Source organism: Exiguobacterium artemiae (assembly GCF_033342815.1).
Lineage (GTDB): Bacteria > Bacillota > Bacilli > Exiguobacteriales > Exiguobacteriaceae > Exiguobacterium_A > Exiguobacterium_A artemiae_A.
In genome coordinates this window covers 1-230,686 of sequence record NZ_JAWPEN010000002.1, presented here as the reverse complement: position 1 = coordinate 230,686, position 230,686 = coordinate 1, and the positions used below count along the sequence as shown (strand labels likewise).

Sequence of the window (230,686 nt, the reverse complement as noted above, 5' to 3'; positions counted from 1 at the left end):
ATATTTGGCTAGCAGTTATTTTAGCATTTCTCTTACTTGCAGGATTAGGCTGGCTATCTTTTCGACACCTTCCAAGAGAATGGCTGCTTAACAGTTTTATGTTGTACATTTTGATTTGGAAAGGAAGTTATGCATTATTCCATCTATCCCTCGTTCTTGATATGCCGGGATCTCTGCTATTTTTCCATGGTGGCTACAGAGGACAATTGCTTGCTGTAGGAGGACTGTTGATTTATTGGCTTAAGGTAATGAAGTATGAAACTGCAAAATTCCTGCCCTATTTTTCTATCTCGTATCTTCTTCAGTTTGAATTTGTTTTAGCGATACTTTACGGGCGTCCCTTACTTTTAATGATGTATTTGACTCTCTCATTCATTCTGATCAGTTATCAATATTGGTCATTCATTCCCTTTGAATGGTTGATCGTCGCTTTTTTACTTCATCTATGTATTCAAAGTATATTTAGTGTGATCGATTGGAAAGCTATTTCATTTCAAATTCTTTTAGTCGGAACTAGCTTTGTCGTTACTCAACTAAAACAATCGAAAGGAGCTTACGATGCCTCGACATAAAAAAATTGCCGCTGTACTAATACTTTTATTGGCACTTGGCTTAATCGGAATCAATCTTTACGACAACCAACAAGCAAAAAAACAAGCCGCTCAAGAAAAACAGCGAACGACTATACTTGAAAAAACCCAAGTGGATAAAACGGAGGAAAAAAAAGAACGCGCTACAGATTTTTCCTTACAGACCACTGATGGAAAAACCATCCGTTTATCCGATTATCGTGGAAAAAAAGTGATCTTAAATTTTTGGGCAACGTGGTGCCCACCATGTAAGGCCGAGATGCCACATATGCAAAAATTTTACGAAGCACATCATGACGAAGTCGAAGTTATTGCTGTTAATTTAACATCTTTAGATAATGGAAATGCCGCATTGGAAAAATTCATTCAGGACTACAAACTTTCTTTCACCATTCCTTTAGATAGGGATGGTGAAGTCGGTAACCAGTATAAAGCATACACAATCCCTACAAGTTACCTGATTGATGCAGATGGATTCATTGAACAAAAAATAATTGGTCCGATGAACGAAGAAATGATGGAAGAATTGATTACCTCACACGGATAAACTGTAAGTGCTCGAAAGCAGGTAAATCAATTTCTAGTAATGCAAATAAAAGTAGGCTCACGTACGCGAGCCTACTTTTATTTGCATTACTTTTTTAGTTTTTCGATACAGAATCTATCGGATAGGACAAGTCATCTGGTGGATCTCCATTAGGATAATCCTTTTCTTTTCCTTTCATGACCGGACGACCAACAGAATTGATATATGCAGCAACATCAATCGCTTGTTGTTTCGTCAATCCTCCCGTCTCGACTCCGCCCATTGGCTCTTTTGGCATATAGTTTTGAATGAATCCGGCTGTCGTCCGTAGTCGATTCATTCCGGCACCATCATTATAGGAATTTTCACCATATACCGCGAGACCATGAGACTCCGCTTGCGTGGAACCATGACAGGCCATACACGAATTCGAATAGATTTCCTTACCATTCGTTAAATCGGGTTTTGGTAAGTCACCTTTCATGGCAACTTCTGTCCACGGTCGTTCTTTGATTCCATCCGGTATATCTTTAGAAAGAAAATCTAAATACGCTACAATAGCTTTAATTTCTTTTCCGTTTAAGTCGAGTTTTGTTCCATTCATACTTCGGGTAAAACATCCGTTGACCCGTTCTTCGATTGACACATTTTTCCCCGCACGTTTATTGTATTGTGGATATTCCTTCGTCACTCCAACTAAATCGAGTGACCCACCTGTTGCTCCTGTCGCATGACAACTTGCGCAAGACATTGTACTTCCTACATGATCTGGAAGCAGACTGCTTGTGTGATTAATATAATCTCGTCCTCGTTTAATCTCGTCCCCGTTAGCTTCTTGTGTTAATGTATTTAAGCTAGGTCCATGTGCTGCCTGAATGACTTTTTCTTCTGTTGGAGCCAAGAATCTAGCCCATATTAAAATACCAACAATGAAGAGTACCGACACTGCAACAATCCATTTTTCTTTCTTCATCAGAACCCCTCCCCCCTACTATCAATTTCCGAAACGAATCTACCATATTATACCACCCACTTTTCTCCGTTCCTTATAGGTTTAATTAATCAAACAAATAAAGAAACGTAATAGCTAATTTTAAGCATTTTATTCGGTTACTTGTTTTTTATGGTCTCTTCAATCCATTTTAATGCGAGTCGAGAAGGCTGTTCTTTCGGAATCGCAAATTGAAATGTTCGATTTTCGATGTCTTCCGCATAGACTTGATACTCTTTCAACTTTTTTAAGGGTTGAATAAATCGTTCAGACAGAGTCGAAATGCCTGTCCCATTCATGATCAATTGTCGAATCAAATGATTAGAGTGAACTGTTATCGTTTTGTGAGGTTCGATTTTTTGCTCATCCAACCATCGGATTAAGGCGGTACGTGCAGCAGAACCTTCTTCCCTAAAAATCCATGTAGCTTTTGACATGTTCAATCCTGTCCTTCCAATAACGTATAGCTGATCTTTTGCAAACGGAATGCAGTTGATGTTTTGAATCAATGGATCCCCTTCAACGAGTCCGATATCAATCTCATGATGTAACAACGCCTGTTCGACTTGATCATGGTTCATGATTCTTGCATCAATCGAGACATCCGGATAGGCAATCAAAAAATCATGAATCATCTCTTCTAACATCGTTTCATAAATCGTATGTGTAGAGGCAAGACGAAGTGTTCCCCGAACAAAACCTTTTAATTCGTCTAACTCTAATTGCATTTGTTCTGCTTGAAACAACATCTCCTTTGCATGATGATAGACGACCCATCCTGCATCTGATACTTCAATCGACGTATTAAATACATGCCGCAACAATAATGGCTGTTCCACTTCCTCTTCTAATCGTTTCAAGTGAACACTGACAGTCGGTTGTGAAATAAATAATTGTTCAGCCGTTCGTGTAAAGTGTTTTGTCTCGACAAGTGTAACGAACGTTTTTAACTCATGAAGTTTCATTCTATCTACCACCTTAATTAATTTTTATAATCATTATCATTATTATAATTCATTTTCATAATAATTTCTCTTCGACTACACTAGATAAATAACGATATATGAAAGAAGGGATTTTATGGAATTCGTACTATTTATTTTACTCGGTGCCGTCATCGGCATCTTATCCGGCTTTTTCGGAATTGGCGGCGGCATCATTTTGACCCCACTCTTATTGATACTTGGTTATGCGCCCAGCACAGCAATCGTCTTAAGTCTTCTGCTGACACTTGCTTCTACGATGACCGGAACGGTTTCACATCTCCGTCTTAAAAATTTCCATCTGCGTGACGCGTTGACGGTCGGAATTTCCGGGATTGTCGGTTCAGCGGTCATTACGCCGGTCGTCTTTTGGATGGAACAGCACACAGGTGCAGACGCCATCATTTCAGGTCTGTATATCATCTTGCTCATCTGGTTCGCTATTCAGTTTTTAAAACCGGCCACACGAACCGAAAGTGAACATCACGTCACCGATGCTCCCCTCCTGAAGTTAGTTCTGATCGGTTTTGCTGCCGGAATCTTATCTTCATTAATGGGCGTCAGTGGTGGGTTTTTATTGACACCTCTTTTGATTGGATGGGTCGGTTTTCCACTCAAACAAGCGATCGGAACAAGTATCGCTTCAGCAACACTGATTGTTCTCGGTGGCGTCACAAGTTACTTCATTTCGGGTGCAGACGCCCCGCTTTATCTCGGAGGTGCTCTGATTATCGGTGCTTTAATCGGCTCTCCGATGGGTGCCTCGTTCCTCAATCTGTTCGACAATGCGTTCGTTCGAAAAAATTTGGGTCGGTTTTATGCCGTTGTCGCCCTCAGTGTCATCGCCAAAGTTTTAGGCTTCACGACACTGTCGCTGATTCTTCTTGGTGCATTCACTATAAGTCTGCTCGGTATGTTTCTTTATCAAAAATGGACGCAACGTCAAACAAAAGACTGCCCTTAACGGACAGTCTCTTGTTTGATTTTTTCAGGTTTTAAGACCTTGGCTTCTTTCTTTTGACGCATCCGTTCAGCGTTCATCAGTCCACCGAGCATCAGGACGACAGATGACAGATAGAACCATGTCATCAAAACGATGATTCCGGCCAGTTGTCCGTACAGACGGTCGTAACTGCCAAATTCTGCGTAATACGAGAAGAATTCAGACACAGCCTGCCAGGCAATCGTCGCAAATAAAGCACCCGGCAAAACTTGACGGACGGTCAGCCGGACACTCGGCAAGACACGGTACAACAGGATAAAGAAGACCAACAGGAACAGTGATCCGAGTCCCCAACGGAATAAAAACCAAATCCAGGAATAATTTGTGACGACATCATTAACAATGGCAAAATGTGTAATAAACCGCCGCGTTAACTTTTCGGCAACCGGAACGAGAAGCGACATCGGTAAAATGACCATCATGCCGACCGTAAAACCGAAGTCCTGCAGTAATCCTCTCCAAAACGGAACTTTCCGCGTTACTTCCAGCGCATCATTCAAGGAACGAACCAGTGACTGGACCGACATCGAAGCGAGCCAGAAGGCTGCCAGGAAACTGATTGAGGCGAGTTTCAGACCTCCGTCATCAAAAATCCCGACGACGTTTTTCCGGATTAAATCATACGTTTCCGCCGGAGCAAACGGACGGATCAAATCGAGTACGTCACCCGATGTGAACGGTAAAAAAGAGACAAGACCAACTACAAATAATAAAAACGGGAATAAGGACAACATCAGATAATAAGCAAGCTGAGCCGATTTATCAAAAAAGGCTTCACCAAAAAATCGGGCAAATACAGGTTTTAATAATGACATAACAATTTCCTCACTTTCGAATAGTTCTTTCCTCTATCCCCCTTTCCATACACTCTCTAAACTTTTAACGTCTTTTGAACTTGTAAGTAATCGTTTGACGATTATCATTTGGCACAAAGCGCAAGCAAACGGTACACTGAAGCAAGAACCCTCGTAGTGTTGGATGAAGAAAGGATTTACGCCGTGTCTACTTTACTCACTGAAGCCGAACGCTTTTTTCATGATTATATAGAACAATACCCGCAAGAGGCGTATCGCCTGCAGGAAGTACGCGAAGAAATTTTGCAGACAGGTACGTATACGCAAACGCTTCAAGAACTTACGTATGGAGCAAAACTCGCCTGGCGCAACAGTAACCGCTGTATCGGACGTCTTTTTTGGGATCAACTTCACGTCATGGACGCCCGCGATGCGTTGACAGTCGAATCGATCCGGGATGCCTTGTTCCGTCATATTTCGTATGCGACCAACGAAGGCCGGATCCGTTCAACCATTACGGTTTTCGATCCCGACCGGGTCCGTGTCTTGAACCATCAATTGATTCGCTATGCCGGATATGACACCCCGGACGGTATCGTCGGGGATCCGGCTTCAATCTCTTTCACTCAGTTGTGTGAGTCATTCGGATGGAGCGGATCCAAAACCGATTTCGATGTCTTACCGTTATTGATTGAATTCGACGGACAGATCAGCCTGCATCCGATTCCGGATGAACTGGTACTGGAAGTCACGATTCAACATCCCGATCAAAATCTGTTTGGTGACCGGACAATCAAATGGTACGCCGTGCCGATGATTTCCGATATGCGGCTTGAAGTCGGCGGTATTTCCTATCCATGTGCTCCGTTTAACGGTTGGTATATGGGAACGGAAATCGGGGCCCGAAATTTGGCCGATACCGATCGCTACGATCTTTTGCCGCTGGTCGCCAAACAACTTGGACTGAATACGTCACGGGAGCGGTCGTTATGGAAAGACCGGGCACTCGTCGAGCTCAATTATGCCGTCCTCGATTCGTTTGAACGAACCGGCGTGACGATCGTCGACCATCATACGGCAACGAAACAATTTGCCCGGTTCGAAAAAAATGAGGTCGCCTGTGAACGGGACGTGACCGGAGAATGGTCCTGGCTTGTGCCGCCGATGAGTGGTGCCGCGACGCATGTCTTCCATAAAGACTTTGATCCGACCGTCAAGCGACCAAATTTCTTCGCTCGTTCTGCTCCCGCGGAAGAACCAAGCGTTCCAAGCGGCTGTCCGTTTCATCAGGGGGTGTCCCGATGAACTACGTGGAAACACTCCGCAAACAGATCGGACATACCCCGCTGATTCTCGTCGGCGCCGTCGTTCTCGTCATCAAGGACGGACATATTTTACTTGAACAACGGAATGAAACACAGGCCCGGTTCGGACTGCCGGGCGGTCTGATGGAATGGGCGGAATCAACAGATGAAACCGCACGCCGTGAACTGTTGGAAGAAACCGGACTCGTCGCCGAAAAACTGACTTTACTTGGTGTCTATTCCGGTAAAAACTATGTCACGACGCTTGCGAACGGTGACGTCTTTCAAAGTGTCACGCTGGCTTACATTGCTTCCGAAACAACCGGAGTCTTGCGGATCAGCGAAGAAAGTTTTACTTTAACCTATTTTCCTCTGAACGATTTACCACCCAATATCGTCGGTTCGCATCGGGTGATGATTGAAGATTATTTGAACCAAAATTAATTTAGATTTTCATAAAGTAAATGACCATACGCCTTCTTCAGTAAACGAAAGAAAGGCGTTTTTGGTTTTATTTTTTATCTTTTTAACTGAGCCCCTTTTAAATGTTATAAAATGGAAGTAAGGCATACTATAAAAAGGAGGTTATACTTTGAAAAAACTACTTGTTAGCACATGTGTCGTAACTTTAATTAATTTCTTGCCAATTTATACTAAAGCGGCAACTACTTCAAAGAAAATCGATCAAACTTATACAATCGTGGACACTAAGAATAAAAAGTACACCGTTTCTGTCCGCTCTACAAAAGCATCTTGTCATAAAGCTACATCAAATGATTACTCATGGTTAAAAGGAAAAGATGAACTTTGCACCGGAAAGTTCACGTTATACCTCAATGGCAAAGCAACCAACTATTCCTACAAATATACAAAAGATAATCCTTATGTCAGAGCAACACATGATTTCAGAACGGGTGCAAAATTAAGAAATACGACAGGTTCACCCAACGTGTTTTCTTTGTCCACTCGAGAAACTTCATCACTGATTAGTTTAAAAACTTATTCAATTGTAGATAAAAAATTAGTGCGTCATCCTGGTTCAATTGTTTCTTACGGTATGCGTCCTAAAATGAACAAAAAACTCCTTCAGACACCCATCTATGTAAACGGCGGTGAAAAAGTCGGCTTTATTTTCCATGATTATTCTTTAGTAAAAAACAAATTAGTTGAAAAGGAATCCCACAGTTACCTTTCACGTAGCTTTAATAGTAAAACATACGATAAAGGACTAGACGAATGGGAGAAATATAGTGCAAGCTTAAATTACTTCGTAAAATAAATCGTATCCTTCTACAGACTTGAGGTAATTCCATGATGAACAAAATCATGCTCGTCATGCTTGGTGGCACAGGGATTTTATTTGTGATCTTTGCCGTCATCGTCATGATCAGCTTATGGATGTAACAAAAGACGGGATCTACAGAATTGCCTCAAGGGCCGTTCTGTAGATCCCGTTTGTTTAGACATTGATTGGTTTTTGCATGATGAATTGCTTGAGATCCCGTTGTTGCCAACCGGCTTCGCGTAATCCTTCCCACACCTGTTTTTTCGTTGATTGCAGATGATACTGTTCGCCTGCCAACCGGCGCGTCGCTTCGGTTGCCACACGGGCGATCTCTTCCTCTTCTGTCAAAATGGCAAAAATTAATCCGTTGACTGCGGCAATAAAAGCACCGTCCAGTTCATAATAACGGGCTTCCGCCTGCTTCATGACGGTATGATCCTGTTGCCAGATGTATTCGCCCTGCTGTATGTACCGCCGTTCAAAAGCGACTTGATCGATTTCGACGAGTGGTTCGACTTGTTCCGCTTCATCTTTTTGAAAATATCCGATTTCGCCTACGGTTTGATAACCGAAACTCTTGTATAAAGTAATCGCCGGCTGATTGCCTTGAATGACTTCGAGCATCAAACAATCGATATTCAATGACTTGGCATAACTGAGTTGTGCATCATATAAGGCTTTTGCAATCCCGAGCCGACGGTACTGGGGATCGACTGCCAGTCCCCCGCAACGCATGACCGTTTTTTTCTTAATCGTCTTCAATCCATTCAACCAAATCGCGACCGGTCGCTCCCCGTGATAGGCAATAAACGAATGCTCCAATTGGTTGCCGTCACGTTCTAAGATTCGTTGCTGAAATACTTCAGGTGAAAGACCTAGTGGAATTATGTAATCGCTGAAACCTTCCTTCATGACTAAATATGCTGTTTCTGCATCAGGTGCCCGTTTAATGTGAATCATCTCGGATCGCCCCTTTCTCTACAATCGTTCGCCTTTTCTGATGTTCATTCCTGCCAGTTGCAAACAAAAAACCATCCAGAAACGCTTCTGGATGGTTTTCTTTTCATTGATGGAGTTTCGAGCGTGTTCGTCCGTATCCGAAGTAGACGAGCAGACCGATTGCTGTCCAGATGAAGAAAGCAATCCATGTGAATGTCTGAAGGTTCAACATCAACATGATACAGGCAAGAACGGACAAAATCGGTAGAACAGGAACAAATGGAACTTTGAACGCCCGCTGTAAATCAGGACGCGTTTTCCGTAAGATGATGACAGCAATTGAAATCAGGGCGAATGCTGCGAGTGTCCCGATATTGATCAATTCTGCCAATGTACCGAGCGGCACGAAACCTGCGATTAAACCGGCTGTTGTTCCAAGAATCCATGTTGCTTTGACAGGCGTATGTGATTTTTCATTTACGTCCGAGAAGATTTTCGGCAATAATCCGTCACGGCTCATCGCGAACAAGAGACGCACCAGACCAAATGTCATGACGAGGATAACCGTTGTCATACCAACGATGGCACCTAAGTCGACGAAACCTGCGACCCAGTCTTGACCGGCGACTTTTAAGGCTAACGAAACCGGGCTGTCGACCCCTTCAAACTGTTTGAATGGTACGATTCCGACCATGATGGCGGATACGACGACGTATAATACGGTAACGATGGCAAGTGATCCTAAGATACCGATTGGTAAGTTACGGCCTGGATCTTTTACTTCTTCTGCTGCTGACGTAACGGCATCAAAACCGAGGTAAGCAAAGAAGGCGATGGCTGATGCCTGTAAGACACCGCTGATTCCGAACGGTGCGAACGGCGTGTAGTTACCCGGTTCGACGTACCAGATCCCAACGACGATGAACAAGACAACGACCGCTACTTTTACAAGAACCATGATATTGTTGACACGTTTTGTTTCTTTAATACCCATTGAGAGCAACAGCGTGATGACCATCAAGATCAAGAACGCCGGTAAGTTGAAGAATGTTTCGCTTCCCGGTACAGCACCTGGTGCTGCCGTTAACGCTGTCGGCAGACTGACACCGAATCCGGATAATAGTGATTGGAAATAACCGGACCAACCTGTCGCTACGGCACTTGATGCCAAACCATATTCCAGGATGAGACACCAACCGATGATCCAGGCAACGAGTTCACCAATCGTAGCGTAGGTGTACGTGTACACACTACCCGAGACGGGAATCATCGATGAGAATTCCGCATAACAGAGAGCCGCTAATGCACAGACGATAGCAGAAACAATAAAGGCGACCGGTAATGCCGGTCCTGCATACAACGCTCCTGTTCCGGTCAGGACAAAAATCCCTGTTCCGATAATTGCACCAATCCCAAGTAAAACTAAATCAAAGCCTGATAAATGCCGTGCCAGCTTAGAATGGCTTTTTTGATCCATCATTACACTGACATCTTTCTTACGAAGCAAACTCATAAAACACCCTCCGAACTTTCTCTTTTTTCTGAATATTCAAATCATTTTTCTAATTGACCTTTTCATCATAACAAACCATGTCAGCTTTTATAAGCAAAATTTTCTGTTTTTTTTCACAAATTGGTCAAACCAGTTTTGTTATTTCACTACAATACAAATATGCAGCCATGTATTAACGTAATAAAAAACTCCTCCACCCATCGGTGAAGGAGTTTCTTATCAATTACGGACGATCATTCGGGTGATCTAAGTTCGGACCGCGGTGGGCATCCGGATCGATCGGATAATCGTCTTGTTGTGCTAAATCATTTTCAGGAAGTGCACCTTTTGGCGTACCATGTGTCGGGTTCACATTCGTAGAAGATGATGGTTTAGAAGCTTTTGGTGCTTGATCTGGTGTGACGTCATCTGTTGCTTTAGACGCGGCACCTTTAGCTGCTTCTTTTAAGCTAGGCTTCGTTGAAGCAGACGATGTGTTGTTTGACGGCAGGTTCGATGTGTCGATATCTGCTTCTTCGGCTTTTTTCTGGAGACGATCGAGGTAACGTGATGCGTTATCACGACCACCTAAACCAAACGCCAGTCCGAAAGCAAGAGCAACAGCACCTAGAATCAAGATGAACGCTGAGTTGACGATTGTAGCGGCAACACCAAGTTGATCAAGTGCCATGAAGACAGCAAGAGCAAGGATGGCATATTTCGCGACGCTTGAAAGAACTTTTAAATCTGAGTTAGCAAACAGGCTGTCCATCGTACGTTTTACCAAGTTGCTGATGATGATACCGATCGCCAGGATGATGATCGCTGTCAAGACGCTTGGTAGGAAAGCAAGAACCGCACGACCGAGATCAACCATGAAGTTGAGACCGATCAGATTGAAGGCTTCAACGACGAACAAGACGACGATGACGATTTCAACGAGTGATCCGACGATTGATGATGGTGATGTCGAAGCATTGTTTGCATCCCAGTTACCGATTTTCAAGTGGCGTGTTAAGTTGTTGAATCCGAGGCGTGACAAGAGGTCTGCAACGAATTTCTTAACGAAACGTCCGACATAAAGACCGACAAGAATCAAGACGATACCGACGATGATGTTCGGAATCATACCAAGAACATCATTTAACATGTTGATGGCTGGTCCTGTGATGCCTTTGATGTTGAGTTGGTCAAGTGCCGAAATCGTGATCGGTATTAAGATCAGGATGAAGACGACTGTACCTAGGATTGAAGAAAGTGATTTTGTATCTTTTTGTTCGTTTGTACCAATGTTGAAGCGTGAAGCAAATTTGTCTGTACCGACTGCATGCAGGAAGTTCGTGACGATATCGCGAACGATTTTCGCAACGAGGAATCCGACGAAGAAGATTGCTGCTGCAGCAATCAGACGTGGAATGAAACCAAGGAACGACGAGAGTAATTGACTGAACGGTTCAGAAACGCTTTCGATGTTAAGTGCACCAAGTACACCCGGTAGGAACAATAACAAGACAAGATAGAAGACGATTTCGCCTGCAATCTTCGGATAGTTTGAAAGATCCGTTTGACCTTGAAGCATTTTGTTCGAACGAACTTTTTCGTTCGACATCAATTTCGTTCCGCCTTTGACGATGACCATGCGGAGTACAACCGCGATGACGTAAGCAAGAAGAAGAATCAATGCGGCTTTCAGGATATTCGGGATTGCTGCGAGCAATGTGCCCATCGTATCCGCAAGTGGTCCTGCGATGATGTTCAAGTTCAAGATGTTAAAGACTAGGATAAGAACAAATACCATCAAGATCCAGAAAATCACAGTTCCGATGATTTTTTCAGGTGTCCACTTTTTCTTTTGTGGTGGTGTACCTTCTTTTTGTGGTGACAACTTATGAACGACACCCGATTTTTCTAATGCTTTTTGAATGCCATTTGCGATCAGCTTCGCAATCAGCCATCCGATCAGGAAGACGATAAGTGCTCCTAAAATATTTCCGAGAGTTCCTAGAATCCCGTTGACGTCAAATGACGTCGTGTTCCAAAAGTTGTTCATCCTGCCACACTCCTTCATCTCTAAATAATATATTTCCGACACTTCTTTAATTTCCCCAGCTAAAGGAATTACTAAACCACATTTAGCCTGATAGTGGCATTTTGTGAATAGTATTTAAAAAAATGGATGATTCTGATTAGAACCATCCATTTTGGAAAAGCTATTTATTTTTAGTATCCCACTGTTATTTTTTCACTAAAGCCTGTCGGTCAAGAACCGGTTGAAGTTCGGCATAACCGCCGTCGATATTGATGACGTCCTTGATGCCGAGTGATTGCAAGACACTGACTGCCATCCGGGAACGGACGCCGGATGCACAGTGGACGGCGACCGGACGATCGACCGGGATTTCTTCGTAACGGGAAGCCAATTTGCCGAGTAAAATCCACTTCGCCTGCTCATAATGACCCGCGTCCCATTCTGTCTTATTGCGGACATCGAGGACAGACACCTCACCGGCTTCCGCTGCTTCAATTGCTTGTTCGGCACTCCAGTCCGGATACTGTTCCGTCAATTGTTCGGGTGACAAATCCGCTATATCCACCAATGTGACAAACCGGTCGAGACCGATCGACTGTAAATCGGTCTGGATTTCTTCCAGTAAACGGGACTCGGCAATCACAGCAATATCATGATCAAAGTCCAGTAACCAGCCGGCCCATGTGACGAATTTTGAGTTGTACGGAATGTTGAGTGTCCCCGGTACATGTCCTGCGGCAAATACTTTTCCGTTACGTGTATCGACGACCTGTATCGTTTCGACAAGGGTTTCCAGTTCAGTCGCATCGGCGACCCGTGGTTTCGAAAGCGCAGGTGTGGCGACAATTCCTTTTTTGTTGACCCGCTTCATCATCGCAAAATAGTTCGGCGGCTCCGGTTGATCCGTCGTCAACTCTTTGACAAATGCAGCTTCGTCTTCTGCCTGGAGAGCCCAGTTCGTTTGTTTTTCATAACCGACCGTTGTCGTCGGAATCGCACCGAGTGCTTTCCCGCAGGCACTGCCCGCTCCATGACCCGGCCAGACTTGCACGAAATCCGGTAATGCTTTGAACCGTTTCAGTGACGCAAACATCTGTTTTGCTCCGACGGCCGTCGTCCCTTGAATGCCGGCTGCTTCTTCAAGTAAGTCCGGACGCCCGATATCGCCCACAAAAACGAAATCGCCCGTGAAAATCCCCATCGGAACCGTCTGATCGCGGTCATACAGCACAAATGACAGATGCTCCGGGGTATGTCCCGGTGTATGCATGACTTCAAATGTCACGTTTCCGACTTTGAACCGATCTCCATCCGTCACGAGTTTTGCTTCAATGTCCGCCGCAAATTCATATTTCCAGTCAGCATCGCCCTCGTCAGACAAGTACGCCGTCGTATCAAACCGTTCGGCAAACTCCCGTGTTCCGGAAACAAAATCCGCATGGATATGTGTTTCTGCTGTCGCGACGATGTGTAATCCTTCTTTGGCCGCTTCTTTGAGATATCCTTCGATATTTCGCGCCGGATCAATGACGATTGCTTCCCCTGTCTTCTGACAACCGACCAGATAAGAAGCTTGGGCTAATTTTTCATCGTAAAAGTAACGTAATAACATGGAAGTTCCCCCTTCGGATAAGTGTGATTGATTATTTCGAGACGTCGCCTTGCCAGTTCATCATGCCGCCGTCGACATTCGTGACATCAAAACCGGCTTGTTCGAGATAGATTGAAGCGTTCATACTTCTTCCCCCGGCTAAACAGATGACGTGTAACGGCCGATCTGCATCCAGTTCATTTGTCCGTTCCGCCAGTTCGGATAACGGAAGGTTTTTCGCCTGCCGGATATGACCGCCGGCGTATTCATCCGTTTCACGGACATCAATCAGTTGAATCGTTTTTTCTTGTTGCAATATCTCTTCTAATTCGTTTGTTGACATGTTTTTCATCTTGTTGGCTCCTTTACTGAATAAGTTTCTGCCATTAATATACCCCCTTAGGTATATGAGTGCAAGAAAAAAGATTGCACAAAAAAAGACAGCATCCGGATCGGATACTGCCATTTCCTCAGACGACTTCTTTTTCCGAGAACTGACTGTTGTAAAGATCGGCATAAAAGCCGTTCGCTTCGAGCAAGGCTTCATGTGTGCCCTGTTCAATGACCCGCCCTTGATCCATGACCAAAATCAAATCCGCATCTTTAATCGTCGACAGACGATGGGCGATGACGAAACTTGTCCGTCCTTCCATCAATCGTTTCATCGCCTGTTGAATAAATATTTCCGTCCGCGTATCGACACTTGACGTTGCTTCATCGAGAATCATGATTGGCGGATCGGCGAGGACCGCCCGGGCAATCGTCAACAGTTGCTTTTGCCCCTGTGAGATATTCGATGCTTCTTCATTTAAAACAGTATCGTAACCGTCCGGCAAAGTCCGGATGAAGTGATCGGCATGGGCTGTTTTCGCGGCTTCGACGATGTCGTCTTCTGTTGCCCCGGTTTTTCCGTACGCGAGATTATCACGGATCGTACCGTTAAAGAGCCACGTATCCTGCAGGACCATGCCGAACGTCGTCCGTAAATCTTCGCGTGACATCTTCCGTGTATCGATCCCGTCAATCCGGATGACACCACGATTCAACTCGTAAAAGCGCATCAACAGATTGATCAGCGTCGTTTTCCCGGCACCGGTCGGACCGACGATCGCCACCGTTTGTCCCGGTTTGACGTCGATGTTCATGTCTTCAATCAACAGCTGTTCGCCGTAACCGAAGTCGACATGCTCGAATGCAACGGCTCCGTCGGCTTTCGCCAGGTGATGCGTCGTTACTTCCTTGACTTCCTCTTCTTCATCCAACAACTCAAAGACCCGTTCGGCAGCGGCGACCGTCGACTGAACGATGTTCGCGATATTAGCCGTTTGGGTGATCGGTTGTGTGAATTGGCGTGTATAGGTGATGAACGCCTGAATGTCCCCAATCGAGATGCTGCGCTGGGTGACTAAAATCCCGCCGACGACACTGATCAGGACATAGCTGATGTTCCCGATGAACATCATCATCGGCATGATGATTCCGGAAATAAACTGGGCTTTTCGTCCCGCTTCATATAATTCTTCATTAACTGCATCAAACTGTTCGACCGCTCTGCGCTCATGACCAAACGCTTTGACGACCGGATGACCGGTATACATCTCTTCGACATGACCATTCAGTTGTCCGAGTGTCCGTTGTTGATCGGCAAAGTATTTTTGCGACCGTTTCAAAATCGGACGAATCGCAAAAATCGAGATCGGTAACGAGACGAGCGAAATCAACGTCAACAGCGGACTGATCGTCAACATCATGATTAAGATCCCGACAATCGTCACGATTGACGTGATGAACGACGTCACGCTTTGTTGTAACGTACTCCCGATCGTATCGATGTCATTCGTGACCCGGCTGAGTGTCTCTCCGTTCGGCCGGCCATCGTAATACTTGAGCGGTAACCGTTCAAGCTTCTGATTGACATCTTCCCGTAAATCATAGACGGTTTTTTGCGCAATCCCCGACATCAGATACTGTTGCAGGTAACTGAACAGACTGCTGATGACATACAGTCCGGCGAGCAGCAACAGGATCTGTCCGATTTTCGTAAAGTCGATTGCTGCTCCCGGTACGCCCTGGAACTTGGCGTATGCCCCTTCAAACAGTTCCGTGATCGCCGTCCCCATGATTTTCGGTCCGGCAATCATAAAGATCGTACTGAGAATCGCTGCGACAAAAACCGCTATGAGAGCATTTCGGCGTGGTTTCAGATATCCGAGCAACCGTCGGAATGTCGCTTTGAAGTTTTTTGGTTTTTCGCCCATCATCATCATGTTCCCGCCGCCGGGACCTCCACCGGGAGGGCCGCCGGCAGGTCGTTTTGGATTACTGGTACTCATGCGATCTCCTCCTCTGACAGTTGGGATTTGACGATTTCCTGATAGACGTCGTTTGTTTCATACAGTTCGTCATGCGTTCCGATCCCGGCAATTTTACCTTCTTCGAGAACGATGATTTGATCGGCATCCATGACAGTACTGACGCGTTGCGCGACAATCAGAACGGTTGCGTCCTGTGTCTCCTGTTTTAAAGCTTTCCGTAACGTTGCATCCGTTTTAAAGTCAAGCGCCGAGAAGCTGTCGTCAAAGACGTAGATATCCGGTTTCCGGACCAGTGCCCGGGCAATCGATAAGCGTTGTTTTTGACCACCGGAGACGTTGGAACCGCCTTGTTCAATCATCGATTCATATCGGTCCGGCATCCGTTCAATGAAATCCGTTGCTTGAGCGACACGGGCCGCATGCTGGATTTCTTCGTCCGTCGCATCCTCTTTTCCGAACCGGATGTTCTCCGCGATCGTTCCCGTAAACAGCAACGCTTTTTGCGGGACAAAACCGATTTTCGAACGCAGTTCTTCCTGCGGGACGGCTTGGCTGTCGACGCCGTTGACTTGGATGCTGCCTTCCGTCACGTCATAAAAGCGGGGAATCAAATTGACGAGCGTTGATTTCCCGGAACCCGTTCCACCAATGACGGCCGTAATTTCACCAGGTCGGGCAGTAAAGCTGATATCAGACAGGACCGGTGCTTCGGCTCCCGGATAGCTGAACGTCACCCCGTCAAACACAAGCGTGCCGCGTTCTTTATCCGCAGAAGCGGTTCCGGCGTCGACCATCGTCGGCTCCATCTCGAGGACTTCATTAATCCGTTTCGCTGAGACCGCCGCCCGGGGAATCATGACGAACATGACAGACGCCATGACGAGGGCAAACATGATTTGCATGACGTATTGAATGAACGCCATCAAATCTCCGATCTGCATTCCGCCGTTGTTAATCCGGATACCGCCGAACCAGATGACACCAACAACCGTCAAGTTCATCACGAGCATCATGACCGGCATCAAAAAGGCCATGATTTTATTGACCTTGATCGAGACATCCGTTAAATCCGCATTTGCTTTTGTTAACCGGACTTTCTCCTGGGATTCCCGGTTAAAGGCCCGGATGACACGAATCCCGGTCAGATTTTCCCGTAAAACGAGATTCAAGCGGTCAAGCCGTTTTTGGACTTGGCCGAACAACGGGACTCCTTTCCAGAGAATCAACAGAATCGAGACAACCAACACCGGCATCGCCGCAACGATGACAAGTGATAATTTAGCATCTTTCGAGACCGCCATGATCAGTCCACCGACGAACATGATCGGCGCACTGACGACCATCCGCAACATCATGATGACGACCTGCTGGACTTGGGTGATATCGTTTGTCGTCCGTGTGATCAATGAAGCCGTTCCGACTTGATCAAACTCCTGTAACGTAAAGCGTTCGACGTGGTTAAAGACTTTTCGGCGGATGTCGCGGCCAAGTCCCATCGCGGCTTTCGAAGAATAATAACTGGCAGCAATCGCCGCGAGTGCGCCAAGTCCGGTAATCCCGAGCATGACAGCCCCGATTTTCCAAATGTACGCCGTATCCCCTGTCACGACCCCTTTGTCAATGATGTCGGCCATCAAAGTCGGTAAGTATAAATCCGACATCGACTGGGCGAAGACAAGGATCAAGACGGCCAAGACTGCCCATTTATAGGTCGTCAGATTTTTGAGTAACTTAATCATCTGTACAGCCTCCGTTTCCTGGTGCCAAAATTTCTTTTAGTCCTTCTGCAATCTGTGCATGCGTCTGCAACATCTGCTCAAAGACGGCAGGATCGATTTGATCGAGGATATGCTCGAGCCGTTGTTGCATCCCCGCTTCCTGCCGTTTGATCGTCTCGACGAATTGCCGTCCGTGATCACTTAAACGTAAGACGACTTCCCGCCGGTTGTCCGGATTCGTTTCCCGGATGACCCACTCCGACTGCACCAATCCTTCTATCGATTGACTGAGCGTGCTTTTCGGTAAATGCGTATGCACGGCCAGTTCTTTTTGCGTGATCGGGCTTCGTGGGGCAATCGTCATCAAGCTGTGAAATTGCGGTAAACTGAGTCCATTTTCCTGCGCTGTCTGATGCGCCGCGCGGACAAGATGACGCTGCACATTCCAAAACGACTGCATCATGGCCGTTGAACGAACCGGCTCTTTTTGCTCTGTTTCCATCCTTCCACCTCCATGTTCCATATTGAATCGTTCCATATCGAACGATTACCTATGTAAACTAAAATACGCCCATTTAGACTGAATGTCAACGCAGAAACAATGTGAAAATGCACATAGTTTTTTTAGGAATTCCATAAAAAAAAGTCCAATCGAAATTGGACTGTTAAATGGTTGTTCAGCCTGATCAGTTCGGCAGAAACTCATTCCGGCTCAACGTGGACATGAATATCATAGACACCATATTCATCCGTCAACGTATCTTCGACTTTCGTCGCGATATCATGTGCTTGATGGACGTTCAATTGCGAGTTGACGAGAATCACGACATCCACGACTTCATTATTTCCATAATTCCGTCCCTTGATCGACTTGATTCCTTTGACGCCTTCTAAATCAAAAATCACATCTTCATACATCTTCAGCTTCTGTTCATCAAACCCATCCGACAATTCGTGGGAGGCTTCCGAGAAGATATCCCACGCCGTTTTACAGATTAAGAATCCGACGACAATCGCTGTTACAATATCGAGCCACGGCATCCCGAACTGGGAACCGATAATCCCGATCGTTGTTCCGATACTGACCCAGGCATCGGATAAGTTATCTTTTGCAGCCGCCATAACGGCTTTACTGTTAATTTTTCGTGACAGGTTCCGGTTGTAACGATAGACGAAATACATCACAACGGCGGAACCGATTCCGACATAAGCCGCGACGATGTCCGGTGACTCCTGTTTTCCTTCGAACAACGTCGAAACGGTATCGATCAAGACCTGTAGTCCGACAGCCATCATAATGAAGGAAGCGACCATCGAGGCAATCGTCTCACTTTTCCAGTGTCCGTATTTATGGTTGTCATCTGCCGGACGTCTTGAAATTCGTAACCCGATCAAGACGGCAATCGACGCGATGATATCGGTCGTATTGTTTAAACCATCCGCTCGTAACGCCGCTGAATCCGCCGTGTAGCCGACAACCAATTTAACAATTGATAAAACAATATAGGCAATGATACTAATGATCGCACCACGCTCACCAAGCTTTAAATTATCATATTTTTGCTGATCCATTTCTGTCGCCCCCACTCGCTCTGTCGATTAGCAAACCTCATCGTAACAGGTCAAAATCAAGTGGGTCTATAGAAATCATTTTGCTTAAAACTAGTTAATTAACAAAAGACCAATAGTTTTTACTTAAGGCAAATCATATTTAATCGTTTATTGATGCTTCTTGTGCAATTTGCGCATACTTTAGTTATTTTCTTCTACAACATTTTTGCAGAACGCGGACCTTCTTCAATCATAATCCGTGCATCTTGTGCTTGGAATCAGTAGACTAAAGATACACACCAACAACAGGGGGAACTAACACATGAGTAACTACATTAAGAGTGAAGATACATTCAAAGAGTTAATCGCAAGCGAAACACCGGTCATTATCAAGTTCGAAGCCGACTGGTGCCCAGACTGCAAACGGATGGACTACTTCATGCCGGATGTCGAATCACAATTCAGCGAACTGCCGATCTATACGATCGACAAAGATGAATTCCCGGAAATCGCTTCTGACAATGTCGTCATGGGGATTCCAAGTTTACTCGTCTTCCAAAACAACGAGAAACTCGGTCACTTGCACAGTGCCAACGCAAAAACACCGGAAGAAGTCACGGACTTCCTCAAGAAAAACTTCAACTAAACAGGCGAAGACCCGCTTTCCGAAAAACTCGGAAGCGGGTCTTTTTTAGCGTTCGCAAGCGATGCCGTCTTTGTCACGGTCTTTTGATTTATTAAGGTTATAGGTCGCCAAACTGACGTGGGCAGCATGTTGTGTTTTTTTATAAATTGCTTTGCCGTTCTTATCGTATCCCGTCCGGTTTTTCAGACCTTTTTTCTTGGCGACGCCACCTTTATAGGTTTTCTGCATTTCTGTACAATTCTTGAATGTCTTCGCTTTCGTTGCTGCATGGCTTTCTGCCGACGTCACGCTGATCAATGAAAGACTAAGTACACCGGTCATGATAAGTTTCACTGCTTTATTCATGTCCATTCCTCCTCGTTTTTAAAATACCAAATTTTAGTGATAATTTAATTATAGAGGATTCGTTTAAAATATACGGCTCGTTTTTAACATTTATTTCTTATGAACACATATTTTGTTTAGTTTTTTAAAATCAGATTACCATTTTTTAATAATATGTTATGTTTTACATAATATATTATTAAAGGAGTGAAAAGGATGAATAAATTTTTTCTCATATTACTTGGTATATTAACTACACTTCTTACTGTCGTGCTGTTAATAGTATCTATTACGACCACTTCAATTTTCTCTAGTATTTTATTTATTGTCAGTTTATTTTTTAATTATCAATTCTTCCAAAAAATACGGAATAAAAGGTTTGTTATAAAACGTCCCTTACTTTGGATGATTCTTACTACACTAATTGCATTCTTTGTTTTAGCCTTTGAATTACCTAGTACGGACATGGCTGAAACCAATGATCTTAATACACTTTCAAAATCGGTTGCTCCGGCTAAAATTCAAAAACCTGATGAATCAAATGTAGATGAAGTAACGACTGAACAGAAAGATGATGATCAGGAGAAAGCTGACACTAAAGCCAAAGCCGACGCTAAAGCCAAAGCCGACGCTAAAGCCAAAGCCGAGGCTAAAGCCAAAGCTGATGCCAAAGCGAAAGCTGATGCCAAAGCGAAAGCTGATGCCAAAGCGAAAGCTGATGCCAAAGCGAAAGCTGATGCCAAAGCGAAAGCTGATGCCAAAGCGAAAGCTGATGCCAAAGCAAAAGCTGATGCTAAAGCCAGAGCTGATGCTAAAGCCAGAGCTGACGCTAAAGCCAGAGCTGACGCTAAAGCCAGAGCTGACGCTAAAGCCAGAGCTGATGCTAAAGCCAAAGCTGATGCTAAAGCCAAAGCTGATGCTAAAGCCAGAGCTGACGCTAAAGCCAGAGCTGACGCTAAAGCCAGAGCTAATGCATCCTTTGCGAACTGTACAGAACTGACCCAGGTCTATCCAAATGGTGTTCCCTCAACTCACCCCGCTTACCAATCAAAAATGGATCGGGATAAAGACAATTTTGCTTGCGAGCGATAATCTAACTTTATATGTATTTCAAAAAAACTCTATGAAATTGCAGTTTGGTTTATCTAAAACCATTCTGTCTTTTTCATAGAGTTTTCTTAGTAATGTAATTGTAGAATTGCTTATTTTGAAATAAAATCATCCGCTCGACAAAGGATGGTCACCGCCCAGTTCGGATGAATTCGAAATCCTTGGACAGAACGTGGTGATTCCGGAAGCATCACTGCTGTCGCTTCAATCAGATCAAGCTTTCCAAAACGTTCACGGACTCTTCGAATCAACTGCCGCATATGGTCATACGTGATATCTTGTCCACTTAGCTCAGACAAGGCAGCTTGCAGGACGGGATACGTCTGAAACACGGATTGATTTAACAATACAAGGGTCAAAAACATATGTTGATTTAACATCTCACTTGATTGACCGGCTACATGTAACATTTTCCCGGCATCCGAACTTTTTAGTAATAGTTCACCCTTCTCCGGTTTCGTCTCATGAAACGTTTCTTCATTGATAATCGTTTCACGATCTGCCGAGATTTTCCGGTAGTAGATTCGGTCCAGTACATACTCATCCTGCACGATCATTTCTGCGCGATAACGGTCAATTCGTATTTGATCGATATCACCTTCGATTTGCGATTCCAAATCTTCAAGCTTTTGTAACGCCTCCCGTGTTATCGCCACTCCACAATTCACGAGAAAGATATTCGCTAAGATCAGTTGCGTATCACTTAAGATGTCTGTCCGTGTTCCATCGACTGCTATTTTTAAATGATAGGCAGCTTGTTCATACTCACGTTCACGATACAAAATATAACCTAATCGGTAATTTGCAATCGGATGATGTTTCTCCATTTTAATGGCGTCCAGTAACCACCTTTTAGCCTGACGATAATCCGGAGTGTCCGACAGCTTGTAGAATTCTGCCTGACGAACAAGTAAGTCAAGGTGTGCTTGACGCTTGATAGCCCGTTCCTCTTGGGTTTCGTTCGGTAATTCCCGGCGGATTCGTTGCGCTTCCAAATATCCTGACAGTTCCATTCCCTGTGACTCCTTCATTTTTGACGTGTGACAGCCTGTCACAGCTCCCTTGCTAAACTAAAAACAACTTACAAAACAAGGAGCTGTTTGAAATGACTAATTCAACGATTCTATTAGCACGACACGGTCTAAACCGGGAAGACCGATTCAGCAAAACGCACGTCGCCTTTTTGACTGACTCCATTTTACAATATCCGGTTGAAGACTGGAGCGATCGTCGGCTGATCGAGTGGATTCAGCAGGTTCCTTTTAATGATTTACCGGGTCGTGAAGCGATGCTTGATCCTTCGACAAATGATTTGCCTTATCAATCCTTTGATCCATATATTCGGGGCATCGTCCGTTGGCTGAACTCTCTCGACATCGCGACGTTGTCTTGTTGCGACGGACATGGCCGCGGACGGGCTTCCGTTACGTTAAAACAACTTCCATCCCTTGAACAGTGGCAGATGCTTAACCTTGCGTTGCCACACCAAATGACGATGCATTTGACGCGTCTGACGTTACAACTCGATTACCGGAAAAGTGGATTTTCTTCTTTACTATCCTTAGCGGAGCGTCTTTACCGGTTGTCCGAAGACCGGAGCTATCTCCATACCTTACAACTAGAACAATTTAAACATCGATTGCTGATATGGCTTGATATCCCGGGTGTTAGCAAACGGGAGCGACTGGTCGCGATGCATCTACGAAATCACTTAAAATCGAGCACGGATTTCTCGTATACCGATAAGCAGGGAAATGTTTTGGCGACGATCCAGTGTGGTGTCGGACCGACCGTTTTGCTATCAGCTCATATGGACACGTTTGAATCAAAGGACGAACACCGGACCATTTTCGAAGACGGGACGACACTGCGCAGCTCAAGCGGTACTCTGGGAGCAGATGATCGAGCCGGCATCACGGCGATTCTCGAAGTCGTCGATCGTGTGCAAAATACAAACTTCTCCGGTACTCTGAAACTCGCTTTTACCGTTCAAGAAGAAATCGGATGTCGCGGCGCGGCAGGCATCGATCCCGCTTTCATTCAAGATGTGGATGCTGCCATCGTCGTCGACCGCCGGGGAACGCGTGATATCGTCACAGCCTGCCGAAACCTGATTCCGTTCTGTCCGTCCAATTTCGGTTCGTTGTTTGAAGAAGCAGGACGCTTGGCCGGAATGCCCGATTGGCAGACGACCACGAACGGCGGATCAAGTGATGCCAAGGTATTTTCCGGCTTCGGCATCCCTTCTGTCAACCTGTCTGTCGGATACATGCATGAGCATACCGAACACGAAACGGTTGATTACGCAGCGACGTTTGAGACAGTCGCTTTGATTGAATCCGTTCTGCATCATCAGCTCATCCCGCTTCGTACTTGAGTATCGTCCAGACGTCATCGAAAAAAGCGCGCCGCGGCGCGCTTTTCAACTATCCGGCAATCAGTACCGGAGTCGTTTTGCTTCGAGCTTTTTGGATCGGACACTGACACCAATCGCCAGCACGACATAGGCAAACCCGGCAAACAGCGCAAACTGTCCGTATAAGACGTCAAACCAGGCATTGAACCCAAACAATGGGACCGCAAATAAATAATAAAACGGATATTGAATGCCGGAGACGAGATCAAACCAAAGCTCCCCTAACCAATACCGCTCAAAGAACGTGACTAAATAGACCACGGTGCCGGCAACAAACCCGAAGCTGAGATAATAGAACACAAACAAAAGCGTCTTTTCTTCGCGGACGAGCATTACCGAACCAATTAAAAAGACCAGCCAGACAAGCGAAGACACGATTTGAAGCAGACCAATCGTACCGTCGGGATGAATACTCGCCGGCCAGGCATTGATACCGATTGTCGCAAGCAAAAGCACGATAAATAAAACGATATACTGTTTTGTCGAACGAACCATGATGGTGTTCCTCCTAAGTATGAAATTGTATTAGTGTCATATTCTCTTAATTGGTTTTAAATCCCTTTTAACACAAAAAAATAAAACATCCAGGGTTCTCCTCGTACATCAAAACGAGGGTAGTCCTGGATGCTTTTATTCTTGATTCCGTGTTCTCTTACTTTACTTCTAACTTCACATCATCAATCGTCACGTCGTGTGCCGCGAATGGTGAACCGACTGCTTTCCCGAGCAGGAATTTCAGTCCGGCTGTATCATCCTGGCCAAGCGTAAAGTCAAACTGATATGTTTTCGCTTCCGTCCCGAGTTCGACGATTTCACTGAAGTAACGTGTATACGCTGCGTTTTCAACCGTCACTTCAAGTGGCCGGGCGACCGTTGACGATGCTTTAAACGTCAGTTGGTACGTCTGCCCTTTGACAAGCTGTAAGTTGCCTTGCTCAAGCAGGACGCTCCATGGTTCCTGTCCTTCTGATACGATGGCGAGTTTCGCTGCGTCATTGACGTTCGAAACGACGGCTTGCGCGTCATAATGGACATACGAACTCCAGAAGTTCAGTCCGTCCGCAAACGAACCGTTTTTGAGCGGCGACCGGTCGACTTCGACCGGTGTGACATCAACCAGCTCCACGTCATCCAGTGTCACTTCACCTTTTTCCGTCCCGAAATCGAACTGGAGTCGGCTGTTCAAATCAGTCGCTTGTGTCATCGTAAACGGTACTTCGACTGTCGTCACTTGCTTTGTCAGCGGCACTTCATGCGTCGGCAAATACGAAACCGTTCCGTCCGCATTAGTCAGCTTGACTTGCAACTGCTTGATCCGCTCGGCTTTCGTTTTAAAACGTAAGACGTACTGATGGTTTTCTTTTAGCTGGACACCTTGTTGTGTCAAAGTCGCGGCCTGTCCTTTTGCCGGATTGGTCTTGAACGTAAAGTCACGTGTCACCGGGTCGACCGTTCCTGTGCCTTTGGTCTGACCGTCATCAAACTGCCAGTACGTCAGACGGTCCATCGCGCCCTGGTCAAACGTCCCGTTGTAAATCTGATTGCCGTCCGGCAGTGCCGGTTTTGTTGCTGTTTCATCGATTTCACCGCGTGGTACTTGTTCAACTCGGACGTTGCCGATTTTGACGCCGGCTTTCGCCAGACCAAGGTTGAATTCGAGACGTGCCGCAAGATCCGTTTCTGCTGCCATGTCGAACGCAAACGTATGCCGTTTGACGGTTGGCGTCAAATCAATCACTTCTTCATTCGAATATTTTGTGTAGCCGCGTTCTGCCCCGCCGCCGACTTTCGCGACGATCGTCCGTGCTTCTTCACTGCTGGCGTCAAAGCTGACTTCATAGCGTCCGCCTTGAGCGAGGGAAATCTTTTGAATCAACTGGTGGGCATAGTTTTGAGCGCCCGGTTGGTCGATCGTGACATTCGCAAAGCGGGTGCCGTCCTGCTCCGTCACGTTGACCGATCCCTTGCCGCCGAAGTCCGGTAACGTCACATAGTTCCAGTACGTTGGGTCAAGGACTTGCGCCCCGTCAGTGATCGTCTTGATGGCTTTTTCGTACGCCTGATCATAAACGAGGTTGCCGTCTTCTAAAGGTTGTTTCGCGCCGTCTGGTAACGTCACGTCTTCATAGACCGGCTCGACCGGTTCGCGGTAGTCACGGTTCTGTAAATCATAGACGCGGACATAATCGACTTCCATTTCAGCCGGGAACTTCGTCGTTGCATCGACTTCGCCGTCAAACCAGCCACCGACCGCGAGATTCATCACGAGATAGAAGTTTTGGTCGAATGGTGCCGGATAACTGTAGTTGGTTGCCGTGTTTTTGCCTTTGCTGTACCAGTCGTTTTGTGTTTGATAAAGGTTGCCATCGACGTACCAGCGCAGTTCGCCCGGCTCCCACTCGACCGCATACGTATGCCATTGGTCAATCCGTCCGCCGTCCGGGAAGTGGTAGTCCTTGCCGGTGTATTTATTGTTCGGCCAGTTCTCGCCGTAGTGGATCGTCCCGGCAACTTTGTCCGGTTGACTGCCCCACGCTTCCATGACATCAATTTCACCGGACGAGGCCCAGGCGCCGTACTTGTCCTGTTCCGGCAACATCCAGAACGCCGGCCACAGTCCTTTGCCGGTCGGTAGTTTCGCTTTGATTTCGTAACGGCCGTATGTCTTGCTGAATAAGCCTTTTGTCTTCAGTTTAGCTGATGTATAGTCGTACGTTCCTAGGGCATCCGTTGTTTTTTCTTCCTGAGCCCGGATGACGAGTTTGCCGTCCCGGATAAATGAATTGTCGGTTTTGTCCGTGTAATATTGTTTTTCGTTGTTTCCCCAGCCCGGACTGATAGCGCTTCCATTTTGATCGACAATCCAGTTCCCGGTATCATATGTCCACTTCGTCCGGTCGAGCTGTTGTTTCGTAAATTCATCGGACCAGACCATTTTCCATTTCGTATTATCTTTTTTGTCCGCCTTCTCGGCATGACCGGTCCCGGCGTATGACAGGACGAGTCCCGTTCCGAGAGCAACTACGAGCCATTTCTTCATCTGTAATTCCTCCTTCTTAATGAAAAAACAGGCAAGACGATCAATTCGACCTTGCCTGTTCGACGACGTTACGCTTCTTGCGGAAGTGCTGCCTTATGCGTCTGGATGACATTCGCATACCAATGCGCGCTGTCTTTCCAGATTCGTTCCTGTGTATCGAAATCGACGTAGATGATGCCGAATCGTTTATCGTAGCCGAAGCTCCACTCGAAGTTGTCGAGTAACGACCAGAGGTAATAACCGGCGATGTTCATGCCTTCGTCGTTCAAGTCAGATACAGCTTGCAGATGCTGCGCGACGTAATCGATCCGGTTTTGATCGTGAATCTTGCCGTCGACGAGTTGATCGTCAAAGGCGGCACCGTTTTCCGTGATGTAGATCGGCAAATCCGTATACTCGGCACGTAGACGGCGGATCAAGTCCTTGAATTCACTTGGTGCAATATCCCAGCCCATGCCGGTCTTGTCATAATCCGAATAGGCGTCTTTGTGTAAGAAGTCACTCGCTGCACTGAACTCGACCAGGTTGCGGCTGTAGAAGTTGATCCCGAAGAAATCACACGGCGTCGAGATCGTCGCGAGGTCTCCCGCGTGGATGAAGTCGTACGTATGCACGTATTTCGAGAACAGGTTCATCATGTCGACTGGATATTGTCCTTTGAAGATCGGGTCAAGGAACCAGCGATTCGCATAACCGTCCGCATTGTTCATTGCAATCTGATCATTAACAGAATCCGTCTTCGCGTACTTCGGTGCCAAGTTCAACGTGATGCCGATCGGTGTCGCTGAGTTGAACTCTCCTTTTAGCATCTCGACCGCTTTCCCGTGTGACAACAGCATGTGATGGACGGCGCGAACGGCTTCGTTCATGTCCGTATGGCCCGGTGCGTGTTGTCCGAGGTGATAGCTTAAGAAACCGGCGCACCATGGTTCGTTGTGCGTGATCCACGAGTCAACGATCCCGTCGAGCTCTTCGAAGCAGACACGGGCGAAGTCGAGGAACCAGTCGACCGAGTCGCGGTTGACCCAGCCGCCTTCTTCGTGTGCCCACATTGGAAGATCCCAGTGGTAGAGTGTGACCGCCGGTTTGATGCCTTCTTCCTGGAGACGTGTGGCGAGTGTCTTGTAGAAGGCCATCCCTTCCGGATTGAACTGCCCTTTGCTCGGGAAGATCCGTGGCCAGGCGATCGAGAAGCGGTACGTGTCGACGCCTAACTGTTTAATGTGTTGAATGTCTTCTTCAAACCGGTGGTAATGATCGCAAGCGACATCCCCGTTATGTTTTTCAAAGACTTTTCCGTCCGTGTCGCAGAACGTATCCCAGATCGACGGCGTCCGGCCGCCCTCATCGTGTGCGCCTTCGATTTGGTAAGAAGACGTCGCCGTCCCGAAGACGAAATTCGGTGCAAATTTCATAGGTGTAAGCTCCTTTAACAGTTTATTCTTTGACGGCACCAGCGGAGATGCTGCTGACGATGTATTTCGATAGGAACAGGAAGGCGATCATGATCGGTACGACGGAAATCGCGATTCCAAGATAGAGTGAACCAAGGTTTTCTGCAACTTGTGATCCTTTGAGGAAGCCCATCAAGACCGGTAACGTATACTTTTCCGGTGAGAAAAGCAGGACGAGCGGCATGATGTAGTTGTTCCATGAGCCGATGAACGTAAAGATCGACATCGTCGCGATGGCCGGCATCATCATCGGCAAGGCAATCGTGTGGAAAATCCGCATTTCGCTCGCGCCGTCCATCCGTGCTGCTTCAATCAAACTTGGGTGCATGACCGTCTGTAAATACTGACGGACGAAGAACACTGTGAACGGACTGGCAATTGCCGGGACGATCAGCGGGATGAAGCTGTCGAGTAATCCAAGATTTTTACTGAGTTCGTAGAACCCGATTAATCCGAGTTGTCCTGGAATCATCATCATGACAAGCATGAAGACGAACAGAACATTTTTTCCCTTAAACTGGTAGAATGCGAATCCGAATGCTGTCATCGCCGAGAAGTAACCGGATAAGACAGTGACGAGGACGGCGATAATCAGACTGTTCTTGAAACCGGACCAGATGTTGACGTAAGAACTTAAAGCCGCATAGTTTTCAGCGAGCGAGTTTCCCGGAATCAACGAGAAACCAGACAGGACTTCTTCGTTTGAGCGGGTCGCGTTGATGATCATCATCAAAAACGGAATGATACAGGCGATCGTCAAGGCAATCAGTCCGACGTAGATCAGACTTTTCCCGAACCAGGCTTTTTTCTGCTTCGGTGGTGGTGTCAATTTCAGCGGACGTTCTGAACGCTCCGGTTGATCTTCCGTTTGTGGCACGATCCGACGTGCTTCTGCATTTCGTTCCATCGGTCAGGCTCCTTTCGCTGAACGTTCTTTTCGGAACATCCCTTTGAAGACGATGATTGAAAAGACGAGCGTGATGGCAAACAATCCGTATGCGACCGCAGCGGCGTAGCCATAGTTGTTGTATTTAAAGGCTTGGTTGTAGAGATAAAGGACCATCGTGTTTAGGGCACCATCCGGCGCACCGACACCGTCCGTGATCAGCATCGGTAAATCGAACAATTGGAGTCCGCCGATCAGTGACGTGATCATGATGTAGAGCAGGATCGGTTTTAAAAGCGGCAACGTGATTCGCGAGAAGATTTGCCAGCGTGTCGCACCATCAATCAGTGCCGCTTCAAAATAATCCTTCGAGATGCCCGATACACCGGCCATGACGACGATGAACGAGTGACCGAGCCACATCCAGGTCAGGATGAGGGAAACGGAAATTTGTGCTGTAACCGGTTGCGTCAACCAGTTGATTGGCTCTGAGATGATACCGATTTTGAGTAACATCATGTTGAGTGAACCGTGCTGCCAGTCAAGCAGGATACCGAACAACAAGGCAACCGAGCTGATTGTGATCAAGTTCGGCAAGTAGAATGTCGCGCGGAAAAATGCGAGACCTTTCATCTTGAGCTGTAAATCCGAGAACAGTAAGGCGAGCATCAAGGCTCCCCCGATTTGCAGGAGGAAGTTCAGTCCCCAAATCTTCAGTGTGTTGAAGAACGCTTCAATGAAGTACGTATCCCCAAGCAAACGCGTATAGTTCGCGAGTCCGACGAGTTGTTCGCCTTCTGCGCCTGTGTAGTTCGTAAAACTGTAATAGAACGTCAGCGCAACCGGATAGATGCTGAAGATCAAGAAGACGATCCAGAACGGTGCGATGAACAGATAACCATGGCGGTCGAGTTTTTTCACAGGTCAAACCCCTTTCTTAAATAAGAAAAGGTGAAGCGAGGATCGCCCCACCTAGACTCCTTATTCCGGTACTTTCACGTCCGGATACGCATTTTTGACTTTTTTGTAGAATTCAGCAAGTGCTTCGTCTTTCGACTTTTTGCCTTGGACATATTCCATGACCGATGCACCGTACAATGTGTCGAGCTGTTGGTCGTACTTTGTCACGATTCCCGGTGTGATCTTGTCTGCTTGATCAAGGAAGAACTCGTAGTTGTTCTGTCCGCCGAGGAACTCATCTTTGAAGTCTGTTTTGATTTTGTCCGTAACCGGTTTGTAAGCGAGGACGTCGCCTGTTTCTTTCGCCCAGTCTGTCAGGAACTCTTCGTCTTGCGTCATCATCTTAACGAAATCATACGCAAGCTTTTGTTTCTTCGAATCTTTGTAGACACCTAACCATGTACCGCCCCAGAAGTATGGGCTCGGTCCGCTTGTGACAGCCCAGTCACCGGCTGATTTCTTCGCGTTTTCTTTCAAGACACTGTGTAAGCCCCATGTCGGAAGGACATATGAGAAGATTTCTGTTTCAGTTTCTTTGCCATTTTCTTTGACTTTGACCGGCTTATCCATTCCTGCGAACCATGATGGAGACCATTCCGGCGCAAGTGCTGTGTATTGTTTTGTCCGTAATTCTTTTGCGTAATCCATGTAGTTTTTCTTGTCTTCCGTCACGACGAGTTCCTGTTTGTCGTTGACCCAGGCTTGTGGCTCATTTCCTTGTGCGAACCAACGGATTGATCCTTCATCCGGGAACATTTTGTAGCCTTTGCCTTTCATCTTTTCAGCGACTTCGAAGACGCCGTCCATCGAGTTCATCATCGCACCGATTTCTTTTGGATCATCTGTGCCGAGAACTTTTTTCGCGATGCTTCGTTTGTAGTAGACGCCACCTGGTGTCGTTTGCCATGACAGGGCACGAACGTTACCGTCTTTGTCTTTCCCCATGTCATAGACATACGGGATATAGTCATCTTTGACGTCACCCGCGTTAAACGGTTTTTCTGAGAGGTTCGCCCAGTAGCCGGCATCCACCCATTGTTTTAAGAAGGCAATCTCACCTGTGAAGATATCCGGTGCACCGACGCCGCTCTCAAGTGCAGGTTTTAATTTTGTCGGGTAATCCGCGATCGGAACGATTGTCAATTCGACTTTGACGCCGTTTTTCTCTTCGAACTTTTTGATTGGTTCTTTTAACTCATCCGTGAACGACCAGATTTTAAGAACTTCTTTGCCGCCGCTTGTTTTTTCTTCTTCGCCACCTGAACATCCTGCTAAAACACTTGCTGTTAACGCACCGACTGTTAATACGCTGACTAACTTCTTCTTCATGTCATCCCATCCTTCTCGTGTTTTGGTAGTCCCCTAAGTAAGCGGTCTCATTTATTATTCAAAAATATCGAAAGCGCTTTCGTAAATGATCTGAAAAAAGTTCCGAAAGCCCTTTCGGAAACGTACAAAAAAATATAGTATGGATTTCGAAACCGCTCTCGCGTTTTCTCGAAGACAACCTGCGAGAGCGATTTCGAAAAAGTAATTATGCTTTGACAGGTCCCGTCGACTGGCGAACGATCAATTCGACTGGAATGATATCCGTCGTCATGACCCGTTGTTTGTTGACGATCTGTTCGATTAACAGTTCTGCTGCATGCTGTCCGATCCGTTCCGTATCTTGCCGGACCGTCGTCAGCTTCGGTGTGACGTATTTTGACATCTCGATGTCGTCGTATCCGATGACTGAAATATCCTGTGGAATGTGAAGACCTGCTTCATGAATCGCTTCCATCGCGCCGATGGCCATTTGGTCACCTGCGACAAAAACGGCTGTCGGACGTTTCGGTAAATCAAGCAATGTCTGCATCGCCTGTTTTCCTTCTTCAACTGAGAAAAAACCTCCGTTGATCAAGTATCCGTCAGGAATCGGTAAGCCGATTCGATCCATTGCCTGTTTATAACCTTCGATTCGTGCGAGACCTGCATCAATCGTCATATCTCCAGCAATGTGGGCAATCAAACGATGTCCAAGCTCATAAAGATGGTTCACAGCAAGTGTACCGCCGGATAAATTATCCGAGAAGACAACGCTGCAATCGGAACTGTCCATATCGACGACGACGATCGGAATCGTACTTTGAATCAACTCTTGCACCTGTTTGTCCATTTGATCGGAACAGATGACGACGATGCCGTCGACCGCCCGGTGCCGGAAGTGCTCGAGATAACTCATGTCGCGATTGCGGAGATTCCGTGAGGCGAAGATTAAATCGTAACCTTGTTGCTCTGTTGCTTTTCGGAAACTTTCGATGATCGCGTTGAAAAACGGATGCATCATTCCGACTTCGTTTGCTTCCGAGAACATGACCCCGATTGTCCAGGACCGTTTCGTCGAAAGTGACTGGGCATGTGCGTTTGGTAAGTAGCCCATATCAGCTGCTGCCTGAACGATTTTTGCTTTCGTCTTCTCACTGACATCGGAATAGTTATTTAAGGCTTTTGAGACCGTGGTGATCGAAAAACCGGTTATTTTCGCTAAATCATAAATTGTACCCATGTAACCACTCCATTTCACCGAAAGCGCTTTCGATAAATTTAGTATAGACGTTGATTTGGAAAGATACAACCATTTTTTTAGAATTTAATCGGAATTTGCAAAATAAATGATATCGCTTTCATTTTTCACTCAAGAAACCTTTTAATAAGAACAAATGTTTGGTATACTATAAGTATTAGTCAGCCGTTTTCAAATAGAGAGGAGCATTATTATGCCGATTACCCCTTATCTAGTTTTCAACGGTAATACCCGCGAGGCGATTCATTATTATGCCAAAGTCTTTGGGCAAGACATTCCTGACATCATGGAGTTTGGTCCTGGCAATGGTCCGGACGGTCAACCGTTTGAAAAAGATGTCCAGTCGCTTGTCCTGCATTCGCAATTGATTGTTCATGGCACACGCGTCATGTTTTCCGACGCCATGCCCCATGATCCGGTGACGATCGGACAAAATGTTACGCTGGCTCTGCATTTGCCAGATATCCAAGTCATTCATGAGACGTTCGATAAACTGGCTCAAGACGGTAACGTCATCATGCCGATTCAAAAAACGTTTTGGAGTGAAGCCTACGGCATTGTCGAAGATCCGTTTGGTGTGCAGTGGCAATTGAATCACGAAGTGAGTGAAGTAACAGCGTAAATTGCTCGCTGCGTCATGCTTTCCCTTTCACTCGCTTTCCTCAGGCGAGGCACAAGCCGCGCCTCCTTTGTCCTCCGGACACGGACTCGGGTCTTGTTTGCCTCTAACAGCGCAGATCCCTGCGCTTTTTCCTGCATTAGTCGAGTGACGGGAATGCATTCCTGATAAAAAGTAAGATCTGGCGGATTTCGTCGGGTCTTACTTTTTTTAGATCATACCGATTTTTTTCAAGGTGTTATAGAATGGTTAAAATCAGATGTACCATTATCTATTTTGTAAGAAAGGACGTGTCGCAAGAAATGAACGAGATCCTTTTACAAAAACAAGCGACGATCAAACGTTGCATCATTAGAATGAACGAAGTCTATAGTAATGACTCCAAAAACTTAAGTGATTTAACCAAACAAGATAGCATCATCTTAAATTTGCAACGGATCTGCCAAGCTTCTATCGATATGGCAATGTATGTCGTAAGTACACGAAAACTGGGATTGCCTAAAGCAAGTCAGGATGGACTTAAACTATTAGAGAAAGCAGACTTTATCAATTCTTCCCTATCTACTAGCCTAATGAATATGATGGGATTTTGTACTATCGCAATCCATGACTACCCGTCACTTGATTCAAATGTTCTCCAGGCTATTTTAGAGAAGCACATAGATGATTTCTTAACCTTTGCACAGATTGTTATCCAGTTGAAAGACTGACAAATCTTCAAGATTCAGCTCCCTCATCGTCCAAACGTCTGAAGGCGACGCCATTTGTCACGTAGAGTTTCCAACAGACAAATCGAATAATCCAGGAATCCTTCTTTTTAAATTTTATTAACTTTCTAGGAACACCTGGCTTTAAAGATATTTTTACAACTACCGTAGTTTTACTTCTTGAAGCAGCTATTGCTAGCGTCATTGCTAATCTCTTTACTAGAATATTTGTAAAAAAAATATAGTTTTTAATTTTGTTCTTTTAAGAGTCACATATAACGATACATAGATAAAACGGCTTGAGTTCTCCATTCCAATGGACTCAAACCGTTTTTCTTTTATTTATTGAAGTATAAACTTAAATATGACATCGAATCACATTATGGATTAATTGAATCGCCTTTTACCAGTAGACGCGGTTTTCACTTTTTAAATTTATTAAACATTCCCTGAATCCGATTTGTTTTTTCGGCCGCAAGAGGTATTTCTAGTACCGATGTTTCCTTCGTCACTTTATTATCAGCCGGATTAGCTAATCCAGTTACTGTTCCAAATAAACTCTTCACCTTATTCGTTGCTTCATTTTTAGATTCTTCATAATTGAGTAACTCAACATCAATTTGCTTATGTAATTCTTGCATTTCAAGCATATATTTATGACTTTCAGACTGGGCTTTTGAATAGCGGTTTACCAATTCATGATATTCAGGCAGCTTCCGCTTTTTTTCCGCCAAGGAAGCATTCCCAAAGAAGAAGTCCAACCCTGCATAAACAACTGAATCGTTTAATTTACGATTATGCTGATCCTCTTCCAGCTCAATTTCTGAGATTTCTGCCTTAAGATTTGAAATATCATCTTTGAATAATCGTTGTCCTTCTTGTAATGAAACAATTGATTTTTCGATCCAATTTTTTGCATCTTGTGGAGAGTCTAACATGAGCCAAGTAATACTGATGTAAGATTGAATGAATCCTATGAAATGGACATCAAATGCTGTCTTTCTAAATTTCGCTCTTTGTACACCGTAGGCTTTGATGAATTCTTTCAAAGCACTTCCCACCATCTTTTTAGAGTCCTTTTGACTTCGATGATCGTCCATTGCTTGCTCCAGATAAGTTAACCCTACGTAAAAGGGTCCTTCCTGAATCGCTTTAATTTCGTTCGTAAACATATCAAATAGTTGTGCCTGGTCAGCTTCTAATTTAATTAGCTTATCTACGATTTCTTTTTTCTCTTTTACTCCTTTGTATACTTTCAACCCTGTTAACATGCCAGAAACCATTAAATCAATCATTCGTCCATTCTCCTTTTATGTATAAGGGATAATCTACATTAAATATCATTTCACTTATTTAAAAATTGTATCAAACAACTTTTTACATTACCAATAAATGGAGTTAAAATCCATTAAGAACTTATTTCTTTTTAAAATTACATCTAAATTCTATACAGAAAACACCGACATTTTTTAATATTTCAAGTAAAATCATCAGATTAAATCAGAAAACCTTATTAAGCGAACTTTTCCATCCGATTTCGCTCAATAAGGTTTTATGTAATCACTTTTAATCATAAAATGATTTATTTTTTATAATTAAATCGATTGTTTTTAGTAAAATACGGGGAAATATTACTAATGGTTCTTCGCTGTTTTTCCGTATAGAAAGGAGATTAGCATGCAGTACCTAGTTCAGATTTTGCACTCCATATCTTTAGCCATTCTCGTTGCCACTATCATTTATCGCCTGCAAGTCGTCAAAGGTGAGAGACCACCTGAAAAATTACCTGACGCGACGCTTCTACTCTGGTTAAGTGTCATTCTCTTTCTAACCTCACTCTTGAATGGTTACGTCCTCTATCGTCAAAACGGTCAGTTCGAAATCATATTGCTGCCTTTCTTATTTTTAACGGTTTTCTGTTTGTCGTTGTGGATTTTTTACTGTCTCTATAAATATTCGAAACGCCGCCTCTCACCTCAGATTGTCATTCCTGCAGCCATTTTGTTTCTTCTATACTTACTAACCGCATTTGCGACTCTGTTTCATTTTGAAAATATGTTCTATATCGTACTCTGTCTTGGTATCCTTAGCATTTTTGTTAGCGGACTGTTTTTATTAAAGTATCAGTCCTTTCAGGCAATGCCCCGTATCTGGAAGTACGCATTACCCTTCGGTATTTTATTTATCTTACTTTCGTACGAAGTTATTTCATCTGCTCCTCCTACAACGAACTCAGAATCAACAGCAGCTCCCGCTTCTACCGATACTGATGCCGACACTGAAAATGAAATAATTTCTGAAGAACCTGTCGAGGAGCCTATCATAGAAGAGGTAGAAGATGAACCTGTACAAGAAACTTCAGACGATGTAGCAGAAGACCCAGAAGAAAAGGTCTATGATCAAACTAAAAAGTATTACGCTTCCTATACCCCGGTAAATCTTCAAAATGTTAATGAAAAAATCGAACTTGCTCCAAACTTCTTTTATGAAATCAATCAAATTGAAGTTGGCGAAGTCACTGCCTATGAACCATTCGTGAAGAAATTCATGTTTGATGCCGAACCTATCTCTGTGTTGAAAGTATCTGTGACTGTTCAAAATAATACCCCACAAGACTACTACTATTCTTTTGCTAGTACCTTTATCAATAATGGAACAAATGAGTATAATCCCGTCGGAAAATTTACGTTAAATCGAAGCTACGATCCAAACACGGACCTTCCACTTCTTCGCTCAGGTACGAAAGATCGAGGTAGCTACTATGTTTTCATGGAAGAAGCTGCAGATACTCTCGATTCATTTGATTTTCTAATTGGTTTACCGACCGATCCAGCTACGGGTAACTCTGTCGATTCTTCTACCAATAATGCAATCACTATCCCTCTAAATTGACTTTCCGAAGACTAATTCGGAAAGTCTTTTTTCTGCTCACACTATTCTCTTCATCCTGTTTCCTTGTATACTAATAGTGTCCTAAAAACTAGGAATTAAGTACTTCATTTTTCAATAAACCACCTCTAATTTCCTAACTTTTAAATTTACATATAAGGAGCTACCTAGTAATGAGCACTACCCGTTCAAAAGCAATCAACCTTTTTCAATTCATGGCTTCCGTCAAGAAGCTTGGTTTGAAAACACAACGAGATACCAAAACGTATACAACGATTTTAGATGAGACGACAATGAACTTTCCGAACGTTACTTCAACAAGCGATGAAAGTCAGCAAACCATCGTCGAAGTCAAGTTTCACCCTGCCTTCACAATCGATCGTCCTGCCCTACCGAGTAAATTAAGCGAATGGACAGTGACGACCGGGGACGACGTGACACCAAAGGCTTCTCTTCCAGATGAATTAACGTCACTTTGGACGACCTACGAATTAGCTATTCGTGATTGGAAAGAGAAAAAACGCCAACATGAAAAGGCACAAGCGCTCTATGACTTGATGTACCGAATGTATCAGTTCCAAACGACTGATAATGATACCCATGAAATCGTTTGGTCTTTCGGTCACTTGCACTGGCCAACACAATCTATTCAGCGACCACTTTTCGTCCGACCCGCTGTCATTGAGTTTGATACTGAAAAAAGTGTGTTCCGCATTGAAACGACACCAACACTTCCGAAACTTGAGTTAGATATGTTGAACTGGGACAGCGTATGGATGAAAGCAGAGCTCTCGGAATACGAACTCGATTTCAAGGAAGACCATGCCTTCGATTTTAACCCTTGGGACGAAACGCAACTCCAAGAACGAAGCGAACAGGTTCTACGGCTGTTACACGCGGACCATGCTTATGCGCAAGAAGCTGATGTTTACGTTATGCCAGGTGTCCGCCTTTATCGGCGTCCGAAATCCAATCACAGTTGGGTCGAAGAGCATGAACACCTTGCGGAAGCGATCGAACAGGACTTACCGTTGTCGCCTGCTCTTGAACAGTTCTTTACTTCGGATGATGCCGCGATTGCTGCTCTCGACCAACAAGATCGTTCTGAGTGGCAGGCTGTCGGCGAAGAGATTTTATTCCCGCTTCCTTACAATGAAGAACAAAAACGAATTCTTCAGCAGTTAAGTAACAACGCAGGTGTCGTCGTCCAGGGACCACCGGGTACAGGAAAAAGCCATACGATTTCAAACTTGATTTCGCACCTTCTCGCTCACGGAAAACGAGTCCTTGTCACAAGTGAAAAAGAACATGCGTTAACAGTTTTACGTGATAAGTTGCCTGCTGAAATCCGTGAACTAGCGGTCTCTGTTTTAGGCGCTGATTCCAAGACGATTAAACAAACGGAAACATCTTTACATGGTATCTCAAGCTATTTGAATAAGACGTCAGCTGAAGAACTAGAAGCAAGTGCCACAACGATTCGGAATCATCTCGAAACGATCCGTCGCGAAATTGCGTCGACGCGTCGGATGATGCTTGATCAAGCCATTATCGAACACGACGGTCTGACGATTGGTCAAGAAACGAAAACGCCACTCGAGTGGGCAAAATGGATGAGTCAATCCACGATTTCGACACAGATTCCGACGCCGCTTTTGTCTGAAGAAGCACCGATGAGTGCCGTCGATATTCAGGAACTGTATGAATTGATGCAGGATCAAGAAGCACTTGCCGAACTCAAGATTCTCGGTCGCCGACCAACACGGACGGCGTTTGCGGAACCACTGATCTTCGAAGAACACGTCGCCGAAGTAACAGCACTCCGACTGATCGAACCGACTGCGTTACCAGTTGCATGGATGAAATCCGCGTCGGATGAGACCAAACATCAACTGCGCGACTGGCTCCAGCAGTCCGTTCGGCAATATACGAAACTTGAAGAATGGACGCTTGCCTTATATCGTCACTGGCTGGCGCATCCTTCTGATTTTGATGAGCTCGAGCAAGATCGATTGACATTCGAACAGACACTTCTCGAAATCGAACAACTCGAGCGGACCGTTTCGTTGCATGATTTCGCTCTTCCGACAACAGACCAAGATGTATCTGTACTCGCAACGGAACTCTTGCCACTGTTTGAAGCAAACAAGGTCGATGGGATGTTCTTTAAATGGACAAAACGAAAAAAATACGCCCTTCTTTTAGATGAAGTGACGATTGACGGGAAGAAGATGGCTAGTACCGCAGATGTTACATTACTCTTGCAACATTTGACGTATACGGAATTACTTCGGAAACTCGAGCGGACGTTTAAGCATCGCTTCGAACATCATTCAATTGAAATTCCAATCGGTCCTTTAACGACGTACCGAAAAGCGCTCGATGTTTTCCGTCAACTTGACAGTGTCATGCAACACTTTACGCAAGTCCTCCGTCCATTACACGCAAGTTATGAAAATCATGACTTCACGTATGAATCAGATTGGCTCGAGATTCAAACCAATGCCCTAGAGGCACTCTTTGACCTAAAGCGTCTAGATGAACTGAACGAGCAGCAGCAAACCTGGTTATCTTTACTCGATGTAGCAGAACTCACCCACCCCATCACTATTCAGTTGCAGCAAGCGATTCGTGATTGGGATGTTACTCGCTATACAGTACTTTATGAAGAATTACGACTCCTGGAAACGAACGAACATCGGGCAAGTCGCTTACAAGCACTCAGTGTGATGCTAGAACAAGCTGCCCCGAACTGGCTCACGGCACTACGAACGAATAGTGCCCCGACGTTTCATGCACTCGAACTTCGTGACGCGTGGCACCTCGCCTACGTCAAGAGTCGACTTGAAGCTTTGAGTGATGCAGACGAACGCGAGCAGCTCCATCGTCTCGAACAGGAAGAAGGACAGACCGTCGCTCGTCTCTGCGCGACACTCGCTTGGAAAGAACAGCTCAAACGGATGACGCCTTCGAAACAAGAACAGCTCAACAGTTGGGCGACCTTGATTCGCAAAGTCGGAAAAGGAACGGGTAAACATGCACCACGTTATCGGAAAGAAGCCGCCAAACAAATGATGCAGGCTCAAGACGCGATTCCGGTCTGGATTATGCCGGTCAACCGTGTCCTTGAATCCTTTAAGGCTGAGAGCGATCTCTTTGACGTCATCATCTTTGATGAAAGTTCGCAAAGTACGATGGATGCGATTTCGCTCCTGTCCCGGGCACGAAAAGCGATCATCGTCGGGGATGATCGGCAAATCAGTCCGACAAGTTTTGATAACCGGGATAATGTCGAAGAAAAGCGAAAAACGTATTTCGGGGATGATTCGACGATGACCTTGTTTGATGGGACAAGTAGTCTCTATTCCCTTGCCTCCGTTAAGTTCAGTACGAAAGTCGGCTTACGGGAACACTTCCGTTGTGTACCGGAAATCATTGGTTTCAGTAATGCTCACGTCTATGACGGAACGATTGTCCCGCTCCGCTTGCCCCAACGTGCTGAACGACTGAATCCAGCTGTCAAAAATCATTTTGTTCGTGATGGATACGTCGACGAGACGACGATGGACAAGGTGAACTTACCGGAAGCACGTGCCATCGTCGCTGAACTGAAACGCATGATGCAAGATCCGCTTTATCAAAATCGAACGTTCGGAGTCGTCTCCTTACTTGGAAATGCCCAGGCTAATCAGATTGAACGGATTGCGACGGCAGAAATCGGGATCGAGACGTTGATGCAACATCAAGTCCGCTTCGGGGATGCCTACACCTTCCAAGGAGACGAACGTGACGTCATGTTACTCTCAATGGTCGTCGCCCCAAACAAACGCTTCATGGCGATGACGAAAGAAACCGACAGCCAACGCTTTAATGTCGCCGCGAGCCGAGCCCGCGATCAAATGATTCTGTTCCACTCAGTCTCATTAAACGACATCGGCAACAGCAACTGCATGCGCTACAAGTTGCTCGGTTATTGTCAAAACCCACTCGGTGATCAAGCTTCCTTCGAGAGCATCAAACATCGCTTTGACTCACCATTCGAAGAAGCCGTCTACCGTCGTCTGGTCGCTCGCGGATACCTCGTCACGCCTCAAGTACAAGTCAATGGCTACCGCATCGACCTTGTCGTCGAAGGGGAGCATAACCGACTTGCTGTCGAATGTGATGGTGAACGTTGGCACGGACCAGATGCGTATGAAGCGGACATGTTCCGGCAAAAAGTCTTGGAGCGGGCGGGTTGGAACTTCTGGCGTGTCCGTGGTCGTCATTTCTATCAAGACGCAGATCGTGCGATGGAATCACTATGGACAACACTTGAAGAGATGGAGATTAAACCAGCATTGATCGAGTATGCGTAACAATCACAAAAACACCTTTCTTCTGTCGACTGAGTTGAGTACTCAAGCGACTTTTGAAAGGTGTTTTTTTCTTTGTCTACATTCATTTAACGGTAATCTTACGTTTCACTATCGTTAAATTTCCGGCCTTATCTTCTACACGATAAGTCAGATAATAAGAACCTTTCTTTTTCGTGTTGACGGTTCCACTCACTTTAATTTTTTTCGTCAATGATCCGTCTAGGTTATCCTTAGCACTTACTCCTGCCATAGGATTAAAGGACGTTTTGTATTTGACTGTTTTAGCCGCGACACCACTGAGTACCGGTTTCGTCAAATCTTTCACCGTGACTTTACGGATGATTGTCGTTTTATTACCTGCTTTGTCACTGACACTATACGTTAGATTATAGGTTCCGACTTTATTGACATTGATACTGCCGGTAATCTTAATCGCTTTTGTTAGTGTTCCATCTACATTATCTTTAGCGGTTACATTTTTTCTTACATCAAATTTTTGATTCAATCCAATAGTGACGTTACCTACTCCACTAATCGTCGGCTTAACCGTATCTCTTACCGTAATCAGACGATTTACTTTTGTCAGATTTCCTGCACGGTCAACGACAGTATAGGTAATCGTATACACACCTGATCGTTTTGAATCGACGGTTCCTGTCGTTTTGATTTTACTTGTGACGTTTCCATCCGTTTCATCATTCGCAGTGACTTTGTAGAGCGGATTAAAGACTTGTCCCCAGGCAATCGTCTGATTCGTCACACCTGAAAGAATTGGTTTGATGACATCACTGACTCGCTGCTCTACTTTTTCACTTTGATTGTTCGAAGCATCGCTTGCACGGAGACTAATCATCGTCCCGGCCGGAAGTTGAGAAATCGGATGTGAGAAGCGACCCGATGCATCTGTCCTAAACTCAACTTTCGTTTCCCCGATGAGCATCGTAATCATAGCACCAGGTTCAGCTTGACCTGTGACAGTGGTTGAACGATTCGTCACACGATCGATCACTGGTATTGCGGGTGGTGTATGATCCTCAACAAGGAAACTATATTCTTTATTTTTTAAACCCTTTAGTTCAGCAACTACAGTCAATCGTGTCCCGATTTTTTGTTGGTCTAGTTTTAATTCAAATCTCTTTGAATCATTGATTACCGTTTCCGAGATACTTTTTCCATCTTTCAACACATTGATACTCATTCCAGGAGTACCACTTCCTTTAAGTATGCTTGCTTCCTCCAAGAAAGCCTCTATGCTATACACATAAAATTGTTGCATCCCAACATCTGAATGGATTCCCAGTGCGTCAATCGCAACATATCTAACCTGCATATCATCCTTAATCGGAATCGAATCGATAAATACCGGACTCGAAGCCGTAGGCGGCGTTCCATCTGTCGTATAGTGAATTTTTGCACCTTTCGTTGCACTCAAGACAATCTTTTCTCCTTCAGCATAGATTCCACTAGATAATGAAGACGTAACAACAGGCTTCGAACGATCTAAGACATTATACGATTTAGTCCAGGTATTTCCGAAAATGTCTCGGAATACAAAGTTCAATTGACGCTTTGTTCCAATTGGATAGTCTTTGACGCGGAATGTTCCATCGGAATTAATATTTAATTTCTCGCCCTCTACTGTTACATCAACAATAGGAACAGTAGCACCAGAAAAAGTGACTTTTCCATCTGTTTCGACGAGCGGCTCATTATAGATTTCAAATGGTAACTTTTTATTAAGAGGGTCATTACTTGCCGTCATACTCGATACGTTATTGCTACCACTCATGACAACCCCACCTTGATAAAGTGAGCCTGAGCCATAGCTAAAGCTATTAGCATAAATCGTTCCATTGACACGTACCCCACCAGTTACTCGCATCGCTCCAAGTACATAAATATTCCCATTAACAGTAGTTCCGGTTAATGTCACGACAGCTTTTGATCCAATATAAAGATCCCCAGAAATCGTTCTGTAAGATAAAGATGTATTTCCAGTATAGAATGTTTTAGCCAGCGGTTTGATTCGTTCGAATACCATAAACGTATAGCTATTTAAGCCTTCGGTAACAAGTGTTTTATTCCCGTTTATGTCTTCTACTTCAACCGAACTTATCTTCCATTCACCAGGATCTAAGTCTTCAGTCAGTTGAAGAGAAGTTTGATACTCATCTAATTCTGTCGAAGCAGAAAGCGTAACGACTTGTTCCTTCTGAGAAGAACTATGTTGGTATGTCACCTTAACACTTTTTACTTTAGTGTCATCCTCTGCTATAACCTTTATGTTTAAAGGCTTTGTTTGATCAAGAAACGTCTGACTGAGTGATAATGATTTAAAAATAGGAGTTGTCTTATCGATTTGATAATCTTCTAATATGAATTGAGTTTCTTCTGTGAAAAAAGCATTTCTACCATAAAAGTCTGTAACATTACCTGCCTCATCATAGATGAACAGATACTTTGGTTTCCATGTTCCGGATGGCATGTCTTCCTCCATCCGAACTTGTCCTCGGTATACATCTGCCACAGCATCATATGTCATGGTTATCTTTTTCTCATTTCCTGTTTGAGGCGCCTCGTAAGAGAAATAAATCCACTTGATTCCACTGCCTTCATCGCTCGCCTTGATCGAGACGTTCACAACGTCTCCGACCTTCACCTTGGTTTTATCCAGCACAAGACTCTCGAGTGTCGGTTTTGTAACATCGGCCAATGTAGTGCCTGATAACTCAAATCGAGTCTCTTCAGTGAAACGAGCATCTCTACCATAAAAATCTGTGACATTACCCGCCTTATCATAGATGAACAGATACTTTGGTTTCCATGTTCCGGATGGCATGTCTTCCTCCATCCGAATTTGTCCTCGATATACATCTGCCACAGCATCATATGTCATGGTTATCTTTTTCTCATTTCCTGTTTGAGGCGCCTCGTAAGAGAAATAAATCCACTTGATTCCACTGCCTTCATCGCTCGCCTTGATCGAGACGTTCACAACGTCTCCGACCTTCACCTTGGTTTTATCCAGCACAAGACTCTCGAGTATCGGTTTTGTAACATCGGCCAATGTAGTGCCTGATAACTCAAATCGAGTCTCTTCAGTGAAACGAGCATCTCTACCATAAAAATCTTTGACATTACCCGCCTTATCATAGATGAACAGATACTTTGGTTTCCATGTTCCGGATGGCATGTCTTCCTCCATCCGAATTTGTCCTCGATATACATCTGCCACAGCATCATACGTCATGGTTATTTCTCTCTCATTTCCTGTTTGAGGCGCCTCGTAAGAGAAATAAATCCACTTGATTCCGCTGCCTTCATCATTCGCCTTGATCGAGACGTTCACAACGTCTCCGACCTTCACCTTGGTTTTATCCAGCACAAGACTCTCGAGTGTAGGCTTTGTAACATCAGCTGCCCCCTCTACAACACCCATCGGAATAATACCAATTACTAAAACAATTAAAATTAAATATGAAGTCCACTTTTTTATCATTTTTCTTTCTACCTTCTTCTTTACATATTTTTATTTTTTTAAGAAATTTGAATCGATTTCAAAATTAAAGATATCTACAATTCAATATTACTTTATCAATTAATTCCCAATAAATGATTTTCTAACTTTAGGTCAATGCTTTTTATCACTTAGTTATTTTAGAACAACCACAATATAAAATACCTTAATATTACAATATTTAAATTATAATGGTATATTAAGTGTTAGCTAGATTTTTAATTATGGATGGAAAATAAAGAGGTTTTTTTAGATATTTATAGAAAATATATATACATTATGTAGTTTATTGAGAAGGAGGATTTCATCATGGAATTTCACGCTTCTCAGAAGGAGGCGGAGTGGTCTTCTTACTGGCAGGATCATGACCTCCAGTTCGCACATGAACTTCCTTTAAAAAGTGAAGACATCGTTGCACTTCAAAAATGGTTGAATGAGAAGTTTCAAAGTAGATGGCATGATTATAGTCGTCGTATTATACGTAAACTTTGGTATCGCTATCCGTTCACTTGCTTACTCGCTACATCGACCATAGCTTTAGATCAAGAAGATGTAGGATTTTGGACATTATTCGCTAACTTTTATTCGGTGAATGATAGTTTCGTCAACGAATGGAAAGAAGAAATGGATATCGCTTTATCCAGAAACTCAATTTATCGTTCTACTGACACTCATCGTCGCTACTATTTAACAGCTTTAATTCATTCAGGTGTTACTTCAATTTATGCCTTGAAAAATATCTATGATTATTTTATCAGCCAAGTGATTGACCAAAGAAGACAATTACCAAGTGCTATTCGCCAAGTCATTAATGGACAATGGCAGTGGACCGATCAATTGAAAAAACCAATTCTTCTCTATATTGAACAAAGTATGCGAAACCCTGATCCACTTCTACGCCTAAAAGAGTTTTTCACGGAAAAGAGAACCTTCACCTCATTTCCACCATATATGCATAAAAACTTGAAGGCCATTCAAACAATTATTCAAGCAGAGAGAAGGAAACACTCACGGCGCCAATTTGTTTTCTGGAATGAGATTCTTCACCGTCCACAAATTAAGTTACCTATCATTGAACGAGAACATGCACAGAACGCCTACTGGAAGGTAGGATCACGAATCGTCTATTGTCAGCGTGAAGTGGCTGCTCATACTGTTCGATTTCATCCTAAAGAAATCGAACTTGATTATTCTCCAAATGAGCATACACTGACGTTGATGATTGATTCAGAAGAAGAAATCTATGAACTACCATCGACGATGCCCTATTATTTCAAACAGAAATCAGATTCAAACCATTATGATTTGATACGCGGCAGCTACATTGAAGTGGGTCAAGAAATCGTAGTCGTTAAACCATCAAGTTTCTCGACAAATGAAGCTTATCGTCCTGTCACACATGCTTCTTGGTGTGATTTTGAATATAAACGTTTCTTGATTCACGGTGAAACCGAATTCTATTTCCAAACAGAATCTGGTCTCATCAGAAAGCAATTCGTCACGACATCGAAAGTAACACTGACTGTCGATACTGCACCAATTTTTTATTCGACCACCAAACACTATCGTGAATTACCAAAATTACGATTTCATGATCTTGATAGTTTTCAGGAATTATTAGAATGGTCTGTAACAATTAATGAAGTAGTCTTTACGTTCGAGCAATTTTCAGATGCTTTAATTCAACAAGAAGACGATTTGATTTTAGATTTAAAACAATTAAAAATTCATCGAAATATTCTACAAGCGATCGCTTTACATTTAAAAGATCGACGTAAAGGATATTCTTATAGTTTAAAATTCGTTCTTTTCCCAAGTGATTTTTCTTATCGTTTCAGTCAAGACCATGTTTCATTTTCATCAAGACATCTTCAAAAAATACGAATTGCAAATCAGATATTCAACCCGCAAGAAAAAACAATCACTATACCGAATGATTTTCTCCAGACATCGATACCGCTGACTTTTACGATTGCTGGACACGCTCTTTATAAGACTGATTTCAGCAAGGATTTTTTTGAATACGAAATCCTCTCCAAAAAAGGTAACAGTAAAATATACACACCTGAAGAAGTGAATGAACTATCTGTTCGTATTACAAGAATCTATCCGTCACAAGAAATTCTTCATGCCCATCTACTCATCGAGCATTCTTCTAGAGAGGCAGAGCAGATTCCTATTATACTCAAGCGCAATCGTCATACTAACGTCGTCTCACTGAACATCTGTCATCACGTATTAACTCGATTTAAATCAGGTAGCATCACCCTAGTGATCAATGATCAATCTGAGTTCATTTGTCACTTTACAGAAGAACTTCACCCACTTCTTCATATGGATGAATCCTTCATTGTTCATTTAGATCATCCACTCGAATACGATATTAAGTTTAGAGTATTTCATCCTTATAGTTTGATTGAGAACAAAGAAGTTTTCACTTTATCTCAGGGTTCTACCCATCTTCGTCTACATCCCTTCTCTGATTCTGATGTCATAATCAATGGAATCAAAGATGAAACAGACTGGTTCGGAAACGATGATGACATCATCGCATTTCCAAAACTTGAAGTTCCGTTATCAAAAGAAAAACTAACGATTTTACTCCATTCGTTAGATGAATCTACTTGGCGTTTCTTCATCTATAAGCTGAACGATTATGGTGCGACATATCTGCAACAACTAGTTGATATTCAACCGCTACTATTGCAACGAGTATTAGAATCTCCAGAGATAACAGAATCAACAGTCGACTCTCTAAATACTAATTATGTCGCATGGGAGCAATGGGTAGATACATTTAGCATTTATCTCTGGTCCCTCAACTATCAACAACTGTTCTATACAAAAACCGACACGACAAGGCTTCTTCATGACGCATTCGGTCATTTGAAAACGTTCTCAATATTGAATTTGTCTGATCGACGTACATTAAGACAGCAATTCAAGCAGTTTACTCCTGAGAACCTACACCCTTTAGACTTTAATATCCTTGATGGTTGTAACGCTTATCTTGATGATCGTTTTTATCATAATCCAGACGAAGTCTTCTCTTACAAATTACAAGTCGATGATTTACTTCAGAAAGCAGATAAAAAAATCGAAAAGTGGAAAAAAGAGAAGAAAATTCCTGAACAGGTACAAAAGCTGATTGAAGACCGAGAATTTCCTTTAAGTGTCAACTCTAATCAATTTCCGACATTGTTTTATATCACCTTGCGAACGAAACTTCTGGCGATAGGTCTCTCACCTCATCTAAAAATCAGTGCTAAACAAAAAATCAACCGTATGTTGAGAAGTTTGCCAGCCTTACCTATCAAAGACTTAAGTCATGATGGCTATCATCTTGCAAATGCTTGGGAGGAAGAAACATGAGTATTCATCCGATAAATGCTACTACACGTCTTCAAGGTCGTTACATGGATTATTTGACTTCTTACTTCAAGATCAACAATTACGATTTACACGAACAGTTCAAACATAATCTTCGTCTAAACAACCAGTTTCTGAAAGGTCCTTATCTCGAAGCGACACTTCCTTATAAGCCAGGAAAGACGATAACCGAACTGATTGATGAACAAATCGTCCATCCAGAAATTTCTCGCTTTTTGCCTGGTGGATCAGAGTTTCGATTGTATCGTCATCAAGAACGTGCCATCCGTCTAGCTAAAACGAAAACATCCTTTGTCGTCGCTACTGGAACCGGATCTGGTAAAACAGAGAGCTTCATGTTACCAATCTTCAATCATCTTTTGGAGCAAAAACAGGCAAATATCCTAACAGATGGGGTACGCGCGCTCTTACTTTATCCAATGAACGCACTTGCAAACGACCAACTCGATAGACTCCGAAAATTACTAAAAGATACACCAGACATCACGTTCGGTCGATTTACGGGCGAAACGGAAGAAAAGAAAATCAACGCTGCTCAAGCTTATAAAGCACAACACAAAGAAAATCCACTGCCCAATGAGCGCTTGTCACGAGAAGAAATACGTCGAAATCCACCACATATCTTAATTACCAACTATGCGATGTTGGAGTACTTGATGATGCGACCGGAAGATAACACATTGTTCTCAGGTGTTTTCAAAAAAAACTGGCGTTTCGTCGTGCTAGATGAAGCACACACGTATGATGGTGCGACAGGCGCAGAAGTAGCCATGCTACTTCGACGATTAAAAACAGAAGTGGAAGAAAATACTCCTTTACAATTCATCGCTACTTCTGCGACACTCGGTTCGTCTGATGAAGCTAAACGTGAGGTCATGTCGTTCGCGAGTAAATTGTTCGATCAGCCGTTCTCGTTAGAAAACGAGCAACTCATCATGTCTGAACGTATCGATTATGATGAACTCTATCCAGCAATCGAACTTCCTGACTCAAACGTATACGTTGAATTACAGAAGTGCTATGACCAAAACCAAATACCTGATTTGAAACATTTCGGCTACTTGCAAACCTATTCTGGTCAACCTCGTGATATCATATACGAGTTGTTGGCACAAGACAGACGTCTCCATGCCTTGCGCAAAAATTTAAGTGAAGTCCACTTATTAATCGATTTAGCTAACGAAATTTTTCCGGAATTAGTTCAACAAGAAGCGATAGAGCGCTTAATTGCATTAATTGATATCGCAACATTGATCAACGATGAGGCTCGTCCTAAGCTGCTACCCGCAAAATATCATACTTTCTTTCGAGCACTAGAAGGGGCTTACCTTGAAGTTCATCCTTGCGAAAAGCTTCATCTGTTTCCAAAACATGAATCGGAGTCTGGTCATCCGATTTATGAGATGGGTGTCTGTCGGCGTTGTGGAGAAGTTCATTGTTTCGGTCATGCACCGGATGCTGGTCGACTATTACCGAAAAGTAAAGATGGAAAACAACCCAATACGATTTTTAGCTTTCAAACTACAAGTGAACTCGCTTCTGACTTAGAGGACGATAAAACAGTGGTCACTTCTCAAAAAGATTGGTGTCCCGCGTGCGGAGCAACACGCTTTTCATCAGAGGAGGATAAACCTTGTGAATGCGACGTGCCACTGCGACGGATTTCTACAATCAACGTCTTGGAGCAATCACCTTCTTGTATGTCGTGCGGACTCCCTTCTCATCGGACTGATGCAATCCGTCGTTTTTATACAGGGGCGGACGGGGTGACCTCGGCACTTGCTGCACAGCTGTATCAAGAATTGGTTCTTGGAAATCCTAAGCAACAACCTGAACAACCTATAATCAGTCGAGGAGATGATTGGTTCATGGATGAGGAACCTGCCACGCCAGAAGACGCAAAAGATTCCTATGAAACACAAAATTTAATCGTTTTTTCTGATTCTCGACAGGACGCTGCCTTTTTTGCTCCTTTTCTAGATCGTACGTATCGAAATTATTTGTGGCGCTCTTACTTTTGGCGTGCCATTCAAGAAACCGCTCATCCCATTTTGATCGAAGAATGGAAAAATCGTACTTTACATTTAAGCGGTGCACGTTCAATTCACCTTTTTGAAGATCTGACGATTGATCAAGAAATCAAGCTACGACTGTTCCGTGAATTCATTTTGAGTGATGATGACTTTTCATTAGAGAACCTCGGGATGATTGCATTTGATTTACGATTAGAACCACAACAAAAAAGTCAGCTTGAAACAATCATCTCAAAACAAATGCAAATCAAACCTGAACATGCTTGGTCTTTCTTGATGACGATTTTCTATTATTTACGTCTTCAAGCCATTGTTGGAATTTCAAAGGACTTGGACCGGAGACACGTTTTACTTGCACCAAAAGACCATGTTTACGGCATCGTTGCCACAGGCGGTTCCCCCTCGACATACGTAAAAAATTTCGTGCCTGAACGGACAAATGTCTTTTTCCAGTGGTTCGAGCGCTATTATGATCGTTATGAGATTCCTTATACGTCAGAAAGTATTAAAAGTAAACTTTTTGATTTGTTCACTAAATTACTTGTTAGTCCAAGATCATTCTTGCATAAAGCCTTTGATTATTACGAGTCTGAAAAAAATCACTCAGAGTACTGGGTTTTACAAGCCAATTATTTCGAAGCATACATTCCTGAAAAGTTGTATGTCTGTACACTCTGTAAAGCAATCCATACGCATGATGCTGGTATCTGTAAGACGCGAAACTGTAAGGGACACCTCGAACAGACTACCATTACATCACTCGAACAAGGTGCACATTATCGGGAGATGTATCAGCATATGCTACCAATTGATATGGTCGTCAAGGAGCATACAGCCCAATTATCGAATCGTCTTGGCCAAGAGTATCAGAATCAATTCATTAATAAAGACATTAACGTCTTATCTTGCTCCACCACGTTCGAAATGGGAATCGACGTCGGAAGCTTGGAGTCCGTCTTCATGCGAAATGTACCGCCGAAGACAAGTAACTACATCCAGCGTGCTGGTCGTGCTGGACGAAGCTCATCTGCTGCAGCATTCGCTTTGACATTTGCTCAAAAAAAATCACATGATTTGACGTACTTCGATAATCCTAAAAACATGATTGCAGGAGACATCAAGGCACCTATTTTTTCTATTGAAAATGAGAAAATCATTCGTCGACACATTCATGCGACGGCCCTTTCCTTATTCTTTAAAGAATCATCACATTTTTATGGTAATTGTGAACGATTCTATCGATTTGAGGACAGCGGTACGAAAGGACATCAAGAATTTATCTCTTGGCTAAAGGAACATCCGGCTCACCTAAAACGTCAACTTTTATCAATCGTTCCAGTAACTCTTCAACAAGATTTAGGTATTAACGATTGGAGCTGGGTAAACACGGTCGATGACCCATCGGAAGCATTCCATAGTGCTTCTCTTCAATATGAGACAGATGTTCATAATCTTAATATGATTTACAAAGAACAATCTGCGCAACGGAAAAAAGTAGATTCGTACGGAAAAATGATTACGACACTTCAAGGAGAACCGCTAATCGGATATCTCTCTACAAAAGGCTTCTTACCGAAGTATGGATTCCCTGTCGATACGGTTGAAATGAAATTACTCGACCCTAACTTCCGCTCAAAACTTCGTCTACAACGTGACTTGAAACTAGCGATATCTGAATATGCTCCAGGTAGCAAACTCGTCGCAAATGGGATGCTGATCGAATCGACCGGTGTAAAGCTAATCGAAGGAAAACAATTGCCGGTACATCACTACACGCATTGTCATAACTGCAATAAGTACAGTTATGTAGGTAAATATGGAGTCAATGATGAACGAGAAATAGACTGTGAGAAATGCGGAGAACCGCTTCGAGTTAAATATTATGCTATTCCGAAGTTTGGTTTTTACGGGAAAGCCAAGCCACTGAGTACAGAACGTCGACCAGAAAAAGCATACGGTTCGCGTGTCTTCTTCGCAGAATATGACGAAAAAGCTACGCCAGAGCAGGTTCATATGGAAGGTAATCGATACGAGCTGGACTATACGTATTCTCATTACGGAACTCTTTCAGTCGTTAATGATAATAAAGGAAAACAGTACTGGATCTGTTCGACATGTGGGACACAGGTCGAGGACAAGAAGAAACACAACACTCCTTTCGGCGGGACATGCCATTCAAAAGAACGAATGATGGTGAATCATTCACCTGTTTCCCTCGGTCATCAGTTCACGACGGATGTGTTACGGTTATCTTTTCGTTTTTCTAATGGACATCAACTTCATGATTCGAATAAATCCTACTCTTTATTATTTGCTTTGATTCGCTCTGCAAGTTTCCTCTTACAGATCAATGAGGACAATTTAGGTGGTGTCATTCATTATGAAGCTTCCACAGGGACATATGATTTGATTTTATACGATGATGTCCCGGGCGGTGCCGGATTCGTCCAAGCCGTCAGTCGTAAACTACCAGAAATCATGGATCATGTGCGAACAAGTATCCAACACTGTACGTGTGATGTGAAAACAAGCTGTTATACATGCCTCCGTTCGTATCGTAATCAATTCCTCCATGATCAATTGCAGAGACAACACGTCATCGACCTATTTAGCATTAACTAACAAAAAAAGTCTTCCACACCTGAAAAAACAGATGTGGAAGACTTTTTAAATTATTAACGAAGCTCTTGATCAAGCGGAATGATTTCCTCATCCAATACGATACGCCAAGAACGTTTCATACCTGGTCCGTACTTTAATAAAATCGCTTCAGGATGCGTGTCCTTGTAACGCGCAAAATCCTTACTTTCGATAATACGTCCCACGTTCGGAATCTTCTCCATCCCGATATGGTACTGGACAGCGGAGGTATAAAGTTCTTGCTCATCTACACACCATTCTGAAGCAAATGTTTCAATTTTTTCTTGATAGGCTTGTTTAAAGTAGCGCCGCTTCACGCCAAAGATATCTTCATCCGGTGAGACGACTTCGTTATCAATCGCGTCTAGAATCGTATGATAAACCGTCTTCACGATTTCGGATTTCCCGAGTTTTTGTAGTGCCTTTTCAATCTCCGAGCGGATGTCTTCACTGTTAGCAGAGTACGTGCCTAATAATTGATTAATATAGGTTGAATCGATGTCATACAGCTTAATTGAATTCGCTGCGTAAAACTCGATTTCGGAATAATCCATTCGTTCTTCATCACTGTCATCTTCGTCTTCAATCAGAGATCCTTTTACCGTTTCATAGATACCAGCAAAATCCGTAAGCACCTGTACTTGATCCACTAAAGCTTTTGATTTCTCCATATCATCATTGTATTCATCGTATGTAGCCAACGCTTCGAATACTCGATTGAATTCTTGATACGCCTTAACGAACTCTACACGTTCGTCAATCGGAAAATGTTCATCAATAACGTCCGGTGATGGAACGATATCCTTTAATACTTTGTAGCCTTTTTTGAATCGCTTCTTCGATTCATCGTATGTTGGATAAATCAGGCTCGTGTCTTCATTTTCATTCGAATAAAGACGAGTCGCTGCTCGCACGTTCTCTTCCATCGTCGCTGGTCGTCGGAACGTCACGACTAATCCTTTTGTCTTGTCCGGATACGTCCGATTCGTCCGTGAGAACGCTTGTATCAAGTTCGCATAACTAAGGTTTCGGTCGACAAACAATGTCTGAATCGTCGGTGCATCAAATCCTGTTAACAACCGGTCAACGACGATGACCAGGTCGATATGCTTCCCGAATTGCTTGAACTCCGCTTTTTTCCGTGCCAATCGATTATTGATATCGCCGTTGTAACGCTCGATGTCTTCGAGTGACCAAGCTGTTCCGTAGTATTCGTTATACTCGCGAATGACCTGGCGCATTTCTTCTTGGACTTCAGCAGCGTTCTCCGTGTTCTCTTGCATCGAGTAGGTGATTGCAATCCGCGGGAAGTCTGGATCGTTAATTGTGCGTCCTTTTCGAAGGGGATGCCCTGCAAAGTGTGTCTCCATCCACTCTGGATCCTGCTTCATATCTCGAATGGCATAGTAATAACGCTTCGCCATCGCAATCGAACTCGTCGTCAAGATGGCCGATTTTTGTGGTCGACCGTTCTTGAAGTCAAATTTCGTATAGGCGTTATCCGGGCGGAACATCTTCTGCAAGACTTTCTCGATATGCGCGTCTCGGTCATATAGATCATTCGGGATATACGCCTCTTTCGTCATCTCATCCATCTCTTCGATCAAGGTACCAATTTCTTCGTCAGTACGGTCAGCATGCTTAGCGTCTGCTCGTAGATTCGAAAAGATATGGTTGTAGAGGGAGACGGGCTCAATCGTGTCCTCGTGTTCGACTTGGAAGCCGAGAACAGATCCATCCTCGAGCGCGTTCTTGATCGTATACGTATGTAAAACTTCACCATATTGATCCCGTGTCGTCCGTGCCAATTGTCCTTGTCCCTGCTTCTTATTCTCATTGAAGATGGGTGTTCCGGTGAAGCCAAACCAGGTCGAGTTCGGGAAGAAGCCTTTGATGCCTTCCATTCCTTCCGCACTCAAAGCACGATGGCATTCATCGACGACAAAAACAATATGCTGTCCAATCAGCTTTTGGAACCGCTGCGTTCCTTTTTCAGTTTCTTGTCTTTGGGCGTAACGTAATGCGGCCTCGAGCTTTTGACGCGTCGTGATGATGACGGTATTGGAATTCGTATCAGATAGTAACGTCTCACTCAATTTTTTCGAACTTGATGTGCCAATGATCAAACTATTCGCGGAACCCGTACCGGTTGAGATGCCCGTGTTGAATTCTGAAGCAAACTTCGTGAATTCACTTGTCGTCTGGTTATCCAAGTCTTTCCGGTCAATCAGCATGATTGTCCGATCGACTCCCGGTTTCCGAGCTAACAACTTCGTCGAGACAAAACTCGTTAACGTCTTTCCAGAGCCTGTCGCATGCCAGACAAAGCCGGATTCATGACGCATTGCTGCCGTGAACAGCGCCTCGATTGCATGAATCTGATACGGATGGAGCACCATCAAGGCTTTGTTGTCTTGATCTTCACTGACGATTGTATAGTTCGCGATCAAGCGGTGTGCATCCGGAATGTTCAGGACTTGTTTGACGAACTCATACAGGTTGTCGACTTTCTGATTGTTGGTCGTTCGCCAGCTGAAGATAAACTTCCGGTGCATGTCCTTCGGCAGCGCATTAGAAAAGTAACGTGTTGTCTGTTCGTTCGAGATGACGAATAGCTGTAGTGTCGAGAAAATGTTGTTACGGAACAAGCCTTCTTCTGCGTATTTCTTAATTTGATGGTGCGCTTGGAAGACACCGTCCTTCGCTGTGACTTTCTTCAACTCAATTTGCACAATTGGCAACCCATTGATTAAGAGCGTAACGTCGAAGCGGCGATCACGTCCATCCTCCGTCGACCTTTGTTTCGCGATTTGATGTACGACTTCATACGTCGAAATCCCACCTCCGATATCTTGGTTCGAATAGAGGATGAGTGACATCGACCCAAGTGATACGTCTTCACGTTCAATCATAATACGTGAAATGCCATTTTCGCCTTTTAACCATCGGGCAGCGTCAAATGGCGTCTGTGTCTTTGACAATAATTCCGTTTTAATTTTATCGAATTCTGCGTCAGTGATCGGATGTTCACCAATCTCCGATAAGTTATTCCGCGTAATCTTGTGACGTAGATTATTCCATAGATCCGGTTCAGACTTTAAGTCTGGACGATAGTTCCATTGATTGTGTCCTTCACCCAACACCTCAATCAATCGCCGTTCAACAGTCAGTTCATCATCATATGTCAGTTTCACCACGATTCCTCTTTTCGTATTAGTTGATTAGACAAACATTTTTTGAAGAAAGCCTTTTTTCGTTTGTTTTAGTGCTTCTAGTTCTCGCTCTTTTAGTTCAATAAATCCATCTAAATTTTTGAAGAATTTACCGATTTGAATTTGTTCTTGATTAGATGGAAGAAGTATGAGTATATCTTTTAATTGCTGCAAAGAAAGGTTAGGTTGTGCTCCAATTGTAGGGTTTTTTCTAATGTAATCCTTTACTAATCTGCCTTTTAAATAAGTTGCGACAAAATTAACATTTCTATTCTTCAATCTTAGGATAGCTAGTGCTTGGTTCGTATTAGCTGGAAGATCCTTTTCATTAACAATTGCTGTTCTTCCTAAAGTTCCTGCAATAGAAAATAAAATATCGTTTTTTTGTAATTGAGAGCGTTTTAAATTCCCTTCATGTTCTTCTAAAGAAATTTTTGAATAGGATTTAATTTGACTAGAAGACGGATTAATATTTTCCACTTTAACAAAATTGATAAGACCCTTATTACTCATATTTTTCGGAGTGGTTCCTTTAGTAATTAAGTCTGTAATATCATTTAATTTCCAAACAGCCCATTCTTCTGAAAAACCTGCAAAGCGAATTTCAGGAACAGTACTTCCCTCTCTAGGAAACATTTTTTGTAAGAAACCTTGTTTGGTTTGTTTGAGAGCGGAGAGTTCTTGCTGATGAAGAGCGATGGATTCATCTAAATTATTAAAGAAAGTAGCAATTTCTTTTTGGATTTTCTTTGATGGGTAAGGAATAGGCATTTCACCAAATACAGCATCTTTTATAGCAATTCTATCTGAACGCGCTCCAGAATCCCCATTTTCTTTCATAAATGAGTGCCATTTAACTGAGGAAAAATAGGATTCTAAATATGCTAACTCAATATCTTTAGTACGAAATACGTAGTATAAGGGTGACATTACGCCAGTCCTACCAAGTTTGTTTCTTTTAATAGGACCTACAGGAGCGAAAGTAGAGATTCTAGGGTTATAAACAAAATCATCAGGTTTAACGATATAATAACTGTGTAAGTTCTTTTTATTAGAAATATCTTTATCAAAATAATCTCTTTGATTAATAATTCCTAATTCAGCGGAATTAGTAAAGGTTTCAGAATATTCATTATATTTATTCTTATCTGTAACCTTTTTCGAAATATCCTTAAGACATTTCCATGACCATTCACTTTCATCTCTTGTAAATTGTAAACTCGGTATTTTATTATTTTTCACTTCTAAACACCTCTAAAGTTCCTTGAATCCATTCTTCATTTTCTTTGTCGTACTTAAGAGAAGAAATCGCTTCAAACAAACTCGCTTCCAATTCAGTTTTCTTACTACGGATTGATTTAAGTTCTTTTCCGATTAAAGCCATATCTACTTCTAATTCTTCTTCAAAGGTGCTCACATATCTTGGGATGTTTAAGTTGAATTCATTATCTTTGATTTCTTCAAAACTTGCTACATGAGCGTATTTTTCTACACTTTCTCGCATTTTGTATGTCTCGATGATTTGGTCAATGTGTTCATTAGAAAGTTTATTTTGATTCTTCCCTTTAAAGGAGTCTTTGCTTGCATCAATAAACAGTACATCACGTGTCTCACGGTTCTTCTTCAAGATGACAACTGTCGTCGGGATTGAGGTACCAAAGAACATGTTGCCTGGCAACCCGATTACTGCATCAATACTTCCATCTTCTAATAACTTTTTACGAATGACACCTTCAGCTGCTCCTCGGAATAAAATACCATGCGGCAAGACGATTGCCATAGTTCCGGTATCTTTTAAATGATAGAAACCATGCAGAAGAAAGGAGAAGTCTGCCTTTGTTTTCGGCGCCAGTTTTCCATAGCGATTAAAACGAGAATCATCTAAGAAAGTTGCATCTGCTGACCAATGCGCAGAGTACGGAGGGTTCATCAACACCGCATCGAAGGTATAAGGTTCATCTGTTGGCCAGTCCTTATTCAATGTATCTCCGTTGCGTAAACGCATGTCTTCACTTTTCACACCGTGTAAGATCAAGTTCATTTTTGCTAAGTTAAATGTTGTAGTGTTCAATTCTTGTCCGTGATATTTCACCGTCTCCGGATGATTTAAGTAATTTCGCACATTTAACATCAACGAACCCGACCCCATCGTTGGATCAAAGACACTAAACAACTTCTTATCTTCATGGTCAAGTGTCACAATACGTGCCATCATGTCAGAAACTTCATGTGGCGTATAGAACTCTCCCGCTTTTTTCCCTGCTTCTGATGCAAATTGACTGATTAAGTATTCGTATGCATCGCCAATCACATCTCTTCTTTGACTAAGTAACTCTACATGATTCAATTTCTTCAATACTTCGGTAATCGTAATATTTCGTTGCTGATCATCAGATCCAAGCTTTTTTGACTGCAGATCGACATCATCAAATAATCCATTGAATTGAATGTATTTAGTTGAAAGGTCATTGAATGCTTTCGCTAAATCATTTAATTGGAACGTATTTTGTTGTGCTTGATCTGCCAAAACATTAAATAAGTAAGCCGGTGCAATTTCATAACCGAGCATATCGACAAGCGTTTCTACTAAATCATCTTTGATGTCTTCATCTGAGAGCAGTTCTACATATAACAACGTCTGTTTTGCTTGTGTATCATAATCCTCAAAAGATTTATCTGCTAACGTGACCACTTTTTCTAAGACTCTATCTGATAAGTATTTATAAAAAATCAATCCGAGTAAGTAGTTTTTGTATTCTGAAGCATCCATTTTGCTGCGCAAGCTGTCCGCTGCGCTAAATAGCTGTTGGTTCAATACTGACATGTGTAGTTCTCTCCATTCCATGAGCAACCAATAGTAGCTCTATTAAAAAATGTTCTTCTACTATCATTATAGATTAATCAGTTACTATTTTCTTCTAATTGTAGTTCTTATTTGATTTATGAACCTATTAGTTATATCTCTGTTCGTTTTATGTCAGTGTTTTTTTACGATTCTCCCTGTATAAAACACCTCATCTTCTTCCATTTTCTCTAGTACTGCACAATACTTATATGTAGCCAATCACACTCTTCCCCCTTGCTTCTTTTCATCCTAAGCTTAAAACTTATATAATCAATTAATTTGAAAAGTACAAGTGAAGCCGAAAATGAATAATGTCTTTTATGAAGTTAAATAGTTCTCGTCCCGAGGTCTGCCCTTCAATCGATAACGTATCACCATCAAAATCAAATGGCTTCCCCATCTTTGGAAACGGCATCTTTTTCAATAACTTTTCTACTTTTGTTGCATAAAACGCTCCTTTTAATTCCGATGTTTGCGCATCCTTTAACTCTCGATACTTCTCCGCATGCAAATACTCATAAAAGAACGGAGCGACTTCTTCCGCCGTGATCGGCTCCATCCAACGTTCTTCGCCACGCTCGAGCATCGCCAGCAAGACGACCATCTTGTAACTCCGGTTCATCACCGTTTTTTCGACCTGTTCAATCAATTCACGGTTAGCATCGTAAGTTGCGACTTCTTCAGCCGTCAATTCACCTTGTTCCTTCAGGAAACCAACGTAAGATCCCCAATCTTGTTTATAGCCAGTCGGCACGGCTGTCAGTTGACCAATCTCAACGTAAGTCGGACGACGCCCGAGATCGAGCTTCAATTGTTCGTAACTCTCAATCAAACGTAGTTTCCGCTGATTCGGTTGACGCATCCGATGAATGATATTCAACGCTTGTATATCAAACTCGATGATACATCCTTTTGGGGGGATAATAGGTTCCCAATCGTTTCTTGTAAGCTTGTCTTTTACTGTTCCAAGTAACATCAGCTTCGTTTCGACGTTTTTATAGTTCCCAATCAAATCGATGATGACACAATGCGACTTATCACTTGCTAAGCGCAAGCCCCGTCCGATTTGCTGGGTGTAGATTGCAATCGATTCCGTCGGCCGGCAAAACAGTAACGTATCGACTTTCGGAATGTCGACTCCTTCATTAAATAAATCGACCGTAAAGACGATCTCTAACGTTCCCTGTTCAAACTCTTGGATCCGCTCCCGTCGATTAATGGTCTGTCCGGTCAAGGCAATCGCTTGGTGGCCTATTTCCCGGAACGTTTGTGCCAAGTATTCGGCTTGGCGGATCGACGAACAAAAGCCAATCGTCTTCGTCTGCCTGTGCTTCGACCAAGCGGCATAGATATTTTCTGAGACTGCCCGATCAATCTGGGCCTGTTCCAGTTCCATCGCATCATATTTCCGTCCCATCCGCCGTAGTTGCGAATAGTCGATGACGTCATGAATCCCGTAATAATGGAACGGTGTCAGAAATCCTTCGTTGATTGCTGACGTGAAGTGCATTTGAAAGGCAACGTTATTGTCGCACAGTGCATAGACGTCCGCTCCGTCCATCCGATCCGGCGTCGCTGTCAGTCCCAGCAAAAACTGCGGTTCGAAATGCGCCAGGACCTTTTGATAACTTTTAGCTGCTGCATGGTGAAACTCATCAATGATGATCAAATCAAAATGGTCTTTTGCAAACCGTTCGAGATGCCGGTTTTGGGATAACGTCTGGACTGATCCAAAGAGCACATCCGTCTGTTCATCGTTCGTGCGGTCTGATCCGATATACAAAGCTGTCTGCCAATTGGGTTCGACCTTTTGAAACGAACGTTCCGCTTGTTCCAGCAACTCGCGTTGATGTGCGAGGAACAGTACCCGCTTAAAATCACGCGCAAAAAATGCACTGAGATATGTTTTCCCAAGTCCGGTCGCAAGCACAGTCAAAGCACGCGCCCGTCCTTCTTCCATCGTGTCCTGAAGTGCCCGCAATGCTTCCTCCTGCACCCGGTGCGGCAGAATCTCCTCGGACGTAACGAGCTGTTGCTCCGCATAATCAACTTCCGGTTCCGCAACATATTGCCGTGCGTCATGTTCTTGCCGGTACGCTTCGAGGACAATCGGATTCAGGTCTTGAGATGCTTCACTTAAATAAAGATCCATGAATGCCTCAATCGCATCATCCAAGATATGTGGTGCGACGGCTTGCGGCAAATGGAGATTCCACTCAACACCGGTCCTGAACGCGCTTTTAGAGATATTTGATGAGCCGACAATCGACAGACCGGTCTCTGCGTTGCGGAACAGATAGGCTTTCGGATGAAACGCCCGACCGCTGGAGCGATAAAACCGGATCGACAGACCGTCCAGTTTCAATAATTCTGCCAACGCCTCCGGGTCCGTAATATGTAAGTAGTCGCCAACCAAAAAATGCATATCAGCGCCCCGTTCGACGGCGCGACGTAACGCCGGTAACAACAGTTCGACACCCGAGCGTTGTGCGAAGGCGGCAACGATATAGACTTCATCAGCTTGGTCAATGGCATCGACCAACGACGCATACAAATCGTGTGTCGTCAGTTTTGCGGCCGGAATCAATCTTCGACCTCAATCAGATACAGCTTGTCATCAAAGCCACCGCGCTTATCGTGTTTTGCAAGCCGGATTGCTTCCAGTTGTTCCGGTGTTGTCCCGTGCGTCCGAACCAGCACGTGAATTAGTTCCAGCAAGTCGGCCAATTCTTCCACCGCTTCTTCGGTCTCCGTTGCTTCTTCATATTCGGCTACTTCTTCATGCAATTTCCGTTTCGCTTCGAAGAGGAATTCTTCCTCGTTAAGTGTCCGGAACGTTGCTTTTTTTCCGTTCCGAGCAATGATAGTTGGAATCTGATCCCGGACTAATTTATGATAAAGAGGCATTGGATTCACTCCTTGTAAGTATGGTGATGGTGTTGTAAAAATTATCCTATAGTTCAAGGCAGATAGCACATTCTACATACGATTTATTTTAGATTAGAGGAGGAGTTTTTATGAGTTCATTTCAGAAAATCGAAACAACTAACGCCCCGGCTGCCATCGGTCCTTATTCGCAAGGCTGCATCGCTAACGGTACGTTATATGCATCCGGTCAAATCCCGATCAATCCAGCAACGGGTGAAATGGTTGTCGGTGGCATTACGGAACAGACAGAGCAGGTCATGAAAAATGTTGATGCCATCTTAAAAGAAGCCGGTCTGACACCGGACCGTGTCGTCAAGACGACGTGTTACTTAACGAGCATGGATCATTTCGCTGCGTTTAATGATATTTACTCCGATTACTTTGCTCCGCATAATCACTTCCCGGCACGATCTTGTATCGCCGTCAAAGAGTTGCCGAAAGGTGCTTTAGTCGAGGTTGAGATTTTAGGATTAGTTTAATATTTTGGAACACGTCACTTTTGGTGGCGTGTTTTCTAATATGCGGTAATTTTTGCAATGCTTAATGAGAACGTAAAAGAAAACAACTCAAGAAATAAAAAAAAATGAAAAGTCACATTTAAGTAACCTCTCATTTTTAGTTTATCTAAAATTCATTATTAAATAATTATTTTTTTCCAGCTGCTGATTCTTTTTCAGATGCATTATTTTTTTTGTTTTTCTCAACGTAATGAATTACAAATGTCATTAAAAATGCACCAATCAAAATTGCAAAGAACACCAAGTGAGGTAAATGGAACCCAAAGACGCTAGCAAACATCTTCGCAGCGATAATTCCAATTAATACGAATGCTGTTGTTTCTAATTCCGGGAATTTTTCTATTAGATTCAAGAATACTCCTGCTACAGTTCTCATCATTAGTATTCCAAGCATTCCACCTAACAAAAGCACCCATACTTGATCAGAAATTGCGAATGCTGCTAATACAGAATCAATACTGAATGCAATATCCATAATTTCTACAGAAATAACTGTTGCCCAAAAAGTCCCAAAAATCCGCACCATTATACTCGCTTTATTAAACTCTTTAGCCTCGTCATCTTCACCTTTATTTTTGAAATACTGTATTACAATCCAGGCAAGATATGCTGCACCTAATATTTTTACAATTGCAAACTTGACTAGATAAACACCTACCCCAATAGCGATGAATCGAAATACATAGGCACCAATAATTCCATACAATAATGCTTTTTTTTGTTTTTCCTTTGGTAAATGTTTTACTAAAACAGCTAATACTAAGGCATTATCAGCAGATAATAAACCTTCAATTAAAACTAATGATCCAATTAATCCCCATGCTACTGGATCTGTAAGGACCTCTCCCCACATTTCAAAATCAAAAAACATTGAATATGTATGCAAAATCTGTTGAATTACATCATTCATAAATATATCTCCTTATTTAATTAGTGATTGAAAAAGATATAGAAGGACATATGCCTTCCATACCTCTCATTTTATAATTATTTATTTTATAAACCGTAAGAGTTGATCAGAGACTGTAATCCACCTTGGTATCCAGCTCCAACTGCATTAAATTTCCAATCAGTTTGGTGTCTATATATTTCACAAAAAACTGCTGCAGTTTCGATACTAAAATCTTCACCCAAATCGTAACGTAAAATTTCTGCTCCTGTTTCTTCATCAAGTAAACGAACAAAAGCATTTGCGATTTGCCCAAAGTTTTGACTGCGGGCGACTGCATCATGAATCGTTACTGTGATGGCAATTTTATCCACATCGCGTGAAACTTTTGTCAAATCAATTTTGATTTGCTCATCGTCACCATCACCCTCACCTGTTCTATTATCGCCAGTATGTGTAACCGATCCGTCTGGACTGTTTAAATTGTTGTAAAAAATAAAATCAGATTCCGTACGACATTTTCCCATCGTGTTAAGTACAAAAGCAGACGCATCTAAATCATAATCCTGCCCACCATCATACTGTTTAACATCCCATCCTAAACCGACAACAAGTTTTTTTAACGTTGGATTAGTTTTTGTTAAATCAATCCGTTGACCTTTTGATAATTGAATTGCCATTTTTAATTCCCCCTAAATAATATTATGTAATTAAAGTAAGAATGTGTTATTTAAACCACTATTTATACTTTAATTGTTATATACAAAAATATCAATATCAATATTTTTAATTAATGTTTTTTTATACTTTAATTTCAATTAAAAGTTTATTAACTCTTTATTTTACTTTTATCTTTTTAAAAAAGTAATTTAATGGTAATATTTAAAGAGTGATTTAAATTTAAATTTTGAGGTGTTTATTATGTCAATCAACTTAATTAAAGGACAAAAAATTGATTTAACTAAAGGAAATAGCAACTTAAAAAATTTGACAGTGGGACTTGGATGGGATCCTATTCAACAACAAACCAAAGGATTTTTAAGTAAAATTTTAGGAAGTAGTAACGATGAAATTGATTGTGATGCTACTGTTTTCATGCTCGATGTGAATGGACAAATAAAGAAATCTGAAGATGTTATATATTTCGGGAAATTAAAAAGTGACTGCAATAGCGTTGTTCATACCGGAGATAATTTAACAGGTGAGGGTGATGGTGATGATGAGCAGATTTTGATTTCACTTAATAAAATACCATCTAATATTCATCGCTTGCTATTTGTAGTAAATATTTATGATTGTATAAATCGAAACCAGCATTTTGGTATGATCAAAAATGCATATATCCGTATCGAAGATAGTACAAATAAAAAAGAGCTTTTAAAATTCAACTTATCTAGCAATTTTAACGGTCTGACTTCTTTAATAGCTGGAGAAATCTATCGACATAATAATGAATGGAAATTTAATGCGATTGGTGATGGAACACATGATACTTCTATTAATGAAATTTCAAAAAGATTCATCTACTAATCACATGCTAAAGGAGCGAATAAATTGAATACTTTGATTCGAGGACAAAAAATTGATTTAACAAAAAATAACCCTTCTTTAAGTAACATCAGTATTGATTTTGAATGGTTTATAAACTCCACAGAAAATTTCGATACAAATATCATGGCAATTTCTTTAGATAGTAGTGGGAAAATTTCAGACAAAAATCAAATCGTTTATTATAATCAAAAAAAATCTTCAAATAACTCCATTTCAATCTCTACAGAAAAAAAAATGAAGCTTACTCTTCATGATCTCCCTATAACAACTAACAAAGTATTGATTGTTTTAGATATTTATGAAGCTATAAACAAAAAACAAAATTTCAATCAATTTAAAGAAATTTTCGCGATTATTAAAAATGATCTCACAAATTCAGAACTTTATCGGTATAATTTAGAAGTCGACTTCAATAAAAATTCTACGTTAGTAGTAGGAGAAATATATCGTCATAACGGGGAATGGAAGTTTAGTGCGGTCGGCAGAGGTGTTAATGGTGGTCTTGGTAACTTATTATTACAATATGGATTTGCTATGAATCAAAAAGATTTTTTAAAAACATCAAATAACGACGTTAATAATAATCAATCGACTTACAATAAAAACTCAAAAATTTCATTATCAAAAATTGAATTAAAAAAATCGGGTGATTCAATCGATTTAAGCAAAGTAGATGATAAATTAGGAAAATTAAATGTAAACTTGAATTGGAATCAAAATGGTAATTCTAATGTTAATAAAGGATTTTTTAGTTCCTTATTTTCAAGCACTTCGGTAGATTTAGATTTAGGCTGTCTTTATGAATTAAATGATGGAGAAAAAGGCGTTGTTCAAGCTTTAGGTAACATGTTTGGTAGTTTTAATAATCGACCATATATTAAATTAGACCAAGATGATCGTTCAGGTAATTCTTTGAATGGAGAAAATTTAAATATAAATGGAAAGGAATATAGTAAATTTAAAAGAATTCTTATTTTTGCTTATATTTACGATGGTGCAGCTAACTGGTCTGAAGTAGATGGAGTAGTAAAAGTGAAGCAGATAGAAGGTCCTGACATAATTGTCAAACTCGATAACCATTCTAATAATAAAAATATGTGTGCTATTGCAATGATTGAACGCACTAAAAATAATACTTTAAAAATCACTAAGCTTTCCAAGTACTACAGTGGTCATAAAGAGTTAGATCGCGCATACGATTGGAATATGAGATGGACTGCAGGAAGTAAATAATTTTATATGTCCTAAAAAAATTAAGCCCGCATAATAATAGTCAACTTGAAATAAATTTGACTATTGTTATGCGGGCTTTGTTATTTCAAATTGTATATTCTATACAATAAAAAATAGATTTTATTCTAATTTATTAAAAAGATTTAAAAAATGTGCATAGTTCAGCTATATAGATTGTAAATTCTGTTTTTTCAAACAAGCTATTAGAATCAAACATATGACCCTAGAATATAATTTTATATTTCATTGTAATATTTTATTTAAATTCATCAATTAAGTTTTTTACTATATTCATTAACTTTCTTCATAATTTCCAAAGAGGATTTTATTCCTCGCTCACTTGTTTTGTTTAACGTCGAGTCATAGCAAATTATTTCACCATGTAAAGGAACCATAGAAAAATCTGCATACTTTACTAATGGATAATCTAGTATTGAATCACCTGAAGCAAATATTTCACCAACAATATTTTGTTTTTCTCTTAGATATTGAAGCGGAGCTCTTTTATTGATGTACCTTGGAATAAAATAAATTTTTCTTCCTTGTTGTGATACGATCCACTCTTGAGATTCTGCCCATTTAGATACTTTAGTTATTTTCTTATCATCGATATGTTCTATATTCAAAATTAAATATAAAAAATATTCTTCTGCTTCTTTTAATTTTATAATACATTTCTTTTCAATATTGAATAGTATAAATTGAATTAGTTCTTTCTTTTTCTCTTTATAGTTATGATGCTCTGCTAAAATTATTTCATCCCATTCTTGACTTCGCTTTCCATCTACTAATAAAACTGCTCCATTTGCCACAATAGCAAATCTTGGCTTTAGTTTTTCTTGAAAAAAAGAAATTCTTTCGTATTGTTCCATCGTTCTAGTCGTTACTGGAATAAACAAATTTTTTTCAGAAAAGTCCATCAAATCTTTTATTACACTATTTTTCATATAACTATTTGACTTTTTATCATAATACTCGACAAGTGTGCTATCGTTCAAATGATCTTCAGCAGAAGATTTTGAATATATTAACGTTCGATCAAGATCGCTTGCAAAAATCATTTTTGCCAACACCTTTAAACATTTTTTATTAGTCCGCAACATAAATAGCTCATATCTTTATATTCTTCGACTGCTACATTACGTTCATCTGCAAGAAATAAAATGTGATTTAATCGCTTATCAGTAATATCTTTCACTAATATTTTCCATGTCACCCTTCTTAAAAGTACACGTGTTGTTTCACCAATTCCGGGCTTAATATAATTTGAATCTTCTATTTTGTAATTTTGTTTTATTTTCAAAACGTCCTTAACACCACTAAACGTTCTTTCTGAAATAGTAAGCTCTTTTATTAATAATTTAATTTCATTTTCACTTATCACTTTCGGAAACATTTCTTGGATTTGCTCAATATAAAGACACGATAGATCATTGTTTTTCAAATCATCATAGTACTTTGTACCATGAAAATCTTCGTCTTTGATAAATTCAGAATTTAAAACTGTTCTGCTAATTAAACCTGAAACTGTAGCATTTAAACACGCGCTTGGAATTAAAACATCCTCACGTGTTGAATAGATACCTGCACATTTTCCTGGATCAGCTAAAACCACGAGACTATCATTTAATTCGATGCCATTTATTGATTTAATATCTCTACAAGATTTAATTAATTCTTTAGAAATAGCACCTTTTCCTGTCCACCCATCTATAAATCTTAATGCGTAATCGGGATGTTTTTTTACAATATATTTAATTGCATTTAAATCTAAACCTTTGTCGCGTATTATTGAAATACTGTAATGAGGAACCTCAATTTTATACTTTTGTAAAAGGTATCTTTTTATTAATACACCAATAGGCGTACCAGCTCTTGCCAGAGATACTAAGACAATATCTTTACCGTGTAAATAAAATAAAACTTCAGCAACTCGTGCAACATGATTAGCGATATTTATTTTTTCTTGTTGAAGTAATAAATGAAACAATTCTATATAAGAACTTGGAGGTTCATATTCTATTGGTAACATTTCAGAATAATGAGCTCCTGACTTTACTGCATGTTCACGATCTAAGTTTCCTCTTTCTTCAATTAATCCATTCAAATTTTTCAGTAGAAAAACAACATCGTTGCTTGAATAACTTCCTGAGAATTTTATTTCTTGCATGTTTTTCATTGTCACAACTCCTTTACATAAATGACACAAAATGTATTTCTACAAAATTTAAGGTTTTTAAAATTGAAGAAAGTCCTTTTAAATCTACATCCTTTAAATTTTTTTCTAAGAATACTATTACTTGTTTCTCTTCAATGTTTTTTAAATTATACAAATAATTTGTTTCACTAGATATTTCAGGGTTTTTAAATTCATGTCTACTTTTAATAGGATAATTTTCAGTTCGTTTTGGGATAATAGGACTTTTGGTAGTAGCTTGAAAACGACAGTCAAAAGTTAAATGCTTAGTCACAAGCAGTGGTAAATACATGAATTCTCCCGTTCCTATACATAGCGTTTTAGTAGATGAAGTTTTGTTAGATATATATTCAGCAACTTCTTTGGCATAGCTAAGAATATTATCATTTTGTGCACTTTTAATACCAAAACGTCCTGTTATACTCAAGTGTGTAGAACTTTTCCCAGTGTAAATAAAATTATTTTTTTTGGTGAATTTTTCATAAATAGAATGATATGAAATTTTTTTATTTTTATCATCATTTTCTTGTAATGAATAAGAATGATTTTCTTCAATCAAAAGGGTATCTTCACCAACTATATTTCCTTTTACTAAAGATAAAAAGATTATTTCTATATCTAATTCTTTTTCTAAAGAATTAATACTTTTTTGCGCTTCCTCAGAAATCCAATTCAAAATTGATAGCACTATATAACGTTTTCTAGGAAACATTTTATGAATTGATTTGATTATATTTAAAGCAGTTTTACCTGTAGTGATTTCATCATCAACTAAAACAATAGTCTTATTATTATTTACATAAGTTTGATCAAAATAACATAACTGATCAACAGCATGAGAATGTTCTTCTTCAAATGTAAATATCGGTTCTTTATTTTTAATATGTTCTCTCGTAGTATGTACATACTGTGTATTAGTAAAGCACTGATACACGACTTGCCCTAGTGCAGTTGCTGTTTCAGCAAACCCTAAGAATAATAATGATTCACCTTCATATTTATTAGTTATTTCACATGTATCAAGGGTTGAAAACACTTCTCTATTAAATTTTTTTTCTAATCGATTTTCTTCTTGTATATCTTTAAACGATCCTATAGTGAAATTTAAACAGTAGGCAAGGGCTTGTCCTACTGTAAATAGTACTTGGGGTTTAATCGCAAGGTGTTTTCCCAACAACGGACTCACAAATAAAAATTTTCGCTTTTTATTTTGTCTTTCAGCTAAAAGAAAAACATCATTGAGCGGAATATCAAATAAATTTTCCGTGATCTCAACTTCGATCTGTTCATTATAATTGCGTTGCTTTTTCAATATCGATTTCGAATATTGATTTGTAACTGTATCCATCTTCAAACACCCCAAATAAATTTGATTTTGCAATAATTTTCTTAGCCCATTCTTTATGAGGATTAATCTCATTCATTTTGTTCTCATATGTACTTTTTTTTACTCCACCGCTTTTTAAACTGTCTAGAATCATAATAGCGTCCAGATAATCTTCTTTTTCAACTATTTGCATAAAATTAACTGGTGAAATATGAGAAGGGTGTATTATTGTTTTTCCACTTAAACCATTCTGTCTATCTAAGAGTAGCTCTTTAATTAAACCAGAATCATTTATATTTAAGGGAACTTCACCGAACGTCGATTTCCCATTTTTTTCATTACTAAAATATTCCCACACTGGTGCAGATAAAGTATATTGAGCCTCTACCCGTCCAAATATATTTATAATATCTGAAAGGCATGCATTTATAACTGAAATATCATAGATTGAATGATAAGGTTTTCTTCTTAATCCATAGACACCTGAGAAATCAGTAGCTCCTATTCTTACGTTTAATATGATTTGAGAGTGCCTATCACAAACCTCTTTGATTTCTAACAGAGTTTTTATTCTATTTTCTACAAAAATGATTTCTTTTGTTTCTAATATTGGCATAGCATAAAGGTGTATTGAAAATTTTAAGTTGATTTTTTTTATTAAGTTAAAGTAATTCTCTAGCGAATCTTTCGAACATTTTGGAAATATAAAACCTGTAAGAACTGATAACTCTAGTTTATTTAACTTATTTAGCATTTTATCAAATTGATCGTAATTTCTTGGTCTCACAAAAATCAAGGGTAAATCACTTAAAGTTCCATTATAATATTGGCTTAATTTTTTTAGTTGATCAATTACATTTTTTTCTGCAGACTCCACATCAGATTCTCCGATACTATCTTCTAGACAAATAGCAATTGATAGTAAACCCTCGTATTTTTTATTTATAATAATATCTGATATATCTTGTCGAGTTCCTGGTGTATAAAGAAGCGCGCCTAACGAATGTGCCAACAACTCTTTATGCGTAAATTTATTGAAAGATACAGGTAATTGATAAAAGAGATCATCTTTTATTTTGCTTTCTAAGTATGAAAAATACTGCATTGTTTTTCCTCTCCATAAGAGAATTATGAAATTTCATTTTTAGATTTCATACGATGATTCTCTTCATATTTTAGTTAGTTATTAGTTTTTCTTTCTCAACTTTTTATTTGAAGCTGAAAAAACTAAATGTACAGTCAATAATAAAGAGCGCTAAAAGCGCTCTTTATTATTCTAATAATTCTTATTTAACCTACTTGTAAACCAAAGTTTTTAGCTAAAGCTCCTAAGCCACCGTTAAATCCACTACCAATTGCATTAAACTTCCATTCGCCATTATGACGATATAATTCTGCTGCTACAATTGCAGTCTCTACTGAAAAATCTTCTCCTAAATCATAACGAATCAATTCTTTTTCTGTAGCTTCATCAACGATTCTGACAAATGCATTAGTAACTTGACCGAAGTTTTGACTACGCGAATCTGCTTCATGAATTGTAATTGTAAATGAAATCTTTTCAACATTTTGAGGAATCAATGATAGATCAATTTTGACTTGTTCATCGTCTCCTTCACCTTCTCCAGTTAAGTTGTCACCACTATGTTCAACAGAACCTTCTCCACCAACTAAGTTGTTGAAATACACGAAATCACGTTCTGAATTGACTTTTTCGTCTTTATTAAGAAGAAACACTGAAGAATCTAAATCAAAATCTTTTCCACCGTCGTATTTATTTGTATCCCATCCTAAACCTACTACTAATTTAGTTAGACCAGGATTTGATTTTGTTAAATCTACTTTTTGTCCTTTTGATAATGAAACTGTCATAATAATCTCTCCTTAAAAAAATGATTTTTTTAAATATATTTTGATAAAATTGAACTTAATGATTTATCTTTTGTTCCGTCGCCGATAGCATTAAACTTCCATTCATTATTATGTCTATAAATTTCTCCTGTAACAAGAGAAGTTAATCCTTTAAAGTTATCAGTTAAATTAAATTTTAACAGTTCACTTCCAGTAGATGCATCTTGTATTCTAATGTAAGCATTTTGAATCATTCCAAATTCTTGTTTACGATTTTCACAATCATAAATATTTACTATAAAAAGTAATTTATGAACTGATGATGGTACACGATCTAATGAAATAGAGATTTGTTCATCATCACCTTCACCTTCACCCGTTAAATTATCGCCTGCATGCTTTACACTTTCACATGCACTGGATAAATTTCCAAAATAAACCACATGATTTTGACTAGGTAGTTTTCCTTGTTCATTGAGCATCAGTACTGAAGCGTCACAATCAATATTATTTGTAGAACTGCCGAATAAAGAACCTAAGAAACCCGATGATTCTGTTTTAACTGGATCCCATCCTAAACCAACCACCAATTTCGTTAAATTTTTACTCCCTTTTGTCAAATCAATTTTTTGTCCCTTTAAAAGATTAATTGACACTTCGTCACCTCACAAACACTTATTTTTTTTCATACATATTTTATCATTAAATAACCACATATTACAATTATCCAGCGAATAATTTAACATATAATTGATATTCAAACTAAAATTGTTTCGTTTTTTAAATTATAAGTAAATATCATACATCTCCAAAGATCGTTCCTTTACACTAGCGCGCAGACTCAGTCCTGTACCTTTGATCAATACACAGCCGAATTACAGTCCCTTGCGGTCACGATCGAACAGACGGCTGAGATCCTTGCTCGTCGTCTCAAGTACGACGCAGTCGGAGACATTGGCGGCGAACGGACAAACGGATTTACAGGACGTCAACCAACAGATGGACGTGATTCAAGAGACGATGCAGGAAGCTTCGATCAAGTCACACCGCGTCCAGGATGCGTCACAAAATGTTCTGGCAATCATCAGTATCATCGAGGCGATCGCCAGTGAAACGAATCTCCTTTCACTCAACGCATCGATTGAAGCGGCACGGGCCGGTGAACAAGGGAAAGGATTTGTCGTTGTCGCACGGGAAATCCAGAATCTCGCGAAGCAATCAAAGCAGGCGATGGTCCAAGTTCAGAAAACGATCGATTCGATTTTAGTAGAGACGACGGACCTGCAAGACGCGATGCAACGTGGAACGGAAGCCGCGCAAGACGGTGTCCGCCGGGTCGCTCAAGCTTCCAGTTCGTTTGATGCGATCGTGACGCAATCCAAAGGTGTCACGTCAGAGATGACCTCCCTGTCTCATGCCAACCGTCACGTCTTGGAGACGGCGTCCCATCTCGTCCAACAGGCGGAACACTTGCAGAGCGGCGTGTTGGCCGCAGCCGAAAACAATCAACTGGCATCCGAACAATCGTTGACGTTCAGCGAACGGATGGATGTTGTCCATACGTTAACGGAAGAAATCTACACCCTTTCCCGTGAGTTGCATGAAGAAATCAATCAGTATACAATCGAATAATGACAATTATCGGATGAAATGGAGGTCCGATTGATGGCAACCCAACAACTCTTTTTATTTGGCGGTGGTCCCCCGTTTACGCCGAATTTGTGTCAAACGTTTGTCTCCTGTTTGAACGGGACAGGTCCCGTCGCTTTACTGTATGTGCCGCGTCCCGGTTCGTTCTGGTCCGATTACGCGCCGATCTATACGGAGATGTTAACCGCTTGTGGTGCGACAGCATTTTTCCACTTGCCGTTGTCCGCAAGTCCAACAGACGACCAACTCGAGCAGCTGAGTACCTGCGCCGGCATCATCATCTCGGGTGGGGAAACGGAACTGTACCAAGAGTTCATCGTGCAGACGCCAATCGGAGCCACCATTCAAGACCGGTTTCAACACGGTGTTCCGGTCGCCGGATTTTCCGCCGGCGCCTTACTGACACCAAATGAATGCCGGATTCCCGCGATCGATCGACGGGCGGGCAAGGCGCTTGTCCTTGAAGGACTCGGTCTAATGGACGCCGTGATTTCCGTCCTATGATACGTGGCAGGAAGAGACGAACTTGTTGCAGGCATTTGAAGCAACACAGAGTCGTTTCGGTTACGGCTTACCGGAACGCACCGGGATTCATTTGCAAGACGGTCAGTTGATTCAACAAGAAGGACCGGAAGCGGTTGTGCTAAAGCGAAAGGAGGAAATGACATGTCAACCATCGTAACGGCCGTCAAAGGGATCGTACGGCACGATAACCGGATTTTGATCGTTCAGCGTGCTGCTAGCGATTCGGATGGCGGGACGTGGGAATGTCCGGGTGGAAAAATCGATTTTGGGGAGCAACCGGAAGATAGTCTGATTCGTGAAATCCGGGAAGAAACGGGGTTGACGGTCACGGTCGACAAAATTGCTTATGCCTCGAGCATTCTGACGCATCCCAATCGCCAGGTCATCCTGCTGGTCTACTTCTGTACAGCCGTGACCAGCAGTGTAATGTTATCAGAAGAACATGACGCCTATTTATGGGCAGATGAACAACTGATTCGGCAACAGATTGCACCGAGCATCTTAACTGCCTTTGAACGGCATCAGATTTTTCAGCAGCTTGCCTTCGCTTGAAGAAGAGGTGCATTATCGAGCATACGATTTTTCTCACGTCACGCGTTGTGGCGTGTTTTTTTATGGCGATTTCTCCGAAAGGTGTCTTACGATATATTGAAATTAGTTAGATATTAAAAATCACCTTGTATTCGGACTGGAAGATTTCTACAATGGACAAGTATGTCATGACACGCGAGGAGTCCACTGATGAAATCATCCTTTACTTATTTTGCTTTCCCGTTAGCCGCCCTGCTGTTGACGGGATGTGCTGCGGAAGAATCATCTGCGCCGGCACCAAAGGTCGACCAGGCGGCGTCTCAAGAAACGCCTTCCGCAGAGAAGACCGAAGAAAAACAGCAAGAGACAACACCTGCTGATCCCCCTTCCGCAGAAACGGCCGAGGCAGAGGCAACGGAATCGGTTCAGGAAAACAAGTCGACCGTCTCTTCCGAGAACGAGTCGTTCCCCGGCTATACACCGATTGAAGTCGACGGCGGCGATCTGTCCGGTGACCGGGAACCCAATGTCGTCGTCAACATTGGTTTTGGCGACCGCGAGTACTGGGCCTTTACGAATGAACACGCGCAACTCGTTAAAGTCACTGCTAAAAAAATCACGCTCCAGCAGGATACGGAAGACGTGACGTCATCCGGTCGCTATTATTCGGACGAAGCGAAAGTCCCCGGTGTCGAAAGTCCTCAGTTAGACGAGGGACATGTCATCGCTGATTCGCTCGGTGGTGTCTCGAACGCCTACAACATCACGCCGCAGGACAGCACACTCAACCGCCACGGCGATCAAGCCTATATGGAGAACAGTATCCGCCAAGCCGGTGACGTGACGGATTTTGAGGCGATCATCACCTACCCCGATAGCAAGACGCAAATTCCGTCCCATTATCGGTACACGTACACGTTAAAGGGCAATGTCATCGTCGATGACTTCGACAATGTGAGTCCGGATGAAGTCAATGCGGCACTCGGTTTGACAGAAGACGAGGACAAGACAGCAGAAGCCACTGTTGAAACGGCACCTGCTCCGGACACGGGTGATGTCTCAACCGTCGACACTGACGGCAACGGACAAGTCACGATCCAAGAGGCGAAGGACGCCGGTTTCGCCATGCCGATCACGGAGGACCATTGGCTCTATCCGCATATGCGGGACAATGACCATGACGGGATGGTCGGCGAATAAGTTTTACATGCAGCATGAAACAGGCGGACTCCGAGGAGCCCGCCTGTTGGTGTTGGATTATTCTTCGCTGTAACCGACGACCTTGTTCCGTCCCGTCTGTTTCGCTTGATAAAGGGACTGGTCGGCCTTTTGGACGACTTCAAACGATGTCTCGCCTTGATCCGATGAGGCCGCCCCGATCGATAACGTGACATGGAATGCCGGATACGTGCTGAAGACAAAATGTTGATCGGCGCAGGCCAAGCGAATCGTTTCCCCGAGGCGGACGGCTTCTTTAAGCGGCATGTCCGGCAACAAGACAACAAACTCTTCCCCGCCGTAACGTCCGACGAGCGCCTGATTCGGACAACAGTGTTCGAGCAGGTGGCTTAATTGTCGCAAAACGACATCCCCCCCGTCATGTCCATACGTATCATTGACCGATTTAAAAAAGTCGATGTCGACGATCAGAACGGAAAACGCATAGCCGTGTTGATCATAGTGAGCCAGCGTCTCATCCAGTTTCCGGCGGTTGGCGAGATTCGTCAGCCCGTCCGTCAAAGCAAGCTCCTGCTGGGTCTGAACGAACTGGAAATGTTTGCGCAGTTCCTGCAGGAAACGGTACGTGACATAACCGCCCAGTAAAATGAAAATGATATAGACCAAGGCGATTTCAAGAAATCGGTTAAATGTCTCCGTTAATAGATAAAGGGCAGGTAAACTGTAACCAATCCCGATACCGATTAAGACTAAATAATCTTTGAGTGTATGCGACGCAAATCGACGGTAAATACTTGCCGTGATGAGTAAAGCGATACAAATTAAACCGGTCAGGATCAACCCTTCGTAAGCCCCCGGCGGCGTAACGGCAAACCGGGCGCCAAGAATCGCGAGCGTCGTAATGCCGGCACTGACCCAGCCGCCGTAATAAAACGCCGTGACAAGCGCGACGAGCCGTAAATCAATTTTTGCGCCATCATACGTAATGCTGTTCAGAACAAGCAGGACACTGATAAACCCGGCAATGAATCCGACCAGAATACGAAGCTTGACCGGTGACGCCGGTGAAATGCGTTTGACGTGTCGAAGTGGTAAAAAGGCAAATAACAGTGACGTGATCAATAACGAAAAATTCAACAGAAACTGATTAAACTGACTCAACATGCTGCACGCCCCTTATGTAAAACTAATTCCCTACACGTTATAGTTCTTTATCGGACTAATTCTTACCTGTTTCAAGCACTCTGACAGGTTTCCATTTTTTTCATCAGGGAATCAGTTCAAAGAGACTGTTTCTACTTCATAAGGGGGTAATCGCATCATGGATATGAAAGAGGAAAAAAAGAAAAGCAAGATGCCGTTCTTCGTCATTCTCGTCATCATTATTTTTGTCGCCGTCGCCGCTGCCCTGATTATTTATGTCACGTCAGAACCAAAAGAAGAAACACAACAGCTCCTGCAGATGACGACGAGTTTCGTCTCGGCTTATCTGCCCCATGCCAGCTGACAGCAGACATCCTCGGATGTCTTTTTTTGCGGACTGAACCTTTACAAGAACGCTACGTTGCCTTCATAAATTATGCCTCATTCCTTTCCGATAGGAAGCATGGAGGCGATAAAACGAATGAAGCAACCTACACAGAAAAAAAGATTATTGGCCCAACAATTAAACAACTGGCTGATCCCAATCGTCGCGGTGGGTCTGTTACTGATCAGTGCCTTAAGCGTTGAAGAACTCTACCGCGCGTCGACGCAATCCGTCAGCGAACGGCTCGAACGCGAAATGACGATGCTCGATGCCAATATCCGCTCCATCTACTTGGCGTATCCGGAAGACGAACAGGAACGGACACGCGCCATCAAACGTCTAAAAAATCAGCAACTCGCCGATATGGCACGGGACGAGTACGATGCGGCGATTCAGTCGCTTGCAACCAAAAACGTAGCCCTTCAACCGTTGACGTTGACGGCGCAACAGAAAAAAGACGTGACGCAACAATTGAAGAAAACACGCGTCATGACGTTTACGAGCAACGACCGGTTTATTCTCGCGATGTCGATTCCAGAAGTGAATGATGTCCTGTTCTTATCGGTCGATCAAGCACGATTGGTCGCACCCGCTAAGGCACTCGCCTTGAAACTCGGTGTGCTCGGAATCATCGTCCTCTGTTTTGTCAGTCTGTTGATCCGGGCCCGCATCAAAAAACAACTTGCTCCGCTGTCCGTCTTGTCCTTAAAGATTGAAGAAGCCTATGCACGACGGACCTATCAGCCGATTAGCATCAAGACGACGACGTTTGAATTACAGCAATTGACGTTTCAATACAACCAACTAATGCAACAAGTCGGGAACTTGACGCAAGAAATTTCGATTGCGAGCGAACGGCTGGAGGCAACTCAACCCGGTTTTTCGTCCCAACTCGCATCGATTGATGAATCTATCGTTGATGTCCATCAAGTGGCGACATCGTTGACGGACCAGTCGACGCAGATGGAACAGATCATCATGGAATCCGGGCAACTGTTGACGACCTCGATTGAAGCACTCGCCACGATGGACGAGTCGATCCAAACGAGCCATCAACGGGTCAGCTCCTTTAATGACGAAGCGACGACGAGTCATCGAATCCTCGACTCATTGCAACAGGATACAACGTTGTTACGGACTCTGTCTGTCAACACGTCACAGTCACTGGAAGAAGCGACTGAACGCAATCAACAAATGCATGCCTCGATCCGCTACATCCAACAGGTGGCGGAAGCGACACGCCGCTTATCGCTCAACGCCCTAATCGAAGCAACACGCGCCGGCGACGAAGGCCGCGGTTTTGTCATCGTCGCCAAGGAGGTCGAGTCACTTGCGCTCGACATCAAGCGGAGTATCGATCACATCAACCAGGCGAATCGGGATTTGACGGCGAGTATCGGGCAGATCGAACAAGATGTTGTCCAGATGACGACCCAAATCGAGACAACACACGAACAGCTTGAACAGAGCACCCGACGGATTGCTTCCGTTTTGGATAACGCGGAACAGATTGAATCCGCACTCGTCCAGGTCGAGACGGACCGGTCGCTCGTCTATTCGGTCCAACCGCGGATTCGAGAACATTTTCAACTGATTGAAACGATTCTGTTTGAACTGACCCACTACAGTCAGTCACTTGAAGCAAACATGCAGGCCAACAGTGCCCGGCAACAGGAACTGAAACAGCACGGTCACATCATTGGCGAACAAATCGAGTCCCTCAACCGGACGATTGTCGGTCCGTCCCATTAAAGACAAACAGACCCCGTGCCTCAAGCACAGGGTCCGTTCGTCGTTTAACTAATATACTGGGCTTCCTTTTTGTCGATGATGTTACGGATCCGGTTTTCCGTCACCTGATACGCCATCGCTAACCGGCGAATCGACTGACCTGCTTGATAGCGGTAGCGGATGTCACGAATCTGTCGTGGCGACAAGTCAATGTGCTGACTCAGTAGCGACTCGAACTCGTCAAGGAGCGATGCATACGCTTGACTCACGGACGGTTTGACCGTCAGATTGTCGATCTGGTCATTCAGTCGATTACCGTCTGCCCGGATAACCCGCTCCTGCACCGCTTCACTGTCAATAAATGTTTTCGCGACAAGTTCCCCGACATAATACCGTTCGCCCCGTCCTTGTTTGTATAACGTGACTTTCCGGTAGCCTTCCTGATTGATCCGCGATCGCAAGACAACGCCATGTCGACGTTGTTTAACACCACGGCTCGTCTCGATGATCCGGTCGAGCGACCGGACGTTCCCCGCTGTTGAGATTTGATACATCCCTTCATAACCGTCTACCATCTTCCAGTGTTCCATATAATCAATGACCTCCATTCGGTCGAAAAAACAGCAACATTTCTTATTGCTATTATACCATTTTACGAACAAACGTTCTAATATGAACACTCCGAATTTCTGTGCTAGTATTAACAAAAAAAGGAAGAGGTGTCACGGATGAAGTTTGTGATGTTACTCGGGCCGCAAGCCGTCGGGAAAATGACGATTGGTCAGGAACTCGAACAAAAAACGGGCATGAAATTATTCCACAACCATCAGACGATCGACCTGTTACATCCGTACTTTGACTTTACGAAGCCGGCGCACCATAAGCTGAAGGACTTGATCCGGCGGGAGATGTTTAAGGAGATGGCGGTCAGTGACCTGGAAGGCGTGATCTTTACGTTTTTGTGCCTGTTCGGCGTCGAAGGCGGAGGTATCGAATTTATCGAAGAGACCGTACAACTGTTTGAAGAGGCCGGTGCCGAAGTCTTCATCATTGAACTTGAAGCTGCCCTGTCGACCCGTCTTGCCCGGAATCAGACCGAGAACCGCCTACTACATAAGTTTACGAAACGGGACATCGCTGCGTCGGAAGCCAACCTGCTTGAAACCGCCGAACAGTACCGGACGCATTCACTTCCGGGGGAACTGCCGTATCCGAATTACTTAAGGCTCGATACCGAGGGACGCTCAGCCGCCGATAGTGCCGACGCCATTTGCCAACACTTTAACTGGTCAACGAATCTGGTCGAACGATGAATCAATCCAAGCAGACGTATTTTCCGGTTTTCCTGACGCTCGGTTTGCTGCTGTTTAACATGCTGACGTCCTATTTACTGAGCGGACGTTTTTTTCCGAACCTGAGCCTGTGGGTGCCGATTGGTCTCAACGTCTTGGTCGGACTCGGCTATATCGTTTCGTTGGTGCTTGGTCTCCGTTCGACCAATCAGTACGTCAAATGGTTCAGTATCTTGGCTAACATTGCCTTTTTACTGTCGTTATCCGTCATCACCTTTTTATTGTTGCTCGCGAACGGCATCTCAGAACCGTAATCCCAACACGAAAAACCGCCTCTTCAGAAGCACGGTTTCTGAGGAGACGGTTTTATTTTTGTTTATTCAAAAGAATCGTCGACTCCACTCGACTTCTACAGGAAAAGGAAGCGTGCTTCCGTCAGGAACAGGCGAGACCCGGTCGTCCGAGGACGACCGCGGCTTGCGTTCCGCCTGAGAAAAGCGAGTGGAGGAAAGACGATTCTTGGCTCACTTTGTTTCATGATTTTCCCCACTTCAATGCATCAAGTCACGCCGAAAGACCGGTCCGTCAGCATGAAACCCATTTCGGAGCCAAACCACTGCTTCTCCATCCCGTCCGGTCACGAACGGCAACAACAGCGTCCGCGCCAGATACGCGACGATGACCGTCAATGCTTCTTCGATGTAGCCCGCCCGGTCGGTCGGATCAATTGCGTCATAGCTGAGTTGCTGACCGCTGAACTGAATCGTTGCAATCTGTTGTCTATCCCGTGTCTGTAATGTCCAGACACAACCGTTTGTCGTATCAGTTGCCTCAACAGATAACCGGGATGTCGTAAAGTCCGGATGGCGACCGTTCATATTGTTTCCTCCTTCGTGACATCAAACTCCGTCGTCGCATAGGCTTCTCCGTTAATCAGAATCGTCAGCTGGTGCGTACCCGGATAATGAACGCGCGTCGTCAAGTTCCGGAACGACTGCCGTTTCGCAAACGTCTCCCGTCCCGTCACCTGCCGTTCGCTGATCCGGAAGACTTTTTGACTCGTCCCCCGCTTTTTGACATAGTCGATCGCATATTCGATTCGCAACACTTGCGGTTCGGTTGTCGTTACGTGAAAGGAAAAAGCCAGTTCTCCGCCAATTGCCAGTGTCGGTGTGACCGTCAGTTCGTCGACCGTCACAGTTCCACGCGTAACGAGTCCAAAGGCTTTTAAGACATCCCGGTGGCCTTGTTTCAACAGAGTTCGTGACGCGTGACGTAAAATCCAATCCGTATGCGGATGCGTTCCGAGCCGCTCCAACCGTTCAATGACGAGTTCCGGATGAGTCTTCGCGATATCATTCAAGTGATTGGCAACACTTTTCCGGACATATAACGCATCGTCTTCGAGCAGTGCATCGAGAATCGGCAAGACCGGTCGCGGATTCGCAATCAGTGAGGGAATCATCTGTCCCCACGGTAAACGCGGACGGGTTCCTTCTGACGCCAAGCGCCGGATGTGCTCGTCATTCGAGTGACTCCATTGCGTCGCGACCTCTAAAAATCGTTTTTGATCTGCCAGCAGAAAACGGCGGACAGCGAATTCCGATGTCGAGTGCGGTGTCAGCCGTTCCAGTGCTACCATCGCCCGGTCCCAGGCGTCATCCGGCGCATAGACTTCGATATAGTCCGGAAAAACGATGCCCGGCAACCCCGGAAACTCCGGGGCAATCGTTTCGAGGTGCGTCGCCGCCTGCTCAAAGTCAGCCGGTAAATAACGGTTAAGCTCAGTCGCAATCCGACGGACTCGTTGTTTAAACGCCAGTTCCTCCCAGTCCTCCCCTTGGACGACGTCTTTGAAGTCCGGTGCCTGCACCGCTTTCCCCAATCGATTCAGCCAGTCATCCGTAAACACATCTTTAATCAAACTCATACGTGATTCAATCCTCTCTTCGTCCGTTCTAATTTTAATAAGGCCGCTTTTCGTGCCAAGCCGCCGGCATATCCACCGAGATCGCCCGTCAAGCGGATGACCCGGTGACAGGGAATCAAAATCGCCAGTTGATTGGCGCCGTTTGCCCGGGCGACAGCACGGACAGCAGCCGGATTCCCGACGCGGACGGCCAGTTCCTGATAGGAAATCGTCTCACCCGCCGGAATCTGTTGCAACTGTTCCCAGACCTGTCTCTGGAACGGCGTCCCGTACAGAACCAGCGGAAGGTCGAACCGGTCACGTTCGCCGGCAAAGTATGCTTCCAGTTGAACTGTTACCTGCTCGAAGATTGGCGTGTCACCGGGAATGATGACCGCACGGGCTGAGAGCCGCAGGCGTTCGACTTCCCGTTCCAGTCCGCGACGATCGACAAACTCGAGTAAATGCAGTCCTTGCTCATCGGCAATCGCAAGCATCGGTCCGAGTGGCGTGTCGAGCCACTTCGCTTGAAGGTATGTTCCGTCCCAGCGTTTCGGTGTCTCGCCCATGATGCGGGCAAACGCATCGCGGAAGCCGCTGCTTGATTCATAACCGCTCGCCAACTGGGCTTCGATGACCGGTTGTCCTTTGCGGATTTCCTTCATCGCCAGTCCCATCCGGCGGGAACGGGCATATTCAACGAACGTCATCCCGAACCGTTTCTTAAACTGTCGCCGGGCGGTCGAGGCATCAAGCCCCAGTTCCCGGAAGTCGGCATCTTTGAACCGTTTCTCGGGACTCGCTTCGACGGCAGCAACCAAGCGGCTAATGACATCACTGTCCCCGGGATAAGCGAGCGGTTTACAGCGTAAACACGGCCGGTACGAGGCGAGTAACGCTTCTTTCGCCGTCTCAAAAAATTCGCAGTTCTGTTGCTTCGGTTTCCGAGCCGGGCAGGTCGGCCGGCAAAAAATCCCCGTCGTCTTGACGCCGACAAAAAATGTCCCCTCGTACGAGGCATCACGACGGACGAGCGCTTCATAATAATCCGTTTCCGGTAAGGTATTCATCACGTGTCCCTCCCCTTCTTTTCCTCAGTATACCGAGTTTCCACTCCTGCATGTCGCCGAAAATCAGGCACGGATGTTTTCTTCAGAAAAACTATCTTTTAATTTTTAAAATGATCGCTCTGTCACTTCTCCGGACGCAACAAAGCCACCATTCCCGGATTCCGAAGGTGACTGTGCTAAGGCGTATATACCAATCCAATATAAATGAGGCTGACACCAAGCAGACTGAACAGACTGCCAAGCAGGAACGGCAGGCGTTTCTGATAGGCCAACAGCAACAGTCCGATACTTCCACCGCCTGTTAAGAGAAGAACGATGTTTGACCAAAGAATCGGCTTGACTGCTCCAAGAGTGTTCAAATCCGGCGGTTCCAGATTACTCAAGGTCGCTGTCGCAAAAAAGATACAACCGAGAATCAGACTCTCAAAACGCAGACCACGCCGCGGATCAAAGACCGGTTCCTTCTGTAACCGCCGTTTGACGAGTGTCCCGTTAATGAATGCATAACCAAGCAAAGGGATTAACAACAGGTGTTTCCAGAGCAAAGCCTGGCCATACGGGACATTCCAGGCATTGCGGTACTCGCTTAACGGAACGCTTTGACGCATCAGGAAAAATCCGGTCACGATGACCCCTAAAAACGTCAGTTGGGCGAACGGACTGAACCAGCGTAAAAACGACAACCATTGGTTAGAGTCCCGGGCACACCAACCGATGACGAATACGACTCCAACCCAAAACGCCATCAGGCTAAAATGACTGGTCTGTAACACAATCCCCAGCAGGCCATGCTTCGCTGTGGCGTGACTGGTTCCGGAAAGCCCAAGAAAGAGCGGGATTGTTATACCAAGCAGCAACCACCGTTTGATGAGCGGGATTCGTTTCATAAACACGATGATGAGTGCCACGAGTGCTGAAAAATACACCATCAAAAAATACTGGCCGATCCGGACTTCAAACAGACCAGCCTGTAACGCTTCACGGAGGGATAAGTCCATCTCCTGCTGAAAGTAAGAAACTACACGCCATAACGGAAAGCCGGCTCCTGCAACGATGCTGACGAGTGCTGCACACGCAAGACCATCCAATTGACCGACTGCCGGTTTTTTATCTTCTGAAATAAACAAAAGCAACAGCCGCCCTGCCCAAAGTGCCCCGCCGATATAGATGAGCAGTTCACTGACGATGCCACTCATGATCGTTTTTGGCGACGGAGTAGGAACAGTGTGATGACGATCGCAAGTACAAGGACTGCCACAAGCCAAGGTAAGAAAGTCGGAAACAGTCCCGGTTCGACAGTTTCTGCGGATTCAGTTGGAACGATACTCGCTTGTTGCGGTTCCGGTGCCGCCGGCTCGACGTCTTTGTCATCAGAAGCCTGCGTGGAAGAAACGGCCGCTTTTACGTCGAATCGAATCGTTCCTTCGACCGGGTGTCCGTCTTCCGAAATCAATGTCCAGCGGATGAGATACGTTCCGCTCTCAAGTTTTTGTTGAACGGCTGCACTCCATTCATTACCGATAATCAAGGGCTTTTCAAGCGGAACCGCGTCACCTTGAGCTGTTTTCAGTTCGACCGTACTGGTTTTTTCAATCGCCGTATCGAAATTCAAACGAATTTTTTCCAAGTCGCCTTGTATGACTTCACCTTCTGACGGATTTGAATTCGTTAGACTCGTGTGAGCTGAGACTGAAAACGGCTGAACGACGAACAAGACCAGAATAAACAGCACAAACCATTTGATCTTCATCGTAAACTCCTCCTTTGACCGAAAATGTGTAGAAAAAGACCCGCTGTTTCCAGCGGGTTCGGTTGTCCGATTAGTGTTGTGAGCGACGTCCGCGAAGTCCGAAGAATCCGAGGATCGAAGCGGCTGCGATTCCAAGTAATGACCAAAGGATACCGTTTGATGTGGATGATTGTGATTCAGCCGTTCCACCAAGACCGGTGTTCGGCATACCGGCCGGTGCGCCTTTGAATTTATCCGGGAACTGATCGACGATTGCGGTCGCTGTTCCTTCACCGACTCCGTACATATGACCGTATGCTTCGCGGATTGCCGGGTACGTTTTGTCGTAGTCTTTTTCATTATAGCTGTTGAAGGCCAGTAACAATTGATCGACGTGGACCTTCAGTCCTTCTTCGAGATCTTTTGATTTCAGGCGACCTTCCGTTGCGGCATCAAGGAAAGCAGCTTGCTCGACACGGTATTCATCCAATTCTTTTACGGCCATGTCACGTGCCTGATCGTCTTTCGCACCTGTCGCTTTCACGTAATCCACAAAGTAGCCGATGTGACTCGACCAGATTTTCTTGAATTGTTGCGCGGCTTCACTGCCGTAGACAGAACCGATTGACGCTGTCAGATCGTCTGTGTTTTCACCAAGTGCTCCTGCTGCCGCATCAAAGTCCTTCGCTCCGTCGATTCCTTTTTGCATCGCAAGGACAGCGAGTGCCGCATGTTCCGAGAAGTTCCGGTTCAATCCGGCACGGAGGTCGGCAGCCGGTGTATCGACTTTCGTATTTTTGAATTTATCCGGATACTGCGTAACGATGGCGCCCGATAATCCTTCTCCGACCATGTACATATGCTCGATCGCTTTTCGCATGTTGCTGTAGGCGGCGTCATAATCACCGGCAACGTAACTGTCGAATGAGGTCAACAATTGCGTAATGTGGACTTTTAATCCGGCTTCTAGATCTGCTGCTTTCAAGCGTCCTTCTGTTGCTTGATCGAGGAAAGCGGCTTGTTCGACGCGGTACTCATCCAGTTCTTTTAACGCTTTTTGTTTAGCGTCTTCATCTTTAGCGCCTGTTGCTTTGACATAATCCACAAAGTAACCGATATGACTTGACCAAATCTTTTTGAACGCTTCGCCGGCTTCATCCCCGTAGACGGATCCGACTGCTGCCGATAAATCATCCGTATTTTGATTCAACGCAGCGGCTGCTTGATCAAAATCTTTTTTGCCGTCAATGCCTTTTTGCATGGCGACGACTGCTAAATAAGCATGTTCAGATAAAAGCTGATCAAGCGTCGCTCGCAAATCCGATGCGGGAGACGAGACATCTAGTGATACTTTGCCCGAGCTGTGGGACATCTTGCTATGATCTTCATGACCATGGGCACTGACGCCTGCTGCTGGAATCAATAATGCGGCACTGAGTGGGACGGCGAGATACGACTTTTTCATCTTCATCTTATGAACACCCCTTTGATTTTTTAAACTACACACAGATAACGTAAGCAGTTCACAAATAGTTTTCTTTTTTCACATTTTTTATAAAAAATATTTTTACACAGAAAATAAAAATATTGTTTACATCAAAAAACGGATGATGGACACTGTCCACCACCCGTTTCGGATGTTTAAATTAATGATTTTTTAATGATGATGCCCACTGCTTCCACCGGCAGGTTTGGCACCGCCCTGTAAGATTTTTAAATCGTTGGCGGACAGTTGACCGACAATGAATTGCCGTGTCGGCATAATCATAGCTCCGTTACTGCTGGCATGGACCTTGATGTAATACAGACCTTCCTTCGGCAATTTCTTCTCAATCGAATAAACTCCCGGTTTCGTTTCATCTGCCGGTTCCATACTGTACTGAAGTGTTCCATCTGCTTTCCAGATTTCAAAATGGACATACTCCGCTTCTTTGACTGCTTTTTGATCCTGCCACAGTGTCGCTCCGAATCGGTACTGTTTTTCCTGATCGGCTTTCAGTACTTTCGGAATTTCAAATTTTACCGATAAAGGGATGGCAACAGCGTATTGCTGGGCCGCGTCCGATGTGACCGCACACCCTGCAAGACCGCTACTTGTCACAATCAGTCCACTTAGTAAAATGCCTTTGATTGACTTACGCATTCAAAAACCTCCTTACAGCCGGAATCCGTCGGATGATGAAGAAATCGGCCAGCCAGACAACGATTAACGACAGACCAACCAGCGGGAACAATATGCCAAGCGCAATCAAAACGAGAATAAACCACTTGATTGATTTCGCCGGCGGTCCTTTTGGTGCGCCCATCCCTTTGCCTGGTTTCCGTTTCAACCATAAATAGAATCCGCTGACCGCGACTAAAATGATTCCGAGACAAATCGCTAAACTGATCAATTGATTGATCAGACCAAATTCCGTTCCTTTGTGCAAAGTAATCCCGAGCGCGACCGCTTTACCGACAAAACCATAGTTATCAAAACGATAATCTGCCAAGACGGCTCCGGAATATTGATCAAGATGGATTGTGGCTTCCTTTTCCGCTTTCGCCGGATACGCCGACAAGGTATAGACACCTGCCGGATCACTCGGAATACTGATAGCGAAGCTCGGGTCCATTCCTTGTTGTTTCGCAATCGACACGATATCGTCAATCGATGCCGGAACAAGTCCTTCGACGTTTGATTTTGGAACGTCAAGCGTCTCGGCTGCCCACGGGACTTCTGCCACATCTTTCGTTTGGACGGCGGATACCGGAGCATCCCCTCCCCAAATCGATGGTGGATAACCAAATCCTTGATTGGTGGCAAGCGATTGAAAATTAGTGCCCCAAAAACCGGACCACGGCAATCCGGTCAAAATCAGGAATAACATCCCGGCTGTAATCCAAAAGGCCGGTACCGCATGTAAGTCACGCCGGAAGACTTTTTTTCCTTGACGCAGACGCGGAATCAAGACACCGGACCAACCGGTTGATTTTTTACGCGGGAACCATAAAAATAATCCCGTTACGATTAAGACGATTGCCCAACAAGCAACAAGTTCGACAATCCGGTCCCCAGTTGTCCCTGCCATCAGTTCACCGTGAATCTCTTCGACTTTATTCATGATCCGGTCATCATCCGCCAGTTCGCCGATGATTTTTCCGGTGTACGGATTCACGAAGACGGTCGAAGACGCCTCGGCCGTTGCAATCTTCACTTCACTCGACCGGTCTTCGAACTCCCCCGGGCGGTATGCTGTGATACTGGCATCCGGATGCTTCGTTTTGACGGCATTGATTTGTTCCGTCGCTGAAATCCGGTCCTCTTGCGGACTCACTTCATAATATTTCTGGTACAAGACGTTCTCGATTTGTGGTTTGAATAAGTAGATTGATCCCGTCACGGCCAGCATGACGAGAAATGGTGCAAAGATAATTCCGGCATAGAAGTGCCACCGCCAGATCGTACGGTAAAAAGATGCTGCGGAACGGTTCTCCGCTTTCTGTTCTGTTCCCCCGGTTTCAAGTTGATTCATGTTCTATCCCCGCTTCTTCATTAAGTAAATGTCCTCATGACCGTATGTAAGATGAGTAATAATGGCACATGTTTTGTCATAAGTCCGCTGTCTTATTCTACGTTTTCTTTTCTCTCCCCACTCCTTCAGTGATTTTAGTTTGTCGTACATCCGCGAAAAATATGTCGACCTTGTGAACGCTCATTAAGTATAAGCGGTTACACAATTCCCGGATCGCTGACACTATGGCGATTTTTTGCCAATCCGGTGATATCTCTGCGTATTAATTAAGTAACTTCATCAGTAAAGTTTACACAGTTATTTCGTAGTTCTTCTAATTAAGTACTTAGTTTATCTATAAGTCCACTTGATGATTTTGAATTTTTTTCATATTTTTTAATCTTTTTTAAATCCAATTCCAATCCGGCCGCGTATGCTGTTCAGAACGATGCAGACAACAACTACCAAATATACAGAGACAACACCCAAATTTGAGAGGATGAGACAAGATGAAAAACACGAAAAAATTCGCAGCAACAGCAATGGCAGCAGCACTCGTATTACCAGGAACGGCAGCATTCGCTTCCGGCGGCGGGGACGACATGAAACATGAGGAGAGCGCGAAGAACGTCACGGTCAAAACGAAAGCCGCTGACCTCCGTGCAACACTCGATCAGTTACTCTCTGAGCACTTTGTGCTTGCCGTCATGGACATGAAAAAACAATATGACGGATCAAAAGATGCAAAATATTATGAAGCAGCACTTAAACAGAACGCACTCGACATGACACCGGCAATCGCTTCTGTCTACGGCGACGAAGGCGCAAAACAATTCGAAAAAATCTTCGTTGACCACAACAAATACACAACGGATCTCGTCAAAGCTGTAAAAGCGGACGATCAAGACGGCATCAATGCGTCGAAAGCAGAAACAGAAGAGTTCGTTCAGGATCTCTCGAGCTTCCTCGACACTGCAACAGAAGGTAAACTGCCGAAGGCAGCAGCAGAAGAAGTTCTCCGTGCCCACGAAGCAGACGTCTATAAAACATTCCAACAATATGCAGCTGGTGACTACGAAGGATCGTACAACACGTTCCGTGAAGGGTACAGCCGCATGTATGATATCTCAAAAGCACTCTCTGTTGCGATCACAACACAGATGCCTGAGAAGTTCGACAACACGAAAGCTGATACAAAAGCCGCTGACCTCCGGTCAACACTCAATAGCCTTGCAGCTGAGCACGTGGCACTTGCCAACATCAGCATGACAGCTGGCGTCGATCAAGCGAAAGACTACGATGCAGCAAACTGGGCAGAAGACATGCACACAGCTGACTTCAAAGCGGCTATGAAATCGGTCTACGGCCAAGCGGGTGCGGATCAATTCGAGCAAGTTTGGACGAAAAACCACATCGAAGCACAAGCGAACCTCGTCACAGCAGCGATCAACGACGACAAGAAATTGATGGGTGACGCACAAGACATGCTCAAAATGTTCTCGAATGACTTCGGTGCGTTCCTCGGAGCGGCAACAGAAGAGAACCTTCCGACAAAAGCAGCACAAGAAGCAGTCTCTGGTCATGAGACATACGTCCAAGATACGTTCATGCAGTATGTCGAAGGCGACTACAAAGGATCAGCTGACACATTCCGTGAGTCGTATGCTTACATGTACGGCGTAGGAGCTAACCTCGGTGACGCAATCGTCAAACAATCACCTGAGAAGTTCATGGATGGTACACCAGGTTCTATGCCAAACACAGGTAACGGCGGCATGAGCGACAACAATACAGCAGGTACAACAGGTGCGATCGCACTCTTCGGTCTCGCACTCGGTGCAGCCGGAATCGTCCTCGCTCGCAAACGTCAAAACGCATAAGAATGTACACCTAAACGACAAATATCCCCTTCAGAAATCATTTCTGAAGGGGATATTGTTATGTACAGAATAACCCTGTCGAATCCTGGATGTGAACAGCATTCAACGGTATTATTCCGTGACAAATTCTTCTTCTTTTTTTAAACGATTGCGCCGTTTCGCGTGCACGACACCTGAAATAATAATCGTCAACAACGCTGCGACAATTAGAAATACCATACTTGGATGTTCACTTAACCATATTCCCAGTTCCGACCATGTGACGGCTTCACCAATCCGAACAATCAAGAACGTCCATAGTCCGGTGTACAGCCCTGCCGCAACGAATGTCATCACCAAATAACGGGGTAACGGATAACCGAGTAATCCAGCTACATAATGGATTGGGTGGCGGACTCCAGGTAGGAAAAAGGATAAACCGATCGCCCATAATCCACGGCGTTCTAAAATCGATTCAGCCTGCTCCAGGAATTTTGATTTCATCAACCGTTTGACGAGTGGAATTTCACGGAAAAAGCGTGCTAATAAATAAAACCAGGCAAACGCAATGAAAAAAACGGGCCATGCGGCTAACCAAATTAAAATCGGATGCATGCCTTCACGGATCCGTAACGCAGCATATCCCATCATCAATACATCGTCGGATAACGGCGTAAACATGATACCTCCTGCCAACCGGACCAACGCCATAAAATCCACCATTCTCTCACATCCTTTTTTTCTCTCTATAAGTAAAGTATGCCCGAATTTCCTTGAGTTGAGCCATCTTCTTTTCTTTAGTTTTTCTTTTATCGTAAATTGCACGTCGAATTGGGGGAACAGGCAGGGATATTCCATCTGATGCGAGAAGGTAGTCAAGGAACCTAACTGCTTAAAAGATAGAGGAGGAATTTCCATGTTACATCGCCGGAAGACCTATACGATTCGCCCGGAACGACTGCAGGAATTTACCGAGTTCTTTCATACGTATCTCTACCCTTTACAAATCAGTCACGGTGCCCGTCTTGTCGGTCGCTGGGTGAATGAAGCAGAAGATGAAGTCATCGCCATCTGGGAATACCGCGATCGCGAACATTATGAACAAGTCGATCGGGATGTCCGCGGCAGCACGTTACGCCGCGAAGCAATGAAAAAACGCGCCCGTCTCGGAAAAAACCTTTATATTAAATCAACGGAAGACTTTTTGACGGCAACCGGCGTCTATGCTCCACCGCGTGCGATTGTCAGCGTCACCGCCTATATCACGAATGAAGCCGGCGAAGTCCTGCTTGTCCGTAATCTCCATCGTGGTGACACGTATGAAATGCCGGGTGGACAAGTCGAGAACCACGAATCGATTCTCGATGCTGTTAAACGGGAAGTCAAAGAAGAAACCGGAGCGGATGTCACGATTGAAGGCATTACCGGTATCTATCAAAACGTCTCAAGTCACGTCCTGTGCGTCGCTTTCCGCGGTACGTATACCGGCGGCGAACTCCGGCCGCAAGAAGGTGAAACGGCAGAAGTCGACTTCTTCGACTTGAACCGGGACAACATCGACACGTATATCAAGCGGGAACACTTCCAGTTACGGACGCTCGATGCAATGGACCCGCACTACTTCCCGCATGCCTTATATAAAGTCCGGCCTTATGAACTGATTAGCCGTTATGACGGGAATGCTCCATCAGCTTTATCCGGTCAAAATTAATAGACATCAAAAAAGCGATTTCAATTACGAAATCGCTTTTTTTGTAGTTTGATCATTCTTTAGAGAGTAAACGTGCAGTAATGCCGGCATCATCCGTGACGTAGACTGCATCCTCTTGCCGTTTGACTTCGTAAGGAGATTGTTCAAGTGTTGCAACCGCCATTTCAAGCGAAGCAGCATCCGGATAAATCAGTGTCCAGTAGGTCAGACCCACCGCATCAGCCGGTGTTTTCGGTGCATCAACCCCTGCCCAGACGTTCGTTCCGATATGGTGGTGGTAACCGCCGGCAGCAAGGAACAATGCCCGCATCCGGGACGCGTCCGCTGCGACATCAAACCCGAGCGTCTCGACATAAAACTTCCGCGCCGCTTCAAGTGACTTCACGTGGAAGTGAACATGGCCCATGACAGTCTCTGCCGGCATGCCGTACCAGTCTTCCTCTCCCGCCTCGACGAGCATACTTTGCCAATCAACCGGGTCCGTCGTCATTTTGACGTCCCCATTTGCTTCATACGTCCACGTATCACGCGGACGATCGGCATAAATTTCAATCCCGTTTCCGTCCGGATCAGATAAATAAAACGCTTCGCTGACGAGATGATCGCCTTGCCCGAGTTCGATTCCTTGGGCAATCAAGTTACGGATGACGAACCCGAGTTCTTTCCGGTTCGGTAATAAAATCGCGAAATGATACAGGCCCGCCACCGAATTTTTCGGAAGTTGTTTTGCCGTACTGTGTTGCTCCAGAATGACGAGCGGTGTCGTCTTCGCGCCGAGTGTTGCCGTCTGTTCGTCTTGTGTTAAAACCGTTAATCCCAATGCATCCCGGTAAAATGCAATCGATTGTTCCAGATTGGTAATCCGTAAGCTGACCGGTCCTAATGTAATGTTTGGATTGATGTTCATCTTGCTTCCTCCTCATAAGTTCGCTTCGTATCTTCATTATCAGTCAGAAGTGACAGGAACGGAAGTAGGCACAAAGAAGTGGTATAGTATCCTAAACGATACCATGAAGGAGGAACCGCCATGGAAAAGACACCAAGCTGCCGTGTCGAGACGGCACTCGAGATTTTGACTGGGAAATGGAAACCCTCGATTTTACTCGAATTGATTACACACGACACACTCCGGTTCAGTGAATTGAAGCGGAATCTCCCGAACATTACGCAAAAAATGTTAACCGCTCAGCTCCGCGAACTCGAGCTGAACGATATCGTCCACCGCGAAATTTATCAGGTGGTCCCGCCGCGTGTTGAATATTCGCTGACGGATTACGGAAAAACGTTGATCCCTGTTTTAAACGCCATCAACGCCTGGGGCGAAAAACATGCCGAACATTTGGTACAAAAGGAACGGCTTCAAACAGTAACTCCTACACTTTCTTCTAGTACCAGCGATTCATTTTAAATGAATCGCTCTTTTTCATGGAATAATCTCCCTTATTTCACGTATACTGACGGAATAGACTACATAAGGGAGCGAAACCCATGCATCAACTTCATGCGATTGAACAGTTAGTAGCACGCTTAAAACAAGATCCGGCTGTCGAAGCGATTTTTTTGAAAGGTTCATTTGGACGTGGTGAAGAAGATGTCTATTCGGATATCGACCTTTATTGTTTAGTATCCGAAGAGCGGATGGCGAAATTTCTAACCCGTCGACTGACGCACCTGTCCGTCTATCGCCCGATTATCTGGAAAGATGACATCTTTATCGTTGCGCCGCAATTGATTGTCGTATACGACGACCTTCTTCACGTTGATCTGTTTACGGTAACACGCGAATCGTTGAACCATTCCGATACGATTCGTGTCTTGTATGATCCGAAAAGACAACTCGATGCGTACGTCGAGACCTCTTCTTTGGCACTTGGGACACAAGAAGCTGCAGATGAAGCCATTGATTCCGTCTGGTTTCTGTTCCAGTATCAAAAAGCAGCCGGTCGCGGGAACGCGTTATGGGCGGTCGAGATGTTACGGAGCGCACTGATCAAATTTGCCAAAGTCCTGTTGCACCGGTATGTTCCTGACCGGGCACAACTCGGATTAAAAACGGTTCCCGGCTCCTTACCAGAAACTCCGCGCATGCGACTTGAAGCCATTTATGCCGTTCTCGTTCCCGACACACATACGGAGGCGGCACGTCTCTATCGGGAGTTTTTACTGGCAGAACGGTCACACCTCCAACAGATGCTGATTGATCACCCGGAGACATTACAGTTACTCGACCGGTTGCTCGAATCCGAACAGGTCTGTTAGACGACACACTAAAAGCCGGCTCCTTCAAAAAGGAAACCGGCTTTTCATCTGTCTTACTTCACTTTAATGACAATCTTCCCTTTCGCATGACCTTCTTCGCCGTAATCGTGCGCTTCTTTGATTTGATCCAAATCAAAAATCCGATCGACAACCGGTTTTAATTCTCCGCGTTCAACGGCTTGTGCGATATGTTGCAGACGTTCTCCTGTCGGTTGCATGAAGACATACGCCACACGCGCGTCCGCCTGTTTCGCTTGTTCTTCGTCCGGCGGTGTCGAGATCGAGACAAGCATCCCGTTCGGTTTAAGCATCTGATACAACTTCGCTTGTCCGTCGCCGCCCATCGTATCAAATACAAAGTCCAGATCCCGGACAGTTTCTGTCGGATCTTGTTGTTTGTAATCAATGACTTCATCCGCTCCGAGCGCTTTGACCCAGTCGACGTTTTTGGTGCTGGTTGATGTAATGACGTGCAGACCGTGTGCTTTGGCGAGCTGGATGGCGACTGTCCCGACACCACCTGAGCCGGCCCCGATAAAGATTTTATCCCCTGCTTTTGCATCCATCACTTCAAACATGACCTGCCAAGCTGTATGCGCGACGAGTGGCAGCGACGCGGCTTCTTCAAATGTCAGGGCTTCCGGCTTCTTAACGACCAGATGTGCATCAACTGCCACATACTCGGCATAAGTCCCTTGACGGGCAATATCCGGACGACTGAAAACTTCATCGCCGACTTTTAAGTCCGTCACGTTCGCCCCGACTTCTTCGACGACACCGGACACATCCCAACCGATAATCAGCGGCATATCATAACTGAGCATTTCTTTTAAGTATCCTTCACGGAGCTTCCAATCAACGGGATTGACGCTTGCCGCATGAACCGCAATCAATACATCATCTGCTCCGACGACCGGACGCTCAAGTTCTCCCACTTTAAATTGTTCCGATCCGCCATACTGTTCAATATAAGCTGCTTTCATGTCATTTCCTCCTCTGATTGTTTTACCTCTTAGTTGTTCCCCTTCAAGACTTGCGACAAACGAAAAAAGTGTACCGACTCGTCAGAATCGGTACACTTGTGTCAGACATGAGCTGTCTGTTGAAGGGTTAATGCAGTTGCGTTTAGAGTGTGAATAGCCTGTTGCAGGTCATTAATCTGTTCGACTTGTGAACGCGTCAAACCGGACAGTTGATCACTGCTCGTCAGTAAAAGATCCATGAAGGCATCGAGTTGTTCGGTCGCCTGTGCGATATTCGTCAGACTGTTTGTAATCGTCACGAATTGTTGTTGCGCTCCACTGATTGCTTGCACGGAATCGTTTGAATCCGTTGCAATCGTCTGCAGAGCGTCTTGGCTCCGTTGCATCCGGGCTTCCTGCTCCCGTAATAAGCTCGTACTGGCATCAATTGAATTACCGGTCTGCATGACATCACGATCGACCCGTTCGATGATTTGATTGATTTCCGTTGAAGCGGCTGCTGTCTGTGCCGACAAATTACGGATTTCCTGCGCGACGACGGTGAATCCTTTCCCGAACTCACCGGCACGTGCCGCTTCAATCGAGGCGTTTAAACTGAGTAGATTGGTTTGCGTCGCAATCGCATTGATGCTTGAAGTGATGGTGACGATTTCTTTAAAACGTCCCGCCAGCTGACCAAACGCTGTAACCGATTCGTCCATGCTTTCTGTCAGTTGCTGCAACGACTCACCGGCTTCGCTGATGGTCGCGTGACTTTGTTCAGCCGTCACCTTCGACGAAGAACTGAGGGCAAGTGCCCGGTCGACGGCTGTCGCGACATCCGTCATTAATGCAACGTTATCCGTGTTCATCCGTTTAATCTGCCGGACAGATTGGGCATTTTTCGACGAGTTATCGGCTAACATCTGCATCGCCTGATCAATTTTTTCAAATGACCCTTTCGCCGTATCGACGGTTTCACTCATTCCTGCCGTGAACGTCGTGACATCGGTTGCTGTCGCAGCTGATTGCTCGAGCGTCAATTGCGAGCTTGCGGCATAATGCTCCGCCTTCTCCTGTTGGCGTTTGACTTCCCGCATGACATTTCGGCCGAAAACAGCAACAAACGCGGCTGCGGAAAAGACCATCAGGTAGATGACAAACGCGACAATCATATCAAACAGATTTGAAAACTGAATCGTTCCAAAAACCGTAAAGAGTACCAATTCCAGTAATCCGAGCAATCCTGCCACTACGACTAAATGGGGAATGAGGTAGATGACTGAAATCGTTAAATACAGATAAGCAATCGTCCAGATACTTTGAGACGGTAAGGTCACAAGGACAAGTGCCAGCACCAGGTAGGTCAAGACGATTTGAATATATTTTCCGCTGAGCTGATCGCCAAAAAACCGATTTCCGGCCAGCAAAGCGACCGTCAGTAACAGACCGCCAAGCAAAAATTGATAAAATACACTCATGGGCACATAGTCCAGTTGAACAAAAATAAAAATCAAGGGATGCGCGATTGTAATTAATGAGGCAATGAGACGAGAGAGAATTTTCGTACTCAGTCTTTCAAGGGGTGAGACCATCTGCAAAACTCCTTCTGTTGGATTCGTACCCTTTTCTTATCGTCCATTTTAGAGAAGACGTGAAGCGTTCCCGCTAACTTTCATAACTTGACGCTTGTTTTCAGAAAGGCGTATGGTGAATATAAAACTGACAGAAAGGCGGCTTTTGATGTTATATATATTAGTCGGACTGGCTGGTATCCTCGGTGCTTCCGCCCGTTATGGTCTCAGCCTTCTCGTCACTCATTTTGCCGTCGGAACGTTTCCGTGGGCGACATTAAGCATTAATCTGATTGGCTGTTTTATCTTAGGGTATGCGACCCACTTTTTATTTAAGACGACGTTGCTTCATCAATACGCGATGACGGCGCTCGGAACCGGTTTCGTCGGTTCCTTTACGACATTTTCAACGTTCAGCGTCGAATCGGTCGAACTGTTACGGGCAGGGTTTTACGGTTATGCCTTTGCCTATATCAGCATCAGTTTGTTCGGCGGTTTGTTGATGTCTTATCTTGGCTACACCCTCGGAACAAGACGGTTACGTCTGTTTCAGAAGGAGGACGCCTCATGAATCTTGTTGCTCTTGCGACCGGTGCCTTTTTTGGCGCCATCAGCCGGTTTGCCGTCAGCCAGTGGATGAAAACATTTTGGAAAAAGGATTTTCCGCTCGCGACATTCGTCATCAATACCCTCGGCTCTTTTTTACTCGGTCTCGTCATCGGTTCGCATCTGGATTCGACATGGATGTTATTGCTCGGAACGGGTTTTCTCGGTTCCTTTACGACGTTTTCGACGTTTAAGCTCGAGACGCTGCAACTCGTTCAGAATCAAAACAGAAACACGCTGGTCCTTTACCTCGGATTCAGCTATCTCCTTGGCATCAGTGCCGCATTTTTAGGAATCATTGTTTCATTGAACATCTAAAAAGAACCAGGACTTGCCCCCGCACACGGGAACAATTCCTGGTTCTTGTTCGTTCTTATTTTTTAGTCATTCAGCCAGAACAAGCCAACCGTTTCTGCACCGGCATGTGTGCCGATCGCCGGACCAAACGTGCCGTCGAGCACCGTCAGTTCCGGGAATTTAGCTGCGACCTGTGTCCGTAAATCCGCTGCCATCTCAGGTGCCATCGTCGTCGCGACATAAATCCGGTTTTTATAAAACGTATGCTGACGCATCGCTTCTTCGACCTGTTTGATGATTTCGATGTAGGCTTTTTTCAGGGAACGGGCTTTTTTAAACGGAACGATTTTTCCCGATTCATCCGTCGTGATGATTGGTTTAATGCTGAGCAGGTTGGCGAGGAACAAATCACCGGACGAGACACGTCCACCGCGGCGCATCGTCTCCATGTTCCCGACAATCATATAAAAGTGCGTTTTTTTCGCTAACGCTTGTAAAGCCGCCGTAATCTCTTCGACCGACTTACCTTCCGCTTCCAGTGCCATCCCGTAACGGATGAACTCCTGCTGGTTTTCAAACGCCGTATGCGAATCGATGATGTGGACCGGGAAGCTCGCCGCTTCCGCTGCTGAAGCGGAACTTTGGACCGTGCTCGACAGACCATTCGTACAGTGGACCGCAATCGCACAATCGTATCCTTCTTCTTTTAAGCGTTCATACGTCCCGACGAATTCCCCGAAAATCGGTTGTGACGTTTTGGCGACCAGCTTTTTATCTGCTTCCAGTGCCCGAAACAACCGTTCGACCGTAATCGTATCTTCATTGTAGGCTGTCTCACCAAGCAAGATTTGAATTGGTACGACATTCACACCGATTGCTTCCGCCTCTTCTTTTTTGAAATAGGCCATACTATCGGTCACCCATGCTATTTTAGTCATTTTCCTATGCCTCCGTTAGATTCTTCTCGCTTTATCCTACCACATTCGCTTCGGATGTCAGCAAAAAAACGTTACTGCACTCGACTAAATTGGAACGTCGTCCGTTTTTCATAGACCTCGCCGGCACGTAAAACAACAGACGGAAAATCGGGCTGATTGATGGCGTCCGGCAATCCTTGTGTTTCGAGACAAATTCCGAGATACGGTGTCGCCCGTCGCCCGGCAATCGTAAACTCACCGGCCAAATGGTTTCCGGTATAGACGACGACACCCGGCTGATCGGTTTCAACACGTAAAATCCGACCACTGACCGGTTCCTCCAAGACGATTTCACCGCCTTCTTTTAATAAAAACGGATGGTCAACACCGCTGCCTGCCTGGCGCAACGCTTCGTCACTCGCATGTGTCACTTCATACAACGAGCGGGCTGTCCGGAAATCAAAGACCGTCTCGTTAACGGATAAAATCTCGCCTGTCGGAACAGACTCTGCATTTAACGGGACGTAAAACGGGGCATCCATCCGGAGACGGTGCTGCTCAATCGTTGTTTTCGCATTTCCTGTCAAATTAAAATACGTGTGGTTCGTCGGACTGAACGGTGTCGAGGCCGTCGTCGTCGCCTGGTACGTCATAATCAAAGCGTCGTCATCCGTCCAGTCGATTGTCAACCGGACATCGAGTTGACCCGGATAACCGTTTTCTCCGTCCGGGCTCGTCAGGAGCAGATGTAACTGTTCACCATCGATTTCATAATCAAAAAACCGGTTCGACCAGTTGACGCTTCCTCCATGAAGGTGATGTTCTCCTTCATTTTGTTCCAGGATGTAGTTCATCCCTTCTAATGCAAACGCACCGTTGGCGATCCGGCCGCCGACCCGACCAATCGTTGCCCCCAAATGGTGAGGATCTTCTAAATATTCTTCCATATCATCAAAGGCCAAGACGACGTTCTCAATTGTCCCGTGTTGATCCGGAACACGGATTGCCGTGATTTTCCCGCCCAGATTGAGTAATTCCACGCTGTGTCCGTTACGATTCATCAATGTAAAAGCGATGATCGGCTGTTCGCCGGAAAAACCGACTTCTTTTGTTGTAATCATGCGCTTATCCTCCTGTATCGATCTACTCTTGCTTTCATTTTTACCCAGGATTGGCTAAAAAAAAACAATCGTTCAATTCCGGTAATCCGAATCAAACGATTGTTACACCTGGTCAGTCGTAAGAGGCAGCACTAGTTTCAGCCGTGTTCCACCGGGACGGGAATGAATCATACAACTCGCCTGTTCACCGTATCGCCGGTGAAGGGCACGTCGTAATAAAAATAAATTACTTGTATCCGTTTTTTTATCCTGCTCCCAGCGCTTCAGGAATTCAGCCGGTACGCCGACTCCGTTGTCCGATACTTCAAGCACCCAGTGTGTGTCTTCCTGAAATGCCCGGACATCAATCCGGTGATACGGACCGTTTTGTGGAAAAGCATGACGTAATGCATTATCGACCAGCTGTGTCACGAGCAACGGAAAAACAAAATGTTCTTCAACGGTCGTCTCGATGTCTAAATCAATCGTGACCGCTGCCGGTGTCAATGGATGGTGGCGGCGGATTCCTTCTAACGACAAGTACGATTTTAAGGTCAGTAATTCTTCACGCAAAGGATACAAATCGATTCGCCGTGCCGTCGTGAGCAGCTGCCGCAAAGCACCGAGCTGATGTTTGACCGGGCTATCCGGATCCGCTGTCTGATGGATTTCATCGACGATACCGAGCAGGTAGTTCGGACTCAGAATCGGTTTGATGCTGGTGTTTGGAAATTGATTCAGTTGCTCTTCTTGGTGAACGACGAGTTCGCGTGCCAGGAGATCCACCAACTGTTCCATCGTCCGCTCCATCGTATCATCGAACAGATGGGCCGGAAACCAACAGACGATGCCCGCTTTCTTCCCCTCGATGAGTAGTGGATGAAACGAAACGATTTGACGCGTCAACTCATCTTCCGACCGGTAAACGACAGCTGTCTCCACCCAGTCCAAAATCGTCTGATGCCGGAACAAATCGGCTGTATCGTGTCCCGTCCGGACATCAGCCAAAATCCCATCCGGTCCAAGCAAAACGACCCGATTGATTTTCGTTTCTTCCAGGATGGTCGATCCGATTTGCCGAGCGACATCAACCGTCATGCCATTTTTACGTAGCGGACGAATCGCATCCAGTAAACGATAGGAACGTGCGGATTCGCGAACAAACAATTCGTTCTCGAGCTTCAATTGCGTCCGTAAGATGGCGATGAAGACACTGATTCCGACTGCATTCGTAAACAACATCGGGAAAACAGCTTGACGCGTCAGCTCCAGAACACGAGCCTGGTCCGGTGCCAAAATCAATGCGACTCCGATATCGAGAATGACGGCACTTAAGACGATGCCGATCGGTTGGAGCAGGGAATAACCGTCTTTCCTGCGCCACTGGCGGCTGTACACCCCGCTCAACAATCCGGTTCCGACCGCAATGATCCAAGCCGATTCCGCACCGGATGCACCGAGATAATAGCGGTGAAATCCGACCAGTAAACCGGTCAAACCACCGACGAGCGGTCCCCCCAGCAGACCGCTGGTGACGATGATCGTCAATCGGGTGTCGACAATCCATTGCTCCGGTGAAACGGCTAACCCGAGTAACGGATCAATCGTTTTATCAGCCGAAAGACCAATTCCGGCATAGTTCATCAAAATACCCGATACAACAAACACACTCAGTAAAATAAAACGATGACTGCGGCGCGACGACGTTTGAAACAAATGGCGTGATATGCGCCATTGTGACAATAAAAAAGCCAATAAGGCTAACATGCCTAAGCGGCTGAGTAAAAACGGGATTTGCTCGAGCACTGGACGTCTCCCTTCTCAAAAAAATAATTTTTCCTCTCCTTACTCTTTCCCGCTCCCGCCCCCGTTTCCCTACCAACGTGTTCATTCTTTGCACATTCGTTTTAAACTTCATTTTCCGACCGACGTCTTACCGAAAAAAAAAGCGTCTTTCGTACGAGACGAAAGACACTTCAGATTATTCTGCTCGTTCGAGCGGATGTAACCATAATTTGATTTGATTGATCTGATAGTTTTCCATCTCCATCACTTCGACCGAGAAGGATTCCGTATCAATGTGTTCTCCCGGTTGCAGATCGATGTTGTGCATCTGAATCCAACCACCGATCGTATCGACGTCTTCATCGTTCGTAAACGTCAGACCGAATCGGGCTTCGAGATCTTCAAGCAACACGGTACCGGCAACGAGGTATTCATTGTTCGGCAACTCCTGGATTTCTTCGACTTCATCCGTATCAAACTCGTCGCGGATTTCACCGACGATTTCTTCGAGTAAGTCTTCCATCGCGACGATTCCGGCCGTTCCGCCGTATTCGTCAACGACAAGCACAATGTGCGAACGCGTCTTCTTCATCTTCCGCAACGTATCTTGGAGCGACGTGACTTCCGAGACGACCGGTAAATCCTTCACATAATGTGTAACCGGATGATTGTTTCCGTTGGCGAAATCCGTCAACATCTCCTTGACGTTGATGTAACCGAGAATCCGGTCTTTATCATTTTCTTCCGTCACCGGATAACGGGTAAACGGATTATCCATGAAGATTTCCATCAGCTCGTCTTTTGACAACCGTTCTGAGATTGTCGCCATCCGCATCCGCGGCACCATCAAATCTTTGACGACATGCTCGTCAAACGCAAACACGTTCTGCATCAGTGCGAGTTCCGTCTGATTGATTTCTCCGCTTTGAAAACTTTGTGCCATGATGATTTTCAATTCATCTTCTGAGTGGGCTTGTTCGTGACCAGCCGGTTTGACACCGAATAATCCAAGGAAAAAGCGGGCCGAACCATTGAGTAACCAAATGAACGGATACATGATTTTCCCGAAAATGTACAGTGGACGGGCAAACAACAACGTCATCTTTTCCGCGTATTGAATCGCAAGTGTCTTCGGTGCCAGTTCTCCGATGACGACGTGTAGGAACGTCACGGAAACAAAGGCAATCCCGAACGACAAGAAGGTCGAGACGGCAGCCGAGACACCGAATTCATCAAACACCGGGTGCAGGATTTTTTCGACGGTCGGTTCACCGAGTGCCCCAAGACCAAGTGCTGTCACCGTGATTCCCAGCTGACAGGCCGACAAGTAATAATCGAGGTCTCCGGCAATCTTTTTCGCCAGGATGGCACTCTTGTTTCCTTCCTGAATCATTTGATCCAGACGGGACATCCGTACCTTAACGACCGCAAACTCTGATCCGACGAAAAACGCGGTCAACACGATCAATAACACCACTAAAAATAAATTAATAAATAATATAGTATCCAAAATCCCCTAAACAGGGGTCACCTCCATTTTATTGTTACAGCTGAGCAATCAGGGAAGCAATCAATGTCAGACGTTGAGACAGTTCGAGACGAATCTCCTGTTTCTCATAGTCGGTCGATTGCAATAAACGCTGTTCGAGCCCGTTGACGCTTTCTTGAAGCTGCTGCACTTCTTGATAAATGGCATCACCCGTTTTGACTTCACGCTCCGTGAAGAAAGCAAGAATCTCTTGCAGGGACAGCCGTTGTGTCTTTAAATACTCAATCTTTTGAATATGCTGGACGACATCTTCCGTATACAAACGATAACCAGCCGGTGTCCGCTCTGTTGTTAATAAACCGAGCGATGTATAGTAGTCGATGGTCCGTTTTGATAAGCCGGTGGCCTCCGCGACCTGACCGATTTTAAGCAACGCCTTCCCAAAGATCCTCACCTCCCTCTCATTAAATAATGCTTTTATCATACCACGGTTAAACCGTACACAACAACGTTATGCTTATTAGGCACCTTTAAAAAACGCCCCCTCTTTCTTAGAGGGGACGTTCCGTTTGCTCAAGCTATTTTTTTAACTTAGTTTGTTACCGCTTCCTTCATCGGTGTTCCGACGATTGACCGTTCGAGCAGTTCGACGACATCATACGTCGCAACCTGCTCGTCGACTTCTTTCGCCTTCGTTCCGTCACTGAGCATTGTCAGGCAGTACGGACAAGCCGATCCGATGACGGACGGCTGGACCGTCAACAACTGTTCCGTCCGGGCGACGTTGACCCGGGCGCCGACTTTTTCTTCCTGCCACATCATCCCGCCTCCGGCTCCGCAACACATGCCTTTTTCGCGGTTACGTTCTGTTTCGACAAGCGTGATGCCCGGAATCTTCTCTAAAATATAGCGTGGTGCATCGTAAATATCATTGTAACGGCCGAGGTAACACGAATCATGGTAGACGACCCGTTCGCTGACATCATGGATCGGTGTGATCCGTTTGTCGTCAATCAACCGGGCGAGCAGTTCCGTATGGTGATAGACTTCGACGTCCGGACTGAGACCAAAGTCCGGATACTCGTTTTTGAACGTATTATAAGCATGCGGATCGATCGTGACGATCTTTTTAACATCATATTTCTCAAACGATTTGATGTTCGCCTCCGCCAGTTCCTGGAACAGCACTTCGTTTCCAATCCGCCGTGGTGTATCGCCTGAGTTTTTCTCATCGTTTCCGAGAATCGCAAACGAGATGTTCGCTTCGTTCAGGATCCGCGCAAACGCCATCGCAATTTTTTGGCTCCGGCTGTCGTACGACCCCATCGCGCCGACCCAGAAGAGGTATTCGAACTCTTCGCCGGCTTTTTTCTTCTCTTTTGCCGTCGGCACGACCAGCTCTTCACGCGTCTTGCGCCAGTTTTCGCGTTCTTTCCGGTTCATTCCCCACGGATTTCCTTGACGTTCGATGTTGGCCATCGTCCGTTGCATTTCCGGGTCCATCTTTCCTTCCATCATCACGAGGTGACGACGGAGATCGATGATTTTATCAACGTGTTCATTCATGACTGGACATTGATCTTCACAGTTCCGGCAAGTCGTGCAAGCCCAAATCTCTTCTTCCGTGATGACATTGCCGATTAATGAATCCGGTACGACATCCATCTGCCCGGCTACGGCAAGTGACGCGATTTGATTGCCTTGTGATCCTTCGAAGGCGAACGCCGGTGCCCACGGTGATTTTTGGGTGATGGCGGCTGTTTTCATATTGAGATGATCGCGCAGTTTAACAATCAGGTCCATCGGTGACAGCATTTTTCCGGTTCCGCTCGCTGGACACATATTCGTACAGCGGCCGCATTCAACACAGGCATATAAATCAACGAGTTGCTTTTGGTTGAAATCTTCAATCCGGTTAACCCCGAAGCTGAATTCCGCTTCGTCGTCTTCCGCTTCTTCCATCACCGACAGATCGATCGGTGCGAGACGCCCGACTTTTGATGTCCGGCCGAGCCAGACGTTGGCAGTTCCGGCAATCAAGTGGGCGTGTTTACCTTGCGGGATATAGACCATGAAGCTGAGTAAGAACAGCAAGTGGGCCCACCAAAAGAAGACAAACAATCCGAAAGCGACTTGCTCTGGTACCCAACTGAACAGGAAGGCAATTGCTGACGCGACCGGTTCACCGAACGTCGAATGATTTTCATAGACCAGGAAAAATCCGTTTCCGAACAGCACGGCGACCATCAGACCACCGATGAAAATCAAGGCCAGACCGGCCATGAAGTTCCGTTTCAGACGGACCAGTTTCTCGACATAGCGGCGGTAGAATCCCCAAACGACCGCAACCAAAATGACGAGCATGACGATTTCCTGGAAAAACGTAAAGATTGGATAAAGTGGACCGAGCGGAATATGCGGGAACCGTTGTCCGACGGCAAGTCCCTTCCAGATGAAATCAATCGCCCCGAATTGGACGAGTAAAAATCCGTAAAACATCATGACGTGAATCGTTCCGCTTTTCTTATCCTTCAACAGTTTCTTTTGTCCAAAGACGTTGACGAGCACCGCGTTCAGACGTTCTTTGTTCGTCAGCGTCCATTCCGCTTTTTTCCCCCGGCGAATCGCTTCGTACCGGCTCTTGACGAGCGTGACGAATAAGTAGCCCGCATATCCTGCGACGAGCAGGAAGGCGATCCAGTTAATCAGTAAAAATGTCCCCATGAAACAAGCCCCTTTCCCCCTAAAGCCATTATTTGATATGAGTATAGCATATAATGAATGGCTATTCATTCATTATTTTACTGTTTTTTCTGACGGACTGTTAGAACGGGGTATTCCGTACAAAAAAACGTGTTTCCTCCCTCGCTTTCCTCAGGCGAGGCGTAAGCCGCGCCTCCTTTGTCCAAAGGACTTGGAGTCGGGTCTTACCTGCCTCTGACAGCGCGGATAAACGCGCTGTTTCCTGTAGGAGTCGAGTGAGTACACACGTTTTTTAAGCAAAATTTTTCTAGCGTTGATCCGGTATTAACACGATCTTTCCGAGTTTTCCTGTTTCTTTAAAGTAGCCTTGTGCTGCCGCTGCTTCTTCCAGTGGAAACGTCCGATCAATGACCGGTTCGAGTTTCCCGTCCGCAATTGCTTTAAGCATCCGTCCGAATTCAGCTCGTGTACCAAGCACTGAACCGTAAAACGTCAAATGCTTCAGATACAGCGTCCGAAAATCGAGGTTCGTCTGTTGTCCACCGGCCGAGCCGGAAATACAAAACTTGCCGCCGTTTTTCAGGACCGCCAGAGTCGTCTTGAATAACGCATCCCCGACGACATCGAGTACGGCGTCAACTGGTCCGCTGTTAACAGCAAGGATGTCTTCTGTCAATTGATCGGAACGGTAAGACACGACGTGTTTCGCCCCAAGACGCTTCAATTCCTGTTCCATCTTCATGTCGCCGACAACCGCAATGACGTCCGCCCCGAAAACCCGCGAAGCGATTTGAACGTTCAACGAGCCGACACCGCCGCTTGCTCCCGTTACGAGAACGGTTTGTCCCGGTTGCAGCTGGAGTTGCTCGTTCATATGCCATGCCGTCAAGCCACTGACGGAGAAAACAGCACTTTTGACGTAATCGTCAAGCGGCATCTCGTAACAGAGCGCTGCCGGCCAGACGACATACTCGGCGTATCCTCCGTCATATTCTGAGCCGATGAACGCCATATCTTCACTGATATGTTCCGTCCCGTCTGCGCCACCCGAGGTAAAGGGAAATAGGACAACGTCTTGACCGATTCGTGATTTATCAACACCGTTCCCGACTTCAATGATCCGTCCGCTAATATCAGAACCCGGGACACGCGGAAATTGAACGCCCTCCGGTTTCCAGCCCGACTCACGGTCCGTTCCGTATGCCCCTTCGCGCATCCAGATTTCCGTATTGTTGATCCCGCAGGCCTTAACCTCGACCAGTACTTCCCCGGCATCTGGTTTCGGCATCGGACGTTCCACAACTTCGAGTTGCTCGACACCTCCGTATCCGTTGACTTGAACAGTTTTCATCTTATCGCCTCCGTCTCTTACTTTCTCTACTCTCTTACCCCGTTACCAAACCATTTGTTCATACAGATAATAAGATTTCGATGTTCCGCTCAAATAATCTTTTAACGGTTCCAGTACGTCACGGTTCAGGATATACTCTCCGAGCTGCTCAATCGGTACCCACTGATTAGCGACGACTTCCCGGTCAGGATCATCTGGTAACAACTCGCCTCTGACTGTGCACTCAAAATAGGTGACGAGACTGTGAGCGTTAAACTGTTCGATGAAATTTTCCGTGACGTAAGCCAGTTCGAACGTTTCAACAGACAGGCCGGTCTCTTCTTTCATCTCCCGTTCCAAGGCTTCTTTCAGCGTCTCACCGTCTTCAATCACACCACCCGGTAGACTCCAGACGGCTTCCGCTCCTTCCGCCTGGTTTTGAACGAGTAAAAGCTGGTTCTGCTGTCTGACAATCCCGACTACAATCCGGTATAACGTTCTCATGAGAAACCTCCTTTTATTAAAAAAAGCAGTTCCCTTCAAAATTTCTTTGAATGGAACTGCCGTGGCACATACTTATTCTAATCCGAGCGATTGCGGTAATTTTACAGCACGCGCATACGCCGTTTTGTAATCTTTTTTTGCGACAGCCTGTTCGACTTCGCGGATGGCCGGATGATTTTCTTCCGAAAACGCTCCTAAAATCGTCAAGTACCGTTCGTAGACCGAATCATCTTCTTTACGGGCATGAAGCAATGCCGTATAGAGCATGACCGTATCTTCTCCGTACAGGACCGGTAAGTCTTCGTTGATCAACAGCAACGAATCAATCGCGTCGGAATCGACCTTCGAATTGTATTCTGTCATGACCTGTTCTGCCAATGCTTCGAGTTGATCGCGCCATTCATTGTATTTCGGCTCGTCATTTTCGAGCCACTCGAACCAATCTTCTTCGAGCATCTGTTCCATTTCTTTTACGGTTTGTTCAAACGCCATGTGTTTCACTCCGTTCCCAAGTTAATTCAATCGTATACAGGCCGACCGGCTGATGGTTCATCATCAGATCGTACTGGAATTGCATCCGTTGTTCTGTCATTTCAATCGTCGCCGTGTCCGTCTCCATCACCATTTGGCCAAACTGGCTCTCGTAACCGCTTTTGGTTTTTTGACCCAAAATGAAGACGTGGTGCATCGAGACCGGACCTTTCCGGTTCAGGGCAACCTGATCGTGCGACCACTTGATGGTCGTATCAATCGGTTGTTCCTCTTCTTGCATGAATTTCAGAGCAAACCCGTCTTTTGTTTCAAACAAGGTCCCTTCTGCTTCTAATTCAACGGACTCCCGCATCGCGTCATCTTGAATCGATGTCACTTGGCGCAGGCGGACCGGGTAACGTACTGGTTTCACTTCTATCACCTCATCGTCTAGCGTACACGATTTTCTTCTGTCCTGCATCTTCTTGATTTCTTTTCGCGACAGCAAAAGCTGGATTTGGCGTCTGCCAAATCCAGCTTTGTTTTAACGTACGCGGTACAGACGGGCTTCAAACGGTTGAAGCGTCAATTCTGTTCCTTCGTGGTATGTCGTCTCGTAGTTCGCGAGCATGATGTTATCCGAATGGAGGATGATGTCGGTATCGACTTCCGCCACTTCGTCTTTCAGGTTCGTGACGATCAGGAACTGTTCGTTTCCGAGCGTCCGCGTGTACCCGTAGACTTTTGTATCTTCCGGAAGAATGAGATCGTATTCTCCGTAAATCAACGTTTCTTCCATCTTCCGGATTTGAATCATCCGTTTATAGAAGTTAAGAATCGAATCTTCATCGGCTTGTTGCGACGCAACGTTAATGTCGGCAAAGTTCGGATTGACGCCGAACCATGGCGATTGTTCCGAGAATCCACCGTTTTGTTCATTCGTCCACTGCATCGGTGTCCGTGAATTGTCACGTGACGAGTTCCAGATGACTTCCATGATTTCTTCGTGGGTTTTCCCTGACGCGAGTTGCATGTCATACATGTTTTTCGTTGCGACATCGTCGTAATCCGAGATATCCGGGAACTGGACGTTCGTCATCCCGATTTCTTGCCCTTGATAGATGAACGGCGTTCCCTGCATGAAGAAGTACATCATCGCAAGCGACTTCGCACTCTGTTTCCAGTACTGTCCTTCATCTCCCCAAAGTGAAACGGAACGGACCTTGTCGTGGTTTTCAAGATAAAGTGCATTCCAGCCTGTTTCTTCAAGCCCTTTTTGCCATTTTGTTAAGACATTTTTCAGCTTGACGACGTCGACACCTTTTTCAGCATCCGCTCGCCAAAGATCCATATGTTCGAACTGGAAGACCATGTTCATCTTACCGTTTTCTTCGCCGACCCAGAGATCCGCTTCTTCCGGTGTTACACCGTTCGCTTCACCGACCGTCATGATGTCGTATTTCGAAAACGTCTCGTTTTTCAATTCTTCAAGGTATTCGTGGATTCCTTCGACATTCATGTGCATCTCAAACGATGGCACGTGCGGCATCCCGAGTGGATTCGGAAGATCCGCGTACGATTGATCTTTGTTGATGTGGCTGATCGCATCGATCCGGAATCCGTCGACCCCTTTATCGAGCCACCAGTTGATCATTGTATAGACGGCCTGACGCATGTCTTTATTACGCCAGTTCAAGTCCGGCTGACGGCGTGAGAAGACGTGGAGGAAGTATTGTTCCGTTTTTTCGTCGTATTCCCAAGCCGAGCCTCCGAAAATACTTTCCCAGTTGTTCGGTTCGCCGCCGTTGACGGCATCTTTCCAGATGTACCAATCTCGTTTGTCGTTGTCTTTTGATGAACGCGACTCAAGGAACCACGGGTGTTCATCCGACGTATGGTTGACGACCAAATCAAGCAGGACTTTGATGTCACGTTTATGCGCTTCTTCCATCAATAAATCAAAATCGGCCATTGTTCCGAATTCGTCCATGATGTCCTCGTAATCACTGATGTCATATCCGTTGTCATCATTCGGTGATTTAAACATTGGGCAAATCCATAATACATCGACTCCGAGATCTTTCAGATAATCCAATTTTGCGATGATACCCGGGATATCGCCGATTCCATCATTGTTTGCATCATAAAAGCTGCGTGGATAGATTTGGTAAGCAACGGCTTCTTTCCACCAAGCTCGTGTAAGTGTTTTTTGTGCCGTTTCTGGGCGCGGTATCATTTGTGTCATTGTGGATAAATCCTCTCGTATTTCAGTCTTTGTTGTCCGTTTTTTTATAGTAATCCTTGATTTTTTATATCGTTTCTCGGTAGATTTCATTTAAGCGCAACCGATTGCGCAATTACCCTGTATTTATCTTATCAAACCTGTTTGGAATGTCAATGATTCGAGACATTCTCCAGCACTTCACATACATGTCTAAATTTTAATTATTTACGAATTGTTATTGAAAAAATACATTACATTTACTGAATTATCCTACACTGTTTATCGGTCAATTTCTAGCCTTTTGCACAACCTTTTTCGGAAAAGTGAATCTTTTTTTCAATCTTCGGGTATATCCTTAACAATGCGAATTAAAAAGGGGGATTTTGTAATTATGAAGGGACAGTTTTTGATCAATGGACAATGGCTCGACCAGGGACGTGAACGGACGGTTGTCAAAAATCCGGCGACTGGGGAAGTTGTCGGCAGTGTACCGAACGGAACAAAATCCGATGTCAACGATGCGGTTGAAGCGGCTCATAAAGCTTTTCCGGAGTGGTCGAAGCGAACCGTTTATGAACGGGCAGCCCTTCTCGAAAAACTGTATGCCAAGATGCTTGAGAAAAAAGACGAATTGGCCCGCTTGATGACACTCGAGATGGGAAAACCGCTTGCGGAGTCGGAAGGTGAAGTCGAATATGCGGCAAACTTCGTCAAATGGTTCGCGGAAGAAGGAAAACGGTCATATGGGCGGATCATCCCGACACATGATGCCACTAAACGCCTCCACGTCATCAAACAACCGGTCGGGGTCGTCGCTGCGATTACCCCATGGAACTTCCCGGCTGCGATGATCACCCGGAAATTGGCACCGGCGCTCATCGCAGGCTGTACGTTCGTTTTAAAACCACCAACGGCTACTCCATTGACAGCGCTCCGGCTGCTTGAACTCTGTCAGGAAGTCGGGATTCCGGACGGCGTCGTCAATGCCGTGACCGGAAGCGGAAAAGACCTGGGTGAATCTCTCGCTACCCATCCACATGTCGCTAAAATTACGTTCACCGGGTCGACGGAAGTTGGTCGGACGCTGATGGCACAAGGTGCAGAAACCATCAAAGCCATGTCACTCGAACTTGGCGGTCATGCTCCGATTCTTGTCTTTGACGATTGCGACCTCGATCTTGCCGTCCGAGAAACGATTAAATCGAAGTTCCGCAACGGTGGACAGACGTGTGTCTGCGGCAACCGCATTTATGTTTCGGATTCCATCTATGATGCGTTCGTCGAAAAACTCGGTCAGGAGACAGCCAAGTTGAAAACCGGGAACGGGCTCGACAGCGAAACGAAAATCGGTCCGATGATTAATAAATCCGGTTACGATAAGATCAAAAAACATGTTGATGATGCGACATCGGCGGGTGCCCGCGTTGTCACCGGCGGATCAGGACAAACGGATGACGACAACGAAGTCTACTACTATGAGGCGACCGTTCTTGCGGACGTCACGCCGCAGATGCTGATCATGAATGAAGAGACATTCGGTCCGGTCGCACCTGTCCAGCGCGTCAGTTCGGATGAAGAAGCTGTCCATTATGCCAACCAAACGCCGTTTGGTCTTGCATCTTACGTCTTTACGAACAATTATGCCCGCGCTTTTAAAGCCATTGAGCATCTCGATTACGGGATTGTCGGATGGAATGACGGGGTGCCTTCAGCTGCACAAGCACCGTTCGGCGGTATGAAACAATCCGGTGTCGGCCGTGAAGGCGGATCGGAAGGTCTTGAAGCCTACCTCGAGACGAAGTATGTATCAATTGGCGGACTCGACCAATGAACGCGGCCGAACGATTCGTCCAGTGTCTCGAAGCCGAGGGGGTCACGCACATTTTCGGCGTTCCCGGTGAAGAGAACATCACCTTACTTGAAGCAATCAGCAAATCAGATATCACGTTCATCACGACACGTCATGAGACGAACGCTGCCTTCATGGCCTCAATGTTCGGCCGGTTGAGCGGACGTCCCGGTGTCTGTCTGTCGACGCTCGGTCCCGGCGCGACCAACATGATGACGGGGATCGCCAGCGCGACGATGGATCACTCCCCTGTCGTCGCCATCACCGGACAAGGTGCAACGTGGCGCCAGCATAAAGCGTCCCACCAAATGTTTGATTTGGTCGAGATGTACCGACCGATTACCAAATCCAGCACATCGATTGTTTCCGGCGAAGTCATTTCAGAAGTCGTTCGCCAGGCTTTTGCAAAGGCTGTTTCCGAAAAGCCCGGTGCGACCCATTTGTCGTTCCCGGAAGATATTGCGAAGGCCGATGTCGATGCCAAAATGTCCTTTTTACAGGACAGTCCCCCGACTTTCCTGCATCCGACATCCGTGACTGACAGTGATGTCCTGTTACGAATCGAACAGGCAGAACGTCCGGTCGTGATTGCCGGATTCGGAATCAACCGCAGCGGGGCGACAGAAGCTTTCCGCGCTTTCGCCGAACGATTGGGGGCTCCCGTCGTCGAGACGATGATGGGAAAAGGCGCCTTGTCTTCGTTACACGAGCTGGCCGCCCATACGATCGGCTTGCCGAACGCCGATTACAATCAACGGATTCTTGATCAAAGCGATTTAATTATCGCGGTCGGCTACGATATCACGGAACTGCCACCTTCGAAATGGAATCCGGAACGGACACCTGTTTTGCACATTGATACCAATCCGCATGAAATTGATCAATTTTATCCGGTTGTTGCAAATTTGATCGGCTCGATCCCGGATATTCTGCACCTGCTTTCGGAAAGCATTCCGAATCGTGCCTGGACCGGCTGGCAACAGGACCGCGACCGCTTGCGGCAAGAAATCCAGGCGACGTATTCCCTCGCCCTCCCGCTCCATCCTCAAAGCATTGTACGTGAACTCGAGCAGGCAACCGGCGAGGACGGCATGATTTTTTCCGATGTCGGAGCGCATAAAATATGGCTCGGACGACATTTTCAAACGACCCGTCCCAATCAATTGTTCATCTCTAACGGGTTTTCTTCGATGGGCTACGGCTTGTCGAGTGCGATTGCCGCTAAACTGTTGCACCCGGAACAACGTGTCCTCTGCGCTTCAGGAGACGGTGCCTTTTTAATGAACGGCCAGGATCTCGAGACGGCTGTCCGGCTCAAGTTGCCGATCGTCGTCATCATTTGGCGCGACGGTACCTACGGGTTGATTGAATGGAAACAACAGCAAGCTTACGGTCGTGCACCTTATATCGAATTCGACAATCCGGATCTCGTTCAACTGGCTACCGCCTTTGGTGCACTGGGTCTGCGTGTCGGGGAACACGGTACTCTATCCAGTTGTCTCGAACAGGCTTTTCTGAGTGACGGACCCGTTTTAATTGACTGTCCGGTCGATTACAGGGAAAATCTGAAGTTAAGTGACCGTCTACGGACTTATGGAGGCTGATAAAAATGACTCAACTCAGAAAACTACAATCGATTTCCGACTTCGACCAATTCGTTTCCGAACACCCAACATTTGTGATTTGTAAACACAGTACGACTTGCCCGATCAGTTCGGCCGGTTTTTCCGCCTATACGAAATATGCGGATGAGACAGCAGTTCCGACTGCCTATTTATTGATTCAGGAAGCACGGACGTTATCGAATCACATCGCAGAACATTACAACGTCCGGCACGAATCACCGCAGGTCTTGTACATTCAAGACGGACGAGCAGTCTGGACGACTTCTCACTATGACATCACATCAGACGCTTTACACACACATGTCGGGTAATCCGACCCCGTTTCGCCAAACGTGCGCTCTCTCCTGTTGCAGTTTACACAGGAGAAAGCGCACGTTTTTTAATGAACCAACGTTCGATTCACGCCCGTCTCCTTCACAAAAAATAAAATTACCTTTCTTAGCTATTAATATTTGTAATTCAAGCTAAATCAGATTAAGATAGACAACAGATATAACGACCGTATAGAATTGTGTACTGTTAGTTCATTAAGGAGGAAAACCATGTCACATGAAAAATCTGCTACCGCTCGTCCCCCTTACGGCATCCTTGCCGTATTGATGATCGGTGCCTTTATTGCATTCTTAAATAACACCTTACTCAACATCGCCTTACCTTCGATCATGAAGGATCTGGAGATTGAAACGTCAACGGTCCAGTGGTTATCGACCGGTTTCATGCTCGTCAACGGGATTTTGATTCCGACTTCTGCTTTCTTGATTCAAAAATTCTCGGTCCGCCGTCTGTTCCTGCTCGCGATGACACTGTTCTCTGCGGGTACGATTCTTGCAGGATTTGCGGACGCTTTCCCGGTCCTGCTTGCCGGACGGATGATCCAGGCTTCCGGATCTGCAATCATGATGCCGCTTCTGATGAACGTCATGCTCGTCAGCTTCCCGATTGAAAAACGCGGAACGGCGATGGGCTTCTTCGGCCTCATCATGATGGGGGCTCCTGCGATCGGACCAACCCTATCCGGTTGGATCATCGAACATTACGATTGGCGGATGTTGTTCCACTTCATTACACCAATTGCTTTGATTGTTCTCGTTGCCGGCTTCGTCCTGCTTCGTGACGTCAAAGAACGTTCTGACGCAAAACTCGACTTTATGTCCGTCGTCTTATCTTCATTCGGATTCGGCGGTCTTCTGTACGGTTTCAGCTCTGCCGGTTCAAAAGGTTGGGATAGTCTCCAAGTCATTTTAGCGTTAGTCATCGGGGTCGTTGCACTCGTGACGTTCATCATGCGTCAATTGAGAATGGAACGCCCAATGCTCAACTTCAAGATTTACCGTTATCCGATGTTTGCTTTATCGTCCGCCATCTCGATCGTCGTGACGATCGCCATGTTCTCCGGGATGTTATTGTTACCGATTTATGTTCAGACGATTCGCGGTATTTCTCCGCTTGATGCCGGTCTGATGTTACTGCCTGGTGCGATCCTAATGGCGGTCATGTCACCAATCAACGGAAAACTGTTCGATAAAATTGGCGGTCGTCCACTCGCCATCACCGGCCTGTTCATTACGGTTGTCACAACCTATCTTTTCAGCCAACTTAAAATGGATACGACGTATACTCATCTAATCGTCCTTTATTCCCTCCGGATGTTCGGGATGTCAATGGTTATGATGCCGGTCTCAACAAACGGTTTGAACCAATTACCGACCCGTTACTATCCGCACGGGACAGCGATGAATAATACGTTGCAACAAGTCTCGGGTGCCATCGGAACAGCGTTGCTCGTTACGATTATGTCGACGCATGCAAAAACGCGTGGTACGGAACTCGCACAAGAAGCAGCGAAAAACATGACGAGCCAACCAACAGCGGAAGCTGCTGCCGCGATGAAACAACAAATCGTGATGCAGGCAACGCTTGATGGAATCAACTATGCGTTCTTCATCTCAACGTTCATCGCCGGTCTTGCGTTTGTCCTCTCGTTCTTCATCAAACGGTCGACACAAGCGGAAGATATCATCAGCAATCGTTCATTGAACGAACAAATCATTAAACCGCAAGTTTCCAATCAATAACATGATTCGTTGTTGAGCCAACAGCGTACCAGAGCAAGGGACTGACTTTTGAGTCAGTCCTTTTTCATTTGGTTTTTTCAAGCTCTAACCTTTATACTGGTACCCCCTACACCTATATGATATACTCGGTGTATCAACTAATTCGGAAAAGAGGTGTCCTCATGACACACGATCATCCCCTTGTTCCCCGTTCACCCGAGGAACAAGATGCTTTGATGAAACGATTAAAACGAATTGAAGGTCAGGTCCGCGGTATTGCCAACATGGTCGCAGAAGACCGGTATTGTATCGATATCCTGACCCAGACCGCATCGATTCAAGCGGCGCTCCGCCAAGTCGAGTTGCAGGTCATCGAACGCCACGTCAAAATGTGTATGCACGATGCCGCAACCGGCAAACAGGATACGGATATCTACGTTGATGAATTGATGGCCGTCATTGCTCGTCTTAAGAAGTAAGGAGGGATTGTCATGTCGAAAAAGATGGAACTGAATATCGAAGGCATGACGTGTGCTGCCTGCTCCGCCCGGATTGAAAAGGTATTGAACCGGATGGACGGAGTCGAAGCCACCGTCAACCTGCCTCTCGAAACAGCCCGGATTGCCGTTCCGGAAGAGATGGATGAACAACTGATTTTAGATAAAATCAAAAAAATCGGTTACGGTGCCAGCATTAAGACGACACCACACGAACAGGTGCAGAATCGACGGATGCTTTACCGCTTTTGGATTGCCGCTTTGTTGTCCCTGCCGTTACTGCTCAGCATGGTATCGCACATTCCGAACAGCCCGATTCATCTGACCGTACTCATGAATCCATGGATTCAGTTCGCCCTGGCGACCCCGGTCCAGTTCATCATCGGTGCGCCTTTCTATGTCGGCGCTTATAAAAGTCTTCGCAGCGGAAGTGCCAACATGGATGTCTTGGTCGTACTTGGAACGTCCTCAGCCTATTTCTATTCCGTTGCGGAAATGATGATTCACCCGGCGATGCCGAATCTCTACTTTGAGACGAGCGCTGTCCTGATTACGCTCGTGCTGCTCGGGAAAGTGCTGGAGGATCGTGCCAAACAACAGACGACCGGTGCCATCAAAAGTCTCCTTTCCTTACAAGCGACGGATGCCGTCGTGTTGGAACAAGGTGTCGAACGGACGGTTTCGCTCGATCAGGTCCAACCCGGTATGCAGTTGATCGTCAAACCCGGTCAAAAAATCCCGGTCGACGGCATCATCACAACGGGTGATGCCTATCTCGATGAATCCATGTTGACCGGCGAACCGCTTCCGGCTCATAAAGGAACCGGTGAGGTCGTGATTGGCGGCACCTTGAACACGAACGGATACCTGACGATTGAAGCGACGAAAGTCGGTCAGGAGACGATGCTCGCCGGCATCATCCGTGTCGTCGAACAAGCGCAGACGGAAAAAGCCCCCATCCAGCGTCAGGCGGACCGGATTTCCGGAATCTTCGTCCCAATCGTCGTCGCCATCGCCCTTGTGACACTTGCCGTCTGGTGGTGGACGACCGGCTCGTTCGCCGAGGCGATTCGTCCGGCCATCGCCGTTCTTGTCATCGCCTGTCCTTGTGCTCTTGGGCTCGCCACTCCGACATCGATCATGGTCGGGACCGGCAAAGGTGCGGAACACGGTGTTCTGTTCAAGGGCGGTGCCCAACTCGAATCGTTGCAGCACGTCGATGCGGTTGTCTTTGACAAAACAGGAACATTGACGATCGGACGTCCGGTCGTCATCGAGACGTTTGGACAGGAACAGGCACTGGATTTTGCAGCGGCTCTTGAAAAAAAATCGGAACATCCACTCGCTCATGCGATCACGGAAGAGCGCGACGTCGTCTTTGATATCGAACATTTCACCGTCGATCCCGGACGCGGTGTCCGCGGGTCGATTATGGGACACGATGTCATGGTCGGATCGGTACGGATGATGCAGGAGCACGGTCTTTCCCTTCCTGACTGGACATCAAGCGGTGCGACGGTCGTCTATGTCACCGTCAACGGTATAATCGAAGCCGGATATGCCATCCGCGATGAATTGAAACCGACGACGCAACAGGTCATTCAGGAAATTCAGCAGACAAAAACGGTTTACCTGTTGACGGGAGACCGTCGCGAAGTCGCCTTACAACTCGCGACCGAGCTTCAGATACCGCACAGCCATGTTTTTTCCGACGTTCTGCCGATTGAAAAAGCCGATCATATCAAAGCCCTTCAAACAAACGGACAGCGTGTCGCGATGGTCGGAGACGGTATCAATGATGCACCGGCTCTTGCGACAGCCGATGTCGGAATCGCCCTCGGCAGCGGGACCGATGTCGCTCTTGAAGCGGCGGACGTCACGTTACTCGGACATGATCTGCAGCAAGTCCTCACGGCCATCCGGCTGAGCGAGCAGACGATGAAAAACATCCGGCAGAATCTGTTTTTCGCACTCGGTTACAATGCGATCGGGATTCCGGTTGCCTTCCTCGGTCTGCTTGCCCCTTGGGTCGCAGGTGCCGCAATGGCATTCAGCTCTGTCTCTGTTGTCACAAATGCGTTACGCTTAAAACGTATTCCACTATCCAAAGGAGGAAACCAATCATGAAAGAAACTACTTTAACTGTCATCGGGATGACATGCAACCACTGTAAAGCCAGCGTCGAATCGGCGTTAAACGAACTCGACGGTGTCACGAATGCAACCGTCTCACTTGAAGAAAACAATGTCACGGTCACACACGAAGACGTCGCAACAGAACGTCTTGTCGAAGCGATTGAAGAAATCGGCTATGACGTTCCGACCGCATAATTTTTTTAGCTAAACTGCGTGCAACATGCAGTTTGGCTTTTTTATTTTGAAAAAAACGGGAATGGTTCTACAAGGAGGGGTTCGTATGGTACCGAAAATCGAATTCGTAGAACACTTCGATGACAATAAAGGAAAACGATTTAAAATCGAACTTTGGAATCTCGGAACCTTCACATTCAGTGCTGAATCAGCCAAAGGACCTGTCACCCGGTTTACGTCCATCGACATTCAATTCGTCCAGACCTGTGTAAGTCGGATGCGATCGATTGTCGATGCCCAAAAAGCGTTCCAAGAAGATCAACCGGTTTAAATCAACGTTTGACATATATAGCAGGTACCCTTCGTTTCAGAAGCGGTCATTCCACTCATGGTCCTTGATCATGAGTTTTTTGATTTCAGGTCAATACTTTATTCACATCTGACAAATTCTTTAGAAAATGATTATCAGAGTTCTTAAAACAGCCGATAACAAATAAGACATTAAAAATCTTAATTCCAAGAAAATCGGGGGCATATCGTGCGCAATCCATTTAAAGCTAAATCATCGATGTCGACCTATCAGGCGACAATCGGATTCCCAGACAAACGACTAATTACTAAAACCAGTGATCCGACCTTAACCGGACGCCTGGAATACATGGGTTATACGGAAGAACATCTGCAAACGCTAAAAGCAATGGCGCCTGTCGTCAACAGCATTTTGGATGAAGTGCTCGAGCAAGTACTTGATCATTTGCTTCTTCATCCTGAAATGGTTCAAATCGCTCAAAATTCATCGACACGCGAACGTCTGAAAAAAGTCTTTGCCGACTATTTCGGCAGTTTATTGACTGGTAACATGGATGATAAGTTCTTGGCGATGCGGACACGGATGGGAAAAACCCATAACCGTAACTTCGTCCCGGTGACCTGGTTCATCGCTTCTTACGCAGCATTTAATACGTTATTGATTCCGAAAATCGTCGAACACTTCCAACATGATCCGGCACAGTTGACGAATGCGATTCTTGCACTGAATCATGCGATGAATCTCGATGCTCAGATCGTGACAAGCCAGTATGTCGATGCCCGCTTGCATGAAGTCAGTGCAGCCAACGAATCACGAAGCCGTCTGTTGCAGGACGTCGTCCGTGTCAGCCAGGAAGTCGCAAGCACCGTCGAACAGACGGAAGTAGCGATTTCCGAGACGAGCCGCCGGGCGACACAAATCCTATCCGAAACGGATCAAACGGAAAAAACAAGCCGTAATCTGGTCGGATTGACGTCAGAAAATGAGACGAAAATGGATAAAATGGAGCAACAGTTTGTACAGGCAACGGAACAGGTCAGTACTTCATTGACAAGTATCCAGCAACTGAAAACGACATCAGACGAAATCGTCAAGATGACACAAGGCATCGAAGATATTGCCAATCAGACGAACTTACTTGCCTTGAATGCTTCGATTGAAGCGGCTCGTGCCGGTGAACACGGTAAAGGATTCTCTGTCGTCGCCATCGAAGTCCGTAACTTGGCAGAAAATGCGAAATTACTCAGCAGCAGTATCAATACGTTGATTCAAAAAAATAACGGTAACATCAATGAACTCGTTTCCCAAATGGATGACATCACCCGGTCAAATTCTGCTTCCCGTAACGAACTTCAACAAGTGAAGAGCGGTATCCATACTGTTAAACAGGAAATGGAAAACTATCTGGAGATGTTCGGTCGCAATAAAAACGACTTAAGCCAAATCGTTCAAACGATTCAAGGAATCAGTCAGACGACCCAAGGATTGTCTGCCTTAACGACAGATCTCGTTGCCGCTTCTGAAGTCAATGCTTGAGGAAGTCAATGCTTGAGCAAACGAAATAAACGAAGGGACCTCTCCGTTAGCGGAAAGGTCCCTTCGTTTATTGTTCCTGTTCGGCGGTCACAACCAATCGCTGATCGTATCCTTTTGATTGGGTAAACGTTCCGACACAGGTGATTAACGTTAAACGTTGTGCAAGTGTCGCACCAAAAATGGATCCGACAGGTGCCTGGTCAACGGGATAAGACATTACGTTCGTCACCACGTATGAAACCTGTTCTCCCGTTTTAGAACTTACTTCAATCCGTTGTCCCCGTTTCACTTTTGCCAAGTCATAAAAGACAGCCGGACCATCCGTATCATCTAGATGTCCTGCCAAAATGACATTGCCGGTCTGATTGGCCTTTGCCCCGTATTGGTACCAACCGACTTGATCCGTCTGCTTCGGAACATCCATCCGTCCCTGATCATCTTTTCCAACGACTTCAATCTTTGCATTCACATCGATTGCCGGGATTTTTAAACGGTTCGGTATGAATGTTTCGACGGCTTCTGCTTTTGAATCAGACTTTGGTGCCGGTGATTCGACGACAGGTGGTGCCGGTTCCTCAGAGCGCGGCGGAGAAGCCTCTTCTGCTCCTCCACACCCTGCAAGCACCACGGTGAGAAATAATAAGAGATTACGCGTTTTGTTTACGACGGACGACATAAGCTGTCCCAACCAGCGCTGCTCCAGCAAGTGCTACGAGTGCCCAAGTTGTTGCCATCGAAGAATTTTCAGTTGTTCCGCCAAGACCAGTGTCCGGCATTGCTGCCATTTCACCGCCGTCCGGAATCAGGAGAACGTCAAAGGCCGGTTCGCCTTCAAGGAGTCCGATTGCGAGTGCTGTATAGTTTTTACCACTGTCGAGTTTGATACCGTCGAGTGCTTTAACGACATCCGTTGCACCGGCTGGTCGTACTTCAAGATCATACGTACCGGCATCCAGTGTACCGTAGTCAGAGACTTTCGAGAACTCGAGGTCGCTGAAGAGCGGATCTCCACCTTTTGGTGCGACATCAACGGCTGGTGCATCCGGTGCAAAGTGAGCGACACGGACCATTGATTTTCCATCTTCGCCTTTGCCGTTATCTTCCATGACAGCAAGTTTGATATCTGCCAATTTACCGATTGCGGCTACAGAATAGAATTTTCCGGCTTCGATGTTGAGTGTTTGAGAAAGTACAGGATCTTTTGTTGTACCGGCTGCGAAGACTTCTACTTTATGTTCTCCGGCTGGGAGAGTGAGATAATCTGTGACTGCTTTAAACTCTGCTCCTGAGACTGCTTTTTTGCCATCGACGGCGATGTCCACTGCGGGAGCATCAGGTGAAGCGTGAATCACACGAACCATTGCATCGTCTGCTGCACCTACAGGGAGCACAAATAGTGCGAATAGCAGAGCAGCTGTGACGAAAGATAAGAGTTTCTTCATCTTTTTTCCACCTCTCATGTCATGATGTATTTCGCTCTCAAACCAACAAATTCATTCCTACATTTTACCTTCAACGAAAAAATATTTTACTTGTGGTGACATCTTAAATTTAAAGTAATATTTCAAGTCTGTAAATGTCTGAATGTGCTTTTTCCGCCAAAAAATACACATTGCCTTTTCTTTAGAAATCAAATAAATTAAATATAAAACAATAGAAAAGAAGGTTTTTGTACATGAATACATTAGATTCGAAGATAATTAAGTCACTTATGCAAGATGCCAGAATCAAGTGGTCAACGCTTGCAAAACAGGTTGGTCTGTCTGCTCCTGCCGTGTCAGACCGGGTAAACCGCCTGCAAGAACAGGGTATCATCCGCCGTTTTGAGACGGTACTCGATCCTGCTAAACTCGGTTATGACCTTGGCGCCTTCGTCGCTGTCTCCTTGGAGCGTCCCGAACATCGAGATCCATTTTTGCAACGAGTCCAAGAGTTGCCCTATGTCCTTGAATGTCATCACATCGCCGGCGAAGATGACTACCTGCTCAAAATCCGTTGTCGCAATACCGAAGAACTGGACGACATCATCACGAACCACATCAAAAGTTTACATGGCATTTCCCGGACAAAAACGACGATTATCATGCGGACTTTAAAAGAATCCACTGCCTTGTCAATTCTTCCGGAGGACTGATCCGGGATGATAAATGGATTTTGGATTGGCTTAGCCATCGCTGCACCCGTTGGTCCAATCGGTCTACTCTGCATGAAACGCACACTGCAATTCGGACGACGCTATGGATTCTTCTCCGGTCTCGGAGCAGCGACGGCTGATTTGATTTACGGACTGATTGCCTTATCCGGTTTGTCCGTGATTCAGGTATTCGTGACACATACGGCGCCCCTTCAAATTGCCGGCAGCCTGTTCCTCTGTTATTTCGGAGTGAGAACACTAAAGAGTACAACCGCTGTTCCGTTGCGTAAACCGACCAGCTCTTTAACTGTTGCCTATGGATCGACACTCTTTCTCACGTTGATGAATCCGGTGACGATTATTGCATTTTTGGCAATTCTCGCCCGCTTTCAGGAAACTACAGTATCTCCAATCAGCTTACTGATCGGAATTTTTCTCGGTTCAGCCGGTTGGTGGTTATTTTTAAGTCAGTTGATGCACCTTCTAAAAAAACAACTTTCTCCTGCGTTCTCCCGCTCGATTCAATATCTGTCGGCTGTTCTTTTAATCAGCTTCGGTATTTACGGACTATATGAACTTCTCGTGTGACAAAAAAGGTCAGATTCCGCAAAAACGGATCTGACCTTTTCCTCTTTACTTGATAAATCCAATCATCATTTCACGCAAGACTTTAGCAGCCGCAATTGCTGTCATGTCCGACTGGTCATACGCCGGGCAAACCTCGACGAGATCGGCTCCGATGACATCAACATCAGCCCGTGCAATCATATGGACGACTTCAAGTAATTCCTTTGTCGTCACGCCGCCGATTTCCTGTGTTCCCGTTCCCGGTGCCGCTGACGGATCAAGGACATCGATATCGATCGTCACGTAGACCTTTTTACCGGCAAGCTTTGGTAAAACGGCTTTCAACGGTTCAACGATTTCGTATTTGAACAGGTTGTAACCGGACGTTTTCGCCCATTCAAACTCTTCTTTCATCCCTGAACGAATCCCGAATGAATAACAGTTTTCCGGTCCAATTAAGTTCGCAATCTTTTTAAGCGGTGTCGAGTGTGACAACGGTTCGCCTTCATACGAATCGCGTAAATCCGTATGTGCATCAAAGTGCAACACAACAAAATCTTCGTAATGTTTATCAAAAGCTTTGACGACCGGCCATGTAACGAGGTGTTCGCCGCCCATTCCAAGCGGGAACTTGCCTGCCGTCAATAACGAGTCGACGTACTCTTCAATCATATCAAGTGATTTTTGCGCATTCCCGAACGGCAACGGGATGTCACCGGCGTCAAATAATCTTGCATCGGCGATATCGCCGTCAAGATACGGACTGTATTCTTCGAGTCCGAGTGAGACTTCACGGATCCGGGCCGGACCAAACCGTGAACCGGGACGGAAACTGACCGTCCAGTCCATCGGCATACCGTACAACACACCTTTTGCATCTTCGTGAGTCGGTTGACTCGCGATAAATACTTTACCTGAATAAGCTTCATCAAAACGCATCATTATTCCTCCAGTCATAGAAAGGAGTGCCCCTAAAAAACGGAACACTCCTGACGTTTAATTAAATCGTTAAATCTTTGACGAACTTCGGTAGCGCGAATGCTGCTGTGTGAAGTTCCGGTGTATAGTACTTCGTTTCGATGTCGTGGAAACGCTCTGGTGCGACAGCGAGAGGATCATGTTTTTTCGATCCAATCGTGAATGTCCACAGACCGCTCGGATACGTCGGAACGTTGGCAATGTAGAGTTTCGTGATTGGGAAAATCTCTTTGACATCGCGTTGGACGTCACGGATTAAGTCCGGTGTGAACCATGGGTTATCCGACTGTGCAACGAAGATACCGTCTTCTTTTAATGCTTTTGAGATTCCTGAGTAGAAACCTTTTGTAAACAGGTTAACGGCAGGACCAACCGGTTCTGTCGAGTCAACCATGATGACATCATATTCATTGACTGCTTCTGCGATATGCATGAAGCCGTCTCCCACGATGACTTCAACACGTGCGTCGTCGAGACCACCTGCGATGTTTGGTAGATATTTCTTCGAGTATTCGATGACTTTTCCGTCGATTTCGACAAGAACAGCCTTTTCGACTGATGGGTGTTTTAAGACTTCGCGGATGACGCCACCGTCTCCTCCACCGACAACCAGAACCGATTTTGGATTCGGGTGTGTGAACAGTGGGACGTGTGCGACCATTTCGTGATATACAAACTCATCTCGATCTGTCGTCATGACCATTCCGTCAAGTAACAACATTGTACCGAACTCGTCCGTCTCAACCATCTCCAGGCGTTGAAACTCCGTTTGTTCGCTCTCATAAACGTGGTTGACACGGAATGTGATACCGTAATCTTCCGTTTGGTGTTCCGTGAACCATAACTTTAATTTTTGTTCCATTTGCGATAGAACCCCTTTCTTTCATCAAGACAAAAGTTGTTCGTATGCGAGTGGCGTTTACGGCGCTTCTTAATCATACAAATGCGAGTATACCGAACTTTGAAAGAAACTTCTATATAATTCGAAAAGATTCGACTGTTTTTTTAGTCGACGAACGTGACGATTTCCTCCAGGCACCGACGCTGCTTCGCTCGTTTCGGTTCATCCGCCCGGTAGCCGAATGCGACCATGACCGGTACGGTGAAAACAGAACGGTCGAGCACACCGTGCCGTTCGAGAATTTGTTCGACTGCCTGTTGGTCGAACCCTTCGATCGGACACGAGTCGATGCCGATCTGTGCTGCTGTCGACATCATGTTCCCGAGGGCAATATAAGCTTGTTTCGCTGACCAATCCGCCATCGCTTTTTCGTTGTTTCCAATCTTGAAATCTTCTTCGAGGAACAAACCGTACCGTTTCGTCCGGCCGGCTTTCGCTTCATCCGACAGACCGAGTAGATTCATCATATGTGTAACATGCGCCCCGTTCGGTTGCATCTGTTCCCCCGTCCGGGCCAGGAAAATCACATAGTGGCTCGCTGTCGGCAATTGTCCTTGCGCTCCCCAGGAGACCTCACGAATTTCATTTCGAACGGATTCATTTTGAATGACAAGCAGATTCCATGGTTCGTATCCGAAAGAGCTTGGGGAAAGTCGTGCTGTTTCCAAAATAAATGAAAAATCGTCTTCAGTTATTTTTTTCGTCGGATCAAAGGATTTCGTCGCATGGCGGAACTGGAAAGCTTCGATAATCTGTTGTTTTGTCTGGTCGTGGTTCATGAGTGATTCCTCCTACATAATATGATGACTACCTGATACGATATCAAACCCGTTTCACTCCGTCTGTTTTTTTGCTTCATCGATGTATCTTAAGTGCATGTTACAAAACAGGAGAAGCGGGAAATAATAAATAATCCACTTGATTTCATTCTTTCGGTCGTGTTCATTCAGCCCCGTCATTTCAGGTTTTTTTCAGGTTAATATTACTTTGTTCATCACGTTCTCCCTTTCCATCATTACCCATTTCTGTTTGCTAGTTCTGTTCATCTTTGTTACGGTAAGAACTTGCGTGATAAGGTTTTGTTTTTAAATGACACGGGTATTATTAATGTCGTTGTCTAAACGGATTACAAAACTACATGTAAAATTCGAAAGAAGGTGTTGAACACGATGGAAAATACTCGAAAAAGTAAGATCACGAACGTTTTTATTGTCTCCGTCATTTTCTGTGTGCTCTTTACCATATGGGGAATCTTGCCTGAATCACTCATTGGTGCTGCAAATCTCGGAAATGTCACGGGCATTGCCCAAAATTTTGTTTCAAACGGTTTTGGTTGGTTATATCTCCTTGGAATGAGTGCCTTTTTGTTAATTGCCATCTTCCTCATATTTTCCCGCTTTGGTTCAATCCGACTCGGTAAAGATTCGGACCGTCCGGAATACGGTTTAATTTCTTGGTTCGCCATGCTGTTTAGTGCCGGTATGGGAATTGGTCTTGTCTTCTGGGGTGTCTCAGAACCGTTGACACACTTCCATACGCCGCCGGTCGCAACTAATGACCCGACGGAAGCTGCGCGTCTTGCCATGCGCTACTCTTTCTTCCACTGGGGACTTCACCCTTGGGCATTATATGCCATCGTCGCACTTGCGATCGCTTACTCCACATTCCGTAAAGGACGTCCGGCAACGATCGGTGATACCGTTGCTTCGTTGATGAAACCGAAATACGAAGCCGCCGGTAAAGGGACGGTTGAAGTACTTGCGATTGTCGCGACAGCGTTTGGTGTTGCCACATCACTCGGACTTGGTGCCCAACAGATTTCCGGTGGTCTTCATTTCCTCGCCGACGGAATTCCAAACTCTTTCTCCACTCAGTTAATCATCATTTTGGTCGTGTCCGTTCTCTACATGATCAGTGCCGCTTCCGGTCTTGATAAAGGAATCGTCATTCTTAGTAATGCGAATCTTGTTCTTGCAGCGCTGTTGATGCTTTGTGTCCTGTTCCTCGGACCGTTCAGCTTCATCATGGACCTGTTCGTTCAAACGACAGGCGCATACTTGCAAAATCTTCCGGTCATGAGCTTCCGGGCATCTGCCTTTAATCCGGATGAACGTGAATGGATTAACGGTTGGACGATTTTCTACTGGGCCTGGTGGATTTCCTGGTCACCATTCGTCGGAACATTTATCGCCCGTGTCTCGAAAGGGCGGACAATCCGCGAATTCGTACTCGGAATTATGTTAGTCCCAACGATTTTCGGTTTACTTTGGTTCTCTGTCTTCGGTGGATCCGCGATTTGGAACGAATTGTTTAATAATGTTGATCTCATTTCGACGGTCAATGATAAAGGGGTCGAAACCGGGATGTTTGCTTTGTTCGAAACATTTGGCGGTCTCGGAACAATCCTTAGCATCATTGGTGTCTTCTTGATTACGACGTTCTTCATCACGTCTGCCGATTCAGCGACTTACGTTCTCGGTATGCTGTCTTCCGGCGGTAGTCTGATGCCTAGTCTCCGCATTAAACTGACATGGGGCATCATTCAGTCATCCATTGCGGCCGTTCTGCTGTATGCCGGTGGACTCAGCGCCTTGCAGGCTGCAGCCGTCCTTGCCGCCTTCCCATTCGTCTTCGTTGTCGGGATGATGGTAATTGCCCTGTTCATGGATCTCTCCAATGAACCGGATGCTGTTAAAGTAGCCGATGATGTAAAAAAAGAAGCCTAACTGCAGTTAGACCCTGTCTTCCCTCGAGCGGAAGACAGGGTCTTTTTGGTATGCTGAGTAAAAGAAAAGGGGTGAGGATGTGCGCGTTAAGAAAAAATGGTTCATTCCCATCGGTATTCTCGCTCTCAGCAGCTGGTTTTTGTACCGGGAAAATAATCAAATCGATACGACGGCAGTCACGATTCAATCGGAGAAATTACCTGCCGCGTTTAATGACTATACGATTTTACAGATTGCCGATCTGCATGGTAAATCCTTTGGTTCCCGTCAAAAGGTTCTTTTAAAAAAAGTGAATAAACTGCAGCCGGATGTCATCTTAATGACGGGTGACTTGATTGATTCGCGACGGAACGGCGAGGAAGAAGCCCTCCTGCTGATGAAACAACTGACACCGGACTATCCGGTTTATTTCGTGACAGGCAATCATGAAGTCCGCCTGAATTTGACGATTTTACCGAAGCTTGAACGACTTGGTGTCACCGTCCTTCGAAATACGTCCGTTCCGCTTGAACGAGACGGTCAGTTCATTGAGTTGCTCGGAATCGATGATCCGACGACGACGCGTTGGAGTGAAGGGTTGCAAGAGCCGGACGGCATCCGGAAAAGTCTCGATCAAGCCCAGTCGACCGCCGAGCCTCGTGCTTTCCAGCTGCTGATGGCGCACCGTCCGGAATATTTGCCATTATATGCGGAACGTAAGGTGGATCTCGTATTGTCCGGCCATGCCCACGGCGGACAGATCCGCCTGCCGTTCACGGACGGGATGTATGCCCCCGGTCAAGGGTTTTTCCCTGATCTGACCGCAGGACAACATACGATGGAGAATACACGGCTGATCATCAGCCGCGGCCTCGGTAACAGTTTATTTCCGTTCCGGATCTTTAATCACCCCGAGTTGATCGTCGTGACGTTACGTACATGATTCATAAAAAAAGTGCCAACTCTTTTACAGAGTCGGCACTTTTTTTATGCGAGTGCTTCATGTAATTCTGGCTCGGCGTTTTCCCACATCTCCGGTTTGTGTGTCTGCAGGAAATCACGCAGCAAGTGTTTCGATGTCTCGTCCATATGATCGACGACAATCCGTCCTTTTAACGATTTATCCATCTTATTGACATGATCTGCTAAAATCTTAAAGCCGCGTCGTGCTTCGACATCAACTAACAGGTCACATGCTGCGACGCCACCGTAATAAAATCCTTCCGGTTTCCGGCCAACCGTCACCCAAACGATCCAGTACAGCTTCCCGTTTGGTGAATCCGCCTTGTCCGTCGTGAATTTAATCCGTTTCTCGATGGCTGCCTTCGCATGCATCGCACCCATATCGATATAGGCTTCACCGTCTTCCGGTGAGATGATGACCGGTGACATGCTGTTCAGACTAAGTGTTCCGACACCAAATCCGCCATGCCCGTCCGTTGAGTTATCTGAAATGATATTGAAGTTAATTTTCTTTTCCATCGTTTACTTGTCCCCTTTTACTACTGTTGCTTCTATCATACCGCATCCAACAGTCGGTGCAAGCCTTCGTTTACCGTTTGAGTGTCTCCAGCTGCTCCCGTGTGACACGACGGATCGTTGGTAACCGCAGACATTCGAGGGACGTGAGTTCTTCGTGAGCGGGTGGATTCAGCTCTTCCAGTTGCACCAATGCCCGGTCATACAATGTTTGAGAGGCACGACCGAACAGAACAATCCGCTCCAGTGATGAACATTTCGAACGAATCGCCCGTAATTGCTTGGCCAGTTCCCGAATCCGCTCTGCCAACTCGTCTTCGATGTCAGGTGTCGGTTTACGATTTTGAAAAATCGGTTTGAAGCGGTCCTCATCCCGAAGCAACGTCAACATCCCGTAGCGTTTTGCTTCTTCATTTCCGACAAGCGCTGCCAATTCCTTATCCGTTACGAGCCGTCCAAACGGAATATTTTGATCAAACAAAACATCTGCGACTTCGAGACCTTTTGCGCCTGATAACGGGTATGTGTTGTCTTCTGGTAAAGCGCGGTCAAAAATCAGTAGCGTATGGATTTTTTTACGAATCACCGGTTCCATTTCCATGCTCTCACCTCATCCTCATCATTTATTAAGTACTACTTCTTGCTTCCGACAGACTACTCCTGTTCTATACCCATCTTTTTCAATTTCAATGTGCGGTTTGACGGAACACGGGTGGCGTACGGTATACTGAGGGCGTATTGTACTTATGCTAAGAGGAGGAATCTGACATGCCTTACGTTACAGTCAAAATGTTATCTGGACGCACAGTGGAACAAAAACGTGCATTGATCGAAAAAGTTACAGCGGCCGTTTCTGAATCCGTCGATGCGCCAAAAGAAAATATTACGGTTTTCATCGAAGAGATGGAGAAAACCGATTACGGTCAAGCCGGCGTCATGTTCGCCGACAAATAAACACTTTTCAGGAGGAACGATTTAACCCGTCGTTCCTCCTGTTCCATATACTTATCACAGGAAGGATGAATCATCATGGCAACAGTCAGCTTACTTGGGGCAACAGGACGTACAGGACGGCCTTTACTGGATCTGTTATTGGAGAAAGGACATGAAGTTCGGGTCCTTGTCCGATCGGAAAAACACGGCCTGCCTGACCACCCCCACTTAACGGTTATAAAAGGGGATGCGACGGATGCAGATGATCTCGAACGGGTCATCGAAGGGACGACTGCCGTCTTCAGCTGTTTAGGAACTGATCAAAAACAAATTCTTTCCGTTGCGGTTCCAAACCTCATCATTAAAATGAAAGAACAGCAGATCGAACGCATCGTGTTCGTCGGAACGGCCGGCATCCTTGATGCTTCGGAAGAACCGGGAAAATACCGGTTCCAGTCCAGTGAATCCCGTCGTCGCTCGACGATTGCGGCTGAAGATCATCTTAAAGCCTATTTGACGTTAAAAGACGCGGATGTCGACTATACCATCATTTGTCCGACACAACTCGTCGAAGAAGATGCGATTGAGGACGTCTTGATTGAATCCAATCGATTCACTCACGAAACCGGTCCAATCCCACGGATCAATGTCGCCCGCTTCGCTTACGAAGTTTACGATGAAGGGCTGTTCCATCGCGAACGGGTCGGAATTGCTTCACGCGGCTAAAAATAGTAGAAACCAAAAGCAGGACCCGATTTCTAGTCGGGTCCTGCTTTGTTTAAGAAATGACAGCTCTGCCAGTCGTATACGATTTAGAGTAAGATACTGACGACGATTGCCGTCAAGACACTGACAAGTGTTGCGCCGTAAAGCAGTTTCAAGCCGAAGCTCGCTGCAACACTTCCTTGACGATCGTCGAGTCCTTTGACAGCACCCGCGATGATCCCGATCGACGAGAAGTTCGCGAATGAAATCAGGAAGACCGAAACGATTCCAAGTGTCCGTGCTGAGAATTCTTTTGCATATTCAGGCAGGCTGAGCATCGCGACGAATTCGTTTGTAATCAATTTCGTTGCCATGACACTACCGGCACTGACCGCTTCTGCCCATGGAATCCCCATGATGAAAGCAAACGGTGCGAAGATATAACCGAGAATATCCTGGAATGAGATGCCGAGCACCATCAGGAAGATATCGTTGACCATGCCGATCAAGGCATTGTACCCGATCAACATCGCTCCGACGATGATGGCGACTTTGAATCCATCCATGATGTATTCGCCGAGCATTTCGAAGAACGTTTGTTTTTCTTCGACGATTTCCAAAATGTCTTCCTTTGGATCGACTGTATACGGGTTGATGATTGAAACGATCATGAATCCACCAAACAGGTTCAAGACGATTGCTGTAACGACATATTTCGGTTCGACCATCGTCATGTATGCTCCAACGATTGACATCGATACCGTCGACATCGCCGACGCACACAATGTGTATAGACGTTGCGGCGGTAATTTACCGATTTGTTTTTTTACAGTGATGAAGACTTCCGATTGACCGATGGCTGCTGATGCTACGGCATTATATGACTCGAGTTGTCCCATTCCGTTGATTTTCGAAAGAACAAATCCGATTCCGCGCATCAAGAGCGGTAAGATTTTCGTGAACTGTAAAATCCCGATCAGAGCCGAGATGAAAACGATTGGTAACAGGACGTTGATGAAGAATGGCTGTGCACCTTCGTTCGCTAATCCGCCGAAGACGAAGTTGATGCCGATTGCGGCATAACTAAGCAATTTTTCAAAGACTTGAGCGACACCTTTAATGACAATATATCCGAACGACGTATTCAAGAGGATGTATCCAAGTACAAGCTGAAGTACTAGCATGACCGCAAGCGGTTTCAATTTGATGCCTTTACGGTTGCTGCTGACAAGGTATGCCAAACCGAACACGATGACAAGTCCCAGTAGTGCGATTAAATATTTCACGAACTATCCCTCAATCCATAGTTTATTTTATCAGTTGTACATAAGTACGAGGTCTGACGTTCAATCTCTTTCCCAAGTACTACAATAATCAACATTCGGAAGAACTGCAAGGGGTAAAGTTCATTTAGTAACCGCTTTCGTCATTTTCATAAACTTTCAATACAATGTTTTCCATCCGTTCCCGAACATTGCCCTGACTGATGTTTGCCTTCCCATATGCTTTCCAACCGGGATAAACATTGAGGGTGTCCGGTTCAAAGTCAAAAACAGCTGTTAAATCCCATTTCCGATCGTACGAAAATCCACTGTATGCAATATATTCAGCTAAAAATTGATCTGCTGCTTCGACCGATTCAAGCAATGCCAGATTTAATCGGCAATGGGCGACATCTGCTTCAATGGGTCCAACACAGCCACTAATCCAATCGACTACGTTATACTTTTCAGCTGATTCGTATAACACATTGACCGGATGAAAATCACGGTGGATGAATCGAACTTGTTGACTCGTTGCCGGCGGTTCTGCCACAGCCCGTTGCCACATCTCCTTTTGAACTGCCCAAAAAGGAACCGTTCGTTTCGTCGCGTACGGTGCATACTGGTACCGGGCTTCTGGAACCGGCAGTTGATGAATCGCAACTAACGTTTTTGCCAATTGTTTGAGGTACGCTCGATTTAACGGTTCGAGTCGGACTTCTCCCGGTAAACACGTCATTTGAATCCATGGGGGAATCTCCCCCTCCCACGTCAATTGATAATTTTCGACATCCGGTCCTAATCTACCGGTCGCCTGTAACGCAAAGACCTCGTGCGCGACGAGGTCCGGTTCCTGCTCTAGCCAGGCAGGATTGGTATGAATTCGAAAAACACTATCCCCCGCTCGAAACACGTACGAGGAAGTCGCTCCTTTTAAAGGGATAACCGCTTTCCCTTCCAAGCCGGCATACTTTAAGATGGTTGCGATGATATTGTTCATATTTCTTCTCCAAGTAACAATTGATCGATTTGCATCTTCTCGTTCGCAAATTCCCGTAAGTCATGCAGGATTTCCTGCGGGAAAAATAGCTTTTCATCCGTTTGCCGTGAGTTGGCAATCGCTTGAACAAGCGGTGAGACTTGCGAAATCTCTTTCATCTGACCATTTTTCATCTGTAGCATGATCGGTTGTTTACTGATTTCGCCATTATCTCCATATAAGTCGTACGGCAGGCGGCTGAGCTTGTCTTCGAGCAGATAATAAGTGGGATCGAGCCCGATTTTTTCAAATAACGTACACAGTTTCTCATGGACAAGGGCGCGTTTTTCTGCCGGATAATCGACGTATTTAAATAATTTCCGGTCAACGAACCGTCGCGCCAGATCACTTAACACCGTATCCTCTTCTTCCGCCCACTGTTGGAAGTAGAAATAGACGATGGTTTCGTCTAGTGCCAGATAGTTTTTTAAGGACATCTCCTTCGTAAAGAGCGGACTTAAATGAACCGGATCAATCGTAAACGCGTACTCGCTCGTATACAGTTCTTTTGCCCGTTCAAGAATCGCTTTTAATAAATAGTCGCTCGACCGTGTGACCGGATGGAGATAGACCTGCCAGTACATCTGATAACGGCGCATGATGTAATCTTCGATCGAGTGCATCCCGGATTGCTTGACGACCATCTGATTCGGTGCCGGACGCAGGACACGCAGCATCCGTTCGAGATCAAACTTTCCGTAGCTGACACCGGCAAAATGGGCATCCCGCAACAAGTAATCCATCCGGTCGACATCAAGCTGGGAACTGATCATCGTCACAAGCAATTGATTCGGATGGGTTTTATTGATGATTGAGGCGACTTCTTCCGCAAACCCTTCCCCGACCTGATCGAGGACCTGTTTGATTTCCGTATCCCCGAGGATGATCCGTTCTGTCCATTCTTCGTGATCGACACCAAAGACGTTTTCGAAAGCATGGGAGAACGGTCCGTGCCCGACGTCGTGTAACAGGGCCGCAACCAGTGTCAGCTCCCGGTACTGGTCGTCCCAGTCCGCCCGGCCGTTAAAGACGTCAATCAGTTGCCGGGTAATCTCATATACACCAAGCGAATGATGGAACCGTGTGTGCTCCGCTCCATGAAATGTCAAAAATGACGTTCCCAGTTGTTTGATCCGGCGCAAACGCTGAAATTCCTTCGTTCCGATCAATTGCCAGATCAATTGGTCGCTGACGTAGATGTAGCGATGAACGGGATCTTTGAATACTTTCGTTTCCTTTAATTGTCCCAGTGACTGATACATACACTCTCTCCTTTAATGGCTCGTTCTCTGTCATTATAGTTCATAGTTCGGTTTGAAACGGTCCGTTCCTGTTGCTTCACTGGCTTCTTATTAAAAAGTTTACATTGTCGTATGCTATAATAATGTCGCAAATCTAGAAAAAAAGGAACGAGCCTATGGGAATCGAACTCTTAAAACAAGAACATTATCGTATTTTTGATCAAACGTCACTCGGAAACACCTTTCATGCCACACAATCGTTTGCGATGGACGATACATTGTGCGCCTCAGTCGCTACAGAAGGTGCCGCCATCCGCTCCTGGGTCCATCATGAAACGGTGGTTCTCGGAATTCAGGATGCACGCCTCCCTCACCTTGATGAAGGAATCGACGTCTTACACGCCCATGGTTTCCAGCCGGTCATCCGCAATTCCGGCGGGCTTGCCGTTGTCCTTGATGCCGGTGTTCTGAACATCTCGCTTGTCCTTCCGGAACGTGGCGGAATCGATATCGACAGCGGTTATGAAGCGATGCTCGCACTTGTCCGTCGGATGTTCGCCGAAGAGACCGATGCTATCAATGCCGGCGAAGTCGTCGGATCCTATTGTCCGGGATCGTATGATTTATCGATTGCCGGCAAAAAGTTTGCTGGGATTTCACAGCGGCGTGTCCGCGGCGGCGTCGCCGTTCAAATTTATCTCTGCGTGAACGGCAGTGGCAGTGCCCGGGCGCAACTTGTCCGTGATTTTTATGCTGCCGCCCTGCAAGGGGAAACGACCAAGTTCGTGTATCCGACCGTCATCCCGGAGACTATGGCATCTCTTGAAGAATTGTTGCAACTCCCTTTCACGGTCGAAGACTGCTTGGTACGTGTTTACCGCTCTTTGATGGAACTTGGCGCGACACTCACGCCGTCTGTCCTGAGCGAAGTCGAGAACGAACGCTTCGGTGTAAACCTGGGTCGGATGTTGGATCGAAATGAAAAAGTCCTAGGTTGATAAAGGAGAGAACGAACATGGTACGTTTTATTACTGACAGCGGTGCCGATGCACCCAAAGAATTACTCGACGCGTACGGCTTCACCGTCATGCCGTTCGGCGTGTTGATTGACGAAGAGACATTTTTCGACGGCGAATCGATTTCACCGGTCGAACTATATGAAAAAATGCGGAACGGGGCGGCACCAAAGACGTTCCAGGTCGAAGTGTCACGGATGGTCGAAGTCTTTACAGAACATTTCAAACAAGGGGAACCGTTCCTCTATCTGGCTTTCTCAAGCGAACTGTCCGGTACGTATCAAACCGCAACGATGCTTGCAGCGGAGCTCGCGGATACGTATCCGGATGTCCCGTATGCGATCATCAATACGAAAACCGCCTCGACCGGTCAAGGGCTGTTTGTGCTCGACGTCGCTGAGTTTTCAAAGACACATACCTTCGAAGAAACAAAAGCGTATGCCGAACAAAAAATCAATACCGTCCGTCATTTGTTTACGGTCGAATCGCTCGAATACCTGATGCGGGGCGGCCGTGTTTCACGAGCCAGCGCCTTCATCGGTGGTTTACTGTCGATTCTGCCGCTCTTGACGGTCGAAGACGGGAAACTGATTCCAAAAGAAAAAATCCGCGGTCAGAAAAAAGTCATGAACCGGATTGTCGAATGGATGGAAGAAGCACGTCCGTCGATTGATGGACACCGGATCATCATTGGTCACGGCGATTCAATCGAACGGGCGGAACAACTGAAACAGTTGATCGAAGCCCAATTCTCACCGAGTGAAGTCTTGATTACGATTGCCGGAGCGGCGATCGGTTCTCACACTGGTCCCGGATTAATCGTCATCGGCTATGATTTACCGGCCTGATTCGTCATAAAAAAAATCCGAATGTCCCCACCTCTTCTTATTGACAGAGGGATGGGAGCATTCGGATTTTGTTGTGCTTATTTCAATACGTTACCCTTTTATTCCTTCCAGTTCCCGCTCTTTTCCCGGCTCAAAAAGTCCGAGCAACAAAAAGCGGAACATGACATACACAAACAAGAACAATGTCACCCATTCAAATAATAAATAACCAACGCCTTGAAGCGATAACCCCGACCGGATTTCATTCCACCAGTAAGGGATATCTGTCGTCAACAGACCAAACAGACCGGCCGCCGCTGCTTCCGCGCGCGTCAGCGGATGGCGGAGCGAGTACGAGACACGTTTTACATTAAAGATTGAGTTAAACCCGCCCTCTGATATATAGCCTTTATACAGCCCGAACGCCACACCGAGCGCTACAAGGACGAGTGTCGAAAGCGGGAAAACAAGATTCACCGCGACCAGTAAAAGCAACGCTGTCAAGACAACGTTCGGTTTCATTCAGACTTCGTTCCCGACGTCACCGGCTCTCCTTGATTCAAGTTGACCGTCAATGGTTTCACCGTTCCTTTACCTGAGAAGTTTTCAATCAAGTCTTTCACATCGATGCCGGATGATGCTTTAAGTGTTTCCTGCAACGAAGCCATCAAGTCGGTGGCGTATCCGGTCACCCGGTTTGCACCTCCGCCTTCGCCGCTTCCCGTATCGACGACCGTAATCTTGTCGATGTTGCCGAGTGGTGCTGCGACTTGTTTCGCGTATTCCGGCATCATCCGGATAACCATGTCGAGAATCGCCGCTTGTCCGAACTGTTCGAATGCTTGCGCAATCTTTTCTTTCGCTTCCGCTTCCGCGAGACCTTTCAGACGGATGATATCCGCTTCTGTCTCACCTTGCGCCCGTTCGGCTTCCGCTTTCGCCAGACCATCGAGACGAATCCGTTCAGCGTCGGCTTTCGCAGAGGCTTCAATCCGGTACTTCGTTGCATCAGCTTCCGCATATTGTTTCGCACGGTCGGCCTGGGCCGCCTGCTCGATTGAGTAACGGTCGGCGTCGGCCCGTTTTTTAACTTCCGCATCGTATTGTTTCTCACGGCGGAGAATTTCGCGTTCTTCGAGTTCAATTTGTTTCTGACGTTCGATGATTTTGATCTGCATTTGTTGTTCCGTGACTTCCTGCTGAGCGCGGGCATTCTCAAGATCATACGCTTGGTCGGCTTTTGCTTTTGCGATATCCTGCTCCCGGCGGTAATCTGCCATCTTCAGCTGGTTTTCCTTTTCCGCTTCGGCAATTTCCGTCGCCCGTTCCAGTTCAGCTTTTTTCGCATCTTTTGAGGCTTCTGCCCGTTTAATCCGTGTTTCTTTTTCTGCATCGGCTGTTGCGATATCGGCATCGCGGCGGACTTGGGCAATCCGCGGTTTCCCGAGTGATTCCAAATAACCGTTTTTATCGCGGACATCTTTGATGGTGAACGAGACGATGATCAGTCCCATTTTCGCTAAATCCTGTGACGCGACCCGTTGCACTTCCTGTGAGAATTTATCACGATTTTTGTAAATTTCTTCGACTGTCATCGAACCAAGAATCGAACGCAGGTGCCCTTCAAGGACTTCCCGTGCTTCTCCTTCCCGGTCTTCTTTGGATTTACCAAGGAATTGTTCGGCTGCTGTCGCAATTTCCGAAATCGAACTGCCGATTTTGATGATTGCTGTCCCGTCTGCCATGACCGGAACACCCTGCTCCGTATAGACTTCCGGCGTCGTTACTTCGAGTTTGCTTGACAACAGGCTGAGCGGGGATGCTTGTTGAAAGACCGGTAAGATGAATGCTCCGCCGCCGCGAATGATTTTGACCCGGTTGCCGGATTCATCGGTGTTGACGGTCGGACTGTTCCCGAGGTAACTCCCGGACACGATCAACGCCTCTTCCGGTCCGACTGTACGGTACTTTGTGACGAATAAGGCGATCAGCGCTAAAATCAGTGCGCCGGCTATGATTGCTACGATAATAATCGGATTCATGAAAACATCTCCTCTTTCCACTGGGTAGGATAGGTCATGACATGCGCCACGCCTTGTTTAATTACAATGATGATAACTTTTGTTCCTTGTGCCAGAGCCGGACCTTCAAAAAGAACGGCGGATTTGGCAATTCGTCCTGACACATCATCGACGAGAATTTCACCGTAGCCGTCCTCCGGAATCGGGAGGATGACGATGGCACTGCGTCCTTCAAGCGTCTGTTCCGAAAAACTGATGGATTGCTCCGCTTTCGCAAGCGGTACAAAAATGAATAAATGCAACAAAGACGTCAAGATGAGACTGATACCGGCACTGATCAGTAAAATAACAAGCGAACCAAGTGACGTCAGATGTTCCAGTCCGAATCCGAAAGCGGACGTCAAAATGACAAAGGACAGGATTAACGTCGGATGAAAGATTTGATCGATGCCCGGAATCAAATCGGAAAAGACGACAGACAATAAAACGCCGCAGGCAGCAGCGGCAAGTGCATACAGATAAAGCGTACTAACGTCCATCTTCGCTCACCTCGATAAACGGATTCGATCCGTACAGTTGCCGATAGGCTTGAAGATACGCATGCCGATTTTCTTCATATAATAATTCGGCTAATTCTTTCTCCCGTGGACTGTCTGCTTCCTGACACCGGCGGGAATACTTTTTTTGTGCCGCGTAATGCCGCGCGAGCAAACTTTCGAGTGTCCGGGAATTGGTTGATTCAGATACCGGCCGTGTATCTGAAAAAGATCGTTTTTTCATCCGACTGCTCCTCTCTTCTGTGCTGAGCTCTTCTTTATTTACGGTTTATTTTTGGAAATAGTTTCAAAATGACTGATTTTTTTACATTTTTTCTTCTGCGTCCATATCCTTTATCAAAAAAATGACTGACTCTAAAGTCAGCCTTATCTCATAAAAAATCACTCGTTTCACGCCACTCCTACAGGAAAAAGCGCAAGCTGGCTTGCGCTGTCAGAGACAAACAAGACCCGGTTCCCTGCCTGAGTGAGGCAGGAAAACTGGCTTGTGTCTCGCCTGAGGAAAGGGCGTGAAAGAACGAGTGATTTTTTTGAAACAACCTTTTTGTTGAACTGCTTTCTTTATTCCTGTTTTCTGCGCACAATCAGTAATGTATAGATGAGCAGTGCCAAGCAGTCGAGCGTCATGATGATCAAGCCCATCGGTAACGCCGACTCTTCCCCCATCACGCCGACAAGCGGTGAGACAAGTGAGCCGACAAGCATCGGTAACAAACCAAGCAACGCGGACGCACTTCCTGCTGTCGAACCATAATTCTGCATTGCCAAGGTAAAACCGAGCGTCGAAATCATCCCGACACTCGAGACGACGAAGAACAGCGGAATCATGACGAGAATCAAGGAATCGGATAACGTCAGGGCAAGAAACAGACAGATTCCGGCCATAGCGACGACTGTCAAGGCAATCCGCATCATCCTTTCACTGTCGACACGTCCAGCCAACCGTCCGGCGGTTTGTGCTGCCAAAATGATTCCGATGCCGTTCAGACCAAACAGGAAACTGAATTGTTGCGGACTCGCGCCGTAAATGTTTTGTAAGACGAATGGTGAACCGGAAATATAAGCGAACATCGCGCCCATCGCAAAGGCTTGGGCAAAGGCATAACCGATGAAGGTCCGGTCCGACAGCAAACGCCCAAACGTCCCGAAGGTCGTCTTCAAATTTCCTTCGACCCGGTGATGGACAGGCAGAGTTTCCGGTAAGCGGAACGCAACGGCAATCAACATCAACGTACTTAAGATGGCCAGCAGATAAAACACGATCCGCCAGTCCCCAAAGCGTAAAATCTGCCCTCCGATGATCGGTGCCAGAATCGGTGCCGTTCCGTTGACCAATGATAACGCCGCAAAAAACTTCGTCAGTTCGGGTCCTTCAAATAAGTCGCGGACAATCGCCCGTGAAATGACGATCCCCGATGCACCGGCTGCGCCTTGGACAAACCGCAGTGCAATCAATACTTCAATCGTCGGAGCAAAGGCACAGGCAAGTGATGCCAGTAGATACGCAGATAATGCCAGGAGCAACGGACGTTTCCGTCCCCGGACATCACTGAGCGGACCGACGATGATCTGTCCGAGTGCCATTCCGAGCATACAGGCCGTCAAGCTGAGCTGAATCGAGGAGGCACTGGCACCAAAAGAACGCGACATATCGGGAAATGCCGGCAGATACATATCGATCGACAAGGGTCCGAGTGCAGCGAGTGATCCGAGGATCAGAATTAAGGTCAATCGTTTCGTTTGAATCGGCGAGGCATTCGTCATGATTTTCCTCCTTTATTTAAGATGTCACATAATCCAAATCGTGTAAGACATACGCCAGGAAAAAGACGACGGATGGATTTTCATAGACCGTTTGGACTTTCTTCAACTGGGCCCGGTAACCGGTCTCGTATTCGACACCGTTTAATTTCCGTTCCATGTTCATCTTAATCAGCGCATCAAGCTTATCGACGACATCAACCATCTGTCCTTCGTATGTCTCGTCTTTCGCTTCAACGACAAACCGGTGAAATTCTTTTCGCATCGCGGACGGCAACAGGTTAATCAATGCTTCGCCTTCTGTCCGCTCGTACGCTTCAAAAGCCGCTGCCGTGACCGGCGTTGCATGTTTGACGGGACCGAGGACGTCACCTGTCGTCCCTTCGACCAGGTCATGACATAAGAGACGTGACACGACTTCTGCCGTATTGATGTCGACCCCGTACTTTTTGGACTCAATCAAGCCGTTGAACAATCCGAGTGACGCTGCACGAAACGCATGGGTTGCATCATTGTCGTCAATCGTATTGAAGCGCCCTTTCCAGCGGCGGATCGTATCCATCATCAAAACGTTATCGATGAAACGCGACATATCATCTTTTTCCCAAACTGATGCGGTTAACGTCCGAATCGCAGGCGACGGATGGATTTCGAGTGCCGCTTTGAGCTCATTCGTCTTCGCAAGGAAAAATGCGGATCCCGTCACTTCTGCTTCCCTCTTCGCAAACAACATCGCATCAAACGTATCAATCGCTTCGACAAGCTGTCCTTCCGGCGAGTCGTCTTCTGCGAACACCAGATAATTCGTAAAATCCGGTTGAAGGGACTTCGACAGCAGCGCCACGAGTTTTTCACTCGCCTGCCGCTCCATCGCCTGGATGTGCGCATGTAAGGTCGGTTCTTTTTTGGTCCGGTGTTTGATCGGTCCCGTGATGACCTCATTCATATCGTGGAACAGGGCTTTCCCGAGTAACGTCAACCGGTCGTATTTGATGTCTGTCGCCTCTTCTTCAAGATAACTCGCCATCAAACTGAATAACGCGACGCGGAAGCTGTGACTTGCCGCATTATCCGGGAAACGGGGGGCGTATTCATCCCAGCGCGGGACATTTTGCATCCGTGTCAGCATGCGAATAAAATTACCGTTTTGCATTATCATCTCTCCTCATAAAAAACGGACAGAGGAATGATGACCCTGTCCGTTTCGAATTATTATTTGTCTGTTTTCGGACCACTTCTGAACCAACCGAGTACTAAAATCAAGGCGAGTACGACCCAGAAAATCGTCTGCCAAAGCGTACTCTCCGGAAATTCATGCGGTAAGACGTGAATCGACGGATGCGCAAGCGTCATGACGACCAACTTAACGCCGACCCAGGCAACAAGCCAAAAGGCCGCTTCTTCGATACCCGGTCGTTTTTGAAGCAAAACAACAAACCAGCTCGCAAAGTAACGCATGATGACAAGTCCGATGATTCCGCTGAAGAAGACAACCCAGAATTGTCCTGTGTTCAAACCGCCAATTGTTCCGCCAATCATCGGTAACGTCGTTGCCATCGCAACGGCTGCAAGCGTTGAATCGACCGCAAACGCCAAGTCGGAGAATTCGACTTTGACGACTGTCCACCAGAAATTCGGTGATGCTTTTTTAGCAGAAGCGGACTCCGGAATCTGATGTTTGTTCGAACGGGCTTCGACAATCCCTTTGAACGCCACATAGAACAGATAAATTGCGCCGAGCGCCTGCAACTCCCAAATCGTCGCTAAGTACGACGCAAAGAAAATCGCGACGAAACGCAGGACAAGTGCTCCGATCAATCCATAAAACAGTGCTTTTTTACGTTGATCGTCCGGTAACGGACGCACGAGAACAGCCATGACCATGGCGTTATCGGCTGACAGCAGACCTTGTAAGATGATTAAAACAAGTCCAACCGTCGCATACTGTGTAATTAATCCAATATCCATAAAAACGAATCCCCTTTTTGTTCAGTAAGTTTATTATAAGGCCGCTTATCTAAAAGCAAAAGACTGAACACTTGAATCTGACTGTTCTTTTTACCCGAACTTCCGGATGATTAGACAAAAAAAGACTCTCCCGGAAGGAGAGCCTGATGAAGATTACAGATTTTTTTCGACTTTCTTTTCAGCATCGGGATTTGATTTCGTCTTTGGAGAAGAGAACCAGCCCCAAAGTGCGAGACCCACCATAACTGTCCAGAAGAAGATCTGCCACGGTGTACTGTGGGCGAATCCTTCCGGGAGTTTCATCGCTTCAAAAATCGTTCCTTCGATTGATGCATGGTATTTCGGGTGCTCGAGCGCGAGGACGGCAAGCTTGACCCCGACCCAGGCGACGATCGCGAAGGCTGCCGTTTCAAGACCCGGACGTTCCGCCAGTAACTTGACGAAAACGCGGGCTGCAAAACGCATCAGCACGACACCCATCAGTCCACCTGTCAGGATGACGACGAAGTGACCCGTATTCAAGCCACCGATTTCACCGGTTCCCCAGTTCGGAAGAGCGACGGCAAGGGCGACGGCTGCCAAAATCGAGTCGACGGCAAACGCAAGGTCAGCGAATTCGATCTTCGCGACTGTTTTCCAAAACTCGGCTTTCGAGACCGGCTCCTCTGATTTCGGCTCGGCGTCGAGCTCTTTTTCTGCTCCGTGATTCTCACCGATCCGCCGGGCTTTAACAGTTTTATAAATATGCCGCAGCCCCATGATCAACAGATAGGCGGCACCAAGTGCTTGGATCTGCCAAATATCGACGAGGAATGAGATTGCGAACAATGCTGCAAATCGAAGGACGAATGCTCCTGCCAATCCATAAAATAAAGCCTTTTTCTGCTGTTCGCCCGGCAAGTGTTTGACCATGACGGCCAGGACGAGTGCGTTATCCGCCGAAAGTAGTCCTTCTAAAGCGATTAAGACGAGGACAACCCAGGCATATTGAAGTACTAACTGCCAATCCATCTACTTCATTCCTTCCCGTTTACGATTTTTCATTGAAAATCATTTTTCATTAGATACGTCATTTACACGTTCATATGAACACATACTATACGATAATATACCCGATTGCAAGCAAGTTATGCCTGTAAATACGCAAACTGTTTCTTCCGAGTCTTGTAAGTTTTGTTTTTAGGAAGGTTCGTGATAAAATTCAAAGCAACGATACGTCGCGACAACACATTCACGGAATCACCGGACTTGCTCGTCTCTAGCATTCCTGTCATGTTATTACTACTTGCACTACTACAAAAGGACAAAGGGGCCGATACGAATGTCTACCTACCCGGTTACACTGCCAACCAAAGAAGAGCGCCACAAGCTGTTTGGCTCTGTTCCTCCTATTAAAGGAACGAAGCCGACTGAAAAAGATAAAATGATCGACTTGCAGAACACACCGAAGAACTTCCTCTTCGCACTCGATGCTGTAGGAATCTCAAACGTCAAACACCCGGTCGTCATTCAAGACGGCGAAACAACACAAGCAACGATTGCGACATTTGAACTTTCGACTTCACTTGTCCAGGACCGTAAAGGGATCAATATGAGCCGTTTGACGGAACAACTGGATCAGTACCACAACGAAGGTTGGGTCGTCACAAACGAATCACTCATCCAATTCGCCCGCGAACTGGCGGAGCGCATGGAACAATCCGAAGGACAACTGACAATCCGTTACCCATGGTTCTTCACACGCAAAGCGCCGGCAACAGGACTCAGCGGATTGATGAACGCGGAAGTCTGGCAGACGGTCAGCGTCAACACAGAAACAAACGAAGCAACTTTATCAGTCGGTCTGACAATCAACGTCACGACACTCTGCCCATGTTCAAAAGAAATCAGCGAATACAGTGCACATAACCAACGCGGTTACGTGACAATGGAAGCTTCATTACGCGATGAAGCCGATGATTTCAACTGGAAACAGGAACTTCTTGATGCAGCGGAATCCAATGCATCAGCACCTCTGCACCCGGTCCTGAAACGTCCGGATGAGAAGCGTGTTACAGAGATGGCTTATGAAAACCCGCGTTTCGTAGAAGATATGGTGCGCTTAATCGCTGCCGACCTTTACGAAATGGACCCGATTGCATCGTTCTTCGTCGAATGCCGTAACGAAGAAACGATTCACCAGCATGATGCGATCGCTCGAATTACATTCGATAAAGATGCTCAATAATAACTAACGAAACTCCAGACGATCTTCGGATCGGTTGGAGTTTTTTTCGTTGTCCTCCTTTTCGGTAACGTTTACACTTAGGACGAATGGAGGGATGTCATGTTTGAACTCATACCCTTTTTACTGGAACGGCTCGGCATCATGATCATTTTAGCGTTCATCCTCGCCCAGTGGGGACCGACGCGGCGTTTACTGAAACAGCCGGAAGCCGGCTGGCAGTTTGGGTTGCTGATTCTAATTTTCGCCACCTATGGGATTTTGAGTAATTACACGGGAGTCAAGGTCGATTTAGCCAAGTTCTTACCGCACACTTGGCTCGAACAGGTTGACGGTACATCAGCAATCGCCAACACACGGACGATGATTGTCGTCATCAGCGGATTGCTCGCCGGTCCGATCGGTGGAACGATCACCGGTCTCCTCGTTGGGATTCACCGCTATACACTTGGCGGTTTTACCGCTTTCGCCTGCGCCCTCTCGACCGTCGTCGCAGGCGGTGTCAGTGGATTACTCCGTCCCTACTGGCGCGACCGTCTCGGCAGTCAGGCATTACTGCCGATTTGCCTGACGGGTTTTTTAATGGTTTTCGAAATGTCATTGATTCTTCTGTTTTCCGACCCGTTCCCGGCCGCCCTCGAACTGATCCAGTTCATCTTTCTTCCGATGACCGTCGTCAACGTCCTCGGCGTCTGGCTGTTCTTATCGATCATCCGTCTCGCCGCGCGGGAAGAGGAACACGTTCGGGCCCGTGAAGCGGAACGGTCCCTGCATATCGCGGATTTGACCTTACCTCATTTGACACGCGGCTTAACTATCCAAACCGCGGAAGCCGTGGCAGATATTTTATTACAACAGACACGCGCCGATGCGGTCTCCTTGACGGATCAATCAGTCATTTTGGCACATATCGGTGTCGGCAGTGACCATCACCAATCCGGCGGGCACTGGACGACCCGTCCAACGGAGCATGTTTTGACAGACGGACAACTGAGGCTTGTCACCGATCGGGATGAGATCGGTTGTCCAAAAGCAGATTGCCCGTTACAGGCGGGCATCATTGCTCCGTTAACAATCGGCGAAACGACAATCGGGACACTCAAAGTGTATTATCCTCATCCTGAATTGCTCGACGCCGTCGAAGTCGAATTGATCGAAGGACTGGCCAAGCTCTTCTCGACCCAACTCGCCCTCGGGAAAGCCGAGCGGCAAGCCGGTCTGTTAAAGGATGCTGAAATCCGGGCCCTCGAAGCACAGATCCATCCGCATTTTTTATTTAATGCCATCAATACGATTTACGCGTTATGTCGGACAGATGTCGAACAGGCACGGACCTTATTGCTCGAACTGTCGACGTTTTTCCGCAGCAACCTGCAGGGTGCCCGCTCGACGAAAATTTCGCTCCAAAAAGAACTGGAACATATCGAAGCCTACATCTCACTGGAAGCGGCCCGTTTTCCGAGCCGCCCGTTCGTTGATATTGATTTAGAGGACGGGACGGAACAATTACTCGTTCCGCCTTTCGTACTCCAACCGTTGATCGAAAATGCCTTCCAGCATGCGTTTAGTCCTGGTCAAACCGGATATGTCGGCGTCACGGCCTGGTTAACCGCGGATCAACTCGTTTTGGAAGTCGTCGATAACGGACGCGGGATCGACGCGGAACGGCTGACCCGCCTCGGTCGGGAAGTCGTCGAATCAAACGGTACCGGCACTGCTCTTTTCAATACAGCCGAACGGATTAAAAGTCTGTATGCTGAAAACGGGTCGTTCCGGTTGACCAGTCAACCGGGAGAAGGTACGACCATCACCATCCATCTGCCCATTGAAACAGGAAAGGAGGTTTCCCATGCGCACGATCCTAATTGAAGATGAGCCGCTTGCCCGGGACGAGTTGCGGTACCATGTCGTCCGGGCCGGACTCGACGTCATCGCAGAAACGGGACACGTCGGTGAAGCCGAGCAACTCGTTCGGACGTTGCAGCCGGATCTCGTATTTTTGGATATCGAACTGATTGACGGGAGCGGACTCGATGTCGCGAAACGCCTGCAATCGATGCCGCACCCACCTGCGATTTTATTCGTCACCGCCTATGATACCCACGCCCTCGAAGCCTTCGAACTGAACGCTTACGATTACATTCTCAAACCTTACGATCCGTCACGGATCAGCCGGGCCATTGAAAAAATCATGCGCAAACCGGCGCCGAAAACACCGCGGATTGAACGATTGGCCGTTGAATCTGGGGATCAGTTAAAATTACTTTCCCCGCAGGATGTCGACTACATCGTCGCGGAAAACGGAAAAACGAAGCTTGTGACGCGTTCCGACGCCTATCCGTCGAACGATACGTTGCAGGAACTCGAAAAAAAATTATCGGGTCACCGCTTTCTTCGTGTCCATCGTTCCTACCTCGTCAATTTGGCAGCCATCGAAGCGATCGAACCGTGGTTCAACGGGGCCTATACAATCAAGATCCAGCAGATTGATGTGCCGGTCAGCCGGACGTATGTCAAAGTCTTAAAGGAAGCTCTCGGGATTTGAGAGCTTTCTTTTTTCCGTTCACCGCTCTTTTTCGACATGTCATCGGTCAAAACGAACGGTTCATCCGACAAACAAAAGAAAGCGCTTCCAAATCAAGTACACTTTTCTCATACCAGTTTATGAGGAGGTCCACGCATGAGCGCTACACCTATTGTTATTGCCGTCATTTGTATTTTATTAATCGTTTATCGTCTCTATGGCACATTCATGGCTGTCAAAGTCTTAAAAATTAAAGAGGACCGGGAAACACCGGCCCATAAGTTTGCGGACGGAAAAGATTACGTCCCGACCAACAAATGGGTTTCGTTCGGTCACCACTTTGCAGCAATCGCCGCTGCCGGTCCGCTCGTCGGTCCTGTCCTTGCCGCTCAGTTCGGTTATTTACCGGGACTGTTATGGCTCTTGATCGGTGCTGTCATCGGTGGTGCCGTCCACGATATGGTCGTTTTGTTCGCTTCCATGCGTCAGGATGGGCAGTCGTTATCGGAAGTCGCTAAAAAAGAGCTCGGGCCGGTTGCCGGTTTTTGTGCCGGTCTCGCTATGCTCTTCATCATCACGATTACGATGGCCGGACTTTCAATGGTCGTCCTCCATGCTTTGGAACATAATCCATGGGGCACGTTCGCTGTCTTCTCGACCATTCCGATTGCCATGGGTGTCGGTATCTATTTACGAAAAGGCGGCAATCTCGCCTTGGCTTCCGTCGTCGGTTTCCTATTGATTCTTGCTGCAATCGGTTTCGGTCCCCAGTTGACTGACACGTTCATCGGAACATGGTTCGACCTGTCGTCCCGTCAACTCGCGATTGCGTTACCGATCTATGCTTTCTTCGCTGCGGCACTGCCGGTCTGGTTGTTGCTTGCACCGCGTGATTACTTATCCAGCTTCATGAAAATCGGTGTATTCTTTGCCTTGATCGTCGGTGTATTCATCATTAATCCGGATATCCGTTTCCCGGCGTTCACGAAATTCGTCAACGGTGGCGGTCCGATCATTGCCGGTCCGGTCTGGCCGTTCATCTCGATCACGATTGCCTGTGGCGCGATTTCCGGTTTCCACGCTTTCGTCGGTTCGGGAACGACACCGAAGATGATCAACCGGTGGAGCGATATCAAACCGGTCGCCTTTGGTGCGATGCTTGTTGAGTGTCTCGTCGCTGTCATGGCGTTGATTGCTGCAACGTCACTCGAAGTCGGAGATTACTTCGCCATCAATTCGACACCGGAAGTCTTTGCGACACTCGGTATGAGCACCGTTTACCTTGATGAATTATCACGGGAAATCGGACTCGATCTCGCCGGACGAACCGGTGGAGCCGTTTCACTGGCCGTCGGTATGACGTTCATCTTCCGGGCTATCCCCTGGTTCCGTGAAATTGCCGGCTTCTTCTTCCAGTTCGTCATTCTTTTCGAAGCGGTCTTCATCCTGACGGCGATTGATGCCGGAACACGCGTTGCCCGCTACTTGATTCAAGATTTCTTCGGAGAATTCTACAAACCGTTAAAACGGGTCGACTGGATCCCGGGTGCGATTTTCGCCAGTGCGCTTGGTACGTTCTTCTGGGGATACCTGCTCTTCTCCGGCGACATCGGTTCGATTTGGGCCTTGTTCGGTGTCTCCAATCAGTTGATGGCGTCGATCGGCTTAATTATCGGAACGACAATCATCCTGAAGATTGCCGACAAAAAAGTGTATGCCTTGACGACATTCATTCCGCTTGTCTACTTGCTTGTAACAGTGACGTTCGCTGATATCTGGATGGTCGCCAATGTCTATGCGAATCCGGCTTCTGCCGGCTTCAGTATCCTGAATACGATTCTGTCGGTCACGATGGGGATCTTAGCTATCGTCATCACGATTTCAGCGGTCCGGAAATGGATTGAATTGCTCAACTCACCGCGTTGGGAAAAAATTAAAAAATCGGCATAATCAAAACCGCTTGGATCCTACACGGATTTCGTGTGTAGATCCAAGCGATTTTTTTACTTTCGAACACTCAAATCCGTTGCCCGAACCGTACCCCATGGCGAGACATCGGCTTTGACTTCTAATTTTTTTGCATCTTCGTATCCTTTTCCTGTTCCCTGCTCGACATAATACTGATTCAATTGAGGAATCGTGACGTATTTGTCGTAGTAGTCTCCGGCAACGGAACCGAAAAAGCGGTCATTTGAGATCCGGTCAATCTTGGCATAGCCATCAGAACCTGTCGTAAACGTGACGTAGACCAATCCTTTTTTCACAGAGTCGGCCGGTTTCAAATCAGGATATTGCAACATGACATATTCACCATAGACCGGACTGAACGGATCATATGGTTCCGCCCGAAAGCGGTAACTGTCACCGAACCAGGAAATGGAGTAAAAACTGAGGATCACCCCGAGAACGATGATGATTTGCAAAACTGGAAACAGATACCGTTTCATGACGGAACCCCTCCTTCACGGCGTTTTCGAATCCACCACAGGACACCGGCAATCAGGAAGACGAGCAATGCACCAACGAGGAAGAACAACGACATATCGAGGCGGTCCCACGCATAGATAAAGTAAATCGTCAGTTGAACCGCGATGAAGTAGACAAATGGAATCGTCAGACGGCGACCTTGGCGCTCCTGCTCAATCAAATAGACGAAGGCAATGATTTCGACAAGCGCAGCAATCAAGATGGCCTGTTCGTCCAACCAAAGGAATCCGAACAAACCGAGCGGTAAAATCCAAAGTAACGGACGGAATTTTTGGTAAATCAAGTAGCCGATTGCGAGACCGAAAACAGCAAGTGCGACGGCTTCTCCTAAAGGAATGACGGAGTCCGTCGTTTCGGCACGGACCGTTAAATAAACCAGTGAATTGATGGCAGCGACAATCAGATACAGATGGTATAGAAAATGACGATCGCTGTCTTGTTTAACAACGAGTAACAGCGGGACAAGCACGAATAAGGTCCAGATCGGCCAAAGGACACCGTCGTAAGAGACAAGGGCAAACAACTCAAGTCCCGACAGATAAAGAAATAACCAACTGAGAATCAGGGACGGGAAGGACTGGCTGAAATAGAACCAGGCAAGCGATACGATCACGACGAGGACAATCGATGTCCAGTCGAGAAACGTGGCATACTCCGTTCCAAATCCGCCGACTCCGGTAAAGATATTCAAACCTGAGATGAAGGCAACAATCGCATAGGCCGGATGACGCCACGTAAAGAAATGGGCGAGCGCGGCGAGGAAGACGACCCAACCGATAAACGAACCTTGCATGGACATATGAAAACTCTGGACGGTGACGATGAGCGCTCCGGCAAAGGCAACCAGTCCAAGAATCCGAAAAGCAACCGGATTCCAAATCGTCCGCCGTTCCGATACATCGGCCAACACATAACAACTGACCATGATGACCAACACTAAACCAATTTTAATGAGGGCAGGAATCGCTTGCCAATTGGCAGCCAAGAAACTGAGCAAAGCTAACCCGACAAAGGTCAATCCGACAATCAACAACAACGGCACACGTTTCTTTTTTTGACGGTGACCTTCATACGCTTTAATCCGGTCGACTGTCTCTGCATCAATCAAACCCGCCTGTTGCCACTCCATTAATTTCGTCTGTCGTGCCATCACCAACACCTCCCGATTACAAGCTGCCAGTCTACACTTGTATTTTCCCGTTTCTTATTTTATTCAAGCAACATTCATTAGAAATCTGGTTGAAGATCGCGTCTTTTTCCAAAAAAGACGACCATCCTCGAAAGAGGACGGTCGTTTTTAAAATCATATTTTGAATCGTGATACGAGGACTTGCAATTCTTCCGCCATATCAGACAAGGTTTTAGCCGATTGTGAAATATCTTCCATCGAGCCAAGCTGTTCTTCCGTCGTCGCTGCGACGCGCTCGGATGCTGCAGAATTTTCATCTGCGATATGAGCGATTTCCGTTGCGGATGCCGAGACTTCCTGGACGTTGGCAGCAATCTCTTCGACCGTTGCCGTGACATCTTCGATCCGCGGTGTCATTTCTTGGGTCCGCAACATGATTTGTTTGAAACGAACGGCTGAATCTTCCGTCGTTTCGAGTCCCGCTTTCGTATGATGCGAAACTTCTTTCATCAGGAAGACCGAACGTTCCGTTTCCTGTTTGATGTTTTGAATCAGATGGGAGATCTGTTTCGTCGATTCCTGCGACTGTTCCGCAAGCTTCCGCACCTCACTGGCAACGACGGCAAACCCTTTTCCGTTCTCACCCGCCCGTGCCGCTTCAATCGCCGCATTTAAGGCCAGTAAATTCGTCTGGGTCGCAATGCCGTTGATGACATCAACAATTTTCCCGATTTCGTTCGAACGATGGGCCAGCGACTGGATGACCTCACCAAAGTTCTCGACCGATGAATCGATTGCTTTCATCTGTTCGACGTTTTTTGTGACCGCGGCCGTTCCGTCTTCTGCTTCTGAAGCGGTCGCGCGTGATAGTTCCGACACATTCGTCGAGCTCTCGGCAATCCGCATGACACCCGATGTGATGGCTTGCAGCGAAACCGCATTCCCGTCGAGCTGGCGTTTCGATTGACCGGCTCCGGCCGCCATTTCCTGAATCGAGCCGGCAATTTGTTCCGAAGCTGCCGTCGTTTGTGCGGCATTCGCCATCAGTTCCTCGGAAGAAGCCGCGACCTGACCGATTGATTGATCAAGATTTGAGATGATCCCGCGCAGTGACAGAATCATCGTGTTAAAGCTTTCCGCGACTTTTCCGATTTCGTCGTTCGATTCGACGACGACTTCTTCCGTTAAGTCACCTTCCTGAATCCGCTCCGCACTTTTCGTCAAGCGGTTCAGCGGGCTGACGATCGAACGCAGGATAAAGAACAGCAGGAGTCCAGCCAGGAGAAACGTACCGGCAATGACACCTAATGTCGTCCATAAAATACTGGCTGTTTCGTCCGTGATTTCACGGTCGTACAACGTACCGGCGACTTTCCAGCCGGTCAGACCGTTCGTCATGAAGTCCATCTGTTTGTCTTCATCTTCAAATAAGTAAGAGAAGCGTCCTTCTTTCCCGGCATAAAGAGGTCCGACCCAGTTGCCAGTTGCTGTTTCACCCGGTTTTAACGTCGGATGAGTGACGAACTTTTTCTTTGAATCTAAAATCGTGACATATCCTTCTTTCCCGATTTTGATTTTTTTCGCGATGTCTGCAATCCGGTCGACATCAACGTCGATGGCAATGACACCCCGTCCATTTCCACCCGTTTGTGAGAGTGTGACCATCATCTTGCCCGATGCTGCGTCCACGTATGGATCCGTGATGACCACTTTTCCACTGGCGTCTTCGGCTGCTTTGTACCATGGACGTTCACGCGGATCATAATCATCCGGCATCGACTGCTCAGGATAAATCGTCATCTCGCCTGACGTCGTCGCATAATAAATATTGGCCGCTTGCGGATGCGTATCTAAGTATTCGGTCATTTTTTCTTTTAAGTCGAGATTCTGTTTGCCTGATTGGTATAACGTTCCGTCAATCCGGTCCGCAAAAAAGGCGACATCTCGGCGCATCGGATCGATGATATTCATGATTTCATCATTCATCCGATCGACACCGGCATGAGCCGACTGTAAAATTTCATTCGTGATTTTTTGTTTGGCCTGGCTGTAAGAAACAAAACCGATCAATAAAGAAGGAATCAATAATAAGAGCATCGATGTCAGGATCAACTTTTGTTTAATACTCAACGTGCGTTTTTTCTTCTGTTCCATATCCAACTCCCATTCTCGAGCTACGTACTCGCCGTTCTAGTTTCTTTATCGGTTAAAATGTATACTTTTTCACAGAAAATCAAAAAAAAGAAGCAGATCCGTTTAGGAATCCGCTTCCAATTTTTCAGCAATTACGCTTCTTGATCGCCTTTCCAGTTCATCATCCCGCCTTCGACGTTGATGACGTCATAGCCGTACTGTTCGAGGAACCGTCCGACGTTTTCGCTCCGGCCGCCTGCTTTACAAATCAGATAGTACGTTTCGCCTTCCTGCAACTCGGTATACCTTTCTCCGATTTCAGACATCGGCATAAAGCGGACATTCGGAATATGACCGGCATCGTATTCGTCCTGTTCCCGGACGTCTACGACGTGTAATGCTTCACCCGCTTCAAGCTTTTCTTGCAGTTCATCGACATGAATCGTTTTCATAATAATCCTCCTCTTATTTCATCTGTGTCCAGTGTAGCAAAACTGACGTCGAAACAGAACAAAAGAGACCAGCCGAAGCTGATCTCCAGTTCTTATTCTCCTGATGCCTGATCCAGCGGTTCACGCTTTTGTTTATGCATTCCCCGTGCATAATACACAGCAATCAAAATCACGTACCAAAGCGGTCCGACAATCAGTGCAATCCGTGTTCCGGCATCAAATGCCATCAGGACGATGACACCTGCGAGTGCGGCTAACGCAAGATAGTTCGCAATCGGGAAGAACGGGACTGCAAATTCAGCCGTTCCGTGTACTTTACGTGCCCGCATCTGAGCAATCAAAATCATCGCCCATGTCCAAACGGCTCCGAACGTCGCGATACTTGTGACGATTGCAAAGACATCGTCCGGCAAGAAGTAGTTGAGTGCAACACCAACCAGCAACGCTACGCCAGAAAGAATCGTTGCGAGTGCCGGGACACCATTTTTAGAAATCTTCGCAAAACGTTTCGGTGCTTCCTGATTTTGTGACAGGTTCATCATCATCCGGGCTGTCGAGAAGATTCCGGAGTTACATGAGGATAAGGCCGCCGTCAAGACGACGAAGTTAATGATTCCGGCAGCTGCCGGAATGCCTAGTGAATCAAATAATAAGACGAATGGACTGCTGTTATTTTGTCCGACTTGATCCCATGGATAAATCGAAAGAATGACGAACAGAGCACCGATGTAGAAGACTAAAATTCGTAAGAAAACATTGTTGACCGCTTTACGGATTGTTTTCTTCGGATTTTTCGCTTCACCTGCTGTGACCCCAATCACTTCAATCCCTAAGAAGGCAAACATGACCATTTGCATCGCAAGTAGAACACCGCCGAACCCGTTCGGCAGGAATCCGCCATGTGACCAAAGATTTGAAATCCCGACCGGCGTACCGCCGTTCCCGAACCCGATGACAATCGTCAGCGTCCCAAGAATGATCATTGCGACGATGGCAACGATTTTGATTAATGCAAACCAGAATTCGAATTCCCCGTAAAACTTAACGGCAATGAAGTTGATGCTCGTCATCAAAATCAGTGCACCAAGCGCCCACATCCAAGTGGGTGAATTCGGGAACCATTCCTGCATATAAATCCCGACGGCCGTAATTTCGGCCATACATGTGAAAATCCAGAGCAACCAATAATTCCACCCTGTCAGGAAACCAGCAAGCGGGCTGACATATTTTCGGGCATACTCGGCAAAGCTGCCTGATACCGGTTCACGGACTGCGAGTTCCCCAAGAGCCCGCATGATAATGAAGATAATGAGACCACCGATTAAGTACCCGATCAGTATTCCTGGTCCAGCTAATTGAATCGCTTTTGCGGATCCGAGGAACAGTCCGACACCGATCGCCGCCCCCAGCGACATCAGTGTAATGTGACGTTCTTCTAATCCCCGATTCAGTTCTGTCTGTTGTTTCATCTGTACGACGTCCTTCCCGTCTCTGTTTGTTTCTTAGCAGTTCCCCTAACCGCTACGTTGTCAGTATAAAGAAATTGTGTCCGTTTTGTAAACGTTTTCAAGAGATATTTTCTCCGAATCCCACATACTCGAAATATTCTGATTTATGTAACGGTACATAAAAGGAGCAACCACCTATACCGAATAGTATACATGACTGCTCCTTTCATAAGGGTTACAAATCTTATTCAACCTTTGCCAAAGGTGTTTTTCTCATCGCTGTCTTCTTTTCCGTCAAACGGAACAACCCGTTTAACAGCAGGGCTGTTACCGATCCTGCGACAATCGGACTATCTGTCAGGACACGGACCTGATCCGGAAGTGACGCGACAATCGCCGGATTCATGCTGATGCCGAGTCCGACACCAAGTGCAAGCGCGACCGTGATCACATTATCGTTTTTAGCAAAATCAACACGGGATAAAATCCGGATTCCGCTCGCTGCGACCGTTCCGAACATCACGAGCATCGCTCCGCCGAGAACCGGTTTCGGAATCAGTGTCGTAAAGGTTGCGACTTTCGGCAAGAAACCGAGCATGATCAAAAAGAATCCGGCAAAGACGATGACTTTCCGTGTTTTGACACCCGTCAACTGGACAAGACCGACGTTTTGACTGTACGTCGTATATGGGAAACTATTGAAGATTCCGCCGATGATCGTTGCGGCTCCTTCCGCCCGGTACCCACGGGCTAAATCTTTATCCGTCAGTTTTTTGTCGGTGATTTCTCCGAGCGTCAAGAAGACGCCTGTTGATTCGACCATCGAAACGAGTCCGACCAGCGTCATCGTCAGAATGGCTGTAGCATTAAAGGTCGGGACACCAAAATAAAATGGTGTCACCATTTGGAACCAGGATGCTTCAGCGACCGGGCTGAAATCAATCATTCCCATTCCGAATGCAACGAGCGTTCCGATCAGGACGGCAATCAGCACAGCTGCCGCTTTTGAAAAAACCGTTCCGTAACGGTTAAAGACTAAAATCAGGACAATGGTCAGTCCGGCAAGTGCCAAGTACCGCATATCACCAAAATCCTTCGCGCCTTGTCCGCCGCCGATATCATTAATCGCCGCCGGAATTAACGAAATGCCGATGATCGTCACGACAGAACCGAGCACGACCGGCGGAAACAAAATCGCAATCCGGCTGAACCAACCGGAAATCACGAAGATAATTAAACCGCTGGCAATCAACGCACCGTAAATGGCCGTGATGCCCTGCAAACTGCCAATCGCAATCATCGGACCGACAGCTGTAAATGTACAGCCGAGGACGACCGGTAAACCAACACCGGTATATTTCGTCACGAACACTTGCAACAATGTCGCTACTCCACACATAAATAAATCAATCGCAACGAGATACGCCAGTTCTTCACCGGATAACCCGATTGCACTGCCGACAATCAGCGGAACAATCGCGGCTCCCGTGTACATCGCGAGTACATGTTGCAGACCTAGACTCGCCGCTTTGACGTTCGATAACGTCTTCATACTGTCACCGGGTCGACGAATGTCGCCTCTCCTGCTTCGAGCTTTTTAATACGGGCAAGCGATTCAACACGGAATCCGGCATCCAGCAATTTCTGACGTCCCGGTTGGAATGATTTTTCAATGACGATACCGAAGCCTGCGACTTCTGCTCCGGCCTGTTCGACGAGTTTTGCTAATCCGAACGCCGCTTCCCCGTTTGCGAGGAAGTCATCGATGATCAGGACGCGTTCTCCGGCCTGTAAATATTGTTCTGCGACCGTAATCGTACTCGTCTGTTGTTTCGTAAACGAATAGACTTCTGCTGAAATCGTTCCTTCGTTTAACGTTAACGACTTCGTTTTCCGGGCATAGACCATCGGGACACCAAGACGAAGCGCGGTCATCATCGCCGGTGCGATGCCACCTGCTTCAATCGTCAAGATCCGCGTAATACCGGCATCTTTGAAACGGTCCATAAATTCATAGGCAATTTCCCACATCAAGGTCGGATCGACCTGGTGGTTTAAAAAGGAATCGACTTTTAATACTTGATCCGATAAGACTAATCCTTCTTGTTTAATCATTTCTTCCAAACGTTTCATAACTGATTTCTCCTTTTTGAACGAAAAAAAACGTACAGTCGCTACCCGGGGGCAGCCACTGTACGCTAAAAAGAGAGCAGTAACTCACCACCCGTAGTCGGATCGTTACGGCGATCCGGTAGAGACTCGTGGGCCAATCCCCACTATTATACGAGCGTTGCTATACGTTTATTCGTTGATGCGTGATGTGTTCCATTTTACGGAGTTCACTGAAAAAGTAAAGTCTTTTTCGAAAATGGATTACGCTTGGCGTTCTTCGACAGCTTGTGCCGCTGTAATGATCGCAAGTTTGTAGACGTCTTCTTCGTTACATCCGCGCGACAAATCGTTGACCGGTTTGTTGAGTCCTTGCAGAATTGGTCCGATTGCTTCAAAACCGCCAAGACGCTGGGCAATCTTATAGCCGATGTTTCCAGACTCAAGGCTTGGGAAAATAAAGACGTTTGCTTGACCGGCAACATCTGATTCCGGCGCTTTTGATTTTGCGACACTCGGGACGAATGCTGCGTCAAATTGTAATTCACCGTCGATTGAGAGTTCAGGTGCACGTTCTTTTGCCAAACGTGTTGCTTCGACAACGCGCTCTGTTTCCGGTGATTTCGCTGAACCTTTTGTCGAGAAGCTGAGCAACGCAACTTTCGGATCGATTCCGAATGTTTTTGCCGTTTTCGCAGACGCGATTGCATTTTCAGCTAAATCGTTAGCGTCCGGTGCGATGTTGATTGCACAGTCGGCGAACACATACTGCTCGTCGTCACGAACCATGATGAAGACACCTGATGTCTTTTTATAGCCTTCTTGCATTTTGATGATTTGAAGTGCCGGACGAACCGTATCACCTGTTGCGTGCATCGCACCGGAAACTAGACCTTCTGCTTTTCCTGTGTGGACGAGCATCGTACCAAACGTGTTGACGTCTTTCAGGATGAGGGCGCGGGCTTGTTCTTCCGTTGCTTTTCCTTTACGACGCTCAACGAATGAAGCAACGAGTTCTTCGATTCCTTCATATGAAGCCGGATCAATCGTTTCAAGATCTGCAACATCAATGTTGTTTGCTGAAGCTGTCTCTTCGATTTGACCGCGTGGTCCGATGACGATCGGTGTAACTAAACCGTCTTTTTTCAAACGTATAGCTGCACCGAGAACACGTGCATCGATTCCTTCAGGGAAAACGATCGTCGGCTGGTGGGCTTTGACTTTTGTCTCAAGCATTTCGAATAATTGCATGATATTAGCTCCTTTTGTGGCGAATAAGTGTCGGTTTTTGTTGTTGTTCCATTCCATTGTTCATTATACACAGTTCTGTTTCGTTGTTAAAACAATTTGCAAAAAAGTGTGTTTTCTATTCTTATACCTGACTTTTTGAATACTATTACAGTATCTTTTTTAATATAGTACAGGGAAAAACAGAACCTCTTTATCACACCCTTTTACCTCATACCCCCCTTTCCGTTTTTGTATGTCGGGTCCGCTCCAAAAACGAACCCGTTTTCTTACGGGGAAACCAAAAAGATATGGTAAGATTGAACATGGATTAACACGTTCACCATTACAGATTCAGGAGGTTTTCATATGCAACATCAATCATCCGAACCAACCGTTACGCAACAAGCCGCCGAAACACTCGATGGCTGGTATACATTCCACGATTTCCGCCGGATTGACTGGTCCCGTCTGAAACAAGTCGAAGCTTCTGTTCGAACAAAGATGGTACAGGAGTTCCAGGCATTCTTAGGAGAACTTGCACAAGTCGAAGATCAAAAAGAAGGCAGTCATGCCCTCTATACGATCATCGGTCAAAAAGCGGATCTCGTTTTGATGGTTCTGCGTCCGACAATGGAAGAGATTCAAGACGTTGAAGTGAAGATGCAGAAGCTTGATTTATACGACTATCTGATCCCGACGTATTCCTATGTGTCTGTCGTCGAACTCGGTACGTATCGCGGTTCAGGAGAAGGTAACCCGTATGAAAACCCGTACGTCCGCGACCGTCTTTATCCGATCCTGCCGAAATCGAAACACATTTGCTTCTATCCAATGAGCAAGTCGCGCCGCGACGGAGACAACTGGTACACGCTTTCGATGGAAAAACGGAAAGAACTGATGTACCGTCACGGAATGATCGGTCGGAGCTACGCCGGCAAGATTCAGCAGATCATCGGCGGATCAACCGGATTCGACGACTGGGAATGGGGCGTCACGCTGTTCGCAAATGATATTCTTCAGTTCAAGAAAATCGTTTACGAAATGCGTTTTGACGAAGTCAGTGCCAAATACGGTGAGTTTGGTGAGTTCTTCATCGGGAACCGCCTCGAAACAACGGATCTCGAAGCACATTTCGCACTTTAATCTGCTAAATCACGTTTCATAGGAAAACCCTACGGGAATATACTCTTTGCGGCCACAAAAACTGTCAGATTTGTACCTGAAGGAGGAATTACCATGGGGAATGCTATGAACCGATCAACGCGATCGCGTGAATTGCAATTCGCTGTGCTTTCAAAAGAGCTAAAGCCAGTCGCGGAACGCGTACTGGATCGCTATGAGCAAGCATTATCGAAGCTAAATAAAACACAACCTGCCAAGCGCTGAAGCTATTGCTTTTGTCGCTCTATCGTACCGGTAAACAGATCAAACTCTGTTTACCGGTTTTTTGCGTCCATCAAAAAAGAACCTATCCGTTTCACGTTTCTCTGGTCGAGTCGCGTGAAGCGAGTAGATTCTTATTGTTTTTACAGCCCTTTATAAGCCCCGATTGCAACAAAAATCCAGGCTGCAATGAACAGGACGCCACCGATCGGCGTCACAGCCCCAAGTTTCGTCACACCTGTCAGTGCCATGACGTACAGGCTGCCTGAGAAGAAAACGATTCCGGCAAGCATCAGCCAACCGGCCAATGAGAACTGAGAAATCGATACTTTCAATAACATTCCGCCGAGTGCTAGGATTCCGAGCGAGTGAACCATTTGATACAAGACACCCGTCTGCCAGTTCGCAAGCATCCGTTCCGATAACATATCTTTTAAGGCATGTGCACCGAATGCTCCCAGTGCCACGGCGAGCATCATCGACAATGCTCCGATCATGATGAAAATTTTCATTCCTTATCTCCCCCTAAGCGTCGTGCTGGTAAATTCCATTCATAATAATAGGATAGCATACGTAAAATCGTGATCAGACCGAGTAATGTGAACAAATGGAGTGGATTCGTCAATTCAAACCGGTCGATCACGAGTGCCGCCATGACGGCCCACATCGCATAGATTTCTTTATGCAAGACAAGCGGTTTCCGTCCGGCGAGTAGATCGCGGATGACACCGCCGCCGACTCCTGTCAGAACGGCTGCCGAGATGGTTGCCGATAACGGTAATCCTTTAGCGGAAGCCATCAGCGCACCTTGAATCGCAAAGGCGGATAAACCGAGTGCATCAGCGAGCACCCCCCACCGTGTCCAGTGCGGTAAAAATAATTGCGGTAAAATGAAGATCAGCAATGCGACTAAAATCGCAATTAAGAACAGTCCGCCTTGCGACCAGAGCGCAGAAACCGGGACACCAATCAACAGGTTGCGGATGGCACCGCCGCCGAAGGCCGTGATTAAAGCAAGCAGCCAAACTCCAAACAAATCATACTTTTCTTCCATCGCGACAATCGCGCCACTCATCGCAAACGCCACCGTGCCGATGATATTTAACAAGTCCCAGGACATACGCACATTTCACCTTTCCCATTAGAAATTCCAATACTTACTATACGCTCTTTTTCGATTCCGGCAAGCTTATTTTTTCTGTCACCGATTCGACCGTTTGCAAGTGTCGTTTTTAGGTAAAGTAACCTATACTGAAACAAACTGTACAGGAAGCGTAGGTGGAGGTATGAAACGTTGGGCGCTTTATCGGATTTTCATCATCGTAACGATGTTCGCTCGTTACATCTGGACGATTTATCGATTCACCCGGAAGAACCGACCCGGTACGAATAATGAAGAATTTGAGCGCATCATGATTACGATTGCGCGTGACTATAAGAAAAAAGCCCTTCGTCTCGAAGGACTCCTCATTAAACTCGGTCAGTTCCTGTCGATTCGGGCCGACCTGTTTCCTCCATCCGTCTTAATGGAGCTGACGGAACTTGTCGATAAAGTCCCGTCAAGCAAACTCGGTGAATCCCGGAAAATCATTGAAGAGGACTGGGGAACGCCGATTGAAGATATCGTCGATGATATTTCCCCCCGACCGATTGCTTCTGCCTCGATTGGTGAAGTCTACAGCGCAACCCTGAAATCCAATGGGCGCAAAGTAGCGATTAAAGTGCAACGTCCGAACATCGAACAAATCATCAAAACCGATTTCCGGGCGATGCGACTCGTCATTGCAATGCTCCGCCGGACGTCACTCAATAAATCAACCGATTTACAGAGTCTGTACCGTCAAATGGTCTTCGTCATCGGAGATGAGCTGAACTATCGAACAGAATTAAAAAACGGTCTCTACTTCAAAAAAATGTACGAAACGAATCCGGTCATCTATATTCCGGATTACTTTGAAGAACATTGTACGAACCGCGTCCTTGTCATGGAATGGATTGAAGGAACCCGCATCACGGATCTTGATTATTTAGCGGAACATAACATCGACCGTGATGAACTGGCCCGAAACCTGTTCCTGAATGCCGGCGAACAATTGTTGTTCGGTGGGAAATTCCACGCCGACCCTCACCCAGGTAACGTCCTTGTTCAAAGTGACGGCCGGATCGTCCTGCTCGACTTCGGGATGATCGGTGCGACGACGGCTGATGACATGCGCGCGATCCAGCGGATTCTGCAGTCGTTCGTGACGCTCGACTACGATGCTATCGTCGACGGTCTGGAAGATCTGCGCTTTTTACTGCCAAATGCCAACAAACAAAATATCCGGCAAGCGATTGAAAAAGCCGTTACCTTCTACCTTGAAAGTGACATGGAAAACGTCGATACGAAATTGATTGAAAAAGTATTATCCGATATTGAATTACTGGTCAGAAACGAACCGATCCAACTTCCGGCAGAGTTTGCCTTTTTCGGCCGGGCAGCCTCAACGATTCTCGGAATTCTGCAAATCTTATCACCTAAAATCAATTTGCTCGAACTTGCTAAGCCGATGGTCCGGAGATGGCTCGATGAAGAAGGGAAAAATCAGAACCGCTACTTACAAATCGCCGGTTCCTACGGAGCCCGATTACTGGCTTTCCCCCGCCTCGTCAACGATGCCTTGAGCGAACCGACCCGGTGGCGACTGTTTGAACAACAGAAGTTTTCCCGCGTCGCTAACATGGAATCGCTGAAAATCCGTCAATGGACCAGTTCCCTCGTCGGAATCGTCAGCCTCCCGGTCAGTTACACCGGCTACTTCCTTGCTCATTACGATTTGATGGGCATTTCGCTCGCCATTGCCGTCGTTGCTTTATGGAACGGTCGACGCATCGGACGGCAAATTGTCCGGATTGCCGACGAACCGTTTAAATAATGACTGAAACGTCCTCTTGAGAGGACGTTTTTTTATTTTGAAATAATGTTTTTTCGTTCTTCTATGTTTTTCAGATCTGTTCCCGGGGTACATCTTCAAGTAGATAGAAAGAAATTTAAAAGAGGTGAAACACTTGATTGATATCTTAATTGCGCTCGTACCTGCCTTGATGTGGGGGAGTCTTCCATTGGTCGTCTCCAAAATCGGTGGTTCGACGGAACAACAAATTATCGGAACGACACTTGGGGCTTTAGCGTTCGCCATCATCACATTCTTTTTTGTCAGCCCTGAACTTTCGACGACAGCCTGGGTCGCCGGATTCTTCTCCGGTGCTTTTTGGGCCCTTGGCCAGATGAATCAGTTCGCAGCTTTTAAACAGATGGGTGTCTCGAAAACGATGCCGATTTCAACCGGGATGCAACTCGTCGGGACGTCTCTGTTCGGTGTTCTCGCTTTTGGCGAGTGGTCGAACCGGACTGCTTTGATTCTCGGTATCAGTGCACTTGTCTTAATCGTGGCCGGTGCCGCTTTCACTTCTTATAAAGAAGATAAAAGCAAACAGGATGAAAATATCGGAAAAGGTTTACTGTTGCTTCTCATTTCGACAGTCGGTTATGTCGGCTATGTCGTCATCGCCCGTTGGTTCAACATCAACGGCTGGGAAGCTGTCTTGCCGCAAGCCATCGGTATGGTCATCAGTGCCGTTCTATTGTCTTTACGTAAAGGAAACCTGTTCACGAAAAAAACAGCCGGCAACACGATTGGCGGTCTCATGTGGGCAGTCGGTAACATTGCTCTGCTGTTTGCTACTGCCAAAGTTGGTGTCGCAACGAGCTTCTCGCTGTCACAAACCGGTGTCGTCATCTCGACAATCGGTGGTGTCGTCTTGTTAAAAGAAGCGAAAACAAAAAAAGAAATGACATTTGTCATCATCGGCTGTATTTTGGTCGTCGTCGGTGGCATCATGATTGGATTTACGAAGCAATAATAAGGAGGAGTTCATATTATGTATAACAGTCTAAAAGGGAAAGTCGCGGTCGTTACCGGTGGATCAATGGGGATTGGCGAAGCAATCATCCGCCGCTATGCGGAAGAAGGAATGCGTGTCGTCATCAATTACCGGAGTCACCCGGAAGAAGCGAACAAAATTGCAGAAGACATCAAACAAGCCGGCGGTGAAGCCCTAACCGTTCAAGGAGATGTCTCAAAAGAAGAGGACATGATCAACCTCGTTAAACAGACGGTCGACCACTTTGGTCAGCTTGATGTTTTCGTCAATAATGCCGGTGTCGAAATGCCGTCACCCTCTCATGAAATGTCACTGGAAGACTGGCAAAAGGTTATCGACGTCAACTTGACCGGTGCCTTCCTCGGTGCACGGGAAGCTCTTAAATACTTCGTTGAGCATAACGTCAAAGGGAATATCATTAATATGTCGAGCGTACACGAAATCATCCCGTGGCCGACGTTTGTGCACTATGCTGCGAGCAAAGGCGGCGTCAAACTGATGACCCAAACACTTGCAATGGAATACGCACCAAAAGGCATTCGTATCAATGCGATTGGACCGGGCGCGATCAATACACCGATCAATGCCGAGAAGTTCGAGGATCCGAAACAACGTGCCGATGTCGAAAGCATGATCCCAATGGGTAATATCGGAAAACCGGAAGAAATTTCTGCAGTCGCTGCATGGCTTGCTTCCGATGAAGCAAGTTACGTGACAGGGATTACCTTGTTTGCGGACGGCGGCATGACACTTTATCCATCATTCCAGGCTGGACGCGGGTAACCCCCGCGTTTCTGCTCTCTAAAGGGAGGAACCTTCATGTCGAACTTTTTTACTCTGCTCAGGCGTGGGAATAAATCGGCTCTCGCTGCTGCCATCGTCAATACGGTTATCGCTATTATCAAATTCGTCGCTTACATCTTGACGGGGAATGTCGCCATGTTTGCAGAAATGATGCATACGATCGGTGACGCAGCCAACCAGTTTTTTGTTTATGTCGGATCGGCATTAAGTAAAAAAGCACCGACCAAACGGTTCCCGAATGGATTCGGTCGACTCGTCAACCTTGTTTTACTGGCCGCCATCCTTGTGGTTGCCATTCTTGCTTACGAAACCATCCGTGAAGGTGTCCTGCACATCCTGCATGCTCCGGGTGATAAGACAAGCGGCCTTTGGATCATCCTGACCGCACTCGGAATCGGCGTTGTGCTTGAAGTCGGTGTGTTTTACAAAGCGATGACTGAGATTGCCCATGAGACGGGATTAAAATCCCGTGGTCTGATGCTGGTCGGTCAAAGCTTTGCCAACTTATCGCAGGCAAAACCGGCGACACGACTCGTCTTCATGGAAGATTTAGTCGCGACGCTCGGTGGTGTCATCGCCATCATTGCCGTCCTAATTTCGCATTATACGTCGTTTTATCAGGCAGAAGGAATTGCTTCGATTTTGATCGGCTTGATGATGTTCTATGTCGTCTATAATGTCTTTATTCAAAATGCTGCCGGTGCGCTTGGTGAGATTGATGAAGTACTGACGGCAAAAATCGGAGAAATCCTGATGCGTGATCCGGACGTTCGTGATATCGAAAAACTTGAAGTCATCAAAGAAGGGGATCATTTCCACGTCGAGATTGAGATCGAAGTTGATCCCGGACTGACAATTGCTCAAGCAGATGATATTAAAGATCGTCTTGAACTGCAGATCCGGATTCTCAAAGGAATCACGGATGTGACGATTTCCTTTGATGAAGATGATAAGATTCAACATTATCAACCGCCTACACAACCGTAACGTACAAAGAAGCTGACTCAAAATTCAATTTCTACAAAGATAAGGGTGGCAGAATAATAATCTGCCACCCTTATCTTTTTGGCGTCATCCTCTGTTCAGTCAGTTCGCCGCCCGGACGAATCCGGCTTCTTTCGCTTCCCGTTCACTGCAAAACATCTCTTCCGGATTCACTTCATCATATGAACGTCCCCCTTGGACGTGATAGATTTTCTTTCCTTGGCGGTTGATATTACCTTTGATGTCGCCGCAGTCTGTTGACTCTGCCGATGTTCCTTTCATGACCGAAGTATCGAATCCGCGATCCGTCGCATATCCGTTTGTCTGCCAGACTCCTAACTTTTCCCCTTTTGCTTCATCTTCGATTTTCTGAAATGTCTCGACGTACCGGGTATCCGGCTCATAAATATAGGCGACCCGTGCCAACCCTTTTCGTAACAGTTCCTGATTGATCATTTTCCCGTCCGCCCAAACGTACGCCAGCAATCGACCGTACCGGTCTGCTTTCGATTCATCGCGTTCGAGCAATACCTCACTGCCTGCCGGTAACGCTTCTTTTGTAAAGCGTGATGCTTCCGGACCATACGGTTGAACCGGCTTTTCCGGATTCACGGTTTCCGGTGTGTCGATCAATAAAAAGCGGACATCTTCCGTTTGACCATTCTTCAGCCGGACTTTTACCGTATCCCCGTCGATGACACGCTCGACGACGGCTTCTGTTACTTTCGCTTCATCCGGTTGTCGGATGCCCGTCTGTTGATCACCCGGTTCAGAATCCAGTGCGCATCCGCTCAAAAATAGGATCGTCATTACTAAAAATAGTTGAGATAACACCCGTTTCATGGGTTTCCCCCCTCCCATCGGATTCAAAAAGGCGCCGACATCAGACGCGTCGACGCTTTCCAGTCTAAATCGTATCTCCTGTTACTTGTGTCGCTTCCCGATTACTTTGCTTCGAGGACCTTTTCGACATCCGTACGGTTCGTATACAACGTATAAAAGGCTTCCGCAACATTTTTCGGATCCAGTGCCGTTCCGCGTTTGACTTCACCGGCAATCGTCACGGTCCCGACATAGACATTGTCGTCTTTCAACGTATCATGCAACATATGCGTCAGTTGACGGACACCGGCTTTCCCGATCGACAGACCCGGCAAAGATTTAATCGCATGGAGTGCTGCTCCGCCGCCTGTAATTAAGATGGCTCCGTCTTTTCGTGCCACCATATCCGGTGCGACGATTTGTGCAGCATGCAACGCTCCGAGAACATCAATTTCAAATTCTTTCGTAATCTGCTCAGCTGATACCTCAAGCACAGAAGCTTGGTGCAGGATCGACGCGTTATAAACGAGGACATCCACTTGTCCGTACTGTTCTTTCGTCCATTCCACGAGCGATTCGAGATCGGCACGACGTGAGGCATCACATTCGACGCCAACTGCTTCAATCCCTTGTTCTTTCAGCTCCGTGATGACGGCTGCCAGTGTTTCCTGTGTCCGTGCGGCGCAGACGACTTGGAAGCCTTCTTTACCGAACCGCTTACTGATTTCGGCTCCGTTTCCCGGACCTGCTCCGATGACGATGACTGTTTTCATATTCTGTTCCCCCTTATTTTTTCCTTTTACTCTATTCCCACATTTGATTTGATTTACTCAAAAATCAAGCAGCGAGGGCCCTTTTTCTTCTTTTTCCGGAGCGACTCCCATGAAGCGGGCCAACATCGGATCGACTTCGGGCGGTTTCGGTTGAGTGGTCGGCGTGATGACCGAAGGCGCTCCCGCGCTTTGCGGTTGATCCAGCAGTAATTCACAGTAGGCTTTCATCGCCGCAATTTGCTCGATTTGACCCGTTCCGCTCGACTGCTCGATTTTTGACATCGTCTGACGCATTTTTTCAATGACTTGTTGTTCTGTAATCATCTTGCTCACCTCATATGATAGATTGAATGTATTAACCGAAAAGGAAGTGTCCTCCATGATTCGTACTGCTTTAATTGGTTTTGGACTTGCCGGCGAAAATCTGCATGCCCCGTATCTTACACCACCTGATTATCAACTTGTTGCAGTTCAGTCCAGTCGTCCGGAAGCAGTCGCCGCCCGTTATCCCGATGTGCCGGTGTATTCTTCGCTTGCAGCGTTATTAGCTGCTGAAACGGTTGAACTGGTCGTGATCGCGACACCGAATGCTGAACATTATCCCCTCGCCAAGACAGCGTTACTTGCCGGCTGTCATGTCCTGGTCGAGAAGCCGTTTACGGTCACCTTGACGGAAGCCGAACAGCTGACAGACCTTGCACGTCAGCAAAATCGATTACTGACAGTTTACCATAACCGCCGTTATACAAAAGACTTCCAAACGTTGCTCGGACTGGTGCAAGCCGACGAACTGGGCGTCGTTCAGACCTTCGAAGCCCACTATGACCGCTATCGTCCGACCGTCCGGGCACGCTGGCGGGAACAGGACGTCCCAGGCGCCGGTCTGCTTTACGATTTAGGTTCTCACTTAATTGACCAGGCGTTGATGTTGTTCGGTGAACGACCGGATCGCGTCTTTTGTGATCAGACGATCCAACGTCCGGACGGTCCGGTCGAAGACTACACGCATCTGATTCTCGCTTTCGGAACGCGCCGCGCCATTCTGCACATCGGATCACTCGTTCCGGCACCCGGTCCTTCGCTCGCCGTCCACGGTACAAAAGCGAGTTATTTCGTCGACAGTGTGGATACGAAACGCTCGACGTACACATGGGGAAGACCTGAACAGCCTTTAGAAGAACGCCCCTTCGTCGATTCGGGTTTTGCCGACTACTATCATGATTTGGCACAAGCCTTACGTCATGAGTCCCCTCTTGCCGTCACAACGGAACAAGCTCTGCTCGTCATGAAAATTATTGATTGTGCTCAAAAAAGTGTAAAAGAGGGTACATGGATAGAAGTAGATTAATTAATCCATTTCAGACGAACAGGGGGAATTATGCATGTTTTCAAGTACGGAACGAACAGCATGGCTGGAAGAGATGGGACAGGAATTGCTTGATGTATTAGTCATTGGTGGCGGCATTACAGGTGCCGGGATTTTACTCGATGCTCAAAGCCGGGGTATGCGGACCGGGTTGATTGAGATGCAGGATTTCGCAGAAGGGACATCAAGCCGCTCGACGAAACTCGTGCACGGGGGCTTACGTTACCTAAAGCAATTTGAAATCAAGTTAGTCGCAGAAGTCGGGAAAGAACGGGCCATCGTTTATGAAAATGCGCCGCACGTCACGACACCTGAATGGATGATGTTACCGCTTGTCGAAGGCGGGACATTCGGCAGCTTTTCGACGTCGATCGGTTTGCGGGTCTACGACCAATTGGCAGGTGTCAGACGCCATGAACGACGGACGATGTTATCAAAAGAAGAAACACTCCGATATGAACCGCTGTTACGGTCGGAACATCTTGTCGGAGGCGGACGGTATGTTGAATATAAAACAGACGATGCCCGATTAACGGTCGAAGTATTAAAAGCTGCGGTCGGATACGGCGGACGTGCCGTGAACTATACGAAGGCTGAGTCTCTCGTCTACCATAACGGGAAAGTCGTCGGTGTCGAAGTACAGGACGTCTTAACCGGTAAGACTTATACAATCCGGGCGAAAAAAATCATTAATGCAACCGGTCCATGGGTGGATGAATTACGCGAAAAAGACGGTTCAAAATCCGGCAAATCGCTTCATCTGACGAAAGGGATTCATCTCGTCATCGATCAAGCCCACTTTCCGCTTCAACAGGCGGTTTACTTTGATGTTCCGGACGGCCGGATGATTTTCGCGATTCCCCGTGAAGGAAAAACGTACGTCGGTACGACAGACACGAACTATCAGGGTGATATTCTCGAGCCGGGTGTAACGGAAGAGGACCGTGATTATATCCTCGATGCGACCAATAAGATGTTTAACGTTGATCTTCAGCCGGAACATGTCGAGTCCACTTGGTCCGGTCTGCGTCCGTTAATTCACGAAGACGGCAAAGATCCAAGTGAACTGTCACGAAAAGATGAAATCTTCGTTTCGAAATCCGGTCTGATGTCGATTGCCGGCGGAAAATTGACAGGCTACCGTAAGATGGCGGAACGAATCATTGATATGGTGGCGGATCAGTTCAAGGAAGAAGAAAACCGGATTTACCTGACTTCCCGGACTCATGATATCCTGCTTGGCGGCGGTCACCCTGACGGCAGTAAAGGATTTGCCCGTTACTTGAAAGAACAGCAGCCGAAAGGTGAAGCGCTTGGACTCTCTCCAAAAGAATCGACCTGGTTGATTCAACGTTACGGTACGGATGTTGAACGTGTCTTTGAATTAATCCGTTCGCGCGGAAGTGAGGCGGAACGTTATCAACTTCCCCTTCACTGGTTCGGAGGATTATTATACGGACTCGAAGCGGAACTCGTCATGCAACCGGGTGATTTCCTGAACCGGCGTGCTTCTGCTGTCTTCTTCGATTTCCCGAATGCTGAAAAGCATGCCGACGGTGTTCTCGCTTTAATGCGAAGCGAACTCGGCTGGTCAGCGGAAGAAGAAGCGAAAGCCAATGCCAGCATCCAACGTGAGTTTGATGCCGTTCGAATCAAAACGTCTTTACCATCTTAATCTTCTGTTTATCACAACAAAAAATGCGACCCCTCACGGGATCGCATTTTTTTATTTATCGTCCGAAGCTGCGAGTTCAGCAGCCGGCATGTTTTCCGGTGCCAGTTTCGAGTTCTTCCGGGCAAATGCGAAGTACAGGACAAGTCCAATCGCCAGCCAGATGAAGAAAGCAATCCATGTTTCGAGTTTCAAGTTGAACATCAAGAAGAGACAAGAAGCGATTGCTGCGATTGGCACATACGGCATTCCCGGGCATTTGAATGCACGTGGAAGATCCGGTTGTGTTTTACGAAGGATCAAGACTGCTACAGAGATCAGGACGAATGCTGCAAGTGTTCCCATGTTAACGAGGTTCGCGATGACATCAAGCGGAACGAGTCCTGCGACTGTCGCACTTCCGAGACCGATCATCCATGTTGCTTTGAATGGTGTTTTGTATTTGGGATGTACTTCCGAGAATACTTTCGGGAACATGCCGTCACGTGAGATGGCAAATGCTAAACGTACCATTCCGTATGTCATGACGAGGATAACCGTTGTGATTCCGAGAATCGCACCTAAATCGATAAATCCTGCAACCCAGTTTTGTCCTGCCATTTGAATCGCGAGTGAGACCGGGTGATCGACGCCCGCAAATTTTTGGTACGGGACGATTCCTGTCATGATCGCTGCAACGATGACGTAAAGGACTGTACAGACAGCAAGGGAACCGATGATACCGCGTGGCAAGTTCTTTTGCGGCTCACGTACTTCTTCTGCTGCCGATGTAACAGCATCAAATCCGATGTAAGCAAAGAAGACGATGGCTGCTCCGGAGAAGACGCCGCCCCATCCGAACGGAGTAAATGGTGCCCAGTTCGTCGGTTCAACATAGCCGACACCAACGACGATGAATAAGACAACGACTGCTAGTTTAATGATAACCATGATGTTGTTGACGCGTTTTGTTTCTTTAATCCCCATCGATAACAGGGCTGTAATGGCAAGTAAAATCAGGAAGGCCGGTAAGTTGAAGAACGTTTTTGCGCCTTCTATCGCGCCGGGAGCTGCTGAGAGTGCCGTCGGAAGATGAATACCGAATCCACCGAGTAAGGACTGGAAGTAACCCGACCACCCTGCCGCAACGGCACTGGAGGCGAGTCCATATTCCAAGATTAAGTTCCAACCGATGATCCAGGCAAAAATTTCTCCCATCGTGGCATACGTATACGTGTAGACGGAACCACTGACCGGAATCGTCGAAGCGAATTCCGCATAAGCGAGTGCTGCTAACCCACAGGCAATGGCAGATAAAATGAATGAGACGATAAGACCAGGTCCTGCTGTCAATGCTCCTGTTCCGGTTAGGACGAAAATCCCTGTACCAATGATGGCGCCAATTCCTAAAAACGTTAAATCCATTGCGCCAAGATTTCGAGCAAGTCCACTGTTACGTTGACTCGCAGCAATCATAGCGGAAACATCTTTTTTCCGCGTCAAACTCATGATGATACTCCCCCTGTTGTGTGTTTAGTTCGAATTACAAAAAAGTTTTGCAATTACTTAATCCAAAATTTACGAAGTTTTCAGATAAATTGATATAGGTCATTAGACCCATTTGTAGAATGCGTTTCGCTTACATGATTTTTTATTCATCAAAAAATTCCTTCGTATCCCAGTATGAACTGGTATTCAGAAGGAATCTTTCCCTAATAAAAGGTCTTCGAAAATAGTGTTCAGCGGTTAGCTAACCAACTTAAAAACACTTGGAAATCAAGCGTTGTCCGCGCTGCATAGGCACTTGACCACCGCTGAATTTGACGAATGAACTCAGCGTCCGATACACCGATGGATTCGATGATGACGACGTCTGCATGATGATGTAAGATATCGACATCAATTCCCGCATCCATGTCGGCCCGCGCGTGGATTTTGGCGGTAATTTGACCTTGAATGGAAAGGACGTTTTCGAGGTCATCCTGGCTTTTGATGTGCTTGACTTTCAACTTTTTTTTGTATGGGGAACGTTCCCGGACATAATATTCTTTCCCTTGCATCGTCACGTAACCGAGATACGGATCTTCATGTGCCTGCATCGCCTTTTGTGAAGTCACGATCCGACGACCTTGGTGAACCGTTTCAACTTCTTGCAAATAGGCGGGTACAAACAGTGACGGAACGGATGACTGGGCTTGTTTCATCTCAAGAATCAGGTCTTCATGCTCTCCACCTGTTCCTTCGACCAAAATATAGTAGCGCTCAAGACCAATCGAAGCCGTTCCGCTGTCGAGCTTATAGACAATATCCTTGATGGCGTAGAATCCATCTTCCTGCCGATCCTCAGCATCGATGGATGCGATGTACTCCGGCCAAACCGCTTCAATTGCTGTGTAAGCGGAAGAATCAAGCCGATTCATATCCGGTAAGTCGGCGAACCGGCGTTGTCCGTCGACGACCGTCGTCCGCTCTCCGAGTAATTCCGCTTTCTTTTTCTCCGCTTTTTTGATCAATTTACGGATCGGTCCTTTTGTATTGTCAGTCGTAAAACAGACTTTGCTTGGATTTTTTCCTTTCGCATATTGGCGTAAGTCATCTAAGTAGTGTTGAACATAGGCGGCAATGGCCGGCTTGGCATCATATCCGGCTTCTTCTGCGAACAGTTGAACCGAGACGGCCATCCGGATTAAATCGTACAGGTAGGATCCGAGATACCCTTCGTCAAAGTCATTGACGTCATAAATGATTTCTCCTTTGGCATTGCCGTGGACTCCAAAATTTTCGAAGTGGAGATCCCCTTGAATCCAGGTCGGTGTCTCAGGCGGCGTATCAAATCCGAGCGGAATCCGGGTCACGTCATAATAAAACAAATGGGAACTGCCGCGGAAAAAGAGAAACGGACTTGCACTCATCTTTTGATACTTCGTTTGCCGTGCCGCTTCATCGAGTCCGCGGACTTCATGATCGTAGAAATCGAGTACTTTCGAGATTGTCAGTTGCCGAATTTCCTCATAGACTTGCGTGAACATGGAAAACCCTCCTTTGTCTAGAAAAAAAGACAGCAAAACGAGTCCGCTTTGCTGCCTGTCTGTTACCTTCATTCGAAGTGTTTTTTATATTCCCCGTATCCCGCCGAATCAAGCTCTTCTACCGGAATAAATCGGAGTGCTGCCGAATTGATGCAGTAGCGGAGACCTCCAAGTTCAGTTGGACCGTCATCAAAGATGTGGCCAAGATGACTGTCCGCATTCGCAGAACGGACTTCTGTCCGCGTCATGCCATGCGTCGTATCGAGTTCGACTTCCATCTTGTCCTCGGAAATCGGTTTAGCGAAACTCGGCCATCCGCAGTTTGAATTAAACTTGTCTTTCGACGTAAAGAGCGGTGTCCCGTCGACGATATCAACGTAAAGACCCGGTCGCTCCTCATCCCAGTATTCATTGCGGAAAGCGGGCTCTGTCCCGTTCTCCTGCGTAACTTTATACTGGATCGGTGTCAGGCGTTGTTTCAACTCCTGCTCCTTGCCTTGATCTTTCCAGGCTTCTTTGACGAATTTGGCACGTCCCGATCCGACACTGTACATCTGATAACGGAACGGATTTTTTTTGTAATAATCCTGATGGTACTCCTCTGCCGGCCAGAACGGTTTGGCCGGACGGATATCAACAGCTACCGGACGCGAGAAACGACCTGACGCATCAAGCGCCGCTTTCGAACGTTCTGCCGCCTGTTTTTGATCTTCATCGACATAAAAGATGGCCGGTTCGTAAGACTGACCGCGGTCGTTGAACTGTCCTCCGCCATCCGTCGGATCAATTTGCCGCCAAAAAATTTCAAGCAACTCATCATATGTGATGACCGACGGATCATACGTGACTTCCACCGCTTCTAAATGTCCTGTCGTTTCAGAACAGACCTCTTTATAAGTCGGGTTTTCTGTATGACCACCTGTATAACCGGAAATGACTTGTTCGACACCATCATATTTATGAAATGGCTTAACCATGCACCAGAAACAGCCACCTGCGAATATTGCTTTTGCCATCTAGCTTCCCCTCCTCTGTATAGGTCTATTTTAACGCGTTCCGTGCGGCTACCCTACTATCTTGCTCAGTCAATCTTCGGGATTCGCTTTTAAGCGGCGCATGACAAAATAAATCGCCGCAAACACTAAAATCAATCCACCGAACGAATACCACATGTTATTCATGCGGTAGAGCATCTGATAGATCGCTAACGTCACAAGTAAAATCGCAATCGGGATGAATGCCCGTTTAAAGTGATACCAATAGTTCACTGAGTTCGCCTCCATTTTTCTTTTATCTTAATCGATTTCTCACCGTTTGATACGTTTTCCAAATGATTTCTTTTTCAGAAGGCAATAAAAAAATCGACTCCGTTTAAAACGGAATCGACTTTTCACTTATGGACGCGGATGCTCCGGGAATTCCATTTCTTCATAAGGAACGACCGATGTCCGATTTTTAAATTTATGACCTAACCAAAATGCAAGGAATAACGGGATACCGACATATGTTGCGGCAATTCCCACCCAGTCAATTTGATCCGCGAGGAACGCGGCGTAGTTTTGACCGACGATGACGAGAAAACAAAGTCCGAACGCAAAGAGCGGTCCAAACGGGAAAGCAGGTGCCACGTACGGTAAATCACTGAGCGAATGACCTTGTGCCAGGAATCCTTTACGGAAACGGTAATGGCTGATTGCGATACCGAGCCATGCGATGAAACCGGTCATCCCTGATGCATTCAACAGCCACAGATATACTTGACCGCCGAACATCGATGTCAGGAAGCAAAGTGCTCCGATGGCACCTGTTGCGAGCAAGGCATTACGGGGAACACCATTTTTTGAGACTTGTGCGAACAATTTCGGTGCATCACCTTGGCGGGCCAACGTATACAGCATCCGTGTCGACGCATACATACCGGAGTTTCCTGCCGATAAGACAGACGTCAGGATAACAGCGTTCATCAATGCTGCCGAGAACGCAAGACCGGCTTTTTCAAAGACAAGTGTAAACGGACTGACCGCTACATCGGTAATATCATTCGAAACAAGGTTCGGGCTTGTGTACGGAATCAACATTCCGATGACGAAAATCGCAAACACATAAAATAGAAGAATCCGCCAAAAGACTTGTTTCACAGCTTTCGGAACGTTTTTCTTCGGATCTTCGGATTCACCTGCCGCGATTCCGACAAGTTCTGTTCCTTGGAAACTGAAACCGGCAACCAGGATGATACCGATGACGGCCGGGATGCCTCCGACGAACGGCGCATCACCTAATGCAAAGTTTTTAAAGCCGACCGGTGCTTCTGATGTGAAGACACCGAAGATCATGGCGACTCCGACGATCAGGAAGATGATGACTGTGACGACCTTGATCATCGCGAACCAGTATTCGGCTTCACCGAATCCTTTAACGGAGAAATAGTTTAAACCAATCATCAGTAATAAGAAGATGGCGCTGAAATAAAAACCTGGAACATCCGGAAACCAGTAACTCATGACGATTTGCGCCGCAACGAGTTCTACGGCGATCGTGACTGCCCAGTTGTACCAGTAGTTCCAGCCTAATGCAAAACCAAACGACGGGTCGACGAATTTCGCGCCGTAGGTCGAGAATGAACCGGCGACCGGCATGTACGCTGCCATCTCACCAAGACTTGTCATCAGGAAATACACCATGAGTCCGACGACAGCATAGGACAACAATGCACCGCCCGGACCGGCCGCAGCGACGGATGCACCGGAGGCAATGAATAGACCGGTTCCGATTGCACCGCCAATCGCGATCATCGACATGTGGCGGGCTTGCAGACCGCGTTTTAGTCCTTCTTCGGTTGAATCGAGTTTTCTTTGGGGTTGTAAAGTATTCATCTCATTCGCTTCTCTCTTTTTTAAATTTTTGAGAGGACACTTTTTGAAAAAAAACAAAAAGCGCCCTCATCTTCCAGAAGGAAGATGAGAACGCAACATAGTAAAAGGATGCGCCCCATTCTACCGTCGTGAAAGATAGCTCCCCACAAGTCATGCCTGACCTGTGACAGTATTAGACCTGTTCGATCTAATCCCAATCGATCATCTTCAAAGCGATGATTGATTTCGGCAATTCTTCCTTTTCAATCACCTCATCTGCCGCTTGACGACATCCGTGACTGTACTTATAAGAACTGCAACCTCCATCCCACTGGTTGAGTGAGAACTAATTAAGTTAGTTATAGTTTCGTTATTACCTCGTCATGTTACACAAAACGTCTTTAAATTGTCAATTCTTTTTTTGAAATGTCCGCTATTCGTGGTAAAATTCCGTAATTTTTAGTACACTAAATTATAGAAGTTAACCGAGAGAAAGGATGTTGCTTGAATGCCACAAGAACGTGATCAACTGACTTATCGATTAGAGGAACAAATGCGGATCATTCTCCGGACATTGCGCCGTGAACTCAACCGACTGTTTGAAGGGACCGCCACGCGAAGTGAATTTTTCATTTTACGCAGTCTGTCCGAAAATGGTCCCCAACGTCCGACTCTACTCGCAGAGCAGTTTGAGCTTGCGACAAGTCAGGTAACAGCTTTGACTGATCGTTTGTACAAAGCCGGATTCGTCACGCGGACGCGTTCGACGGATGACAGAAGATCGATTGTTTTAGCACTGACGGACGAAGGAGAAGCCGCTTTCCGCGAACTTGAAGTCGTCCGCCGGAAATATCTCCAAGAGCGTTTCGGCACCCTGACGGAAGAAGAGCTGAATGCGATGGTTCTCGTCTTCGATAAGATCCTCTTAACGATGGATGAAGAAGCGATTTCTTCCTAAAAATTACTTTCAAAAAAATATTTATTTTTTTCTCCGACAAAGTTCACTTGACTGTGTACTTTGTCTTTTTTATTGACTTTAGCATCTTTCGCTAAACATTTTTCCATTTCTTGCCGTTAGTAAAATGGGTATACTGGAACTATCTTATTGGAAATGCGTTTACGAGGAGCTGGGAGGATTTGTTGTCCATCATGAATAATTTCATCATCAATTTTTGTCTACTGTTTACAACGATTACTCTTTTGTTTCTTCCTTTTCGAAATCACCCGCGGATTACACCGAACACGAATCTGAACGTTCGACTCGTTTTAGGTGGTCTCGCCGGTCTGATTTCTGTCCTTCTAATGTTCAACAGCATCCAGATTGATATTGCCCGGGTCGACTTACGAATTGTCCCCGTTGTCATCGCCATGATGTTCGGCGGATTACCGAGTGCCCTCGTCACCGGTGCGATGATTATCGTGACACGTTTTATACTGACACCGGTCGAACAAATGGATGCCGCTGTCGTGTCAACAATCGTCATCGGAGTGTTCATCCTGACGATTGCTGTCGTTCGCCGCTACATCCGGATGACCTTCTGGAACTTTGAACTGATGATCGGCATCGGTATCGTCTATTCGTTACCGGCCATCTACCTGTTGACGAACAGTTGGGCGACCTTCATCGAAATCTCGCTGGCTTACATATTCTTTAACCTGATTGCCGGTTTCGTGACCTATCGTTTGTTGACGGAATTACGACGACATTTTGAAAATATCCAGTACCAGCAAAAGCTCGCCATGACGGATGCCTTGACAGGACTCGCCAACCGCCGCCGGCTGGATGATTCCCTGTCGCTCGTTGGTTCAGCGGAAGAAGGCTACTCTCTTATCTTGATTGACATTGATTTCTTTAAGCACGTCAACGATACATATGGTCATGACGCCGGTGACGATGTCTTACGGCAACTCGGGACGACGTTAGCCTCACTGGCACGACCGGATGATCTGGTCGGACGTTACGGCGGTGAAGAATTTTTAATCATTCTCCCGAACACCTCACTCGCCGATGCGAAGAGCATCGCGGAACTTGCCCGGACGACCGTTGCCCGAAATCTGTTCCCGACGACAGCCGTCCCTGATCTGCAGATTACGATTTCTCTCGGCATCGCGCACTCGAGCAGCTCGCACACGTCTCTTGAAGCCTTACAGCAGGCAGATAAAGCGCTGTATCACTCGAAGGACAGTGGACGCAACCGGAGCACGACCTATACCAAACAATTGCAACTCGAACAGGCCTGATTCCCGCCCTTTCCCGTCATCCGGTGAAAGGGCGGTTTTTTGATATCACTTTAAGTCGATTGTTCCGGAAAACCGATGCTCTTGACTGTTCCGAAAACAATCATCCGACTGAGTTGATCTGCCATGTAGGCCGCCGAATAAGGACGACCGTTTCGTAACCAGGAAATCAGTAGCCCGAGCTGTCCGCCGATCACGTAATTCAACAATAAATCACGATCGACCAGTTGGGTTTCCGTTACCGTGTGCGCTTCGAACACCTGCTGATAATTTTCCTTTAACGTATCGAGAAAACGCGAGATGAACGTTTTGACCGGACCGTTCAGCAACATCGTCCGGTAAAATTGTTCATGTTGTTCAATATGGATGAACAGTCGTTCGAAGTAACGGCTGACCCGATCGAGCGACGGAGCAGCCGGTGCTCCGGTTCCCTGAATCCGGATTGCTTCCATCAGAAGCCGCATATGATCGTCTACAATCTGATTCATCAAATCATATTTATCCGTAAAGTGCGCATAGAAGGTCGATCGATTGACCGCCGCTCCGTCCGTTAACATCTTGACGGTAATCGTCGAAAAAGGATGACGGTCCAGCAAACGAAATAATTCTTTTGTAATACGGTCACGTGACCGCTTTGGTCGTGGATCTTGTCCTGAATTCATCTTCTAGAACCACCTTTTTTTGATATTGTATCCGTTCTCATTGACTTTTCCAACACTTTGTCGGAAATTGTCGGTTGTATGTTGATTCCTTCTCCATATAATTAACTATATTAACTACTCCTCCCCCAGAGGAGTATTTTTTCTATTCATATGACTGGGGAATTCAGAGTACAGAGAAGAAAGGATGCATTTCATATCATGAACATGAAAAAAGTATTATTGATTAACATTTTGACACTGGTTGTTTTAATCGGTGGAGGCGCGATCGGCTACTACTATTACGATCAAGCGACAAGTTACGTGAAAACAGACAATGCCAAGATTGACGGAAAAATGATTACCATCGCAAGTCCCGGTGCCGGTAAGCTGACGGACTGGACAGCCAAAACAGGTCAAACGCTCGACAGTGACGCGACACTCGGTCATGTCATGATGGCGCAAGCGGGGCAAAAACCGGTCAGTACAGCGGTCTCTATGCCAACAAAAGCAACAGTCGTTCAGTCGATGGCGACAGAAAACGGCGTTGTCGGAGCAGGAACACCGCTCGCTTACGGTTTTAACTTAAATGAGCTTTGGGTAACAGCGAACGTCGAAGAAACCGACATTGATGAAGTCAAAGTCGGACAGACTGTCGATGTTTACGTGGACAGCTATCCGGACACGACGTTATCCGGTGAAGTCGAACAAATCGGTATGACAACGGCTGGAACATTTTCGATGATGCCGTCTTCAAACGGAACTGCCAACTACACGAAAGTTGCGCAAGTCATTCCGGTCAAAGTCTCACTGTCACAAGAAAAATCACTCGACATTCGACCTGGTATGAATGTGACCGTCCGCATTCATAAGGATTAAGGAGGGACGTCTATGTCTACGACCTTCCTCTTCGGATACATCGCTTTTATGGTTGTCACGATCATCGGTGTCAACCTGATTGCACGGCGTTCACGTCCGGCCCGTCTGGCGGGTGCTGCCGATGCCCCTGCGCCTCTCGATGAGGTGCAACTCAACAATCCGGACAGCGCTCCGATGCCTGCACCGCAAGTAAAAACGCAGGAGCGGGCGCCGCTCGCGACTGCAGATATCAGTATTCCAAAAGTCTTGACGGTACTTTTGATCGGAATGTTCATCGCGATTTTGAATCAGACATTGATCAATGTCGCGTTGCCCGTCCTAATCAATGATTTTAACGTCTCGACTTCGACGGCACAATGGTTGACGACCGGGTTCATGCTCGTCAACGGTATCCTGATTCCCATCAGTGCCTTTTTGATGCGGAGTTATACGTTCCGCCAATTGTTCCTCGTTTCCATGACACTGTTCTTCTTCGGATCAATCATCTGTTCGATGGCGATGAACTTCCCCGTCATGATGATCGGACGTGTCGTTCAGGCAGCCGGTGCCGGTATTTTAATGCCGCTCGGTTCCAATGTCTTCATGACTTTGTTCCCGCCTCATAAACGCGGCGCGGCGATGGGGATGCTCGGAATCGCGATGATTCTTGCTCCTGCAGTCGGTCCGACGATTACCGGTTATGTCATTCAGAATTATGATTGGCATGTCATGTTTTACGGAATGGCCTTTTTCGGTCTTTTGACACTCTTACTCGGTGTCGCCTGGTTTAAACTCGTTCAGCCTTTATCAAAACCGAAGTTTGACGCACTCGGTGTTGTTTTCAGTACGATCGGCTTCGGAAGCCTGTTGTACGGATTCAGTGAAGCCGGTAATGACGGTTGGGACAGCCCGCTCGTCATCAGCACGATTCTGATCGGTATTTTAGGGATCGCAGCGTTTGCGCTCCGCGAGCTTTCCATGGATGATCCGATGTTAAATATCCGGGTCTTGAAAGTACCGGAGTTTTCGTTCACTTTATTCATCAACATCATCGTCACGATGGCTTTGTTCGGCGGGATGCTCCTGCTTCCGATTTACTTGCAGAGTATTCGCGGTTTCTCACCGATTGATTCCGGTCTCTTGCTGTTACCCGGATCACTGATTATGGGAATCACGGGTCCGATCGCCGGTCGACTGTTTGACCGCTTCGGTATCCGGCCGCTCGCTATTTTCGGTTTGACGTTAATGACCTACGGTACGTGGGAACTGACACAACTCGATATGAATACCTCATATAATTCGATCATGGGTATCTATATGCTCCGGTCGTTCGGAATGGCTTTCATCATGATGCCGATCATGACAGCCGGGATGAATGCCTTGCCGATGAAAATGATTCCACACGGGAATGCAACACAAAATACGTTGCGTCAGGTCGCCGGTTCAATCGGAACAGCGATTCTCGTCACGGTCATGACACGTCAAACGACAGCTCACCTGGCAGATGACGCCAACCAGTTTACGACACTTGATCCGACCCTTTCACAGCATTTAAATGAGCTGGGACAACAGCTCGGCAGTTCGCAAGCCGCTTCCGTCAGCTGGATAACGCAGTTGACGAAACAAGCGACGATCAGCGGAATCACGGATGCGTTTTGGGTTGCGACCGTCTTGTCTGCACTCGCCCTGATCTTGTCATTTTTCCTGCACGGAAAAAAAGAACCGAATCTCGATTAAGGCTTTTCCTGAACCCGTTGGCGGCACATCGTCAACGGGTTTTTAGTTGTTTGCCTTTGCACTTCTTTCCTAAAATCGCTACACTAGGGTCATTGAGTTTCATATCTAAAAGGAGATGCTTTATGGTTGCCTTTCTGCAATTTTATGCGTTCATCTTTGCCTGCTGTTTCGCCTGGCAAGTCGGACGCCCTTCATCCTGGTCTCAAAAGGTCACACGTGCCTTTTTGATCAGTATCAACAGTCTATTCATCTTTTTCCGTGCGTCCGTCTCCATCTTCCTGTTGATCGGACCGTTACTGCTCGTTTCTTATGTCTTATTTCCACACTTATTATACTTCGCAGGACCTTTGTCCATCATCATCAGCATATTGGTGATCGGTCTGCTGGATCGTCTCGTCAGCTTCGTGATTTTGCCGATTATCCGGTCGTTTTTCCTGAAGAAAAACCGGATGATGCCGCAATTACTGGAAGCTGCCCTTTATACTTTCTCGATGGGCGTGCTTCTTTTTGTGAACTTAACGGTCGTGCCCGGCGTCCAGATTAATATCATGATAGCTGTATTCTTTGGCTTCACGCTCTATTTCGCACATTACTTGTTCGCCTTATTCCGAATTCGTCAACTCAAGAAAAAAATCGCTGCTTCACCCGACAAACGCTGATTCGAACCAGCGTTTTTTTAATTAACCGTTGACAATGATAATCGTTATCAATTATATTCTAAGAGTACTTACGTCAGGAGATGATCACCATGAACACCCGACAACTGATTTTAGAACGACGATCCGTCCGTGCCTACACCGATCAGCCGGTTCCAAATGAAATGATTGAAGAAATTCTCGAAGCCGCCATCTATGCTCCGACTCATAAATTGCGTGAACCTTGGCGATTTGTCCTCGCTAACGAAGAAAGCCAAGAGCGGTATGTCGACCAATTGATGACGCTGCTTGCCAAGCGGGGACAGCTGGATCAAAAAACAGACGAACAACGCCAGATGATGCGTCAAAAATTTGCAGATGTTCCTGTTTATTTGACCGTTTTATATGAAGTAAAAGGAACAGAGGATCAGCAGATGGAAGATCTGCTCGCGACTGCCGCCATGATCCAAAACGTCCAGCTTCTCGCGACTGAACTGGGTCTCGGCTGTTGCTGGAAAAGCGGAAAACATTGGTTCACGGATGAATATGCTGAAATGATCGGCGCTTCCGAAAATGAACGTGTCGCAGGAATCATCCAATTCGGATGGCCCGCCTTAATTCCTCCGCTGAAAAAAAGAACGGCAGCACGTGACAAGTTAACGCACTTCTAAACCGGTGCGCATTCTGCGGACTACCCCTGTCCGCGCCAATCAAGCCCCATCATAATAGTTAAAGCGTCCTTCTTTTCATTCCCTCCCCAAACGGAATCGTAAAAGACGGACGCTTTTTTTGATGTCTGATTCTAAACGACAAAACAGAGCTGACTCAAAAAGAATCACTTGTTCTTTCACACCCTTTCCTCAGGCGAGACACAAGCCAGTTTTCCTGCCTCCTTCAGGTAGGAAACCGGGTCTTGTTTGTCTCTGACAGCGCATAAATGCACTTTTCCTGTAGGAGTGGCGTGAAGAAGTGATTCTTTTGTTAAACGAGATAAGAGGGGCAGATTGATAATCTGCCCCCCTTATCTTTTCAGAGACTGACGTTTGAGTCAGTTTCGTTTTGTTTAGACATGCTTCGATTCGCTCAAACGGTCTTCCGTTCTTCTGGACGCATCGGTGCATCCGGGAGCGCTCCCGTCAATATATGATTGACGATCCGTTTTGTCGCCAGTCCGTCTTGATACGTAAAGAACCGTGCCGCGAAATCTTCAATCTGTTCCGGTTCGAACTGACCTGCCTTGATCCAGGAAATGACGTCATTGAATGACGAAACAATCGGTCCCGGTACAAAGGATTCGTATGGGAAGTAAAAATCACGTTCTTCCTTATACGCGTTCAAATCGTTCACGAGGAAGATGATTGGTTTTTTCAGTAAAGCAAATTCAAAAATAACGGAAGAATAATCGGTCACTAAAATATCCGCTACCTGCATCAAGTCATTGATATCCGGATAATCCGTCATATCAATGATTTGGTTTGAAAATTCTGCCGGTACGACCGGACGGTTCAAGACAAACGGATGCATCCGTAACAGCAGGATATGATCCGGTCCCAACTGTTCACGAAACTGCTGGAAATCCAGTTCCTGATCGTAATGCGCTGTCGTTTGTCCATTTCCTCGGAATGTCGGTGCCAGTAAAATCAGCTTTTTCGACCGCCACTCCGGATACCGGTCATAGAGTTTATGCTCAATCTGAACTTGCCGCTCCCGGTTCAGTAACTGATCGGTCCGCGGAACACCCAGCGGATGGATCCGGGTAGAATCCATCCCAAATGCTTCAGCAAACGGTCCAATGCAGGCTTCTCCGGAAACATACACTTTCGAATAGTTCCGGTGGATCGCCACCATCTTCAAGTAATCGTCATCCGGTGAATAGGACTTATCGAGGACGCTGTAGCCGAACTTCTTGAAGGCGCCGCAGGCATGCCACAACTGAATGACTTCCGTCCCCTTGCGCAACTTCGAGACATAGACCGGATAGTAATAGTCATCAATGATGAAGTACCGGGCCGTCGCCAGTTCGTATGTCGCCCGCATCATATGAAAGACGTATTTGATTTGTCCGATCAGATTTTGTGGAAAACGTTTCAATAAAAAGACATATTGAAAACCGAGTTCACGACTTTCAAGTTCATCATAAACGGCGCGAAAGTTATCGACGAGCTTATCCGAACGATAGGTCGCAAAGACGACTTTTTTTGTCTGTACCGGAAAGAACTTCGAGATCCAATACGTCACGACAAGCAAATAGTGGACTGTTCGCCGCTGAATCAAACGTAATTTCTGTTTCATAACGTGATCCCTTCTCTTTCCGCTTTCATTCTTACATGCACCATTCCATGACGGTTTTACCGAAACGATTCGTCAAATCACTTTCAAATGCTTGATGAATATCTTCGATTTGTCGAATCTGGAAAACACCGGACACGAGATTCGACAAATAGGCCGGAATATCCGGATACATTTGATACAATTCCATCGTCCGTGCAAAATCAGCCGGTGTACTCCGGCTTGATCCGTAGACACGTAATCCTTTTTCAAGAATCATCCGCGTATTGACGGAAACCGGGTCTTCAGAAACGCCGAGCAGTGCCATCGTTCCTTCTGGAATGATGTAATCAATCATTTGATTGATCGCATACTGACTGCCGATTCCACCGACACATTCGAATCCGTGATTAAATGATACGCCGTCCGGAATTTGATCGATATGATACGTCTCATCAGCAAACGAGAAGTAATCGAGCTTCGATTGCGTTTTTCCGAAGACAAGCAATTTCGCTTCCGGATACAGTTTGCGTAACATCAGTGCTGTGATGAATCCGAGGTTCCCGTCTCCCCAGACACCGAATGTTTCACGGCGGCTGTGGGCAATCTGATCAAAACGTGTCATGGCATGAACAGATACACTGACCAGTTCCGTGAAGGCTGCGACTTCCGGATCAAGATCAGCCGGTACTTCGACAAGACGATCGGACTGAATGAAGACGTAATCCTGCATATATCCGTCATACCCGCTCGAGCGGAAACGGCTTGTCCGCAGATAGTTTTCCCCGATGATGTCATCTGTTTCCGACGGTGTGTTCGGAACCATCGCGACCAACGTGCCGATTTTAAACGTTCCGGACGGGTCATGCACCACTTTCCCGATGCCTTCATGAATCATCGCCATCGGTAACTTCTTCGCCAATACTTCCGCACTGCGGCTGCCCGTAAAGTAACGTTGATCCGCGTGACAAATCGATAGATACGTCGGACGAACGACGACCCGGCCTGAATTGAGTGACCGTTCGTCGTACGTCACCTCGATTTGGCGTGGCGCCACGAGTTGATAGACTTGGTTAATCATTGGTGAATCCGCTCCTTCAAAATAGCATTGGCGATGCGAAGATCGTACGGCGTCGTTACTTTAATGTTGAACAACTCACCTGTGACGAGAGCCACCGCTTCCCCTTTAAGCAAGAGAATCTTACAGGCATCCGTCAAAATTGCCCGCTCATCGCTTGATAATGCTTCGTAATGATTTTTGAGTTTTGTGATTTGGAAACTTTGCGGCGTCTGTCCTTGATACATTTGATCGCGGACCGGAATATCGGAAATCGTTTTTCCGTCCGTTGAAGCGACGATCGTATCAATCGCCGAGATGACGGTATCACATGCTCCGTATTCGAGTGCCGTTGAAATGTTTTCTTTGATGATCCGGTGTGTCAAGAACGGACGGACTGCATCGTGTGTAACGATGACGTCTTCGTCTGTCAAACCGTTTTTATTTTCGATCCAGTTGATCGCCGCCATGATGGACTCGTTGCGGTCGCTTCCGCCTGCCGTGATGACGATCCGCTCATCGGTTCCGATATATTTCTCGAGAATATCACGTGTATAATTGATCCAAGCCGTTGGGGTCACAATGATGATTTGATCAAAATCTTCGTGTAAAAGAAACTTTTCAACGGTATGCACGATAATCGGACGTTCTCCGATTGACAGGAATTGTTTAGGTCGATCGACATTCCCCATTCTCGTTCCTTTTCCGCCTGCTAAGATTGCTGCATAAATCATCTTGTATCGCAAAGGACCCATCCATAGACACTGGCGCTGCCATGGGTCACTCTGCTTCCCTCCCTTAATAAAAAAAGTTTTTTGTTTCCACTTACCAGCGATGTGGGTATGTTTAAAAAATATGATCTTTTTTCAATGACTCTATCCACCAAAAGCAAAAAAAATAGACAAAGTTCTATTTTTTTTGTTTCGTCACGATATAATGATGGGTGATTTCTAATATCACTATACTATGTTCGTGATGATTTTAAAAATCTGTCATTGTTGTGTAAATGCATTGTAATCATTTAAGCGAGGAGAGATTGTTTTGACAGAAGAAACACAGATGCCGACATTACAGGCACACGTTAACTATCTAGAACTGGCGGGAACCAAATTCCGCTTCGAGGCACGTCTTTTCGGATTAACTGATTTCCTTCAGGCCGAACAGCTACTTTTTGAGAATCCTGCTGCTCCTGAAGACACAGAAGAAACACAACCGGAAGATGGATACATCCAGTCCGAAGCACCGGCGGAACCGATTCCTTTAGAACGGGCCATCATTTTCCGCAATAAACGGAACAAGCGGACATTCATTCTCCGTTTCCCGTTCGAAGGTGACTGGACAGAAGAAACATTCAGCGGTGAGCTCGATCTCAATCACCTGACTCCGACCGGACGTCCGCTCCCAATGGGTTACTTTGATGCTTTCTTCGGAATCGTCCAAGGGAAGTCCATTTTACATGAAGCACCATTTGGAGATACACGTTCCTTGATTCCGGTCATTTATCGTGTTGACACAAAACATAGCAACGTCCTGCTCAAGCTTGAATATGAACTGGTCGTCCAGTATTCAGAATACAGCAATACCCTAGGTTTCCATTCCCTTAAGCAGGGAGAGACGAAACGTTTTATCAGCTTGATTGAAAAATTCAATAAATCAAAGAAGAAATGGCGGAAACGCGCGTTCAAATTCCGTCGTTTTACATTCAAGAGCATTTACAATGTCACGAAGTGGACGCAACCGATTCAAGACAACAAAGTTGTTTTTGCTTCCGACTCGCGAAGTGACGTCAGCGGAAACTTCGCCTATATCTTAAACGAAATCGAACGCCGAGATTTAAACCTCGACGTGAAGACGTTCTTCAAACCGAACTTACAGTCCCGCCGTGATTGGCGCGACAAATTCACGTTGCCTTACCACCTCGCGACGGCGAAAACAATTTTAGTCGATGATTTTTATCCGATGATTTATCCGCTCAACATCCGCAAAGGAAGCGACCTTGTCCAGGTCTGGCATGCTGTCGGAGCTTTCAAGACTTTCGGATACAGCCGTCTCGGCAAGCCGGGTGGTCCAAGTGCCAACTCGCTCAGCCATCGGAATTACACGAAAGCCATCGTCAGCTCGCATAACGTCGCCCGTCATTACGCGGAAGGATTCGGCTTACGGGAAGATCAAGTCATCGCAACCGGGATTCCACGGACAGACATGTTCTTTGATCAAACGTATATCGCCGACGCCAAAGAACGGATTTATGAAGAATACCCTGTTTTCAAGACCAAAAAAGTTATCATGTTCGCTCCGACTTTCCGTGGGAACGGCGCCAAAAGTGCCCATTATGACTTCAGTCAACTTGATTTGGACGCTTTATACGAAGCGTTCCATGAAGACTATGTCTTCGTCTTGAAGATGCATCCGTTCGTCCGCCGCCGGATGGAGATTCCGGAAGTATATGCGGATTTCTTCCTCGATTTGACGGACCACCGAGAAATCAACGAATTGTTGTTCGTCTCTGATATTTTGATTACCGATTATTCGTCGACTTGTTTTGAATTTTCACTGCTCGACCGTCCGATGTTATTCTTCGCCTATGATTTGGAAGATTACATCTCAAAACGCGACTTCTACTATGACTTTGAAGAATTCGTCCCGGGACCAATCGTCCGTACGTCGGAAGAATTGATTGAGCGGATCAAAAACGAAGATTTCGAGATGCAAAACGTCAAAGCCTTTGCGGAATACTTCTTCGAACACCAGGACGGAAAATCGAGCCAGCGTTTCGTCGATCAAATCATTCTTGGAGAAGACAAATGAATCCAACACCAAAACCAATGACCTTTTCTTATGATCATTGGCTCGGGAACTACAAAGTATTATTGATTTTCATGGTCGTCTTCGGCCATCTGATTGAAACGTTCCGCAATCTTGAGCAAAATGATCCGGTGCAGATGGTTTACAACATCATTTATTTACTGCATATGCCGGCGTTCATCTTCATGAGCGGATACTTTTTTAAGGAAGTCAGACCCAAACGAATCATTTCGTTTGTCGTCCTCTACTTCATCTGGCAGTCGATTCATGAAGTCTATCTCGCTTACGTCAATGAAAAAACGGTCGACGGCTTGATTGACGGGTTGCTCCATCCGCTTGTTCCGAGCTGGACGCTCTGGTATCTGCTCGGGATCATCATTTGGCAAATCGTGACGCCTGGATTCCTGGACTTGCGCTATCCGCTGTTAATCAGTATTGCGTTTGCCCTGCTGATCAATGCCAACCCGGGTTCCATCACGAACTTCCTGTCTTTACAGAAGGTCGTCAGTTTTTATCCGTTCTTTTTGATGGGCTATCTCATCAAAGAGCGGGGATGGCTCGCGGACGGACGGATTCGTGACCGGATGACGTCACCCCTCGGTCGTTTGACCGGATTGATCATTTCCTTTGCCATCGCGATCGCCATGGCCGTCTGGACGAAAAACGGATTTGATACAGTCTGGCTGTTCTACCGGGATACGTACGGTGAATTTGATGTACCGGTTCTCAAAGGTGCGTTGATCCAGCTCTTTTTATATGCGGTCAGTACCGTGATGATTTTCTCTGTGCTGATGATGGTGCCGCATCGCTCCTTCGGCGAACGGTTTGATCAAATCGGAATTCAGACGTTGGCGATTTATCTGTTGCATTCGTTCATCGTCCGGCTGTTCCGTGATTTCGTTCCGCCGTGGATCGCTGAATCACCAGTGCTATTGATCGGTTCATCCTTCTTGCTTGCGCTGTTCTTCGTCTGGATTTTATCGAGTCGTCCAATCGTTCGATTGTTCCGACCGTTGTTATCTCCAAACGTCAACTGGCTGTTTAAGAAAACACCGTAATCGTTCATTCCATAACAGTTGATACAAAGACCGACTCCAAAAAGAATTACTCGTCTTTTCACGCTCTTTCCTGTAGGAGTGGCGTGAAGCGAGTGATTCTTTTTTTGTAACGGGCGGTAAAATTGACAGGATCTTTCTCTTGAAACTAAGATAGTAAAGGTAGATTAAATAAACGCTTACACCAGCGTGTAGAAAGAAGGGATCCCATTGCAAGCGGATCAACGAAAAAAATTAACGGTTCTGATGATTAACATGTTCATTGCCGTCGGGAGCTTCGGGATCATCATTCCGATTCTGCCCGCTTACTTAGCTTCCATCGGTCAAGGTGGTACGGCAGCCGGTCTGATGATTGCGATTTTTGCCGGTGCCCAGCTCGTCATGTCACCGGTCGCCGGGAAATGGGCCGATCAATACGGTCGACGGAAGATGATCATTTACGGATTGATCGGACTGACGTTATCGATGTTCGTCTTTTATTTCTCGAACTCTGTGACGATCCTCTATATCTCACGGGCGATCGGCGGTGTCGGTGCCGCGCTGTTGATCCCTGCGATTTTTGCCTACGTCGCAGATATCACGACGATGGATCAGCGCGCAAAAGGGAACAGCTTCGTCTCTGCTGCCATGTCGCTCGGAATCGTCATCGGTCCCGGAATCGGCGGTTTCCTCGCCGAGTTTGATTTAAAATTACCGTTGCTCGTCTCCGCACTTGTCTCACTCCTTGCCGTCTTATTCAGTGTTTTACTGTTGCAGGAAAGTGATGTCCATGATGCGACGGCGATGGCACCGGATGAAGGCTCGATGTGGAAAAAGCTTGGGGCATCCTTCCATAAGCCGTACTTCGTACCGCTCGTCATCACTCTGGTCATGAGTTTCGGCTTGATGGCGTATGAGTCTGTCCTCGGGCTGTTCGTCGACAACCAGTTTGGTGCTTCACCGAAAGATATTGCAATCATGGTGACGTCGACCGGTATCATCAGCGTCATTGCCCAGATTTTTGTCGTCGATAAGTTATCACGCAGTCTCGGCGAAGGAAAAGTCCTGAATATCTTCCTGTTGATTGCGACACTCGGATTCTTGTTGTCTCTCTTGACGGCGAGTTACGGTGGATTCTTCGCTGTCACACTGGTCATTTTCCTCGCGACTTCGATCTTACGTCCGGTTCTGAATACGATGATTTCAAAACTGGCCGGTAACGAGCAGGGATTTGCGATGGGGATGAACAATGCCTACATGAGCATCGGGAACGTCCTCGGTCCGACCCTGGCCGGTCTGTTATACGATGTCAACATTCTGTATCCATTCATGCTTGGACTCGTTTTCCTTGCCGTGACATTGGTCGGCTCTGTCGTTTGGCAACGCCGTCAGTCTCGTTTAATTAAAAAGATTGAACAGACATCTTGATTCAGATGTCTTAAAAAAAGCAGGCGGTCGCCCGATTAAATAATCGGATGGCCTCCTGCTTTTTTCATCTGGTAGAGAAATATCAGCCGTGCAATGTCGTCCGGTCCCACCAAAGCACCTGCAGGAAGCGGAGCGTTTTAACAAGCGTTTCGACGACCAACAGGACGAGTAAAAAGGCCGTCATCCGTAAATCCAGTACATGATTCAAAACCAATCCAAATAAAAGGGTCGTCACAAAAACACGCCGCGTCAGTTCAAATGAAGACACTTCGAACGTCGTGACGATACTGAGTCCGATACTGTATACTAATAAGCCAATCAAAATGCTGACGGGAACAGTTTCCACTGTATAGTCCACCAACAGATACATACTTATAATCAATCCGATCAAAGCCGCCCAGTACGTGTAACGCATATATGTTCCTCCCTTTTAATCCCATCATAGCAAATTCTGAATCCTCCATTTTCAGTGCCACGAAACAGGCAAATGGAAAACTAAAAATCCGTTCATCCGTACTGTTTTTGATGAGCTTTCTTTAACTTCAAGTACTCTTCATCCGCCCGGATTAAATCCCATTTTTCCTGAAAGATTTCTGCCGATTTTGCTTTTTCCGGATCAATTTCCCGTTCGTTCAACTCACCCGTCTCTTTATTTTTGTACTTACGTCCGCCTTTATAATTCGTATACCGGCGCGCCCGCGTATGTCCCATTTGGATGAACTTCCGCGCCATATCCATTCCGACGAAGTCTCCGGCCTCTTTATAGTCGAGATACATCTGATAGATTTTTTCGGAAGATTCTTTGGCAATTTCCGGTGTCTTGAACCGCCAATGCGGCAAGATTTCCCCTTTATACGGTTCGACGAGCAACACACCCTGTTCGCCCCGTCCGACCCGGTATTTTTCCGGTTCCTTCCGAAAATCGGTTGTCTTAAAATCAAGATCGTAATCAAATGCCATGTGCAGCGCCCCCTTCTCCTACAGGTTTCCCGGGAACGAGCTTCTTTAACCGTGTTCGTACAGTCCGGTCGTATACACAGCGGTTAAGGTTTTGGCGATTTCTTCGATTGACGCGGTCGTCTCTTCACGGACGACTTCGAACAGATACATTTCATTGGCAAAAAACCAGCCGCGGGCAACCAGTGCCGGATTTAAGTCCGGACGTGCCAATCCGGTCCTCTGCGCATAGCGGATATCGCGGCTGATCCGTTCAATGAACCGCTCGCGAATCTGTTTCCACTTCGTCCGGATGACATAGGAAATGCCAATCGCCTGCTCGACGATCCGCAGCATCTCCCGCTCCTGCTCAGCCAACTGTAAAAAGGCCGTTGCCTGTTGCTCGATTTGTTTTTGAGCCTCTTCAGCCGTACCCGGCTCAAACGGCTGTTCCGCCACTTGGTGGAAACGGTCCATCACGTCTTCCATCAACACAATCAGCAGTTCATCTTTCCCTTCAAAGTGAACGTATGCCGTTCCATATCCGACACCCGCCCGTTTGATGATTTGCGAAATCGTCGTCGTCTGAAAGTCATTTTCAAGAAAGACTTGCCGGGCTGCGACCAATAACTTTTCCCGCGTCCGGACTGTCCGCAAATGCCGTTTGTCCACTTTGGATTCATCTGATTTCATCGTCATCGACCGCCTCTCCTGATTCTCTATCCGATAATATTGACACAGTGTCAATTTGTTTGCTACGCTTTTCTCAAAATTGATTACTGATTCATTTAAGGAGGAACGGACATGACATTGACCGCACCACGCAAGCACGCCATCGAACAGGATCAACAGGATGCACTCGCTCCGTACCGGAACGAATTTTATCTGCAGGAAGGTTCGATTTATATGGACGGCAACTCGCTTGGTCTGTTGTCGAAACGGGCGGAAGCGACGTTACTCGAATCGCTCGCCGATTGGCGGGAACTCGGAATTGACGGATGGATGAAGGGCCGGCATCCATGGTTCGATCTGTCGGAAAAACTGGCTTCCTTAAACGCCCCGCTCGTCGGCGGCCGTGCGGACGAAGTCATGGTGACTGGTTCGACGACGGTCAATCTGCATCAACTCGTCGCAACCTTTTTTGCACCAAGCGGAACACGGACGAAGATTTTAGCCGACAGTTTGACGTTCCCGTCCGATATTTATGCGCTCCAGAGTCAACTCCGGTTGCGCGGACTTGATCCGGCGGAACATCTCGTTCAGGTCGAAAGCCGCGACGGACGGTTTCTCGATGAAGCCGATATCATCGCTGCGATGACGGATGACATTGCCTTGATCGTCCTGCCGACCGTCCTGTACCGGAGCGGTCAGATTTTAGATATGGAATGGCTGACCCGGGAAGCGCACGCACGCGGAATTCTGATCGGCTTTGACGGGTGTCATTCCGTCGGCGCGATTCCCCATGCGTTTCACGATTGGGGCGTCGACTTTGCTTACTGGTGCAACTACAAACACTTGAACGGCGGTCCGGGAACGGTCGGCGGTCTGTTCGTCCACGAACGGCATTTCGGTACATTACCCGGTCTGACCGGTTGGTTCGGTTCCCGCAAAGACAAGCAGTTTGACATGAACCATACGATGACACCGGCTGAAAACGCGGCGGCCTTCCAGATCGGAACACCCCACGTCTTGAGCCTCGCACCGCAAATCGGAGCGCTCGAACTGTTTGCAGAAGTCGGCATCGATGCCGTCCGGGCGAAATCCCTCGCCTTGACCGACTACATGATGACGCTTGTCGATCAGGAACTGACAGCATACGGTTTCGTCATCGGCAATCCGCGTGACGCGAAACGACGCGGTGCCCACCTGAGTCTTGAACATCCGGAAGCCGCGCGGATCTGCAAAGCGCTGAAAGCCCATCACGTCATTCCTGATTTCCGGGCACCGAATATTGTCCGCCTGGCACCCGTTGCCTTGTATAATAGTTTTGAAGACGTCTATGAAGTCGTTTCGATTTTGAAAACAATCATGGATGAAAAACAGTACGAACAATTCAAGAACGAACGCGAAGTCGTCGCGTAAGGAGGCATTATGAAAGAACATCCTACTGAATTACGGCGTGATTTAAAAACACGCCAACTGACGATGATTGCGATGGGCTGTGCGATTGGAACAGGACTTTTCCTCGGAAGCGGTCTCGCCATCAGTCTGGCCGGACCAAGTGTTCTTGTCAGTTACGCCATCGGAGCGTTCATCGTCCTGCTGTTGATGGGATGTCTCGCGGAAATGACCGTTGCCCATCCGACGTCCGGCTCATTCGGAACGATTGCGGAGAAGTACATCGGTCCTTATGCCGGTTTCCTCGTCCGTTATTCTTACTGGGTCGCGAATGTCCTCGCGATCGGCGTCGAAGTCAGCGCCATTGCCATCTACATGAAATACTGGTTCCCGGATGTGCCCGGATACATTTGGATTTTCGTTTTCGCAGCGGCGTTAATTTATATTAATGCCACGACCGTCAATACGTTTGCGACATTCGAATATTGGTTCTCCGTCATTAAAATCAGTGCCATCCTGATGTTCATGATTCTCGGCGCGTACTTAGTCTTCGGCAGCAGCTCACCGGAGATTGGTCCGCAAAACTTTACGAATGACGGCGGCTTCATGCCGTTCGGATTCTCCGGTCTCTGGATCGCCGTCTTCATCTCATTGTTCAGTTTCCTCGGGACCGAATTGATTGCCGTGACAGCCGGTGAAGCAAAAGATCCGGATGTCGCAGTGCCGAAAGCACTGAAGGCAACCGTCTTCCGTCTGTCGACGTTTTATGTCATCACGATTGCCTTGATGCTGATGATCGTTCCGTGGCAACAGGCCGGCGGTGTCGATGAAAGTCCGTTCGTGAAAGTCATGGAAATGTTGTCGATTCCCGGTGCAGCCGGCATCATGAACTTCATCATCCTGACGGCCGCCTTATCGGCGATGAACAGCCAGCTCTATGCTTCGACGCGGATGATGTATTCGTTGTCGAAAGCTACCTATGCCCCGCGGATATTCAGCCGCTTGAATGCGAAAGGCGTACCGCTGTTTGCCCTGGCTGTTTCGACACTCGGGATTTTCCTCGCTGCCGTCATCAGCAGCCAATCGAGTGTCTCATATCCGTTCATGATGGGGATTTCGATGTTCGGTGCCATCTTCACCTGGTTCATGATTTTCATTTCCCATCTCTACTTCCGGAAAGCCTGGGAACGGGACGGCGGACGAAAACTGCCGGTCCGGATGATGGGTTATCCGTATTTGACGGCGCTCGGTGCGCTCTTGTTGTTTGCGCTTGTCATCACGACCTGGTTTACTGATTTCCAGATTGTCCTGAAGTTCGGTATCCCATGGTTGATTTTCCTGACAATCGCCTATGTTTTTTGGAAACGAAATAATCCGCCGCAAGCGGATCAGACAAACCGTTCACAATCACTTTGACGTAAAGGGGATCGAGTGGCATGAAACAGACGGACGCGACACAGATTGAGGAGTCGATTCAAACCGACTTTAAAAAAGACATGTCTTACGGGGATTATTTACAGCTGGACTCACTTTTGACGAGCCAACAACGGTTATCGGATCACCATGACGAAATGTTGTTTATCGTCATTCATCAAACAAGTGAACTCTGGATGAAACTGATTTTGCATGAGATGACGGCTGCCATTCAGGCAATCGCCGATGATCAACTCGAACGGTCGTTTAAGATGCTCGCCCGTGTCTCAAAAATTCAACAACAGCTGATCCAGTCGTGGAGCGTCCTGTCGACACTGACACCGGCCGAATATCTCGAATTCCGGGACTCGCTTGGACATTCCTCCGGGTTCCAGTCTTATCAGAACCGGCAAATCGAATTTTCGCTTGGCTTTAAAAATGCTCAGATGTTACGGGTCTACGAACATGAAACGGCGCTGTTTGCTCAATTGAACGACGACTTAGAGACACCAAGTATCTATGACGAAACGGTCCGGGCGATGCATCGGCGCGGCTTACCGATTGACGAGGCGGTTCTCAACCGGGATGTCACGCAAGACTGGGAAGCCGACGCGAGTGTCGAAGCGGCCTGGGCCATCGTCTATCAGGACGTTGAACAGTACTGGGATTTATATGAACTCGGGGAAAAGCTGCTCGATATCGGCAGCCAGCAACAGATGTGGCGCTTTAACCATATGAGTACCGTCGAACGGATCATCGGTCAAAAACCGGGAACGGGCGGTTCGTCCGGCGTCAGTTATCTGCGCCGCGTGCTCGATCACCGGTTCTTCCCGGAACTGTGGTCGGTCCGGACAAAACTTTGAGGGGGAATCTTGCATGAACCGTTGGATTGATGTCTCACAGCCGTTAACCTCGTCGATTACGACATGGCCCGGCGATACGAAATTTGACTATACGATCAACTGGAGTAAAGCCGATACCGGCTCTGTCAATGTCGGGCAGGTCACGATGAGCCTGCATACCGGTACCCATATCGATGCACCGTTTCACTTTGACGACGCCGGTCAAAAAGTTATTGATTTGGATCCGGATCTTTATATCGGTCATGCCCGTGTCATTTACTTGCCCGGCCGGACTGAACTCGTCGCACGTGATCTGGAGACGTTTGATTTAACCGATGTCCGCCGGTTAATCATTAAAACGGACGGATGGGTCGATAAGTCCGTCTTTCCGGAAACAATCCCGGTGCTGACGCCAAGTCTTGCCGAACGCCTCGGTGAACTCGGGATTGAATTGATCGGACTTGATTTACCGTCCGTTGATGCAATCGACAGTAAAGAGATGGCGGCGCATCACGCGCTCGCCGCCCATGGCGTTCACATACTCGAAGGGTTGGTCCTCGATACGATCACTCCGGGTGATTATCATCTCAATGCCGTTCCGCTTCCGCTTGTCGACGGTGACGGCAGCCCGGTCCGTGCATTGATGCGACCGTATTAAAAAAAACCGACAGAACGCTCTTCCGAGAATGTTCTGTCGGTTTTCAGTTTTCCTTGACCGTTACGGGGAACAATACGTCTTCAATGCGTTGCATGATCTGTCCGAGTACTTGCAGGGACGACTTGACATCAAAATCGATATCGAGTGAATGATTGGCACCTTTGATTTGTTCCAGTACAAGGTTCGAGTTACCGCACCGTTCCAACGCTTCCGGACTGAACTGACGATCGTGGTCACCGATGACAAGTAATCCGTAATGCCGGCTGTTCGCAATCGCTTCGACGATGGCCGGATCTTTCAGTAATGGTGTCAACAGAACGACACGCGCTTCCGGAAACATCCCACGGTGCATCATTGAAACCAGCGGCACCGTCCCAAGCGATTTGGCAATGAAGTGAATCGTTTGATATGTCCGTTCCCGTAACACGTCCCTGATGACTGCTTCAATCCGCCGGCTCATCTCGGCGTCGCCCTGCTCATCTGCCATACTAAACAAATCATTCGAGACATATTGAATTTCAATCACGTTCACCCCGCGTTTTAATAACATCATCCGGCTGAAGTAAAAATACGGATGATCATAGGCATAACCGGCACCGGACAACATAAAACAGATCTCATCCGAATCGGAGTAGTAATGATTATAGGCAATCGTTTGATCTTCCAGTTGCGTCTCGCAACGGCGAATCTCCATCACGGCTCCCCCTTTATTTTTTTCCTTACTTTACCATTCCTGCAATCAACCGTCCATTTGAATTCTGTTCAATCAAAACAGCCACATCCTTCGCCGATAGAGCGTTGGATGTGGCTGTTTTTAATTCAGCGGACCAGTTGATCCGGTGTAAAGACGGATTGTTCGACTTGTTTCAAGGCATAAAAGGCACCTTGCTTGATCATTAAGTCAGCATACGTTCCGACTTCAACGACCTGCCCTTGCTCCATGACGACAATCTGATCCATCAACTCAAGACCGGCCAACCGGTGGCTGACAAGCAACAGCGTTGCGTCCGATGCACGAGCAAACAGGTGGCGTAAAATCATCTGTTCCGTCAACGCATCGACCGATGAGGTCGGCTCATCGAGCAAATAGAGCGGCGTCTGACGTAAGAAAATCCGGGCAATCGCCAGCCGTTGCTTTTCACCGCCGGACAGGTTTTCCCCTTTTTCAAGCACCCGGTCGTCGAGCTCCAGTAACGAAAGACCAACGTGTTCCAGTGCTTCGATCATTTGTTCATCCGTCGCCCCGCTGCTGGCGAGCTTCAAATTGTCACGAATCGTCCCGTAAAAGAAATGATTTTGTTGCAGAACGACATTCGACTGTTGCCATAACGCTTCCGGATTAATTTCTTTACCTGGAGTTCCTTCAATCCGGATTCCGTCTGCCGGATACATCCGCAACAACAGTTGCAACAGCGTCGATTTTCCGGAACCACTTGCTCCGACAATCGCCGTTTTACTGCCGGCAGGGAACGTCACGCTGACATCGCGTAAGACGGGACGGTCCTGTCCGGGAAACGTAAAGCTGACATGCTCCGCACGGATTTCCGGAGCCTGCATCAATGCAAACGGACGATATTCCGGTTCCGCCGTCGCTTCGACGACATCATCCAGCCGGCGTGCCGCATGACGACTGTCTTCGAAGAACCCGGGTAAAATCGCCATCGGAGCGGCATTTTCAAACACCGTCAACGAGGTCATGACCAACAAGGCGAGGAAAACGCCGTCGAGTTGTCCGTCAGCGACGAGATATGCCCCGAGTCCGAGGACAAACCAGGAAATGACCAACGTCGCCAGTGTATTCAAGGCAAGGTTCGAGACCGCATGCAGTCCGTTCCGTTTTTCTTCCGCCACGTAGCGTGCGGCGACGGCATTCAGTTCCGCTTCCTTATTGCCGAGTTGTTGATAGATCTTTAAGTCGCGATAACCTTGGAACAGTTCTGTCACTTCCGTCGACAGTTCCCCGCGTCGGGCCCGGACGGACCGGGCAAACCGCTGTTCCCGGTAGGCAAACCAGCCGGGAATGACGAATCCCGTTAAGATCAGACCAAACACAAGGACAAGCGCGACACTGAGTGAAAAGAAACTGACAAAAAAGATTGTACATAGAAAAACGAGCACCAGGATAATCGGCGGATAGACGACGCGTAAAAACGTATTTTGCAGACTTTCGACGTCCCCGACAATCCGGGCCAATAGGTCTCCGCTCCGATACTTGGCAAAGATACCCGGTGCGAGCGGTTCAAGCCGTTTATAAAACGTCGTCCGCAAGTCACTGAGGATCGTAAACGTCGCCCGGTGTGAGTAATACCGTTCGGCGTACCGGCTGACAGCCCGTGTCAGACTGGAGATTTTCTGTAGGGCAATCAGGACGGCAAGTGTCTGAATCGGCGGCAGCAGGGCCGCTTTTGAAATCAGGAAGCCGCTCGCGGCAAACAGTCCGACCGCCGTGATGCCGGCCAATACACCAAAAATAATCGAGAGCACGATGTCCCGTTTCTGGTGCAGCATCAAACGAAAAATTCCCATCAACTCTTTCATCGTGTCTCCTCCCCTCGTTGAACGGCGCGCATCATCGCATATTCCGATTCACGTCCGAGTAATTCTTCATGTGTTCCGCGGTCGACGATCCTTCCGGCTTCCAGCACGACGATTTGATCTGATTGTTCAATCGTATGCAGACGGTGGGCGACCGTGATGACGGTCGCTTCACGTCCGAGAACAGTCATCGCTTCCTGCAACACCCGTTCCGTCTTCACGTCAAGACCGGTCGTCGGTTCATCAAACAAGATGACGTTCGGCCGTTTCAGGAAGGCACGTGCCAGCGCCACGCGCTGCTTTTCCCCACCGGATAAGCCGCGTCCGCCTTCTCCGATGACCGTATCGAGTCCGTTCGGCAACTGTGCGATCAATTCGGTCAGACCGGCGTCCAATGCCGCCTGTTCAATCGCAGCGCGCGACGCTTCGCGCAATTCACCAATGGCAATATTATCCGCCAGCGTCCCGGCATAAAGATACGGATGTTGCGAGATGTAGCTGAGCTGGCTGAACCAACTTGTTTCCGTAACCGTCTGACGGTTTTGACCGTCAAGCAACAGCTGTCCGTCCTGCGGATCGGCAAGACCCGCCAGCAATTGGAGGACCGTCGATTTCCCGGCACCGCTACGCCCGATCAAGGCCACCTTTTGATACGGTTCAATCGTCAAATTCAACTGCTCCATCGCAAACCGGGCATCCCGGTAAGAAAACGCGACGTCTTTCAGTTCAATCCGCGGCGGACGGGCCGCCGGCAGTTCCGTTTGTCCGAAAGCGACATTCCGGTCGTCTTCCGTCAGTTCGGCAGCAATCTGTTTCGCGGCCGCGACACTGCCCCGACCGGTATGGAATGCGGCACCCATCTCTTTTAACGCCAGATAGTATTCCGGTGCCAGGACCAACATCAAGAAGGCCGGTACAAAGGTGATGCTTTGGAATAAAATCAATCGTAAGCTGACTTCCAGTGCAATCATCCCCATACTGAGCATCGAGATAAACTCAAGCATTAGCGACGACAAGAAGGCAAGTTTTAAGACGGTAAGCGTCGCATCCCGGAAGTCGAGGCTGCTTCGCTCGATAACATCCTGCTGCGCTTTCGCCCGCCCAAATAACTTGAGTGTCGTCAATCCCTGTAACGTATCGAGGAATGTTCCGGAAAAAGCATTCATTTTCTCGAGCTGCGTATCAGCCCGTTTTTGCGTCATAATCCCGATGACAATGTAAAACAACGGAATGAACGGCGCTGTGATCATCATGACGAGTCCCGTCACCCAGTCATAGCTGAAGGCGGCAATCAAGACCATCAGCGGAACGATTGATGTCTGAATGACTTTCGGCAGGTACTGGCTGTAGTAGCTGTCCATCTCATCAACGGAATCCAGCAGAATACTGACCTTTTGACCCGATTGCCCTTCAAGCATCGATTCGACGGAGTTTCGTGTATATTTTGCGACAAGCGCCTGGCGTAAGTCTTGTTTGACCCGTGCCGCAAGACTCGTTCCGAGGCGGCCGTTCCAGTACGTGACGCCGACTCGGAGCATCAGCATCAATAACAGGACACCTAGCAACGGCAAAACCGCAGCAAACGGATCACCCTGCAGAAAAATCCGGTCGACGATGATGACGATCAGATAAGATTGACCGATGACGGCGACGCCCATCAGGACAGCGGCCAACATCAGTTGTATAAAAATCGTACGCGGAATCGTGATGATTCCTTTGAGTGGATTCATAAGAAAACGTCCCTTCACTAAGTGTGAACGACTTTTAGTGAATATTTTCACATATCGTACACTCAGTATACCGAATCCATTCTGTTGATGCCACGGGTATGCGGTCGAAAAGGTGTGACGGTTTTGTGAGGAACCTTTTGTTGGACAATTCATTTATTCGGATGTATTGTAGACAATAGTTATCCACGATATACAGAAAGGAGAATATTTCATGCAAATGAAGACAGGTGTCGAACAATCGGTGTACGCGATGCTCTTATTGACGTTTTTACCGGAGAAAGGTGTTCTACCGGGAGAATTCATCAGTCAGCAGCTCGGGGCTTCGCCGTCCTACTTCCAAAAGTTGCTCCGAAAACTTGTGAGTGCCGATCTGCTGATTTCTGTTCCCGGTGCCAAAGGCGGCTTCCGGCTCAAAGCGTCACCGGAAACGATTCGCGTGTTTGATATCTATGAAGCAATCGAAGGCAAACAGTCGTTATATGCCTCAAGCGGCGTCTTTGAAGACTTGATGGGCATTCAAAATCAGAATATCTGTCTGTTGTCCGATCTGATGACAGAGGCGGAACAATCCTGGCAGTCGACGCTTAAACGCGAGACGATCGATTCGATCCGCCGTGAAATTTATTTGAACTGTCCGCCCGACCATCTGACAAAACTGCAAAGCTTAATCGAAGAAAAAATGATTCGCAACTAAAAGGAGAATGAACCATGACTATATCTACACTTGACCGCTATTTTGATTTATTTGATGCTTCCCGGACTGATGAAAAAGCTTTTGATGACTTGATTTCCCTGTTCTCGGACGAGATTACGTTTGTCTTAAACGGACAGGAACAGCACGGAATCGAAGCCTGGAAACAGTTTGTCCGGATGGTCTTTACGGCTAACCAGGACATCAAACACATGTACGCCGGCTGGGTCCCGTCTGCAGCAGGCGATACGATGGAAACACGCTGGGCCGTTTGCGGCAAACGGGCAGACGGATCAGTCTTCACGCAGGACGGCATGGACATCGCCCGGCTTGATGCAGACGGAAAGATTGTTTATCTCGCCAACGTCCCCGATGATACAGCGATGTTTAACCAGTACAATGGATAATCTGATAATCTATAGAAAAAAGGCATCACTTCGGTCATGAAGTGGTGCCTTTTGACGTTTCTTATAAATTTTTCGCTTTGAATGTGTCGCCGCCTTCGATCGTTCCGTTATCGAATCCTTTTTGGAACCACCGTTCCCGTTGTGCCGAAGTACCGTGTGTAAAGCTTTCCGGTACGACATACCCTTGGCCTTTTTTCTGAAGTGTATCATCACCGACCGCATTGGCCGCACCGAGTGCCTCTTCGAGATCGCCTTCTTCGAGCAAATTTTGTCCTTGTGCGTGATTTGCCCAGACACCGGCATAATAATCCGCCTGTAATTCAAAACGGACCAGATACTTGTTGAACTTTTCTTCGCTCATCTTTTGGCGGAGCGGCATGATTTCGTCAGATGTCCCGAGCAACGTTTGAACATGGTGTCCGACTTCATGGGCAATGACGTATGCCATCGCGAAGTCTCCCGGTGCACCGTATTTATTTTGTAACTCATCATAAAAACTAAGATCGATGTATAATTTCTGATCACCCGGACAATAAAACGGTCCAACCGACTTTCCGGCTTGTCCACACGCTGAACTGACTTGATCGGTATATAAAACAAGCGTCGGTTCTTTATACGTCATACCGTCCTGTTTAAATTCCTTCGTCCAGACTTTTTCCGTATCCGCCAACACGACAGATACAAAGTCCGCTGCTTCTTTTTCCTTGGCCGTTTCCTGATATTCGCCCTGGCTGTCGCCCTGCGAACCAGACAGCCCTCCAAGGATATCGGCCGGATTCCCGCCCATCAACGTAACGACGATTAAAATGATGATCCCGAGTCCGCCTCCGATCCCGGCCACTCCTTTACCACCCATCCCCCGCCGATCTTCGACGTTCGAACTTCTTTCTCTACCTTTCCATTTCATATCACAGTTCCTCCTACAAGTCTCAATGCCCTTCTATACCCCATATCGTGTCTGTTTAGCCGTGATTTCCTATTTTAAAATTTAATTTTATTTTAAGTATCTTGAAGCTAAACAATCTTATTTTCCCGACCGATAGTGGTATACGTTTAACATGTTTACTCGTGATTTGTTTCACTTTTTAATAGAAAATGGGGGAATTTTATTTTATGAAACGTCAAAATCAGCTTATGCTTTGGATCAGTTTTCTTGTCGTCTGTTTATCGTTAATTGTCCATGGTTTGCACCGGTTCACTAACTTTGCACAAGGTTACCAAATCATTCACGGAAACGTGGCAGCCGCTTCACCGACGGTACTTGTCTGGATTGCTTTATTACCGTTCGTCTGCTGGATCGCTTCTGCCGGTCTTTACCGGATTCGGCCAAACAGTCCATCCGTTGCCCTTCTTTTGACGTTGACGTTAACGTTTTCCAGTATGTCGATCGTCGCCGGCGGGAACGGACTGGTCGAGTATCATTTCTCGATTTTCATGGTTCTCGCTCTGATTGCTTATTTCCGCCGGATTGACTTGATTCTCGTCAGCACTATCCTGTTTGCCGTCCAACATTTCGCCGGCTTCTTTTTTGCCCCGTCCCTGATTTGCGGAACAACCGGGTATCCGTTCAGCATCCTGATGATTCATGCGGTCTTCTTGATTTTGACGAGTGTGGCTTTGATCATTCAGATTGTCGTTCAAAATCAGGAGCGATTCACCTCTTTACAACGTGAAGCGGAAGCGACGACCTTGATGACGAACGTCAGTCAGCAAATCGAAGCGCTGGTCGGCAATTTAAAAACGAATACAAAACACCTGCAACAAGCAGCTGTCCAGTCCGTCGAAGCAACGAATCAGATCGCGACGGCAATTTCCCCGATCATCCAGTCCGCTGACGGTCAGCATCAATCGATGCAACAAGGAACGGATCAACTGCATCAGGTCAATGCATCCATCGCATCGATCCAATCGAAAATGGCACAGACCGTCACGACGACGGAACATATGACGAAACGCGCGTTGACCGGAAACGAGGAGATGAACCTGATGGATCGCCGCGTCGAAGAGATGGTCGAATCGACGAATGGTCTGCATACTTCGGTCACGGCCATGGCCAGCCGGTCCGATAAAATCCAAAAAATCCTCGCCAGTCTGGAAGCAATCGCCGGACAGACCAATCTGTTGGCGCTGAATGCGGCGATTGAAGCAGCGCGCGCCGGTGATGCCGGACGCGGATTTGCGGTCGTCGCAACGGAAGTCGGGCACCTCGCCGTCCAGTCCCGGAGTTACGCGAATGAAGTGACGGAAGTCTTACAGGCCCTGATTGCCGATACCGACCAAATCAAGACGACAGCTGCCGGTTACACGAAAACATTGGCTGAAAACCAGGAGATGACCAGCCGTGTCCGTCAGACTTTTTCCGATATCACCCATCTCGTTCAAGAGGTCGAACAGAGTATCGGCTCGATTCAAACAGCTCGGCACGGTGTCGGTGTTCAAATGCTCGACATCGAACAAAGGATGGAAACGACCCGAACGGCTTCGCTCGAAGTCCGTCACGGCATTGAATCGACGGCCGTCTCACTTGAACAACAAACAACCGTTCAACACGAATTTGAGTCCATGACAGAATCTCTCAGTACGATGACGGCGTCGCTCGAATACCTCGTCGATGAATTAACACAACATATGACCCGTTGAAATAACGTTCCTCCCCATCAGGAGGAACTTTTTTTGATTCTTTCGAGGAGTTCTTTCTACCTGTCTCGAATAGACATACAAAAGAAATTCAGTAAAGGGGACGAGTCAAATGCGTAAATCTTTACTGTTTCTAACTTCCTCTGATGTTCAGAATCCGGATGCTGATTTTTCAGATTACCTCTTACATGAACTTTTTAAGCGGATGACGGATGAATATGACGTTACCTGTCTGACCCCGGCATTTTTTGGCGGGCGTGACGTCGAGTCAATCGACGGCGTGACATATATTCGACGTGGAACGTCTGGCAGTTTTTTGTGGCATGTCTTCTGTCAGATCCGGTCTCGTCCTGAGGCATTTGTTTTTTTAGCCAATCTTCCGTTTCTTGAATACCTGTTTCAATGGGGTCCCGTTCCACATGCGCGATTTCTGACCCGTTCATCAAAATATCCGATGGCATCCCCTTCTCAGACCAGCTTTGTATTCCACCCCTCCGTTCTGACGGCAGAGAGCGCACAAACAGACCAACCGTTCGTCCGTCTTCCGGAAGGACTGGATTTACTGTCCCCTGAGTCGGCACGGCTCGAAAAAGAAAAACGGCCGACGTTTGTTTACGTCAGCCGTCCTTCTCAACCAAAAGAATTATTTGATGCCTGCCAAGCTTTCATTGCCGTTTACCAGGAGTTCCCGGAGGTTCAACTCTGGATCATCGGACATTGTCCGACCCGGTTCGACTCATCGATTCCTGAAACGATGCGGGCGTATCTCCATTATCTCGGTGATATGGAACCGGCCGCGCGCAACCGGTATATCAGCCGGGCAACCGCCCTGCTCGTTCCGTCCCGCGAAGATAACTGGGGAATGATCGTCTATGAAGCGGCTCGTGTCGGCACACCGGCAATCGTCTATGAGACACCGGGTCTCTGTGACGCCGTTCAGTACGGCATGACCGGTTATCTGGCTAAAATCAATCACCCCGGCGGTTTAGCTGCAGAAATGCGTTCTTGTCTGCTCGACCAGACAACGTATCAGATGTTACGTTATGCTGCTCATCAATTCTCGACAACGAAACATCATCACGATCTGGAACCACACTTTCGCGAATGGTTACGCACACAACTCTGACATCAGAGCAACTTAATCACTGCTGTCGGATCCGTCCGTTTCGTATAATCATCCGGGACGTCGGCAAATGAAATTTTTCCAGACGGCTGAATGATGAACGTCGCCGGTTTCGGCAACTGCCAGTCTTCATTGCCGTTATGTCCGGCAACATCGAGTCCGGATGTTTTGTACACGTCAATTAAATAATCGGGCATATCGAACACCAAATCGAACTGACGGGCGACGACGTTATCGACATCACTCAACACCTGAAATGCCAGGTCGTTTTTTTCCTGCGTCGAGAGCGAGTGATCCGGTGTTTCCGGACTGATCGCCACAAGCGTCGCTCCTTTTGCCTCAATTTTTTCTAATTCCCGTTGGTAGGCCCGGAGCTCCAAATTACAATACGGGCACCAGCCGCCGCGATAAAACGTCACGATGACGGGACCGTTCTGCAACAGTTTTTCAAGAGAAACGGATTGACCGGATGCGTTCGGTAATGTGAAACGCGGTGCCTCGTCTCCGACGGTTAATCCTTTTGCTCCGTCTGATGCGGCAAGCTCCGCTGTCGCTTGTGCCATCAACCGTTGTTTTTCTTCCGGTGCTTTTTGACGGAATTGTTTCTGATAGGCTTGAATTTCTTCTAACAATGTAGACATGATCTATCCCCCCCTTATGTTTGTCTTACAGCATAACAGGGACTCGAAAATCCGTCTGTCATTTTGCTCCATCTGATTTCTTACGGAATTTTTTAATGAAACCCATCAGACTTTCCGGTGTCAGTTCCAATTTATTTTCGTAAGCGTATTTCGTCCCGTATCCGAGGGCGAGTGTTGCCGTTGAAGCGACGCCGGCTCCGATGACCGCTCCGTATCCCGGAACCATCTTCGCCAGTTGCCGGAATGCTGTTTTGCCGGAGTTCCCGACAATCGTCACGACCAGCAATTCCTTCGCACTTTCCTTCGACAGATTCCGCTCGTACAAGTTCGACAGTTTCAGCATCAGTCCGATTTGAATCGATGTCAACGGAATGATGTCAGCTCCCGGAAATGGCACCGCTCCGATTGCCCCGGCGGCCGTCCCTGCTCCGACAATCCAGTTGTTCGCAATTTTCCCCCGCAACGCCGGATCGATCTCGCGAACAAACAGATTATCCTTGTTGAACTTTTTTAAGATGTCGAGCACCTCACGCCGCAAGCGGTCAATATTCGTTCCGTCCAGTGCTGAGACCGGTACGACTTTCGGACCCGGCAGCTGCAACTCGATATGGGACAGAATCGTCGCGAGGTCATTCGTCGCATCGATTTTCGTGACGACGATGACGATGTTTTTATTATGGGCATAAATCTTCTTGAAGTTTTTGGTCTCCGTTTCCGATAAGACGGTCCCGGCGGCGTTTAAGAAATAAAGAATAACATCGGCACTTTGATAAAACTTCCACGTCGTATCCGAGTTCAGGCTGTTTGCATCATTTAATCCCGGTGTATCAACGAAAACGACCTTGTCTTCCGGATGTTGCCGGATTTGATCGATCCGTGTCGTTTCCCCCGGCTTTGCCCCGACGGTCGCTACTTCCCGACCGAGAATCGCATTTAATGTAGAAGATTTACCCGCGTTGACGTCTCCGATCAAGGCGACGGTTACTTCCTGTTCGAGTGATTGATTAAAGTCGCGCCGTTCCGACTCAAACGACTGGTCAAATACTTCTTCAAGTTTTCGTTTCCGTTTCTGTTCGTTGGTCTCAAGACCTTCTCCAAAAAAATCGTCCATGATTATCCCTCCTGAATATACCTGCTCCCGGTCTTTTCCCGTTCTCCATTGAAATCATCCAACAAAAGCGATACGATTAATTATGGATAATGTTACCAAAAATTGAAACGAGGTGCTTTTTATGAAAAAATGGCTCTACATACCACTTGCTGCTCTTGTCTTGACCGGCTGTAACCAAGAACAGGCACAGGAACCGGCTACGAAAAAAGCAGCATCAACCGCCTATACATCGAACCTGAACATTTCTCCCGTAAAGATTACGGAAGGCGAAGAAAAATTTGCGGCGCTCGGTAATCAGCAAATCGGCAGCGTTAAATTAAAGGGCACGTTAAAGACTACACACTGGCTTAAGGGAGTCGAATATCTGCCGAACAAAAAAGAACGCACCCTTTTTACGCTCGAACTCGAACCTAAAAAATACGATACACAAGTCCGCTTCAGTCAATCGTTCTCGGACGATAAAATTCATCTTGGTTTGGACGTGGATGATACAACGGTGCAAGGAGACGATTCCTTCAAGCATCTGGATGACTACATGATCCGGGGAGCCGATTTCCGCTCGCGTGCTTCTGCCGCTACACCTTACAACCTGCTGATGGTTTATCATATGACAACAAAGAACGGAATCCGCGGCTTTAACTTAAACGAAGTGACACGTCCGGCTGACGTACCGCTCAAAAAAGGTGAGCGGATCTTCGGTATCGTCCTATCGAATCAGAAATAAGGATTTCGGCGTCTTGTGTCTCGACAAGACGTTTTTTGTTTGTTACCGTAATCCTTTAAGAAAGGATGTTTTTTCCATGAGAAAATTTTGGATCATCTGCCTGTTGGCTGCTTTCTCTCTCAGCGGTTGCCTCGCACCTCAAAAAGAAACGGTGACCGTGACACCGCTCAAACTAAAAGCCGGTGAACAAGCCTTTGCTACCATCAATGGTCAGGATATTGCGGCATTTCACTTAAAAGGTAAACTCAAGAAACCATATCTTCTGAAAGGCGTCGAATACTTACCCAATCATAAAGAACGGACGCTTTTTTCGATGGAAATTCCCGCTGAAACCTATGACTCGACATTACGAATCGTCCAATCTTCCTCAAGCAAATCGGTCCGCTTCGGTGCCAATTTGGAAGAAAGCAGTTTCCGGGCACATGAAGACTTAAAGATTAAACCGGATGCCGTCAGCACACAAAATCCGTCAAGTGAGTTTACGCTGTCGGACTACAACGTCCTGTTTCTCCGTCAGTTGTCCGAAAGCGGAAGCGTCTCGTCGAATCCGTTTAATGATATTCAGGGGCCCGAAAACGTGACCGTAAAAAAAGGTGAACAGGTTTTTGCATTCGTTCTGACAAAACAAAACTGATGAACGAAAAGGGAAGACGGATTTGACATCCGCCTTCCCTTTTTACAACTGCTGTTAGATCCGACTTCTGCGCTCCAGTAAAATCGTATCCCGCCAGACGCCGGCCAATTGTCCGATCCGTTCCCGCCGGCCGACTTCCCGGAAACCAAACCGTTGATGGAGTTTCAGACTAGCCGTGTTTTCCGGAAAGATTTGCGAATGCAGCGTCCAGATGCCGGCTGCTTCACTCGCTTCGATGAGAGCTTGCATCAATGCAGTACCGACGCCTTTGCCGCGAGCACCTTCATCGATATAAAGACTGACTTCCGCCACCCCCTGATAGGCGGGAATCGATGAAAACGGACTGATAGCAACCCACCCAAGCACCTTTCCGTCTTCTTCCGCCACCAGCCGACTGTGCTTGTGGTGATGGGCATCCCAGTAATCAAACGACGGTACTTCCGTTCGAAACGTCGCATTTTGTGTCTTTATTCCCTGTTCGTAAATCCGACCGACTTCCGGATAATCGGCTGCGGTCATTGCCCGTAAATTCATTCTCTCCCACTCCTTGTTCAATCGTCATCCGTTTGGAGTTCGACATCCGGTCCGGTTTTCCTGTTAGTTAACCGTAAACGGAATCGGGCGTAATTCAAGTGGTGTATTAACGAGGGTATTGCTGTAGCCGGTTTCGAGATAATATTCTTCCCGCGTGTGTTCGGATGGTTCCGGCAAGCGGAACGTCGACCGGAACGTCTGTTTGTCGGCATCAAAGACCGTGACTTTCGGCTTGATTTCCCGACCGTCCGGTGGTTCTGTTCCTTCAAGCAACCGCATAGAGTTACGGATATCAAGCTTCGTATCAAATTGGGACGAGCGGGAATTCGTCGAAAATTCAACGACGACTTGCTCGGATGTCGTCTCAATCGATGTGATTTCCATCTTGAGCGGATGTGTTTCCGACTGCTCGCGGTATGGCAACGGCTCGGTTAGCGGAATCGGTTGTGTCTTTAAATCAATTCGCAAAGAAGGCTGCAACAGATAGTTCCCTTTTGGGATGACATAGTTCCCGAGGATTAACCGCGACTGCTCGATGGCTTCCGTTCCAGTTTTCGTCCGTTTGACGGACTGGGTCGACTTTGTCCAGTTGTGAATGATTTCCTTGCCGGATGAATCAAGCAACGTCAGCTCGACACGGGCACGTTCTTTTTTCGGCGAGCGTGTTATATAGTCGAACGAGGTGCTGCCTTTGCCCTGAATCAACTTATCCAATGTGACTTCCGTTTGATAGGTTGGATTTTTGACCGTTGTGCCATAGACTTGTTCTTTGACAGGAAGCCGCTTAACCGGTACGTTAAACGCCCAGTTTCCATTGACGCCAAATACGTCCGTCAACACGACCGGAATCTGGATTTTATCCTGCAGTTTAATTTCACCGAGTGTATATTCAATTCGTGCTTGCCATATCCCTTTGACCTGCTTGAACTGAACCACTTCTTTCGTCTCCGTCCCGGCAAAACGTTGATCTCCTTTAAACAGTTCATATAGCCCTGACCGAATTTCTGGCTTCACATCCGGGACCCCGGTTGCTGTCAGGTTCATCCCAATCGTTGCTCCGTCGTAATACGCATCGATGACCTGAATCTCAATTCCCTGATCACTTGCGACTTGATTGATTTTGGTCGCGAGCTGTTTTTGACCAATTGCGGTACCAGTGTTTTCCTGTTCAGCAAACGGTCGATAGATTTGTCCGAGTAATGGAACTTTTGCCATCGCCGTCGCAAAGGACGGGATGACGAACGTTGATGTGATCAAGATTGACGCTGCAAGTCCTGTCGAGACAATCAGACGTCGCAGACGTTTCGGCCGTTTGATTTGTTGCTCGCGCTTCCCCTGCTTTATTCCCTGCCGAATCCGCTCCTGTAAGGCGGCCTGCGGCACAGGAATCTGGTTATAGTCATTTTGAAGATCGTGCTTCGACATAATCGAGTCCCCCCAACTGTTTTTTTAATTCTTCTCGTCCACGTCTCAGGTATGTCTTGACCGTATTCAAGGTGATACCAATAAAAGAAGCAATCTCCTTCATCGGGACATCGTGAAAATAAAAGAGTACTAAAACATCCCGGTATTCTTTTCGCAGGTGCGACAACGCGTCAATCAAGTCCAGATGTTCTTCCCGCGAAGATTCTTTCATCGGAATCTGTTCAATCAGATCCGCTACCACGGTCTGTTGATTCAGGACACGGTAACAGTTCCGAATCAGAATTTTCGTCAGCCAGGTCACGAAGTATTTGGGTTCCTTGACTTGTCCGATAGAAATGAACGCTTTATAGACCGTCTCCTGAACGACATCGAGCGCATCCTGTTCGTTTTTGACATAGACGTAGGCCGTCCGGTAGAGCTGTTCACTATGTAGGAGAATCAATTGTTCAAATGCTGCCTCGTCCTGCTTAATGGCGCGCCGGACAAGCTCCGTATGCTCCGTTCGTAAGTCCAATTCCGTCCCCTCCTTTTACTCATTAGAGCACTCGGTCGTTTAAAAAGTTTCAAAAAATATCCATTCCACTAAAAAAGACCTTAGCGAGGCTAAGATCTTTTGATTTAAAACGTATACCGGACCGCCATCTCTTTGCCGAAACGGTCACCAGAATGAATGCATTCTATCCTAGTTCTTATTCTTTATCGGACGGTATCGAGGATATCTTGAATCAACTGCATCGTCTTGACGTTATCCTGAAAATCGGAGCGGGATGCGTCTCCGCCTTCAACAGCAGCCTTGAAATGTTGCATCTCACCGACAAATCCGCGCATGTATAAGTCTTTCATCCCGCCGGACATCGTCGACATCGGCGAGCGGTAATACATTTGCCGTGCGTTGAGTTCCTGCCAGGACGTCGGCTCCTGTTTTTCCTCGATGATTAAACGTTCCATCTCCTCGACTCGGCATACGGCCTGTTCAAAGCGCAGGGTCAGCTCCTCGACTTCTCCTGTATAAAGCGGAGCATTGATCAAGGTGACCTGTCCGACAGCTCCATTCTTCATCCGGAGTGACAACTGAAGGTGCAGCTCCTCGTCCGTTTCAAGCGACATACCCGTAATTTCCTCGACCTCTCCCGCCAGGAAACGAATCAAATCGAGTTGATGAATCGCTGCCAGTGACAAGAAGTCGGTCCGATCGTGACAGAACCCGGACGCATCACAGGCAAAACGTAATTCGAATGAACGAAGATTGCCGTATGTGTTTTGGACAAGCACTTGCTTCAGTTTCGTATAAACCGGTGCATAGCGTTTCATGAAGCCGACGCTTGTCACCTGATTCGTCACGAGTCCCGCCAGCTCTTCTGCCTGTCCGACCGACAGACCAAGCGGCTTTTCGACATACACAGCACAACCCGCTGCGAGACACGAGCGGACGACCTCAATCTGATCCGCCGGTTGGAGACAAATGATGACCGCCTCCACCTGTTCCTGTGTGAGCATCTCCGTATAATCGGTATAGGCGCGGCCTGTACTGCCAAGATCACGTAATGCCCGTTCCGCACTTTCGAGACTTCGTGTCGTCACTGCAACGATTTCAAAATCTGCTTCCTTCATCGCCGGAAACAGATTCGTCCGGGCATGGAAACCGGCACCAATCAACGCTGCTCTCATCGGACTTCCTCCTTTGTTTCAAGTAGTGTCACAAGCTCATCAAGCTGCTCGATCGTATAAGTCGGCGTCAGTTCCGCCGACGCCGCAGCACGCGCAGGATTGAACCAGCACGTCGCGATACCTGCCGTGATGCCTCCCTGGATATCAGCGGTCAAGGAGTCACCAATGATTAATGTCCGGTCGCGTGTCACGTTTGGAATCCGGTCAAATACGTAGTCAAAAAAGGCTGCCATCGGTTTTTGATAGCCGGTTTCTTCCGAGACAAAAATTCCGTCAAAATAAGGAGCCAGACCGGATCCCGTCAGCCGTGCCCGTTGCGTCGCTGCGACACCGTTCGTTACGACGTACAGCTGATACTTTCCTTTCAGCGCATCGAGAAGTTCGATTGCTCCTTCGATCAATTCCGTTCCCTGACTTAAATAGGTGCGGTAGCGTGTATCCATCCGGCTGCCGTCGACCGTCCGGCCCTGTTCGGCAAAAAACGTCACGAATCGTGACGTAATCACTTCATCCCGTGTCACTTCCCCCCGTTCGAGCGCTTTCCATAAAGATTGGTTAATGGTCCGGTACCGGGCTTCCCGCTCGTCCGTCCACTCAAGCTGTTCGTCTTCAAACAACTGTCGTAATGCAGCACGTTCCGTCGCATCAAAATCAAGCAAGGTATGATCGATATCAAATAATAGTGTCGTGTAATTCATAAATCAGGCTCCTTTTCGTAACATCCGTCGTTCGGTTAATTTGCCGCCCAGTTGGAACAATAAAACACCGCCGCCAATCAGAACTACCCCAACGGCTTTCGTCCATGTGAACGCCACTTGATCGAGTCCGAACCAGCCGAGCGTATCCCACAGCAACGCAAACAGAATTTGCGAAACCATGACGATCGAGATCGCGTAACTCGGCCCGAGCTGTTGCACCCCTTGGGTCACACACAGAACGACACCGACGCCGATAATCCCGCTGAACCAAAACCACGGTTGCATCCCACTCATGGAGAAGAGATCGCCACCTTCAACAATCAATCCGATCGTCAAGGACGCGAGGAATCCGAGTCCGAGGACAAGCGTCGTCGTCGCCCATGCTCCGACCCGCTCCTTGACTTTGGCATTAAACGTATTTTGAATACAGACCATCATCCCGCCGAATAAGGCGAGGACAATTCCAAGTGTCATCTTTTCTCCTCCTCACTCATAAATACTTTCGCCGACTCGTTCCGTCAAACCCTCCCGGTCGATAATCGTAATCGTCCGATTCGTCCGTTCGATCAGATTATCCTGACTGAACTGACGCAGAACACGATTCAGGTGACGGTAACTTGTTCCGATCAGGTCCGCCGCATCAACCAGATCACTGACCGGTAAGGTCGGTGTTTCCGGTGTCATCGACAAGAGATAACTGGCGAGCCGGACCTCAACCGGATACAACAGATTAAAGCTCATCGAGTGTGATTTCAGCTCAAACTTCATCGTAATCGTCTCGAGTAAAAACCGGAGAAATGCCGGATTGTCAGCACCCTTTTGCTCAAGTGCTGTATAGGAGATGCTGACGGCTTTGACCGGTGTGACCGCTTCGACCGTATTCATCAACGGGGTCCGGCGGACGTATTCGATATCGCCGACCAGATCAAACGGATGTTTAAACGATAAGACAAGCCGTTTCCCCGTCGCTGACATATGGGTAATTTTCAGTTTTCCCTCAAGTAGCAAGTACATCCGGTCCGCCGCATCCCCTTGACGGCACAGCCAGTCTCCGGCTTGAAAGGCGACCGGTTGTAAATGATCCCGTAATCCACCGGCAAAGACGTCCGTCAACTGAAACCGGTCCAAATACTCATCCAGTTGTGCTTGTTCCACGTTCTTTCCCCCTTACCACTTTAAGATCAGCACGCCGCCGATCATCATTAAAATCCCGATTACTTGCGGCAACTGCAGACGCCGTTTAATCATCCCGAACCAACCGTTCCAATCAATCACCAGTGCCAGTCCAAGCTGGGCAATCAGGAATAAAGAAATCGTCAGCGTCACACCCATCAGGTGGACGGCTGTCATGTTACTGAACAGGACGGCAGCCGCCAAAGCCCCGCCGGATAGATACAATACCTTCACGTCCTTCATCTGCCGGAACGTCCGGTCGCGCAAGATCAATGTGATTAACAAGGCAACGATAAAACCCGTCATCTGTGTCAGGGTCGCCGCTTGCCATGTTCCAATCCCGTTACTGATCCGGGCATTCGCGACGCTTTGGAGGGTCAGAAAAAAACCACCGCTGATCGCAAACAAAATTCCACGCATACTGGTTCCTCCTCTCCTTGATTTTCATATCTTTATTTAAACGGAATTTAAAAATCGGTTAAAGGACATTTGTCCTGAATAGATATTCAAAACTCTTCTTATCAAAAACCGCCTCATCATCAGACGGGCGGCACCTTGTTTAAATCTTTTTAACAAACTCCGACTTCAACTTCATCGCACCGAGTCCATCAATCTTACAATCGATATCATGATCCCCGTCGACGAGACGGATCCCTTTGACACGTGTCCCTTGTTTGACGACAAGCGACGTCCCTTTGACTTTTAAGTCTTTGATGACCGTAATTGTATCACCATCGTTTAAGACGTTCCCATTTGCATCCCGGATGACAGTGGCTTCTTCTGCCACTGCTGCATCGGCTGCCGTCCATTCATGGGCACATTCCGGACACACGAATACATTGCCGTCTTCATACGTATACGCTGAGCCGCAGTTTGGGCAGTTTGGATATTCATTCATGCTGATTCCTCCAGTACTTGATCGATTCTTCCACTTGATTATAACAGCGATTTTCCATAAGGAATCTGTTTTTCGACATGACAAAGAGGACAGATACTAAGATCCGTCCCCTGTCCTCATTCGAAAACTGGCTGCAATGTCAGTTCTCACAGTTATTCATTTTCGAGCTTTTTAATCGCTTCATCGAGTTTTTCCTGATCTTCATCCGTCAGTTTCGGATACTGCGGATCGATTTCACGTAAGACATCATTCATGACTTCCGTCACGATATAACGGGTGAACCATTCGTCATCGGCCGGCAGGACATGCCACGGTGCATGTTCCGTTGATGTGTGCGAAACGAGTTCAGCAAAGATATCCTGGTATTCGTCCCAATGCTCCCGCTCTTCGACATCACTGAATGAAAACTCAAAGTTTTTCTTCGGATCTTTAATCCGTTCAAGTAAGCGTTTTTTCTGTTCGTCTTTCGAGACGTTAAACAGGAACTTCACGACACGGAAGCCGTTTTCGACCAGATACCGTTCAAAGTCATTAATTTGACGGTACCGCATCTTCCAGACATCCTGATCGTCCGGTACTTCTTCATCTTCCAGCAAATCATGGATGCGTGGTGCAATGACTTCCTCGTAATATGAACGGTTCAGGATACCGACTTCGCCTTTTTCCGGCAACCCTTCGTGGATCCGCCACAGATAGTCATGCTTTTGCTCCGTATCGGACGGTTTTTTGACGGACAACGTACGCAATCCTTGCGCATTGAGGTTCGAGAAAATATAACTGATGGCTTCATCTTTTCCGCCGGCATCAATCGCCTGTAAAATGACGAGAACGCCGTTTTTCTCTTCCGCATGCAAACGCCAGTGGAGCTCTTTTAATTCTTCGACACTTTTCGGAATGTGCTGATCCAGTAACTCGTCTTCAGCAATCCGGTTTTCATCTGATGTCGGATAGTCTGATAAACGAATCGATTCACCCGGTGTGACACGGTATTTTTTTATGTCCATGGTAATCCCCCTCGTTTTAAGTACATAAGGGATATTTACCCAAAGCGCCTCAGAAAGAAACGTTCAGATGAACTTATTCTTGAACGAGTTTCCGTAAGCCATCCTTTAGGGAAACCGGTGACCGACCGAGAATTCGTTCGAAGTCCTGACTCTCAACCGCCAGTGTGTCGGCTGCAATCCCTTCCTGAATCGACTGTAACATCGGCAGTAAAAATTCCGGAACTCCCGCCTGCTGCATGATTGCCGTGTAGGTCGTGCTGTCGACTTGCTTCACCTGTACCGGGCGTCCGAGAACCTGTCCGAGTGCTTCTGCGAGATCTTGTTGTGTGTGCAGAGGTCCTGACAGTTCGTAAATCGATTGTTCCGGCTTCGGATCGACCAGCACCGTCGCAATCGCTTCCGCATAGTCTTCCTGCAATGCCCAGCCGACTTTGCCGTTCCCGGCACTCGTCAACCAATCCTGACCGGCACGGACGGCATCGATCGTCGACTGTTCATTCTCCAGATACCAGTTGTTACGGAAAAACAGGAACGGAATCCCCGTCTCGCGAATCAACTGTTCCGTCACCTGATGGGTGCGTGCCAAGAAGTTCTGACTGGCTTCCGCGTTGGCGATACTCGTGTAAGCAATCAACCCGACTCCCGCTGCTTGAGCTGCCTCGACAGCTGCCGTATGTTGACGGATCCGTGTCGCCTCTTCGCCGTCGGTCGAAATGATCAGGAGTCGGTCGACACCTGCAAAAGTTTGTTGTAACGTCTCCGGCGCATCAAAATCTCCCTGACGGACTTCAATCCCGCGCGCAGCAAATGGAGCTGCTTTTTTCGGATCACGGACGCTGATTATTACATTCTCCGCTTCGATTTTCGTTAAGAGGTGCTCGACAATTTTAGTTCCTAATTTTCCGGTTGCACCGGTCACAAGTAATTTCATGGACGTAAGCTCCTTTTTTAATGAGTTTCTACCTGTATCCAATTGTATTACAGGTGGTACACTGTGAGGAGTAGGCACTTTTTCGATACCAGGTCATACAAACCGAACTATAGGAGGAATTCCCGATGAATCCAGCTTCGACAACTGACTCCCCTCTTTCACAACGGACGGCGTGTCCCGTTACCCGAGCCCAGACCATTATGGCCGGCAAGTGGAAAATCATCCTGCTTTGGCATCTCAGTACTGGAACAAAACGGTTTCACGAACTGGAACACCTGTTGCCGGGGATTTCAAAAGGGATTTTGACGCGCCAATTGCGGGAACTTGAGGCCGACTGCATGATCGACCGAAAAGTCTATCGGGAAGTCCCGCAGAAAGTCGAATACTCGTTAACTGACACCGGACGCAGTTTTCTGCCGATCCTCGATCAAATGGCGGCTTGGAGCAGTCAGCACTTTCCGGCTGATTCCGGGTACTGATGATCAAAAGAGCGACTTCCACTGATGGAAATCGCTCTTTTTCTGACTCATTGTTCGGTCAAAACCGCTTTGAAGTGCGCATCCATTGCAGACGCGACACGCAACCCGGAAATGACGGCACTTTCGACCCGTGTCCGCCCGGACGTATCTTGTGGATCAAGGAACGCATCACCCGCCAGCCACAGCGGATGCTGCTCAAGTTTCAGATAAGGCGTACGGAAGACGTCACGTGCCTGCGCATATCGCCAACGCTTCAGTTGCTTCGAAACTACTTGGACCGGTCCGAGTTGCTCCTGCAACAGCCGTTCGATTTCCACCAGTGTCTCGTCTTCCCCTTTGTCGTACCAGGCCTCGCTCCAGTCACCTGTCATGTAGACACTCAGGAGCGGTGTCGCCGACACTTCTTTTTGCGCATTGTTGACGATTTTCAGCATTCCGGATGCAAGACCGTCGTCGAGCAGACCGACTTCCCCGAGATCAGGCGATTTCTCCAGTTCAAATAATCCGACGAACGTCGGCTCAAACGTCACTTTCCCGAGACGGGCGTGATCGGACTCCACCAGCATTAACGGTGAGGCTGTGAGCAGGTCATAGGCTTGCGGAACCGGAGCCGTCAGCAGAATCGCATCATACGTCCGTGTCTCTGCCGCTGCCGTGGTCTGAAGAGCCGGTCCTTCTGCCAAAATCCGTTCGACCTGTTCATTTAAATGAACCGGAATCCCTCGGGCAATCGACTGGACAAGCTGATTCATCCCGTTGACCGCGACATACCGCGGAAAATCGTCCCCGAACCATTTTCGGATCAGGCCTTGCTCGAGCCATTCGTCGACTTCCTGCGCCAACTCATCCGTCCGGACCGTAAAGAAAACGGCCCCATGATCCGCTGTCCCCTCGTCAATCCGTCTCGTTGCCATCCGTCCCCCGACACTTTGGCTTTTTTCGATGATTTCGACCGCATAACCTTCCGTCACCAGTTGACGCGCCGCAAACACGCCCGCGAGTCCACCGCCAATAATCCCAATCCGCTTTTGTTGTTCCATCTATGCTTCCCCCTCTACTTGCATCATTTCCACAAGTATAGCGGTTTGCACGTCAAACGACGTCTTTTAACGTTCTTCGAATATGCTCGTCCGTTCCAGTTCCATAAGTATACGGGCAAGATTTTTATCGAAAAAGAGCTGATGGCGGTCCAGTCCGCGCTGCACACACCAGCCGATTCCCGTCAGCGCTTCAAACAGGCGGTAGTACGGCAAATAGACCTCAATCGGTTCCGGTGTCCTTACTTGCCCGTAACCTTTTTGATAGGCGTCAAGTAACCCGGATTCGCTCTGGAATACATCGCGATCGAGTTTCGTGAAGTCGATCTCCGTCGCCCCGAAACGTGAGGTCTCAAAGTCGATCAGTCCGGTCAGTCTTTCGCCGTCCGCGAGCAGATTGCCAAGCCGGAAGTCGAGGTGGACCGCGACAGGGCGAGACGGTTCCGGCAGCTCACGTTCACGCCGGTTTAATTCCGTAAAGGCTGCCTGATACAGATCCGGCGACAGCGCCTGCCGAATCGCCGGTTCGAACGACGTCATTTTTGCATTCCGGAAGACACGCCAGTCCTGTGAGGGAAAAGCGGTAAATCCATCCTTCCCAAAATCGCCGTATGCATCGCTTGTACATGTGTGGAGTGCCGCATGCAACTGCCCGATTTGTACAGCCAGTGCCGGTGTCACTGTCTCGATCGTTTTTCCGGCGAGTGCTTCGAGTACAAACGCACCTGTCGTCTGTTTGGTTGGTCGCGCCTCCATGAGAATCTTTGGCACGGCGACACGATCGGATAAATACGTTAACCATCCCTGTTCTCGGTACCACTTGTCAGCGGTATAAGGCCGTTTCAAAAAGACGGTCCGACCGTCGCTCAGTACCAGCCGGTCGACGTCTGAACTGTATGAATCGGTGACAGGAAAAATTTCTGCGACATCAAGATCAAACGATTGAATCCACTCTTCACGGGTCATGAGGATTCCCCCAGTCGCTTCTCGAGGATTTCACCGGGTAAGCCGTCAATCGGTCCGACATACGTCGAACGGAATCCAAGCTTCGTCAAAATCTTTTTCGACGCCGTATGACTTGGATCAATCGTCGCCGTGACGACCGTCAATTCATGTTCCGTCGCCAGTTCCAGCAGGCGGGAAGCGAGTGAGGACGCATATCCGTGACCCCACTGTTCCGGCAATAGCATATAGCCGATTTCCGCTTCAAACGGTTGCCGTGTATCGCGTGTGATATGACCGATTCCAATCCATGTCCCGTCTTGATAGACGAGATAAGATCCAAGACGGTCATGCCGTTGCTGTTCCATGATTGATGTAAATCGCCGCTTCGCCTCTGCTTTCGTTAAAGGTTGTTCTGTGATGTAGCGCATGACCCGCTCATCCGTGACAAGCGTTTCATAGGCCGGATAATCTGCTTCATCCATCTTTCGCAGTTCAATCATAACGCCACTCCTTTTATCTATATTGATGATGCATCGGTTCAAATAACTTCTCCGTCGAAGGACGGACCATCGCAAAGTGTTCGACATTGTAGTGTCCGTGTAAGACCTGATTATGATGGGCAATCATCTGTTCCGCCGATAAGACGTCGGAACCATTCGTCGTATGTCCGTCGGAGACGAGTGTCACATCAAATCCGTTAACGGTCGCACTGCGGACTGCCGTATCGATACAGTGTTCCGTCTTACAGCCAAGAATGACAATATGTTCAACCCGGTGCTGTTTCAAATGATCGAGCAATGGAGTGCCGTGGAATGAATTGGTTGCGGCTTTGTCGAAGATGACCGCCTGATCCGGAATCTGAATCGAGGAATGCACCGCAAGCCCTTCTCCTTGTCCGTTTGCGACATCAAGATCCCGGATGAAGATAATCGCATGATCCTGATTGTCTGCTTCCTGTACGACCTGATTGATCACTTGAATGACGTCTTCCTTTGCATAGACGCCGGCCTCTTCCACTGTCCCTTCGACGAGATCCTGTTGAAAATCGATAACAAGCACTGCTTGTCGCATTTGCCTGTCCCTCCTTTTGATTTCTTTACTTCCCTCTTTTCCCTTTCCGGTTGGGAAATCCTGTTTTTCATCAGCAATTTCAAGCCTCAATGAAACTTTTTATCTGTTGGATGCGTTGAATAAGACGACGGAAAGGATGTTGTGTATGGAATTAGTCCCGCTCTTTTTTGTAACGTTCATCATCGTCTTGGCCGTAAATCTGTTTCTCGACAAGATGATCATGAACCGTGAGATGACACGACCTGTTTTTTTGAAAAATCTGCTGATCTGCTTCTTGATTTCGCTGGTTCTGTTAAACGTCTTTTACTTACAATCTTTGATGAGCTGAACAATAAGACCGTCCACTTGATTCAAGTGAACGGTCTTATTTCATTCAATACACTTCATAATTTTGCCCGGTCTGTGCCCCTTCGACACTTTTCTCGAACGCTGTCGCGACGCGCGATGCCGGAACGGCTTCGAACCCACGGAAAAATGGTCCGTACTTGTCGAGCGACTCAATCAGAACATTCGGACTGACACTGTTGATCCGGATCCCCCGCGGCATTTCAATCGCTGACGCATGGACGAACGCTTTGACGCCACCATTTGCAAGTGCAGCCGAAGCGCCTTGCCGAATCGGATCGTCCATCATAATACCGGTCGTCAACGTAAAGCTGCCCCCGTCCCGAACCGTGTCCAAACCAAGCAGGACAAGATTGACCTGTCCCTTCAACTTATTATCGATTCCGATTTGATTCAACGCCGGTGTCAAATCCGTCAACGGTCCGAAATGCGCCCCGCCGGTCGCACTGATGACGGCATCAACCGGACCGACCGTTTCATACATCGAACGAATACTGTCTTCCGACGTGATGTCGACTTGAACATCCACACCCGCCCGCCCGGCCCGGATGATTTCATGCCGCTCCCCGAATTGTGCGACGATTGCTTGCCCGATTGTGCCACTCGCTCCGACTACTAAAATTCTCATTCCTTCGTCCTCCTTCTACTATTCCCTACGTGTTCAGCCTACCGTAAATTGGAAGTCTTCTTCAAGAACGAGCACGATACGTGCGGTAGAATTGAGTAATCCGAAAGCCAACATAGGTCGAATCCCATAACACCGGATAAATCACTCGCTGATGTAAGTCCCAATAGCTGATGATCCGTCGTTCGACTCGTTGGAGATAACGATCGTTTGCTTCGGCAAAAGTTCTCAGCTGTTCTTCGGACCACATATGCAACATCGGTTCGATTCGTTCAAGAATCTCGCGGACGTATTCTCCGGTCAGTTCAATTAAATAGAGTAGGACCCAGCCTGGGTTTGCCTGCTCCTGTCTTAGTCGTTGAACATATTTTTCGCGGATGAATCCATCATGATGCCGTGTATACATACAGTAAAGCAACCAGCGCTGGGTTTCAGACAAGGTTTGGATTTTTGCTTCTGTTACTTCATCTAAGTATAAGCGGGACGGGAGAATTAATTGTTCCCCGAAAAATGTGACGTCAATCTCCCCCCAGGTTACCGGCTTGAAATACCTTCGCGGCAGAAGGCGTATTACGGCTTCCACGTCTTTCGTACAGGCTTTTGGAAAGGCCTGAATCCAGATTGATTTCTTATTATGTAGACAGAGGTTTAACATGATTCACCTTCCCCTTAGTTAAACTTAATGTTTTATGTAAAGAAATACCCTTTCAGATTTTCGAATCTGAAAGGGTATTGAATGATTTACTTATTCAACCGTTACCGATTTCGCCAAGTTACGTGGCTTGTCGACGTCGCAATCACGGCCGAGTGCCGCGTAGTACGAGATCAACTGAAGCGGTAAGACAGATAAGAGTGGTGACAGGAGCGGCTCGACTGCCGGGATGACGAACGCATCCGTCGGCAACTCAAGACCTTCTGCTGCGATGACACACGCGTTAGCGCCACGTGCGACGACTTCCTTGACGTTGCCTCGGTTGTTGAGGTGAACGTGTGGTTGTGTCACGAGAGCGATGACCGGTGTGTTGTCTTCGATCAAAGCGATTGGACCGTGCTTCAATTCGCCGCCGGCGTAACCTTCTGCTTGGATGTATGAAATTTCTTTGAGCTTAAGCGCCCCTTCCATACCCACATACGCATCTTGGCCACGGCCGATGAAGAAAGCATTGCGTGATTCAGACAAGTATTCTGCAGCGATTTCCTGGAACCGTTCTTTTTGTGACATGACGGATTCCATTGCGCTTGAGATTTTTCCGAGTTCTTTCATGAGATCGAAGTTAACGTCGACACCTTTTGCTTGAGCGAGGTCAAACGCAAGGACAGCAAGAACAGCGATTTGCGCTGTGTATGCTTTTGTTGAGGCAACCGCGATTTCAGGACCGGCATGCAACAACAGTGTTGCGTTTGCTTCACGTGACAGAGTAGATCCTGCAACGTTCGTGATTGTGAGTGCCGGGTGACCGAGTTTTTTCGCTTCGACGAGAACCGCACGGCTGTCCGCTGTTTCACCTGATTGTGAAAGGAAAAGGAAGAGTGGTTTCTCAGTCAAAAGCGGCATGTTGTAGCCGAATTCAGAAGAGATATGGACTTCTGTCGGGATACCCGCGATTTGTTCGATCAATTGTTTTCCGATCAATCCTGCATGGTAGCTTGTTCCGCAACCGATGATGTAGACACGGTCACGTCCGAGGACTAAATCACGGACCGATTGATCGAGTGTGATTTCGCCTGACTCATTTTGGTATTTCTGAACGATATTACGGATAACAGCTGGCTGCTCATCCATTTCTTTGAGCATGTAGTGCGCGTACGTGCCTTTTTCGATGTCTGATGCATCGATTTCTGCTGTATACGCTTCACGCTCTTTGACGTTTCCGTCTAAGTCCTGGATTGTGACACTGTCACGTGTCAAGATGATCATTTCGCCGTCATGCAACTCAACGAACTGATCCGTTACTTGAAGCATTGCCATTGCGTCAGATGCGACAACGTTAAACGTACCGTCACCGAGACCAACGAGAAGCGGTGATTTGTTTTTAGCGACATATAAGACGTCCGGGTTTTCAGCATCAATCAACGCAAGTGCGTATGAACCGTGAAGCACACGAAGTGTTTGACGGAATGCTTCGACGACGTCATTTGTTGCAGCAAAGTTCTTTTCAATCATCTGAACGATGACTTCTGTATCTGTGTCGCTGAGTAAATCAACATTGAGTTCTGCTTTTAACTGCTCATCGTTTTCGATGACACCGTTATGCACGAGTGTGAAACGTGATGAAGCACTTTGGTGCGGGTGGGCATTCGGTACACTTGGGACACCGTGTGTCGCCCAACGTGTGTGACCGATTCCGACAAGACCGTCTGCTTCTGCAGGAACGACTTCGCGTAGCGCAGCAATCCGGCCGACTTCTTTATGGACTTGAACGCCGTCATTGACGAACGCAAGACCAGCCGAATCATAACCGCGGTACTCGAGTTTTTCGAGTCCTTTTAATAAAATTTCCTTTGTGTTAACCTGTCCGATCATACCTACGATACCGCACATAATAAATTCTCTCCCATTTACAAGTATTTCCCTGAAGAGGAAACGGCTCTTGCCGAGAGTTGTCATGACGCATCTGTTTGTCCGTCTAATCACTTAAACGATTTCAGATGAGTTTACGGTACTGACATGGTACCGGGAGGCATCCGCCGAATGATTCGATAAACCCCCACCTCGTCAGCTGCCTATTACATAGTCAGCCCTGGCGCTTTCATTTCTGTCCGACCCCGTTTCTGTCCGACTTTACAATCATACGAACTTTATTTAGAAAAAGCAAGAAAGGTAACGTATTTGTAACTATTCCCGATATTTTTCTAAATGATACCTCTAATACCTAGATTCTGTAAAAAACGTTCGTTTTTTTACTTTCTACCTGAAAGTCGTCCCAACAAAAAAAGGAGCAGATTTTCATCCGCTCCTTCCGTTCACTCAGTTTTCTTGTAACGCGTAGTTTTCACGGACGACGTTTGCGATCCGCTCGACATACATGTCGCACGCTTCTTGCGTCGGCGCTTCCGCCATGACACGGACAAGTGGTTCTGTCCCAGATGCCCGAACAAGAATCCGACCGTTGCCGGCCATTTCCGCTTCAACTTCTGCAATGATGGCCTGAACCGCCGGACCGTTCATTGCACCGTTTTTATCCGAGACACGGATATTGACGAGACGTTGCGGGAAGACAGGCATTTCTGCTGCGAGTTCCGACAACTTCTTGCCTGTCGCCTTCATGATTTGTAAGAGCTGGACGCCTGACAGCATCCCGTCCCCTGTTGTTGAGTAATCCATGAAGATGATGTGACCCGACTGTTCGCCGCCGAGTGTATAGTTGTTTTTACGCATTTCTTCAACGACATACCGGTCACCGACTGCTGTCTGTAAAGCCGTCATACCGTGTTCTTCAACCGTCTTGTGGAAACCTAGGTTACTCATGACGGTCGCGACGATCGTGTTGTCTTTTAAGCGGCCGATCTCGTTGAGGTATTTTCCGCAGATGAACATGATTTTATCACCGTCGACGATTTTACCGTTCTCATCGATTGCGATCAAGCGGTCACCGTCGCCGTCAAATGACAGACCGACGTCTGCGCCTTTTTCAAGGACGAAGTCAGCTAAATGTTCAGGGTGCGTCGAGCCGACACCTTCGTTGATGTTCAAACCGTTTGGTGTCGTTCCGATTGTCGAGACTTCCGCTTCGAGATCACCGAACAGGCGTGGTGCGAGGCTTGATGTTGCACCGTGTGCGCCGTCGATGGCGACATGGATACCAGAGAAGTCTTCATCTGATGTCTGACGTAGCATGTGAAGGTACTTTTGTGCGCCTTCATAGTAATCGTGGACGAATCCAAGCTCTTTACCGGACGGACGCGGCAATGTATCTTCCGCTTCGTCAAGCAAGCCTTCGATTTCAAGTTCTGTTGCATCATCGAGCTTGAAGCCGTCTGATCCGAAGAACTTGATTCCGTTGTCTTCGACCGGATTGTGTGACGCGGAAATCATGACGCCCGCTGTCGCATCCATCGTTTTCGTCAAGTACGCGACACCCGGTGTCGAGATGACACCAAGACGCATGACTTCTGCACCGATTGACAAGAGTCCGGCAATCAGAGCGTTCTCGAGCATTTGTCCAGAGACACGTGTATCGCGGCCGATCAAGACTTTCGGACGTGTGCTTTCGTGTTTCGTTAAGACATACCCTCCTGTCCGACCGAGACGATAAGCCAGTTCAGGTGTCAATTCTACGTTTGCGACGCCGCGGACGCCGTCAGTTCCAAAATACTTACCCATGTTCTATTTCCTCATTTCACAAAGTTGATTTAATTGGCTTGGACCGATGTCCGGGGAACCGCTTTAAGCGTGATATCCATATTATCCGGACGAAGTACGTCAAACGCTTTTGACGTCTGATACGAAATCGGCAAGCCGTGTGTACCTTCTTTTAAGCCGGTCACGTCAATGACGGCTTTAATATCTGTCGCATCAATCGATGCAAGATCCGCTTCACTTCCACGGACGACGAGATCAATTGTCTGTTCGTAATCGATCGTATACTTCGACTCATCAAATCCGTTCAACGTCACCGTGACACCGGAAATTGTTTTCTCCGCCCGGTCCTCGACGGTTTCCGTCGTCGCTTTCGCGTTTTCCTTCTCGACGACGATGCTGACCGTAACCGAAGTCGGTTCCATTGCAGTGACGTTGTCCGGTTCAATCAGTTTGACCGTCCGATCGACGGTTTTCGTCAATCCTTTTAAGGAGACCGCTTCCGTCGACACGGAACCGATCCGTGACAGTTCTTCTTTTGTTCCGTATAAGCGGGCTTCCGTCGTGACCGGAACAATCTTGACGACTTTATACCCTTTTTTGACCGCATCTTTTGTTTCGACGTTAATCGGAACCGTTTTGCTTTCCTTATAGACCGGAACCGTCACTTCCAACTGTTCCGGATCATATGTGGCACTGATTGCATTTCCGTTCGCATCCGTTGCTTTGACGTTGAAGGACTCCGTAAACGTCTCCGCACGGCCTGTAACATCAATTGGAACTTGAATCGCCGTGATGGCCTGCAGTTTTTCCGCCCCGCCGGTCACAGAGACCGTTTGACGGGTCGGTTGGGCTTCACCGACGACATATCCTTCTGCGATTTTATTTTTGTTCAGCAACGCTACTTGAACCGGAACTTCTTTAGTGACCTTTTTATCGAGGAACACTTCAATCGTTTCCTGTTTTGGCGTCACTTCGACGTCCTTGCCAAATCCATTCGCTGTCAAGCGGACACGATGATAGCCGGGATCAAGACCGGTCAAGTCAATCGACAATCCAAAATCTTTGACGAGCCGAAGCATCGTCAAGCTGCTCGATGGACCTTTGACCGTCGTTTCAATCGTTTTTGGAATATTATAGGCGACCCACTGCGTTTCATCATAATTGACTGTCACCGGTACGTCAAACTTCGTCGAGCCTTGTCCGGCGATGGGCAACAGACTTGCCGCATCACTTTTCCCGGTCGTATTCGACCCGGCGACCATCAGGTAGAGCATGACGGCGAGTAAAACAGCCACGATGCGGAGGAACCAGCGTTCATTGAACCATTTTTCGAACATTATTTTTTCGCCCCCATCCAATTCAAGAAGGAAGTATTCGTCGGTTCGACTTTGACGATTGTTTCAAGCAGCTTCGTCCGGAGCGATTCTTCATCGAGTTCCCGGTAAAGCCGTCCGTTGATGGCAAGTGAGACGCCACCCGTTTCTTCCGATACGACCAACGTGACACTGTCCGTCACTTCACTGACACCGATGGCTGCCCGGTGACGTGTCCCGAGATCTTTTGAGATATGTGCACTCTCGGATAACGGTAAGTAACATGCGGCGGCGGCCAGCTTTCCTTGTTGAACGATGACGGCGCCGTCATGAAGCGGTGTATTCGGAATAAAGAGATTGATCAATAACTGACTCGTAATTTGTGATCCGAGCGGAATGCCCGTTTCGACATATTCACTGAGTCCCGTTTCCCGCTCAATCGTAACGAGTGCTCCAATTCGGCGTTTGGACATATATTGAGCAGATGTTACGAGCGCATCGACGATCCGGACTTGTTCATCTTCGTCACTGATGGCACTCCGCGAAAAGAATTTACTCGTTCGACCGAGGTGTTCGAGCCCCCGGCGTAACTCTGGCTGGAAGATGATGATAATCCCGAGCAGACCATACGTAATGATTTGATTCAACAGAAATTGTAATGTCTTCAGTCCGAAGAATCCGCTTAAGAACCAGCTGATCAAAATAACAGAAATCCCTTTAATCAATTGGACTGCTTTTGTTCCTTTGACAATGATCATCAAACGGTAAATGACGAATGTCACGACCGCGATATCAATCACATCATTAATATAATCGTACCAATGTACGTTTTCTCCCAGTTTCAACAATTGAAATTGAAGTGGTTGCCAGTTGAAGTAATTCACCAACCGTGCCCCCTATCTCATCTGATTTAAACAGCTTTCATTATAGCACAAAGGGACGAGTTAGACTCGTCCCACTTGACTCATTCAAAGATTCGTTTAATTCCGTACCAGACCCGCTCAAAGAGTTGATCAATTTGTTTGATTTCGCCTGTGACGTTTCCGGCACTCGCGGTATACGCTTTGCCGTCAACAGTCATCACGTCTCCATTGACCTTGCCTTCAATCCGGACATTGCCGCCTTCGACATAAAGATCCTGGTTGACGGTAACGCCTTCCGGTACAACAACTTCACCGTTCTCTGCGACGATTCCCGGTACATTCGTATACGATAAGTCATGTTCTTCCTGTGTCAGGTAGCCGCCGAGACTACCGACCGACAGTAACATGAAAATCGAAGCTGCCGCAAGCAACGGGTACTGTTTCATTTTCCCGCCAAAACGGGATGTTTTCTTAAGCGGAGTCACATTCGGTTGGTCCACCTGTTCGGGCAGTTGTGCCAGCACGCGGGATGTAAAATCCGCCGAAAGCTTGGGTGCTGAAAGCGCGCGTAACTCTGCATCGAGGAGCCGATACTCTTCGAACTCGTCCATCGCATTCGCTTCCCGTAACTCCGCTTCAAGTCGTTTGAAGTCTTCTGGAGGTTGGTTTTGGTCTAAATAATCCTGTATCCGTTCATACACTTTTTCTCGTGTCATGGTGAGTGCCTCCTTCTCATCTCATCGTTTGCCGAAATGCTTTTTCAGCGCTTCGCGTCCCCGATGAATTCTGGTTTTAACTGTAGCGACGGGTAAATCGATCATCTCACTGATTTCTTTGAGTGAAAGATCTTCAATGTATTTCAAGACAAGTGGAACCCGGTATTTTTCCGGCAAGCCGGCGATCGCCTCTCCCACATCTTGTCGTTGCTCCGAATCAATGACTTGATCCTCCGGCAGCTGGTCCTTGCTTTCAAGCTGGGAATACAACGTCAGTCCTTCAGTCCCTGACATCTCAGCGTCAAGGGAATAATCCGGACGCTTTTTGCGGAGTCGGTCAATCGAAACATTCGTCACGATCCGATACAACCAAGTCCGGAACTTCCACTGGGCATTATACGATTCAATTTTTGTGAATACGCGGATAAAGGCTTCTTGTGTGGCATCTTCTGCTTCCATTCGATCCCGTAAAACACGGAAGGCGACTAAAAAGGCTCCTTCTTTATATAGATCAACAAGTGCCGCGAATGCATCACGGTCTCCCTGCTTCACCCGCTCAATCAAGCGTAGTGTTGTTTCTTCCACTTTAAATACCCCCCGCTCTATGCGGTCAATCTCTTATACGGAGTCGACCTACATAATGTTTCATCTCAATTTGAATTGTAACAAAAAAAACTTGAACCCTGACGAAAAGAGTTCAAGTTCTATCCATTATTTTACTAAACGATGGGTCTCCATATACTGGAGCAAGTTTCCAATCAACTCATTTGCAAGAATCGCCGTTCCGTTTCCTTCTTCGAGTAATGGATTCACTTCTACGAATTCTGCCGCGATGAACTCGTCCTGCTCGGCACAGTGACGTAAGACCGTCTGCGCATCATCGAGCATGATGCCGTCCGCAACACGTGTCCCGGTTCCTTCGACCAGGCTTGGATCGAGACCGTCCATATCAAAACTGAGATAAAACGCATCCGTTGTTTCTTTTAAATAGGCAATTGCCTCTTCCATGATGGCATCCATCCCGCGTGTCCGAATCGCTTCCATATCGTAGACGCGGATACCAAGACGGTCAATCAGTTCCTGTTCTCCTGCATCGACATCGCGTAAACCGATGAAGACGAGGTGTTCCGGTTGCAGTTTAACGGCATCTCCGCCGATTTCCGTTAAGCGCCGGTGTCCTTCGCCTAGGGCAACAGCCAGCGGCATCCCGTGAATGTTCCCCGACGGAGAAGTCTCCGGTGTATTTAAATCGCCGTGCGCATCAAACCAGATGACTCCGAGACGTGGTACGACTTGCCGCAGACCGGCGATCGTTCCGATCGCCATGCTGTGATCGCCTCCGACGAGTAACGGAAAACGTTGCTCTGTCAGCGCCTCACGTACAAGTAAGTGTAAATCGTTTGTCGTATGGACAACGCCTTCCAGACGTTTCAGTTGCGGATCTTCTTCCCGGACAGCATCTTCAGACAAAACAGCCGCTTCCCCATAGCGAACTGCTTCCTGTCCATGTACTGCGAGTGTTTCAAGTAATCCTGCCTGTTCAACAGCAGCCGGTCCTTGCTCTGTCCCCGGTTTTCCTTGACCATAACGATACGGTACGCTGATATATGCAATGTTCATCGACGTGTTCCCCTTTACTCAGTAAGTTACCTTAATTGTAAGCGGTAACAAGACAGTGGTTCAACTCGACACGGTGACGCATGATTATACAGAATCTAACGACAAAAAAGCACCGTGAGAAACTCTCACAGTGCTTTCGCGTACGTACATGAATTGCAGGCATTTCAAGTATAAAAAAACTTAAGACGAACGAAACTCGCTTAAGATCTTTAAGCAAAATTTGGTGGAGCCTAGCGGGATCGAACCGCTGACCTCCTGCGTGCAAGGCAGGCGCTCTCCCAGCTGAGCTAAGGCCCCAAAAACATAAAAAGCGGAAGACGGGATTCGAACCCGCGACCCCGACCTTGGCAAGGTCGTATTCTACCACTGAACTACTTCCGCAAAATATGAGCCATGCAGGATTCGAACCTGCGACCCTCTGATTAAAAGTCAGATGCTCTACCAACTGAGCTAATGGCTCGACATGGTGGGGGGGGGCGGATTCGAACCGCCGAACCCGAGGGAGCGGATTTACAGTCCGCCGCGTTTAGCCACTTCGCTACCCCCCCAGTTTGTCTAGGAACTATACAATTTAAAAAACAGTGCCGGCAACAGGAGTCGAACCCGCGACCTACTGATTACAAGTCAGTTGCTCTACCAGCTGAGCTACACCGGCAAAAAAAATAAAAATGGTGACCCGTACGGGAATCGAACCCGTGATACCGCCGTGAAAGGGCGGTGTCTTAACCGCTTGACCAACGGGCCATTGGCTCCGCAAGTAGGATTTGAACCTACGACCTACCGGTTAACAGCCGGTTGCTCTACCACTGAGCTATTGCGGAATAAATAAAAAGAATTGCCTGGCAACGTCCTATCCTCACAGGGGGAAGCCCCCAACTACTTTCGGCGTTCAAGTGCTTAACTTCCGTGTTCGGCATGGGAACGGGTGTGACCACTTGGCTATCGTCACCAGACGA

Annotated in this window: 217 protein-coding genes, 7 tRNA genes, 1 rRNA gene and 2 riboswitches (1 of these 227 cut by a window edge); of the genes, 83 read left to right on the top strand and 142 right to left on the bottom strand. The window is 46.7% G+C overall.

Annotated elements, in window-relative coordinates:
- Both R7V76_RS03710 and R7V76_RS03705 read left to right on the top strand, forming a co-directional pair.
- On the top strand, positions 1 to 572 hold the 3' portion of the coding sequence (locus R7V76_RS03710) for a hypothetical protein (protein WP_318091316.1). It extends 43 nt beyond the left edge of the window; only the last 572 of its 615 coding nucleotides appear in the window; its start codon lies beyond the left edge, outside the window; it ends in the stop codon at positions 570 to 572.
- Positions 559 to 1,137 carry a peroxiredoxin family protein gene (locus R7V76_RS03705; protein WP_318091315.1) on the top strand — a complete coding sequence of 193 codons (579 nt, stop codon included), beginning with the start codon at positions 559 to 561 and terminating at the stop codon, positions 1,135 to 1,137. Before R7V76_RS03710 ends, R7V76_RS03705 begins: the two co-directional genes overlap by 14 nt.
- A gap of 94 nt (positions 1,138 to 1,231) precedes the next feature.
- Here R7V76_RS03705 and R7V76_RS03700 read toward each other — a convergent pair whose 3' ends face one another.
- A complete protein-coding gene (locus R7V76_RS03700; RefSeq protein ID WP_318091314.1) occupies positions 1,232 to 2,089 on the bottom strand; it encodes a c-type cytochrome in 858 nt (285 codons plus the stop codon).
- A gap of 137 nt (positions 2,090 to 2,226) precedes the next feature.
- Complete coding sequence (locus R7V76_RS03695) at positions 2,227 to 3,072, bottom strand: LysR family transcriptional regulator (RefSeq protein WP_318091313.1); 846 nt, start codon at positions 3,070 to 3,072, stop codon at positions 2,227 to 2,229.
- 115 nt (positions 3,073 to 3,187) lie between these two features.
- Between R7V76_RS03695 and R7V76_RS03690 the strand changes: the two genes are divergently transcribed.
- On the top strand, positions 3,188 to 4,054 hold the full coding sequence (locus R7V76_RS03690) for a sulfite exporter TauE/SafE family protein (RefSeq protein ID WP_318091312.1): 867 nt from the start codon (positions 3,188 to 3,190) through the stop codon (positions 4,052 to 4,054).
- On the opposite strand, the gene R7V76_RS03685 is transcribed toward R7V76_RS03690, so the two are convergent.
- Complete coding sequence (locus R7V76_RS03685; protein WP_247857910.1) at positions 4,051 to 4,908, bottom strand: YihY/virulence factor BrkB family protein; 858 nt, start codon at positions 4,906 to 4,908, stop codon at positions 4,051 to 4,053. The genes R7V76_RS03690 and R7V76_RS03685 overlap by 4 nt on opposite strands.
- Before the next feature lie 183 nt (positions 4,909 to 5,091).
- On the opposite strand from R7V76_RS03685, the gene R7V76_RS03680 reads away from it, so the two are divergent.
- The 3 genes from R7V76_RS03680 (at position 5,092) to R7V76_RS03670 (ending at position 7,470) form a co-directional block, all read left to right on the top strand.
- Positions 5,092 to 6,192, top strand: a complete 1,101-nt coding sequence (locus R7V76_RS03680) for a nitric oxide synthase oxygenase (RefSeq protein ID WP_318091311.1) — start codon at positions 5,092 to 5,094, stop codon at positions 6,190 to 6,192.
- Positions 6,189 to 6,635 (top strand): NUDIX hydrolase, encoded by a 447-nt coding sequence (locus tag R7V76_RS03675; protein ID WP_318091310.1) that lies wholly within the window; start codon positions 6,189 to 6,191, stop codon positions 6,633 to 6,635. The genes R7V76_RS03680 and R7V76_RS03675 overlap by 4 nt, the downstream gene beginning before the upstream one ends.
- A gap of 148 nt (positions 6,636 to 6,783) precedes the next feature.
- Positions 6,784 to 7,470 (top strand): hypothetical protein, encoded by a 687-nt coding sequence (locus R7V76_RS03670; protein ID WP_318091309.1) that lies wholly within the window; start codon positions 6,784 to 6,786, stop codon positions 7,468 to 7,470.
- Between the two features lie 180 nt (positions 7,471 to 7,650).
- Here the strand turns inward: R7V76_RS03670 and R7V76_RS03665 are convergent, their stop codons facing one another.
- From R7V76_RS03665 to R7V76_RS03625, 9 genes are all read right to left on the bottom strand, one after another.
- On the bottom strand, positions 7,651 to 8,436 hold the full coding sequence (locus R7V76_RS03665) for a GNAT family N-acetyltransferase (RefSeq protein ID WP_318091308.1): 786 nt from the start codon (positions 8,434 to 8,436) through the stop codon (positions 7,651 to 7,653).
- A 103-nt stretch (positions 8,437 to 8,539) separates the two neighbouring features.
- The gene (locus R7V76_RS03660; protein ID WP_318091307.1) at positions 8,540 to 9,928 is read right to left on the bottom strand and encodes an amino acid permease; all 1,389 of its coding nucleotides are present in this window, start codon (positions 9,926 to 9,928) and stop codon (positions 8,540 to 8,542) included.
- 223 nt (positions 9,929 to 10,151) lie between these two features.
- Positions 10,152 to 11,957: a mechanosensitive ion channel gene (locus R7V76_RS03655; RefSeq protein WP_318091306.1), complete on the bottom strand. Its 1,806-nt coding sequence runs from the start codon at positions 11,955 to 11,957 to the stop codon at positions 10,152 to 10,154.
- A 184-nt stretch (positions 11,958 to 12,141) separates the two neighbouring features.
- Positions 12,142 to 13,548: an MBL fold metallo-hydrolase gene (locus R7V76_RS03650; protein WP_318091305.1), complete on the bottom strand. Its 1,407-nt coding sequence runs from the start codon at positions 13,546 to 13,548 to the stop codon at positions 12,142 to 12,144.
- A 31-nt stretch (positions 13,549 to 13,579) separates the two neighbouring features.
- Positions 13,580 to 13,879, bottom strand: a complete 300-nt coding sequence (locus tag R7V76_RS03645; protein ID WP_318091304.1) for a rhodanese-like domain-containing protein — start codon at positions 13,877 to 13,879, stop codon at positions 13,580 to 13,582.
- Positions 13,880 to 13,997: 118 nt separating this feature from the next.
- Positions 13,998 to 15,860, bottom strand: a complete 1,863-nt coding sequence (locus R7V76_RS03640; protein ID WP_318091303.1) for an ABC transporter ATP-binding protein — start codon at positions 15,858 to 15,860, stop codon at positions 13,998 to 14,000.
- Complete coding sequence (locus R7V76_RS03635) at positions 15,857 to 17,581, bottom strand: ABC transporter ATP-binding protein (protein ID WP_318091302.1); 1,725 nt, start codon at positions 17,579 to 17,581, stop codon at positions 15,857 to 15,859. Before R7V76_RS03635 ends, R7V76_RS03640 begins: the two co-directional genes overlap by 4 nt.
- On the bottom strand, positions 17,574 to 18,062 hold the full coding sequence (locus R7V76_RS03630; protein ID WP_318091301.1) for a MarR family winged helix-turn-helix transcriptional regulator: 489 nt from the start codon (positions 18,060 to 18,062) through the stop codon (positions 17,574 to 17,576). Before R7V76_RS03630 ends, R7V76_RS03635 begins: the two co-directional genes overlap by 8 nt.
- Positions 18,063 to 18,262: 200 nt before the next feature.
- A complete protein-coding gene (locus tag R7V76_RS03625; RefSeq protein ID WP_318091300.1) occupies positions 18,263 to 19,132 on the bottom strand; it encodes a cation diffusion facilitator family transporter in 870 nt (289 codons plus the stop codon).
- A gap of 301 nt (positions 19,133 to 19,433) precedes the next feature.
- Here R7V76_RS03625 and R7V76_RS03620 point away from each other — a divergent pair, with 301 nt between their 5' ends.
- On the top strand, positions 19,434 to 19,757 hold the full coding sequence (locus R7V76_RS03620; RefSeq protein ID WP_012369239.1) for a thioredoxin family protein: 324 nt from the start codon (positions 19,434 to 19,436) through the stop codon (positions 19,755 to 19,757).
- A 45-nt stretch (positions 19,758 to 19,802) separates the two neighbouring features.
- Here the strand turns inward: R7V76_RS03620 and R7V76_RS03615 are convergent, their stop codons facing one another.
- Complete coding sequence (locus R7V76_RS03615) at positions 19,803 to 20,102, bottom strand: excalibur calcium-binding domain-containing protein (protein ID WP_214766347.1); 300 nt, start codon at positions 20,100 to 20,102, stop codon at positions 19,803 to 19,805.
- Between the two features lie 195 nt (positions 20,103 to 20,297).
- On the opposite strand from R7V76_RS03615, the gene R7V76_RS03610 reads away from it, so the two are divergent.
- Entirely contained in the window at positions 20,298 to 21,173 is an 876-nt protein-coding gene (locus tag R7V76_RS03610) for an excalibur calcium-binding domain-containing protein (protein ID WP_318091299.1), read from the top strand.
- A 110-nt stretch (positions 21,174 to 21,283) separates the two neighbouring features.
- On the opposite strand, the gene R7V76_RS03605 is transcribed toward R7V76_RS03610, so the two are convergent.
- Positions 21,284 to 22,204, bottom strand: a complete 921-nt coding sequence (locus tag R7V76_RS03605) for a hypothetical protein (RefSeq protein WP_188005081.1) — start codon at positions 22,202 to 22,204, stop codon at positions 21,284 to 21,286.
- A gap of 92 nt (positions 22,205 to 22,296) precedes the next feature.
- Between R7V76_RS03605 and R7V76_RS03600 the strand changes: the two genes are divergently transcribed.
- Complete coding sequence (locus tag R7V76_RS03600) at positions 22,297 to 23,568, top strand: M20/M25/M40 family metallo-hydrolase (RefSeq protein ID WP_318091298.1); 1,272 nt, start codon at positions 22,297 to 22,299, stop codon at positions 23,566 to 23,568.
- A 60-nt stretch (positions 23,569 to 23,628) separates the two neighbouring features.
- Here R7V76_RS03600 and R7V76_RS03595 read toward each other — a convergent pair whose 3' ends face one another.
- The 7 genes from R7V76_RS03595 to R7V76_RS03565 all read right to left on the bottom strand — a co-directional run bounded on the left by R7V76_RS03595 (position 23,629) and on the right by R7V76_RS03565 (position 32,495).
- Positions 23,629 to 24,102 carry a hypothetical protein gene (locus tag R7V76_RS03595; RefSeq protein WP_318091297.1) on the bottom strand — a complete coding sequence of 158 codons (474 nt, stop codon included), beginning with the start codon at positions 24,100 to 24,102 and terminating at the stop codon, positions 23,629 to 23,631.
- A 157-nt stretch (positions 24,103 to 24,259) separates the two neighbouring features.
- The gene (locus R7V76_RS03590) at positions 24,260 to 26,647 is read right to left on the bottom strand and encodes a carbohydrate binding domain-containing protein (RefSeq protein WP_318091296.1); all 2,388 of its coding nucleotides are present in this window, start codon (positions 26,645 to 26,647) and stop codon (positions 24,260 to 24,262) included.
- A gap of 68 nt (positions 26,648 to 26,715) precedes the next feature.
- Positions 26,716 to 28,062, bottom strand: coding sequence for a GH1 family beta-glucosidase (locus R7V76_RS03585; RefSeq protein WP_318091295.1), 1,347 nt, complete (start codon positions 28,060 to 28,062; stop codon positions 26,716 to 26,718).
- Between the two features lie 22 nt (positions 28,063 to 28,084).
- Entirely contained in the window at positions 28,085 to 29,008 is a 924-nt protein-coding gene (locus R7V76_RS03580; RefSeq protein WP_081776662.1) for a carbohydrate ABC transporter permease, read from the bottom strand.
- A 3-nt stretch (positions 29,009 to 29,011) separates the two neighbouring features.
- Positions 29,012 to 29,908 (bottom strand): carbohydrate ABC transporter permease, encoded by an 897-nt coding sequence (locus R7V76_RS03575; RefSeq protein WP_318091294.1) that lies wholly within the window; start codon positions 29,906 to 29,908, stop codon positions 29,012 to 29,014.
- Between the two features lie 60 nt (positions 29,909 to 29,968).
- A complete protein-coding gene (locus tag R7V76_RS03570) occupies positions 29,969 to 31,276 on the bottom strand; it encodes an ABC transporter substrate-binding protein (protein ID WP_071499455.1) in 1,308 nt (435 codons plus the stop codon).
- A gap of 205 nt (positions 31,277 to 31,481) precedes the next feature.
- The gene (locus R7V76_RS03565) at positions 31,482 to 32,495 is read right to left on the bottom strand and encodes a LacI family DNA-binding transcriptional regulator (protein WP_318091293.1); all 1,014 of its coding nucleotides are present in this window, start codon (positions 32,493 to 32,495) and stop codon (positions 31,482 to 31,484) included.
- A gap of 211 nt (positions 32,496 to 32,706) precedes the next feature.
- Between R7V76_RS03565 and R7V76_RS03560 the strand changes: the two genes are divergently transcribed.
- Together R7V76_RS03560 and hepT are read left to right on the top strand one after the other, a co-directional pair.
- Positions 32,707 to 33,135: a VOC family protein gene (locus tag R7V76_RS03560; protein ID WP_028107079.1), complete on the top strand. Its 429-nt coding sequence runs from the start codon at positions 32,707 to 32,709 to the stop codon at positions 33,133 to 33,135.
- A gap of 299 nt (positions 33,136 to 33,434) precedes the next feature.
- Positions 33,435 to 33,842 (top strand): type VII toxin-antitoxin system HepT family RNase toxin, encoded by a 408-nt coding sequence (hepT, locus tag R7V76_RS03555; protein ID WP_318091292.1) that lies wholly within the window; start codon positions 33,435 to 33,437, stop codon positions 33,840 to 33,842.
- Between the two features lie 419 nt (positions 33,843 to 34,261).
- Here hepT and R7V76_RS03550 read toward each other — a convergent pair whose 3' ends face one another.
- On the bottom strand, positions 34,262 to 35,134 hold the full coding sequence (locus R7V76_RS03550) for a hypothetical protein (RefSeq protein ID WP_318091291.1): 873 nt from the start codon (positions 35,132 to 35,134) through the stop codon (positions 34,262 to 34,264).
- A gap of 382 nt (positions 35,135 to 35,516) precedes the next feature.
- Here R7V76_RS03550 and R7V76_RS03545 point away from each other — a divergent pair, with 382 nt between their 5' ends.
- Positions 35,517 to 36,731, top strand: a complete 1,215-nt coding sequence (locus tag R7V76_RS03545) for a hypothetical protein (protein WP_318091290.1) — start codon at positions 35,517 to 35,519, stop codon at positions 36,729 to 36,731.
- Between the two features lie 170 nt (positions 36,732 to 36,901).
- On the top strand, positions 36,902 to 41,086 hold the full coding sequence (locus R7V76_RS03540; RefSeq protein WP_318091289.1) for an AAA domain-containing protein: 4,185 nt from the start codon (positions 36,902 to 36,904) through the stop codon (positions 41,084 to 41,086).
- Between the two features lie 82 nt (positions 41,087 to 41,168).
- Here R7V76_RS03540 and R7V76_RS03535 read toward each other — a convergent pair whose 3' ends face one another.
- A complete protein-coding gene (locus R7V76_RS03535) occupies positions 41,169 to 44,585 on the bottom strand; it encodes an immunoglobulin-like domain-containing protein (protein WP_318091288.1) in 3,417 nt (1,138 codons plus the stop codon).
- A 327-nt stretch (positions 44,586 to 44,912) separates the two neighbouring features.
- Between R7V76_RS03535 and R7V76_RS03530 the strand changes: the two genes are divergently transcribed.
- A complete protein-coding gene (locus R7V76_RS03530; RefSeq protein ID WP_318091287.1) occupies positions 44,913 to 47,975 on the top strand; it encodes a hypothetical protein in 3,063 nt (1,020 codons plus the stop codon).
- Positions 47,972 to 52,648 (top strand): DEAD/DEAH box helicase, encoded by a 4,677-nt coding sequence (locus R7V76_RS03525; RefSeq protein WP_318091286.1) that lies wholly within the window; start codon positions 47,972 to 47,974, stop codon positions 52,646 to 52,648. Before R7V76_RS03530 ends, R7V76_RS03525 begins: the two co-directional genes overlap by 4 nt.
- A gap of 53 nt (positions 52,649 to 52,701) precedes the next feature.
- On the opposite strand, the gene R7V76_RS03520 is transcribed toward R7V76_RS03525, so the two are convergent.
- From R7V76_RS03520 to R7V76_RS03500, 5 genes are all read right to left on the bottom strand, one after another.
- Positions 52,702 to 55,863, bottom strand: coding sequence for a type I restriction endonuclease subunit R (locus R7V76_RS03520; protein WP_318091285.1), 3,162 nt, complete (start codon positions 55,861 to 55,863; stop codon positions 52,702 to 52,704).
- 24 nt (positions 55,864 to 55,887) lie between these two features.
- A complete protein-coding gene (locus R7V76_RS03515; protein ID WP_318091284.1) occupies positions 55,888 to 57,120 on the bottom strand; it encodes a restriction endonuclease subunit S in 1,233 nt (410 codons plus the stop codon).
- On the bottom strand, positions 57,110 to 58,702 hold the full coding sequence (locus R7V76_RS03510; protein WP_318091402.1) for a type I restriction-modification system subunit M: 1,593 nt from the start codon (positions 58,700 to 58,702) through the stop codon (positions 57,110 to 57,112). Before R7V76_RS03510 ends, R7V76_RS03515 begins: the two co-directional genes overlap by 11 nt.
- A gap of 295 nt (positions 58,703 to 58,997) precedes the next feature.
- Complete coding sequence (locus R7V76_RS03505; protein WP_318091283.1) at positions 58,998 to 61,310, bottom strand: DEAD/DEAH box helicase family protein; 2,313 nt, start codon at positions 61,308 to 61,310, stop codon at positions 58,998 to 59,000.
- On the bottom strand, positions 61,307 to 61,630 hold the full coding sequence (locus R7V76_RS03500) for a nucleoside triphosphate pyrophosphohydrolase (protein ID WP_318091282.1): 324 nt from the start codon (positions 61,628 to 61,630) through the stop codon (positions 61,307 to 61,309). The genes R7V76_RS03505 and R7V76_RS03500 overlap by 4 nt, the downstream gene beginning before the upstream one ends.
- Positions 61,631 to 61,740: 110 nt before the next feature.
- On the opposite strand from R7V76_RS03500, the gene R7V76_RS03495 reads away from it, so the two are divergent.
- Positions 61,741 to 62,130 carry a RidA family protein gene (locus R7V76_RS03495; protein ID WP_318091281.1) on the top strand — a complete coding sequence of 130 codons (390 nt, stop codon included), beginning with the start codon at positions 61,741 to 61,743 and terminating at the stop codon, positions 62,128 to 62,130.
- 166 nt (positions 62,131 to 62,296) lie between these two features.
- Here the strand turns inward: R7V76_RS03495 and R7V76_RS03490 are convergent, their stop codons facing one another.
- Both R7V76_RS03490 and R7V76_RS03485 read right to left on the bottom strand, forming a co-directional pair.
- Complete coding sequence (locus R7V76_RS03490) at positions 62,297 to 63,079, bottom strand: DUF475 domain-containing protein (protein WP_318091280.1); 783 nt, start codon at positions 63,077 to 63,079, stop codon at positions 62,297 to 62,299.
- An 86-nt stretch (positions 63,080 to 63,165) separates the two neighbouring features.
- Complete coding sequence (locus R7V76_RS03485) at positions 63,166 to 63,738, bottom strand: TerD family protein (protein ID WP_318091279.1); 573 nt, start codon at positions 63,736 to 63,738, stop codon at positions 63,166 to 63,168.
- Positions 63,739 to 63,979: 241 nt separating this feature from the next.
- Between R7V76_RS03485 and R7V76_RS03480 the strand changes: the two genes are divergently transcribed.
- Entirely contained in the window at positions 63,980 to 64,588 is a 609-nt protein-coding gene (locus R7V76_RS03480; protein WP_318091278.1) for a TerD family protein, read from the top strand.
- Between the two features lie 24 nt (positions 64,589 to 64,612).
- Positions 64,613 to 65,842 carry a TerD family protein gene (locus tag R7V76_RS03475; protein WP_318091277.1) on the top strand — a complete coding sequence of 410 codons (1,230 nt, stop codon included), beginning with the start codon at positions 64,613 to 64,615 and terminating at the stop codon, positions 65,840 to 65,842.
- 269 nt (positions 65,843 to 66,111) lie between these two features.
- On the opposite strand, the gene R7V76_RS03470 is transcribed toward R7V76_RS03475, so the two are convergent.
- From R7V76_RS03470 to R7V76_RS03445, 6 genes are all read right to left on the bottom strand, one after another.
- Positions 66,112 to 66,903, bottom strand: coding sequence for a hypothetical protein (locus tag R7V76_RS03470; RefSeq protein ID WP_318091276.1), 792 nt, complete (start codon positions 66,901 to 66,903; stop codon positions 66,112 to 66,114).
- Positions 66,904 to 66,917: 14 nt separating this feature from the next.
- Positions 66,918 to 68,021, bottom strand: a complete 1,104-nt coding sequence (locus R7V76_RS03465; RefSeq protein WP_318091275.1) for a cysteine protease StiP family protein — start codon at positions 68,019 to 68,021, stop codon at positions 66,918 to 66,920.
- A 13-nt stretch (positions 68,022 to 68,034) separates the two neighbouring features.
- Positions 68,035 to 69,387: a phosphoribosyltransferase family protein gene (locus tag R7V76_RS03460; protein ID WP_318091274.1), complete on the bottom strand. Its 1,353-nt coding sequence runs from the start codon at positions 69,385 to 69,387 to the stop codon at positions 68,035 to 68,037.
- Entirely contained in the window at positions 69,329 to 70,471 is a 1,143-nt protein-coding gene (locus R7V76_RS03455) for an HpcH/HpaI aldolase/citrate lyase family protein (protein WP_318091273.1), read from the bottom strand. Before R7V76_RS03455 ends, R7V76_RS03460 begins: the two co-directional genes overlap by 59 nt.
- Before the next feature lie 185 nt (positions 70,472 to 70,656).
- Positions 70,657 to 71,238, bottom strand: a complete 582-nt coding sequence (locus tag R7V76_RS03450; RefSeq protein WP_318091272.1) for a TerD family protein — start codon at positions 71,236 to 71,238, stop codon at positions 70,657 to 70,659.
- A 29-nt stretch (positions 71,239 to 71,267) separates the two neighbouring features.
- Positions 71,268 to 71,873 (bottom strand): TerD family protein, encoded by a 606-nt coding sequence (locus tag R7V76_RS03445; protein ID WP_318091271.1) that lies wholly within the window; start codon positions 71,871 to 71,873, stop codon positions 71,268 to 71,270.
- Between the two features lie 262 nt (positions 71,874 to 72,135).
- Between R7V76_RS03445 and R7V76_RS03440 the strand changes: the two genes are divergently transcribed.
- The 5 genes from R7V76_RS03440 to R7V76_RS03420 all read left to right on the top strand — a co-directional run bounded on the left by R7V76_RS03440 (position 72,136) and on the right by R7V76_RS03420 (position 75,123).
- Entirely contained in the window at positions 72,136 to 72,849 is a 714-nt protein-coding gene (locus R7V76_RS03440; protein ID WP_318091270.1) for a methyl-accepting chemotaxis protein, read from the top strand.
- Positions 72,850 to 72,882: 33 nt separating this feature from the next.
- Positions 72,883 to 73,371, top strand: a complete 489-nt coding sequence (locus R7V76_RS03435; protein ID WP_318091269.1) for a Type 1 glutamine amidotransferase-like domain-containing protein — start codon at positions 72,883 to 72,885, stop codon at positions 73,369 to 73,371.
- Between the two features lie 22 nt (positions 73,372 to 73,393).
- On the top strand, positions 73,394 to 73,549 hold the full coding sequence (locus R7V76_RS03430) for a hypothetical protein (protein WP_318091268.1): 156 nt from the start codon (positions 73,394 to 73,396) through the stop codon (positions 73,547 to 73,549).
- Positions 73,534 to 73,944 (top strand): NUDIX hydrolase, encoded by a 411-nt coding sequence (locus R7V76_RS03425; protein ID WP_318091267.1) that lies wholly within the window; start codon positions 73,534 to 73,536, stop codon positions 73,942 to 73,944. Before R7V76_RS03430 ends, R7V76_RS03425 begins: the two co-directional genes overlap by 16 nt.
- A gap of 189 nt (positions 73,945 to 74,133) precedes the next feature.
- Entirely contained in the window at positions 74,134 to 75,123 is a 990-nt protein-coding gene (locus R7V76_RS03420) for a DNA/RNA non-specific endonuclease (protein ID WP_318091266.1), read from the top strand.
- 57 nt (positions 75,124 to 75,180) lie between these two features.
- Here the strand turns inward: R7V76_RS03420 and R7V76_RS03415 are convergent, their stop codons facing one another.
- A complete protein-coding gene (locus R7V76_RS03415) occupies positions 75,181 to 76,266 on the bottom strand; it encodes a GGDEF domain-containing protein (RefSeq protein ID WP_318091265.1) in 1,086 nt (361 codons plus the stop codon).
- Positions 76,267 to 76,423: 157 nt separating this feature from the next.
- On the opposite strand from R7V76_RS03415, the gene R7V76_RS03410 reads away from it, so the two are divergent.
- Both R7V76_RS03410 and R7V76_RS03405 read left to right on the top strand, forming a co-directional pair.
- Complete coding sequence (locus tag R7V76_RS03410) at positions 76,424 to 76,609, top strand: hypothetical protein (protein ID WP_318091264.1); 186 nt, start codon at positions 76,424 to 76,426, stop codon at positions 76,607 to 76,609.
- A 117-nt stretch (positions 76,610 to 76,726) separates the two neighbouring features.
- Entirely contained in the window at positions 76,727 to 78,382 is a 1,656-nt protein-coding gene (locus tag R7V76_RS03405) for a methyl-accepting chemotaxis protein (protein WP_318091263.1), read from the top strand.
- 44 nt (positions 78,383 to 78,426) lie between these two features.
- On the opposite strand, the gene R7V76_RS03400 is transcribed toward R7V76_RS03405, so the two are convergent.
- Complete coding sequence (locus tag R7V76_RS03400) at positions 78,427 to 78,951, bottom strand: NUMOD4 domain-containing protein (protein WP_318091262.1); 525 nt, start codon at positions 78,949 to 78,951, stop codon at positions 78,427 to 78,429.
- A 138-nt stretch (positions 78,952 to 79,089) separates the two neighbouring features.
- On the opposite strand from R7V76_RS03400, the gene R7V76_RS03395 reads away from it, so the two are divergent.
- On the top strand, positions 79,090 to 79,674 hold the full coding sequence (locus R7V76_RS03395) for an AAA family ATPase (protein WP_318091261.1): 585 nt from the start codon (positions 79,090 to 79,092) through the stop codon (positions 79,672 to 79,674).
- Positions 79,671 to 79,967, top strand: a complete 297-nt coding sequence (locus R7V76_RS03390) for a hypothetical protein (RefSeq protein ID WP_318091260.1) — start codon at positions 79,671 to 79,673, stop codon at positions 79,965 to 79,967. The genes R7V76_RS03395 and R7V76_RS03390 overlap by 4 nt, the downstream gene beginning before the upstream one ends.
- Before the next feature lie 237 nt (positions 79,968 to 80,204).
- Here R7V76_RS03390 and R7V76_RS03385 read toward each other — a convergent pair whose 3' ends face one another.
- The 8 genes from R7V76_RS03385 to R7V76_RS03350 all read right to left on the bottom strand — a co-directional run bounded on the left by R7V76_RS03385 (position 80,205) and on the right by R7V76_RS03350 (position 87,876).
- Positions 80,205 to 80,531, bottom strand: coding sequence for a hypothetical protein (locus tag R7V76_RS03385; protein WP_318091259.1), 327 nt, complete (start codon positions 80,529 to 80,531; stop codon positions 80,205 to 80,207).
- Positions 80,528 to 81,583: a DNA alkylation repair protein gene (locus R7V76_RS03380; RefSeq protein ID WP_318091258.1), complete on the bottom strand. Its 1,056-nt coding sequence runs from the start codon at positions 81,581 to 81,583 to the stop codon at positions 80,528 to 80,530. The genes R7V76_RS03385 and R7V76_RS03380 overlap by 4 nt, the downstream gene beginning before the upstream one ends.
- Positions 81,580 to 82,635, bottom strand: a complete 1,056-nt coding sequence (locus R7V76_RS03375) for a bifunctional transcriptional activator/DNA repair enzyme AdaA (RefSeq protein WP_369835128.1) — start codon at positions 82,633 to 82,635, stop codon at positions 81,580 to 81,582. Before R7V76_RS03375 ends, R7V76_RS03380 begins: the two co-directional genes overlap by 4 nt.
- A gap of 173 nt (positions 82,636 to 82,808) precedes the next feature.
- On the bottom strand, positions 82,809 to 83,828 hold the full coding sequence (locus R7V76_RS03370; RefSeq protein WP_318091257.1) for a copper resistance D family protein: 1,020 nt from the start codon (positions 83,826 to 83,828) through the stop codon (positions 82,809 to 82,811).
- The gene (locus R7V76_RS03365) at positions 83,825 to 84,382 is read right to left on the bottom strand and encodes a copper resistance CopC family protein (RefSeq protein ID WP_318091256.1); all 558 of its coding nucleotides are present in this window, start codon (positions 84,380 to 84,382) and stop codon (positions 83,825 to 83,827) included. Before R7V76_RS03365 ends, R7V76_RS03370 begins: the two co-directional genes overlap by 4 nt.
- A 70-nt stretch (positions 84,383 to 84,452) precedes the next feature.
- Positions 84,453 to 85,832, bottom strand: coding sequence for a copper amine oxidase (locus R7V76_RS03360; protein WP_114596970.1), 1,380 nt, complete (start codon positions 85,830 to 85,832; stop codon positions 84,453 to 84,455).
- Positions 85,833 to 86,018: 186 nt separating this feature from the next.
- The gene (locus tag R7V76_RS03355) at positions 86,019 to 86,504 is read right to left on the bottom strand and encodes a FixH family protein (RefSeq protein WP_318091255.1); all 486 of its coding nucleotides are present in this window, start codon (positions 86,502 to 86,504) and stop codon (positions 86,019 to 86,021) included.
- Positions 86,497 to 87,876 (bottom strand): PepSY-associated TM helix domain-containing protein, encoded by a 1,380-nt coding sequence (locus R7V76_RS03350; RefSeq protein ID WP_318091254.1) that lies wholly within the window; start codon positions 87,874 to 87,876, stop codon positions 86,497 to 86,499. The genes R7V76_RS03355 and R7V76_RS03350 overlap by 8 nt, the downstream gene beginning before the upstream one ends.
- 488 nt (positions 87,877 to 88,364) lie before the next feature.
- Between R7V76_RS03350 and R7V76_RS03345 the strand changes: the two genes are divergently transcribed.
- Positions 88,365 to 89,735: a copper amine oxidase gene (locus R7V76_RS03345; protein WP_318091253.1), complete on the top strand. Its 1,371-nt coding sequence runs from the start codon at positions 88,365 to 88,367 to the stop codon at positions 89,733 to 89,735.
- A 111-nt stretch (positions 89,736 to 89,846) separates the two neighbouring features.
- Here the strand turns inward: R7V76_RS03345 and R7V76_RS03340 are convergent, their stop codons facing one another.
- The gene (locus R7V76_RS03340; protein WP_318091252.1) at positions 89,847 to 90,437 is read right to left on the bottom strand and encodes a DedA family protein; all 591 of its coding nucleotides are present in this window, start codon (positions 90,435 to 90,437) and stop codon (positions 89,847 to 89,849) included.
- 193 nt (positions 90,438 to 90,630) lie between these two features.
- On the opposite strand from R7V76_RS03340, the gene R7V76_RS03335 reads away from it, so the two are divergent.
- Positions 90,631 to 91,425: an NUDIX domain-containing protein gene (locus R7V76_RS03335; RefSeq protein ID WP_318091251.1), complete on the top strand. Its 795-nt coding sequence runs from the start codon at positions 90,631 to 90,633 to the stop codon at positions 91,423 to 91,425.
- A 52-nt stretch (positions 91,426 to 91,477) separates the two neighbouring features.
- Here R7V76_RS03335 and R7V76_RS03330 read toward each other — a convergent pair whose 3' ends face one another.
- A complete protein-coding gene (locus tag R7V76_RS03330) occupies positions 91,478 to 92,332 on the bottom strand; it encodes a VOC family protein (protein ID WP_318091250.1) in 855 nt (284 codons plus the stop codon).
- 120 nt (positions 92,333 to 92,452) lie between these two features.
- On the opposite strand from R7V76_RS03330, the gene R7V76_RS03325 reads away from it, so the two are divergent.
- Together R7V76_RS03325 and R7V76_RS03320 are read left to right on the top strand one after the other, a co-directional pair.
- Positions 92,453 to 92,833 (top strand): winged helix-turn-helix transcriptional regulator, encoded by a 381-nt coding sequence (locus tag R7V76_RS03325; RefSeq protein ID WP_318091249.1) that lies wholly within the window; start codon positions 92,453 to 92,455, stop codon positions 92,831 to 92,833.
- Positions 92,834 to 92,913: 80 nt separating this feature from the next.
- Positions 92,914 to 93,684 (top strand): nucleotidyltransferase domain-containing protein, encoded by a 771-nt coding sequence (locus tag R7V76_RS03320; RefSeq protein ID WP_318091248.1) that lies wholly within the window; start codon positions 92,914 to 92,916, stop codon positions 93,682 to 93,684.
- Between the two features lie 53 nt (positions 93,685 to 93,737).
- Here the strand turns inward: R7V76_RS03320 and R7V76_RS03315 are convergent, their stop codons facing one another.
- Both R7V76_RS03315 and R7V76_RS03310 read right to left on the bottom strand, forming a co-directional pair.
- Complete coding sequence (locus R7V76_RS03315) at positions 93,738 to 94,667, bottom strand: NADP-dependent oxidoreductase (RefSeq protein ID WP_318091247.1); 930 nt, start codon at positions 94,665 to 94,667, stop codon at positions 93,738 to 93,740.
- Positions 94,668 to 94,768: 101 nt separating this feature from the next.
- Entirely contained in the window at positions 94,769 to 96,127 is a 1,359-nt protein-coding gene (locus R7V76_RS03310; protein WP_318091245.1) for a methyl-accepting chemotaxis protein, read from the bottom strand.
- A gap of 262 nt (positions 96,128 to 96,389) precedes the next feature.
- Here R7V76_RS03310 and crcB (R7V76_RS03305) point away from each other — a divergent pair, with 262 nt between their 5' ends.
- Positions 96,390 to 96,791 (top strand): fluoride efflux transporter CrcB, encoded by a 402-nt coding sequence (crcB, locus tag R7V76_RS03305; protein WP_114597122.1) that lies wholly within the window; start codon positions 96,390 to 96,392, stop codon positions 96,789 to 96,791.
- Positions 96,788 to 97,144 (top strand): fluoride efflux transporter CrcB, encoded by a 357-nt coding sequence (gene crcB, locus R7V76_RS03300; RefSeq protein ID WP_318091243.1) that lies wholly within the window; start codon positions 96,788 to 96,790, stop codon positions 97,142 to 97,144. Before crcB (R7V76_RS03305) ends, crcB (R7V76_RS03300) begins: the two co-directional genes overlap by 4 nt.
- A 62-nt stretch (positions 97,145 to 97,206) precedes the next feature.
- Here crcB (R7V76_RS03300) and R7V76_RS03295 read toward each other — a convergent pair whose 3' ends face one another.
- The 11 genes from R7V76_RS03295 to R7V76_RS03245 all read right to left on the bottom strand — a co-directional run bounded on the left by R7V76_RS03295 (position 97,207) and on the right by R7V76_RS03245 (position 109,667).
- A complete protein-coding gene (locus tag R7V76_RS03295) occupies positions 97,207 to 98,061 on the bottom strand; it encodes a DegV family protein (RefSeq protein ID WP_318091242.1) in 855 nt (284 codons plus the stop codon).
- Between the two features lie 71 nt (positions 98,062 to 98,132).
- Positions 98,133 to 99,161, bottom strand: a complete 1,029-nt coding sequence (locus R7V76_RS03290; RefSeq protein WP_114597125.1) for an aldose epimerase family protein — start codon at positions 99,159 to 99,161, stop codon at positions 98,133 to 98,135.
- 102 nt (positions 99,162 to 99,263) lie between these two features.
- Positions 99,264 to 100,946: a LytS/YhcK type 5TM receptor domain-containing protein gene (locus R7V76_RS03285; protein ID WP_318091241.1), complete on the bottom strand. Its 1,683-nt coding sequence runs from the start codon at positions 100,944 to 100,946 to the stop codon at positions 99,264 to 99,266.
- A 175-nt stretch (positions 100,947 to 101,121) separates the two neighbouring features.
- Positions 101,122 to 102,435, bottom strand: a complete 1,314-nt coding sequence (locus R7V76_RS03280; RefSeq protein ID WP_114597127.1) for a hemolysin family protein — start codon at positions 102,433 to 102,435, stop codon at positions 101,122 to 101,124.
- A gap of 34 nt (positions 102,436 to 102,469) precedes the next feature.
- Entirely contained in the window at positions 102,470 to 102,868 is a 399-nt protein-coding gene (locus tag R7V76_RS03275) for a MerR family transcriptional regulator (protein WP_012369183.1), read from the bottom strand.
- A gap of 137 nt (positions 102,869 to 103,005) precedes the next feature.
- Positions 103,006 to 105,138: a (Fe-S)-binding protein gene (locus tag R7V76_RS03270; RefSeq protein ID WP_318091240.1), complete on the bottom strand. Its 2,133-nt coding sequence runs from the start codon at positions 105,136 to 105,138 to the stop codon at positions 103,006 to 103,008.
- 286 nt (positions 105,139 to 105,424) lie between these two features.
- The gene (locus R7V76_RS03265; protein ID WP_318091239.1) at positions 105,425 to 106,468 is read right to left on the bottom strand and encodes a zinc-binding dehydrogenase; all 1,044 of its coding nucleotides are present in this window, start codon (positions 106,466 to 106,468) and stop codon (positions 105,425 to 105,427) included.
- 42 nt (positions 106,469 to 106,510) lie between these two features.
- Positions 106,511 to 106,951 carry an NUDIX hydrolase gene (locus R7V76_RS03260; protein ID WP_318091238.1) on the bottom strand — a complete coding sequence of 147 codons (441 nt, stop codon included), beginning with the start codon at positions 106,949 to 106,951 and terminating at the stop codon, positions 106,511 to 106,513.
- Positions 106,952 to 107,023: 72 nt separating this feature from the next.
- Positions 107,024 to 107,443: a hypothetical protein gene (locus tag R7V76_RS03255; protein WP_290829231.1), complete on the bottom strand. Its 420-nt coding sequence runs from the start codon at positions 107,441 to 107,443 to the stop codon at positions 107,024 to 107,026.
- Positions 107,433 to 107,855: a DUF1934 domain-containing protein gene (locus R7V76_RS03250; RefSeq protein WP_318091237.1), complete on the bottom strand. Its 423-nt coding sequence runs from the start codon at positions 107,853 to 107,855 to the stop codon at positions 107,433 to 107,435. Before R7V76_RS03250 ends, R7V76_RS03255 begins: the two co-directional genes overlap by 11 nt.
- A gap of 111 nt (positions 107,856 to 107,966) precedes the next feature.
- Positions 107,967 to 109,667, bottom strand: a complete 1,701-nt coding sequence (locus R7V76_RS03245) for a glycoside hydrolase family 13 protein (protein WP_290829227.1) — start codon at positions 109,665 to 109,667, stop codon at positions 107,967 to 107,969.
- Between the two features lie 370 nt (positions 109,668 to 110,037).
- Between R7V76_RS03245 and R7V76_RS03240 the strand changes: the two genes are divergently transcribed.
- The 9 genes from R7V76_RS03240 (at position 110,038) to R7V76_RS03200 (ending at position 119,826) form a co-directional block, all read left to right on the top strand.
- The gene (locus R7V76_RS03240; protein ID WP_318091236.1) at positions 110,038 to 111,477 is read left to right on the top strand and encodes an NAD-dependent succinate-semialdehyde dehydrogenase; all 1,440 of its coding nucleotides are present in this window, start codon (positions 110,038 to 110,040) and stop codon (positions 111,475 to 111,477) included.
- A complete protein-coding gene (locus tag R7V76_RS03235; protein ID WP_318091235.1) occupies positions 111,474 to 113,099 on the top strand; it encodes an acetolactate synthase large subunit in 1,626 nt (541 codons plus the stop codon). The genes R7V76_RS03240 and R7V76_RS03235 overlap by 4 nt, the downstream gene beginning before the upstream one ends.
- 5 nt (positions 113,100 to 113,104) lie before the next feature.
- Complete coding sequence (ytxJ, locus tag R7V76_RS03230; protein ID WP_012369172.1) at positions 113,105 to 113,431, top strand: bacillithiol system redox-active protein YtxJ; 327 nt, start codon at positions 113,105 to 113,107, stop codon at positions 113,429 to 113,431.
- 231 nt (positions 113,432 to 113,662) lie between these two features.
- Positions 113,663 to 115,195 carry a DHA2 family efflux MFS transporter permease subunit gene (locus R7V76_RS03225; RefSeq protein WP_318091234.1) on the top strand — a complete coding sequence of 511 codons (1,533 nt, stop codon included), beginning with the start codon at positions 113,663 to 113,665 and terminating at the stop codon, positions 115,193 to 115,195.
- Between the two features lie 161 nt (positions 115,196 to 115,356).
- Positions 115,357 to 115,653 (top strand): metal-sensitive transcriptional regulator, encoded by a 297-nt coding sequence (locus tag R7V76_RS03220; RefSeq protein ID WP_318091233.1) that lies wholly within the window; start codon positions 115,357 to 115,359, stop codon positions 115,651 to 115,653.
- 12 nt (positions 115,654 to 115,665) lie between these two features.
- The gene (locus tag R7V76_RS03215; RefSeq protein WP_318091232.1) at positions 115,666 to 117,798 is read left to right on the top strand and encodes a heavy metal translocating P-type ATPase; all 2,133 of its coding nucleotides are present in this window, start codon (positions 115,666 to 115,668) and stop codon (positions 117,796 to 117,798) included.
- On the top strand, positions 117,795 to 118,001 hold the full coding sequence (locus R7V76_RS03210; RefSeq protein WP_318091231.1) for a cation transporter: 207 nt from the start codon (positions 117,795 to 117,797) through the stop codon (positions 117,999 to 118,001). The genes R7V76_RS03215 and R7V76_RS03210 overlap by 4 nt, the downstream gene beginning before the upstream one ends.
- 85 nt (positions 118,002 to 118,086) lie before the next feature.
- Positions 118,087 to 118,311 carry a hypothetical protein gene (locus tag R7V76_RS03205; RefSeq protein WP_012369166.1) on the top strand — a complete coding sequence of 75 codons (225 nt, stop codon included), beginning with the start codon at positions 118,087 to 118,089 and terminating at the stop codon, positions 118,309 to 118,311.
- Positions 118,312 to 118,518: 207 nt separating this feature from the next.
- The gene (locus tag R7V76_RS03200; RefSeq protein ID WP_114597140.1) at positions 118,519 to 119,826 is read left to right on the top strand and encodes a globin-coupled sensor protein; all 1,308 of its coding nucleotides are present in this window, start codon (positions 118,519 to 118,521) and stop codon (positions 119,824 to 119,826) included.
- 67 nt (positions 119,827 to 119,893) lie between these two features.
- Here the strand turns inward: R7V76_RS03200 and R7V76_RS03195 are convergent, their stop codons facing one another.
- On the bottom strand, positions 119,894 to 120,454 hold the full coding sequence (locus R7V76_RS03195) for a class F sortase (RefSeq protein ID WP_318091230.1): 561 nt from the start codon (positions 120,452 to 120,454) through the stop codon (positions 119,894 to 119,896).
- A gap of 19 nt (positions 120,455 to 120,473) precedes the next feature.
- Positions 120,474 to 121,268 carry a DUF4397 domain-containing protein gene (locus R7V76_RS03190; RefSeq protein ID WP_131503275.1) on the bottom strand — a complete coding sequence of 265 codons (795 nt, stop codon included), beginning with the start codon at positions 121,266 to 121,268 and terminating at the stop codon, positions 120,474 to 120,476.
- A 233-nt stretch (positions 121,269 to 121,501) separates the two neighbouring features.
- On the opposite strand from R7V76_RS03190, the gene R7V76_RS03185 reads away from it, so the two are divergent.
- Both R7V76_RS03185 and R7V76_RS03180 read left to right on the top strand, forming a co-directional pair.
- Entirely contained in the window at positions 121,502 to 121,960 is a 459-nt protein-coding gene (locus tag R7V76_RS03185; protein ID WP_290829208.1) for an Lrp/AsnC family transcriptional regulator, read from the top strand.
- A 6-nt stretch (positions 121,961 to 121,966) separates the two neighbouring features.
- Positions 121,967 to 122,548, top strand: coding sequence for a LysE family translocator (locus R7V76_RS03180; RefSeq protein WP_290829205.1), 582 nt, complete (start codon positions 121,967 to 121,969; stop codon positions 122,546 to 122,548).
- A 45-nt stretch (positions 122,549 to 122,593) separates the two neighbouring features.
- Here the strand turns inward: R7V76_RS03180 and speB are convergent, their stop codons facing one another.
- The 3 genes from speB to R7V76_RS03165 all read right to left on the bottom strand — a co-directional run bounded on the left by speB (position 122,594) and on the right by R7V76_RS03165 (position 125,185).
- Positions 122,594 to 123,466 (bottom strand): agmatinase, encoded by an 873-nt coding sequence (speB, locus tag R7V76_RS03175; protein WP_290829204.1) that lies wholly within the window; start codon positions 123,464 to 123,466, stop codon positions 122,594 to 122,596.
- 61 nt (positions 123,467 to 123,527) lie between these two features.
- Positions 123,528 to 124,367, bottom strand: coding sequence for a polyamine aminopropyltransferase (gene speE, locus R7V76_RS03170; RefSeq protein WP_026829494.1), 840 nt, complete (start codon positions 124,365 to 124,367; stop codon positions 123,528 to 123,530).
- A 143-nt stretch (positions 124,368 to 124,510) separates the two neighbouring features.
- Entirely contained in the window at positions 124,511 to 125,185 is a 675-nt protein-coding gene (locus R7V76_RS03165; protein ID WP_318091229.1) for an NAD(P)H-dependent oxidoreductase, read from the bottom strand.
- A gap of 390 nt (positions 125,186 to 125,575) precedes the next feature.
- Between R7V76_RS03165 and R7V76_RS03160 the strand changes: the two genes are divergently transcribed.
- Together R7V76_RS03160 and R7V76_RS03155 are read left to right on the top strand one after the other, a co-directional pair.
- The gene (locus R7V76_RS03160) at positions 125,576 to 127,132 is read left to right on the top strand and encodes a BCCT family transporter (protein WP_290829198.1); all 1,557 of its coding nucleotides are present in this window, start codon (positions 125,576 to 125,578) and stop codon (positions 127,130 to 127,132) included.
- Between the two features lie 79 nt (positions 127,133 to 127,211).
- Positions 127,212 to 128,054 (top strand): metallophosphoesterase, encoded by an 843-nt coding sequence (locus R7V76_RS03155; RefSeq protein ID WP_290829196.1) that lies wholly within the window; start codon positions 127,212 to 127,214, stop codon positions 128,052 to 128,054.
- A gap of 44 nt (positions 128,055 to 128,098) precedes the next feature.
- Here the strand turns inward: R7V76_RS03155 and R7V76_RS03150 are convergent, their stop codons facing one another.
- Both R7V76_RS03150 and R7V76_RS03145 read right to left on the bottom strand, forming a co-directional pair.
- Positions 128,099 to 128,593 carry a YwhD family protein gene (locus R7V76_RS03150; RefSeq protein ID WP_012369156.1) on the bottom strand — a complete coding sequence of 165 codons (495 nt, stop codon included), beginning with the start codon at positions 128,591 to 128,593 and terminating at the stop codon, positions 128,099 to 128,101.
- Between the two features lie 70 nt (positions 128,594 to 128,663).
- Entirely contained in the window at positions 128,664 to 129,191 is a 528-nt protein-coding gene (locus tag R7V76_RS03145; RefSeq protein WP_114597146.1) for a hypothetical protein, read from the bottom strand.
- Positions 129,192 to 129,358: 167 nt separating this feature from the next.
- Between R7V76_RS03145 and R7V76_RS03140 the strand changes: the two genes are divergently transcribed.
- Together R7V76_RS03140 and R7V76_RS03135 are read left to right on the top strand one after the other, a co-directional pair.
- A complete protein-coding gene (locus R7V76_RS03140) occupies positions 129,359 to 129,544 on the top strand; it encodes a 2-hydroxymuconate tautomerase (protein ID WP_114597147.1) in 186 nt (61 codons plus the stop codon).
- Positions 129,545 to 129,619: 75 nt separating this feature from the next.
- A complete protein-coding gene (locus R7V76_RS03135) occupies positions 129,620 to 130,249 on the top strand; it encodes an NAD(P)-dependent oxidoreductase (RefSeq protein ID WP_318091228.1) in 630 nt (209 codons plus the stop codon).
- An 86-nt stretch (positions 130,250 to 130,335) separates the two neighbouring features.
- On the opposite strand, the gene R7V76_RS03130 is transcribed toward R7V76_RS03135, so the two are convergent.
- The 3 genes from R7V76_RS03130 to R7V76_RS03120 all read right to left on the bottom strand — a co-directional run bounded on the left by R7V76_RS03130 (position 130,336) and on the right by R7V76_RS03120 (position 133,791).
- Entirely contained in the window at positions 130,336 to 131,514 is a 1,179-nt protein-coding gene (locus tag R7V76_RS03130; RefSeq protein ID WP_318091227.1) for a NupC/NupG family nucleoside CNT transporter, read from the bottom strand.
- A 124-nt stretch (positions 131,515 to 131,638) separates the two neighbouring features.
- The gene (locus R7V76_RS03125) at positions 131,639 to 132,490 is read right to left on the bottom strand and encodes an aminoglycoside phosphotransferase family protein (RefSeq protein WP_318091226.1); all 852 of its coding nucleotides are present in this window, start codon (positions 132,488 to 132,490) and stop codon (positions 131,639 to 131,641) included.
- On the bottom strand, positions 132,487 to 133,791 hold the full coding sequence (locus tag R7V76_RS03120; RefSeq protein ID WP_012369150.1) for an HD domain-containing protein: 1,305 nt from the start codon (positions 133,789 to 133,791) through the stop codon (positions 132,487 to 132,489). The genes R7V76_RS03125 and R7V76_RS03120 overlap by 4 nt, the downstream gene beginning before the upstream one ends.
- A 155-nt stretch (positions 133,792 to 133,946) precedes the next feature.
- On the opposite strand from R7V76_RS03120, the gene R7V76_RS03115 reads away from it, so the two are divergent.
- Together R7V76_RS03115 and R7V76_RS03110 are read left to right on the top strand one after the other, a co-directional pair.
- The gene (locus R7V76_RS03115; protein WP_318091225.1) at positions 133,947 to 134,768 is read left to right on the top strand and encodes a lipoate--protein ligase family protein; all 822 of its coding nucleotides are present in this window, start codon (positions 133,947 to 133,949) and stop codon (positions 134,766 to 134,768) included.
- 17 nt (positions 134,769 to 134,785) lie between these two features.
- Positions 134,786 to 135,634, top strand: a complete 849-nt coding sequence (locus tag R7V76_RS03110; RefSeq protein WP_290829181.1) for a DegV family protein — start codon at positions 134,786 to 134,788, stop codon at positions 135,632 to 135,634.
- Positions 135,635 to 135,724: 90 nt separating this feature from the next.
- Here the strand turns inward: R7V76_RS03110 and R7V76_RS03105 are convergent, their stop codons facing one another.
- The 8 genes from R7V76_RS03105 to R7V76_RS03070 form a co-directional block, all read right to left on the bottom strand.
- Positions 135,725 to 136,135: a hypothetical protein gene (locus R7V76_RS03105; protein WP_290829179.1), complete on the bottom strand. Its 411-nt coding sequence runs from the start codon at positions 136,133 to 136,135 to the stop codon at positions 135,725 to 135,727.
- Positions 136,132 to 137,655, bottom strand: coding sequence for a flotillin family protein (locus R7V76_RS03100; protein ID WP_290829178.1), 1,524 nt, complete (start codon positions 137,653 to 137,655; stop codon positions 136,132 to 136,134). The genes R7V76_RS03105 and R7V76_RS03100 overlap by 4 nt, the downstream gene beginning before the upstream one ends.
- A complete protein-coding gene (locus R7V76_RS03095; protein ID WP_318091224.1) occupies positions 137,652 to 138,173 on the bottom strand; it encodes a hypothetical protein in 522 nt (173 codons plus the stop codon). Before R7V76_RS03095 ends, R7V76_RS03100 begins: the two co-directional genes overlap by 4 nt.
- Positions 138,163 to 138,414, bottom strand: a complete 252-nt coding sequence (locus R7V76_RS03090; RefSeq protein ID WP_318091223.1) for a hypothetical protein — start codon at positions 138,412 to 138,414, stop codon at positions 138,163 to 138,165. The genes R7V76_RS03095 and R7V76_RS03090 overlap by 11 nt, the downstream gene beginning before the upstream one ends.
- A gap of 338 nt (positions 138,415 to 138,752) precedes the next feature.
- Entirely contained in the window at positions 138,753 to 139,955 is a 1,203-nt protein-coding gene (locus R7V76_RS03085) for a Bcr/CflA family multidrug efflux MFS transporter (RefSeq protein ID WP_318091222.1), read from the bottom strand.
- A 16-nt stretch (positions 139,956 to 139,971) separates the two neighbouring features.
- Positions 139,972 to 141,105: a YfbR-like 5'-deoxynucleotidase gene (locus R7V76_RS03080; RefSeq protein WP_318091221.1), complete on the bottom strand. Its 1,134-nt coding sequence runs from the start codon at positions 141,103 to 141,105 to the stop codon at positions 139,972 to 139,974.
- Between the two features lie 59 nt (positions 141,106 to 141,164).
- Positions 141,165 to 141,920: a TerC family protein gene (locus R7V76_RS03075; RefSeq protein WP_012369142.1), complete on the bottom strand. Its 756-nt coding sequence runs from the start codon at positions 141,918 to 141,920 to the stop codon at positions 141,165 to 141,167.
- 153 nt (positions 141,921 to 142,073) lie between these two features.
- Positions 142,074 to 142,931: a TerC family protein gene (locus tag R7V76_RS03070; RefSeq protein ID WP_290829166.1), complete on the bottom strand. Its 858-nt coding sequence runs from the start codon at positions 142,929 to 142,931 to the stop codon at positions 142,074 to 142,076.
- A gap of 310 nt (positions 142,932 to 143,241) precedes the next feature.
- Here R7V76_RS03070 and folE2 point away from each other — a divergent pair, with 310 nt between their 5' ends.
- From folE2 to R7V76_RS03050, 4 genes are all read left to right on the top strand, one after another.
- Positions 143,242 to 144,147, top strand: a complete 906-nt coding sequence (gene folE2 / locus R7V76_RS03065) for a GTP cyclohydrolase FolE2 (protein WP_012369140.1) — start codon at positions 143,242 to 143,244, stop codon at positions 144,145 to 144,147.
- Between the two features lie 99 nt (positions 144,148 to 144,246).
- Entirely contained in the window at positions 144,247 to 146,013 is a 1,767-nt protein-coding gene (locus R7V76_RS03060; protein WP_318091220.1) for a LytS/YhcK type 5TM receptor domain-containing protein, read from the top strand.
- Positions 145,994 to 146,689, top strand: a complete 696-nt coding sequence (locus R7V76_RS03055; RefSeq protein ID WP_131503256.1) for a LytR/AlgR family response regulator transcription factor — start codon at positions 145,994 to 145,996, stop codon at positions 146,687 to 146,689. Before R7V76_RS03060 ends, R7V76_RS03055 begins: the two co-directional genes overlap by 20 nt.
- 135 nt (positions 146,690 to 146,824) lie before the next feature.
- On the top strand, positions 146,825 to 148,618 hold the full coding sequence (locus tag R7V76_RS03050) for a carbon starvation CstA family protein (protein ID WP_131503255.1): 1,794 nt from the start codon (positions 146,825 to 146,827) through the stop codon (positions 148,616 to 148,618).
- A 53-nt stretch (positions 148,619 to 148,671) separates the two neighbouring features.
- Here the strand turns inward: R7V76_RS03050 and R7V76_RS03045 are convergent, their stop codons facing one another.
- From R7V76_RS03045 to pta, 8 genes are all read right to left on the bottom strand, one after another.
- The gene (locus R7V76_RS03045) at positions 148,672 to 149,115 is read right to left on the bottom strand and encodes a GDYXXLXY domain-containing protein (RefSeq protein ID WP_318091219.1); all 444 of its coding nucleotides are present in this window, start codon (positions 149,113 to 149,115) and stop codon (positions 148,672 to 148,674) included.
- The gene (locus tag R7V76_RS03040; RefSeq protein ID WP_290829157.1) at positions 149,112 to 150,305 is read right to left on the bottom strand and encodes a DUF2157 domain-containing protein; all 1,194 of its coding nucleotides are present in this window, start codon (positions 150,303 to 150,305) and stop codon (positions 149,112 to 149,114) included. Before R7V76_RS03040 ends, R7V76_RS03045 begins: the two co-directional genes overlap by 4 nt.
- A gap of 153 nt (positions 150,306 to 150,458) precedes the next feature.
- Positions 150,459 to 152,438 (bottom strand): methyl-accepting chemotaxis protein, encoded by a 1,980-nt coding sequence (locus R7V76_RS03035; RefSeq protein WP_318091218.1) that lies wholly within the window; start codon positions 152,436 to 152,438, stop codon positions 150,459 to 150,461.
- A 131-nt stretch (positions 152,439 to 152,569) separates the two neighbouring features.
- Entirely contained in the window at positions 152,570 to 152,869 is a 300-nt protein-coding gene (locus R7V76_RS03030; protein WP_214766639.1) for a rhodanese-like domain-containing protein, read from the bottom strand.
- A gap of 92 nt (positions 152,870 to 152,961) precedes the next feature.
- Positions 152,962 to 154,338: an amino acid permease gene (locus R7V76_RS03025; RefSeq protein WP_318091217.1), complete on the bottom strand. Its 1,377-nt coding sequence runs from the start codon at positions 154,336 to 154,338 to the stop codon at positions 152,962 to 152,964.
- 223 nt (positions 154,339 to 154,561) lie between these two features.
- A complete protein-coding gene (locus R7V76_RS03020) occupies positions 154,562 to 155,869 on the bottom strand; it encodes a nucleobase:cation symporter-2 family protein (protein ID WP_318091216.1) in 1,308 nt (435 codons plus the stop codon).
- The gene (locus R7V76_RS03015; protein WP_012369130.1) at positions 155,866 to 156,450 is read right to left on the bottom strand and encodes a xanthine phosphoribosyltransferase; all 585 of its coding nucleotides are present in this window, start codon (positions 156,448 to 156,450) and stop codon (positions 155,866 to 155,868) included. The genes R7V76_RS03020 and R7V76_RS03015 overlap by 4 nt, the downstream gene beginning before the upstream one ends.
- Positions 156,451 to 156,524: 74 nt before the next feature.
- Positions 156,525 to 156,624, bottom strand: a riboswitch (purine riboswitch).
- 66 nt (positions 156,625 to 156,690) lie between these two features.
- Positions 156,691 to 157,677: a phosphate acetyltransferase gene (pta, locus tag R7V76_RS03010; RefSeq protein WP_440137037.1), complete on the bottom strand. Its 987-nt coding sequence runs from the start codon at positions 157,675 to 157,677 to the stop codon at positions 156,691 to 156,693.
- A gap of 345 nt (positions 157,678 to 158,022) precedes the next feature.
- On the opposite strand from pta, the gene hemQ reads away from it, so the two are divergent.
- Together hemQ and R7V76_RS03000 are read left to right on the top strand one after the other, a co-directional pair.
- Complete coding sequence (gene hemQ / locus R7V76_RS03005) at positions 158,023 to 158,799, top strand: hydrogen peroxide-dependent heme synthase (protein ID WP_318091215.1); 777 nt, start codon at positions 158,023 to 158,025, stop codon at positions 158,797 to 158,799.
- A gap of 93 nt (positions 158,800 to 158,892) precedes the next feature.
- Entirely contained in the window at positions 158,893 to 159,042 is a 150-nt protein-coding gene (locus R7V76_RS03000; RefSeq protein ID WP_012369127.1) for a hypothetical protein, read from the top strand.
- A 140-nt stretch (positions 159,043 to 159,182) separates the two neighbouring features.
- Here the strand turns inward: R7V76_RS03000 and R7V76_RS02995 are convergent, their stop codons facing one another.
- Both R7V76_RS02995 and R7V76_RS02990 read right to left on the bottom strand, forming a co-directional pair.
- Positions 159,183 to 159,551 carry a DUF423 domain-containing protein gene (locus tag R7V76_RS02995; RefSeq protein WP_012369126.1) on the bottom strand — a complete coding sequence of 123 codons (369 nt, stop codon included), beginning with the start codon at positions 159,549 to 159,551 and terminating at the stop codon, positions 159,183 to 159,185.
- Entirely contained in the window at positions 159,548 to 160,159 is a 612-nt protein-coding gene (locus R7V76_RS02990; protein WP_012369125.1) for a trimeric intracellular cation channel family protein, read from the bottom strand. Before R7V76_RS02990 ends, R7V76_RS02995 begins: the two co-directional genes overlap by 4 nt.
- A gap of 166 nt (positions 160,160 to 160,325) precedes the next feature.
- Between R7V76_RS02990 and R7V76_RS02985 the strand changes: the two genes are divergently transcribed.
- From R7V76_RS02985 to R7V76_RS02970, 4 genes are all read left to right on the top strand, one after another.
- On the top strand, positions 160,326 to 161,954 hold the full coding sequence (locus R7V76_RS02985) for an ABC1 kinase family protein (protein WP_318091214.1): 1,629 nt from the start codon (positions 160,326 to 160,328) through the stop codon (positions 161,952 to 161,954).
- A gap of 136 nt (positions 161,955 to 162,090) precedes the next feature.
- Complete coding sequence (locus R7V76_RS02980) at positions 162,091 to 162,942, top strand: GRP family sugar transporter (protein WP_290829520.1); 852 nt, start codon at positions 162,091 to 162,093, stop codon at positions 162,940 to 162,942.
- Positions 162,943 to 162,960: 18 nt separating this feature from the next.
- Positions 162,961 to 163,746 (top strand): SDR family oxidoreductase, encoded by a 786-nt coding sequence (locus tag R7V76_RS02975; RefSeq protein ID WP_290829141.1) that lies wholly within the window; start codon positions 162,961 to 162,963, stop codon positions 163,744 to 163,746.
- Between the two features lie 36 nt (positions 163,747 to 163,782).
- The gene (locus R7V76_RS02970; protein WP_290829139.1) at positions 163,783 to 164,754 is read left to right on the top strand and encodes a cation diffusion facilitator family transporter; all 972 of its coding nucleotides are present in this window, start codon (positions 163,783 to 163,785) and stop codon (positions 164,752 to 164,754) included.
- A 99-nt stretch (positions 164,755 to 164,853) separates the two neighbouring features.
- Here R7V76_RS02970 and R7V76_RS02965 read toward each other — a convergent pair whose 3' ends face one another.
- From R7V76_RS02965 to R7V76_RS02955, 3 genes are all read right to left on the bottom strand, one after another.
- Positions 164,854 to 165,594, bottom strand: coding sequence for a thermonuclease family protein (locus R7V76_RS02965; RefSeq protein ID WP_318091213.1), 741 nt, complete (start codon positions 165,592 to 165,594; stop codon positions 164,854 to 164,856).
- A 101-nt stretch (positions 165,595 to 165,695) separates the two neighbouring features.
- Entirely contained in the window at positions 165,696 to 166,346 is a 651-nt protein-coding gene (locus R7V76_RS02960) for an SDR family NAD(P)-dependent oxidoreductase (protein ID WP_012369119.1), read from the bottom strand.
- 57 nt (positions 166,347 to 166,403) lie between these two features.
- Complete coding sequence (locus R7V76_RS02955; RefSeq protein WP_290829133.1) at positions 166,404 to 166,670, bottom strand: DUF5327 family protein; 267 nt, start codon at positions 166,668 to 166,670, stop codon at positions 166,404 to 166,406.
- A gap of 55 nt (positions 166,671 to 166,725) precedes the next feature.
- Between R7V76_RS02955 and R7V76_RS02950 the strand changes: the two genes are divergently transcribed.
- Complete coding sequence (locus tag R7V76_RS02950) at positions 166,726 to 167,694, top strand: Gfo/Idh/MocA family oxidoreductase (RefSeq protein WP_318091212.1); 969 nt, start codon at positions 166,726 to 166,728, stop codon at positions 167,692 to 167,694.
- Positions 167,695 to 167,728: 34 nt separating this feature from the next.
- Positions 167,729 to 169,387 (top strand): glycerol-3-phosphate dehydrogenase/oxidase, encoded by a 1,659-nt coding sequence (locus R7V76_RS02945; protein WP_290829129.1) that lies wholly within the window; start codon positions 167,729 to 167,731, stop codon positions 169,385 to 169,387.
- Positions 169,388 to 169,438: 51 nt separating this feature from the next.
- Here R7V76_RS02945 and R7V76_RS02940 read toward each other — a convergent pair whose 3' ends face one another.
- The 5 genes from R7V76_RS02940 to R7V76_RS02920 all read right to left on the bottom strand — a co-directional run bounded on the left by R7V76_RS02940 (position 169,439) and on the right by R7V76_RS02920 (position 175,265).
- A complete protein-coding gene (locus tag R7V76_RS02940; RefSeq protein WP_318091211.1) occupies positions 169,439 to 170,872 on the bottom strand; it encodes an amino acid permease in 1,434 nt (477 codons plus the stop codon).
- Between the two features lie 230 nt (positions 170,873 to 171,102).
- Positions 171,103 to 172,392 carry a DUF2252 domain-containing protein gene (locus R7V76_RS02935; RefSeq protein ID WP_318091210.1) on the bottom strand — a complete coding sequence of 430 codons (1,290 nt, stop codon included), beginning with the start codon at positions 172,390 to 172,392 and terminating at the stop codon, positions 171,103 to 171,105.
- Between the two features lie 68 nt (positions 172,393 to 172,460).
- On the bottom strand, positions 172,461 to 173,408 hold the full coding sequence (gene msrA / locus R7V76_RS02930; protein WP_290829122.1) for a peptide-methionine (S)-S-oxide reductase MsrA: 948 nt from the start codon (positions 173,406 to 173,408) through the stop codon (positions 172,461 to 172,463).
- Positions 173,409 to 173,477: 69 nt separating this feature from the next.
- The gene (locus R7V76_RS02925; protein WP_012369112.1) at positions 173,478 to 173,660 is read right to left on the bottom strand and encodes a hypothetical protein; all 183 of its coding nucleotides are present in this window, start codon (positions 173,658 to 173,660) and stop codon (positions 173,478 to 173,480) included.
- A 126-nt stretch (positions 173,661 to 173,786) separates the two neighbouring features.
- Positions 173,787 to 175,265: an amino acid permease gene (locus R7V76_RS02920; RefSeq protein ID WP_290829119.1), complete on the bottom strand. Its 1,479-nt coding sequence runs from the start codon at positions 175,263 to 175,265 to the stop codon at positions 173,787 to 173,789.
- 128 nt (positions 175,266 to 175,393) lie between these two features.
- A riboswitch (Lysine riboswitch) is annotated at positions 175,394 to 175,578 on the bottom strand.
- Between the two features lie 174 nt (positions 175,579 to 175,752).
- Between R7V76_RS02920 and R7V76_RS02915 the strand changes: the two genes are divergently transcribed.
- Entirely contained in the window at positions 175,753 to 176,202 is a 450-nt protein-coding gene (locus tag R7V76_RS02915) for a MarR family winged helix-turn-helix transcriptional regulator (RefSeq protein ID WP_318091209.1), read from the top strand.
- Between the two features lie 191 nt (positions 176,203 to 176,393).
- Positions 176,394 to 177,485 carry a diguanylate cyclase domain-containing protein gene (locus tag R7V76_RS02910; RefSeq protein ID WP_318091208.1) on the top strand — a complete coding sequence of 364 codons (1,092 nt, stop codon included), beginning with the start codon at positions 176,394 to 176,396 and terminating at the stop codon, positions 177,483 to 177,485.
- A 50-nt stretch (positions 177,486 to 177,535) separates the two neighbouring features.
- Here R7V76_RS02910 and R7V76_RS02905 read toward each other — a convergent pair whose 3' ends face one another.
- Positions 177,536 to 178,144: a TetR/AcrR family transcriptional regulator gene (locus tag R7V76_RS02905; RefSeq protein ID WP_318091207.1), complete on the bottom strand. Its 609-nt coding sequence runs from the start codon at positions 178,142 to 178,144 to the stop codon at positions 177,536 to 177,538.
- Between the two features lie 198 nt (positions 178,145 to 178,342).
- Between R7V76_RS02905 and R7V76_RS02900 the strand changes: the two genes are divergently transcribed.
- From R7V76_RS02900 to R7V76_RS02885, 4 genes are all read left to right on the top strand, one after another.
- Entirely contained in the window at positions 178,343 to 178,999 is a 657-nt protein-coding gene (locus R7V76_RS02900) for an HlyD family secretion protein (RefSeq protein ID WP_026829549.1), read from the top strand.
- A 12-nt stretch (positions 179,000 to 179,011) separates the two neighbouring features.
- The gene (locus R7V76_RS02895; protein WP_290829109.1) at positions 179,012 to 180,715 is read left to right on the top strand and encodes a DHA2 family efflux MFS transporter permease subunit; all 1,704 of its coding nucleotides are present in this window, start codon (positions 179,012 to 179,014) and stop codon (positions 180,713 to 180,715) included.
- Between the two features lie 122 nt (positions 180,716 to 180,837).
- On the top strand, positions 180,838 to 181,374 hold the full coding sequence (locus R7V76_RS02890; RefSeq protein WP_214766669.1) for a hypothetical protein: 537 nt from the start codon (positions 180,838 to 180,840) through the stop codon (positions 181,372 to 181,374).
- Between the two features lie 89 nt (positions 181,375 to 181,463).
- Entirely contained in the window at positions 181,464 to 182,021 is a 558-nt protein-coding gene (locus R7V76_RS02885; RefSeq protein ID WP_318091206.1) for a nitroreductase family protein, read from the top strand.
- 412 nt (positions 182,022 to 182,433) lie between these two features.
- Here the strand turns inward: R7V76_RS02885 and R7V76_RS02880 are convergent, their stop codons facing one another.
- Genes R7V76_RS02880 through R7V76_RS02870 form a run of 3 tightly spaced genes read right to left on the bottom strand, consistent with a single transcriptional unit; the run spans position 182,434 to position 185,409 of the window.
- Positions 182,434 to 183,642 carry a CDP-glycerol glycerophosphotransferase family protein gene (locus R7V76_RS02880; protein WP_290829103.1) on the bottom strand — a complete coding sequence of 403 codons (1,209 nt, stop codon included), beginning with the start codon at positions 183,640 to 183,642 and terminating at the stop codon, positions 182,434 to 182,436.
- A 31-nt stretch (positions 183,643 to 183,673) separates the two neighbouring features.
- Positions 183,674 to 184,699, bottom strand: coding sequence for a ribitol-5-phosphate dehydrogenase (locus R7V76_RS02875; protein ID WP_318091205.1), 1,026 nt, complete (start codon positions 184,697 to 184,699; stop codon positions 183,674 to 183,676).
- The gene (locus tag R7V76_RS02870; RefSeq protein WP_114597238.1) at positions 184,696 to 185,409 is read right to left on the bottom strand and encodes an IspD/TarI family cytidylyltransferase; all 714 of its coding nucleotides are present in this window, start codon (positions 185,407 to 185,409) and stop codon (positions 184,696 to 184,698) included. The genes R7V76_RS02875 and R7V76_RS02870 overlap by 4 nt, the downstream gene beginning before the upstream one ends.
- Positions 185,410 to 185,716: 307 nt before the next feature.
- Here R7V76_RS02870 and R7V76_RS02865 point away from each other — a divergent pair, with 307 nt between their 5' ends.
- From R7V76_RS02865 to R7V76_RS02855, 3 genes are all read left to right on the top strand, one after another.
- Positions 185,717 to 187,483 carry a CDP-glycerol glycerophosphotransferase family protein gene (locus tag R7V76_RS02865; protein WP_318091204.1) on the top strand — a complete coding sequence of 589 codons (1,767 nt, stop codon included), beginning with the start codon at positions 185,717 to 185,719 and terminating at the stop codon, positions 187,481 to 187,483.
- A gap of 17 nt (positions 187,484 to 187,500) precedes the next feature.
- Positions 187,501 to 188,538: an acyltransferase family protein gene (locus R7V76_RS02860; protein ID WP_318091203.1), complete on the top strand. Its 1,038-nt coding sequence runs from the start codon at positions 187,501 to 187,503 to the stop codon at positions 188,536 to 188,538.
- Between the two features lie 207 nt (positions 188,539 to 188,745).
- Entirely contained in the window at positions 188,746 to 189,942 is a 1,197-nt protein-coding gene (locus R7V76_RS02855) for an MFS transporter (RefSeq protein ID WP_290829094.1), read from the top strand.
- Positions 189,943 to 190,024: 82 nt separating this feature from the next.
- Here R7V76_RS02855 and R7V76_RS02850 read toward each other — a convergent pair whose 3' ends face one another.
- From R7V76_RS02850 to R7V76_RS02840, 3 genes are all read right to left on the bottom strand, one after another.
- Positions 190,025 to 190,357 carry a hypothetical protein gene (locus R7V76_RS02850; RefSeq protein ID WP_290829091.1) on the bottom strand — a complete coding sequence of 111 codons (333 nt, stop codon included), beginning with the start codon at positions 190,355 to 190,357 and terminating at the stop codon, positions 190,025 to 190,027.
- A gap of 92 nt (positions 190,358 to 190,449) precedes the next feature.
- Positions 190,450 to 190,902, bottom strand: coding sequence for a DUF4385 domain-containing protein (locus R7V76_RS02845; protein ID WP_131503221.1), 453 nt, complete (start codon positions 190,900 to 190,902; stop codon positions 190,450 to 190,452).
- A gap of 45 nt (positions 190,903 to 190,947) precedes the next feature.
- Positions 190,948 to 191,577, bottom strand: a complete 630-nt coding sequence (locus R7V76_RS02840) for a TetR/AcrR family transcriptional regulator (RefSeq protein ID WP_318091202.1) — start codon at positions 191,575 to 191,577, stop codon at positions 190,948 to 190,950.
- A 105-nt stretch (positions 191,578 to 191,682) separates the two neighbouring features.
- On the opposite strand from R7V76_RS02840, the gene kynU reads away from it, so the two are divergent.
- Genes kynU through kynB form a run of 4 tightly spaced genes read left to right on the top strand, consistent with a single transcriptional unit; the run spans position 191,683 to position 195,849 of the window.
- Entirely contained in the window at positions 191,683 to 192,960 is a 1,278-nt protein-coding gene (gene kynU, locus R7V76_RS02835; protein WP_318091201.1) for a kynureninase, read from the top strand.
- Between the two features lie 9 nt (positions 192,961 to 192,969).
- Positions 192,970 to 194,352 (top strand): amino acid permease, encoded by a 1,383-nt coding sequence (locus R7V76_RS02830; protein WP_318091200.1) that lies wholly within the window; start codon positions 192,970 to 192,972, stop codon positions 194,350 to 194,352.
- A gap of 20 nt (positions 194,353 to 194,372) precedes the next feature.
- A complete protein-coding gene (gene kynA, locus R7V76_RS02825; RefSeq protein ID WP_290829080.1) occupies positions 194,373 to 195,212 on the top strand; it encodes a tryptophan 2,3-dioxygenase in 840 nt (279 codons plus the stop codon).
- Positions 195,213 to 195,225: 13 nt separating this feature from the next.
- Positions 195,226 to 195,849 carry an arylformamidase gene (kynB, locus tag R7V76_RS02820; RefSeq protein ID WP_290829078.1) on the top strand — a complete coding sequence of 208 codons (624 nt, stop codon included), beginning with the start codon at positions 195,226 to 195,228 and terminating at the stop codon, positions 195,847 to 195,849.
- Between the two features lie 43 nt (positions 195,850 to 195,892).
- On the opposite strand, the gene R7V76_RS02815 is transcribed toward kynB, so the two are convergent.
- From R7V76_RS02815 to cydD, 3 genes are all read right to left on the bottom strand, one after another.
- On the bottom strand, positions 195,893 to 196,543 hold the full coding sequence (locus R7V76_RS02815) for a cyclase (RefSeq protein WP_318091199.1): 651 nt from the start codon (positions 196,541 to 196,543) through the stop codon (positions 195,893 to 195,895).
- A 125-nt stretch (positions 196,544 to 196,668) separates the two neighbouring features.
- On the bottom strand, positions 196,669 to 198,387 hold the full coding sequence (gene cydC, locus R7V76_RS02810; protein ID WP_290829074.1) for a thiol reductant ABC exporter subunit CydC: 1,719 nt from the start codon (positions 198,385 to 198,387) through the stop codon (positions 196,669 to 196,671).
- Positions 198,384 to 200,114, bottom strand: coding sequence for a thiol reductant ABC exporter subunit CydD (cydD, locus tag R7V76_RS02805; protein WP_290829072.1), 1,731 nt, complete (start codon positions 200,112 to 200,114; stop codon positions 198,384 to 198,386). Before cydD ends, cydC begins: the two co-directional genes overlap by 4 nt.
- A 211-nt stretch (positions 200,115 to 200,325) precedes the next feature.
- Between cydD and R7V76_RS02800 the strand changes: the two genes are divergently transcribed.
- Positions 200,326 to 200,808: an RrF2 family transcriptional regulator gene (locus R7V76_RS02800; protein WP_214850473.1), complete on the top strand. Its 483-nt coding sequence runs from the start codon at positions 200,326 to 200,328 to the stop codon at positions 200,806 to 200,808.
- 14 nt (positions 200,809 to 200,822) lie between these two features.
- The gene (locus R7V76_RS02795) at positions 200,823 to 201,212 is read left to right on the top strand and encodes a nuclear transport factor 2 family protein (RefSeq protein ID WP_318091198.1); all 390 of its coding nucleotides are present in this window, start codon (positions 200,823 to 200,825) and stop codon (positions 201,210 to 201,212) included.
- Between the two features lie 61 nt (positions 201,213 to 201,273).
- On the opposite strand, the gene ypfJ is transcribed toward R7V76_RS02795, so the two are convergent.
- Entirely contained in the window at positions 201,274 to 202,119 is an 846-nt protein-coding gene (gene ypfJ, locus R7V76_RS02790; RefSeq protein ID WP_214766693.1) for a KPN_02809 family neutral zinc metallopeptidase, read from the bottom strand.
- A 206-nt stretch (positions 202,120 to 202,325) separates the two neighbouring features.
- Here ypfJ and R7V76_RS02785 point away from each other — a divergent pair, with 206 nt between their 5' ends.
- A complete protein-coding gene (locus R7V76_RS02785) occupies positions 202,326 to 203,852 on the top strand; it encodes a methyl-accepting chemotaxis protein (protein ID WP_318091197.1) in 1,527 nt (508 codons plus the stop codon).
- A gap of 109 nt (positions 203,853 to 203,961) precedes the next feature.
- Positions 203,962 to 204,975 (top strand): glycosyltransferase family 4 protein, encoded by a 1,014-nt coding sequence (locus R7V76_RS02780; RefSeq protein ID WP_318091196.1) that lies wholly within the window; start codon positions 203,962 to 203,964, stop codon positions 204,973 to 204,975.
- 2 nt (positions 204,976 to 204,977) lie between these two features.
- Here the strand turns inward: R7V76_RS02780 and R7V76_RS02775 are convergent, their stop codons facing one another.
- Together R7V76_RS02775 and R7V76_RS02770 are read right to left on the bottom strand one after the other, a co-directional pair.
- On the bottom strand, positions 204,978 to 205,613 hold the full coding sequence (locus tag R7V76_RS02775; RefSeq protein ID WP_318091195.1) for a peroxiredoxin-like family protein: 636 nt from the start codon (positions 205,611 to 205,613) through the stop codon (positions 204,978 to 204,980).
- 58 nt (positions 205,614 to 205,671) lie between these two features.
- Entirely contained in the window at positions 205,672 to 206,724 is a 1,053-nt protein-coding gene (locus R7V76_RS02770; RefSeq protein ID WP_012369081.1) for a YcjF family protein, read from the bottom strand.
- 121 nt (positions 206,725 to 206,845) lie between these two features.
- Between R7V76_RS02770 and R7V76_RS02765 the strand changes: the two genes are divergently transcribed.
- Positions 206,846 to 207,448, top strand: a complete 603-nt coding sequence (locus R7V76_RS02765; RefSeq protein WP_214766700.1) for a hypothetical protein — start codon at positions 206,846 to 206,848, stop codon at positions 207,446 to 207,448.
- A 76-nt stretch (positions 207,449 to 207,524) separates the two neighbouring features.
- Complete coding sequence (locus tag R7V76_RS02760) at positions 207,525 to 208,082, top strand: hypothetical protein (RefSeq protein WP_290829057.1); 558 nt, start codon at positions 207,525 to 207,527, stop codon at positions 208,080 to 208,082.
- Between the two features lie 54 nt (positions 208,083 to 208,136).
- On the opposite strand, the gene R7V76_RS02755 is transcribed toward R7V76_RS02760, so the two are convergent.
- The 11 genes from R7V76_RS02755 to R7V76_RS02705 all read right to left on the bottom strand — a co-directional run bounded on the left by R7V76_RS02755 (position 208,137) and on the right by R7V76_RS02705 (position 216,413).
- On the bottom strand, positions 208,137 to 208,616 hold the full coding sequence (locus R7V76_RS02755; protein WP_290829055.1) for a GNAT family N-acetyltransferase: 480 nt from the start codon (positions 208,614 to 208,616) through the stop codon (positions 208,137 to 208,139).
- A gap of 63 nt (positions 208,617 to 208,679) precedes the next feature.
- A complete protein-coding gene (locus tag R7V76_RS02750) occupies positions 208,680 to 210,041 on the bottom strand; it encodes a DUF4179 domain-containing protein (protein ID WP_318091194.1) in 1,362 nt (453 codons plus the stop codon).
- Positions 210,016 to 210,555 carry a sigma-70 family RNA polymerase sigma factor gene (locus R7V76_RS02745; protein WP_318091193.1) on the bottom strand — a complete coding sequence of 180 codons (540 nt, stop codon included), beginning with the start codon at positions 210,553 to 210,555 and terminating at the stop codon, positions 210,016 to 210,018. Before R7V76_RS02745 ends, R7V76_RS02750 begins: the two co-directional genes overlap by 26 nt.
- 182 nt (positions 210,556 to 210,737) lie before the next feature.
- Positions 210,738 to 211,709: a Gfo/Idh/MocA family protein gene (locus tag R7V76_RS02740; protein ID WP_290829050.1), complete on the bottom strand. Its 972-nt coding sequence runs from the start codon at positions 211,707 to 211,709 to the stop codon at positions 210,738 to 210,740.
- The gene (locus R7V76_RS02735) at positions 211,706 to 212,407 is read right to left on the bottom strand and encodes a YjjG family noncanonical pyrimidine nucleotidase (protein ID WP_318091192.1); all 702 of its coding nucleotides are present in this window, start codon (positions 212,405 to 212,407) and stop codon (positions 211,706 to 211,708) included. The genes R7V76_RS02740 and R7V76_RS02735 overlap by 4 nt, the downstream gene beginning before the upstream one ends.
- 3 nt (positions 212,408 to 212,410) lie before the next feature.
- Positions 212,411 to 212,881 carry a DMT family transporter gene (locus R7V76_RS02730; RefSeq protein ID WP_318091191.1) on the bottom strand — a complete coding sequence of 157 codons (471 nt, stop codon included), beginning with the start codon at positions 212,879 to 212,881 and terminating at the stop codon, positions 212,411 to 212,413.
- Between the two features lie 12 nt (positions 212,882 to 212,893).
- A complete protein-coding gene (locus R7V76_RS02725; RefSeq protein ID WP_318091190.1) occupies positions 212,894 to 213,562 on the bottom strand; it encodes a Crp/Fnr family transcriptional regulator in 669 nt (222 codons plus the stop codon).
- Positions 213,563 to 213,574: 12 nt separating this feature from the next.
- Positions 213,575 to 214,000, bottom strand: coding sequence for a DMT family transporter (locus R7V76_RS02720; RefSeq protein WP_318091189.1), 426 nt, complete (start codon positions 213,998 to 214,000; stop codon positions 213,575 to 213,577).
- 139 nt (positions 214,001 to 214,139) lie between these two features.
- A complete protein-coding gene (locus R7V76_RS02715) occupies positions 214,140 to 214,478 on the bottom strand; it encodes a zinc ribbon domain-containing protein YjdM (RefSeq protein WP_318091188.1) in 339 nt (112 codons plus the stop codon).
- Positions 214,479 to 214,630: 152 nt separating this feature from the next.
- Positions 214,631 to 215,482, bottom strand: a complete 852-nt coding sequence (locus R7V76_RS02710; protein ID WP_318091187.1) for a PPK2 family polyphosphate kinase — start codon at positions 215,480 to 215,482, stop codon at positions 214,631 to 214,633.
- A 73-nt stretch (positions 215,483 to 215,555) separates the two neighbouring features.
- Positions 215,556 to 216,413 carry an SDR family oxidoreductase gene (locus tag R7V76_RS02705; RefSeq protein ID WP_318091186.1) on the bottom strand — a complete coding sequence of 286 codons (858 nt, stop codon included), beginning with the start codon at positions 216,411 to 216,413 and terminating at the stop codon, positions 215,556 to 215,558.
- Positions 216,414 to 216,538: 125 nt separating this feature from the next.
- Between R7V76_RS02705 and R7V76_RS02700 the strand changes: the two genes are divergently transcribed.
- Positions 216,539 to 216,892: a winged helix-turn-helix transcriptional regulator gene (locus R7V76_RS02700; RefSeq protein ID WP_318091185.1), complete on the top strand. Its 354-nt coding sequence runs from the start codon at positions 216,539 to 216,541 to the stop codon at positions 216,890 to 216,892.
- Between the two features lie 47 nt (positions 216,893 to 216,939).
- On the opposite strand, the gene R7V76_RS02695 is transcribed toward R7V76_RS02700, so the two are convergent.
- From R7V76_RS02695 to R7V76_RS02680, 4 genes are all read right to left on the bottom strand, one after another.
- Positions 216,940 to 217,932 carry an NAD(P)/FAD-dependent oxidoreductase gene (locus R7V76_RS02695; protein ID WP_318091184.1) on the bottom strand — a complete coding sequence of 331 codons (993 nt, stop codon included), beginning with the start codon at positions 217,930 to 217,932 and terminating at the stop codon, positions 216,940 to 216,942.
- 66 nt (positions 217,933 to 217,998) lie between these two features.
- Positions 217,999 to 218,895 (bottom strand): phosphotransferase family protein, encoded by an 897-nt coding sequence (locus tag R7V76_RS02690; protein ID WP_318091183.1) that lies wholly within the window; start codon positions 218,893 to 218,895, stop codon positions 217,999 to 218,001.
- Positions 218,892 to 219,374 (bottom strand): GNAT family N-acetyltransferase, encoded by a 483-nt coding sequence (locus tag R7V76_RS02685; RefSeq protein ID WP_318091182.1) that lies wholly within the window; start codon positions 219,372 to 219,374, stop codon positions 218,892 to 218,894. The genes R7V76_RS02690 and R7V76_RS02685 overlap by 4 nt, the downstream gene beginning before the upstream one ends.
- 13 nt (positions 219,375 to 219,387) lie before the next feature.
- Positions 219,388 to 219,945 carry an isochorismatase family protein gene (locus R7V76_RS02680; protein ID WP_318091181.1) on the bottom strand — a complete coding sequence of 186 codons (558 nt, stop codon included), beginning with the start codon at positions 219,943 to 219,945 and terminating at the stop codon, positions 219,388 to 219,390.
- A 145-nt stretch (positions 219,946 to 220,090) separates the two neighbouring features.
- Between R7V76_RS02680 and R7V76_RS02675 the strand changes: the two genes are divergently transcribed.
- The gene (locus R7V76_RS02675) at positions 220,091 to 220,273 is read left to right on the top strand and encodes a hypothetical protein (RefSeq protein ID WP_012369057.1); all 183 of its coding nucleotides are present in this window, start codon (positions 220,091 to 220,093) and stop codon (positions 220,271 to 220,273) included.
- 45 nt (positions 220,274 to 220,318) lie between these two features.
- On the opposite strand, the gene R7V76_RS02670 is transcribed toward R7V76_RS02675, so the two are convergent.
- The 17 genes from R7V76_RS02670 to rrf form a co-directional block, all read right to left on the bottom strand.
- A complete protein-coding gene (locus tag R7V76_RS02670) occupies positions 220,319 to 220,918 on the bottom strand; it encodes a short chain dehydrogenase (protein ID WP_318091180.1) in 600 nt (199 codons plus the stop codon).
- Between the two features lie 61 nt (positions 220,919 to 220,979).
- Positions 220,980 to 221,570 (bottom strand): hypothetical protein, encoded by a 591-nt coding sequence (locus R7V76_RS02665; protein WP_318091179.1) that lies wholly within the window; start codon positions 221,568 to 221,570, stop codon positions 220,980 to 220,982.
- A 90-nt stretch (positions 221,571 to 221,660) separates the two neighbouring features.
- Positions 221,661 to 223,457 carry a glutamine--fructose-6-phosphate transaminase (isomerizing) gene (gene glmS / locus R7V76_RS02660; protein WP_318091178.1) on the bottom strand — a complete coding sequence of 599 codons (1,797 nt, stop codon included), beginning with the start codon at positions 223,455 to 223,457 and terminating at the stop codon, positions 221,661 to 221,663.
- A 426-nt stretch (positions 223,458 to 223,883) separates the two neighbouring features.
- A complete protein-coding gene (gene glmM, locus R7V76_RS02655) occupies positions 223,884 to 225,239 on the bottom strand; it encodes a phosphoglucosamine mutase (protein ID WP_214850422.1) in 1,356 nt (451 codons plus the stop codon).
- A gap of 29 nt (positions 225,240 to 225,268) precedes the next feature.
- The gene (locus R7V76_RS02650) at positions 225,269 to 226,555 is read right to left on the bottom strand and encodes a CdaR family protein (RefSeq protein WP_318091177.1); all 1,287 of its coding nucleotides are present in this window, start codon (positions 226,553 to 226,555) and stop codon (positions 225,269 to 225,271) included.
- Positions 226,555 to 227,415: a diadenylate cyclase CdaA gene (gene cdaA / locus R7V76_RS02645; protein WP_014969179.1), complete on the bottom strand. Its 861-nt coding sequence runs from the start codon at positions 227,413 to 227,415 to the stop codon at positions 226,555 to 226,557. Before cdaA ends, R7V76_RS02650 begins: the two co-directional genes overlap by 1 nt.
- A gap of 80 nt (positions 227,416 to 227,495) precedes the next feature.
- A complete protein-coding gene (locus R7V76_RS02640) occupies positions 227,496 to 228,110 on the bottom strand; it encodes an anti-sigma factor (RefSeq protein ID WP_318091176.1) in 615 nt (204 codons plus the stop codon).
- Between the two features lie 21 nt (positions 228,111 to 228,131).
- On the bottom strand, positions 228,132 to 228,695 hold the full coding sequence (gene sigW, locus R7V76_RS02635; protein WP_026829608.1) for an RNA polymerase sigma factor SigW: 564 nt from the start codon (positions 228,693 to 228,695) through the stop codon (positions 228,132 to 228,134).
- Positions 228,696 to 228,821: 126 nt separating this feature from the next.
- A complete protein-coding gene (gene rocF, locus R7V76_RS02630; protein WP_318091175.1) occupies positions 228,822 to 229,730 on the bottom strand; it encodes an arginase in 909 nt (302 codons plus the stop codon).
- A gap of 221 nt (positions 229,731 to 229,951) precedes the next feature.
- Positions 229,952 to 230,027 (bottom strand) — tRNA-Ala (locus tag R7V76_RS02625).
- Positions 230,028 to 230,039: 12 nt separating this feature from the next.
- Positions 230,040 to 230,111 (bottom strand) — tRNA-Gly (locus tag R7V76_RS02620).
- A gap of 6 nt (positions 230,112 to 230,117) precedes the next feature.
- Positions 230,118 to 230,190: transfer RNA gene (locus tag R7V76_RS02615), tRNA-Lys, on the bottom strand.
- Between the two features lie 4 nt (positions 230,191 to 230,194).
- Positions 230,195 to 230,278: transfer RNA gene (locus R7V76_RS02610), tRNA-Tyr, on the bottom strand.
- Between the two features lie 34 nt (positions 230,279 to 230,312).
- Positions 230,313 to 230,385 (bottom strand) — tRNA-Thr (locus tag R7V76_RS02605).
- Between the two features lie 14 nt (positions 230,386 to 230,399).
- A tRNA-Glu gene (locus R7V76_RS02600) sits at positions 230,400 to 230,474 on the bottom strand.
- Positions 230,475 to 230,476: 2 nt separating this feature from the next.
- A tRNA-Asn gene (locus tag R7V76_RS02595) sits at positions 230,477 to 230,551 on the bottom strand.
- A 16-nt stretch (positions 230,552 to 230,567) separates the two neighbouring features.
- Positions 230,568 to 230,683, bottom strand: a 5S ribosomal RNA gene (rrf, locus tag R7V76_RS02590).
- Positions 230,684 to 230,686: the final 3 nt, after the last annotated feature.

Excerpts from the sequence above, each read along its gene's own strand:
- R7V76_RS03705 (WP_318091315.1), top strand. The coding sequence starts at position 559 with ATGCCTCGACATAAAAAAATTGCCGCTGTACTAATACTTTTATTGGCA.
- R7V76_RS03700 (WP_318091314.1), bottom strand. The coding sequence starts at position 2,089 with ATGAAGAAAGAAAAATGGATTGTTGCAGTGTCGGTACTCTTCATTGTT.
- R7V76_RS03695 (WP_318091313.1), bottom strand. The coding sequence starts at position 3,072 with ATGAAACTTCATGAGTTAAAAACGTTCGTTACACTTGTCGAGACAAAA.
- R7V76_RS03690 (WP_318091312.1), top strand. The coding sequence starts at position 3,188 with ATGGAATTCGTACTATTTATTTTACTCGGTGCCGTCATCGGCATCTTA.
- R7V76_RS03685 (WP_247857910.1), bottom strand. The coding sequence starts at position 4,908 with ATGTCATTATTAAAACCTGTATTTGCCCGATTTTTTGGTGAAGCCTTT.
- R7V76_RS03675 (WP_318091310.1), top strand. The coding sequence starts at position 6,189 with ATGAACTACGTGGAAACACTCCGCAAACAGATCGGACATACCCCGCTG.
- R7V76_RS03665 (WP_318091308.1), bottom strand. The coding sequence starts at position 8,436 with ATGATTCACATTAAACGGGCACCTGATGCAGAAACAGCATATTTAGTC.
- R7V76_RS03660 (WP_318091307.1), bottom strand. The coding sequence starts at position 9,928 with ATGAGTTTGCTTCGTAAGAAAGATGTCAGTGTAATGATGGATCAAAAA.
- R7V76_RS03655 (WP_318091306.1), bottom strand. The coding sequence starts at position 11,957 with ATGAACAACTTTTGGAACACGACGTCATTTGACGTCAACGGGATTCTA.
- R7V76_RS03650 (WP_318091305.1), bottom strand. The coding sequence starts at position 13,548 with ATGTTATTACGTTACTTTTACGATGAAAAATTAGCCCAAGCTTCTTAT.
- R7V76_RS03645 (WP_318091304.1), bottom strand. The coding sequence starts at position 13,879 with ATGAAAAACATGTCAACAAACGAATTAGAAGAGATATTGCAACAAGAA.
- R7V76_RS03640 (WP_318091303.1), bottom strand. The coding sequence starts at position 15,860 with ATGAGTACCAGTAATCCAAAACGACCTGCCGGCGGCCCTCCCGGTGGA.
- R7V76_RS03635 (WP_318091302.1), bottom strand. The coding sequence starts at position 17,581 with ATGATTAAGTTACTCAAAAATCTGACGACCTATAAATGGGCAGTCTTG.
- R7V76_RS03630 (WP_318091301.1), bottom strand. The coding sequence starts at position 18,062 with ATGGAAACAGAGCAAAAAGAGCCGGTTCGTTCAACGGCCATGATGCAG.
- R7V76_RS03625 (WP_318091300.1), bottom strand. The coding sequence starts at position 19,132 with ATGGATCAGCAAAAATATGATAATTTAAAGCTTGGTGAGCGTGGTGCG.
- R7V76_RS03620 (WP_012369239.1), top strand. The coding sequence starts at position 19,434 with ATGAGTAACTACATTAAGAGTGAAGATACATTCAAAGAGTTAATCGCA.
- R7V76_RS03615 (WP_214766347.1), bottom strand. The coding sequence starts at position 20,102 with ATGAATAAAGCAGTGAAACTTATCATGACCGGTGTACTTAGTCTTTCA.
- R7V76_RS03610 (WP_318091299.1), top strand. The coding sequence starts at position 20,298 with ATGAATAAATTTTTTCTCATATTACTTGGTATATTAACTACACTTCTT.
- R7V76_RS03605 (WP_188005081.1), bottom strand. The coding sequence starts at position 22,204 with ATGGAACTGTCAGGATATTTGGAAGCGCAACGAATCCGCCGGGAATTA.
- R7V76_RS03600 (WP_318091298.1), top strand. The coding sequence starts at position 22,297 with ATGACTAATTCAACGATTCTATTAGCACGACACGGTCTAAACCGGGAA.
- R7V76_RS03595 (WP_318091297.1), bottom strand. The coding sequence starts at position 24,102 with ATGGTTCGTTCGACAAAACAGTATATCGTTTTATTTATCGTGCTTTTG.
- R7V76_RS03590 (WP_318091296.1), bottom strand. The coding sequence starts at position 26,647 with ATGAAGAAATGGCTCGTAGTTGCTCTCGGAACGGGACTCGTCCTGTCA.
- R7V76_RS03585 (WP_318091295.1), bottom strand. The coding sequence starts at position 28,062 with ATGAAATTTGCACCGAATTTCGTCTTCGGGACGGCGACGTCTTCTTAC.
- R7V76_RS03580 (WP_081776662.1), bottom strand. The coding sequence starts at position 29,008 with ATGGAACGAAATGCAGAAGCACGTCGGATCGTGCCACAAACGGAAGAT.
- R7V76_RS03570 (WP_071499455.1), bottom strand. The coding sequence starts at position 31,276 with ATGAAGAAGAAGTTAGTCAGCGTATTAACAGTCGGTGCGTTAACAGCA.
- R7V76_RS03565 (WP_318091293.1), bottom strand. The coding sequence starts at position 32,495 with ATGGGTACAATTTATGATTTAGCGAAAATAACCGGTTTTTCGATCACC.
- R7V76_RS03560 (WP_028107079.1), top strand. The coding sequence starts at position 32,707 with ATGCCGATTACCCCTTATCTAGTTTTCAACGGTAATACCCGCGAGGCG.
- hepT (WP_318091292.1), top strand. The coding sequence starts at position 33,435 with ATGAACGAGATCCTTTTACAAAAACAAGCGACGATCAAACGTTGCATC.
- R7V76_RS03550 (WP_318091291.1), bottom strand. The coding sequence starts at position 35,134 with ATGATTGATTTAATGGTTTCTGGCATGTTAACAGGGTTGAAAGTATAC.
- R7V76_RS03545 (WP_318091290.1), top strand. The coding sequence starts at position 35,517 with ATGCAGTACCTAGTTCAGATTTTGCACTCCATATCTTTAGCCATTCTC.
- R7V76_RS03540 (WP_318091289.1), top strand. The coding sequence starts at position 36,902 with ATGAGCACTACCCGTTCAAAAGCAATCAACCTTTTTCAATTCATGGCT.
- R7V76_RS03535 (WP_318091288.1), bottom strand. The coding sequence starts at position 44,585 with ATGATAAAAAAGTGGACTTCATATTTAATTTTAATTGTTTTAGTAATT.
- R7V76_RS03530 (WP_318091287.1), top strand. The coding sequence starts at position 44,913 with ATGGAATTTCACGCTTCTCAGAAGGAGGCGGAGTGGTCTTCTTACTGG.
- R7V76_RS03525 (WP_318091286.1), top strand. The coding sequence starts at position 47,972 with ATGAGTATTCATCCGATAAATGCTACTACACGTCTTCAAGGTCGTTAC.
- R7V76_RS03510 (WP_318091402.1), bottom strand. The coding sequence starts at position 58,702 with ATGTCAGTATTGAACCAACAGCTATTTAGCGCAGCGGACAGCTTGCGC.
- R7V76_RS03500 (WP_318091282.1), bottom strand. The coding sequence starts at position 61,630 with ATGCCTCTTTATCATAAATTAGTCCGGGATCAGATTCCAACTATCATT.
- R7V76_RS03495 (WP_318091281.1), top strand. The coding sequence starts at position 61,741 with ATGAGTTCATTTCAGAAAATCGAAACAACTAACGCCCCGGCTGCCATC.
- R7V76_RS03490 (WP_318091280.1), bottom strand. The coding sequence starts at position 63,079 with ATGAATGATGTAATTCAACAGATTTTGCATACATATTCAATGTTTTTT.
- R7V76_RS03485 (WP_318091279.1), bottom strand. The coding sequence starts at position 63,738 with ATGGCAATTCAATTATCAAAAGGTCAACGGATTGATTTAACAAAAACT.
- R7V76_RS03480 (WP_318091278.1), top strand. The coding sequence starts at position 63,980 with ATGTCAATCAACTTAATTAAAGGACAAAAAATTGATTTAACTAAAGGA.
- R7V76_RS03470 (WP_318091276.1), bottom strand. The coding sequence starts at position 66,903 with ATGATTTTTGCAAGCGATCTTGATCGAACGTTAATATATTCAAAATCT.
- R7V76_RS03465 (WP_318091275.1), bottom strand. The coding sequence starts at position 68,021 with ATGAAAAACATGCAAGAAATAAAATTCTCAGGAAGTTATTCAAGCAAC.
- R7V76_RS03460 (WP_318091274.1), bottom strand. The coding sequence starts at position 69,387 with ATGGATACAGTTACAAATCAATATTCGAAATCGATATTGAAAAAGCAA.
- R7V76_RS03455 (WP_318091273.1), bottom strand. The coding sequence starts at position 70,471 with ATGCAGTATTTTTCATACTTAGAAAGCAAAATAAAAGATGATCTCTTT.
- R7V76_RS03450 (WP_318091272.1), bottom strand. The coding sequence starts at position 71,238 with ATGACAGTTTCATTATCAAAAGGACAAAAAGTAGATTTAACAAAATCA.
- R7V76_RS03435 (WP_318091269.1), top strand. The coding sequence starts at position 72,883 with ATGGCAACCCAACAACTCTTTTTATTTGGCGGTGGTCCCCCGTTTACG.
- R7V76_RS03425 (WP_318091267.1), top strand. The coding sequence starts at position 73,534 with ATGTCAACCATCGTAACGGCCGTCAAAGGGATCGTACGGCACGATAAC.
- R7V76_RS03420 (WP_318091266.1), top strand. The coding sequence starts at position 74,134 with ATGAAATCATCCTTTACTTATTTTGCTTTCCCGTTAGCCGCCCTGCTG.
- R7V76_RS03415 (WP_318091265.1), bottom strand. The coding sequence starts at position 76,266 with ATGTTGAGTCAGTTTAATCAGTTTCTGTTGAATTTTTCGTTATTGATC.
- R7V76_RS03410 (WP_318091264.1), top strand. The coding sequence starts at position 76,424 with ATGGATATGAAAGAGGAAAAAAAGAAAAGCAAGATGCCGTTCTTCGTC.
- R7V76_RS03405 (WP_318091263.1), top strand. The coding sequence starts at position 76,727 with ATGAAGCAACCTACACAGAAAAAAAGATTATTGGCCCAACAATTAAAC.
- R7V76_RS03400 (WP_318091262.1), bottom strand. The coding sequence starts at position 78,951 with ATGGAACACTGGAAGATGGTAGACGGTTATGAAGGGATGTATCAAATC.
- R7V76_RS03395 (WP_318091261.1), top strand. The coding sequence starts at position 79,090 with ATGAAGTTTGTGATGTTACTCGGGCCGCAAGCCGTCGGGAAAATGACG.
- R7V76_RS03390 (WP_318091260.1), top strand. The coding sequence starts at position 79,671 with ATGAATCAATCCAAGCAGACGTATTTTCCGGTTTTCCTGACGCTCGGT.
- R7V76_RS03385 (WP_318091259.1), bottom strand. The coding sequence starts at position 80,531 with ATGAACGGTCGCCATCCGGACTTTACGACATCCCGGTTATCTGTTGAG.
- R7V76_RS03380 (WP_318091258.1), bottom strand. The coding sequence starts at position 81,583 with ATGAGTTTGATTAAAGATGTGTTTACGGATGACTGGCTGAATCGATTG.
- R7V76_RS03370 (WP_318091257.1), bottom strand. The coding sequence starts at position 83,828 with ATGAGTGGCATCGTCAGTGAACTGCTCATCTATATCGGCGGGGCACTT.
- R7V76_RS03365 (WP_318091256.1), bottom strand. The coding sequence starts at position 84,382 with ATGAAGATCAAATGGTTTGTGCTGTTTATTCTGGTCTTGTTCGTCGTT.
- R7V76_RS03360 (WP_114596970.1), bottom strand. The coding sequence starts at position 85,832 with ATGAAGATGAAAAAGTCGTATCTCGCCGTCCCACTCAGTGCCGCATTA.
- R7V76_RS03355 (WP_318091255.1), bottom strand. The coding sequence starts at position 86,504 with ATGCGTAAGTCAATCAAAGGCATTTTACTAAGTGGACTGATTGTGACA.
- R7V76_RS03350 (WP_318091254.1), bottom strand. The coding sequence starts at position 87,876 with ATGAATCAACTTGAAACCGGGGGAACAGAACAGAAAGCGGAGAACCGT.
- R7V76_RS03345 (WP_318091253.1), top strand. The coding sequence starts at position 88,365 with ATGAAAAACACGAAAAAATTCGCAGCAACAGCAATGGCAGCAGCACTC.
- R7V76_RS03340 (WP_318091252.1), bottom strand. The coding sequence starts at position 90,437 with ATGGTGGATTTTATGGCGTTGGTCCGGTTGGCAGGAGGTATCATGTTT.
- R7V76_RS03335 (WP_318091251.1), top strand. The coding sequence starts at position 90,631 with ATGTTACATCGCCGGAAGACCTATACGATTCGCCCGGAACGACTGCAG.
- R7V76_RS03330 (WP_318091250.1), bottom strand. The coding sequence starts at position 92,332 with ATGAACATCAATCCAAACATTACATTAGGACCGGTCAGCTTACGGATT.
- R7V76_RS03325 (WP_318091249.1), top strand. The coding sequence starts at position 92,453 with ATGGAAAAGACACCAAGCTGCCGTGTCGAGACGGCACTCGAGATTTTG.
- R7V76_RS03320 (WP_318091248.1), top strand. The coding sequence starts at position 92,914 with ATGCATCAACTTCATGCGATTGAACAGTTAGTAGCACGCTTAAAACAA.
- R7V76_RS03315 (WP_318091247.1), bottom strand. The coding sequence starts at position 94,667 with ATGAAAGCAGCTTATATTGAACAGTATGGCGGATCGGAACAATTTAAA.
- R7V76_RS03310 (WP_318091245.1), bottom strand. The coding sequence starts at position 96,127 with ATGAGTGTATTTTATCAATTTTTGCTTGGCGGTCTGTTACTGACGGTC.
- crcB (WP_114597122.1), top strand. The coding sequence starts at position 96,390 with ATGTTATATATATTAGTCGGACTGGCTGGTATCCTCGGTGCTTCCGCC.
- crcB (WP_318091243.1), top strand. The coding sequence starts at position 96,788 with ATGAATCTTGTTGCTCTTGCGACCGGTGCCTTTTTTGGCGCCATCAGC.
- R7V76_RS03295 (WP_318091242.1), bottom strand. The coding sequence starts at position 98,061 with ATGACTAAAATAGCATGGGTGACCGATAGTATGGCCTATTTCAAAAAA.
- R7V76_RS03290 (WP_114597125.1), bottom strand. The coding sequence starts at position 99,161 with ATGATTACAACAAAAGAAGTCGGTTTTTCCGGCGAACAGCCGATCATC.
- R7V76_RS03270 (WP_318091240.1), bottom strand. The coding sequence starts at position 105,138 with ATGGGGACATTTTTACTGATTAACTGGATCGCCTTCCTGCTCGTCGCA.
- R7V76_RS03265 (WP_318091239.1), bottom strand. The coding sequence starts at position 106,468 with ATGAAAACTGTTCAAGTCAACGGATACGGAGGTGTCGAGCAACTCGAA.
- R7V76_RS03260 (WP_318091238.1), bottom strand. The coding sequence starts at position 106,951 with ATGAGAACGTTATACCGGATTGTAGTCGGGATTGTCAGACAGCAGAAC.
- R7V76_RS03255 (WP_290829231.1), bottom strand. The coding sequence starts at position 107,443 with ATGGCGTTTGAACAAACCGTAAAAGAAATGGAACAGATGCTCGAAGAA.
- R7V76_RS03245 (WP_290829227.1), bottom strand. The coding sequence starts at position 109,667 with ATGACACAAATGATACCGCGCCCAGAAACGGCACAAAAAACACTTACA.
- R7V76_RS03240 (WP_318091236.1), top strand. The coding sequence starts at position 110,038 with ATGAAGGGACAGTTTTTGATCAATGGACAATGGCTCGACCAGGGACGT.
- R7V76_RS03235 (WP_318091235.1), top strand. The coding sequence starts at position 111,474 with ATGAACGCGGCCGAACGATTCGTCCAGTGTCTCGAAGCCGAGGGGGTC.
- ytxJ (WP_012369172.1), top strand. The coding sequence starts at position 113,105 with ATGACTCAACTCAGAAAACTACAATCGATTTCCGACTTCGACCAATTC.
- R7V76_RS03225 (WP_318091234.1), top strand. The coding sequence starts at position 113,663 with ATGTCACATGAAAAATCTGCTACCGCTCGTCCCCCTTACGGCATCCTT.
- R7V76_RS03220 (WP_318091233.1), top strand. The coding sequence starts at position 115,357 with ATGACACACGATCATCCCCTTGTTCCCCGTTCACCCGAGGAACAAGAT.
- R7V76_RS03215 (WP_318091232.1), top strand. The coding sequence starts at position 115,666 with ATGTCGAAAAAGATGGAACTGAATATCGAAGGCATGACGTGTGCTGCC.
- R7V76_RS03210 (WP_318091231.1), top strand. The coding sequence starts at position 117,795 with ATGAAAGAAACTACTTTAACTGTCATCGGGATGACATGCAACCACTGT.
- R7V76_RS03205 (WP_012369166.1), top strand. The coding sequence starts at position 118,087 with ATGGTACCGAAAATCGAATTCGTAGAACACTTCGATGACAATAAAGGA.
- R7V76_RS03190 (WP_131503275.1), bottom strand. The coding sequence starts at position 121,268 with ATGAAGAAACTCTTATCTTTCGTCACAGCTGCTCTGCTATTCGCACTA.
- R7V76_RS03185 (WP_290829208.1), top strand. The coding sequence starts at position 121,502 with ATGAATACATTAGATTCGAAGATAATTAAGTCACTTATGCAAGATGCC.
- R7V76_RS03180 (WP_290829205.1), top strand. The coding sequence starts at position 121,967 with ATGATAAATGGATTTTGGATTGGCTTAGCCATCGCTGCACCCGTTGGT.
- speB (WP_290829204.1), bottom strand. The coding sequence starts at position 123,466 with ATGCGTTTTGATGAAGCTTATTCAGGTAAAGTATTTATCGCGAGTCAA.
- speE (WP_026829494.1), bottom strand. The coding sequence starts at position 124,367 with ATGGAACAAAAATTAAAGTTATGGTTCACGGAACACCAAACGGAAGAT.
- R7V76_RS03165 (WP_318091229.1), bottom strand. The coding sequence starts at position 125,185 with ATGAACCACGACCAGACAAAACAACAGATTATCGAAGCTTTCCAGTTC.
- R7V76_RS03160 (WP_290829198.1), top strand. The coding sequence starts at position 125,576 with ATGGAAAATACTCGAAAAAGTAAGATCACGAACGTTTTTATTGTCTCC.
- R7V76_RS03150 (WP_012369156.1), bottom strand. The coding sequence starts at position 128,593 with ATGGAAAAGAAAATTAACTTCAATATCATTTCAGATAACTCAACGGAC.
- R7V76_RS03145 (WP_114597146.1), bottom strand. The coding sequence starts at position 129,191 with ATGGAAATGGAACCGGTGATTCGTAAAAAAATCCATACGCTACTGATT.
- R7V76_RS03140 (WP_114597147.1), top strand. The coding sequence starts at position 129,359 with ATGCCTTACGTTACAGTCAAAATGTTATCTGGACGCACAGTGGAACAA.
- R7V76_RS03135 (WP_318091228.1), top strand. The coding sequence starts at position 129,620 with ATGGCAACAGTCAGCTTACTTGGGGCAACAGGACGTACAGGACGGCCT.
- R7V76_RS03125 (WP_318091226.1), bottom strand. The coding sequence starts at position 132,490 with ATGAACAATATCATCGCAACCATCTTAAAGTATGCCGGCTTGGAAGGG.
- R7V76_RS03120 (WP_012369150.1), bottom strand. The coding sequence starts at position 133,791 with ATGTATCAGTCACTGGGACAATTAAAGGAAACGAAAGTATTCAAAGAT.
- R7V76_RS03115 (WP_318091225.1), top strand. The coding sequence starts at position 133,947 with ATGGGAATCGAACTCTTAAAACAAGAACATTATCGTATTTTTGATCAA.
- R7V76_RS03110 (WP_290829181.1), top strand. The coding sequence starts at position 134,786 with ATGGTACGTTTTATTACTGACAGCGGTGCCGATGCACCCAAAGAATTA.
- R7V76_RS03105 (WP_290829179.1), bottom strand. The coding sequence starts at position 136,135 with ATGAAACCGAACGTTGTCTTGACAGCGTTGCTTTTACTGGTCGCGGTG.
- R7V76_RS03100 (WP_290829178.1), bottom strand. The coding sequence starts at position 137,655 with ATGAATCCGATTATTATCGTAGCAATCATAGCCGGCGCACTGATTTTA.
- R7V76_RS03095 (WP_318091224.1), bottom strand. The coding sequence starts at position 138,173 with ATGGACGTTAGTACGCTTTATCTGTATGCACTTGCCGCTGCTGCCTGC.
- R7V76_RS03090 (WP_318091223.1), bottom strand. The coding sequence starts at position 138,414 with ATGAAAAAACGATCTTTTTCAGATACACGGCCGGTATCTGAATCAACC.
- R7V76_RS03085 (WP_318091222.1), bottom strand. The coding sequence starts at position 139,955 with ATGACGAATGCCTCGCCGATTCAAACGAAACGATTGACCTTAATTCTG.
- R7V76_RS03080 (WP_318091221.1), bottom strand. The coding sequence starts at position 141,105 with ATGCAAAACGGTAATTTTATTCGCATGCTGACACGGATGCAAAATGTC.
- R7V76_RS03075 (WP_012369142.1), bottom strand. The coding sequence starts at position 141,920 with ATGGATATTGGATTAATTACACAGTATGCGACGGTTGGACTTGTTTTA.
- R7V76_RS03070 (WP_290829166.1), bottom strand. The coding sequence starts at position 142,931 with ATGGATTGGCAGTTAGTACTTCAATATGCCTGGGTTGTCCTCGTCTTA.
- folE2 (WP_012369140.1), top strand. The coding sequence starts at position 143,242 with ATGTCTACCTACCCGGTTACACTGCCAACCAAAGAAGAGCGCCACAAG.
- R7V76_RS03060 (WP_318091220.1), top strand. The coding sequence starts at position 144,247 with ATGTTTGAACTCATACCCTTTTTACTGGAACGGCTCGGCATCATGATC.
- R7V76_RS03055 (WP_131503256.1), top strand. The coding sequence starts at position 145,994 with ATGCGCACGATCCTAATTGAAGATGAGCCGCTTGCCCGGGACGAGTTG.
- R7V76_RS03050 (WP_131503255.1), top strand. The coding sequence starts at position 146,825 with ATGAGCGCTACACCTATTGTTATTGCCGTCATTTGTATTTTATTAATC.
- R7V76_RS03045 (WP_318091219.1), bottom strand. The coding sequence starts at position 149,115 with ATGAAACGGTATCTGTTTCCAGTTTTGCAAATCATCATCGTTCTCGGG.
- R7V76_RS03040 (WP_290829157.1), bottom strand. The coding sequence starts at position 150,305 with ATGGCACGACAGACGAAATTAATGGAGTGGCAACAGGCGGGTTTGATT.
- R7V76_RS03035 (WP_318091218.1), bottom strand. The coding sequence starts at position 152,438 with ATGGAACAGAAGAAAAAACGCACGTTGAGTATTAAACAAAAGTTGATC.
- R7V76_RS03030 (WP_214766639.1), bottom strand. The coding sequence starts at position 152,869 with ATGAAAACGATTCATGTCGATGAACTGCAAGAAAAGCTTGAAGCGGGT.
- R7V76_RS03025 (WP_318091217.1), bottom strand. The coding sequence starts at position 154,338 with ATGAAACAACAGACAGAACTGAATCGGGGATTAGAAGAACGTCACATT.
- R7V76_RS03020 (WP_318091216.1), bottom strand. The coding sequence starts at position 155,869 with ATGAAGACGTTATCGAACGTCAAAGCGGCGAGTCTAGGTCTGCAACAT.
- R7V76_RS03015 (WP_012369130.1), bottom strand. The coding sequence starts at position 156,450 with ATGAAACGTTTGGAAGAAATGATTAAACAAGAAGGATTAGTCTTATCG.
- pta (WP_440137037.1), bottom strand. The coding sequence starts at position 157,677 with ATGCAATTATTCGAAATGCTTGAGACAAAAGTCAAAGCCCACCAGCCG.
- hemQ (WP_318091215.1), top strand. The coding sequence starts at position 158,023 with ATGCAACATCAATCATCCGAACCAACCGTTACGCAACAAGCCGCCGAA.
- R7V76_RS03000 (WP_012369127.1), top strand. The coding sequence starts at position 158,893 with ATGGGGAATGCTATGAACCGATCAACGCGATCGCGTGAATTGCAATTC.
- R7V76_RS02995 (WP_012369126.1), bottom strand. The coding sequence starts at position 159,551 with ATGAAAATTTTCATCATGATCGGAGCATTGTCGATGATGCTCGCCGTG.
- R7V76_RS02990 (WP_012369125.1), bottom strand. The coding sequence starts at position 160,159 with ATGTCCTGGGACTTGTTAAATATCATCGGCACGGTGGCGTTTGCGATG.
- R7V76_RS02985 (WP_318091214.1), top strand. The coding sequence starts at position 160,326 with ATGAAACGTTGGGCGCTTTATCGGATTTTCATCATCGTAACGATGTTC.
- R7V76_RS02975 (WP_290829141.1), top strand. The coding sequence starts at position 162,961 with ATGTATAACAGTCTAAAAGGGAAAGTCGCGGTCGTTACCGGTGGATCA.
- R7V76_RS02970 (WP_290829139.1), top strand. The coding sequence starts at position 163,783 with ATGTCGAACTTTTTTACTCTGCTCAGGCGTGGGAATAAATCGGCTCTC.
- R7V76_RS02965 (WP_318091213.1), bottom strand. The coding sequence starts at position 165,594 with ATGAAACGGGTGTTATCTCAACTATTTTTAGTAATGACGATCCTATTT.
- R7V76_RS02960 (WP_012369119.1), bottom strand. The coding sequence starts at position 166,346 with ATGAAAACAGTCATCGTCATCGGAGCAGGTCCGGGAAACGGAGCCGAA.
- R7V76_RS02955 (WP_290829133.1), bottom strand. The coding sequence starts at position 166,670 with ATGATTACAGAACAACAAGTCATTGAAAAAATGCGTCAGACGATGTCA.
- R7V76_RS02950 (WP_318091212.1), top strand. The coding sequence starts at position 166,726 with ATGATTCGTACTGCTTTAATTGGTTTTGGACTTGCCGGCGAAAATCTG.
- R7V76_RS02945 (WP_290829129.1), top strand. The coding sequence starts at position 167,729 with ATGTTTTCAAGTACGGAACGAACAGCATGGCTGGAAGAGATGGGACAG.
- R7V76_RS02940 (WP_318091211.1), bottom strand. The coding sequence starts at position 170,872 with ATGAGTTTGACGCGGAAAAAAGATGTTTCCGCTATGATTGCTGCGAGT.
- R7V76_RS02935 (WP_318091210.1), bottom strand. The coding sequence starts at position 172,392 with ATGTTCACGCAAGTCTATGAGGAAATTCGGCAACTGACAATCTCGAAA.
- msrA (WP_290829122.1), bottom strand. The coding sequence starts at position 173,408 with ATGGCAAAAGCAATATTCGCAGGTGGCTGTTTCTGGTGCATGGTTAAG.
- R7V76_RS02920 (WP_290829119.1), bottom strand. The coding sequence starts at position 175,265 with ATGAATACTTTACAACCCCAAAGAAAACTCGATTCAACCGAAGAAGGA.
- R7V76_RS02915 (WP_318091209.1), top strand. The coding sequence starts at position 175,753 with ATGCCACAAGAACGTGATCAACTGACTTATCGATTAGAGGAACAAATG.
- R7V76_RS02910 (WP_318091208.1), top strand. The coding sequence starts at position 176,394 with ATGAATAATTTCATCATCAATTTTTGTCTACTGTTTACAACGATTACT.
- R7V76_RS02905 (WP_318091207.1), bottom strand. The coding sequence starts at position 178,144 with ATGAATTCAGGACAAGATCCACGACCAAAGCGGTCACGTGACCGTATT.
- R7V76_RS02900 (WP_026829549.1), top strand. The coding sequence starts at position 178,343 with ATGAACATGAAAAAAGTATTATTGATTAACATTTTGACACTGGTTGTT.
- R7V76_RS02895 (WP_290829109.1), top strand. The coding sequence starts at position 179,012 with ATGTCTACGACCTTCCTCTTCGGATACATCGCTTTTATGGTTGTCACG.
- R7V76_RS02890 (WP_214766669.1), top strand. The coding sequence starts at position 180,838 with ATGGTTGCCTTTCTGCAATTTTATGCGTTCATCTTTGCCTGCTGTTTC.
- R7V76_RS02885 (WP_318091206.1), top strand. The coding sequence starts at position 181,464 with ATGAACACCCGACAACTGATTTTAGAACGACGATCCGTCCGTGCCTAC.
- R7V76_RS02880 (WP_290829103.1), bottom strand. The coding sequence starts at position 183,642 with ATGAAACAGAAATTACGTTTGATTCAGCGGCGAACAGTCCACTATTTG.
- R7V76_RS02875 (WP_318091205.1), bottom strand. The coding sequence starts at position 184,699 with ATGATTAACCAAGTCTATCAACTCGTGGCGCCACGCCAAATCGAGGTG.
- R7V76_RS02870 (WP_114597238.1), bottom strand. The coding sequence starts at position 185,409 with ATGATTTATGCAGCAATCTTAGCAGGCGGAAAAGGAACGAGAATGGGG.
- R7V76_RS02860 (WP_318091203.1), top strand. The coding sequence starts at position 187,501 with ATGACCTTTTCTTATGATCATTGGCTCGGGAACTACAAAGTATTATTG.
- R7V76_RS02850 (WP_290829091.1), bottom strand. The coding sequence starts at position 190,357 with ATGCGTTACACGTACTGGGCGGCTTTGATCGGATTGATTATAAGTATG.
- R7V76_RS02845 (WP_131503221.1), bottom strand. The coding sequence starts at position 190,902 with ATGGCATTTGATTACGATCTTGATTTTAAGACAACCGATTTTCGGAAG.
- R7V76_RS02840 (WP_318091202.1), bottom strand. The coding sequence starts at position 191,577 with ATGACGATGAAATCAGATGAATCCAAAGTGGACAAACGGCATTTGCGG.
- kynU (WP_318091201.1), top strand. The coding sequence starts at position 191,683 with ATGACATTGACCGCACCACGCAAGCACGCCATCGAACAGGATCAACAG.
- R7V76_RS02830 (WP_318091200.1), top strand. The coding sequence starts at position 192,970 with ATGAAAGAACATCCTACTGAATTACGGCGTGATTTAAAAACACGCCAA.
- kynA (WP_290829080.1), top strand. The coding sequence starts at position 194,373 with ATGAAACAGACGGACGCGACACAGATTGAGGAGTCGATTCAAACCGAC.
- kynB (WP_290829078.1), top strand. The coding sequence starts at position 195,226 with ATGAACCGTTGGATTGATGTCTCACAGCCGTTAACCTCGTCGATTACG.
- R7V76_RS02815 (WP_318091199.1), bottom strand. The coding sequence starts at position 196,543 with ATGGAGATTCGCCGTTGCGAGACGCAACTGGAAGATCAAACGATTGCC.
- cydC (WP_290829074.1), bottom strand. The coding sequence starts at position 198,387 with ATGAAAGAGTTGATGGGAATTTTTCGTTTGATGCTGCACCAGAAACGG.
- cydD (WP_290829072.1), bottom strand. The coding sequence starts at position 200,114 with ATGAATCCACTCAAAGGAATCATCACGATTCCGCGTACGATTTTTATA.
- R7V76_RS02800 (WP_214850473.1), top strand. The coding sequence starts at position 200,326 with ATGCAAATGAAGACAGGTGTCGAACAATCGGTGTACGCGATGCTCTTA.
- R7V76_RS02795 (WP_318091198.1), top strand. The coding sequence starts at position 200,823 with ATGACTATATCTACACTTGACCGCTATTTTGATTTATTTGATGCTTCC.
- ypfJ (WP_214766693.1), bottom strand. The coding sequence starts at position 202,119 with ATGAAATGGAAAGGTAGAGAAAGAAGTTCGAACGTCGAAGATCGGCGG.
- R7V76_RS02785 (WP_318091197.1), top strand. The coding sequence starts at position 202,326 with ATGAAACGTCAAAATCAGCTTATGCTTTGGATCAGTTTTCTTGTCGTC.
- R7V76_RS02780 (WP_318091196.1), top strand. The coding sequence starts at position 203,962 with ATGCGTAAATCTTTACTGTTTCTAACTTCCTCTGATGTTCAGAATCCG.
- R7V76_RS02775 (WP_318091195.1), bottom strand. The coding sequence starts at position 205,613 with ATGTCTACATTGTTAGAAGAAATTCAAGCCTATCAGAAACAATTCCGT.
- R7V76_RS02770 (WP_012369081.1), bottom strand. The coding sequence starts at position 206,724 with ATGGACGATTTTTTTGGAGAAGGTCTTGAGACCAACGAACAGAAACGG.
- R7V76_RS02765 (WP_214766700.1), top strand. The coding sequence starts at position 206,846 with ATGAAAAAATGGCTCTACATACCACTTGCTGCTCTTGTCTTGACCGGC.
- R7V76_RS02760 (WP_290829057.1), top strand. The coding sequence starts at position 207,525 with ATGAGAAAATTTTGGATCATCTGCCTGTTGGCTGCTTTCTCTCTCAGC.
- R7V76_RS02755 (WP_290829055.1), bottom strand. The coding sequence starts at position 208,616 with ATGAATTTACGGGCAATGACCGCAGCCGATTATCCGGAAGTCGGTCGG.
- R7V76_RS02750 (WP_318091194.1), bottom strand. The coding sequence starts at position 210,041 with ATGTCGAAGCACGATCTTCAAAATGACTATAACCAGATTCCTGTGCCG.
- R7V76_RS02740 (WP_290829050.1), bottom strand. The coding sequence starts at position 211,709 with ATGAGAGCAGCGTTGATTGGTGCCGGTTTCCATGCCCGGACGAATCTG.
- R7V76_RS02735 (WP_318091192.1), bottom strand. The coding sequence starts at position 212,407 with ATGAATTACACGACACTATTATTTGATATCGATCATACCTTGCTTGAT.
- R7V76_RS02730 (WP_318091191.1), bottom strand. The coding sequence starts at position 212,881 with ATGACACTTGGAATTGTCCTCGCCTTATTCGGCGGGATGATGGTCTGT.
- R7V76_RS02720 (WP_318091189.1), bottom strand. The coding sequence starts at position 214,000 with ATGCGTGGAATTTTGTTTGCGATCAGCGGTGGTTTTTTTCTGACCCTC.
- R7V76_RS02715 (WP_318091188.1), bottom strand. The coding sequence starts at position 214,478 with ATGAATGAATATCCAAACTGCCCAAACTGCGGCTCAGCGTATACGTAT.
- R7V76_RS02710 (WP_318091187.1), bottom strand. The coding sequence starts at position 215,482 with ATGGACATAAAAAAATACCGTGTCACACCGGGTGAATCGATTCGTTTA.
- R7V76_RS02705 (WP_318091186.1), bottom strand. The coding sequence starts at position 216,413 with ATGAAATTACTTGTGACCGGTGCAACCGGAAAATTAGGAACTAAAATT.
- R7V76_RS02700 (WP_318091185.1), top strand. The coding sequence starts at position 216,539 with ATGAATCCAGCTTCGACAACTGACTCCCCTCTTTCACAACGGACGGCG.
- R7V76_RS02695 (WP_318091184.1), bottom strand. The coding sequence starts at position 217,932 with ATGGAACAACAAAAGCGGATTGGGATTATTGGCGGTGGACTCGCGGGC.
- R7V76_RS02690 (WP_318091183.1), bottom strand. The coding sequence starts at position 218,895 with ATGACCCGTGAAGAGTGGATTCAATCGTTTGATCTTGATGTCGCAGAA.
- R7V76_RS02685 (WP_318091182.1), bottom strand. The coding sequence starts at position 219,374 with ATGATTGAACTGCGAAAGATGGATGAAGCAGATTATCCGGCCTATGAA.
- R7V76_RS02680 (WP_318091181.1), bottom strand. The coding sequence starts at position 219,945 with ATGCGACAAGCAGTGCTTGTTATCGATTTTCAACAGGATCTCGTCGAA.
- R7V76_RS02675 (WP_012369057.1), top strand. The coding sequence starts at position 220,091 with ATGGAATTAGTCCCGCTCTTTTTTGTAACGTTCATCATCGTCTTGGCC.
- R7V76_RS02670 (WP_318091180.1), bottom strand. The coding sequence starts at position 220,918 with ATGAGAATTTTAGTAGTCGGAGCGAGTGGCACAATCGGGCAAGCAATC.
- R7V76_RS02665 (WP_318091179.1), bottom strand. The coding sequence starts at position 221,570 with ATGTTAAACCTCTGTCTACATAATAAGAAATCAATCTGGATTCAGGCC.
- glmS (WP_318091178.1), bottom strand. The coding sequence starts at position 223,457 with ATGTGCGGTATCGTAGGTATGATCGGACAGGTTAACACAAAGGAAATT.
- glmM (WP_214850422.1), bottom strand. The coding sequence starts at position 225,239 with ATGGGTAAGTATTTTGGAACTGACGGCGTCCGCGGCGTCGCAAACGTA.
- R7V76_RS02650 (WP_318091177.1), bottom strand. The coding sequence starts at position 226,555 with ATGTTCGAAAAATGGTTCAATGAACGCTGGTTCCTCCGCATCGTGGCT.
- R7V76_RS02640 (WP_318091176.1), bottom strand. The coding sequence starts at position 228,110 with ATGACACGAGAAAAAGTGTATGAACGGATACAGGATTATTTAGACCAA.
- rocF (WP_318091175.1), bottom strand. The coding sequence starts at position 229,730 with ATGAACATTGCATATATCAGCGTACCGTATCGTTATGGTCAAGGAAAA.